This window comes from Paenibacillus sp. P32E, from assembly GCF_001909085.1.
Classification (GTDB): Bacteria; Bacillota; Bacilli; order Paenibacillales; family Paenibacillaceae; genus Paenibacillus_AQ; species Paenibacillus_AQ helianthi.
On record NZ_LVYY01000068.1, the window covers coordinates 1 to 230,686 of the forward strand.

General features: G+C 49.7%; 221 protein-coding genes, 1 rRNA gene, 1 pseudogene and 1 riboswitch. Of the genes and pseudogenes, 141 read left to right on the forward strand and 82 right to left on the reverse strand.

Annotated elements, in window-relative coordinates:
• Together A3848_RS27530 and A3848_RS27535 are read right to left on the reverse strand one after the other, a co-directional pair.
• Nucleotides 1-235 (reverse strand): transposase (locus A3848_RS27530; protein WP_143192419.1); only part of this gene is annotated, 235 nt, incomplete at its 3' end.
• 550 nt (nucleotides 236-785) lie between these two features.
• Complete coding sequence (locus A3848_RS27535) at nucleotides 786-1,199, reverse strand: MerR family transcriptional regulator (protein WP_074088237.1); 414 nt, start codon at nucleotides 1,197-1,199, stop codon at nucleotides 786-788.
• A gap of 171 nt (nucleotides 1,200-1,370) precedes the next feature.
• On the opposite strand from A3848_RS27535, the gene A3848_RS27540 reads away from it, so the two are divergent.
• From A3848_RS27540 to A3848_RS27550, 3 genes are all read left to right on the forward strand, one after another.
• Nucleotides 1,371-2,315: an MBL fold metallo-hydrolase gene (locus A3848_RS27540; protein WP_074088238.1), complete on the forward strand. Its 945-nt coding sequence runs from the start codon at nucleotides 1,371-1,373 to the stop codon at nucleotides 2,313-2,315.
• A 160-nt stretch (nucleotides 2,316-2,475) separates the two neighbouring features.
• Complete coding sequence (locus A3848_RS27545) at nucleotides 2,476-3,057, forward strand: Crp/Fnr family transcriptional regulator (protein ID WP_074088239.1); 582 nt, start codon at nucleotides 2,476-2,478, stop codon at nucleotides 3,055-3,057.
• A gap of 72 nt (nucleotides 3,058-3,129) precedes the next feature.
• Nucleotides 3,130-3,471 (forward strand): darcynin family protein, encoded by a 342-nt coding sequence (locus A3848_RS27550; protein ID WP_074088240.1) that lies wholly within the window; start codon nucleotides 3,130-3,132, stop codon nucleotides 3,469-3,471.
• Between the two features lie 61 nt (nucleotides 3,472-3,532).
• On the opposite strand, the gene A3848_RS27555 is transcribed toward A3848_RS27550, so the two are convergent.
• Complete coding sequence (locus A3848_RS27555; RefSeq protein ID WP_074088241.1) at nucleotides 3,533-3,949, reverse strand: 4-oxalocrotonate tautomerase; 417 nt, start codon at nucleotides 3,947-3,949, stop codon at nucleotides 3,533-3,535.
• Nucleotides 3,950-4,034: 85 nt separating this feature from the next.
• A 5S ribosomal RNA gene (rrf, locus tag A3848_RS27560) occupies nucleotides 4,035-4,151 on the reverse strand.
• A 114-nt stretch (nucleotides 4,152-4,265) separates the two neighbouring features.
• On the opposite strand from rrf, the gene A3848_RS27565 reads away from it, so the two are divergent.
• The 8 genes from A3848_RS27565 (at nucleotide 4,266) to A3848_RS33515 (ending at nucleotide 12,447) form a co-directional block, all read left to right on the forward strand.
• Nucleotides 4,266-4,895 (forward strand): TetR/AcrR family transcriptional regulator, encoded by a 630-nt coding sequence (locus A3848_RS27565; RefSeq protein ID WP_074088242.1) that lies wholly within the window; start codon nucleotides 4,266-4,268, stop codon nucleotides 4,893-4,895.
• Nucleotides 4,896-5,147: 252 nt separating this feature from the next.
• Nucleotides 5,148-5,552 (forward strand): VOC family protein, encoded by a 405-nt coding sequence (locus A3848_RS27570; protein ID WP_074088243.1) that lies wholly within the window; start codon nucleotides 5,148-5,150, stop codon nucleotides 5,550-5,552.
• A gap of 280 nt (nucleotides 5,553-5,832) precedes the next feature.
• Nucleotides 5,833-6,555 (forward strand): response regulator transcription factor, encoded by a 723-nt coding sequence (locus A3848_RS27575; RefSeq protein WP_074088244.1) that lies wholly within the window; start codon nucleotides 5,833-5,835, stop codon nucleotides 6,553-6,555.
• Nucleotides 6,545-7,465 (forward strand): sensor histidine kinase, encoded by a 921-nt coding sequence (locus tag A3848_RS27580; protein WP_074088245.1) that lies wholly within the window; start codon nucleotides 6,545-6,547, stop codon nucleotides 7,463-7,465. The genes A3848_RS27575 and A3848_RS27580 overlap by 11 nt, the downstream gene beginning before the upstream one ends.
• A 132-nt stretch (nucleotides 7,466-7,597) precedes the next feature.
• On the forward strand, nucleotides 7,598-10,075 hold the full coding sequence (locus A3848_RS27585) for an ABC transporter permease (protein ID WP_074088246.1): 2,478 nt from the start codon (nucleotides 7,598-7,600) through the stop codon (nucleotides 10,073-10,075).
• A 17-nt stretch (nucleotides 10,076-10,092) separates the two neighbouring features.
• Nucleotides 10,093-10,812, forward strand: coding sequence for an ABC transporter ATP-binding protein (locus A3848_RS27590; RefSeq protein ID WP_074088247.1), 720 nt, complete (start codon nucleotides 10,093-10,095; stop codon nucleotides 10,810-10,812).
• Nucleotides 10,809-11,714, forward strand: a complete 906-nt coding sequence (locus tag A3848_RS27595) for an ABC transporter ATP-binding protein (RefSeq protein ID WP_074088248.1) — start codon at nucleotides 10,809-10,811, stop codon at nucleotides 11,712-11,714. The genes A3848_RS27590 and A3848_RS27595 overlap by 4 nt, the downstream gene beginning before the upstream one ends.
• A 7-nt stretch (nucleotides 11,715-11,721) precedes the next feature.
• Nucleotides 11,722-12,447 (forward strand): ABC transporter permease, encoded by a 726-nt coding sequence (locus A3848_RS33515; RefSeq protein WP_074088249.1) that lies wholly within the window; start codon nucleotides 11,722-11,724, stop codon nucleotides 12,445-12,447.
• Nucleotides 12,448-12,593: 146 nt separating this feature from the next.
• Here the strand turns inward: A3848_RS33515 and A3848_RS27605 are convergent, their stop codons facing one another.
• Nucleotides 12,594-13,412 (reverse strand): SDR family oxidoreductase, encoded by an 819-nt coding sequence (locus A3848_RS27605; RefSeq protein ID WP_074088250.1) that lies wholly within the window; start codon nucleotides 13,410-13,412, stop codon nucleotides 12,594-12,596.
• Nucleotides 13,413-13,452: 40 nt separating this feature from the next.
• Nucleotides 13,453-13,983, reverse strand: a complete 531-nt coding sequence (locus A3848_RS27610) for a PadR family transcriptional regulator (protein WP_074088251.1) — start codon at nucleotides 13,981-13,983, stop codon at nucleotides 13,453-13,455.
• Between the two features lie 286 nt (nucleotides 13,984-14,269).
• Between A3848_RS27610 and A3848_RS27615 the strand changes: the two genes are divergently transcribed.
• Nucleotides 14,270-15,523, forward strand: a complete 1,254-nt coding sequence (locus tag A3848_RS27615; protein ID WP_074088455.1) for an acyltransferase family protein — start codon at nucleotides 14,270-14,272, stop codon at nucleotides 15,521-15,523.
• On the opposite strand, the gene A3848_RS27620 is transcribed toward A3848_RS27615, so the two are convergent.
• Nucleotides 15,514-16,047: a TetR/AcrR family transcriptional regulator gene (locus A3848_RS27620; RefSeq protein WP_074088252.1), complete on the reverse strand. Its 534-nt coding sequence runs from the start codon at nucleotides 16,045-16,047 to the stop codon at nucleotides 15,514-15,516. The genes A3848_RS27615 and A3848_RS27620 overlap by 10 nt on opposite strands.
• 116 nt (nucleotides 16,048-16,163) lie before the next feature.
• On the opposite strand from A3848_RS27620, the gene A3848_RS27625 reads away from it, so the two are divergent.
• The 3 genes from A3848_RS27625 (at nucleotide 16,164) to A3848_RS27635 (ending at nucleotide 19,141) form a co-directional block, all read left to right on the forward strand.
• A complete protein-coding gene (locus A3848_RS27625; protein ID WP_074088253.1) occupies nucleotides 16,164-17,207 on the forward strand; it encodes an SDR family oxidoreductase in 1,044 nt (347 codons plus the stop codon).
• 68 nt (nucleotides 17,208-17,275) lie between these two features.
• Nucleotides 17,276-18,400: a phosphotransferase enzyme family protein gene (locus A3848_RS27630; RefSeq protein ID WP_178382097.1), complete on the forward strand. Its 1,125-nt coding sequence runs from the start codon at nucleotides 17,276-17,278 to the stop codon at nucleotides 18,398-18,400.
• A gap of 360 nt (nucleotides 18,401-18,760) precedes the next feature.
• Nucleotides 18,761-19,141 (forward strand): hypothetical protein, encoded by a 381-nt coding sequence (locus tag A3848_RS27635; protein ID WP_074088254.1) that lies wholly within the window; start codon nucleotides 18,761-18,763, stop codon nucleotides 19,139-19,141.
• 107 nt (nucleotides 19,142-19,248) lie between these two features.
• Here A3848_RS27635 and A3848_RS27640 read toward each other — a convergent pair whose 3' ends face one another.
• Nucleotides 19,249-20,601, reverse strand: a complete 1,353-nt coding sequence (locus tag A3848_RS27640) for an MATE family efflux transporter (RefSeq protein WP_074088255.1) — start codon at nucleotides 20,599-20,601, stop codon at nucleotides 19,249-19,251.
• A 132-nt stretch (nucleotides 20,602-20,733) separates the two neighbouring features.
• Between A3848_RS27640 and A3848_RS27645 the strand changes: the two genes are divergently transcribed.
• Together A3848_RS27645 and A3848_RS27650 are read left to right on the forward strand one after the other, a co-directional pair.
• Nucleotides 20,734-21,414, forward strand: a complete 681-nt coding sequence (locus A3848_RS27645) for a TetR/AcrR family transcriptional regulator (RefSeq protein WP_074088256.1) — start codon at nucleotides 20,734-20,736, stop codon at nucleotides 21,412-21,414.
• A 158-nt stretch (nucleotides 21,415-21,572) separates the two neighbouring features.
• Complete coding sequence (locus A3848_RS27650) at nucleotides 21,573-22,349, forward strand: hypothetical protein (RefSeq protein ID WP_074088257.1); 777 nt, start codon at nucleotides 21,573-21,575, stop codon at nucleotides 22,347-22,349.
• A 132-nt stretch (nucleotides 22,350-22,481) separates the two neighbouring features.
• Here A3848_RS27650 and A3848_RS27655 read toward each other — a convergent pair whose 3' ends face one another.
• Complete coding sequence (locus A3848_RS27655; protein ID WP_074088258.1) at nucleotides 22,482-23,975, reverse strand: peptide MFS transporter; 1,494 nt, start codon at nucleotides 23,973-23,975, stop codon at nucleotides 22,482-22,484.
• A 245-nt stretch (nucleotides 23,976-24,220) separates the two neighbouring features.
• Here A3848_RS27655 and A3848_RS27660 point away from each other — a divergent pair, with 245 nt between their 5' ends.
• The 5 genes from A3848_RS27660 (at nucleotide 24,221) to A3848_RS27680 (ending at nucleotide 29,672) form a co-directional block, all read left to right on the forward strand.
• The gene (locus A3848_RS27660; protein WP_074088259.1) at nucleotides 24,221-25,192 is read left to right on the forward strand and encodes a helix-turn-helix transcriptional regulator; all 972 of its coding nucleotides are present in this window, start codon (nucleotides 24,221-24,223) and stop codon (nucleotides 25,190-25,192) included.
• A gap of 410 nt (nucleotides 25,193-25,602) precedes the next feature.
• On the forward strand, nucleotides 25,603-26,280 hold the full coding sequence (pnuC, locus tag A3848_RS27665) for a nicotinamide riboside transporter PnuC (RefSeq protein WP_074088260.1): 678 nt from the start codon (nucleotides 25,603-25,605) through the stop codon (nucleotides 26,278-26,280).
• Nucleotides 26,277-27,287 (forward strand): AAA family ATPase, encoded by a 1,011-nt coding sequence (locus A3848_RS27670; RefSeq protein WP_074088261.1) that lies wholly within the window; start codon nucleotides 26,277-26,279, stop codon nucleotides 27,285-27,287. The genes pnuC and A3848_RS27670 overlap by 4 nt, the downstream gene beginning before the upstream one ends.
• Nucleotides 27,288-27,314: 27 nt before the next feature.
• Entirely contained in the window at nucleotides 27,315-28,205 is an 891-nt protein-coding gene (locus A3848_RS27675) for an NUDIX hydrolase (RefSeq protein ID WP_074088262.1), read from the forward strand.
• A gap of 198 nt (nucleotides 28,206-28,403) precedes the next feature.
• Entirely contained in the window at nucleotides 28,404-29,672 is a 1,269-nt protein-coding gene (locus A3848_RS27680; RefSeq protein WP_074088263.1) for an amidohydrolase family protein, read from the forward strand.
• 57 nt (nucleotides 29,673-29,729) lie between these two features.
• Here the strand turns inward: A3848_RS27680 and A3848_RS27685 are convergent, their stop codons facing one another.
• Nucleotides 29,730-30,812: a GntR family transcriptional regulator gene (locus A3848_RS27685; RefSeq protein ID WP_074088264.1), complete on the reverse strand. Its 1,083-nt coding sequence runs from the start codon at nucleotides 30,810-30,812 to the stop codon at nucleotides 29,730-29,732.
• A gap of 291 nt (nucleotides 30,813-31,103) precedes the next feature.
• Between A3848_RS27685 and A3848_RS27690 the strand changes: the two genes are divergently transcribed.
• The 4 genes from A3848_RS27690 (at nucleotide 31,104) to helD (ending at nucleotide 37,617) form a co-directional block, all read left to right on the forward strand.
• A complete protein-coding gene (locus tag A3848_RS27690) occupies nucleotides 31,104-32,717 on the forward strand; it encodes a xylulokinase (protein WP_074088265.1) in 1,614 nt (537 codons plus the stop codon).
• Between the two features lies 1 nt (nucleotide 32,718).
• Complete coding sequence (locus A3848_RS27695) at nucleotides 32,719-33,414, forward strand: L-ribulose-5-phosphate 4-epimerase (protein WP_074088266.1); 696 nt, start codon at nucleotides 32,719-32,721, stop codon at nucleotides 33,412-33,414.
• 34 nt (nucleotides 33,415-33,448) lie between these two features.
• Nucleotides 33,449-34,873: an L-arabinose isomerase gene (araA, locus tag A3848_RS27700; RefSeq protein WP_074088267.1), complete on the forward strand. Its 1,425-nt coding sequence runs from the start codon at nucleotides 33,449-33,451 to the stop codon at nucleotides 34,871-34,873.
• A gap of 332 nt (nucleotides 34,874-35,205) precedes the next feature.
• Nucleotides 35,206-37,617, forward strand: coding sequence for an RNA polymerase recycling motor HelD (helD, locus tag A3848_RS27705; RefSeq protein ID WP_074088457.1), 2,412 nt, complete (start codon nucleotides 35,206-35,208; stop codon nucleotides 37,615-37,617).
• Here the strand turns inward: helD and A3848_RS27710 are convergent.
• The gene (locus A3848_RS27710; protein ID WP_074088268.1) at nucleotides 37,609-38,544 is read right to left on the reverse strand and encodes a helix-turn-helix transcriptional regulator; all 936 of its coding nucleotides are present in this window, start codon (nucleotides 38,542-38,544) and stop codon (nucleotides 37,609-37,611) included. The genes helD and A3848_RS27710 overlap by 9 nt on opposite strands.
• A 78-nt stretch (nucleotides 38,545-38,622) precedes the next feature.
• On the opposite strand from A3848_RS27710, the gene A3848_RS27715 reads away from it, so the two are divergent.
• The 8 genes from A3848_RS27715 (at nucleotide 38,623) to A3848_RS27750 (ending at nucleotide 50,198) form a co-directional block, all read left to right on the forward strand.
• The gene (locus tag A3848_RS27715; RefSeq protein WP_074088269.1) at nucleotides 38,623-39,153 is read left to right on the forward strand and encodes a dihydrofolate reductase family protein; all 531 of its coding nucleotides are present in this window, start codon (nucleotides 38,623-38,625) and stop codon (nucleotides 39,151-39,153) included.
• 141 nt (nucleotides 39,154-39,294) lie between these two features.
• A complete protein-coding gene (locus tag A3848_RS27720; RefSeq protein ID WP_074088270.1) occupies nucleotides 39,295-39,834 on the forward strand; it encodes a DinB family protein in 540 nt (179 codons plus the stop codon).
• Nucleotides 39,822-40,268, forward strand: a complete 447-nt coding sequence (locus A3848_RS27725; protein WP_074088271.1) for an EVE domain-containing protein — start codon at nucleotides 39,822-39,824, stop codon at nucleotides 40,266-40,268. Before A3848_RS27720 ends, A3848_RS27725 begins: the two co-directional genes overlap by 13 nt.
• Nucleotides 40,269-40,565: 297 nt before the next feature.
• Nucleotides 40,566-42,089 carry a malate:quinone oxidoreductase gene (locus tag A3848_RS27730; protein WP_074088272.1) on the forward strand — a complete coding sequence of 508 codons (1,524 nt, stop codon included), beginning with the start codon at nucleotides 40,566-40,568 and terminating at the stop codon, nucleotides 42,087-42,089.
• A gap of 305 nt (nucleotides 42,090-42,394) precedes the next feature.
• Nucleotides 42,395-43,420, forward strand: a complete 1,026-nt coding sequence (locus tag A3848_RS27735; RefSeq protein WP_074088273.1) for a sugar phosphate nucleotidyltransferase — start codon at nucleotides 42,395-42,397, stop codon at nucleotides 43,418-43,420.
• Nucleotides 43,421-43,554: 134 nt separating this feature from the next.
• Entirely contained in the window at nucleotides 43,555-44,766 is a 1,212-nt protein-coding gene (locus A3848_RS27740) for a glycosyltransferase family 8 protein (protein WP_074088274.1), read from the forward strand.
• A 247-nt stretch (nucleotides 44,767-45,013) separates the two neighbouring features.
• The gene (hprK, locus tag A3848_RS27745; protein WP_074088275.1) at nucleotides 45,014-45,931 is read left to right on the forward strand and encodes an HPr(Ser) kinase/phosphatase; all 918 of its coding nucleotides are present in this window, start codon (nucleotides 45,014-45,016) and stop codon (nucleotides 45,929-45,931) included.
• Nucleotides 45,932-46,169: 238 nt separating this feature from the next.
• Nucleotides 46,170-50,198 (forward strand): glycosyl hydrolase 53 family protein, encoded by a 4,029-nt coding sequence (locus A3848_RS27750; protein ID WP_074088276.1) that lies wholly within the window; start codon nucleotides 46,170-46,172, stop codon nucleotides 50,196-50,198.
• 470 nt (nucleotides 50,199-50,668) lie between these two features.
• Here A3848_RS27750 and A3848_RS27755 read toward each other — a convergent pair whose 3' ends face one another.
• The 12 genes from A3848_RS27755 to A3848_RS27810 all read right to left on the reverse strand — a co-directional run bounded on the left by A3848_RS27755 (nucleotide 50,669) and on the right by A3848_RS27810 (nucleotide 66,850).
• Complete coding sequence (locus A3848_RS27755) at nucleotides 50,669-52,036, reverse strand: erythromycin esterase family protein (protein ID WP_074088277.1); 1,368 nt, start codon at nucleotides 52,034-52,036, stop codon at nucleotides 50,669-50,671.
• Nucleotides 52,037-52,172: 136 nt separating this feature from the next.
• On the reverse strand, nucleotides 52,173-53,018 hold the full coding sequence (locus A3848_RS27760; RefSeq protein ID WP_083607032.1) for a carbohydrate ABC transporter permease: 846 nt from the start codon (nucleotides 53,016-53,018) through the stop codon (nucleotides 52,173-52,175).
• A gap of 15 nt (nucleotides 53,019-53,033) precedes the next feature.
• Nucleotides 53,034-53,915 (reverse strand): carbohydrate ABC transporter permease, encoded by an 882-nt coding sequence (locus A3848_RS27765; protein ID WP_074088278.1) that lies wholly within the window; start codon nucleotides 53,913-53,915, stop codon nucleotides 53,034-53,036.
• Between the two features lie 105 nt (nucleotides 53,916-54,020).
• Nucleotides 54,021-55,367 (reverse strand): ABC transporter substrate-binding protein, encoded by a 1,347-nt coding sequence (locus tag A3848_RS27770; protein WP_074088279.1) that lies wholly within the window; start codon nucleotides 55,365-55,367, stop codon nucleotides 54,021-54,023.
• Nucleotides 55,368-55,476: 109 nt separating this feature from the next.
• Nucleotides 55,477-57,066 (reverse strand): response regulator, encoded by a 1,590-nt coding sequence (locus tag A3848_RS27775; RefSeq protein ID WP_074088280.1) that lies wholly within the window; start codon nucleotides 57,064-57,066, stop codon nucleotides 55,477-55,479.
• Between the two features lie 3 nt (nucleotides 57,067-57,069).
• The gene (locus tag A3848_RS27780) at nucleotides 57,070-58,872 is read right to left on the reverse strand and encodes a sensor histidine kinase (protein ID WP_074088281.1); all 1,803 of its coding nucleotides are present in this window, start codon (nucleotides 58,870-58,872) and stop codon (nucleotides 57,070-57,072) included.
• A 175-nt stretch (nucleotides 58,873-59,047) separates the two neighbouring features.
• On the reverse strand, nucleotides 59,048-59,743 hold the full coding sequence (locus A3848_RS27785) for a response regulator transcription factor (RefSeq protein WP_074088282.1): 696 nt from the start codon (nucleotides 59,741-59,743) through the stop codon (nucleotides 59,048-59,050).
• Nucleotides 59,740-61,236 carry a sensor histidine kinase gene (locus tag A3848_RS27790; RefSeq protein WP_256702572.1) on the reverse strand — a complete coding sequence of 499 codons (1,497 nt, stop codon included), beginning with the start codon at nucleotides 61,234-61,236 and terminating at the stop codon, nucleotides 59,740-59,742. The genes A3848_RS27785 and A3848_RS27790 overlap by 4 nt, the downstream gene beginning before the upstream one ends.
• A gap of 19 nt (nucleotides 61,237-61,255) precedes the next feature.
• Entirely contained in the window at nucleotides 61,256-62,428 is a 1,173-nt protein-coding gene (locus tag A3848_RS27795; RefSeq protein ID WP_074088284.1) for an ABC transporter permease, read from the reverse strand.
• Nucleotides 62,425-63,120, reverse strand: coding sequence for an ABC transporter ATP-binding protein (locus A3848_RS27800; RefSeq protein ID WP_074088285.1), 696 nt, complete (start codon nucleotides 63,118-63,120; stop codon nucleotides 62,425-62,427). The genes A3848_RS27795 and A3848_RS27800 overlap by 4 nt, the downstream gene beginning before the upstream one ends.
• Entirely contained in the window at nucleotides 63,117-64,289 is a 1,173-nt protein-coding gene (locus tag A3848_RS27805) for an efflux RND transporter periplasmic adaptor subunit (RefSeq protein WP_074088286.1), read from the reverse strand. Before A3848_RS27805 ends, A3848_RS27800 begins: the two co-directional genes overlap by 4 nt.
• Complete coding sequence (locus tag A3848_RS27810) at nucleotides 64,286-66,850, reverse strand: hypothetical protein (RefSeq protein ID WP_074088287.1); 2,565 nt, start codon at nucleotides 66,848-66,850, stop codon at nucleotides 64,286-64,288. The genes A3848_RS27805 and A3848_RS27810 overlap by 4 nt, the downstream gene beginning before the upstream one ends.
• A 176-nt stretch (nucleotides 66,851-67,026) precedes the next feature.
• On the opposite strand from A3848_RS27810, the gene A3848_RS27815 reads away from it, so the two are divergent.
• Entirely contained in the window at nucleotides 67,027-67,605 is a 579-nt protein-coding gene (locus A3848_RS27815) for a sigma-70 family RNA polymerase sigma factor (protein ID WP_074088288.1), read from the forward strand.
• Nucleotides 67,606-67,720: 115 nt separating this feature from the next.
• Nucleotides 67,721-68,566, forward strand: coding sequence for a hypothetical protein (locus A3848_RS27820; protein ID WP_143192473.1), 846 nt, complete (start codon nucleotides 67,721-67,723; stop codon nucleotides 68,564-68,566).
• Between the two features lie 78 nt (nucleotides 68,567-68,644).
• On the opposite strand, the gene A3848_RS27825 is transcribed toward A3848_RS27820, so the two are convergent.
• The 3 genes from A3848_RS27825 to A3848_RS27835 all read right to left on the reverse strand — a co-directional run bounded on the left by A3848_RS27825 (nucleotide 68,645) and on the right by A3848_RS27835 (nucleotide 71,065).
• Nucleotides 68,645-69,184, reverse strand: a complete 540-nt coding sequence (locus tag A3848_RS27825) for a MerR family transcriptional regulator (protein ID WP_074088290.1) — start codon at nucleotides 69,182-69,184, stop codon at nucleotides 68,645-68,647.
• Nucleotides 69,185-69,304: 120 nt separating this feature from the next.
• The gene (locus A3848_RS27830) at nucleotides 69,305-70,099 is read right to left on the reverse strand and encodes an AIM24 family protein (protein WP_074088291.1); all 795 of its coding nucleotides are present in this window, start codon (nucleotides 70,097-70,099) and stop codon (nucleotides 69,305-69,307) included.
• 96 nt (nucleotides 70,100-70,195) lie between these two features.
• The gene (locus tag A3848_RS27835) at nucleotides 70,196-71,065 is read right to left on the reverse strand and encodes an AraC family transcriptional regulator (RefSeq protein ID WP_074088292.1); all 870 of its coding nucleotides are present in this window, start codon (nucleotides 71,063-71,065) and stop codon (nucleotides 70,196-70,198) included.
• 127 nt (nucleotides 71,066-71,192) lie between these two features.
• On the opposite strand from A3848_RS27835, the gene A3848_RS27840 reads away from it, so the two are divergent.
• From A3848_RS27840 to A3848_RS27855, 4 genes are all read left to right on the forward strand, one after another.
• Complete coding sequence (locus A3848_RS27840; RefSeq protein WP_074088293.1) at nucleotides 71,193-72,245, forward strand: Gfo/Idh/MocA family protein; 1,053 nt, start codon at nucleotides 71,193-71,195, stop codon at nucleotides 72,243-72,245.
• Nucleotides 72,242-73,099 (forward strand): sugar phosphate isomerase/epimerase family protein, encoded by an 858-nt coding sequence (locus A3848_RS27845; RefSeq protein WP_074088294.1) that lies wholly within the window; start codon nucleotides 72,242-72,244, stop codon nucleotides 73,097-73,099. Before A3848_RS27840 ends, A3848_RS27845 begins: the two co-directional genes overlap by 4 nt.
• 33 nt (nucleotides 73,100-73,132) lie before the next feature.
• On the forward strand, nucleotides 73,133-74,026 hold the full coding sequence (locus tag A3848_RS27850) for a sugar phosphate isomerase/epimerase family protein (RefSeq protein WP_074088295.1): 894 nt from the start codon (nucleotides 73,133-73,135) through the stop codon (nucleotides 74,024-74,026).
• A gap of 185 nt (nucleotides 74,027-74,211) precedes the next feature.
• Complete coding sequence (locus A3848_RS27855; RefSeq protein WP_074088296.1) at nucleotides 74,212-75,339, forward strand: SGNH/GDSL hydrolase family protein; 1,128 nt, start codon at nucleotides 74,212-74,214, stop codon at nucleotides 75,337-75,339.
• Between the two features lie 26 nt (nucleotides 75,340-75,365).
• Here the strand turns inward: A3848_RS27855 and A3848_RS27860 are convergent, their stop codons facing one another.
• From A3848_RS27860 to A3848_RS27870, 3 genes are all read right to left on the reverse strand, one after another.
• Nucleotides 75,366-75,686 carry a hypothetical protein gene (locus A3848_RS27860; RefSeq protein WP_074088297.1) on the reverse strand — a complete coding sequence of 107 codons (321 nt, stop codon included), beginning with the start codon at nucleotides 75,684-75,686 and terminating at the stop codon, nucleotides 75,366-75,368.
• A gap of 104 nt (nucleotides 75,687-75,790) precedes the next feature.
• Nucleotides 75,791-78,166 carry a putative bifunctional diguanylate cyclase/phosphodiesterase gene (locus A3848_RS27865; RefSeq protein ID WP_256702573.1) on the reverse strand — a complete coding sequence of 792 codons (2,376 nt, stop codon included), beginning with the start codon at nucleotides 78,164-78,166 and terminating at the stop codon, nucleotides 75,791-75,793.
• Between the two features lie 232 nt (nucleotides 78,167-78,398).
• Entirely contained in the window at nucleotides 78,399-79,166 is a 768-nt protein-coding gene (locus A3848_RS27870) for a DODA-type extradiol aromatic ring-opening family dioxygenase (protein WP_074088299.1), read from the reverse strand.
• 313 nt (nucleotides 79,167-79,479) lie between these two features.
• On the opposite strand from A3848_RS27870, the gene A3848_RS27875 reads away from it, so the two are divergent.
• Entirely contained in the window at nucleotides 79,480-80,691 is a 1,212-nt protein-coding gene (locus A3848_RS27875; protein ID WP_256702574.1) for an ATP-binding protein, read from the forward strand.
• 85 nt (nucleotides 80,692-80,776) lie between these two features.
• Nucleotides 80,777-81,169 carry a tetratricopeptide repeat protein gene (locus A3848_RS27880; protein ID WP_074088301.1) on the forward strand — a complete coding sequence of 131 codons (393 nt, stop codon included), beginning with the start codon at nucleotides 80,777-80,779 and terminating at the stop codon, nucleotides 81,167-81,169.
• A gap of 480 nt (nucleotides 81,170-81,649) precedes the next feature.
• Here the strand turns inward: A3848_RS27880 and A3848_RS27885 are convergent, their stop codons facing one another.
• Nucleotides 81,650-82,855 (reverse strand): MFS transporter, encoded by a 1,206-nt coding sequence (locus tag A3848_RS27885; protein WP_074088302.1) that lies wholly within the window; start codon nucleotides 82,853-82,855, stop codon nucleotides 81,650-81,652.
• A 15-nt stretch (nucleotides 82,856-82,870) separates the two neighbouring features.
• Complete coding sequence (locus A3848_RS27890; RefSeq protein ID WP_074088303.1) at nucleotides 82,871-84,046, reverse strand: serine hydrolase domain-containing protein; 1,176 nt, start codon at nucleotides 84,044-84,046, stop codon at nucleotides 82,871-82,873.
• Between the two features lie 172 nt (nucleotides 84,047-84,218).
• Between A3848_RS27890 and A3848_RS27895 the strand changes: the two genes are divergently transcribed.
• On the forward strand, nucleotides 84,219-84,662 hold the full coding sequence (locus A3848_RS27895) for an Lrp/AsnC family transcriptional regulator (RefSeq protein ID WP_074088304.1): 444 nt from the start codon (nucleotides 84,219-84,221) through the stop codon (nucleotides 84,660-84,662).
• A 53-nt stretch (nucleotides 84,663-84,715) separates the two neighbouring features.
• Nucleotides 84,716-86,431, forward strand: coding sequence for an Imm51 family immunity protein (locus A3848_RS27900; protein WP_074088305.1), 1,716 nt, complete (start codon nucleotides 84,716-84,718; stop codon nucleotides 86,429-86,431).
• On the opposite strand, the gene A3848_RS27905 is transcribed toward A3848_RS27900, so the two are convergent.
• Both A3848_RS27905 and A3848_RS27910 read right to left on the reverse strand, forming a co-directional pair.
• Nucleotides 86,432-87,781, reverse strand: coding sequence for a DUF2252 domain-containing protein (locus A3848_RS27905; RefSeq protein WP_074088306.1), 1,350 nt, complete (start codon nucleotides 87,779-87,781; stop codon nucleotides 86,432-86,434).
• Nucleotides 87,782-87,804: 23 nt separating this feature from the next.
• Nucleotides 87,805-88,383 carry a class I SAM-dependent methyltransferase gene (locus A3848_RS27910; protein ID WP_074088307.1) on the reverse strand — a complete coding sequence of 193 codons (579 nt, stop codon included), beginning with the start codon at nucleotides 88,381-88,383 and terminating at the stop codon, nucleotides 87,805-87,807.
• Nucleotides 88,384-88,557: 174 nt separating this feature from the next.
• Here A3848_RS27910 and A3848_RS27915 point away from each other — a divergent pair, with 174 nt between their 5' ends.
• The 7 genes from A3848_RS27915 (at nucleotide 88,558) to A3848_RS27940 (ending at nucleotide 94,042) form a co-directional block, all read left to right on the forward strand.
• A complete protein-coding gene (locus A3848_RS27915) occupies nucleotides 88,558-89,736 on the forward strand; it encodes a DUF4097 family beta strand repeat-containing protein (RefSeq protein WP_074088308.1) in 1,179 nt (392 codons plus the stop codon).
• 22 nt (nucleotides 89,737-89,758) lie between these two features.
• Nucleotides 89,759-90,073 (forward strand): sensor histidine kinase, encoded by a 315-nt coding sequence (locus tag A3848_RS27920; protein WP_074088309.1) that lies wholly within the window; start codon nucleotides 89,759-89,761, stop codon nucleotides 90,071-90,073.
• Between the two features lie 102 nt (nucleotides 90,074-90,175).
• Nucleotides 90,176-90,652, forward strand: a complete 477-nt coding sequence (locus A3848_RS31980; protein WP_143192475.1) for a hypothetical protein — start codon at nucleotides 90,176-90,178, stop codon at nucleotides 90,650-90,652.
• A 23-nt stretch (nucleotides 90,653-90,675) separates the two neighbouring features.
• A complete protein-coding gene (locus A3848_RS27925) occupies nucleotides 90,676-91,005 on the forward strand; it encodes an ArsR/SmtB family transcription factor (protein ID WP_074088310.1) in 330 nt (109 codons plus the stop codon).
• 25 nt (nucleotides 91,006-91,030) lie between these two features.
• Nucleotides 91,031-91,540 carry an SRPBCC domain-containing protein gene (locus tag A3848_RS27930; protein WP_074088311.1) on the forward strand — a complete coding sequence of 170 codons (510 nt, stop codon included), beginning with the start codon at nucleotides 91,031-91,033 and terminating at the stop codon, nucleotides 91,538-91,540.
• A 213-nt stretch (nucleotides 91,541-91,753) separates the two neighbouring features.
• Entirely contained in the window at nucleotides 91,754-92,464 is a 711-nt protein-coding gene (locus tag A3848_RS27935; protein WP_074088312.1) for a DUF421 domain-containing protein, read from the forward strand.
• A 174-nt stretch (nucleotides 92,465-92,638) separates the two neighbouring features.
• A complete protein-coding gene (locus tag A3848_RS27940) occupies nucleotides 92,639-94,042 on the forward strand; it encodes an alanine/glycine:cation symporter family protein (protein WP_074088313.1) in 1,404 nt (467 codons plus the stop codon).
• Nucleotides 94,043-94,139: 97 nt separating this feature from the next.
• On the opposite strand, the gene A3848_RS27945 is transcribed toward A3848_RS27940, so the two are convergent.
• Nucleotides 94,140-94,856, reverse strand: coding sequence for an SDR family NAD(P)-dependent oxidoreductase (locus A3848_RS27945; protein WP_256702575.1), 717 nt, complete (start codon nucleotides 94,854-94,856; stop codon nucleotides 94,140-94,142).
• A gap of 84 nt (nucleotides 94,857-94,940) precedes the next feature.
• On the opposite strand from A3848_RS27945, the gene A3848_RS27950 reads away from it, so the two are divergent.
• Together A3848_RS27950 and A3848_RS32515 are read left to right on the forward strand one after the other, a co-directional pair.
• Nucleotides 94,941-95,309, forward strand: a complete 369-nt coding sequence (locus A3848_RS27950) for a MerR family transcriptional regulator (protein WP_256702576.1) — start codon at nucleotides 94,941-94,943, stop codon at nucleotides 95,307-95,309.
• A 403-nt stretch (nucleotides 95,310-95,712) separates the two neighbouring features.
• Nucleotides 95,713-95,892, forward strand: a complete 180-nt coding sequence (locus A3848_RS32515) for a hypothetical protein (protein ID WP_178382093.1) — start codon at nucleotides 95,713-95,715, stop codon at nucleotides 95,890-95,892.
• A 296-nt stretch (nucleotides 95,893-96,188) separates the two neighbouring features.
• Here A3848_RS32515 and A3848_RS27960 read toward each other — a convergent pair whose 3' ends face one another.
• Entirely contained in the window at nucleotides 96,189-97,496 is a 1,308-nt protein-coding gene (locus tag A3848_RS27960; RefSeq protein ID WP_074088316.1) for an AAA family ATPase, read from the reverse strand.
• 94 nt (nucleotides 97,497-97,590) lie between these two features.
• Nucleotides 97,591-97,926 carry a helix-turn-helix domain-containing protein gene (locus A3848_RS27965; RefSeq protein ID WP_074088317.1) on the reverse strand — a complete coding sequence of 112 codons (336 nt, stop codon included), beginning with the start codon at nucleotides 97,924-97,926 and terminating at the stop codon, nucleotides 97,591-97,593.
• Between the two features lie 165 nt (nucleotides 97,927-98,091).
• Between A3848_RS27965 and A3848_RS27970 the strand changes: the two genes are divergently transcribed.
• A complete protein-coding gene (locus A3848_RS27970; RefSeq protein ID WP_083612418.1) occupies nucleotides 98,092-98,940 on the forward strand; it encodes a DNA-binding protein in 849 nt (282 codons plus the stop codon).
• 2 nt (nucleotides 98,941-98,942) lie between these two features.
• On the opposite strand, the gene A3848_RS27975 is transcribed toward A3848_RS27970, so the two are convergent.
• Complete coding sequence (locus tag A3848_RS27975) at nucleotides 98,943-99,146, reverse strand: hypothetical protein (RefSeq protein ID WP_074088318.1); 204 nt, start codon at nucleotides 99,144-99,146, stop codon at nucleotides 98,943-98,945.
• A gap of 156 nt (nucleotides 99,147-99,302) precedes the next feature.
• Between A3848_RS27975 and A3848_RS27980 the strand changes: the two genes are divergently transcribed.
• Entirely contained in the window at nucleotides 99,303-99,674 is a 372-nt protein-coding gene (locus A3848_RS27980) for a RidA family protein (protein ID WP_074088319.1), read from the forward strand.
• 122 nt (nucleotides 99,675-99,796) lie between these two features.
• On the opposite strand, the gene A3848_RS27985 is transcribed toward A3848_RS27980, so the two are convergent.
• Entirely contained in the window at nucleotides 99,797-100,930 is a 1,134-nt protein-coding gene (locus A3848_RS27985; RefSeq protein WP_074088320.1) for an SMP-30/gluconolactonase/LRE family protein, read from the reverse strand.
• A 12-nt stretch (nucleotides 100,931-100,942) separates the two neighbouring features.
• On the reverse strand, nucleotides 100,943-101,728 hold the full coding sequence (locus A3848_RS27990; RefSeq protein ID WP_074088321.1) for an SDR family NAD(P)-dependent oxidoreductase: 786 nt from the start codon (nucleotides 101,726-101,728) through the stop codon (nucleotides 100,943-100,945).
• A gap of 198 nt (nucleotides 101,729-101,926) precedes the next feature.
• Here A3848_RS27990 and A3848_RS27995 point away from each other — a divergent pair, with 198 nt between their 5' ends.
• Nucleotides 101,927-102,616, forward strand: a complete 690-nt coding sequence (locus A3848_RS27995; protein ID WP_256702577.1) for a TetR/AcrR family transcriptional regulator — start codon at nucleotides 101,927-101,929, stop codon at nucleotides 102,614-102,616.
• The gene (locus A3848_RS28000) at nucleotides 102,613-103,359 is read left to right on the forward strand and encodes a nucleotidyltransferase family protein (RefSeq protein WP_074088322.1); all 747 of its coding nucleotides are present in this window, start codon (nucleotides 102,613-102,615) and stop codon (nucleotides 103,357-103,359) included. The genes A3848_RS27995 and A3848_RS28000 overlap by 4 nt, the downstream gene beginning before the upstream one ends.
• A gap of 145 nt (nucleotides 103,360-103,504) precedes the next feature.
• On the opposite strand, the gene A3848_RS28005 is transcribed toward A3848_RS28000, so the two are convergent.
• Nucleotides 103,505-104,404, reverse strand: a complete 900-nt coding sequence (locus tag A3848_RS28005; RefSeq protein WP_074088323.1) for an SDR family oxidoreductase — start codon at nucleotides 104,402-104,404, stop codon at nucleotides 103,505-103,507.
• Nucleotides 104,405-104,506: 102 nt separating this feature from the next.
• On the opposite strand from A3848_RS28005, the gene A3848_RS28010 reads away from it, so the two are divergent.
• The 5 genes and pseudogenes from A3848_RS28010 (at nucleotide 104,507) to A3848_RS28030 (ending at nucleotide 108,710) form a co-directional block, all read left to right on the forward strand.
• Nucleotides 104,507-104,893, forward strand: a complete 387-nt coding sequence (locus A3848_RS28010; RefSeq protein WP_074088324.1) for a MerR family transcriptional regulator — start codon at nucleotides 104,507-104,509, stop codon at nucleotides 104,891-104,893.
• A gap of 362 nt (nucleotides 104,894-105,255) precedes the next feature.
• Complete coding sequence (locus A3848_RS28015) at nucleotides 105,256-105,855, forward strand: hypothetical protein (protein WP_074088325.1); 600 nt, start codon at nucleotides 105,256-105,258, stop codon at nucleotides 105,853-105,855.
• Nucleotides 105,856-106,200: 345 nt separating this feature from the next.
• On the forward strand, nucleotides 106,201-106,968 hold the full coding sequence (locus A3848_RS28020; RefSeq protein WP_074088326.1) for a carbohydrate-binding protein: 768 nt from the start codon (nucleotides 106,201-106,203) through the stop codon (nucleotides 106,966-106,968).
• Nucleotides 106,969-107,275: 307 nt separating this feature from the next.
• Nucleotides 107,276-107,497: pseudogene (locus A3848_RS28025) on the forward strand (transposase); the annotation flags it as partial.
• A gap of 181 nt (nucleotides 107,498-107,678) precedes the next feature.
• Nucleotides 107,679-108,710: a zinc-binding alcohol dehydrogenase family protein gene (locus A3848_RS28030; RefSeq protein WP_074088327.1), complete on the forward strand. Its 1,032-nt coding sequence runs from the start codon at nucleotides 107,679-107,681 to the stop codon at nucleotides 108,708-108,710.
• A 125-nt stretch (nucleotides 108,711-108,835) separates the two neighbouring features.
• On the opposite strand, the gene tlp is transcribed toward A3848_RS28030, so the two are convergent.
• The 5 genes from tlp to A3848_RS28055 form a co-directional block, all read right to left on the reverse strand.
• Nucleotides 108,836-109,060 (reverse strand): small acid-soluble spore protein Tlp, encoded by a 225-nt coding sequence (tlp, locus tag A3848_RS28035; protein ID WP_074088328.1) that lies wholly within the window; start codon nucleotides 109,058-109,060, stop codon nucleotides 108,836-108,838.
• Between the two features lie 135 nt (nucleotides 109,061-109,195).
• Complete coding sequence (locus tag A3848_RS28040; protein WP_074088329.1) at nucleotides 109,196-113,431, reverse strand: sulfite reductase subunit alpha; 4,236 nt, start codon at nucleotides 113,429-113,431, stop codon at nucleotides 109,196-109,198.
• Nucleotides 113,432-113,468: 37 nt separating this feature from the next.
• The gene (locus tag A3848_RS28045) at nucleotides 113,469-114,701 is read right to left on the reverse strand and encodes an MFS transporter (RefSeq protein WP_074088330.1); all 1,233 of its coding nucleotides are present in this window, start codon (nucleotides 114,699-114,701) and stop codon (nucleotides 113,469-113,471) included.
• 384 nt (nucleotides 114,702-115,085) lie between these two features.
• Nucleotides 115,086-116,351, reverse strand: a complete 1,266-nt coding sequence (locus tag A3848_RS28050; protein WP_074088331.1) for a sensor histidine kinase — start codon at nucleotides 116,349-116,351, stop codon at nucleotides 115,086-115,088.
• Nucleotides 116,351-117,028, reverse strand: coding sequence for a response regulator transcription factor (locus A3848_RS28055; RefSeq protein ID WP_074088332.1), 678 nt, complete (start codon nucleotides 117,026-117,028; stop codon nucleotides 116,351-116,353). The genes A3848_RS28050 and A3848_RS28055 overlap by 1 nt, the downstream gene beginning before the upstream one ends.
• A 300-nt stretch (nucleotides 117,029-117,328) precedes the next feature.
• On the opposite strand from A3848_RS28055, the gene A3848_RS28060 reads away from it, so the two are divergent.
• The 11 genes from A3848_RS28060 (at nucleotide 117,329) to cdiI (ending at nucleotide 126,695) form a co-directional block, all read left to right on the forward strand.
• Nucleotides 117,329-118,072 carry a polyphosphate polymerase domain-containing protein gene (locus tag A3848_RS28060; protein WP_074088333.1) on the forward strand — a complete coding sequence of 248 codons (744 nt, stop codon included), beginning with the start codon at nucleotides 117,329-117,331 and terminating at the stop codon, nucleotides 118,070-118,072.
• Nucleotides 118,065-118,748 carry a DUF4956 domain-containing protein gene (locus A3848_RS28065; protein WP_074088334.1) on the forward strand — a complete coding sequence of 228 codons (684 nt, stop codon included), beginning with the start codon at nucleotides 118,065-118,067 and terminating at the stop codon, nucleotides 118,746-118,748. Before A3848_RS28060 ends, A3848_RS28065 begins: the two co-directional genes overlap by 8 nt.
• A gap of 21 nt (nucleotides 118,749-118,769) precedes the next feature.
• Nucleotides 118,770-120,947 (forward strand): carbohydrate-binding domain-containing protein, encoded by a 2,178-nt coding sequence (locus tag A3848_RS28070; RefSeq protein ID WP_074088335.1) that lies wholly within the window; start codon nucleotides 118,770-118,772, stop codon nucleotides 120,945-120,947.
• Between the two features lie 305 nt (nucleotides 120,948-121,252).
• Nucleotides 121,253-123,121: a deaminase domain-containing protein gene (locus A3848_RS33220; protein WP_256701389.1), complete on the forward strand. Its 1,869-nt coding sequence runs from the start codon at nucleotides 121,253-121,255 to the stop codon at nucleotides 123,119-123,121.
• Between the two features lie 15 nt (nucleotides 123,122-123,136).
• Nucleotides 123,137-123,472, forward strand: coding sequence for a hypothetical protein (locus tag A3848_RS28085; RefSeq protein WP_074088336.1), 336 nt, complete (start codon nucleotides 123,137-123,139; stop codon nucleotides 123,470-123,472).
• A 440-nt stretch (nucleotides 123,473-123,912) separates the two neighbouring features.
• Entirely contained in the window at nucleotides 123,913-124,176 is a 264-nt protein-coding gene (locus A3848_RS33520) for a deaminase domain-containing protein (RefSeq protein WP_083609419.1), read from the forward strand.
• A 15-nt stretch (nucleotides 124,177-124,191) separates the two neighbouring features.
• A complete protein-coding gene (locus A3848_RS28095) occupies nucleotides 124,192-124,542 on the forward strand; it encodes an Imm3 family immunity protein (RefSeq protein WP_074088337.1) in 351 nt (116 codons plus the stop codon).
• A 288-nt stretch (nucleotides 124,543-124,830) separates the two neighbouring features.
• Nucleotides 124,831-125,022: a hypothetical protein gene (locus tag A3848_RS28100; RefSeq protein ID WP_143186112.1), complete on the forward strand. Its 192-nt coding sequence runs from the start codon at nucleotides 124,831-124,833 to the stop codon at nucleotides 125,020-125,022.
• Nucleotides 125,023-125,157: 135 nt separating this feature from the next.
• Nucleotides 125,158-125,799 (forward strand): hypothetical protein, encoded by a 642-nt coding sequence (locus tag A3848_RS33230; protein ID WP_083609421.1) that lies wholly within the window; start codon nucleotides 125,158-125,160, stop codon nucleotides 125,797-125,799.
• The gene (locus A3848_RS28110) at nucleotides 125,783-126,157 is read left to right on the forward strand and encodes an SMI1/KNR4 family protein (protein WP_256702579.1); all 375 of its coding nucleotides are present in this window, start codon (nucleotides 125,783-125,785) and stop codon (nucleotides 126,155-126,157) included. Before A3848_RS33230 ends, A3848_RS28110 begins: the two co-directional genes overlap by 17 nt.
• 172 nt (nucleotides 126,158-126,329) lie before the next feature.
• Nucleotides 126,330-126,695: a ribonuclease toxin immunity protein CdiI gene (gene cdiI / locus A3848_RS28115; RefSeq protein ID WP_074088340.1), complete on the forward strand. Its 366-nt coding sequence runs from the start codon at nucleotides 126,330-126,332 to the stop codon at nucleotides 126,693-126,695.
• A 141-nt stretch (nucleotides 126,696-126,836) separates the two neighbouring features.
• Here the strand turns inward: cdiI and A3848_RS28120 are convergent, their stop codons facing one another.
• Nucleotides 126,837-127,751, reverse strand: a complete 915-nt coding sequence (locus A3848_RS28120) for a phosphatidate cytidylyltransferase (protein ID WP_074088341.1) — start codon at nucleotides 127,749-127,751, stop codon at nucleotides 126,837-126,839.
• 115 nt (nucleotides 127,752-127,866) lie between these two features.
• Between A3848_RS28120 and A3848_RS28125 the strand changes: the two genes are divergently transcribed.
• Nucleotides 127,867-128,415 carry a hypothetical protein gene (locus A3848_RS28125; protein ID WP_074088342.1) on the forward strand — a complete coding sequence of 183 codons (549 nt, stop codon included), beginning with the start codon at nucleotides 127,867-127,869 and terminating at the stop codon, nucleotides 128,413-128,415.
• A gap of 3 nt (nucleotides 128,416-128,418) precedes the next feature.
• Here the strand turns inward: A3848_RS28125 and A3848_RS28130 are convergent, their stop codons facing one another.
• A complete protein-coding gene (locus tag A3848_RS28130; RefSeq protein ID WP_256702580.1) occupies nucleotides 128,419-129,222 on the reverse strand; it encodes an AAC(3) family N-acetyltransferase in 804 nt (267 codons plus the stop codon).
• Between the two features lie 253 nt (nucleotides 129,223-129,475).
• Between A3848_RS28130 and A3848_RS28135 the strand changes: the two genes are divergently transcribed.
• Nucleotides 129,476-130,450 (forward strand): glycosyl hydrolase, encoded by a 975-nt coding sequence (locus A3848_RS28135; protein WP_256702581.1) that lies wholly within the window; start codon nucleotides 129,476-129,478, stop codon nucleotides 130,448-130,450.
• An 84-nt stretch (nucleotides 130,451-130,534) separates the two neighbouring features.
• Here A3848_RS28135 and A3848_RS28140 read toward each other — a convergent pair whose 3' ends face one another.
• Both A3848_RS28140 and A3848_RS28145 read right to left on the reverse strand, forming a co-directional pair.
• A complete protein-coding gene (locus A3848_RS28140) occupies nucleotides 130,535-131,425 on the reverse strand; it encodes a diacylglycerol/lipid kinase family protein (protein ID WP_074088344.1) in 891 nt (296 codons plus the stop codon).
• 83 nt (nucleotides 131,426-131,508) lie between these two features.
• Nucleotides 131,509-133,131, reverse strand: a complete 1,623-nt coding sequence (locus A3848_RS28145) for a histidine kinase N-terminal 7TM domain-containing diguanylate cyclase (RefSeq protein WP_244169908.1) — start codon at nucleotides 133,129-133,131, stop codon at nucleotides 131,509-131,511.
• Between the two features lie 309 nt (nucleotides 133,132-133,440).
• Here A3848_RS28145 and A3848_RS32520 point away from each other — a divergent pair, with 309 nt between their 5' ends.
• The 4 genes from A3848_RS32520 to A3848_RS28165 all read left to right on the forward strand — a co-directional run bounded on the left by A3848_RS32520 (nucleotide 133,441) and on the right by A3848_RS28165 (nucleotide 139,997).
• Nucleotides 133,441-135,558, forward strand: a complete 2,118-nt coding sequence (locus A3848_RS32520; RefSeq protein ID WP_074088345.1) for an S-layer homology domain-containing protein — start codon at nucleotides 133,441-133,443, stop codon at nucleotides 135,556-135,558.
• A gap of 189 nt (nucleotides 135,559-135,747) precedes the next feature.
• Nucleotides 135,748-137,556: a sensor histidine kinase gene (locus tag A3848_RS28155; protein WP_074088346.1), complete on the forward strand. Its 1,809-nt coding sequence runs from the start codon at nucleotides 135,748-135,750 to the stop codon at nucleotides 137,554-137,556.
• A complete protein-coding gene (locus tag A3848_RS28160; RefSeq protein ID WP_074088347.1) occupies nucleotides 137,553-138,686 on the forward strand; it encodes a response regulator in 1,134 nt (377 codons plus the stop codon). Before A3848_RS28155 ends, A3848_RS28160 begins: the two co-directional genes overlap by 4 nt.
• Before the next feature lie 96 nt (nucleotides 138,687-138,782).
• Complete coding sequence (locus A3848_RS28165; RefSeq protein WP_074088348.1) at nucleotides 138,783-139,997, forward strand: chromate transporter; 1,215 nt, start codon at nucleotides 138,783-138,785, stop codon at nucleotides 139,995-139,997.
• 6 nt (nucleotides 139,998-140,003) lie between these two features.
• Here the strand turns inward: A3848_RS28165 and A3848_RS28170 are convergent, their stop codons facing one another.
• Nucleotides 140,004-140,489: a GNAT family N-acetyltransferase gene (locus A3848_RS28170; RefSeq protein WP_074088349.1), complete on the reverse strand. Its 486-nt coding sequence runs from the start codon at nucleotides 140,487-140,489 to the stop codon at nucleotides 140,004-140,006.
• Nucleotides 140,490-140,621: 132 nt separating this feature from the next.
• Between A3848_RS28170 and A3848_RS28175 the strand changes: the two genes are divergently transcribed.
• From A3848_RS28175 to A3848_RS28195, 5 genes are all read left to right on the forward strand, one after another.
• On the forward strand, nucleotides 140,622-140,963 hold the full coding sequence (locus A3848_RS28175) for a zinc ribbon domain-containing protein YjdM (RefSeq protein WP_074088350.1): 342 nt from the start codon (nucleotides 140,622-140,624) through the stop codon (nucleotides 140,961-140,963).
• Between the two features lie 118 nt (nucleotides 140,964-141,081).
• Nucleotides 141,082-141,768, forward strand: a complete 687-nt coding sequence (locus A3848_RS28180; protein ID WP_074088351.1) for a TetR/AcrR family transcriptional regulator — start codon at nucleotides 141,082-141,084, stop codon at nucleotides 141,766-141,768.
• Between the two features lie 70 nt (nucleotides 141,769-141,838).
• Nucleotides 141,839-142,765 (forward strand): ABC transporter ATP-binding protein, encoded by a 927-nt coding sequence (locus A3848_RS28185; RefSeq protein ID WP_074088352.1) that lies wholly within the window; start codon nucleotides 141,839-141,841, stop codon nucleotides 142,763-142,765.
• Nucleotides 142,762-143,511, forward strand: coding sequence for an ABC transporter permease (locus tag A3848_RS28190; RefSeq protein WP_074088353.1), 750 nt, complete (start codon nucleotides 142,762-142,764; stop codon nucleotides 143,509-143,511). Before A3848_RS28185 ends, A3848_RS28190 begins: the two co-directional genes overlap by 4 nt.
• Nucleotides 143,512-143,553: 42 nt before the next feature.
• A complete protein-coding gene (locus A3848_RS28195; protein ID WP_244169904.1) occupies nucleotides 143,554-144,972 on the forward strand; it encodes a DHA2 family efflux MFS transporter permease subunit in 1,419 nt (472 codons plus the stop codon).
• Nucleotides 144,973-144,996: 24 nt separating this feature from the next.
• Here the strand turns inward: A3848_RS28195 and A3848_RS28200 are convergent, their stop codons facing one another.
• Nucleotides 144,997-145,425 (reverse strand): MarR family winged helix-turn-helix transcriptional regulator, encoded by a 429-nt coding sequence (locus A3848_RS28200; RefSeq protein ID WP_074088355.1) that lies wholly within the window; start codon nucleotides 145,423-145,425, stop codon nucleotides 144,997-144,999.
• A 118-nt stretch (nucleotides 145,426-145,543) separates the two neighbouring features.
• On the opposite strand from A3848_RS28200, the gene A3848_RS28205 reads away from it, so the two are divergent.
• Complete coding sequence (locus tag A3848_RS28205; protein ID WP_074088356.1) at nucleotides 145,544-146,128, forward strand: NAD(P)H-dependent oxidoreductase; 585 nt, start codon at nucleotides 145,544-145,546, stop codon at nucleotides 146,126-146,128.
• 65 nt (nucleotides 146,129-146,193) lie between these two features.
• Here the strand turns inward: A3848_RS28205 and nudC are convergent, their stop codons facing one another.
• Nucleotides 146,194-147,036, reverse strand: coding sequence for an NAD(+) diphosphatase (gene nudC / locus A3848_RS28210; protein WP_074088357.1), 843 nt, complete (start codon nucleotides 147,034-147,036; stop codon nucleotides 146,194-146,196).
• 265 nt (nucleotides 147,037-147,301) lie between these two features.
• On the opposite strand from nudC, the gene A3848_RS28215 reads away from it, so the two are divergent.
• Entirely contained in the window at nucleotides 147,302-148,165 is an 864-nt protein-coding gene (locus A3848_RS28215; RefSeq protein ID WP_074088358.1) for an SDR family oxidoreductase, read from the forward strand.
• Between the two features lie 143 nt (nucleotides 148,166-148,308).
• Here the strand turns inward: A3848_RS28215 and A3848_RS28220 are convergent, their stop codons facing one another.
• Nucleotides 148,309-149,406 carry a UvrB/UvrC motif-containing protein gene (locus tag A3848_RS28220; RefSeq protein WP_074088359.1) on the reverse strand — a complete coding sequence of 366 codons (1,098 nt, stop codon included), beginning with the start codon at nucleotides 149,404-149,406 and terminating at the stop codon, nucleotides 148,309-148,311.
• 138 nt (nucleotides 149,407-149,544) lie between these two features.
• Here A3848_RS28220 and A3848_RS28225 point away from each other — a divergent pair, with 138 nt between their 5' ends.
• From A3848_RS28225 to A3848_RS28245, 5 genes are all read left to right on the forward strand, one after another.
• A complete protein-coding gene (locus A3848_RS28225; RefSeq protein ID WP_074088360.1) occupies nucleotides 149,545-149,994 on the forward strand; it encodes a YdeI/OmpD-associated family protein in 450 nt (149 codons plus the stop codon).
• 124 nt (nucleotides 149,995-150,118) lie between these two features.
• On the forward strand, nucleotides 150,119-150,940 hold the full coding sequence (locus A3848_RS28230; protein WP_074088361.1) for a MerR family transcriptional regulator: 822 nt from the start codon (nucleotides 150,119-150,121) through the stop codon (nucleotides 150,938-150,940).
• Between the two features lie 104 nt (nucleotides 150,941-151,044).
• Nucleotides 151,045-153,036 carry an FAD-dependent oxidoreductase gene (locus tag A3848_RS28235; RefSeq protein WP_074088362.1) on the forward strand — a complete coding sequence of 664 codons (1,992 nt, stop codon included), beginning with the start codon at nucleotides 151,045-151,047 and terminating at the stop codon, nucleotides 153,034-153,036.
• A gap of 130 nt (nucleotides 153,037-153,166) precedes the next feature.
• Nucleotides 153,167-153,871 carry a DUF6033 family protein gene (locus A3848_RS28240; protein ID WP_074088363.1) on the forward strand — a complete coding sequence of 235 codons (705 nt, stop codon included), beginning with the start codon at nucleotides 153,167-153,169 and terminating at the stop codon, nucleotides 153,869-153,871.
• An 81-nt stretch (nucleotides 153,872-153,952) separates the two neighbouring features.
• Nucleotides 153,953-155,374 carry a hypothetical protein gene (locus A3848_RS28245; protein WP_074088364.1) on the forward strand — a complete coding sequence of 474 codons (1,422 nt, stop codon included), beginning with the start codon at nucleotides 153,953-153,955 and terminating at the stop codon, nucleotides 155,372-155,374.
• On the opposite strand, the gene A3848_RS28250 is transcribed toward A3848_RS28245, so the two are convergent.
• The 11 genes from A3848_RS28250 to A3848_RS28300 form a co-directional block, all read right to left on the reverse strand.
• The gene (locus A3848_RS28250; RefSeq protein WP_074088365.1) at nucleotides 155,371-156,162 is read right to left on the reverse strand and encodes a DeoR/GlpR family DNA-binding transcription regulator; all 792 of its coding nucleotides are present in this window, start codon (nucleotides 156,160-156,162) and stop codon (nucleotides 155,371-155,373) included. The genes A3848_RS28245 and A3848_RS28250 overlap by 4 nt on opposite strands.
• Before the next feature lie 343 nt (nucleotides 156,163-156,505).
• On the reverse strand, nucleotides 156,506-157,621 hold the full coding sequence (locus A3848_RS28255) for an ABC transporter ATP-binding protein (RefSeq protein ID WP_074088366.1): 1,116 nt from the start codon (nucleotides 157,619-157,621) through the stop codon (nucleotides 156,506-156,508).
• Nucleotides 157,618-158,448: a carbohydrate ABC transporter permease gene (locus tag A3848_RS28260; protein WP_074088367.1), complete on the reverse strand. Its 831-nt coding sequence runs from the start codon at nucleotides 158,446-158,448 to the stop codon at nucleotides 157,618-157,620. Before A3848_RS28260 ends, A3848_RS28255 begins: the two co-directional genes overlap by 4 nt.
• 20 nt (nucleotides 158,449-158,468) lie before the next feature.
• Nucleotides 158,469-159,401 carry a carbohydrate ABC transporter permease gene (locus A3848_RS28265; RefSeq protein WP_074088368.1) on the reverse strand — a complete coding sequence of 311 codons (933 nt, stop codon included), beginning with the start codon at nucleotides 159,399-159,401 and terminating at the stop codon, nucleotides 158,469-158,471.
• A gap of 100 nt (nucleotides 159,402-159,501) precedes the next feature.
• Nucleotides 159,502-160,866 carry an extracellular solute-binding protein gene (locus A3848_RS28270; protein WP_074088369.1) on the reverse strand — a complete coding sequence of 455 codons (1,365 nt, stop codon included), beginning with the start codon at nucleotides 160,864-160,866 and terminating at the stop codon, nucleotides 159,502-159,504.
• A gap of 159 nt (nucleotides 160,867-161,025) precedes the next feature.
• The gene (locus A3848_RS28275; protein ID WP_256702582.1) at nucleotides 161,026-162,381 is read right to left on the reverse strand and encodes an aspartate aminotransferase family protein; all 1,356 of its coding nucleotides are present in this window, start codon (nucleotides 162,379-162,381) and stop codon (nucleotides 161,026-161,028) included.
• Nucleotides 162,371-163,189 carry a phosphonoacetaldehyde hydrolase gene (phnX, locus tag A3848_RS28280; RefSeq protein WP_074088371.1) on the reverse strand — a complete coding sequence of 273 codons (819 nt, stop codon included), beginning with the start codon at nucleotides 163,187-163,189 and terminating at the stop codon, nucleotides 162,371-162,373. Before phnX ends, A3848_RS28275 begins: the two co-directional genes overlap by 11 nt.
• Nucleotide 163,190: 1 nt before the next feature.
• The gene (gene phnW, locus A3848_RS28285) at nucleotides 163,191-164,300 is read right to left on the reverse strand and encodes a 2-aminoethylphosphonate--pyruvate transaminase (RefSeq protein ID WP_074088372.1); all 1,110 of its coding nucleotides are present in this window, start codon (nucleotides 164,298-164,300) and stop codon (nucleotides 163,191-163,193) included.
• An 8-nt stretch (nucleotides 164,301-164,308) separates the two neighbouring features.
• Nucleotides 164,309-165,661, reverse strand: coding sequence for an MATE family efflux transporter (locus A3848_RS28290; RefSeq protein WP_074088373.1), 1,353 nt, complete (start codon nucleotides 165,659-165,661; stop codon nucleotides 164,309-164,311).
• Between the two features lies 1 nt (nucleotide 165,662).
• Nucleotides 165,663-166,634: a PHP domain-containing protein gene (locus A3848_RS28295; RefSeq protein WP_074088374.1), complete on the reverse strand. Its 972-nt coding sequence runs from the start codon at nucleotides 166,632-166,634 to the stop codon at nucleotides 165,663-165,665.
• 2 nt (nucleotides 166,635-166,636) lie between these two features.
• Nucleotides 166,637-167,614: a CehA/McbA family metallohydrolase domain-containing protein gene (locus A3848_RS28300; RefSeq protein ID WP_074088375.1), complete on the reverse strand. Its 978-nt coding sequence runs from the start codon at nucleotides 167,612-167,614 to the stop codon at nucleotides 166,637-166,639.
• 268 nt (nucleotides 167,615-167,882) lie between these two features.
• Here A3848_RS28300 and A3848_RS28305 point away from each other — a divergent pair, with 268 nt between their 5' ends.
• The 4 genes from A3848_RS28305 to A3848_RS28315 all read left to right on the forward strand — a co-directional run bounded on the left by A3848_RS28305 (nucleotide 167,883) and on the right by A3848_RS28315 (nucleotide 169,565).
• A complete protein-coding gene (locus A3848_RS28305; RefSeq protein WP_074088376.1) occupies nucleotides 167,883-168,164 on the forward strand; it encodes a hypothetical protein in 282 nt (93 codons plus the stop codon).
• 123 nt (nucleotides 168,165-168,287) lie between these two features.
• The gene (locus tag A3848_RS32525; RefSeq protein ID WP_167374794.1) at nucleotides 168,288-168,452 is read left to right on the forward strand and encodes a hypothetical protein; all 165 of its coding nucleotides are present in this window, start codon (nucleotides 168,288-168,290) and stop codon (nucleotides 168,450-168,452) included.
• On the forward strand, nucleotides 168,442-168,660 hold the full coding sequence (locus A3848_RS28310) for a hypothetical protein (RefSeq protein ID WP_074088377.1): 219 nt from the start codon (nucleotides 168,442-168,444) through the stop codon (nucleotides 168,658-168,660). Before A3848_RS32525 ends, A3848_RS28310 begins: the two co-directional genes overlap by 11 nt.
• 68 nt (nucleotides 168,661-168,728) lie before the next feature.
• The gene (locus A3848_RS28315; protein WP_074088378.1) at nucleotides 168,729-169,565 is read left to right on the forward strand and encodes an EcsC family protein; all 837 of its coding nucleotides are present in this window, start codon (nucleotides 168,729-168,731) and stop codon (nucleotides 169,563-169,565) included.
• 106 nt (nucleotides 169,566-169,671) lie between these two features.
• Here A3848_RS28315 and A3848_RS28320 read toward each other — a convergent pair whose 3' ends face one another.
• Nucleotides 169,672-169,995: a putative quinol monooxygenase gene (locus A3848_RS28320; protein WP_074088379.1), complete on the reverse strand. Its 324-nt coding sequence runs from the start codon at nucleotides 169,993-169,995 to the stop codon at nucleotides 169,672-169,674.
• Between the two features lie 222 nt (nucleotides 169,996-170,217).
• Between A3848_RS28320 and A3848_RS28325 the strand changes: the two genes are divergently transcribed.
• The 9 genes from A3848_RS28325 (at nucleotide 170,218) to A3848_RS28365 (ending at nucleotide 179,014) form a co-directional block, all read left to right on the forward strand.
• Nucleotides 170,218-171,444 carry a nitric oxide synthase oxygenase gene (locus A3848_RS28325; RefSeq protein ID WP_074088465.1) on the forward strand — a complete coding sequence of 409 codons (1,227 nt, stop codon included), beginning with the start codon at nucleotides 170,218-170,220 and terminating at the stop codon, nucleotides 171,442-171,444.
• A 78-nt stretch (nucleotides 171,445-171,522) separates the two neighbouring features.
• Nucleotides 171,523-172,263: a Bax inhibitor-1/YccA family protein gene (locus A3848_RS28330; protein ID WP_074088380.1), complete on the forward strand. Its 741-nt coding sequence runs from the start codon at nucleotides 171,523-171,525 to the stop codon at nucleotides 172,261-172,263.
• Between the two features lie 273 nt (nucleotides 172,264-172,536).
• Complete coding sequence (locus A3848_RS28335) at nucleotides 172,537-173,085, forward strand: TetR/AcrR family transcriptional regulator (RefSeq protein WP_074088381.1); 549 nt, start codon at nucleotides 172,537-172,539, stop codon at nucleotides 173,083-173,085.
• Between the two features lie 111 nt (nucleotides 173,086-173,196).
• On the forward strand, nucleotides 173,197-174,180 hold the full coding sequence (locus A3848_RS28340; RefSeq protein WP_074088382.1) for an NAD-dependent epimerase/dehydratase family protein: 984 nt from the start codon (nucleotides 173,197-173,199) through the stop codon (nucleotides 174,178-174,180).
• Nucleotides 174,181-174,316: 136 nt separating this feature from the next.
• Nucleotides 174,317-174,673 (forward strand): nucleotide excision repair endonuclease, encoded by a 357-nt coding sequence (locus tag A3848_RS28345; protein ID WP_074088383.1) that lies wholly within the window; start codon nucleotides 174,317-174,319, stop codon nucleotides 174,671-174,673.
• A 293-nt stretch (nucleotides 174,674-174,966) separates the two neighbouring features.
• Complete coding sequence (locus A3848_RS28350) at nucleotides 174,967-175,686, forward strand: hypothetical protein (RefSeq protein WP_074088384.1); 720 nt, start codon at nucleotides 174,967-174,969, stop codon at nucleotides 175,684-175,686.
• A 5-nt stretch (nucleotides 175,687-175,691) separates the two neighbouring features.
• Nucleotides 175,692-176,975, forward strand: coding sequence for a polysaccharide deacetylase family protein (locus A3848_RS28355; protein WP_083612422.1), 1,284 nt, complete (start codon nucleotides 175,692-175,694; stop codon nucleotides 176,973-176,975).
• A gap of 218 nt (nucleotides 176,976-177,193) precedes the next feature.
• A complete protein-coding gene (gene rlmN / locus A3848_RS28360) occupies nucleotides 177,194-178,288 on the forward strand; it encodes a dual-specificity RNA methyltransferase RlmN (protein ID WP_074088386.1) in 1,095 nt (364 codons plus the stop codon).
• Between the two features lie 438 nt (nucleotides 178,289-178,726).
• The gene (locus tag A3848_RS28365) at nucleotides 178,727-179,014 is read left to right on the forward strand and encodes a DUF6509 family protein (protein WP_074088387.1); all 288 of its coding nucleotides are present in this window, start codon (nucleotides 178,727-178,729) and stop codon (nucleotides 179,012-179,014) included.
• Nucleotides 179,015-179,108: 94 nt separating this feature from the next.
• Here the strand turns inward: A3848_RS28365 and A3848_RS28370 are convergent, their stop codons facing one another.
• From A3848_RS28370 to A3848_RS28380, 3 genes are all read right to left on the reverse strand, one after another.
• A complete protein-coding gene (locus A3848_RS28370) occupies nucleotides 179,109-179,810 on the reverse strand; it encodes an esterase family protein (RefSeq protein WP_256702583.1) in 702 nt (233 codons plus the stop codon).
• Between the two features lie 61 nt (nucleotides 179,811-179,871).
• Nucleotides 179,872-181,044, reverse strand: coding sequence for an ATP-grasp domain-containing protein (locus A3848_RS28375; protein ID WP_074088389.1), 1,173 nt, complete (start codon nucleotides 181,042-181,044; stop codon nucleotides 179,872-179,874).
• Nucleotides 181,045-181,108: 64 nt separating this feature from the next.
• The gene (locus A3848_RS28380) at nucleotides 181,109-181,579 is read right to left on the reverse strand and encodes a MarR family winged helix-turn-helix transcriptional regulator (RefSeq protein WP_074088390.1); all 471 of its coding nucleotides are present in this window, start codon (nucleotides 181,577-181,579) and stop codon (nucleotides 181,109-181,111) included.
• Nucleotides 181,580-181,806: 227 nt separating this feature from the next.
• Here A3848_RS28380 and A3848_RS28385 point away from each other — a divergent pair, with 227 nt between their 5' ends.
• Complete coding sequence (locus tag A3848_RS28385; RefSeq protein WP_074088391.1) at nucleotides 181,807-183,288, forward strand: MDR family MFS transporter; 1,482 nt, start codon at nucleotides 181,807-181,809, stop codon at nucleotides 183,286-183,288.
• Between the two features lie 116 nt (nucleotides 183,289-183,404).
• On the opposite strand, the gene A3848_RS28390 is transcribed toward A3848_RS28385, so the two are convergent.
• Nucleotides 183,405-184,844, reverse strand: coding sequence for an FAD-dependent oxidoreductase (locus tag A3848_RS28390; protein ID WP_074088392.1), 1,440 nt, complete (start codon nucleotides 184,842-184,844; stop codon nucleotides 183,405-183,407).
• Between the two features lie 174 nt (nucleotides 184,845-185,018).
• Here A3848_RS28390 and greA point away from each other — a divergent pair, with 174 nt between their 5' ends.
• The gene (greA, locus tag A3848_RS28395; protein WP_074088393.1) at nucleotides 185,019-185,498 is read left to right on the forward strand and encodes a transcription elongation factor GreA; all 480 of its coding nucleotides are present in this window, start codon (nucleotides 185,019-185,021) and stop codon (nucleotides 185,496-185,498) included.
• 83 nt (nucleotides 185,499-185,581) lie between these two features.
• Here greA and A3848_RS28400 read toward each other — a convergent pair whose 3' ends face one another.
• Nucleotides 185,582-186,301, reverse strand: coding sequence for an SDR family oxidoreductase (locus A3848_RS28400; RefSeq protein WP_074088394.1), 720 nt, complete (start codon nucleotides 186,299-186,301; stop codon nucleotides 185,582-185,584).
• A gap of 160 nt (nucleotides 186,302-186,461) precedes the next feature.
• Nucleotides 186,462-186,800, reverse strand: coding sequence for a winged helix-turn-helix transcriptional regulator (locus A3848_RS28405; RefSeq protein WP_074088395.1), 339 nt, complete (start codon nucleotides 186,798-186,800; stop codon nucleotides 186,462-186,464).
• A gap of 178 nt (nucleotides 186,801-186,978) precedes the next feature.
• On the opposite strand from A3848_RS28405, the gene A3848_RS28410 reads away from it, so the two are divergent.
• Complete coding sequence (locus tag A3848_RS28410; RefSeq protein WP_074088396.1) at nucleotides 186,979-187,908, forward strand: AEC family transporter; 930 nt, start codon at nucleotides 186,979-186,981, stop codon at nucleotides 187,906-187,908.
• Nucleotides 187,909-188,017: 109 nt separating this feature from the next.
• On the opposite strand, the gene A3848_RS28415 is transcribed toward A3848_RS28410, so the two are convergent.
• Nucleotides 188,018-188,860, reverse strand: a complete 843-nt coding sequence (locus A3848_RS28415; protein ID WP_074088397.1) for an aldo/keto reductase — start codon at nucleotides 188,858-188,860, stop codon at nucleotides 188,018-188,020.
• Between the two features lie 127 nt (nucleotides 188,861-188,987).
• Nucleotides 188,988-190,193 (reverse strand): MFS transporter, encoded by a 1,206-nt coding sequence (locus A3848_RS28420; protein ID WP_074088398.1) that lies wholly within the window; start codon nucleotides 190,191-190,193, stop codon nucleotides 188,988-188,990.
• A 198-nt stretch (nucleotides 190,194-190,391) separates the two neighbouring features.
• Between A3848_RS28420 and A3848_RS28425 the strand changes: the two genes are divergently transcribed.
• The 18 genes from A3848_RS28425 (at nucleotide 190,392) to A3848_RS28510 (ending at nucleotide 209,184) form a co-directional block, all read left to right on the forward strand.
• Nucleotides 190,392-190,784, forward strand: coding sequence for a winged helix-turn-helix transcriptional regulator (locus A3848_RS28425; RefSeq protein ID WP_074088399.1), 393 nt, complete (start codon nucleotides 190,392-190,394; stop codon nucleotides 190,782-190,784).
• Between the two features lie 162 nt (nucleotides 190,785-190,946).
• Nucleotides 190,947-191,627 (forward strand): S-layer homology domain-containing protein, encoded by a 681-nt coding sequence (locus tag A3848_RS28430; RefSeq protein ID WP_074088400.1) that lies wholly within the window; start codon nucleotides 190,947-190,949, stop codon nucleotides 191,625-191,627.
• Between the two features lie 237 nt (nucleotides 191,628-191,864).
• Nucleotides 191,865-191,968: riboswitch (purine riboswitch) on the forward strand.
• Nucleotides 191,969-192,136: 168 nt separating this feature from the next.
• Nucleotides 192,137-192,748, forward strand: a complete 612-nt coding sequence (locus A3848_RS28435; protein WP_074088401.1) for a xanthine phosphoribosyltransferase — start codon at nucleotides 192,137-192,139, stop codon at nucleotides 192,746-192,748.
• The gene (locus A3848_RS28440; RefSeq protein WP_074088402.1) at nucleotides 192,742-194,040 is read left to right on the forward strand and encodes a nucleobase:cation symporter-2 family protein; all 1,299 of its coding nucleotides are present in this window, start codon (nucleotides 192,742-192,744) and stop codon (nucleotides 194,038-194,040) included. The genes A3848_RS28435 and A3848_RS28440 overlap by 7 nt, the downstream gene beginning before the upstream one ends.
• A 315-nt stretch (nucleotides 194,041-194,355) precedes the next feature.
• Entirely contained in the window at nucleotides 194,356-195,705 is a 1,350-nt protein-coding gene (locus tag A3848_RS28445; protein WP_083607130.1) for an MFS transporter, read from the forward strand.
• Between the two features lie 26 nt (nucleotides 195,706-195,731).
• On the forward strand, nucleotides 195,732-195,950 hold the full coding sequence (locus A3848_RS28450; RefSeq protein WP_167374795.1) for a hypothetical protein: 219 nt from the start codon (nucleotides 195,732-195,734) through the stop codon (nucleotides 195,948-195,950).
• 23 nt (nucleotides 195,951-195,973) lie between these two features.
• Nucleotides 195,974-196,660, forward strand: coding sequence for a hypothetical protein (locus A3848_RS28455; RefSeq protein WP_074088404.1), 687 nt, complete (start codon nucleotides 195,974-195,976; stop codon nucleotides 196,658-196,660).
• Entirely contained in the window at nucleotides 196,657-197,880 is a 1,224-nt protein-coding gene (locus A3848_RS28460) for a glutathionylspermidine synthase family protein (protein WP_074088405.1), read from the forward strand. The genes A3848_RS28455 and A3848_RS28460 overlap by 4 nt, the downstream gene beginning before the upstream one ends.
• The gene (locus tag A3848_RS28465; RefSeq protein ID WP_074088406.1) at nucleotides 197,867-198,523 is read left to right on the forward strand and encodes a hypothetical protein; all 657 of its coding nucleotides are present in this window, start codon (nucleotides 197,867-197,869) and stop codon (nucleotides 198,521-198,523) included. The genes A3848_RS28460 and A3848_RS28465 overlap by 14 nt, the downstream gene beginning before the upstream one ends.
• Entirely contained in the window at nucleotides 198,520-198,912 is a 393-nt protein-coding gene (locus A3848_RS28470; protein WP_074088407.1) for a DUF350 domain-containing protein, read from the forward strand. The genes A3848_RS28465 and A3848_RS28470 overlap by 4 nt, the downstream gene beginning before the upstream one ends.
• A 4-nt stretch (nucleotides 198,913-198,916) precedes the next feature.
• Nucleotides 198,917-199,930 (forward strand): potassium channel family protein, encoded by a 1,014-nt coding sequence (locus A3848_RS28475; protein ID WP_074088408.1) that lies wholly within the window; start codon nucleotides 198,917-198,919, stop codon nucleotides 199,928-199,930.
• A 202-nt stretch (nucleotides 199,931-200,132) separates the two neighbouring features.
• Nucleotides 200,133-201,284 carry a glycosyl hydrolase family 8 gene (locus A3848_RS28480; RefSeq protein WP_074088409.1) on the forward strand — a complete coding sequence of 384 codons (1,152 nt, stop codon included), beginning with the start codon at nucleotides 200,133-200,135 and terminating at the stop codon, nucleotides 201,282-201,284.
• Nucleotides 201,285-201,308: 24 nt separating this feature from the next.
• Nucleotides 201,309-202,886, forward strand: coding sequence for a glycan biosynthesis hexose transferase WsfD (gene wsfD / locus A3848_RS28485; RefSeq protein WP_074088410.1), 1,578 nt, complete (start codon nucleotides 201,309-201,311; stop codon nucleotides 202,884-202,886).
• Nucleotides 202,883-204,421: a hypothetical protein gene (locus A3848_RS28490; RefSeq protein ID WP_083607132.1), complete on the forward strand. Its 1,539-nt coding sequence runs from the start codon at nucleotides 202,883-202,885 to the stop codon at nucleotides 204,419-204,421. The genes wsfD and A3848_RS28490 overlap by 4 nt, the downstream gene beginning before the upstream one ends.
• Nucleotides 204,422-204,442: 21 nt before the next feature.
• Nucleotides 204,443-205,693, forward strand: a complete 1,251-nt coding sequence (locus tag A3848_RS28495; RefSeq protein WP_074088411.1) for a glycosyltransferase family 2 protein — start codon at nucleotides 204,443-204,445, stop codon at nucleotides 205,691-205,693.
• Nucleotides 205,694-205,737: 44 nt separating this feature from the next.
• On the forward strand, nucleotides 205,738-207,834 hold the full coding sequence (locus A3848_RS28500; protein WP_074088412.1) for a cellulose biosynthesis cyclic di-GMP-binding regulatory protein BcsB: 2,097 nt from the start codon (nucleotides 205,738-205,740) through the stop codon (nucleotides 207,832-207,834).
• Complete coding sequence (locus A3848_RS28505; RefSeq protein ID WP_074088413.1) at nucleotides 207,824-208,678, forward strand: diguanylate cyclase domain-containing protein; 855 nt, start codon at nucleotides 207,824-207,826, stop codon at nucleotides 208,676-208,678. Before A3848_RS28500 ends, A3848_RS28505 begins: the two co-directional genes overlap by 11 nt.
• Before the next feature lie 257 nt (nucleotides 208,679-208,935).
• Nucleotides 208,936-209,184 carry a type B 50S ribosomal protein L31 gene (locus A3848_RS28510; protein ID WP_074088414.1) on the forward strand — a complete coding sequence of 83 codons (249 nt, stop codon included), beginning with the start codon at nucleotides 208,936-208,938 and terminating at the stop codon, nucleotides 209,182-209,184.
• Here the strand turns inward: A3848_RS28510 and A3848_RS32530 are convergent.
• Nucleotides 209,172-209,372, reverse strand: a complete 201-nt coding sequence (locus A3848_RS32530) for a hypothetical protein (RefSeq protein ID WP_178382094.1) — start codon at nucleotides 209,370-209,372, stop codon at nucleotides 209,172-209,174. The genes A3848_RS28510 and A3848_RS32530 overlap by 13 nt on opposite strands.
• Before the next feature lie 305 nt (nucleotides 209,373-209,677).
• Between A3848_RS32530 and A3848_RS28515 the strand changes: the two genes are divergently transcribed.
• Nucleotides 209,678-211,264, forward strand: a complete 1,587-nt coding sequence (locus tag A3848_RS28515) for a histidine kinase N-terminal 7TM domain-containing diguanylate cyclase (protein WP_074088415.1) — start codon at nucleotides 209,678-209,680, stop codon at nucleotides 211,262-211,264.
• 131 nt (nucleotides 211,265-211,395) lie between these two features.
• Here A3848_RS28515 and A3848_RS28520 read toward each other — a convergent pair whose 3' ends face one another.
• Entirely contained in the window at nucleotides 211,396-212,163 is a 768-nt protein-coding gene (locus A3848_RS28520; protein WP_083612423.1) for a stalk domain-containing protein, read from the reverse strand.
• Nucleotides 212,132-212,422: a stalk domain-containing protein gene (locus tag A3848_RS31505; protein ID WP_083612425.1), complete on the reverse strand. Its 291-nt coding sequence runs from the start codon at nucleotides 212,420-212,422 to the stop codon at nucleotides 212,132-212,134. Before A3848_RS31505 ends, A3848_RS28520 begins: the two co-directional genes overlap by 32 nt.
• Before the next feature lie 148 nt (nucleotides 212,423-212,570).
• Between A3848_RS31505 and A3848_RS28525 the strand changes: the two genes are divergently transcribed.
• The 8 genes from A3848_RS28525 (at nucleotide 212,571) to A3848_RS28560 (ending at nucleotide 219,908) form a co-directional block, all read left to right on the forward strand.
• Nucleotides 212,571-213,284, forward strand: coding sequence for an HAD family hydrolase (locus tag A3848_RS28525; protein ID WP_074088416.1), 714 nt, complete (start codon nucleotides 212,571-212,573; stop codon nucleotides 213,282-213,284).
• A 93-nt stretch (nucleotides 213,285-213,377) separates the two neighbouring features.
• Entirely contained in the window at nucleotides 213,378-214,481 is a 1,104-nt protein-coding gene (locus tag A3848_RS28530) for an MBL fold metallo-hydrolase (protein WP_074088417.1), read from the forward strand.
• A gap of 71 nt (nucleotides 214,482-214,552) precedes the next feature.
• On the forward strand, nucleotides 214,553-214,831 hold the full coding sequence (locus A3848_RS28535; protein WP_074088418.1) for a hypothetical protein: 279 nt from the start codon (nucleotides 214,553-214,555) through the stop codon (nucleotides 214,829-214,831).
• 258 nt (nucleotides 214,832-215,089) lie between these two features.
• Nucleotides 215,090-215,290 (forward strand): cold-shock protein, encoded by a 201-nt coding sequence (locus tag A3848_RS28540; protein ID WP_019914790.1) that lies wholly within the window; start codon nucleotides 215,090-215,092, stop codon nucleotides 215,288-215,290.
• Between the two features lie 136 nt (nucleotides 215,291-215,426).
• Entirely contained in the window at nucleotides 215,427-215,657 is a 231-nt protein-coding gene (locus A3848_RS28545; protein ID WP_074088419.1) for a cold-shock protein, read from the forward strand.
• 311 nt (nucleotides 215,658-215,968) lie between these two features.
• A complete protein-coding gene (locus A3848_RS28550; RefSeq protein ID WP_083612437.1) occupies nucleotides 215,969-217,675 on the forward strand; it encodes a cache domain-containing sensor histidine kinase in 1,707 nt (568 codons plus the stop codon).
• Nucleotides 217,659-218,459: a response regulator transcription factor gene (locus A3848_RS28555; RefSeq protein ID WP_074088421.1), complete on the forward strand. Its 801-nt coding sequence runs from the start codon at nucleotides 217,659-217,661 to the stop codon at nucleotides 218,457-218,459. The genes A3848_RS28550 and A3848_RS28555 overlap by 17 nt, the downstream gene beginning before the upstream one ends.
• Nucleotides 218,460-218,570: 111 nt before the next feature.
• Nucleotides 218,571-219,908: an extracellular solute-binding protein gene (locus A3848_RS28560; protein WP_074088422.1), complete on the forward strand. Its 1,338-nt coding sequence runs from the start codon at nucleotides 218,571-218,573 to the stop codon at nucleotides 219,906-219,908.
• Between the two features lie 279 nt (nucleotides 219,909-220,187).
• On the opposite strand, the gene A3848_RS28565 is transcribed toward A3848_RS28560, so the two are convergent.
• Nucleotides 220,188-220,784 (reverse strand): class I SAM-dependent methyltransferase, encoded by a 597-nt coding sequence (locus tag A3848_RS28565; protein ID WP_074088468.1) that lies wholly within the window; start codon nucleotides 220,782-220,784, stop codon nucleotides 220,188-220,190.
• Nucleotides 220,785-220,898: 114 nt separating this feature from the next.
• A complete protein-coding gene (locus A3848_RS28570) occupies nucleotides 220,899-222,347 on the reverse strand; it encodes an MATE family efflux transporter (RefSeq protein WP_371916105.1) in 1,449 nt (482 codons plus the stop codon).
• A gap of 208 nt (nucleotides 222,348-222,555) precedes the next feature.
• Between A3848_RS28570 and hxlA the strand changes: the two genes are divergently transcribed.
• Both hxlA and hxlB read left to right on the forward strand, forming a co-directional pair.
• On the forward strand, nucleotides 222,556-223,188 hold the full coding sequence (gene hxlA / locus A3848_RS28575) for a 3-hexulose-6-phosphate synthase (RefSeq protein ID WP_074088424.1): 633 nt from the start codon (nucleotides 222,556-222,558) through the stop codon (nucleotides 223,186-223,188).
• 7 nt (nucleotides 223,189-223,195) lie between these two features.
• Nucleotides 223,196-223,753, forward strand: a complete 558-nt coding sequence (hxlB, locus tag A3848_RS28580) for a 6-phospho-3-hexuloisomerase (protein WP_074088425.1) — start codon at nucleotides 223,196-223,198, stop codon at nucleotides 223,751-223,753.
• Nucleotides 223,754-223,843: 90 nt separating this feature from the next.
• Here the strand turns inward: hxlB and A3848_RS28585 are convergent, their stop codons facing one another.
• From A3848_RS28585 to A3848_RS33240, 3 genes are read right to left on the reverse strand one after another with little or no spacing between them, the layout of a single operon-like run.
• On the reverse strand, nucleotides 223,844-224,164 hold the full coding sequence (locus A3848_RS28585; RefSeq protein WP_074088426.1) for a cupin domain-containing protein: 321 nt from the start codon (nucleotides 224,162-224,164) through the stop codon (nucleotides 223,844-223,846).
• A 51-nt stretch (nucleotides 224,165-224,215) separates the two neighbouring features.
• Nucleotides 224,216-225,100 carry a heparinase II/III domain-containing protein gene (locus A3848_RS33235; RefSeq protein WP_305953452.1) on the reverse strand — a complete coding sequence of 295 codons (885 nt, stop codon included), beginning with the start codon at nucleotides 225,098-225,100 and terminating at the stop codon, nucleotides 224,216-224,218.
• A 47-nt stretch (nucleotides 225,101-225,147) separates the two neighbouring features.
• On the reverse strand, nucleotides 225,148-226,185 hold the full coding sequence (locus tag A3848_RS33240; RefSeq protein WP_074088428.1) for a hypothetical protein: 1,038 nt from the start codon (nucleotides 226,183-226,185) through the stop codon (nucleotides 225,148-225,150).
• A 236-nt stretch (nucleotides 226,186-226,421) separates the two neighbouring features.
• Between A3848_RS33240 and A3848_RS28600 the strand changes: the two genes are divergently transcribed.
• The 5 genes from A3848_RS28600 (at nucleotide 226,422) to A3848_RS28620 (ending at nucleotide 229,353) form a co-directional block, all read left to right on the forward strand.
• The gene (locus A3848_RS28600; RefSeq protein ID WP_074088429.1) at nucleotides 226,422-226,691 is read left to right on the forward strand and encodes a carbohydrate ABC transporter permease; all 270 of its coding nucleotides are present in this window, start codon (nucleotides 226,422-226,424) and stop codon (nucleotides 226,689-226,691) included.
• Nucleotides 226,692-226,744: 53 nt separating this feature from the next.
• Nucleotides 226,745-226,930 carry a hypothetical protein gene (locus tag A3848_RS28605; protein WP_178382096.1) on the forward strand — a complete coding sequence of 62 codons (186 nt, stop codon included), beginning with the start codon at nucleotides 226,745-226,747 and terminating at the stop codon, nucleotides 226,928-226,930.
• Nucleotides 226,931-227,071: 141 nt separating this feature from the next.
• Nucleotides 227,072-227,446: a winged helix-turn-helix transcriptional regulator gene (locus A3848_RS28610; RefSeq protein ID WP_074088430.1), complete on the forward strand. Its 375-nt coding sequence runs from the start codon at nucleotides 227,072-227,074 to the stop codon at nucleotides 227,444-227,446.
• A gap of 175 nt (nucleotides 227,447-227,621) precedes the next feature.
• Nucleotides 227,622-228,758, forward strand: a complete 1,137-nt coding sequence (locus A3848_RS28615; protein WP_074088431.1) for an NADH-dependent flavin oxidoreductase — start codon at nucleotides 227,622-227,624, stop codon at nucleotides 228,756-228,758.
• Between the two features lie 154 nt (nucleotides 228,759-228,912).
• Nucleotides 228,913-229,353: a winged helix-turn-helix transcriptional regulator gene (locus tag A3848_RS28620; RefSeq protein ID WP_074088432.1), complete on the forward strand. Its 441-nt coding sequence runs from the start codon at nucleotides 228,913-228,915 to the stop codon at nucleotides 229,351-229,353.
• A gap of 59 nt (nucleotides 229,354-229,412) precedes the next feature.
• Here the strand turns inward: A3848_RS28620 and pepT are convergent, their stop codons facing one another.
• On the reverse strand, nucleotides 229,413-230,645 hold the full coding sequence (gene pepT / locus A3848_RS28625; protein WP_074088433.1) for a peptidase T: 1,233 nt from the start codon (nucleotides 230,643-230,645) through the stop codon (nucleotides 229,413-229,415).
• Nucleotides 230,646-230,686 lie beyond the last annotated feature (41 nt).

The following is a 230,686-nucleotide window of genomic DNA, read 5'->3' on the forward strand; positions in this document are numbered from 1 at the left end:
CTTTGGCGATTTGCCGGGAGGAATAGATTCGCTGCGTATAGGCATAGATAATGACTTTGGTCAGCATTTTAGGATGGTAGCTGTCGCGGCCACCGCCAGGGTAGGCCGCGTCAAAGAGGGCGTCGTCGAGTCGATTTACGGCGGCGTTCACGACACGAACGAGGTGATTTGGTGGGATATCTTCTTCTAAATCCATTGGCAAGCAAAGTGGGTCCATGGTATATTGAATGTACAAAAGAAACCCTCCTTTGAAATGGTTGGTCGCACTTCCATTTTACCAAAAGAGTGGTTTCTTTTTTTGCGTTTTTATAAATATTGTAGTATGTTTCCCGCTTAAACAGCGGAGAGGACGGAACGATTGTGGAAAAGCGATAGCGTTCGCCTTTGTGTCCGGATTTTCACCGCTAAGGGGAATAAAAAAAATCTGGACACAAGAGCGATTGGAACAACGGTCCGTTCGCGGAGCGTCCTCACGGAGCACAACGTTTGTCCGACTCCAAAAACAAGGGATGTCCCAAGTAGCCATTTCATGGCTTATGGGACACCCCCTTTGCTAGTGCTAAGACTTCGACTTTTCCAATCAACTATGTTCACGCATAGCTCTCATCTGCCTTGCTGTCTTACATCACGGCGGCGTCCTCTCGAAACCGCATCATAAATAGGGGTAAGTTTTTTGGTTTGAAACGTATATAAGCCTGTTAAGGCATGCGAGAATTAAACTATGATCGCATGCTGACTTATTCGTGCAGGAAATGCACGGCTTACATTTTTTTCTGCGATGGAATTTATCTAGTATTTACTATGTCTTCTTTCGTAAGTTCTTGGTATAGGGTAAGTTTCTCTTCGGCGAGAGAAATCATGTATTCAATTTCTTGGCGCCTGGATTCCAGTTCCATCAGATGCTTCTCAAGGATTTCAATCCGCTTTTTTAAGGTGGGATTATAATTAGAAGGATTTTCCCCTTGTTGAATTTTATCCATTACACAGCCCTCACGAGTAAATTCCGTAATCTCCTCAAGCGATAAACCCAATTTTTTTAGTTTATTTAGACATTGAATGTAGGAAACCTCGCTTTCTTTGTAGACACGTGCCCCTCCATTACTACGCTTGGGTTCATGTAGTACCCCGATTTTTTCATAATAACGTATCGTATAAGGAGTTAATCCCGTTTTTTCTGACACTTGACTGATTGTAAGCATCCGATTTCTGTCCCTCCTTTTTAATGCTGATATTGAAAAATATTATACAGCTTTCAGTCAACTCAAAGCGAATGTTTACAATTCCCCCTAACTTCACCCTGAAAATTCTCTTGACTTCCAGTTGACTCTAACTTGTAAGTTAACTTTACTAATTGTTAAAGGGGTGCAACAATGAACAACGAATATTTCACGATTCAACAAGCATCGGAAGGTATATGGGGTGTTATTTCGGTTCCAGGCAGCGGTTCTCTGGGGAATGCAGCAATTATTGATCTTGGGGATTTAACCGTTGTAGTGGATACAACCAACCTGCCGTATTCTGGTGCTTTGTTACGCCATACTGCTGAACAATTAACAAACAAACCGGTTAAATATGTAGTGAATACACATTTTCATGGAGATCATGTCAACGGCAATCAGGAATTTATGAAAAGCGAATTTATATCTACCGTTTGGACAAGAGATTTGCTTTCTGATATGGGTGAAGTGAATATTGATCTCATGCAGCAAAACATTCAAAAGATAATAACTAGCCTAACTCATGTACGTTCAACGCAAAGAGATCCCCACATGCTAACTGAAATCGATTATGATCTTTCCGTACAGCGCGCCCTTTATGATGCCATCCCTTCCCTTAGGAGGGTGATACCCACGATAACTTTTGACGATAAACTCGTTATTCAAGGAACAAAGCGAACCATCGAAGTTCTATCTTACGGAGGTGGCCATTCTTTAAGTGATGCTGTTGTGTACGTTCCAGAAGAGCAAACTTTGATCGCGGGTGATTTAATATCGACTAAGACCATCCCGGTCATACCATACGGTAATCCATACGCTTGGATACGCATCCTTAAACGCATTCAAAAAGACCTCAAGGTCGATACTGTCATTCCGGGACACGGAGAGGTATCTAATTCAGATCGAATCACGGATGTCATACGCTTTTTGGAGAATACGATCACTTATGTTTCTGGAGCTGTAAAAAGCGGGAAGGCAGAGTCTTACTGGCTGGAACAAGGGGTATTAAAAGGCTATGAGGATTGGCATCTTCCCCAGTATTTCAGATGGAACTTTCGCTGGCTCTTTAACAGTATGCTTGTTCAAAACAACAGATGAGACAACAAGCAGCACTGTTTGCAAAATAAATATAGAAACGAGGATAAGTATGAAGTATACCTTATAATTTACGTGAAGAGGGCACCCATCGTGTGCCTTTCGATTTCGCTCAATAGATGTTGTCACTTGCGACAAGAAAACTAGGGGGGTGTTATTCCTGATGGATATTGACTACAGTGCTATAAGAGATCTTCCTCAAGCAGCGCACCTTTCCGATGAGGACTGGAACCTGTTTGTAGAACGTACACGAACAAAACGAATCCCTAAAGGAGTCACTCTAATTCAGGCGGGACAATTGGTGAAGCATGCTTATTTTTGCACAATGGGCTTATTTCGCCTGTATTATACGCTTCAAGACGGCAGGGAATATAATGTTGCCTTTACGGTGGAAAATGATTTTGCTACTTCTTATGGTGCCATGGTCATGGGGACGCCTTCTTTCTTTACAATCGAGGCTATGGAAGACTCAGCAGTTATCGAAATATCTTTTGATGTTCTGAAGGAGTTAATGGATAAAAGCCGTGCATGGGAACGTTTTGTGTATAAGAGTGTTGAAAGATTATATATACGAAAGGAAGAAAGAGAGCGGGAATTGCTTTACCTAACCGCGAAGGAAAGATATGACGTGTTTTTGGTCAAGTACCCTGGATTGGGCCATCGGATTCCTCAGTATCACATTGCGTCCTATTTGGGAATTACCCCTGTTTCTCTGAGCCGGATCCTTCATTCGGAAAAAGATTAACCTATGTTAATGCGAAGCCAGCGCTTTATCGCTAAAATAAAACAAAAATAAGCAAATAAAGGTGGTAAAGAAATGCGGTACATGATGGCTGTGCTGTTGGAGTTTTATCCTTCCTGGCTTGCATTGCCTCGGGAGGAACGGAGAACATATGCCGATTCATTGCAGGAGATTATACAAAAATACGGTCAGCACGTCAAAGTGCGATTCTTTGACGCAGAAGCGCTGCCTGGAAAAGATTATACGGATTTTGTCCTGTGCGAAACGGTAGACTTAAAGCAGTACCACTATATGTGGGAAGAAATCAGAGACTCGCTCCCGTACACCAAAGGGTATATGAGAATCAAAGATGTTGTGATGGGAATAGAAAACGCGTTTCAATCGTATGAGGAAGAAGTACTGAATATGGGCCCCTAAAAACCGAATGCGAAACGTACCAAAACTACTTCATGGGGAAGGTCCTTAATGAAATGATTCCCTAGCCTTGCGAAAGCGCTCCGCCTAATTGTTCGTTAGTCAATGCTTGACCACCAATGCCCCAGGCTCCATCGACTGCATGAATAACGTTGATCCAGATTTGCTCTTTTGGTAAATTTCCACCTGACATTTCATGAATGATGTCGGTCGCTTCCATGAAATACCCCTGTTGAATTTCTCGGGTATTAAATGCTGTCGCTGGGGTTTTCCATTCAATAAAAGCGACAGGCGCTTCTTTCGAGCCAGAGAATGTGTGCTCTTGCGAAATGATATGAATGGAGCCGACAATGTTTGGTGTCATGATCTTGTTACCGCTAAGCCCGTGCCATTTTAACATCAGGTCACTTAGACGTGAGAACGCTAGTTTCTCGGTTCCTTGGGGTAAAACACCTTCTGTAAGAGTAAGAGTCAGAGGCATGCACATACATCTCCTTTTGGATTATATTATCGGAACTGTTTCGCAATTCGGTTTTCAAGGAACAAAGAGCAGTCCTATAGGACCCGCATGGCAACGTCCTAATCTCCCAGGACCTTGCGGTCCAAGTACCATTGGCGATGGAGGGCTTAACGGTCGTGTTCGGGATGGGTACGCGTGTGACCCCTCCGCTGTTGCCACCAAACGGATCGTTAGAAAATCTCGCTGCTTAATTTTGGAGTGTTCACTCCACTATTTACGAACTCATCATAACGTTGCGATTCTGGATTGTCAACTCCATTTTTGGTATACTACAAGTATGGAAAACTTAACTGAAATCAAAAAGCAAGAGCATCGGCTGACAAAAAAGGGAAAAGAGACCCGCTCACGTATTGTAGCCGCTGCGGCCAAACTGATGTTTGAGCGGGGTGTTGCGGGTACAAGTGTGGAAGACGTTCAACGGGAGGCGAAGGTAAGCGCCTCTCAGCTATATCATTATTTCAAGGAAAAGCGAGAGCTCGTTCTGGCGGTCATTGTGTATCAGACGGAGTGTGTACTGAATGCCCAGGAGCCCTTACTGAGCCATCTGGACAGTATGGAGGCGCTGCAAACTTGGCGGGATGCGATCGTACAAGTTCAGATTGAACGGAAATGTCAGGGGGGGTGTGCCATCGGCTCGCTTGTCAGCGAGCTGGCCGATACGGAACCGGCGGCTCGTACCGAACTCGCGTCCGCATTTGTGCAGTGGGAGCACTCCATTAGACGAGGACTTCGCGCAATGCATGAGCGCGGTGAGATGAGAGCTGACGGTGATCCGGACAGCCTCGCGCTTGCGCTGCTGGCCGCCCTTCAGGGCGGACTTCTTCTTACACAGGTCCGCAGGGAGACGAGCCCGCTCGAAGCGGGATTGGACGCCATGATCGCGCACATCCGCTCGTTCATGGTCTGAAGTGCTGCACTTTAGGGATGTAATCTCATTCCAAGGCAGGACTATTACGGAGGTTAGACAAGCGTTTCAGGATTCAGTTGAAAATCCCGATAAGATCCGCCATAGTGTTGGAACCCGAACCATTCGATTCGTGAGGAAGCCCTGAAAATTCTAAAACGCTACTGACATAACGTTGTCAGTAGCGTTTTTTTATAATTGGACATGTAAATGTAAGAGAGATAGATAATTAATAATTAGGAAGGATGATATCTGGTGAACTTCGCTTCTGTACGCATCATTACGGACGACGTGGATCGTCTCGTCGAGTTCTATGAGCACGTTATGGGGGTCTCGGCGGAGCGACCTGCGCCTGTATTTGCCGAACTCGTTGTACCAACATGCACCCTTGCCATCGGCCACTCCCAAACGGCGCAGTTATTCGGCGCCGGTTCCGTAGTGGGGGCTAATAATCGTACTGTCATTATTGAGTTCCGTGTCGACGATGTCGAGGCCGAATATGTACGCTTGAAGCCATTTGTCGATAATTGGGTCAAGGAACCGACCACGATGCCGTGGGGGAACCGTTCTATGCTGTTCCGCGATCCCGATGGCAACCTTATTAACCTCTTCGAGCCGGTGACCGAGGATGCGATTAAACGGTTTAGAGGTAGAATGTGAGAAGAATGTTTCTTTGTTGAATTTATATAAGATAGCAGAATCGCTTGAAGTTAATTTAGTCCAGTTGTTTAAGAATTATTATGAGGCAAAGCCCTATAGGGCCAATGAAGTCGTAAAAAGCAAAACGCACAAGCCATTGGCTTGTGCGTTTTGCTGTAGCGTATGTGTAGCACTTATTTTATGATTAATGGCAATAATCAGAGGCGGGAAACCTGGATCGGCGAGGCAATTAAATATCTTTGTATTACAGCTAAATGAATTACTAAAATTGAGGTGCACAATGAACATTGTGAAAAGAGTAATCATCGTTGATGATGATATAGAATTATGTACGGTATTGAAAAAATGCCTTGAAAGTGAGGGTTATTCCGTAGACGTGGCTCATTCCGGGCTCGCAGGAATAAACATGGTGAGAAATAATCACTATGAACTGGTTGTGTTAGATGTGATGTTACCGGAAGTAGGCGGCTTAGAGGTTCTAGCTGAACTGCGCAGAACCTGTAATATGCCGGTTCTTATGCTATCAGCGAAAGATCAAGAAATGGACAAGGTATTAGGTCTGAAAGCAGGTGCAGACGATTATCTTACCAAGCCATTCAGTCTTTCTGAATTGAATGCCCGTGTGAACAGTTTAATTCGAAGGTTTACAGTATTCGGGGGTCGAGTAGACGATAAGGAAAGTAACCACGTTCTTACTTTTGGGAAGTTAACAATAGATCGTGAAAGACATCTAGTTTCTAAGAATGAAACGGAAATATTATTAACTGCAAAAGAGTTCGAACTGCTGAACTTTTTGGCCAGCCATCCTGAACAAGTATTTAGTAAAAGACAAATTTATCAGAATGTATGGAATGAGGAATATGTATATGACGATAACAATATCATGGCGCTAATCCGCCGTACACGTAAGAAAGTCGAAGATAATCCGGACAATCCTCAGTATATTCAAACGGTTTGGGGCGTGGGATACCGCTTCCACTACGAGGCAGCTTATGACGAATAATTTATTACTTATCTTTTTCATTGTTGTATTGCTTGTTTCAGTGGGATTAATAGTTCGCCAATGGCAAACTCGTAAACGTATTAAAGAAATGGAATCTATACTGGAAAAAGTATTGGAGGGCAATAATAAATTACATTTATTTACCATGCCCGGAAAAGAAACGGCGAACTTATCCTTGCAAATTAATCAACTCATGGAATCCTATCAAAAGGAACGTATTCTAGTGAACCGGGAACAACAGGCGAGAAAACAATTGCTGGCAAACCTTTCACATGATGTTCGCACTCCTTTGGCTTCTGTTATTGGTTATTTGGAAGCCGTTACTGGGAAACTGGTTCATGGTAATGAGCGGGAGCTCTATCTGCAAACAGCGCTGCAAAAATCATACGACTTAAAACGCCGCGTTGACCAGTTGTTTGAGCTCGTGCGGCTTGATGCCAATGAAATTCAACTGAAAGAGAAAAAACTAGATATTTGTGAACTGGTTCGCGGTGTTGTTATCGATTTCGTCCCCCTGCTTGAAAAAAGCCATTTCGATGTGGAAACGCAAATTCCTCATGAGGAATACCCTGTTAGGGTAGATCCATCCGCTTTTATTCGTGTGATACAAAACTTAATTCGGAATGTACTTATTCATGGGAAATCAGGTTGTTATTTAGGAATCCACGTCTATGTAGAGAATAAGCATGTTTTTGTAGAAGTCATCGATCATGGAAACGGTATAGCTGCACAAGATATGGAGTTCATTTTTGATCGATTGTATCAAGGTGATGCGGCTAGAACAGAACATGGTGGGCTTGGTCTTGCGATTGCTTACGAACTTATGAAGAAGATGGGTGGTAACATTAATGTAAGTAGCCTGCCATCTTCACAAACGGTGTTTAAGCTGCAATTGCCATTAGCAAGATAAGAGGAGGGAATGCCAAGAGCATTTCCTCCTTTTTGTATGACTATCAGAAAAAAATCAGAATTATATCAGTGGCGTATAGAATTTACTCCTTACAATGAAATCATGAAGCACAAATGTTAGGAGTGGAATGCTGTGGGATTATTTCTGAAATTTGTTATGACATCAGCGATGGAGAAGAAGGGGAAGTTTATCATGCTTCTATTTGCTATCCTGATGAGTGCTACTTTGTTCATTGCAAGCTTGGGAGTCACAGACGTTATGATGAATAACTACATCGAGTCCTATACTCAGGTGATGGAGAACAAAGAGATTTCAATTAAAAGCAAAGACCCAACCGTTGGAATTAAATTAGATGAGGTGAATATGAAAGGGGTACAAGATATCGTTCCCCAATTAGAGTTTAAGGGGACTCACCGCCATGATTTGGATAACAGCATTGTGACAGTCCTCGGCAGGAACACACAAGATATCATCACCAAAGACGCTAATGAAAAAAGCGTACTGGACCATTTTCAAGGTGCAACATGCATTATTTCACAGAAAGTGGGCCAAGAGCTTCATTTGAAAGTGAATGATACCTTACAGCTTAATGTGAATCATCAGGACATAACCGTTCAAGTAGCGGGACTGTTCCTGAATGAGGGTATCTTTTTTGGAGATACCAACGAAGCGTTCCAAATGATTGTTCCGTACGATTTTCTGGCTGGGCAATCGAATATGCCGGGAATGTACAACAACATTATCGCTACAGGAACAGGACCATCTACTCAAGCGTCCATTGATGAGTTTAATAGTGCCAATGAAAACTATGTTGCAAGAACAAGTTTTACGGATCAACAAGGAATGCTGAATGCAATTAAAGAAGGAAGAATCATCTGTTTTGCCCTGTTAGCCGTCGTAATGTTGCTCAGTGCGGTGATTATCTCCAGTTCTTTCAGACTCATTATTGCAGAAAGAATGCCTGTGATTGGCACTTTTTTTAGTCAAGGAGCTACGAAACCTAACATTATTAACGTTCTACTATTGGAAAGCATCCTTTTTGGCGCAATTGGCGGTGTTCTATCATTTTTAGCTGGTAGTGGAATCACCTATGGAGCAGCTTACTTTCTGTCCCCGCATAGAGAGTATGGGATATTCAAATGGCCCACAATCCCCATCTATTACTTTGTATTGGCAGTTCTGTTTGGAATCTTGTTGTCTGTGATTTCATCGCTCCTCCCCATTCTGCAAATCAATAAACTATCCATCAAGGATGTCATATTGGGAGCAGCTGTAGAGAACAGAGCAGGCAATAATACAAGAAAGCTATTAGGCAGTGGCTTTCTTGTCATTTCTCTCTTATTGTTTCTTGTGCAAATAGACGGGATCGTAAGCATTCAGTGTATTCTGCTCATTGCGGGGATTTTATTAGTTCTCCCGAATCTGATTCATGTGGTAACAGCTAAGCTATATGGGATACTCAAGGACAAAGTACCTGTATTGGCTCTAGCCCTTAATAATATCCGGACTTCGAAAGAACTGTTAGGCAACATTACCTTAATGCTGATCGCAGCATTATCGGTAATTACGATCACATCCGTTGGTGATAGTATTCGAACAGTTATGACAGATGGTTTTAACAGAAATAACTTTCAGATACAGATTACGGTTCCGTCAGAAGCTGGCAATATTACGGACACTCTAATGAAAAATGAGCTGAACCGCAGTGATATAGAACAAGATACGCTTCAGAAGCTAAAAGTATTTGGAGGCCAGCGTAACGGAACAGCTTTTCAGATTGCGGGAATAGATAAAGATAAGTATTTAAGCTATGACGGGTATATTGACTGGACAAAGCCTAAGAACCTAAACATATATGAGGCATTCAAGAATGCCAAGGTACCTTCGGTCATTGTCTCCAAAAGTATGGCTAAAGCCCTCGGTATACAAGCTGGAGATAAGCTGCCACTAACGGTTAATCAAACTGAAAAGGAATTGTATGTTACAGGACTTGTAGATATGAAGATGCTGTACGGGGGCTATGTTGTATTAGTAGATAATGATGTGTTACAGCAACAATTTAATTATGTTGGTACGAATATGATTAATGCTAAGGCAACGGGAAACGATGTGAAATTAAGAGATAGCCTGCGGAAACAACTGGGAAATTATAACGTAAAGGTAGTGACGTATGAGGAACTAGAAAGAGCCAATATTGCTGAAAACGAAAAGACCATTGCGGCATTTAGCCTGTTCTCATTGATGGCCTTGGTCATTGCGTCGTTCGGTGTATTAAACAACACCAAAATCAGTTATTTAAACTCAAAGAAGAACATCGCTCTGTTGCACGCAATCGGGTTAAGCAGACAACAGAAGAATAGGTTATTGCTGTTCCAGTCTATTTTTGTGGTGCTTTGGGTGATGCTCCTGCTTATCCCTTGTTCCTATGCGATGATATTTCTGACAAAAGACTTACTGAGCCTCATCGGAATGCTATATGATATCAGGCTAAATCTAATATATGTTCCGTTAGTATTAGGATTCTTGCTAGTTTTAATTGTCCTTTCCACACTTCCAGTCCTCTTAAATGGCAAGAGATTTTCAATAATTAATGAAATGAAATACGAATAGAAGGATAGGTGAGTGTGATGAACAACAGCATCGAAATCATAAATTTAAATAAATCATTCTATATGGGCAAGGAAGAGGTACAAGTATTAAATGATCTGAGCTTTTCGGTAGAAAAGGGTAGTTTTCTCTCCATCATGGGACCTTCAGGCTGTGGGAAATCTACATTGCTATATTTGCTTGGCGGCCTGGATGACCCAACTTCTGGACAGATTATAATCAATGGAAAAGACATAGGTACATTAAAGGAAGATGAAAAAGCAAAGATGAAACGCAGGGACGTAGGCTTTGTATTTCAATTTCATAACTTGGTGCCTAATCTGTCGGTTGAGGATAATATCCTCCTGCCCATTATATTAGATGGTAGGAGTGTAAAGGATTATCGTATAGAATTAAAGGGAATTCTTGATTTGATAAAACTGTCTCATAAGAGAACAGCAACGCCCAGAGAATTATCAGGTGGGCAGCAACAAAGAATTGCCGTCGCAAGAGCCTTGCTGTTTCAACCGGAGATTATTCTTGCTGATGAACCTATAGGTAATCTGGATTCCCACAATGGTGCTACTATTATGGAGCTGTTTCAGAGTATTAATAGGGAGTTCGGAAAAACGATTATTCAGGTTACCCATTCAGAAGCATCTACGCTATATGGCGACTCTGTTATTCATTTAAAAGATGGCGTAATTGAGTCGCAGGAAACCCTACGACCCTGCGGGAGAGGAGTGATTACTACTTTATGATGGTGTTAGAAACCAATGGATTGACCAAAAAATATAATGACCAGCTTGTAGTAAATAATCTCAATATGCATGTGCGGCAAGGGGAGATTTATGCTTTACTTGGCCGTAATGGTGCCGGAAAGACGACAACTTTAAAGATGGTGATGGGTTTGGTAAAACAAACCCGTGGGGAGATTACCGTTTTCGGTGAAAAACTGACTACGTCCAATGCAGGAGGATATAGAAGGATCGGGGCACTTATTGAAGCCCCGGCCTTTTATGAAAACTTAACGGCTATAGAAAATTTGAACTTGATTGCTTCTTTGCGGGGTATCCATAACAAAAACGCAGTGAACAACACATTGGAATTAGTAGGATTGGAGAAAGATACAAACAAGAAATCAGGAAAATTCTCTTTGGGCATGAAGCAACGCCTTGGAATTGCATTGGCCTTAATGCATGATCCTGAATTTATTATTTTGGACGAACCAACGAATAGCCTTGACCCAGCAGGTATTCAGCAAATGCGTTCACTCATTCTCAGGCTAAGTAAAGAAGCAGGAACGTCCATACTCATTTCTAGTCATATTCTAAGTGAGGTGGAACAGCTTGCCGATACCATAGGAATTATTCATCAAGGCTGCCTAGTTGAAGAAGTCCCCATGAATGAAATAAGACGGCGTAATCGCCATTTTATAAAAATGGTAGTATCCAACACAGCCTTAGCCGTACCCATTTTAGAGAAGCAGTTAGGGATTACCGATTTCGATGTTGAAAGCGACTATATTCTAAAAATTTATGAAATAGAAAGAAACATGGAGGACGTAAACAGGTATTTTCATGATGCCCATATTGGTGTTAGCGAAATCAGCATGAACAAAGGGAATTTGGAAGAATACTTTATGAAAATAACAGGGGGGTGAACTAATATTGTTTAGATTCATTCGAGCTGAGTTTATGAAACTCAAAGGCTCCAGTATAATCTGGGTTTGCCTTGCTGCTTGTTGTCTTCTTCCGTTAATCGGTTTTGTTGTAAATCTAGAGGCATCTACTCAAACCACATGGGTCTCCTACTCCGCTCAAAATTTATGGTTGGCAATATTACTGTTGTGGCCATGCATATTTGGACTTATTGGCGCTTATATCTTCACAAGGGAATCCATAGAGAATACATACCGGAACCTGTTTATCATCCCTGTTGGTCGTGTACGATTAGCCCTAGCAAAATTAGCTACACTACTTCTAATTATTTTAGCGATGGCCTCTCTATCCTATATGCTTAACTTTCTTGGCTTATTTATTGGAATCCCTTTTGAAACGGCTCCATTCTGGGATGGATTGATAACCTATTTAAAGTCTGGCTTACTTATGTTCTTTAGCCTTTTACCCGTTCTATCGGTCGCGGTAATTTGCCGTAAAGGTTATCTTATCGCTATTTGTGCAACGATGATATACACAGTGTTATCTTTTGTTGGAGTCTGGTCATCTATGCTATCCTCTATCTTACCTATCGTTACAATTCTGAGGGTCGTCCAGGTTACATCCATTAAGATTGAATATGCATTTCCCATGAGTGTTTCATATTCTTGTATGGCGGCTATTAGCGTTGTTTCCGTGGTCAGTATTTTATGGGTACTAAAAAAACAGGATTTATAGGTTGTTATCTTTATCAGGCGAATGCGCAGCAGGCATGTTTTCGACGATGATACAAACAGCGACTTCGGGGTTTTGGGCGATCTGCTGCATCTTGCCTGAGGTCGTGTAATTTATTGCAGAACGATCATTTCAAATTCCCCCCTTTTTCAAGAAAAATGATGAGCGATATTAGTTAAATACTCTGTTTCATCCGTATTTTCTTTCATATGAATGAGCATCTTGGCATCTTCTCCAACTACATATCGGAATTGACTTGTACCGTCTGTGGCCGCTTGGTATATGGTTTCGGCAACAATTTCTGGAGGCGAAGCGTATGCCGGGTGTTTTTCCATCTCAGCCAATTTACCCCGAAACGCAGTAGTAAATGGCATATAGTCTGTTAGAGCATCATCAAAAAAGAATTCCATTGATCTTCCACCAAAGTCCGTATTAATAGCACCTGGTTCAATCAATTTTACTTTGATGTTTTGTGATGCTAATTCATAAGATACGGACTCAGAAAAACCCTCCACTGCAAATTTGGATGAATGATACAGAGACATCGTAGGAAAGGTTACTTTCCCTCCCATAGAAGAGATATTGATCAGCAAACCTTCTTGATTCGATCTAAAATGTGGTAGCATGGCTGTAGTCATACTGATAAGACCAAAAACGTTCACTTCAAACTGTCTTCTAATCTGCTCATCCGTAGCTGCTTCAATAAGACCCATTGTTCCATATCCGGCATTATTGAGAAGAACATCAATTTTACCAAACCGCTGAGTCGCTTCCGCTAACGCAGATTGAATCGTATCTTTTTTCTCGACATCAAGCCTTAGCACTAACACATTATCTAGTGAAATGAACTCAGTTTCTTGTTCAGGTGAGCGCATCGTGGCTACAACGTTCCATCCTCTTTCGGCAAAATGTTTTACTGTAGCTCTCCCAATGCCCGATGAAGCACCCGTGATAAAAATTGTTTTCATAAAAATTCCTCCTAAAGTTTTGGATTCACTACATTCAGTTCTACTCTTGCACTAACTTCTCCAGGCTTACCAATCCCTCGGCAATGGTCGTAAGTTTAGCCTTATATTCTTCTATCCCAATTTGAATGCAGATGATCTGCGCTGGATGCATTTCATCTTTATGAAGCGAATATTGCTCTAATAATTGATCTAATTTTGTGTGTGATTCCTCTTGGACTTGCTTCAACCAAATAATCACCTTGTCATACCCGACGAATTCACCAAAATATAGCCTCATCATAAAGTCAGATTTCCTGATGCTGTCTGCTACTAGCGGAGCCAGTAAATAGGCTTTAAAACGTTCTCTGCCTTTAGGCGTTATATATATAAGATTTTTGTTAGGCTTACCATCCTGGAGCACATTTTCCTTAGTGATCAACCCCTCCTTTTCCATTCGGGCAAGTGTGGGATAGATCGTTCCATAACTAGAACTATAGAAATTAGAGAATACATTTTCTAATAACTGTTTTATTTGGTATCCAGTCAACGCTTCTTTCATAAGCGTCCCTAAAATAACATCCTGACTGTTCAAAATTGGACCTCCTTGTAGTTTGGGGGAATTTGTATACCGCGATCAAAATATATCACAGTGTTATATATCGAGTCAATACATACTGGTTCAATATATAAAACATTCTTTCCCACTGAATAATACAATCATTGAAGGATTTTCCTGTGATTTCTTGAAAGATAGGAGTACCTGAAATCGATGTACGGCGCTATTGGAAATGGAGAAGTGGGCACACGGATGTGGTGTGCTAGGCTTCGCGGGCGATCATCCGTTTGGGAATCATTTGCGAAAAGGGGAAATTGAACTGATGTCAAAGATTCGGTTAGGCAGTACCCGATTAACTGGAGCGGATGGCATTCGTGCGATCGCTTGCCTGTCCGTCATCCTGCATCATTTGTCACAACGGCTGATGATGCCCGCACAAAAGCACTGGTTTCAGGATGTGCAATCGGTTTTCTTGCTAGGGAACAGCGGGGTTAGCTTGTTTTTCTTGTTAAGCGGATTTTTGCTGTCATCCCCCTTTTGGAGCGCTTACTTAGAGAATGAGCCGTATCCGAGTATCCGGACGTATGCATTGCGCCGTGCTGCAAGAATTATGCCCGGCTTCTATGTATCATTCCTGGTTTGTCTGTTGCTTGTATGGAGGCTGGACATTCCTACGGAGTTCATGTGGCGGCGAGTCCTAACGGGGTTCACGTTCACGACGGGTTTCCACTATACAACGTTTTTCCCGTCCGACTTGAATGGGCCACTCTGGTCGATCAGCTTCGAGGTGTTTTGCTACGTGCTTATGCCTTTGTTAATGGCGGTATTGTTTGTGCTCAGCAAGCGGCGTTCGTTTGGAAAAGCGATCTTATTCTGGGTCATCGCGTTTGGATTGGTGCTTGCCGTAAACGCTCTCATCCATCAGTGGTTTACGCCAAGCGAGCAGGACCGGGGCTGGGATTATGGCCTAATTGGCGGTGCGAAATTCTGGATGCCGAATTACAATCCCGTCGGATTCTTCGGCCACTTCTCGATCGGCATCCTGGCCGCAGGCGTAACGACCGCGATCATGCAGCGCGGCACTGCAGTAGAACGGCTCCGCAAGCTCGGGGTGTTCGACGCCGTTGGAGCAGCCGCTGTGGGGCTTGCCGGTTTGCTGATCTGGCGTATGCGCCACCAGGGCGAATTTGACTTCAGCCTCCAGCAGCAGCCATACTACTTCCCGGCTTATGCCATTTTGTTCGGAGTCGTGCTGCTGTCGGCACCGTTCAGCGTGATCGTAGGCCGCTTGCTTGATAACCGCTTTTTCCGGTTTACCGCAAAAATTTCGTTCGGTCTGTATATTTGGCACTATTTGTTCATTACGTTAATCGAAAAGTACGGCATCCAGGATTACCACTATTCCGGGATTAGGGACGTCTGGCGATGGCTCGGCATCAGTATATCCGTCGTCGCAATCTCGTATGCGGCGGCCACGATATCATATTATGTCATAGAGCAGCCGTTCATCAATTGGTCAAAGGGCAAGCCGTTCTTTCGGCACAAGCGGGCGGATACACACTCTTTTTATTTATGAAAAAGCCGAATGAGGGATGAGATTTCTTCTAAGGTTTCCTTTTGACCATTTTTGATCCACATCACCCAAATTTCAAACACACCGGCACTCATGAAGTCAATCCAATAGCTCCGTTTCGCACCTGTCCAGTCCGGGAAGGGAATGATCTCATCATAGAACTGGGCAATATGGTGCTTAAAGATTTGATACAGCAGCTCTTTGTAATCATTATCAATGGCTGTATGAAAATCATTGGATAGGGCATGGAAAAAATTAGTCAAATCTGTTACTTTCTGCTCATGGCTGGTCTGAAAGGCAATTTTATTAAAGATATCTGCATATTTAGGTTCATAGTACTCTTCTAATACTTGTTCAAGACTTTCGTAATTCCTATAAAACGCCATTCGGCTAACGCCGGCTTTCTTGACGACTTCTGAAATGGTTAATTTGGATAATGGCTTTGTCTGTAAAAGCTCCAGCAATGCAATAGTAATCCATTCTTTTGTGTCTCTTTTTATATTTTGGGCGTGCTCCGTTGCTGCCATAACACTTCCTCCATTCTGTCTCAGATGTTTGTTGTCCACTTGTTTTAGATCCTGTTCGGTCCTAAAATAGTGTACATCCGTTACAGTTGTAACGTCAATGGAGAGGAGCGCTCGAGATGCCACAAAATAACAATCCCTTGGTGCTTGTGACCGGAGGTTCGGGATTTATAGCTGTTCATATCATTTTGAAATTACTAATGCAAGAATATCGTGTGCGGACAACACTTCGTACCATGGGCAGAAAAGATGAAGTAAAAGCCATGCTAAGGTCAGGCGGGGTGACTAATTTTGCAGGTTTGTCATTCATTCAAGCGGATTTATCCTCCGATATGAACTGGGCTGAGGCAGTGAAAGGCGCGGAATATGTCATCCACGTGGCTTCTCCGACACCCAATAAAGTTTATAAAAATGAAAATGAAATGATTGGGCCCGCACGTGAAGGTGTTCTGCGAGTGTTGCGGGCGTCACGTGATGCAGGGGTTAAACGTGTAGTGCTAACTTCTGCCTTCGGGGCGATTGGTGTGGGACATAAGCATCATAAAGGGCCTTATACCGAAAAAGATTGGTCCAATACAGACGCAAACATTCATCCCTATCAAAAATCGAAGACACTTGCAGAAAGGGCGGCTTGGGATTTTATCCGTCAAGAAGGAAATGGATTAGAACTGGCAACGGTAAATCCCGTTGGTGTGATGGGGCCCATTCTAGGCAATGATTATTCTCATTCCAATGTGACCATTCGCCAAATGATAGAAGGCAAGCAAAGGTTCGTCCCTAAAATTTATTCGGATTATGTGGATGTCCGGGATGTTGCGGAGTTGCATATATTGGCTATGGTTCGCCCCGAAGCAAGCGGGGAGCGTTTTATAGCTTCCAGTGCGGAGAATCTGTCGATGCTCGATATTGCAAAGATCCTGAAGAAGCATTTAGGGGAAGATGCGAGAAACATACCCAACAGCGAGCTTCCAAATATTGCGGTACGTATTGTGGCGGTGTTTAACCCTAAATTGAGAATGATTGCAAAACTCTTGGGAGAGGATATGTCCACTAGTAATCAAAAAGCCAAACAATTACTTGGCTGGACCCCGCGTCCGGCTGAAGAAGCCATTATAGCAACGGGTAGGAGCATGGTGAAAATCATCAAAGGGCAGATGAAGTAATCGAGAGCACAAAAAGAAGCTTGGCTTTAGGTCAATTTAATTATACTGAAAGTTTACCTAGAATTCTCATGGTGCGGCAGGTAAAATATGTTAAAGAGTTTTTTACTGGAGGAGATATTATAAATTATAACGAGGTTGTTGAAATCAGTGATGCATATTTACTTCCATTTGTATCAGAGTTGTACGGATTGGAAGGCTACGAAATGAAGCCGGTTAAGGAACATAAGAGAGGGCGTAATGTCGTTTATACCTGTGTGAAGGAAGGCACTGATGCAAAAATACTCAGAATCTCCTTCATAAATGACAGAAGCCGGGAAGATTTTCTAGGTGAACTTGAGTATGTCAGGTATTTATTCGAGCATGGCGGCAGTGTCTCGAATGTAGTCAGTTCCCAGAAGGGGAATCTGCTGGAAGAGATAACTCATAATCATCACACCTTTTTTGTCTGCCTGTTTGAAAAGGCTAAAGGAAAAATGCTTGTGGAAAACCATTATCGGTATCGAGAAGGCGTTCCTCTTTCTGAATACTATTATAACTGCGGTAAAGTTCTGGGGAAGCTGCACGAATTGTCAAAAGGGTACGCTCCAGTCCATCCCCGGTACAGTTTTTTTGATAAATATAATACCGAATATATCGATAAACTGATTCCCAACTCGTTATCTTTGCTTAAGGAGAAGTTGTTAGGGCTCCTTAAAACCTTGGAAGGGTTGGACTGGAACCATGAGTCGTTCGGTATGATTCATTTTGATTACAACGATGGGAATTATTTTATAGATTTTGATACCGGGCAAATAACCGTTTATGATTTCGATAATTCTTGTTTCGGTTGGTATATGTTTGACTTGGCCAGTATCTGGGGTAACGGAATGGGCTGGATACAATCTGAACCAGACACCGGTAAACGCAAAAAATTTATGGAGGATTATTTTGAAAGAGTCCTCGCGGGGTACAGATCCGAAACCAGGCTTGATCATTCGACGTTGAATAGTTTGCCCTTGCTTATTCAAGCAAACCTCATGGAGGGTATTATAGATGCATTCGAGGTTATGCGGAACAACGGCGAAGAGCCGGAGTGTGATGAGGAGCTGTCCTATTATATAAAGTGCTTGGAAGACGATATCCTGTATTTCGGTTTTTTCCATGAGGTTTATTCGTGTGAAGAGCCCTTTGAGTACGAGAAACGAAATATGTAGTCTTTTTGTAGCATCCTTCGTATTACAAGTAGAGGCAAGTTTTTTGTAGAAAAGCTCACGGGAGCCTGTATTTACATCATACCGATCATAGGAGCAGGGTACGTTACTCTCCAGTCGGGATGATATGTAGATATTTTTCCTGTGGGCTTGTTTATGTTACAAATGACACTTGAAGGGACTTTACTTCCCCGGTGGGTCTTAGGTATGGTCGAAACAAGCGCCAGACTGGGACTATGCGACGATTATTTATAGATTAGCGGATAAAATGTTGTCATGGCGGGAGCTGCTGGGTAATAGAGATAATTAGAACTTTCGAATTGGCTGAATCTGGATGGGGAGCCACGGAAATGGGGGAAGATCATGGCGGCACAGACAGTGTCAGGCATCAGCCCGGTACAGGCCATTGCAGCTTATGGTGACACACAAAGCGATGTCAGTTCCATGGAGAAACAGCGGAACCGGTTACTGATGGAACTGGACAAGGTGAATGAAGCACAGGGCGGAGAGATGCAGACGCCTTATCGCCGGGAGCAGCTGCAGCGGCAAATTCGACTGCTGGAGGCCCAGCTGGTGCAGAAAAGCGGAAGCAGCACCTCGGTCCATTTTGTACCGGCTCCTCCGCTTCAAGACCATCTCCCGGTCTGGCAAACGGAACGAATGGGAGGACTTAAGGGCATCGTACTAACCGATCCACGGACGGCGACGGTCAACGCAGAGGGCCATTTCAATGCGTTGATTTAGACAAGAAGGCGAAGGTGCGAAAAGTATCCGGTGATGAACCGGCTTTTTGCACCTTCTTTTTTTAAAGAGAGAACTCCGGAATTGGCTGATTTGGGTGAATATAATTTCTACTGTACCAAATAGTCTAATTCCGGCTGTAATTTGTTCCGCAGAACATACAGCATGAAGGCACCGACAAGGAATGCGGCGGCATCCGCAATGACAAGCGACCAGACCACCCCGTGGAAGCCGTTCATTTCATTGGCGATATAAAGCACAGGAATCAGTGTAACGCCTTGAATGATCGACATAATAAATGCGGCCGTTCCTTGCGCTGTTGCCTGGAAGACCCCGGTGAACAGAGTGGTCATTCCTGTAATGAACAAGGATAAGAACGTCACATGCAGAATGTAGCTGCCCATTTCAATTAAATGCGGGTCATTTGTAAATAGCCCAATTAAATGGTCGGCAACGAAGTAGACGATGATACCGAATACGGCTGCTAACCCCACAATCGCTTTGATCGTAAATCCAATGGTATTTTTCATGCGCAATTTATCCGCTGTAAAAGAGAAGGCAATGAGCGGTACGACCCCCTCGCATAAGCCCATCAGAATAAACTCAGGAAATTGCAATAAACGTGATGAAATTCCGTAAGCCGCGATGGCTGCATCCCCGTATTCGACAAGAAAATGGTTGAAGATCAGCGACATTGCCCCCAAAAAGATGCTCATAATAAAGACGGGAACCCCGATTTTGAATACATTGCCCAGAATGTCTTTGGTAGCCTTAAACCATTTTACGGAGATCGTTAAAAATTGGCTTTTATTTCTCATATAGAGGGCAAAGTATACACTCGCAACTATGTTGGAAACGACCGTAGCTGACGCAACGCCGATCACGTCCCAATGGAACACGAAAATGACGAGCGCATCGAGAATGATATTTACAACAACACTTAGAATCATCCCGGTCATCGATGTGATGGCTGCACCCTCCGAACGCACGATATTCTCCAGCGTGAAGAATAATACAACGAATGGTGAACCTATAAGCATAATAGTGACATAGTCTTTCGTAAATCCGAAGGAGTCAGGTGTTGCCCCCAGGCCATGAACGATGAGATTGATGAGCGGGAGGCCCACGGCCATCGCGATAAGACCGAGAACTAAGCTGCTGTAAAAAGCGAATGAAGACACATGCTTTACGTCATCGTACTTTTTCTCACCTAGCATCCGGGAGATGTAGGTACCGCTGCCCATGCCAATCAAGTTGCCTAGCGCCATAATGATTGCGAATAGCGGCAAGGTTAGCGCGAGAGCGGTTAACATAGCAGTATTATGCAGTGTGCCAAGGAAATAGGCATTCAAGAGGGAGTATATAACATTCATTGATGTGCCTAGCATCATCGGTACAGCGAAGTGAGCTACGGCCTTTGCGACCGGTGCTTTCTCAAAGTAATAGAGGTTTTCTGAATCCATGTTGGATCACCACTTTCTTTTATTTTTACAGTCTAACGGTGTTAGATTGAACCTTACAGTGTTAGATGATATCATGAAGCTATAGACCTGTAAAGCATAAACTTACACTGTTAGATAAAAGGGCGGATATTGATGAAAAAGAAGCAGCCTCAAATTTCGGAGGACAGGATTCTGGAAGTCTCGTGGGAGCTTCTTGGGGAGGAGGACATCGAGAAATTCAGCATGAGACGACTGGCCGACAGGCTGGGAATTCAGGCTCCTTCCCTGTACTGGTACTTCAAGAGCAAACAGAATCTTTACCAGCGACTGGCCAATCAGGTATCGAAGGTGATCCTGGAGGAATTCGATTCCGAGGGGGATTGGAAGGAGCAATTGACAGGGCTTGCAGTAACCGTAAGGAACGTGCTTAGCCGATATCCCTGCTCTACGCAGCTCATGATGATGACGCTGCCCCACGAACCGGACATCATCCGGTTCACCAACCGTATGCTGCTCTGCGTGGAATCGACACCGCTTGACCAAGCGCAGAAAATGCAGGTGGTTACTACGCTTGTGAACTATGTCTTCTACTTCGTTCTAGACAATTATCAGCATGAGCGCAATGTCACCGCGATTCTTAAAGACCAGGGGGCGCCTCCGGGTGAGGAGCTGATCCGGCTCATGGATTCCATGGGGGAGGCGGATGCAGGACTGTTCCGGAGGATGTTTACGAACGGGCTGTTCGAGATAATGGGGACCGACGGGGCGTTTGAGTTCGGCCTGAAGCTGATTCTGCTCGGGATTGAGCAGGTGATCAAGGAGCAGGAGAAGTAGAAATGCTCCAGGAGTGAACCTCTGCAAGTTATTACGATTGACAGCAACAATCAATGCGCTATAATTCTAGTATAATAAAGGCAATGAAACCTTCGGGTTCAACCTCGCTGAGAAGTGGGTTGGACCCTTTTTGTATTTAAAACCAGGGGAGGATACGTATGCTGAGAACAGAATTGCTGTTACAGCGGCTTAACGAGATCGGCAGGTCGCTCGAACGTATGGGAGGAGCTCTTTTATTATTAGGTGTTGGTTCTGTTGGGGTCGAGACAGAACGGTTAGATGAATATTCGGATTTGGATTTCTTTGTTATAGTGAGACCGGGGCATAAAAACAGATATATCGACCGACTGGATTGGCTCGAAGAAGTACATCCTCTAGCCTATTCATTTAAGAATTCGGATGTTGGATACAAGGTATTGTTCGAGGACGGAATTTTTGGGGAATACGCTGTATTCGAGGAATGGGAGCTGGCGAACGCCTCCTATACGGAGGGCCGGGTTATATGGAAGGATCAGATGTGCGACAATACGGAATTAGCCAAGCCTTCCAATCCGATCCCAACCCTAAAAAACGATTCTTTGGACTTTCCTTTGAACGAAGCCTTAACTAATCTATACGTAGGGCTCGGTCGCTATGCAAGGGGAGAGCGCCTATCGGCTTCGCGGTTTGTTCAAGGTTACGCTATAGACAGAATTCTATCAGTACTCCATTTATTGGAGAAGGAGGTGGATTACTTTCCTGACCCATTCGGGAATGAGAGGAGGTTAGAGAAGAGATACCCCCGTTTTGCGGAAATCATCGGTGACATGATACAGGGATACAATCATGTTCCGGAATCGGCACTTCGTATTTTAGATTTCATAGAAGGAGTGTATCCAGTCAACCGAAGGTTAAGTGATGAGATACGGCGATTGGCTAATCTAACTTGCCGATAAAAACAGCAGGGTAAACCGTATCATAAGTTGGGCTAAAAGCCAACTATGGCGTACTCATCGTTGAACTAGTTAACCGACAAAAAAGGAGCACCATAATAATCTGGTGCTCCTCAATAATCTGGATAAATTCTTTTATTGTATCCCTTTCATATACCCCTGAATTTTCGAGGAGAATGAGTAGAGCAGAATACTGAGGAGGATTGCCGCTCCTCCAATGACACCAAAGTATACCATCTCAGTCTCAGGCGAATAAAATCTGACAATCTGCGCATTAATCGCTTGGGCAGCCGCATTGGATAAGAACCATAAGCTCATGGTCTGAGCGGAGAAGGCGGAGGGCGCTAGTTTGGTCGTAGCTGATAGGCCGACAGGAGACAAGCATAATTCCCCCACCACAACGATGAAATAGCTAAGCACGAGCCATAAAGGATTCACCAGGGAGTTCTCACCGCCAAAGTAAGCCGGCAAGAGGATCACCAGGAAGGACAATCCGGCAAACAATAGACCCAAGGCGAATTTCTTCGGTATCGTGGGCTGCCGTTTCCCAAGCTTCACCCATAACCAGGCGAACAGAGGGGCTAACGTGATAACAAACAAAGGATTTAAAGACTGAAACCAGGCTGGCGAAATATGCAGTCCGGCAAAATGGAGTTCTGTACGTTTATCTGCATAACTGGCAAGAATAGTTGATCCTTGCTCTTGAATGGCCCAGAACATAATCGCTGCAATAAACAGCGGAATATAAGCAACGAGTCTTGAGCGTTCCACGCTGGTTGTTCTTGAACTACGGAACATGACAATGAAGTATAGGGTTGGAATCAGAATCCCCAGAATCCCTACGATCACGATAAAGGATTTAAACGTTAACAGGCCTAATGGAATCGTAACCGCAACGATAACAGCGAGAAGTACTGCACTGGTACCGAATAAAAGAGACACTTTTTTACGTTCTGCGCTTGATAACGGACTTGCCACTAAAGTGCCTGCAAGACCGAGGTTTTTTTTCTTGGTAGAGGCAAACATGATTAATCCCAGAAACATCCCGACGGCTGCAATACTGAAGCCCAGGTGGAAATTGTAATCCATGCCGATGGTTCCTACTATTAGCGGAGCGATGAATGCCCCCAGATTGATGCCCATGTAGAAAATACTGAAGCCTGCATCGCGGCGCCCATCATCCTCGCTGTACAGTTGACCTACAATACTGGATACGTTAGGCTTCAGTAAGCCTGTACCCAGTACGATTAAAACCATGGAAACAAAAAACAATGAAATACTTCCCGGGATAGCCAAGGTGATATGCCCTAGCATGATTAAGATACCGCCGTAGAATACAGCCTTCGACGCTCCGAATACCCGATCCGCTAACCAGCCGCCAATAATCCCGGACATATAGACAAGTGAACCATAAATAGACATAATGGCGAGAGCGGTGCTCTCCTCCATGCCGAGTCCGCCTTGACTCAGTTCGTAATACATATAATAAACAAGGATAGCTTTCATTCCATAATAGGAAAAGCGCTCCCAAAACTCTGTGAAGAACAGAGTAAACAGCCCTTTGGGATGTCCGAAAAACCCCCGTTGCGGAACACTCTCCACGATTCTTTGTTTGTTAAAATCGGCCATGCTGATACTTCCTCCCTTGGTGGTAACAAAATTGTGTGTTCAAAGTATCATCCCTTAGTAAGAATACCCATTATGAGACATTTTCAACTTTCAGAGGCCCATATTAGATCCCACAGCGGATGCAAAAAAATTAGTATACAACATTGGGTGTAAGGTTGGATGTGACATAACTCCAAGAATGGAATCGTAGTAGAATTACACCATAACAAATCAGTTTCATGTACTCGAGGAAAGGGGGGCTCCCGGTGGCGAAGTGGGATAACATGCTGTCCATGCTGTGGATGCTGCGATCTGGAAGGAAGCTTACCGCTGCGCAGATCGCGGACAATTTGGAGATCAGCGTCCGCACCGTGTACCGGTATATAGACGCATTATGCGCCAGCGGTGTGCCGGTTGTTGCGGAGTCAGGTCATGAAGGCGGTATTCGCATTTTGGGGAATTTCAAGGAGACGCCATTGTTCTTCAACTCTGTAGAGCTGAAGGCACTCATGGATGCATTTAAATTTGCGCAAGGCGCGGGCTATCCCTATACAGAGGAGCTGGAAAGCGCATTGAAGAAGGTGGAGAACGGACTACACGAGGAGCAGCGCCACGATCTGTCCCTTCAGATGAGCGGCTTGGATGTAATCTCTCCGGTGCGTCCGCCTTCCGCTGTTCTGTTGCTCAAGGAACTGGAGCAGGCGGCCAAGGACGGGCGAACGCTCCACATCGCCTATCGTAAAGTGAATGCGGAGCTGGCGAGCGAACGTGACATCGATCCGTACGGGTTGGTGTACGACCGAAACGAATGGTACGCTGTCGCGTTCTGCCGGCGGTCGCAGGCAGTGCGGACATTCCGCGTGGACCGCATTGCACGGCTGGAGCTGACTGAAGCGCGGTTCGAAAAGCCAGAGCGTTTCTCTGCGTCCGTCTATTTCCGTGATCAATCCGAGCGGAGACGGGAGGCGGATGGACCGCTGACCGTTATCCGCATTGAGGGAGAGCCTGGCACGCTGAACGCGGTTTGTGGCCACTGGCATCTGCGTCACTATTTAACGGAACGGACCGATCGGGAGGCACGGTTTCTACTCGACGTCCCGACGATGAACAAGTACCTTCCGATGTACCTGATGACGTTCGGCACAGCCATTCGCATTCGGGAACCGCTGGAGCTGAAGCGCCAGATCCGGGAAATGGCATATGGAGTCGCAAAACATTATGAAGACGGTCCGGATTAAACTTCGCTGACAATGATTGTCAGTGAATCCGGTATACGATAGAGTCAAGGCTGCGGTAGTGGCAGCCAAAACAACGAAAAAAAAGGAAAGGTGGATTCATCCATGGTTCAGCACGCGCATCCATTGTACGAATACTTGCCGTCACAGCCAGTGCAGACCAAGTATAACTAGGGATGAATGTTGTCTGAGGCTCTGAGGCTTAACATGTTCACCCGGCTATTTTAAGCGGCCTTGGTTCTGATTTCATGGGACTGAGGCCGTTTTGTTCTGCGTTAAAGAGGGATTTTACTTGAATATTGCCGGATTCTCTGTTATGTTGATAGTAACAAATAGTAAATATCAATGTATTACTAAGTTATTGGGCTAAGTGACTTTCAGCAAGCATAAACGGGGAAATGGAGGGATAGAACATGAAAAGGGCTGTGGGCGGTTGGAAGTTGTTCGAAGTGGTCTGGCTGGTGTTGTTTACTTTAATTGCTGTCAGTTTTACGTTTCTTTCCAAGGATTCTTTTTTCGGATTCACAGTCTTTATCACCGGAGTGCTATGTGTAGTGCTTTCGGCGAAGGGGAAGCTGATGAGTTATGTTTTTGGCATGTATAATACCTTTGGCTACGCCTATTTGGCTTATGTCAACGGATTATTTGGCGAGGTGACGCTGAATTTGATGTTCTTTGTTCCGATGAATGTCGCCGGCTTCTACATGTGGAAGAAGAATTTTCAGAGTGGTAAGCTGTCTATGCGCCAGATGGAGCTTAAAGGTATGTTCCTCGCTTTGGCGGTCTGTATTGTAGGTTCCCTGCTGCTGGGGTTCAGTCTATCGTTCATTTCGGGGCAGAACTCGCCTTACATCGATGCCATAACGACAGTGTTATCCATAGTGGCCACGATTTTGATGGTGAGAAGATTCAAGGAACAATGGCTGGTCTATATTGTGCTGAATATGTTCACGGTGCTGCTATGGGTGATCCGGACGCTGGAAGGCAGCGGTGAGGGCCTGTTGATGATTGTCATGTGGAGCGCCTACCTGATTAACGCGGCCTACGGCTATTATAACTGGAACAAAGGGGCTAAGGAGGCGCTCGCATGAAGACTCTTGGATTAACGCTCGGGAAGTTCGCTCCGCTGCATAAAGGACACCAGTACATGATCGAGATGGCGCTGCAGGAGGTAGACGAATTGATCGTGGTCATTTATGAGACGAAGGTTACCCCGATTCCGCTGCATATCCGGGCGGGCTGGATCCGTAAGCTCTATCCGCTGGTTCGGGTAATCGAAGCCTGGGATGGCCCGGATGGGTACTCGGACGACAGGGAGCATGAGATCCGGGAAGAACTGTATATTCTGGGGCTGCTTCAGGGCGAGCGAGTGACCCACTTTTATTCGAGCGAGTTCTATGGCGGGCATATGAGCATTGCATTAGGTGCAACAGACCGGCGGGTGGATGAAGCTCGCCAGCATGTACCGGTATCAGCTACAATGATCCGTTCCGATCCTCATAAATACCGGGATTATGTAAGTGATATCGTGTACCGGGATTTAATCACGAAAGTGGTTTTTGTGGGAGCGATGTCAACCGGTAAGTCAACCATCACCGCAGCATTAGCCCGGCGGTACGGGACAACCTTTGCCAGTGAGTACGGGCGGGATTATTGGACTGAGCATCAGGTGGACCGCCGGATCGGCCTCAGTGCCTTTGATGAAATTGCCGTGGGCCATATGAAGCGGGAAGAGCAGGCGCTGCTGGAAGCAGACCGGTATCTCTTTGTCGACACGAATGCAATTACCACGTATATGTATGCCTTGGATTACCACGGACGGGCTCCGGAGCTTCTGACCCGGATCGCTCTGGAGAACGCGCAGCGGTATGACTTATTTTTCCTGTGCGACGACGATATTCCTTACGACGATACGTGGGATCGCAGCGGCGATCAGAAGCGCCATGTTTTTCATAAGCAAATCCTAGCGGATTTGAAGGAGCGGCGGATTCCCTTTATTACGTTAAGAGGAACGCTGGAGGAACGTATGCGTAAGGTAGACGGTGTGTTAGCGAACTTTGAGCCTTATTGCAATTATTTCGGAGAACTGCAAAACTAAAAGAAAAGAATCAGGGAGGCGGAGACATTGGAATTGGTGGATCGTGACGGACTTACAGAGCGTGAATTTTTGGAGCAATATCGGGCAGGGGATTACGAGCGGCCTTCGATGGCGGCGGATATGGTCATTTTTACTGTGACGAATACGGAGGCGGACAACTACCGCAAGCTTCCGGAAAAAGAGCTGCGTATCCTGCTCATTCGCCGGGGAGGGCATCCCTTCTTGGGAAAATGGGCACTGCCCGGCGGATTCATCCGGCCGGACGAGAACGCTGATCAGGCTGCCGCGCGGGAACTGAGCGAGGAAACCGGCGTTGATGACGTATACTTGGAACAACTCCACACCTTTACCGATGTCGGGCGTGATCCCCGCACTTGGGTGATGAGCTGCAGCTATATGGCTTTAATCGACAGCAGCCGGTTTCAGCTAAAGGCGGGTGACGATGCCGAAGATGCTGCCTGGTTCAAGGTAAGCTACCGGCATCTGCGGGAGCAAAAGGAATTGCTGGACGAAGGATACGTCAAAACCTTGACCTACGAGCTTAAGCTTAGTGCCGAAGGAGAAGAATTGACGGCGGTTATCAACCGGACTGTAACGGCAAAGCCGACCTCTAAGTCAGTCGTTTACGCTATCATGTCGAATGACGGATTGGCTTTTGATCATGGAAAAATCATTGCTAGCGCAATCGAACGACTGCGATATCAAACCAATGAAACCGATATTGCCCTGCACCTGATGCCGAAGCTGTTTACCCTGACGGAATTGCAGCAGGTGTATGAGGTGATTCTGGACAAGGAACTGCTAAAGGCTGCCTTCCGGCGTAAGGTGGCTAATCTCGTGTCCGAAACCGATCACTACACAGAAAATGGGGGACACCGTCCTCCCCGCTTGTATCGGAGGAATTGGGAGCAAGCCTGAGGATAATTGTATGGAGACAGACCGCCGTAAGAGATCCCTTTCTTCGAGAGAGAGGGTCTTTTTTTATTTTTACGAATAGGGATTGTCAGATGAACACTTAAACTTAGATATCAATTAATTATAAAATTGACAGTTAGTATTCTAAGTGTTATGTTTCTAACATGAATAAATCACATTTCATAATAGGAGGGTAACACGATGATTACTGCAATCACCAACGCGCGTATATTTGACGGCGAAAAAGTGATCCGAGCCACGACGGTTCTGATCGAAGGCGGACAGATTCTATCGGTTGGCGGGGATATACCGGAGCATGCCGTCATTATTGATGCAGAAGGAGGGACTTTGCTGCCGGGTCTGATTGATGCGCACGTTCACACTTCCGTAGAGGGCTTGCGCGACGCATTGAAATTCGGAGTTACAACTGAATTGGAGATGATGGGCGGGTTCACCAAAAGCGGCCGCGAGACACAATTGAAAGGGCTCGATGACATTGCAGACGTACGATCTGCCGGGATGGCGGTCACACCTCCTGGGGGACATCCCGATGAGCTCATGCCGGGGGATGGAGAAATTCCGGATTTTGTACTGAAGGAATTGGAGAAGATGAGCGAAGAAGACCGTAACGCCATGCTGGCTGCCCACTCGCATGATCATGGGGAGGCGCCTACGGTAACCAGCCGGGACGAAGCGCTGGCCTTCGTGGGCGAACAAGTTAGTGCGGGAGCCGACTATATCAAGATTATGATTGAGGAAGGCACGGTATTGGCTGCGCCCGGACTGCCTGTCTTAAGCCAGGATATTCTAAGAACGGCTGTAGAGGAAGCGCATCGTCATCACAAGATTGCGATTGCCCATGTATTGACTGCTGAATCCGCCCGGCAAGCTATAGAGGTTGGGGTTGAGGGACTGGCTCATTTATTCATTGACCGCCCTGAAACTACTCCAGATCTGGTGAAATGGATTGCTGAGGCTGGTGCGTTCGTTACGCCGTGCCTGGTCTTGAACTCCTCGATTATCGGTCACCCCGCATCGGAATTGGCGAAGGATCCGCGTGTGAGCTCCAAGCTCAGTCCGGAATGGATCGATACTCTGAATGCCAGCTTCAATACGTACCCGCAAGGCAGCATGGATGACAACTACCGGAATGTAATGGATCTTCATCGTGCAGGTGTAGACATCCTGGTGGGTACGGATGTCTCCGTACCGGTTCCATCGCTGGGCGGACTTGCCCATGGTGTCAGCGTACACCACGAGATGCAGTTACTAGTAGAAGCGGGATTCACACCCATAGAGGCCTTACAGTCAGCTACCTCAAAAACAGCCCGCCGTTTCGGCTTGAATGATCGCGGGCATATCGTTGCGGGGGCAAGGGCGGACCTGGTCTTGGTTGACGGAGACCCGACAGTAACGATCTCGGATACATTATCGATTCGCGAAGTATGGCAGCGCGGTATCCGGAAATAGGAACTTAAGAATCTAATTTGCTCCATAGGCGAAATCCTTGATCCACAAGGGTTTCGCCTATCTCTTCCTTACCGTCTCCCCTTCAATTAACACAGGCTGATAATAGGTGCTGTTTCTTAAATCCTTCTTCCCTTGCAGTTTCTTAATCACCCAATCGGCGGCATCACGTCCCATTTGTTCCTGCGGGTGTGTCAATGTCGTCAGTTTGATGTTCGCATTTTTGGCAATATAGGAATTATCCTGACCGATAATAGATAAGTCTTCGGGAACAGATATATCAAGTTGTCTGCACACATGTACGACTTCCAGGCCTACCTCGTCGTTATAGCAGACAATCGCTGTTAATCCGCCTCTATTTTCGGTTAGGAATGTCTTCAAGTTGATGGACAGGTCCTGCTTGGTTTCTGTATAGAATGAAAGTACCTGCTCGGGGTGAAAGCGTAATTTGGCTTCTCCGAGAGCTTTGATATACCCCTTCATCCGATATTTTCCTTGTAAATCATCCATTTTGGCAATGATTCCAATCTGTGTATGTCCGTTAGAGATCAGCTCTTTGGTGGCCAGATAGCTGGACTGTACGTCATCGAGACAAAAGAACGGGACCTCGAGTTCTTCATAATAAGCATTAATCATGATGAATGGAACATCCTGCTCCTTGAACGACAGATAGTAAGCGATATTGGGATTGTATAAATTGCTCTTCGTAGGTTCAATAATAAGACCATCCACACCAAAGGACAGCATCATCTCCAGAGCTTTCTTTTCCTGTTCGACATCATTATTGGTACTGGCTAATAGTAATGAATAATTATCTTCATTCAATCTGGATTCAATCCCGCGAATAATAGAAGGGAAGATGTAATCAGAAATGTAGGTCGTGATGACTCCGATTGTTTTATTATTTGAATTTCCGCCGGTTTTTGACCGGAATTGGTTGCTGACATAAGTCCCCGAGCCTTTTTCACTTCTTAAAAAACCCTCATTGGATAGTTCCAGAATAGCCTTTCGAACGGTCTGCCGACTAACTTTATACATATCCTGCAAGGCAGATTCCGTTGGAATCTGGTTTCCTATGCCGTATGTTCCTGAAAGAATATTGCTTTTGATATCCTCAAGAATGACCTGATACTTTGGTTTCACTGTACTCCTTCTTTCCTGGTTGTTCTAATACCAATTTATCCACCCGTAATATTTGTATGTACATATTTTAGCATAATTATAAGCTGATTAGATACTATCGTCTTACATGTACTAATACTTCAGCTGAAATATGATGAAAAGCCCTTGGTATTCACGATATTTGTAGGTATAACTATGAATGTATGTTGACAAATGTACGAACAAAAAATATACTGAAACTGTAAATAAGGGAAAGCGCCTTCTTTCTAATATGGCGGTTAAAACAGTTGTTCAGAGAGGAGTAACGTGTGCATGGATCAAGACATCAAACAAGCGATACTCAAGGGAGAAACCTCACTTGGGATCGAATTTGGATCCACACGTATCAAGGCAGTGCTGATTGATCATCGTTTTGAAACAATCGCATCTGGAAGTTATGAGTGGGAGAACCTCCTGGTAGACGGGTATTGGACGTACAACTTAGAGAGTATTATCGCGGGTCTGCAAGAGGCTTATAGTGGAATGAAGCAAGAGGTTGAACGGAAATATGGAATCACCATTCGAACAGTGGGTTCTATAGGCTTCTCTGCAATGATGCACGGGTATATGGCTTTTGACAGCGCGGGTAAGCTGCTTGTTCCGTTCCGGACTTGGCGGAATGCGACAACCGGTGCTGCAGCAAAAGAGTTAACTGATAAATTTCAATTCAACATTCCTGAGCGCTGGAGTATTGCTCACCTGTATCAAGCGATATTGAACGAAGAAGAACATGTTCCTCGTATCGATTTTATTACGACGCTCTCTGGATACATTCACTGGCTGCTGACTGGAAATAAGGCTATTGGTGTCGGAGACGCTTCGGGTATGTTCCCGATCGATGAAACTACACATGATTACAACGAATCCATGGTTAAGCAGTTTGATGAGCTCATTGCGGCCAAAGGCTACTCCTGGAAGCTGAAAGATATTCTCCCGGAGGTCCATATTTCAGGTCAGCAGGCAGGTGCATTAACGGCAGCGGGAGCCAGAATTTTAGATAAATCCGAAAATCTGCAGCCACGGATTTCGCTCTGTCCTCCGGAAGGTGATGCGGGAACAGGCATGGTTGCTACGAATAGTGTGAGAAAACGGACGGGCAACGTCTCCGTGGGAACTTCGGTTTTTGCTATGCTTGTATTAGAGAAGGAGCTTACGGCGGTATACCCGGAAATTGATCTGGTGACAACACCGGGCGGCAATCCGGTCGGAATGGTTCATGCCAACAACTGTTCAAGTGATATCAACGCCTGGCTGGGCTTGTTCCGTGAATTCTATGAGGCTATGGGGCAGAAGGCGGACACGAATCATTTATTCGGTGTGATGTTCAATAAGGCGCTGGAAGCAGACCCGGATGGCGGCGGATTGCTTAGCTATGGTTACTTCTCAGGCGAGAATATCACCGGAATGGAAAAAGGCCGGCCATTGTTTGTACGCTCCCCTGAGAGCCGTTTCAATCTGGCCAATTTCATGCGCACTCATCTGTTCACTGCTTTTGGTGCATTGAAAATCGGGATGGATATTCTGACAAAGAAGGAAAATGTCGAAATTGACAGCATTCTGGCACACGGCGGTTTATTTAAAACCCCTATCGTCGGACAAAAAATTGTTGCAGCTGCCTTAAATGTCCCGGTATCCGTGATGGCTACAGCCGGTGAAGGCGGAGCATGGGGGATGGCTATTCTGGCTTCTTACATGAGTAACAAGGATCAGCAAGAAAGCCTGGAAGACTTCCTCGACCAGAAAGTATTTAAGGATACCGAAGGACAGGAGATTTATCCTGACGGCTCCGACGTAAAGGGATTCGAAGCATTTATGGAGCGCTACACTCAAGGTCTGGCGATTGAGCAGGCTGCTGTAGATAATCTAGTGGAAAACTGGAGGGGTTGACGTGTTAGAGCAACTGAAAGAAGAAGTATTTCAAGCGAATCTGGATTTGCCTAAACATGGGCTTGTAAAATACACCTGGGGGAACGTAAGCGCTGTTGACCGCGAGAGCCGCTTATTCGTTATTAAGCCTAGTGGTGTCAGTTATGAAACGATGAAAGCCAGTGATATGGTAGTTGTTGACTTTGACGGCAATGTGGTTGAAGGAGCGATGAGACCCTCTTCAGATACACCAACTCATGCCGTACTGTATAAGCATTACGCAGAGATCGGCGGTATTGTGCATACCCATTCGACTTGGGCGACCATTTGGGCTCAAGCGGGTCTGGATGTACCTGTTATGGGGACTACTCATGCAGACACCTTCTATGGTTCGGTTCCCTGCGCCCGTTTCTTAACCCAAGAGGAGATTGACCGTGGTTATGAAGCGGAAACCGGCCGAGTCATCATCGAGACGTTTGAGCAGCGCGGGCTTGATATTTTAGCAGTGCCCGGTGTCCTGCTTAAGGGTCATGCTCCGTTCACTTGGGGCAAAGATGCCAAATCCGCAGTCATGAACAGTGTCGTGCTTGAAGAGGTTTCGAAAATGAATTTATTCGCACGGCAATTGAATAGTTTTGCTGAAGAATTGCCGCAGCGCATTCTAGATAAGCATTACTTACGCAAACACGGGAAAGATGCCTACTACGGGCAGAAGTAATACCAACTACTAATTTATGAAAAGAGGATGAATGATGTCAACAGTAGGTGCAAAAGAATTCTGGTTTGTCGTAGGTTCACAACATCTGTATGGGGAAGAAGCGTTAGCAGAAGTGAAAGCAAATGCACAAGTAATGACCGATGCCTTGAATAAGAGCGGCGTTCTGCCTTACCCGCTTGTATTGCAGGATCTGGCAGTCACTGCAGACAAAATCACTGCCCTCATGAAAGAAGTCAACTATCGTGACGAAGTTGCCGGTGTCATTACCTGGATGCATACCTTCTCACCTGCAAAAATGTGGATCCGCGGTACTAAAATGCTGCAGAAGCCGCTGCTTCATCTGGCTACACAGTACAATGAAAGTATTCCTTGGGCAACCATTGACATGGACTTCATGAACCTCAACCAGGCAGCACATGGTGACCGTGAATATGGATTTATCAACGCCCGTCTGAAAAAACAGAATAAAGTAGTAGTAGGATATTGGGGACGCGCGGAAGTTCAGAAGCAAATTGCAGAGTGGATGGATGTAGCGGTTGCTTACAATGAAAGCTTCAATATCAAAGTGGCCCGCTTTGGCGACAACATGCGTAACGTTGGCGTTACCGAAGGCGATAAGGTCGAAGCTCAAATTCAATTTGGCTGGACCGTGGACTACTTCGGAATTGGCGACCTTGTTGGGTACGTGAATGCTGTGAAGGAAGAAGAAATCGATGCTTTGTTCGCGGAGTATTCCAAAGCTTATGAATTTGACTATGGTACTTACAGCAAGGAAGCTTGGGAAGCCAGTGTAAAAGTGCAGGCAAGCTATGAAATTGCCCTCAAGCGCTTCCTGGATCATGGCGGCTACACGGCCTTCACTACGAACTTCGAAGACCTCTACGGGATGAAACAGCTTCCGGGTCTGGCCGTTCAGCGTCTGATGGCGCAAGGATACGGATTTGCCGGTGAAGGGGACTGGAAGACCGCTGCCCTTGATCGTCTGCTGAAAGTAATGAGCCACAACCAAAACACCGGTTTCATGGAAGATTACACCTATGAAATGGCAGCAGGTCAGGAATCCATCCTTCAATCCCATATGCTTGAGGTTGACCCGACACTGGCAAGCAATAAGCCCAAAGTCCTCGTGTCTCCGCTCGGTATTGGCGATCGTGAAGATCCGGCCCGATTGGTGTTTGACGGCAAGGCAGGAGACGGCGTGGTTGTGTCCATGGCTGACTTCGGCACTCATTACAAACTGCTGATCAATGAGGTTACTGCATTTGAACCAACAGTTCCTGCTCCCAATCTTCCAGTAGCCCGTGTACTATGGAATGTGAAGCCGAACTTCCAGGACGGGGTTAAGGCATGGATTGAGAACGGCGGCGGCCACCATACCGTGGTTTCCTTGAATCTAACTACAGACCAGATTGTTACTTATGCAAAACTGGTTAACCTGGAATACGTCATTATTAAGTAATCAGAAGATGGTTATCTATAAAAGCATTGGGTCCGTTCATAGGACCCAATGCTTTTTTGATTGATGAATGAGGTTGTCTTGGCAAGCTGACCTAGAGGGAGAAGCGGGGTAATGAAATAGAAAAAGCCTGGCAGACGCGCCAGGCTAAGACCTATATAATCATTGCATACAAAGAAGCAATATGTTAAAGTTGAAGGACTGTCGATATTCATAACATAAAGACAGACTTGTTGATTATCTTTATACTTTGATTATAGCAAAAGAATTTGCGTTTTGTCAACCGTCCTTTTTTCTTTTCTAACTTAGTTTGAGAAGGAGTGTATTCAGGAATGATGGACTCAAATGAATGGCGGCAGGAGCAGCAGCGGCTGGATCTGGTGGTAGGAAAGCTGGAGGCAAGAATTGTTGAACTGGAGCCCAAGATAAGTCAATTAAGGGAGCAGGCGGCGGATATCCGCAAAAGGTTCTGGGATGAGGTTACGGTCAACACGAGCACGGATGAGGATTTTGAAGAGACGTTCTTCACGATCAATCAGCAAACTGCAGTGTTATCCGAACGGGAACGGAGCCACGGACGGTTGTTGCAGCAATGGAAAAATATGAACCGGCTACTGCCATCTCCATATTTTGGACGTGTTGATTTTCAGGAAGAAGGCCAGGGAATCACTGAGCAGGTGTATATCGGGGTGTCTTCCTTCGTCGATGCAGATGGCCTGAGCTTTCTGGTGTACGACTGGCGTACCCCTATGGCGAGTCTATACTATGACTATCCTCCAGGAGAAGCAGCCTTTGAAACGCCGGGAGGGCGCATCACCGGGACAATGAAGCTGAAGCGGCAGTACCAGATTCGTGACGGCCATCTCCATAATGTATTCGATTCGAGTATTACTATCGGTGACCAGTTACTGCAGCAGGTGCTCGGTCAGGGGGCAGATGCACAAATGAAGAGCATCGTGGGGACGATTCAAAAAGAACAGAATGCTATCATCCGCAACGATAACAGCCAAATGCTCATTGTGCAGGGAGCAGCCGGCAGCGGGAAAACTTCTGCGGCGCTGCAGCGTGTGGCTTACCTGCTGTATAAACACCGTGAAAGACTCACCGCTGATCAGATCGTTCTTTTTTCACCTAACCCCATGTTCAACAGTTACGTATCCACTGTTCTTCCTGAACTCGGAGAGGAAAACATGCAGCAGACCACCTTCCAGGAGTATCTGGACAATTGGCTTGCCTCAACGTTTCGTTTGGAAGACCCGTTTGATCAGATCGAATATGTGCTGACCGAGCAGCAGACTCTGGGTTATGAGGCTCGTATGAATGGAATTCAGTATAAGGCATCTGAAGCCTACCTTCAGGCACTCCGCGGCTATTCGTTGTGGCTGGTGAAGGAAGGAATGAGGTTTGACGATATCCGTTTCCGGGATCGCGTGTTAATTCCGGGCGAGCAAATCAAAGAAAAGTTTTACAGCTATGACTCCTCCATTCGCCTCACGAACCGCATCGCACTGGTACAAAAATGGCTGCTGCAGGAGCTGACCCGGCTGGAGAAGAAGGAGCAGGAAGCGCCTTGGGTACAGGAGGAGCTGAACTACCTCGATAGTGAGCAGTACGCTGAGGTGTTCAGTATGTTGCATAAAGAGCAGGGGGTCTTTGACTTTGCCGAAAAGTACGCCCGAATATACGAAATCCTGCACAACCAACGCCGTCCGGATGAGAGTGATTTCGATTTTGCCGAGCGGGAGGAAGAGCTGCTCAGCCGAATGATTGTGAAGGAGGAATTCAAACCACTCAGACGGAGCGTAAAACAGTTCTCGTTCATAGACATGGTTGGACTGTACAGCCAGTTGTTCAGAGACGAGGCGGCATACAGGGAGATGACGAATGAAGCTGAGGTACCGGAGCTTTGGGCGGAAATCTGCAGGCAGACCCAAGAAAAGCTGGGCCGAAAAGAACTCTATTATGAAGATGCTACACCGTATCTATATCTGAAAGAACTTGTGGAAGGTGCCCGGACCAACACGCAGGTGCGGCATATCTTCATCGATGAAGGCCAGGATTATTCGATGTTTCAGTATGAGTTCCTCAAAAGACTCTTTCCCCGTGCCCGTATGACGGTACTCGGTGATTTCGGCCAGGCCATCTTTACGCAGGCAACGAATTTGCAAAGGATGGACTCTCCCTTGATTCAGCTGTATGGCGAAGCGGCAACCAGTCAGTTTCTTCTTATCCGCAGTTATCGCTCCACCCGTCCAATTGTGGAGTTTACGAAGTCGCTTTTGCCGGGCGGAGATGCAATTGTACCGTTTGACAGAAACGGCAGGAAGCCGTCCCTCCTGAAGATGGAGTGCAGCGAGAAACGGGCGGAACGAATAGCGGCAGATCTGGCGGTGCTTCAGGCTGAAGGTTGTACATCCATCGCTGTTATAACGAAGACTGCCGCCGAGAGCAGAGAGGCTTACGAGACTTTGACAGCCGGGGGTTCCAAAGAGCTGCGGCTGATCACAAAGAACACACCCACTTTTGAAAAGGGTACGCTAGTTATTCCTGCCTATCTCGCTAAAGGTGTTGAATTTGATGCAGTGCTGATCTACGATGCTTCCCCGCAGTCCTATGACCGGGAGAGCGAGCGCAAGCTCTTTTATACAGCATGCACACGGGCAATGCACCGGCTTTTACTGTATACGACAGGGGAATGGACGCCTTTTGTTCAGGCGGTAGATCCATCGTTGTATGAGCTAGTGTAAGCACCGGTACGGCTTCAAGCTGAGCTCCAGCAGCTGGATAACGGTCTCCTGCAGCTGGGGCGGCTCTGCGACCTTCACTTCAGGTCCGAACTTCAGCAGCCCCCGCGCCGTATAAGGGAACTCTTCCACGGGGACGCTGCTCTTCCAAAGATAGGCATACTCAGAAGGGAGCTCTGCCTGCTGCAGAGAGTGAAACATTGGATCGGATTCCGCGAGCCGGGCGCCAAAGGCGGTAAACCATAGCGTAACCTCCAATCGGGGCCGCTCATCGGCAGCTACCAGCCACTCCTGCAGATCTGGAGCGGAGAGGTCCTCTTGTTCCAGCACCTCCAACTGCAGAATGCGATCGGCGCGGTACAGAATCACACGGTCGCCTTTCTTGGCGGGCATATACCAGTAGCCGTTCTCCAGGTAGATGCCGACAGGGGTTGCTTGTGCGTCCTTCGTTCCGCTCCGCGAGCGGTAGGTGAACGCGATCTGCCTCTTGGCGATTGCCGCTTGGAGAATAGCTGTTGTAAACGGCGCAGGCTGTGCAGGCTGCTGCTGGAGGACGGCGATGTGGCTGCGCATCCGGTCGATCGAGTCCTTCACGTCAGGTGGCAGACTGGCATAGTACTGCTCGGCCAGGTGCGTCCGGAACGACTCATAGGGGAAGCTCTGGATTTGCTCCATGACCTGAATCATCAGGAAGAGACCCAGAGCTTCGTTAGGTGTAAGCCGCAGCGGTGGCAGAATCCGGTTAGGCAGCGCCCGGTAGCCGCCATGGGCACCTACTTCGGCATATAACGGGAAGCCGATCTGCTGCAGGTAGTCGAGATCGCGCTGAATCGTACGCAAGGACACCCCGAAGCGTTCGGCCAACTCACGGGCAGTGAATTTTCTGCGGGAGTCGATGATTTGCATCATGGCTAGCCGTCGGTCATTCATTTTTTGCACCTCGTTTAATTACGACGTATATTGTCATAGTTCCAGTTTATCATGAAAGCATGAGAGGAGCGATGAACAATGAAGCAGAGTAAAGTTGTGCTGTATGTTGCCATGAGTCTGGACGGGTATATTGCTAGGTTAGACGGTTCAGTGGATTGGCTCTATGATGTTCAAGGGGATGGGGGCGACAACGGCTACGGTGATTTTTACAAGGGCGTTGGCGTGGTGGTTATGGGAAGGCTTACCTATGATGAGGTGCTGAAGATTTCGGATGAATTTCCTTATGCCGGCAAGCCTTGTTACGTTCTGACCAGAAGAGAGCAAGCTCCAGACAAGTATGTTCATTTTACCGACGAGGCACTGGACAGCTTGATCCCGCGGCTGCAGACCATGAGCGATGGGGATGTCTGGCTGGTGGGGGGCGGCCAGCTGGTGCAGGCGTTCCTGGAGCATGAACTGATTGATGAAGTGCAGCTAACCCTGATTCCGAAGCTGCTTGGCGAGGGGATTCCGTTATTTCCTGCAGGAACAGTTCCTGGCAATCTGAAGCTGACAGGGCTGGAGCGTATGGGTCAGATGGCATCCATCCATTATGAGGTTATCAAGTAAGAAGCCTGGCGGCGGGAAGGTCTTTACGGAACCGGGTTCGTGACGAAGCTGAAAAAGAATTAAAATGCTACTGACATAACGTTGTCAGTAGCGTTTTTGTATAATCAGATTAGATCAAGATAAAGGAGCTGTTCGAAAAGTATGAATACCACCGAAGCGTTGCAGCGGTTTGAAGAAACGGCAAATTACTATCTCCATCAACTGGATGAATTCAGTATGGAGCAGTTGAAGCGTCAGCCAAGTGAGGACGAGTGGTCGCTTGGACAAATGTATCTGCATCTGATTCACTCGGCTCTGTATATGCAGCTTCGCAATGTTGAACAATGCCTGGCTCCAGGCGAGGATTCTGTTGCCCCTATCGCGGAAAAGACAAGGGAGGGTACAGAGATTTTTGATCAAGGAAGCTTCCCGCCTATTCGTGTCCATGTCCCGCCTTCACCACAATATACCCCGGTGCAGCCGGAGAGCAAAGAACAGTTAATTCAGGGATTGAATACCGTGATCGGCCGAATGAAAGAAACTTTGCCGAAGCTTGAACAGGCATCTCTGCAGAATACGGTACCCCATCCGCGGTTCGGTCCACTCCACTCCAAAGAATGGTTTTTGCTTATTGAAATGCACTATCGTCATCATCTTCTGCAGATGGACCGGTTGAGGGCATTTCTAGAATGCAACGTATAAGCGAGCAAAGCCGCTGCTGGATTGGGGTTGTCTCCGCTTCTCATGTGAAGTGGGGGGTGCTCGGTGGATTCGCCCAGCTCAACCATGGCAAGTCAGCGCCTTTGCGGCGGATGAGCCGTGGCGATTGGCTAATATACTATTCTCCACGGACGGATTTGGCGAAGGGGGAGGTCCTCCAGGCGTTCACTGCCATTGGTCAGATTGAAGATGACAGCATCTACCCCTATCCGATGTCCGAAACCTTTGTGCCCTACCGCCGCAATATCCGCTATTATCCGTGCCGGGAAGTGAGGATTGCTGATCTATTGAACCAGCTTAGCTTCACACGCGGGAATCGAAACTGGGGGTATAGCTTCCGTTATGGTCATTTTGAGATCAGCCGGGAGGATGGTCAGACGATTGCGGCCGCCATGCTGGACCCCATAAGAGAATAAGCGGATGCGGTTCCGTCTTATGAACATATGGTAATAAATAATAATTCAAGAAACGGCTGGAACAGGGGGACCTGAACCAGGCGTTTTTTATATTTTAGCGGAGTTATGGAGGGATTCACTATGTTATATAAAAAACTAGATAAATATTAAAATTTATATGTAATAGTGATACACTAAGATCAGGTCATCATTGATCAATAAAAGGTGTGTGACGAAGTCGCGCCCTGGCTTGTTATAGCGCCTAAGCAGGAGCGCCTGAATCTTCCTGCAAATCGTAGGGTAGAAGGACGGGTAAACATGAGCAACCAACAAACAAAAACAGACGTTATTTTAATTGGTGCCGGAATCATGAGTGCGACGTTAGGTTCTATGCTGAAAGAATTAGTCCCGGACTGGACCATCACCGTGTTTGAGCGGCGGGCGGGCGCAGGCGAGGAGAGCTCTAACGAATGGAATAATGCGGGAACAGGGCATTCCTCACTGTGCGAGCTGAATTACACCGTAGAGGGGCCGGATGGATCCATCGATATTAGCAAGGCTGTAAAAGTAAATGAGGAATATCAGTTCTCCAAGCAATTCTGGTCTTATCTGGTAAATAGCAAACGGATACAAAACCCGCGGGACTTTATTGTGGCCGTACCCCATATGAGCTTTGTCCAAGGGGAAACAGATGTTGCTTTTCTAAAAAAAAGATATGAAGCGCTTTCGGAAAATCCGTTGTTCCAAGGGATGGAGTTTTCCGATGACCCGGAACAGCTGATGAAATGGATTCCGCTAATGATGAAGGAAAGAAGAATAGAACAGCCTATAGCGGCAACCCGAATTGAATCAGGTACAGATGTGAACTTCGGTGCTTTAACACGCATGTTGTTTGACCACCTAGAGAGTAATCAGACGGATATCCGATTCAAACATCAAGTGGAGGATATTACCCGTGCCCGTGACGGCTCTTGGGACTTGAAGGTGCAGAATCTCGATAAGGGTACCACTTCGCATCATTCTGCAAAATTCGTCTTTATCGGCGGCGGGGGAGGAAGCCTGCATTTGCTGCAGAAATCCGGTATTCCTGAAGGGAAAGGAATTGGGGGGTTTCCGGTAAGCGGACTGTTCATGGTGTGCCAGAAGCCGGATATTGTAGCAAAGCATCATGCCAAAGTATACGGAAAAGCCGCGGTCGGAGCTCCTCCAATGTCTGTTCCGCATCTGGACACGAGAGTGATCGACCAGAAGGAATCGCTGTTCTTTGGACCGTTTGCCGGCTTCTCGCCAAAGTTCCTCAAATTCGGCTCGATGTTTGATTTGATTACTTCTGTAAAGCCGGGTAATCTGACAACGATGCTGGCAGCGGGGGCAAAAAACCTTCAGTTGACCAAATACCTGATTGGACAGGTGATGTTATCCAAAGAACAGCGTATAGAAGCTTTACGGGAGTTTGTCCCGGACGCCAAGAGTGAGGATTGGGATTTGGTGGTGGCAGGCCAGCGTGTGCAGATTATCAAAGATACCGCAGCCGGCAAAGGAACGCTGCAATTTGGCACAGAAGTGATCAGCAGTGCCGACGGGTCGATAGCGGCTCTATTGGGGGCCTCTCCCGGTGCTTCTACTGCTGTTTCTGTCATGCTGGAAGTCATCATCAAATGCTTCCCGCAGCAGATCAAAGCATGGGAATCGAAAATCAAAGAGATGATCCCTTCCTATGGTGCCACCTTATTGGATAACCCCAAACTAATACAGGACATTCACACCTTAACGGATCGCTCCCTTGGTCTAACGAATGAAGCGGGAGAGTATGAGACACAGAAACATGCATTTACTTCATAATTGTTTTTCTGGAAATATTCGAAATTCTTGAATGGGTCAGTAAACACCCGGTTCCCGATTGACGCGGAATCGGGTGTTTGACATGGGGATTTATGGGAATGGCTTGTCCCTTCTTCGACCGGCTGTTCATCCAGTACGTTCTATCATAGTAATCTCCCTCAATACGGGCGTATATCTGCAATCATAGTTTAATAGGTCATTGATGCTTAATATATACCCAAGCTCCTTTATAGCTTGTGCATAAAATATAAAGAGCTCATCTGCACCGAGCCGAAATATTTATTTTATCAGTAGGGGGGATATTTATGAAAGGATTAATCCTGTGTGCCGGCCGAGGGACGAGACTGCAGCCTTCAACATATACCAAACCAAAGTGCATGTTACCTGTTAACGGGGAGTATATTCTTGTCTCAATCATTAATAAACTTGTTGCGGCCGGAATCACCGAGATTGGAATCGTAGTGAACCCTTCGCAAGGAGAGATCCGGCAAACGATTGGAGATGGGGAGCGATGGAACGCCTCGTTAACCTTTCTTCTGCAAAAAGAAGCAAAGGGACTGGCGGATGCGGTCAAAAGCGCGCGGTCCTTTGTGGCGGATTCCCCTTTTTTAGTGATGCTTGGCGATAATTTGTATGAGGGTGATCTGATGCCATTCATCCGATCATTGGAGGCGGGTAAGGCTGCGGCCTCGATCCTGCTTCAACAGGTTAAGGACCCTAGTCAATTTGGCGTTGCCGTCATCCATGATGGACAAATTGTCAGTCTGGAAGAGAAACCCCGCATCCCTAAATCCAATCTGGCGATCGTCGGTGCATATGCTATTACTGCAGCTATCTGGCCGGTATTGGATAGACTGACACCCTCCCCACGTGGAGAATACGAGATGACGGATGCCATCCAAATGTTAATCTCAGAGGGCAAGCATGTTGCGTACAGCATAACGACCGCACCGTTTTTTGATATCGGGACCCATGAACGATGGCTTGAAGCGAACCGATACAAGATGGATCAAGATCCGCAGAACTTCATGAACTCATCTGACATCCACATATCTGCTCAATTCATTCCTCCGGTTAGGATTGATCCGACTGCAAGTGTAACGAACAGTGTTGTTGGACCTTATGTGTATATTGGTCCGAATAGCGTGGTGCAAGATTGCATTCTAACGAATAGTATTTTAACTGATCAGGTGGAATTGTCCCATGTTCATGCGGAAGGAAGTGTTTTTGGATCGTATGTTCATCTGGCTGAACAAGAAATTCAGGAGCGGCCGGCTCGTTATATCCTGGGCGATCGTGCATCAGTCACAAGAGTCCAAGGGGATTCGTAAAATGGATTCAAAATAAATTGCATATGTACTGGGGAATAGTCCAATCCGGTCACTGGGGCAAACATACACTTAAAGTAGTCGAATGCATCAGGCAACTATGCAAAAGATACTTTAAAGGTAGGTGATCGTTGATAATGGTTGATTTAGTTTTAACGATTAACGATAAAGACGGGAGCTATACGGAGCATGCGGGTGTTGTTCTTGCATCAGTTTTTGCTAACACCCAGCAAATGATCAATGTGCACATTGTGCATGATGATTCCCTAAGCGAAGAAAACAAGTTAAAGCTCACTCAATTAGTGGATGTATTTCATCACAACATCTTTTTTTATCATGTTTCAATTCCTTGGGATATGCAAGAGGTTGCAGCCGGCGTGCATAAAATCGACTACTGGACAATGGCCAGTATGTACCGTTTGTTGCTTCCGATCATTATTCAGGCTGACAGGGTTATTTATCTCGACTGCGACATTTTGGTTAATATGGATATCAATGAACTATGGAGCATCGACCTGGGAGAACATTATTTGGGCGCAGTACTGGATCAGGGCGAAAATTTGCTGGAGTACTTCATCTCACTCGGGCTAAGTGCAGAGCTGTATTTTAACTCAGGGGTCATTCTGTTTCAACTGAACAATATCCGTGGTAAAGAGAACTGGTATGGCGAAATGCTTGATTTCTTGCGTAATTACCCCACGATGACCATGCCTGATCAGGATATTCTGAATGCTGTTTATAGCTCTAACTATTTGCAAATGGATCAGCGTTTTAATACGTTTGCTCATAGCGATCTCGATTTAGAGAATAAAATTGTGCATTTCGCCGGAGACAATAAATGGTGGGATGTCAATTCACCCAATGCACCGATATACAATAATTACCTTGCCATGACTCCGTGGGCCAGAGAGCTTACACCAGTGCCGGTTTCTGAGCCGGCGCCGGCTGATATCCCGGCTGAACCGCCAGCTGGTATCCCGGCTGAACCGCCAGCTGGTATCCTGGCTGAACCGCCCGCTCCGGAAATCCAGCTCCCGGAAACTTCAGTTCTGGAAAACCCGGCTCCTGAAGTGCCTGCACCGTCCCCGGAAATTCCTGTGAAGCGGCACAGACGTAAACGCCGCAGAACGTTGCGGCTGATACGCAGACTGAGAAGAAGAAGAATGATCCGCGCCAAATACCGTTCAATCAAGCGGGCAAGGCTGATTAAGTACCGGTATGCAAAGAGAAAGGTGCTGAAACTGAGAAGGAGAAAGCTGCGTTCACTGAGAAGAAAGAGCAGATATGTGATCCATCGGGTCTCGCTGAAAAAAAGCAAATATACCCGGAAGCGTAAGCGTGTCTCATAAAGTAGGTTAATGAATATAATCCCGCAAAAGAAGCAGATGTGTCGGATACCCCGGCAGACCTGCTTCTTTATTTTTTGTATTTCTACTGGCCAATGCAATCAGGCAAATAAAGAGGAAAGAAAGTTCAGGTCTGCTCCTCCCCCATTGGCAGGAATACTCCCTCGGATCGTGGAATATAAACCGGGAGCAAAGGATTCGAAATACAGGCGTATCCTGGATATGTCCTAACCGCAGGAGGAGAACAACAATGAAGTCTATCACTGTTCAAGGTCTTACGGAGAAGTTCCATTTGGAAGTGCTGGCGGGCTCCAGCCGTATGGACCGTGAAATCACCCGTCCACGGACGCATAGACCGGGGCTGGAGTTTGTCGGCTATTTTGATTTTTTTCCCATGGAGCGGGTGCAGGTGCTCGGCCGTAAGGAAATTACCTATTTATTGACGCTAAGCGTAGAAGAGCGCATGCTGCATATTGGAAATATCGTTAAATATCATCCACCGTGTTTTATTGTGACCTCAGGGCAGCAGGAGATCCCCTACCTGACTTTATTCTGTGACCAGGAGGGGATTCCGCTGCTGCGGACAGGTGATACCACAACAGAGTTCATTGCCAAGCTCGACAGCTATCTGGTGAAGACGCTGGCGCCGGAGCTGTCGATCCATGGAGTATGTGTGAATGTGTCAGGCATCGGTGTTCTGCTCAGGGGCAAGTCCGGGATTGGCAAAAGCGAGACCGCACACACGCTAATCGGCAGAGGCCACCGGTTCGTGGCAGACGATATTGTGGTGCTCAAGAAGCTGGGCCCGTCCACACTTCTCGGGACACATAATGAGACCACACGTGAATTTCTCGCACTGCGCAGTATTGGCCTGATCAACGTGGTGCGGCAATACGGACGCAAAGCCTTTCAGGACGAGACGCGCATTGTGCTCGATATTGAGCTGTGTCCATGGCAGGAGAATTCACTGAACAACGACTTGGAGCTGGTGCCCAAGTTCACGGATTATCTCGGTGTCCAGATTCCCCATATCGAGGTCCAGCTTCAGCCGGGGCGCGATGTAGCGGGGTTGATCGAAGCGGCAGCCAACAATTGGTACCTGAAGCAGCTTGGTTACAGCGCTGCTGAAGAGTTCATGCAGCGGATTGAGAATGGAATGGAGTCTTAGAACGATAGAACAGCCGTTTTCCGTCATAACCGGGGAACGGCTTTTTGCTGTGTGCGCCTGGGATGATACCTGGTGCAGAAGTGTGCCAACGTACAAAATGCTTGCTTAAGCATACAAAATGTTTTCTTTTCATACGTTACCTAATATTTTAGCGATTGATATATTTATATGTAAGTGCTTACGTGCAACAGGAGTACTCATTGGCATCGAAAGACGGGCATAGAAAGGTGATCAGAACATGAGAAATAGAGTAAAGGGCATATCCGTGGTATTAGCAGTATTGTTGATGCTCAGTTCATTTTCATTCCAAATGGGGACGGCGAAGGCTACAGCTTCGAATGGTCCGCAGATTGTGAACGGCGGTTTTGAGACGGATTTCTGGGCCGACCATTCATGGAGTGTAGAAACGGCAGACTGGAATCAGGTAGAGATTAGCCGTTTTGCATACGCCACCGATAAATGGCTCACACCGGATCAAGGGACTTATGCATTTAAATATTGGATGAAAGATGCGGCGCCTGGAAATCAGGCCATCACGGTGAAGCGGACCCTGAATTCTCTTCCGGCAGGGAGCTATGAATTGTCGGTCAAGTCGATGGGCGGCGCTGGAACAGCAGCGGGTAAGGTTGAGCTGTTTGCGGGAGACGGCAAATCATCCGTTACTGCCACCACCGGTTACAATGCCTGGGGAACGGTCAGTCTGAAATTTGTATTGGCACAGAATACCTCCAGTCTTGTCATCGGGGCGAATATCAGCGGTGCTCCGGCAGCGTGGGGATATTTGGACAGCTTCGAGCTGAAGCAGACAGGCGTAGAAGCTGCTCCGCCGGTAGCGGCAGATATTTTTGTGAAGAAGGTTGAAGGACTCTCGCCTGACTTTATTAAGGGTGTGGATATTTCCAGCATCATCGCTTTGGAGAATAGCGGAGTCAAGTTTTATAATGAGGCCGGAGCAGTGCAGGATATTTTTACAACGGTACATGAATCCGGAGTGAACTATGTTCGGGTGCGGATCTGGAATGATCCTTTTGATACAGCGGGCAGGGGGTATGGAGGCGGCAATAATGATCTGGCCACCGCCATTGAAATCGGCAAAAGAGCCACCGCCAATGGAATGAAGCTGCTGGTGGACTTCCACTATTCCGACTTTTGGGCCGATCCGGGCAAGCAGCACACGCCCAAGGCATGGGCAAATCTAAGTTTCGAAGACAAGAAGAACGCGCTGTATACGTATACCAAAGAAAGCCTGCAAGCCCTGCTCGATGAGGGTATTAATGTAGGCATGGTACAGGTAGGTAATGAAACCAACGGGCAATTCGTCGGGGAATCCGATTGGACGAAGATGAGCGCATTGTTTAGTGAGGGAAGCAGAGCGATCCGGGAAGTCAACTCTAATATCCTGATCGCACTGCATTTTACGAATCCGGAGTCATCGGGCAGATATGTTTCCTATGCACAGAAGCTGAAGGATAACCAAGTAGACTATGATGTGTTCGCGAGTTCCTATTATCCGTTCTGGCATGGCACATTAAGCAATTTGACATCTGTTTTGAAGCAGGTAGCCGATACTTTTGGCAAAAAGGTAATGGTAGCCGAAACCTCTTACGCGTATACCGCTGAAGATGGGGACGGACACGGAAATACAGCGCCGCAAAGCTCTGGCCAAACCTTGGATTATCCCATCAGCGTTCAAGGCCAGGCCAATTCAGTCAGAAATGTGATTGAGGCGGTTGCCAATGTTGGTGAAGCGGGAATTGGCGTGTTTTATTGGGAGCCGGCATGGCTTCCGGTAGGTCCGAAAGAAAACCTGGAGCAGAATAAACTCCTGTGGGAAAAATACGGTTCAGGTTGGGCCGCGAGCTATGCGAAGGAATATGACCCTAAAGATGCAGGGGTATGGTATGGCGGAAGTGCGGTCGACAACCAGGCATTGTTTGACTTTGGCGGGCATCCGCTTCCTTCACTGAATGTATTCAAATATGTGGATACTGGGGCGGTTGCTCCGCTTGCCATTGATGAAATCGGGGCGGTCTCGGTGACTGCGATGGCCGGGGAGCCGGTTGAATTACCGACGGTCGTAAGTGTTACTTACAATGATGGAAGTACCGGAAAGATACCGGTGGTATGGGATCAAGCCGCACTTGATCAGGCGACCAGCCAAGGGGCGGGCAGCTATGTAATTAGCGGAACCGTAGAAGGCGGTCATGCGGTGAAGGCTTCGCTTGTCATTAAAAAAGAGAACTTCATCGTTAACGCGGGTTTTGAGAATAGCGACAGAAGCATGTGGAAGATCACGTACGGAGAGGGAAGCGCACCTCATACGGATTATCAGAATAAGGTTTCTGATGCCAAGACAGGTAATTATTCGCTTCATTTCTACTCCGCAAACCAAGTCAACTTTAGTGTAGTACAGACTGTTTACGGGCTAAAGCCGGGATACTACAATCTCTCCATGTCCATTCAAGGGGGAGATGCTGTTCATCCCGAGATGAACCTCTTCGCCGTGACGGGCGGACAAGAAGTGAAAGCGGACACCGGGGTTAACGGGTGGGGGCAATGGAATAACCCTGAAATCGGGAATATCCTCGTTACCGATGGGAAGCTAACGATCGGAGCCAATATTAAGGCCGATGGCGGCGCATGGGGAACGATGGATGATTTTTACCTAAGCTTTGCCAAAGATATGGAGCAGGAGCCTGATCCAGGAACGGGGACCCCAGGAAATCCTGGCGGAGAAGTACCTCAGCCGGGGAATCCTGGCGGAGAGGTGCCACAGCCGGGAAATTCTGGTGGAGAGGTGCCTCAGCCGGGGAATCCTGGTGGAGAGCAGCCTCAACCTCAACCGGAGACTCCGGCTACTCCGCAGCCTCAGCCAGAGATGCCAGTTAGCCCGCAGCCATCTGCCGGTGGAACACAACCAGTGACCGAGACGATCACAGTTAACGTGGATGGCGGGAATGCAGGAGGGCAGCCGGTATCCAATGTGGTCATTAACCGGACGACCCAACCGGATGGAACCCAAAAAGACAAGGCTGATTATACAACGGCCAAGGCACTTGAAGCCGTAGGTAAAGTTACTGCAGCGGGTCTTGATACAGTCCGGCTAGTCCTTCCGGATAAGGAAGACAAGGTCTCCGAGCTGGATCTTGGATTGTCCCAGGATACCTTGAAGACACTTGCTTCCGGCAAGGTCAATCTGGAAATGTACACGAATAATGCCAGATTGATCCTGCCACAGCAGACTCTAACTCTGCTAAACGGAGATTATCGGTTCAAGTTCATCCCTGTGAAGAATACGGCTGCGGTCAAGTCTGTAGAGGAACGGGCCAAGAAGGAGGCTGTCGTCCAAACGGCTGCAGGTACCGGAAGTGTAGAAGTTGTAGGACGTCCGGTGACCATTGAGACGAGTCTGAAGGATCAGCCGGTCGACTTGATTCTCCCGATTCCAAGCCACGCTGTTCCCACCGGTGCGGCTGATCGGGCGGCATTCTTAGCGAAGCTGGTGATCTACATTGAGCACAGCGACGGCGAGAAAGTGCTGGTACAGCCAGAAGTGGTGCAGTATTCAACCGAGCAGCTTGGACTGAAGTTCCGCGTGACCAAATTCAGCACATTTACTGTACTGAGTATGGATAACTGGGCAGCATCCCAGCAGAGTCCATCCACGCACCAACCCTATATGAAGGGGTATCCGGATGGCGCCTTCAGACCGGGTCAAGCGATGACCCGAGCTGAAATGGCAGCGGTTCTGTCCCGGATTGGAGCAGGTCAGAATACAAAGGCCCAGACTATAAGCTATAAGGATATTAGTGATTTTGGGTGGGCGGCAAACGATATTGGTACAGTAACATCGACAGGATTAATGACAGGATACAAGGATGGAACCTTCGGAGCGAATGTGTTCATCACCCGGGCTGAAATGGCAGCCATTGTGGTGCGCTGGATGAATCTGAGCGGAGAGCCCACATCCTCATTCACGGATACTCAGGGTCACTGGTCAGAACACAATATTGCCTTGGTTCAGCAGGCAGGGTATATGAAGGGGATGCCGGACGGAAGCTTCGGACCGGATAAGCTGCTCAGCCGGGCAGAAGCGGTGACGTTAATCAATAGAGTACTTAAGAGAGGACCTTTATACGGTTCCCTGACTCCGGCATGGTCGGATGTGCCCCTGGGCTATTGGGCCTTTCATGACATTGAGGAAGCCTCCGTCAGTCATAGCTACACCCTTCGGGAAGCTGGCGGGGAAGAGAACAAGGGAGAGTAAGAGGAGGGACAAGAGGGGGAACAAGGGGGAGAACAGGGTCAAGTAGCAAAATCCTTCCGCATCCTCAAAAATTGCATTACGATGGCCTTCTGTTGTGGATAAGATGTGTATAGTTGCCGAAGTGGAATTAGTCCACTTAAATAGACGAAAAAGCTTTTTTCGGAGGCAATAGTGGGAAAGAGTAGACTTAATTTAAGCAAATTTACCCGAAAGGGTGGAAATCGGCCGGATTAGATTTACTTTTTCCAACATGCGCTTGCGGAGAGGTGGGTGATTAAGATTTAAGTTCACTTTGTCCAACTTGCTTGCTGCCGAGTCTAATGAGGCCATCCAAGCAAGTCTAAATCAGAAATCCACAACGGCTATACTGTCCAGCGAAGGACGGTGTGGCCGTTGTGTCTTGGGAGTAGTCCGGGCATCCTCCCCGTGGGCCAGCCAAACAGCTGATGCAGATTCTGATACTTAGTCTTCTAATACGCAGGAGTCGGAGTGTTGACCTTGTCGACGACCATCAGGCCGTCGAATTGCTCCTTCGGAACAAACTTCATCGACATCGGAGCAATGACCTCGCTTGTCATCCCGTCTTCAGCGGCATAGATTGGCTTAAACATCCAGCTGTTGGCGGCCTTTGCCTTGGTGTGGCCGGACAGGTCGACAAAAGTATTGGCGTAGCCAGACTTCATAATGGTTTGCTCCAGGCTGCCCTTTGGCATAGGGGTGATTGAAAATGGCTTCATAGTTGTAATTGAAACGGTCTTGCCTCTGTTCATAAAGAAACCGACTACGTACATTTTATCCTTGAGCTTTTGGTGCAGGAGTTCTCCCATGCTCTTGAAGCTGCCCACCCATTTGCCGCCCTCCAGTACCCGGATGTCCGAGGTGTTTTTGGCAAGGTGGTCATTATGTGCCCACAAAATGATTTTTTTACCCGGATATCGGACTTTCATCAACCATTCTACATGCTCGGCCATAGCCCGGTCGCGTGCCTCGTAGGATTCCTGCACATTTGTAATCAAGCCACTTTGCAAAAATTGCACACGATCCTCCAGCGATTTCAGGACAACATCGACGATATAAGGATCATTTGGATAGGCCGCCGCAAATTGCTTCCGCCGGTCTTTGATGAACTGGATATACTTTTCATATTCCGGTACATTGCGCTGGTTGACTTGTTCCATCCCTTGCTTATACTCTTTACGCTCAGGATGCAAACCATATTCATTCGCTACATCATAGAATTCGGTGATCGCTTGCAGATCAAAATGTTCAAAGGCCTTCCCGTACTCCTTGTCTTGAGTGGAGATGAAGTCTCTCACGCCGTAGGTCAGCAGAGGGTTAGTGAACTGGTTATCAAAACCGGCCAATTCCAGTGGCTTGTCTGTCTTACGCGACTTCTTAATATAGTTGAACAGCTCAAGCGTCTCTTTGGAATGCCAGACCGGCAGGACGGAATACATCATCATCTGGGTGGCAGTCAACTGATCGGCTTGTTTGTTGATAAATTCGGCATCGCCCAGGCCAGATTCAAAGGCAATGACATCAAAACCAAGCTCTTCGTGCAAATATTTAATCATTTTCGTCTTCATACTTGCGTATTCGGCTACCCGGTGAAAGTTCTCACCCAGACTGACTACCGTTTTACCTGCAAGCAGCGGCTTTAGAAAAGCCAGATCGCTGTAATCCTCTCCGCGGAGTGACTTGATCTCGTGCGCATAGGCCAGCGGCTTCGAAACAGACTGTGGTACAGCCCCCGCTACAACGCTCTGGCCGGGCAACAGCACCAGCAGTGCAGACAATAGAGTGATTACCCTCCGGTTCCATTTTAATTTCACAGACATTGGTGTTCCTCCTCAAATGGGTTATGGTTAACTTTTGCCCTCATTATAGGAGACGTTTATAAAGATTTGATAATGATTCAAAGTGAAAAAAAGAAGGCATCCCGCGAAGGATGCCCTTTGTTTGTCCGCTATGGGTTTAGCCCTTAACCGCTGACCCAACGGTAAGCGCATTTTCGACTTGCTCGCTGAACAGCATGTAGATCAGGACGGTAGGCAAGCTGGCAATGGTCATGGCCGCTCCCATCGCACCCCAGTCGGTTGTGAATTGACCTTGGAAGAATAGCAGACCCAGCGGCAGCGTCTTCAGGCTTTCTTTGGTAATCAGGATGACGGCCATCGTGAATTCGTTCCAGGAGTTCAGGAAGATAAAGATGACCATCGTGGCGAGCGCCGGCTTGATAATCGGCAGCATGATACTGAAGAATGTCCGGTAGATCGAAGCTCCGTCAATACAGGCCGACTCCTCCAGCTCGTTAGGAATACTGCGGAAGAAGCCATAGAATACAATAGAGGTAAAGGACAGGTTAAAGGCGATATACGGCACAATCAGCGCACCATACGTATTGGCAAGATGAAAGTCTCTGACCAGAATAGCCAGCGGAATCATAATGACCTGAATGGGGATGAACATGCCTATCATAATATAGGTGTGGGCGATGCCGCGCAGTCGCCATTGCAATCGGGCCGCAGCATAGGAGAACATGACGGACAGAACGATCGCTCCAATAACGGTTGCCCCCGCAACGATTACACTATTCATGAAGTATACCGGCACATTGTATTTGGACCAGGCATTCGAATAATTTTCAAATCTTAGATGAGTCGGGAACCCAAAGGGATTGGTTACGAAGATCTCGTCATTATTTTTTAGCGAGTAAAAAATCATCCAGATCAACGGATACACCGACAAGATTGCATACAGCCACATAAAGCCTGTGACGGGCAGATTGTTTTGGCGCACCTTCTTAATAAGCCAGGCCATATTTGGACACTTCCTTTAATAAGTGATTCGTTCTCTGGCAACCAGACGGTTGATGATCAGTGTGGCAAGCAGGCATTCAATGACCAGCATAGCCGCCGCCGCACTTCCATAACCGAACTCTCCCACACGGAAAGCGGAACGATACATCAAATAGGTAAGTGTATAGGTTGAAGTTCCTGGTCCACCACCGGTCATAATATACATATTTGCAAAAGCATTCAGTCCTCCCGTAACTGCGAAGACCAGACAGAACTTATACGTTTCAGCCATCATGGGAATCATGATTTTGCGGATCGCCTGCAGTTTGGTTGCACCGTCAATACGGGCCGCTTCCATATATTGCTCGGGTACCGATCTTACTCCCGCAAGGATCAGAGCAAAGTGATAGCCCATATACTGCCAGGCATTGACGAAGGCCACGGCGATGATCGCCGATTTGCTGCTCGACAGCCAGTCTTGCTGATAGTGAATGCCGAGGATCTCGAACAGCTTGTTCATGAGGCCATATTGCCCGTTATAAATGGACAGCCATAATTGGCAGACCACTGTAATCGACAGCACAACGGGGATGAAATAACTGATTCTCAGCAGACGGCGGCCCTTAACGACTCCATCAGCGATGACAAAAGCCAGAATCGAAGCGATACCGATCTGTGTAACGGTAATGATGGCTGCAAAGATCAGCCCATTATAGAGAGAGGTATAGAACACACTGTCGTCAAACAAATTCTTATAGTTGTCAAACCAAATGAAGGTTCCTGCTGTTAGACCGTCCCATTCATATAAACTGCGGAAGAAAGTCTGCATGATCGGGTAGAACACCATAATGGTATACAAAAGGAGTGCAGGCAGCGTAAATATGGCAATCGCTGTCTTGTTCCCTAAAAATTTCTTCATCTCTTCACATCCCTTGCTGGTAGCTGCACAATCCATAGCTTTGAAGAAAAGGATAGGACCCGCCCGTACCCAAGGTCTAGGCGGGTCCTATTCAGGTGGTGCTGTTTATTTACCGTTTGGTATTGCTTTGGTTACATCTTTAATGAATTCATCTACGCTGTAACCGCCGGTCATCAAGACTTGTGTGGCATCTTCAATGGCGGCCTTGAATTTAGCATCAGAGAGACCCCAGTCAAAGGCGGTGGTACTGGTGACCTTGGAAATATCCTCGGACAGCTGCTTCATCATTGGAGGGTATTCTTTTACAATAGGCTTATCCACTTTGGTGGCTACCATCGGATTGCCGCGCTCGGTGTATTTGAATTCGGCATACTTCAAGGAGATGAAGGCCGCTACTTTGGCTGCCAGCTCAGGATCTTTAGTATCCGGATTCACTGCATAGCCGCCTGGATTTCCTCCACCGACAAAAGCATATTTGTTCTTCTCATAGGAGGCTGCGTCTGCGGCCGGGAAGTACATCCAGCCCACTTTGTCGCCGAGCTTCTCCGTGGAAGTTGCAATTTCCCATTGTCCATTCAGGAACATGGCGGCTTTGCCTTCATAGAACAGGGAGGCTGCCTGGTCGAAATTCAGGTTGGTTGCGCCCTTAGGCAGCAGGCCGGCCTGGATCAGTTTATATAATTCCTCTGTGGCTTGCTTGTACGCAGGATCGCTTGGCGATGCCCCGCCACTTTGCAGCTTCAGAATGCCTTGCGGCTCTGTGCGTGTTGCGAACACATCATAGAGTGCAACGGTTGGCCATTTCTCTTTGGCGAACAGGGACAATGGAGTAATTCCCGCTTTGTTAAAGGTTTGAACGGCTGTCATCAGCTCGTCATAGGTGGTAGGAACTTTAACATTATTTTTCTCGAACAGCTCCTTGTTGTAGTAGAGGAGCATGAATTCGTTGCCGGCATAAGGATAGGCATAGATATGACCGTCTTCACTGATTAGCGTATTCATCGTACTTGGGTACATTTTGCTTTTGAAATCATATAGATCGGCGTATTTGTCCAGCTCCAGAATATTGCCCGATTTCTTGAAGGTATTAATAATGTCTGTACCCGCCTGGTAGATGTCCGGCAGGTTCCCGGTTGCCGCGTAGGTTTTGAGCTTCTGCCCGTCATCCTGAGCCTGTACCTCCAGCTCCAGCTCGACATTGGGCATCTCTTTCTTCAATTCCGCGACAGCGTAGTCATAAGGGAGCTTCGTGTCATCATCGGAATATTGGGCATAAATACGCAGCTTGACTGCTTTTTCCGGTGCTGCCGTTGTTGCCGCTGCTGCTTCTGTCGCTGCAGGTGATCCGGCGTTTGCTTCTTTTGCTGCTGTATCTGTGTTGTTGCCTGCTGATCCGCATGCGCTTACAAACACTAGGCTTAAGCCCGCTAGAGCTGTGGCTACTTTCTTCATTCGGGTGACCCCCTTCAATGTTGTTTTCTGACTTAAGTATAGTAAGAGCGGGCCATGGTGATAAGGCAAAAACTGCGTGCTTCTGGTAAAATCCGCGCAGAAAGAATCTTTAACTCCGGTTCTTCTCATACTCGCTGGGGGAGTAGCCGTAGAACTTCTTGAAGCTTTTGCTAAAATATCCTGCGTCGCTGTAACCGACACTCTCGGCGATGTCGGATAAGCGCAGACCGCCTTGCCCCAGCTGTTCTTTCGCTTTTTTCATCCGGTATTGTGTTATGTAATCGCTCAGTGTCATGCCGAACTCCTTCTTGAATACAGCCCGCAGATAGCTGGCATTAATGAATACATGCTGGGCGACCTGCTCCAGTTGAAGCTCAGGATCGGGATAACATTGCTCTATATATGCTTTGGCCGATTGTGCAATTTTCGCGGCCCTTGTATTTTTATACTGGCCCGTGTACCGGATGGCCTTATGAAACAATTCCTTGATCCATTCAAAGGTCATTTCCAGCGACTCAAACTTGCGGATTTCGTTGTAGGGGAAAAAGTTCTCTCCGAAGCACTCTTCAACCGGATGGCCCGATTCTGTGATATAGGCGAGATTCACAGCAATCAGACCAATGCAGATGACATAGACATGTTCAATCGACAGCCGTCTTTCGAGAATGGAGTCAAATACACCATCCAGGATGTGCTGCACCCCTTCCGAATTCCGCATCCGAAGCTGGATCAGCAGCTTCTCGTTGACCTCTACGGGGTAAAAGGCCTGTTTTCCAACCTCAGTGGCAACCGATTCATAAGTGATCACACGGTCATGGCCGAGGACAAACTTGTTCTGCAAGGCGATAAGCGCTTCCTGGTAGGAATCGTGGATATCCTTGAATCCTTGTTTACTGCGGCCAATACCGATCGTAATCGTGAAATTTAGGTATTTCTTGATTAATTCGCCGAGCCTTCTGTATCCGTCCAAAAAAGACGCCATAGGGTTGTGATGGTCCACATGCTCAATCAGTCCGATAATCCGCCCTTCCGGTCCATTGAAGATATGATGTTTCCAGCTGTCATCCAGGGCTTCGTTGAGAATGTTCGTAACGGCGTATTTCATGAGCAGCCGTTCGCTTATTTTCTCCCATTTGCGGTCAATATGGTCAATTTCGATACATGCGACAACAAAAACCGGGCTCTGAATGTGGATGTTGTACTGCCCAAGGCGTGTCATAATTTCCTCATGGGTCAGCATGCAGTCGCCGCTAATGAGCTGATTAAGGAAGCTATCCTTGACGAGCTGCTGGTTCTCTTTATACGTTAAATTCTCTTTTTGAACCTTCTGGTGCTCCTGCTGCAGCTTGAGCAGGGTCAGCATCAGCTCGTCCTTGGAAAAGGGCTTCAGAATATAATCCTCTACCCCCAGCTTGAGTGCTGTCCGCGCATACTCAAATTCATTATGTCCCGTAATCAGCACGATGCTCATTTCAGGGTATTGCTCCTTCAGCTTCCGCGTAAGCTCTAAGCCATCCATGAAAGGCATGGTGATATCAATCAGTGCGATATCTACCGGATGTGCTGTACAAAGCTCCAGCGCCTCCACTCCATTCTTCGCTTCAATCGAAATCTCAAAACCCAGCGTGTCCCAATCCAGCACTCCGCGCAGATATTCACGGAAGATACTCTCGTCGTCTACAATCATTACTGTCTGCATATATTATTCTCCTGACCGACCCGGATAAGGGAGATTCACAGCGATCTCTGTTCCTTGTCCAAGCTTGCTTGTAATCTGCAATCCGTATTCAGAGCCAAAATAAAGTCTGATTCGTTCGTGAACACTGCTTATTCCATAGCCGACGGGCTTTTCCTGACCCCTCATGGCAGTTTCCAGTGCGTGCAGCCGTTCTTCAGACATCCCTACTCCGTCATCTGTGATCTTCAAGATCACCTTGTTTTCTTCTCTGTATCCGCTGATTATAAGTTCACCGAAGGAGCCCTTGGTCTTAAGCCCGTGATAAATTGCATTTTCTACAAGCGGCTGCAGGGTAAGCTTAGGAATAATACAGGGGAGAATATCCGGTTCGATCTCAATCAGGAAATTGAATACATCCGAATACCGGATCTGTTGAATAGACAGGTAATCCCGGACGCTGTTCAGTTCTTCCTGTAACGTGATCTGGTCCCGGCCATTACTTAAGACCACCCTATAGAAGTCGGCAAGCGCCTTCGTGGTCCGCTGTACGTCCCGTGGTCTTCCCATGTCCGACAGCGTATAAATGACATCCAGCGTATTATATAAAAAATGAGGTTTGATCTGCGCCTGAATTAGAGCAAGCTCATATTCCCTCTTTTCCCGCTGCTCCTTGCCGATGTTGCTCAGCAGCTCTTCAACCCGGTTCATCATCATATTGAACCCGGAGGCGAGGATTCCGATTTCATCCCTGGATTTGACCTCCAGGTAGGGGTCCAGATGGCCTTCATTCACATGCTTCATATGACGGGAGAGGTTGATAATAGGCTTGGCAATAAGATTGGACAACATGCCCGCGCCAAGAATCGCAAAGAACAGGCAGATGAAACCTATGAGGATGATCAACTGTGTAATGGTTTTGGTATCTTCGTTCAGACGATTATAGGGGACCATGGAGATTAGCTGCCAGCCCAGCTTAGTAATATCTGCACGGATCAGAAGCATCCTTCCTGAGGGAGAAGGCTGCAGCAGATTTTGTTCAGCAGATCCTATCACCCAGTCTCTTAGAGCACCTCCGGGCAGCGGGTGTAATACTTGACTTGGCTCCAGTGCAGAGACCACCAGGCCGCTGGGGTCAACAATTATGAAGGATTCATCCTGGATGGAGCCGATATTGCGGTAGATGGCTGATAAGGCATTCTCCCGCACATTCAGAATGACGTAGCCCAGCGTCTCTCCGGTATTGATGTTGACAATTCGTTTGCCAAGGGAGAGCACCGGCTGTTCCGGGCTGGAGACCAGATAGCTGCGGCGCTCCATAGGAAACCAAATATTAGAGCCGCGGGAATGCTCCAGTGTGCTCAGCATACGGCTTCCCTGGAGCTGCCCGACATTCCTCTCCATCTCCAGATTTGAGCCATAGACCACACCGCTCCGGCTGATATAAGCTGCTGAATCCACATCCGGGAAGATCAGCAGCGCGTAGCTTAACTGATTGGTGATTTGGGTGTAGAGCTGCAGATCTGATACCTGCCCGCCGTCTTCCGAATATTTCTCGACGATCACTTTGTTCAGATTTAAGGTTAATATATTGGCAGCGCTTTCCGTATTGGTCAGCATGCTGTTCATGAGTGTAGTAATCAAGGTTGAATTGTCGGAGACACTGTTCACTGTTTTCTTGACAATAGCATCGGTATAGACCCGGTACGAGACAAAGCCTAGAATAAACAAGGGTAAGATAATCAGCGGAATGTAGACATACATAATCTTTTTGCGTATCAATAGCCTGTCGAACCATTTACCCGGATATAAGCGTCCCCTGAATTGCATATTGCTCCTCCATTTCAGCCTGTTGACCTTGTGTTCTCGTACAACTGACAACGCGAATGTTAACACGTTTCATGGATATTTTGCAAAAGCAAAAATTGTAACCGTAGGGCTGGGAAATGAAAAAAAAAGAAAGCTCCTATGATGAAGGAGGCTTCCTTATTGCTTCAAGATTGCTTCAGGGTTTGAACCGGTACCCCGCTCCCCAGACCGTCTGAATATACTTCGGATTGCCCGGGTCCTCCTCGATCTTGTCACGGAGCCTGTTGATATGCACCGCCACCGTAGCATTGTCACCTACAGCGTCATAACCCCAAATTCGCTCGTACAAAGAATCTTTGCTGAACACGATGTCCGCATTGACTACAAGAAAATATAAAAGGTCAAATTCTTTTTTCTTCAAATCCAGCTCCCGGCCTTTAAGATAAGCTCTATGCGACTGGGTATTGATTACGAATGGACCCATTTCGATACTGCTGTTCTGAGCCATTGTTACATTTCCGCCTTTGAGGCGTTCATATTGCGCTAGGTTGGATTTGACCCGGGCCACCAGCTCACTTGGGGAAAAGGGCTTGATGATATAATCATCGGCCCCGAGTCCCAGACCGCGGATTTTATCAATGTCCTCCTGCTTGGCTGTAACCATCAGGATCGGGATGTCGAGCTTGCCTCTAAGCTTGCGGCACACGGAAAAACCATCCTCGCCAGGCAGCATCAAATCGAGCAGAACGAGTTGGAATTGTCCCGAAAGGGCCTTTTCTACCCCGGTTATCCCGTCTTCCGCGATCTCAACCGCAAACTGGTTAATCTCCAAATAATCACGCTCTATCGAAGCGATGGCGCTGTCGTCTTCAATAATTAATATTTTCTTCATGCTATTGCCCCTTTGCTTAGAACTGGCAGCTTGATAACCATACATAAACCGTCTGCCGAAGAGAGTTCAGCGTGAATACTTCCACCCATCCGGTCCACTGCCTTTGCCGTTATCGCAAGTCCTAATCCGCTGCCCTTGTTGGGATTATTGCGGGAAGGATCGCTGCGGTAGAACACGTCAAACAATTTCTCCAGGGCTTCCACCGGCACACCGGGCCCATCATCGGATAAATAGATAAAGACTTCGTTACCCTTAACTTCAGTACGTATATTTACATGGCCATGTTCTTTATTTTTGTACTTCAAGCTATTCTCCAGAATATTAGAAAAGACGCTGTTAAGTTGAACCGGATCAGCAAAGATGAGCACATTTTCGGCTAAAGCCGTAATATTCACTTCCAGCCCATTTTCTCTATATTCCTCTGCTGTGGCTTTTACCAAGGATAATATCTCCTGATTGACTTCTAGCGGTTCAGGATCGTAGGGATAATCGCCCAAGTCCATTTTCGAAAATAGGGAGATTTTGGCCACCATCCGGTCAATGTCCTCGGCTTTGGTCTTTATCATGCGGATATAGTTTTGTTGGGATTCCGGTGTCTGGGCCACACCATCCAATAAGCCTTCTGAATAGGCCCGGACAGAGGTTAATGGAGAGCGGAGATCATGCGATATTCCGGCAAGGAGCTCTTTTCGGTTCTCATCCTGTTTCTGTATAAGCTGAAGAGATTCTTTCAGGCGTACGGCCATATCATTAAAATCCTCGCAGATGGAGGCGAATTCATCCTTGTTCTCGTAGTGAATTCTAACATCCAAATTGCCGTCCCTGAGCTGATGAACGCCATCAACCAAAGTATCCAAGGGCAGCTTAATTCGTTTGAACACAAACCGGGTAAGAAAACGGTTGGTTAAGATAATCGCGACGATGATGCCGAGGAAAAATAAAATAACGAACATAATGATCTCAGGCGGGAAATCCTCATAATTGAAATCAGATATGATGTTGAAAATGATCACTGTATACGTTTTGCCGTTAACGTTCATCTTCTCTGCGTATACTTCTTCGTTTTTGAGGGAGGCAGAGCCCTCTCCCTTCAATGCCCAAATCGCCCCTGTAAGCTCTTCGGTATACCGAATGTTAAGAGTTCCGAAGCTAAATATATTCTTTTCGGAAGAGTAAATATTCAGACTCAGCTCATTTTGTTGCAATACCTGTTCCAGCGCAGTCTTGGTTTTTGCCTGCTCCTGCTGGGTTCCGTTCTCAAGAAATTGCTTAGCTTTCTGAATCAGATCATCGCGCGAATCATAGAACTGATCATCTTTTTGAACCCCGTCTTGCGAGGCTCGGAAAATAATCTCTCCGCCGACAAAGATAATAAGCAGGGAAATGAGCACAGGGATTACAATCATCAGGATATTCGAAATGAACAAGCGCCGCTTAATGGTCATACTGCGTTCCCAGCTCCTTCTTGTAGCCGTTTCTACTTGTTCAATCATATCATAGTACCCCGGTTCGTTAATCCGTGCGTAGGGCATAAATCGGCCGGAGTCTTGCTGCTTTGTTGGCCGGCAACAGTCCGAAGAACACACCGATAAAGAGAGAGAACAGGAACGAAATCACAACCATGTTCCAGGCGTAGCCTACCTGTAAAGAAGTGAACTTGCCGACTAACCAAGTGAGCCCTAGTCCAACGCCAATTCCCACCACTCCGCCAAGGGTGCTTAAGAAGATGGACTCTATCATAAACTGCAGCAATACATCCCGCTTTTTAGCACCAATAGCCTTGCGAATTCCGATTTCCCGTGTTCGTTCGTTGACCGAGACAATCATGATATTCATGATCCCGATTCCACCCACAATCAAGGAAATTCCGGCAATTCCTGCGAGTCCAATTGAAAGGGTGTTGGTGGTTTTTTTTACAGTATCCATGATCTCCTTGGAGTCGTAAACAAAGTAAGAATCTTTGGCTTTTAGGAACTTCTTGTCCAGGATACTTCCGATCCTGCTCTTGACAGGTTTAACGTCTTTATCAGCCAGTACCTTGACGGTGAAATTTTGAATGCCTTTACTCTGAAGCAGCCGTTCAGCTGAAGATACGGGGATGAGGATTTTGTCATCATTTGATCCAGCCATTGACGTCCCTTTCGCTTGCAACAAACCAACGATTGTAAAGGTATTTCCATTAAGCTGTATATTTTTCCCAACCGGATTCTCAGTGCCGTACAGCTTTTTTGCAGTGCCCGCACCAATCAGAGCTACCTTTTGGCGGTACTGGATATCTATATCGAGCAGGAATCGGCCGGACTGGACATGGAAATCCTTCACCTTCTCGTAGCTCGGCGTTACCCCTTCAAGCGGGACGCTTTTATTCTTGGTACGGTATTTGGCGGTAATGTTGCTGCTGATGCTGGGGGACACGAGATCTACACCCGGGAGCTTGGCATAGGCCATCACCTCGTCATACTCCAATGAATTGACAGCTCCCCGTCCTGTGATCATTACCGCCATCTGGTTCGTGCCCAGATCACTGAGCTGACCAGAAATCTGGCCGGTGACGCCCTGTCCGACGGATACAAGCAGAATAACGGAGGATACTCCGATGATGATTCCCAGCATGGTAAGGAACGAACGAACCTTGTTGCCGATGATGCTCATGAGCGCCATGCGTATGCTTTGAAAAAAGATCATTCGTCATTTCTCCGATCTTCTACCAGATTTCCATCCTGAATCCGAATGACCCGTTTTGCCTGCTTGGCAATCTCCAGATCATGGGTAATCAGAATAATCGTATGCCCCTGTGCATTCAGCATCTTGATCATCTGCATCACCTCTTGCCCTGTCTTGGTATCCAGCGCTCCGGTTGGTTCGTCCGCAAGAAGCATGGGAGGATTGCCCGCGAGTGCTCTTGCGATGGCTACCCGCTGCTGCTGCCCCCCGGACAGCTCGCTGGGACGGTGATGCATCCGCTCGTGAAGCCCTACCTTTTCCAGCGCCACTTCTGCCAGCTTTCTTCTTTCCCGGTGAGCCATACCCCGATAAATCAGGGGCAGCTCTACATTTTCTACAGCGGAGAGCTTCGGCAATAAGTTAAAGCTCTGGAAGATAAATCCGATTTTCTCGTTGCGGATCTGCGCCATGCGGTTGTCTGACAGCTTTCTGACATCCTGTCCGTCAAGAGAATAGCTTCCTTCATTAGAGAGGTCCAGGCAGCCGATCATGTTCATGAGCGTTGATTTGCCTGAACCCGAAGGGCCGATAATTGCCACGAACTCCCCGTGGCTGATCGTAAACGAGAGTCCTTTTAGCACCGTCATCCGTTCCCCTGCCATCGTATAGCCGTGGACCATATTTTCAATCCGAATCAAGGGTTCGCCGCTCATAGTCCACTCCCTGCGGGAGACATTTCTCCACCTCCGCTGTTTCCACCGTCTCCGCCATCTCCACCGAAGAAGCCCTGATCCTGGGAACTCGAGCTTGCACTGCTTGGCGCGATAACGGTTGGAATAACCACCTGTTCCCCGAGCTTCAGCCCGCCGGTGATCTCAATCTGACTCTCATCGTGAACGCCGACGGTAACGGCCTTTTCTTCAGGTACAGGGGCTATGTCCGTTTTCGCCGTATTGTTCAACACCTGAACGAAATATGTATCACCCTTCTGAGTCACGGATTCAATAGGAAGCACCAGAATCCCCTTCTTTTCTTCAATTTGAATTCTCCCCTGCGCTGACATTCCGGCCTTTACATCACCGGGATCGGATAGACGGATCGTGACATCAAATAAGGATACACCGTTTGTAATCTTGCCTTCATTTGCAATTGCGACCACTGTGCCGGAGTAGTTCTTATTTGCCAAAGCATCCAGTTTAACGGTGGCAGTCATTCCCAGCTTGATCTTGGGGATATCCAGCTCATCCACCCGGATGGTTGCGCTCAGATTCTGGTAATCGGTAATCTTGAAGGCTTCCGCGCCGTTAACGACTGCTCCGCCTGAAGATACGCTAATCTTGGTAATCGTTCCCTCCATCGGCGAGGTCAATGGGGCACGAGGGGTCTGGTCCTTGTGCAGTGCAGCAATTTCAGCCTCAGTGGCGGCGATATCTTCCTTGGACCTTTCAATAGCCAGCTTTGCCGTGTCCACTTCGCCCTGCACCGCACCGTCCATTACAAGCTTCTTATACTGATCCTGTTTGTCCTGCAGCGCGTTTTGGTTCTGCCTTAGGATGTTAAGCTGCTGCCTGAGGCTGCTATCCACATTTGTTGCTTTATAGGTCATCAAGAGCTGGCCTTTCTTAACCCGAGCGTTTGCGCTGACAAATACCCGGGCCACGTTTCCTTGATCCTTGGCGAAGACCGTTTCTGAGTGTGTAGCTTTGACAGAGCCGGAGCCTTTGACAATGACAGAGATATCTCCCTTTTGCACTGCGGTTCTTTTGACGGTTACTTCGGCTCCTTGCTTGTTTTTGTCTGGCGACAAGGTAACTACCGCAGTGCCTGTTGCCACAAGCGCAAGGATCACAGCCGATATCCAGACCCCTTTTTTTATCTTCATAATGATCCTCCACCGTTCGTGTTAGTGCTGTCCTTAGGGGCAGGGGTACTTGTGGGCTCGGGAGCCTTTGGTGTCGGGACGTAGGTCAAATTATAGGTTTGGCTTCCCAGCTTGATTCGCTCGCCCTGGAACTCGTCATACAGATTAAGAATGAAATTCCCGCCTTTCAGCGTTTTATATAAGCTGCTTATGAAGGTTGTGGAATAGGTCATGAATTGTCCCGGGGTAAGATCTGTACCGGGTGTCAGTGTTCTTTCCTGGCTTTGGCCGTAGGGGTCCATTAGCTGCACAACCAGCTTATGTCCATAGGTTCCCATATCATAGATGCTGCTCTTGCCCAGGCTGTAGGTCAGGTTGGTTGAGAGTGTTTCCTGGCCCTCCGTCAATGTCCCTGTAGCTCCGGTTATTGTGAGACTATAAGGGAATAATTCCACACCGCCGCTAAGTGCGGTTAGAGGAGCCGACGTTTGCTTGTTCAGTGCGAGCGCTACAGTGTTGATGTAAGCCGTCGGCGTTCCGCCCGGCAGCGTAAGCTTGCCTTCACTCACGCCTTCCCCGACATAGAGAGTCAGCTTGGAGGTGTCTACCGACACAGGCAGCTTGCTCCACACGGTTACCAGATTTTTGCCCTTAGGTCCGGTCGCCAGCTCCGATTGGCTGATTTCCGCTTCGTAATAATCATCGCCTGACGTCTTATAGTAAGCTACGAGCTTGGCCTGATCCGATTTACGGGTTTCTTCGCTGTTCATTTCCAGCTCTGTGTACACGATGTTCTTGCTTGTTCCGGGATATACAGTGGTCCGGCGTTCCTTGATCTCCGCCCGTTTACCCGGCGTTTCAATGTGGAACGATTTGCCTTGGTCTACCGTAAGGGCCGTAGCAGCCACCTGTCTTGTGTTCAAGGAGAGGAAGGACTCCGCAGTATCGCCAGAACCGCTGGTGAGCTCGATTTTGATGTGCTCGAAGCCCAGCTCATAAGGGATTTTGCCGATCACATAATAACTAGCGCTTTCCCCTGAAGCTAGCGTAGGGTCTGAATCGGCTGCAACCACCTGAATCGAACTGCCCAGATCGTGGGTTCCGGCTTTCATCGCGCCGGTGAGCGAAGGCATTGTAACCGTGGAAGTTTTGGTGTTGCGGATGCGAACTTTGGCTACAACCACATCTTCAGCGGACCAGGGCATACGCTCTACGGACTCGAGATTGATGCCGAAGGTTCCGTAGCTGTTATCCAGTACATATTCAGAGTTCACGTAACGGTCCTGCTCCAGCGCATAAGGAATCTGGTAGAAGGCCGTAGGGAAGATGATTTTGCCTTCAGCTGCGGGCTCTACTAACAGGAGCTGAAGCGTACCCTGACTCAGTTCAATCGGCACTTCTGCGGAGAACTGGAGAATTCGCTCCTCAAGCGGCTTCAGTGTAAGACTGCTGAAAGCTTTGGTATTTACCGGTAAGGTATAACCCTCTACGGCTTTGACAGATACATCATAGCTCGGCAGAGTTACTGCTTTGTTGCCGACATTTTTCACCCGAAACTGCAGATTCCATAGTGCTTTGTCACCCTTAGCCGTAACGGAGGCTTTTGTCAGCTGTGTCTCTACGGTATTACTACTGATGCTGAGCTTCTTCGTCGCATACGCAGCTACACTGAGGCTCGGGGAGGTAGAAGCAGGCAGCAGGAAGGAGGCCACGGGCAGGTCGGCCTTAAGCTCGGTACTTTCCCGGGTGATGGACAGTGACATATTGCTTGTATTGGTGTAGGAAGGGATTTCAGTCAGATAGTAGACTGTCCTCTTCTCCCCGGATTGCACTTTATAGTCGCGGCTGGTATCGCTTAACGTAAGCTCGAACATGGAGCCGCCGGAGGACTCCAGATATACCCGGTAGCTTGGAGCGCTCAACACCTTGGAGCCCAGATTCGTTAGGCTTAAGGCGATTTTGGCGTAGACTTTGCTGTTGAAATGGTAGATTTGCAGATTCTCTGGCTTCAAGGATACCGGAAGGCTGTTCATGGTGATCTTTTTACTCTGGCCCTGCTGGACGGATGAGGAATATGGTGTCGGGATGGCAAAGGTGCCCAGCTTCTTCTGGTAATCGGAACCGCTGAAGTCCCAACCGAACATGGATACTTTGATCCCGCTGAGTTTGGTGGTCTTACGGACATTCACGTAATATGTAACAGATAATTGGTCCTTGGGGGGGACTTCCACTTTGTTTTTATCTTCTGGTACAGGGTTGCTTTTGATCTCTATGCCTTCAGGAGTTGTTACTTTTGAGAATCCATTAAAAAGCTTATAGGGACTGCCGCTCGTATTGGTATAAGTAAGTGTATAAATGAGGCTGTTTCCGGTTTCCTCCTTAGCCAGCTGCAAATCGGTCAATCTGACGCTAACGCCAGCCTGAACGGAGATAGAGGCCAGCTTAGTCAGCGCATCGACACTCTGCGGAATGGCTTGGTTTATAGGAATGCTGCCGGGTGCCGCAAACACCGGCAAGCTGAGCTGCTGACTAGCCACAATCGCTCCTGCCAGCAGAACGGCATAGGCACGGTAATTCTTCATATACTTCCCTCCTAATATTCATAGCCCTATCATAAAAGGCAGTTTTAAAATAGGGATAAATAAAGAGGCGAAGAGTTCGCCGCAAACTTAAATAGATGTTAAACTTTTTATAAATTGAACCATTTAGGCAAAAGGAGCCAATATCTGTTGTAAGACCCGAATGGAGGCCGGCCCTTATGAAGGACTTAGACTTGAACCCGTGGCTTATCCGGATGAGCCAGGGGGATGAAGAAGCATTCCAAGTCGTTTACGAAGCAACACGCGAGCATGCTTACCGGTTAATCGGTTACCTCGCTCCAAGCAGGAAAGATATTGCAGATATTATGAGTGAAGTCTATTTCGAGCTATACAAAAGTGTAGGCAGGTATGATCCGGAACTACAATTCAATTCATGGTTCAACGGATTGATTGTCAGGCAAGTGCGCAACTGGAAGCGGAAGGAGTGGCGGCTGTTTCGGATCACGGAAAAACTGAAGCTGAGCACCGCCAAATCATCCGATGCTGCTGCAGAGCTGCGGCTAACGGAGCTGGATGATCAGCTTGAGCTGCTTCCGGTTCTCCAGACACTATCGCTCAAATTCAAAGAGGTTATTGTCCTCCGCTATTATCAGGACTGCTCGCTGGAAGAAATCGCCGTATTGCTGAAGATTCCAATAGGTACCGTAAAATCCAGGCATCATCATGCGCTCAAGCAGCTGCGCCAGCGGTTCGACGAACTGGGATTGCGAAAGGAGGGGGATGGCTTTGTCTATTGAGCGGCAGCTGGTAGAGGAGTTCAAACGAGATTCCCGGAGGTGTCCTTCTGATCTGGATACCCGAATAGCGGCAGAATACAGGCAGCAGGTGATGCAACAAAGGGGAAAACCATCCATGTTAAAAACTAAAAAAACGCCGAAATTTGTCCTGATCGCCGCTATTTTCATTGTACTATGCGGGTTCGGCTATGCAGGCAGCAAGCTTCTGTTTGATGACCATACCGATAAGCTCTCCTCTAATTACAAAATAGAGCAGAAGCTGCAGCTCATTCCAGAGGATGTAGCGAAGATACGCGGTTCGCTTGCGGAAGTGAGAGCACAGCTAAACCCTGGAGAAACGGCGGTTGTATATTTTAAAGACCATGACCTTGAGGCTCAGGGAACCCCGGTTGTCTACGGCATCAATAAACCAGTTGTGCTTCCTGTAGAGGAGTGGAGAGCGGCCTTACAGAAGCATCATGTCGGGGAGAAGTTTCCTGAATCGATCCTTGGAGCCTACCATTTCGTAGAAGGAATGGAGACTTCACCCTTCCAATTCACGTTCGGGGCGGATGCCTACACACTTCTGGATGAAATGAAGGCTGAGAGCAAGAAGACGGGAAGTGAGATGCTGTGGCGTAAGACGGATGTGTCTGAAGATATTACTGAAACCTACACTTCTGTATACCGCAATGCGGCGGGCGACTCGATCTATCTGACCTGGCAAATTGCAGACGGCGCTCCCGGCGCCAAGGTATTCCAACTCGTTCCGCCCGGTACGGTGTATGAGGAACTTCAAATCGGCGGCCTAACGGCACATTATCTGAAGGACAGTCAGTCGCTGTTCGGGGAGAGCAGTGTTCATCAGGATGTAACATGGCTGAGTGCAGGTGAAGGCAAGAGTACTGCCTATCATGTGCAGACCGATTCCCGGACGGTGACCAAAGAGCAATTGATTGAAGCGGCTAAAAGCCTGTTCTAGACAGCTACAACAAAGAACGGTTGATCCATGATCCATGGAATCAACCGTTCTTTGTTTGGCCTGCATGCGAACTTGGGGTTACAGGAATGAGAAAAAAGTGCGCAGCAGCCCGCGCTTCCGCGGCGGACTCTGGATCCTCCCGGCTGCAGCGTTAGGCTCGTACGGGGAGAGGGAGGGGTCGGTCCGCTCCTGAATCGTTTCCAGAGATACTGCCAATTGCTTGATCATTTGACGCAGGTCCTCAAGCTCTCCGCGCTGCTGGAGCAGCTGTACCGAGACTACCTCGTCAGCTTTATGTTCTAGTGAGCGTTCAATGTAATCGATTCGCGACAGCATGTCTTCCATAGGCCCATCAGGTGTGCGGAGGAGCGGGTTCTCCTGCTGTGACACGGGCTGCCCGGTGCCAGTAGCAAGATCCAGGTTGATGCACTCCAGTGCTTCCCCGTGATTGATGCGGTCTTTAATCGATTGTAGCAGGCTGATTGCCTGCTCTGAGAATATATAATGTCCAAACCGGTCCTTTGGAAAGAAATCAGGGAACATGGCAGCCCAGCGTTTGATAGTGGTCTGGCTAACGGACAACAGCTCTGCGGCATCCTTTGTTTTCAGCATTTCCATTTCGGTTCCTCCAGTTCAGGTAGTCTTGCTATGAACAATTCGCCCTTCATAAGCGGCTCCCTGCACGGGTGACAAAGGAAGTGCTGATTCGATAAACAAAGTGCTATTCTGAGAAATTATTTAAGGGGTATTCGGCTGAAACAGGCTGTTTCTGTATTGGGTAAGCGGAGCCAGCCACACGGTGCCTGTCCCCCGGTACACATTGACGAGCCCCTCGCCGGAGGCAGCGGAGCCGAGACGGGTTTTGCCTGATTTTTCTACGGTGAAATCCAGGGTGTTGGACCACATTAATGCAAAGTTGCCATCGACCTTCAGCACATCATTCTGCAGCTCAACGACAACGGCCTCCTCGGAGGGAATCGGTGCTTCCAGGGCCAGGATGCCTTTGCCTTTGGCGCTCAGATTGAACAGCCCTTCTCCGCCCAGTGCGGCAGAGGACAGATTCTTACGCGCGGTGACGGCTAGCTGCAGGGAAGACTCACAGGCCAGGAACAGGCCGTCATCAATAACGATATGATCGTTGTCGACATCAATCAGCCACAGATATTTATAAGTGGTTTCCAGCAGAATCGTACCCGTGCCTTTGTAGAGAGGTTTGATGGCACTGGTTCCGGTTGCGGCGCTGGACACGATATTTCGCATCAGTCCACCGACCCCTTTTACCCCTGAGGTCATTTCAATATTCCCGACCATATACTGCATGGCCCCGGCACTCAGCGTAACCTCGCTGTTGTTCAGCTCAATCATGAGCTGCTTGTTGCGCATGTTGCTTTTGCTCATGAAGAAGTTGGATTGTGCTTCCGCCAAGGTGGTGCTGCTCAAATCTTCTTTGTACTCGATAACCGAAAATCCGCCAAGCTGTTCCTTGATCACAACATTGCTGTTATCTTTCAGATTATTGATGGTATAGGCCAAATGAATCCTCTCCTCTGCTGGGCAGTGATGTTGTAAGCGGAAGCGGATCTGCTTCGAAGGTAGGTATTCGACACAAAGGGGGCATCTCCTTGTCCCCTAGAAGCCTCTCACACTGGAGGGGGTTCTTTGCTTGTGTTTTTTGAAGGTGCGGCTGAAGTAGTAAATATCATTGAATCCGGTGGCTGCGGCGATTTCAGAAACGGTCAGCTGCGTATGGCGCAGCATGGAGTCGGCCCGGTCCAGCCGGACGGCGTTAACATATTCGGATATCGTGTGTCCGGTCAGCTCCTTGAAGAGGCGGCTGAAATGGAAGCGGCTGAGCCCGGCGAGCGCCGCAAGATGGTCCACAAAGATAGGCTCACTATATCGGGTGTCAATATAACGAAGCACCGGAGCGAACCGCTCAATGGTCTGAATGCGCCGGGTCTGTTCGGCCTGCGACAGTACGGTTACCACATGTCCGCGCAGCAGCAGGGTAAGCAGGCGGTACAGCTCGGACTTGACTGCCAGCTCATAGCCGAATTCGCGGCGTTCGAGTTCGCGGATAATGGTCAGGGCACAGTCAGTAATATGCTGATCCCCGGAGATATGGTTGCGGAGCAGCAGACGGTTCTGCTGGATCGGTGCGATGAATTTGGTCTCTGCAGCGTCACTTACGGCGCTATGCAGTAGCGAGGTGTCCGCAATAATCGCGTAATAGAGCAGATCGGCAGAGGCGCTTACGCCATAATGCAGCTCATTGCTGTTCACGGCGATCAGATCGCCGGCACGGACATGGATGGGTGTCCGTCCGCATTCGAACACCGCCTCCCCGCGCTCAATGAACAGAAATTCCAGATGCTCATGCCAGTGATGGGGGAACAGCACGACGCCCGCCCTGTCAAAGCGCTGGGTATGTACTTTGATGGGAAACTCGGGGTCCGGCATATCCATGGGCTCCCGCAGTTCCAGGTCATAGTTCAACATTGTTGGATCACACCTCCACCGCACAATTGTACAAATAAGACCGCAAGGCGCTGCATGGTCTTCATGATTGAAATCATTATAATACGAATCAGAACGTATGCAAATAATGGAGAGAAGGTTCGTAGATATGATCAGGGTTGGCGTAATTGGAACAGGCTCCATCTCAGGTATGCATCTGAATGCCTACCGGAAGAATCCTCAGACCGCTGTGTATGCGGTATGCGACTTGAATGAAGAACGTGCAAGGGCAGCTGCTGCTGAGTATGGTGCGGAGAGGGTGTATACGGATTACCGCGCGCTGCTGGCTGATCCCGCCGTCGATGCGGTCAGTATCTGTACCTGGAACAACTCCCATGCCGAGATCAGCATTGCGGCGCTGCAAGCCGGTAAGCATGTGCTGGTGGAGAAGCCCCTCTGCCGTACGCTGGAAGAAGCGGTACAGGTTCAGCAGGCAGTGGAAGAGAGCGGCAAGATTTTGCAAGTGGGCTTCGTACGGCGCTACGATGCCAACGTCCAGCTGCTTCAGAAGCTGGTGGAAGCAGGGGAGTTTGGTGAGATCTACTATGCGAAGGCGACGACGTTACGGCGTCTTGGCAATCCCGGCGGCTGGTTCTCTGACATCGAACGCTCCGGCGGTGGACCGCTGATCGATATCGGGGTCCATGTCATCGATCTGTGCTGGTACTTGATGGGCCGTCCGAAACCGGTATCAGTCAGTGCCAATACCTACCGGAAGCTGGGCAACCGCGCCCACGTGGAACATCTCTCTTTCTATAAAGCTGCTGACTACGATGCGGCGAATAATACGGTGGAGGATCTGGCGAATGCGCTGATCCGGTTCGAGAACGGAGCTTCGCTGTTAGTAGATGTCAGCTTTACACTGCATGCGAAGGAAGATGAAAGGTCTGTACGCCTGTATGGGGAGAAAGGCGGCTTTGAAATCGATCCCGAAACGGTGATTGTGCGTGAAGAGGCCAATACCATCGTCAATATCTATCCGCAGACGGATCATGCAGGATTCGATTTTAACAGTGCGTTCCAGTATGAAATTGATCATTTCACCAACTGTGTAGGGAGTGGCTCGCAGCCGCTGAGCCCTGTGCAGGACGGGGTGGAAATCATGAAGATACTTGGCGGGATCTACGCATCCGCAGCCAAAGGCGAAGAGGTGAAATTATGAAGCTCGGAATCAGCACCTACAGTCTGCACGCGGCGTTTGCCGCCGGAGAGCTGACACTGAAGGGCGTCCTGGAGACGATCGCCGACCTGGGGGCGGAACATGCAGAGATTGTACCCTTAGGCTTCAATCTGATCGACAATCCGGAGCTTATGGATGTCATTCTGCAGACTGCAGCGGACCGTGGCCTTGAGTTGTCCAATTATGCGATCGGTGCGAATTTTGCCGGACTGGAGACAGAGATGCGGCGGAAGGAAATGGAGCGGGTGAAGCGGGAAGTGGAGGTGTGTGCGGCACTTGGCATTCAGCGGATGCGGCACGATGTGGCCTCGTCACCTGATCTGTCCATCGTCCATTTTCTGGAGGAGCTTCCCCAGCTGGCTGACGCATGCCGTGAAATTGCCGATTATGCATCCGGCTTCGGCATTACAACGAGTGTAGAGAATCACGGGTACTTCATTCAGCACAGTGACCGGGTACAGGCATTGGTAAGCGCTGTGGACCGGGAGAACTTCCGTACGACACTAGACGTTGGCAACTTCTTGTGCGCCGATGAGAACCCGCTTACCGCTGTGGCCGGCAACCTCAAGATTGCCTCCATGGTTCACCTCAAGGATTTCTATGTCCGTCCGCAGGACCGGCATCCCGGAGAAGGGTGGTTCCAGTCTTCCGGCGGGAATTGGCTCAGGGGCGCGATCGTGGGCCAGGGCGACATCGATATGCCGCGTGTGCTCAGGCTGGTGAAGGAGAGCGGTTATGACGGCTATATATCCATTGAATTCGAGGGTTTGGAAGAATGCCGCAAGGGAACAAGGCTGGGCCTGGAATACGTCAAGCGGACATGGAATGCGATCTAATCAAATCACTTGAATATGAGGAGGATTACCGCCATGGCGACACCTGTTATCAGCAATAAAATCGGCGTGATCGTAGACAGCTTTCAGGTTGGGGTGAAGGAGGGCTTGCGCAAGGCAAAAGAAGCAGGCGCGGACGGGGTGCAGATCTATGCGGTACAGGGTGAATTCGATCCTGCTAATCTGTCTCCGGCTGCCCGCCGCGAATGGAAGGAATATATCGCTTCGCTCGGGCTCGAAATCTCGGCTCTTGTCGGCGATCTGGGAGGGCACGGCTTCCAGGACCCTGCGCAGAACCGCGCCAAAATCGACAAGTCGAAGCGTATCATGGAGCTGGCCAAGGAATTGGGCACAGACATCGTGACCACGCATATCGGGATCGTTCCTCCGAACAAGGACAGTCAAATCTATGAGACGATGCACACAGCCTGTGAGGAGCTAAGCCGGTATGCGCATGAGATGAATGCTTACTTCGCGATCGAAACCGGGCCTGAGACTGCCGCGCATCTGAAAATGTTCCTGGACGGGCTGGGTTCCAAAGGGGTGTCGGTTAACTTCGATCCGGCCAATATGGTGATGGTGACCGGAGATGATCCGGTGCAGGGTGTTCATACCCTGAAAGACTACATCGTGCACACCCATGCGAAGGATGGCGTCAAGCTGGCTAATATCGATCCGCGCGATGTATACGGAGAGTACGGTTATGAAGCACCGGAGCTGGACCATGAGAAAATCGCGGAGATGGCAGAGTCCGGTTCGGCGTTCCGCGAAGTGCCGCTGGGAGCGGGAGGTGTCGACTGGAACGGTTATCTTCAGGCATTGAACGATATCGGCTACCAAGGGTATCTGACGATTGAGCGCGAAGTCGGCAGCAATCCGGAGGCGGATATCCGCCTGGCTGTTGAGTTCTTGAAGAGGTTCCGGGCATAGGCGAGGGCTAAGCGGCGGACTAGGCTGATTTACTGTATTGGAGATCCTGAAGTCCAGGTGAACATGGAAACGGCTGCCCTTTCTAGTGAAGGAGGCGCAGCCGTTTTTTGCTTGGAAATAATCTTCGTGGTATCCAAATGAAATTGCTATAATCCAAGAGAGAAAGAAATTTGGGAGGGCAACCAATGACCATACAAGAACGTTTAAAGACACAGCCGCTGTCTGCTGTAGCGCATGTAAAAGTCCATGGAAGAACCACAGGAGCACTTGCTCCGTTAACCCTGTTTTGGACGGGGAGTGCTGTTGAATTCAATGTACAGGGCTCAGAGCTGTGGATTGAGGTTGAGGCGGACTATGAGGTGTATGAGCCGTGGATTAGCATTCTGATTAATTCGGTCCCTGTAAGCAGACAAATGCTGACCGCAGGCCGGTACTGGATTTGTGTATTTAGAGGTATGAATGAGAACGCTATCAAAAATGTGCGGGTGGTCAAAGAGGTCCAGGCGATGAGCGAAGATCCCGCGTGCCTGCTGCAGATCCATGCGGTGAAGGGGGATGGGGAAATTCTTCCGGTTGCGGACAAGCCCTATAAAATGGAGTTTATCGGTGACAGTATTACTTCAGGAGAGGGTACGGTAGGCGCCAAGGCGGAGGAAGACTGGATTCCTGCCTGGTTCAGCGCCACCTACAACTACACGGCAATGACAGCAGAGGCGCTGAATGCCGATTACCGGGTGATTTCCCAGAGTGGTTGGGGTGTGTTCACAAGCTGGGATAACAATCCGCATTGCAATATTCCAAGGTATTATGAGCAGGTATGCGGGATGCTGACGGGTGAGAGGAATGAAGCGTTAGGGGTACATACAGCGAACGCTTTTGAGGACTGGCAGCCGGACGTGGTGGTGGTGAATCTGGGCACCAATGATGGCGGCGCATTCCAATCTCCGGCATGGAGGGATGAAGCGACCGGGGAAACGCATAAGCAACGGCTCCATGAAGACGGAACGTATAACGAAGAGGATTTGGCGGCCTTTGAGGAAGCAGTTGAACGTTTTCTGGGTACACTTCGGAAAAATAATAAAAAGGCCCACATCGTATGGGCCTACGGCATGCTGGGCATACCGATGATGCCGTCGATCCACCGTGCGGTCAGCAGCTATATGAGGAAGACAGGTGATAGACGGGTGTCGGTATTCCAGCTTCCCAATACAACAGCTGAAACTGTAGGGTCCAGAACCCATCCCGGTGTATTGGCCCATGAACGGGCAGCCCAAGCGTTGACCGGATATCTGCATGAGATTTTGCCGAGATAGTCCCCGCTAAATGGAGCCTCTAAGGCTTAGACGATGTTGAACACCAGACCATACTGCTGCCGCGCCGCTTCTTCAAACAGATCGAACAAAGACTGCAAATGCGGCAGCAGATACCCGTCGACGAGCTCTTCATAGGTCTCATCGTCTCTCATTGGAAAGGCCAGCAGGATCAGCTCCTGTTCATCGAGGGAATCCAGATCCATGTTGTGGATACGGGTCCACTTCTCGAAATCAATCCGTTCGTCCACGCGTTCAGGCTGCCTAAGCCCGGGTATCTGTAATGCGATTTGGGCAACCTTCCCCGCAGGCAAATAGAAAGAGCCATACTCCACACCGGTAATGCCCATCTGCATCTCTCCTTAATAACGAGTGCAGCCATTATTCAGCGCAGCCCGGGAGCAGGCTGCGCTGACAGGCTCTCTTGGAAGTGATTACCCGTAATCAGGGGGAGTTACTCCAGGTATTGGCCCTCAATCTGATCTGCGCTTACCGGCTTGCTGTAGTAGAAGCCTTGTGCGTTGTAACACTGGATCTCCTTGAGCAGTGCGACTTGCTCTATCGTCTCTACGCCTTCGGCGACGATGGTCAGCCCGAGCTGCTTGGCCATGGAGATAATCATCTCGGCGATGGCCCGGCTGTCGGTGTCAGTTGTGATTTTGCGGACAAAGGAACGGTCAATCTTCAGGCAGCCAATAGGAAGGCTCTGCAAATAGCTGAGCGAGCTGTAGCCTGTCCCAAAGTCATCCATAGACACGGAAATCCCGGCTCCCTGCAGATCATTCAGGATACTGATTACATGTTCTTCGTTGTGCATCATCGCACTTTCTGTAATCTCAAGCTCCAGCAGCTGGGTGTCGAAGTCAAGCTCACGGATGGTACTCATAATTGTCTGGAAAATATCCGGCTTCATCAAATGGATCTGCGAGACATTGACGGCAACGGGAACGACCTGGCGGCCCTCACGCTCCCACTTTTTCACCTGGGTACAGGCCGTTCTTAGCACCCATTGCTCCAGCGGAATAATGAAGCCGGATTTCTCTGCCAGCGGAATGAACTCCAGGGGAGGAATCATGCCCAGAATGGGGTGCTCCCAGCGAACTAATGCTTCAAGGCCGACGATTTCGCCGCTGCGGATATCAATTTTGGGCTGATAGAACAGCCGGATCTGATCATTGTCCAGCGACTGCTCCAGATCATTCTCCAGAATAATCCGTTCCAGACTGGTCTGGTCGCGTTCCGCATCGTAGAACTGATACTGGGAGCTGCCATTCTCTTTGGCATTATACATCGCAGTATCGGCGTGCTTCACCAGGGAGTCAGCATCAAGGCCATCCTCCGGAAAGCAGGCAATCCCTACAGAAGCAGACAATTTCACAGTATGGTTACCCACTTCAAACGGATGTGTAAATTCACCCACGATGGTGGCTGCCAGGGCTTCCGTCTCCGCACGCGTACGCAGATGGGGGACCAGCACTGTGAATTCGTCCCCGCCCATCCGTGCAATGCTGCAGGAGGAGGGCACACAGTTCTTCAGCTTGCCTGCCGCCTGCTGGATGACCTTGTCGCCGAAGGAATGACCGAATAAATCGTTGATCCGTTTGAAGCGGTCCAGATCAATGAAGAACAGTGTGAACGGGTAAGCAGGGAGGCCGGTCTGCGCTGTATGCTCAAGCAGCAGATTGTGAAAAGAACGGCGGTTGGCAAGCCCGGTTAGCTCATCTTGATAGGCCAGATGACGGATGGTTTCCTGGTCTTTCTTATTCTTGGTGATGTCCTTAATAATGCTGTAGATGCCCACTGGGACGTCTTCGACCACGATCGGAAGCGAAGTGAGCCAGAAGGTCAGCATAGTACCACCAGGGTTCCGCAGCTGGAGCTCGATGGTACTGGATTTGCCGCGGAGAACATGCCGGTAATGGTGCTGAGCCAGTGAATGGTACGCTCCCTCAAAAAGATCCGAGAAGTGCCGTCCGACCAGCTCCTGGTCTAGCTGCTGGGCGAGCAGCTCCGCCTGACGGTTCAGACCGGTGACAATACCCTGGGCATCGAACGCCAGCACACTGTCCGGATTGTATTCAAAGAGTGACATATAATGTTGTTCTGTCTCCATAATTCTGCGGTTCTGATATTCCTGGCGGGTGTCCCTGTAGGCGTCCGGGATGATATACAGGCTTGTACAGATAAACAGCGTCAAGATATAGGGAATCAGATGCAAATAGCTTCCCGGATCGGCATCCTCGACCGGAATCACCGAGAAGGCGCAGAGGAGCGGAATCATCAGCATCCCTATTGCACAGAGGAAGATGCCTGGAACCGTGGCCTTGGAATATAGTTGATGCTCTCGGTTGCGGTTCGAGATCACCAGGACACGCAGAATGGCGAGACACAGACTGAGGGCGGAAGCTGCAGTCATAAAGACGAGTACGGGCTTCCAGACCAGAAATTCACGGAACAAAAAGATGATATTCAGGTAATCGAACACCAGAATGGTCCCGGCGATCAACAGACTGATTCTGAAGTGACGTCCTGTATGGCTGCGGGGCATGCTGGAATACCGGATGCCAAAATAAGTAGCAGCCCAGCAGCCGCCGAGAGTGAACAAGAGATGCAGTATGTAATATTTCGGAGCCAGAGGGAGGTTAAGCGACAAAGGCACCAGGATGTGGGAAGCACTAAAAGCAGTGGTGCCCAGGATCATCACCTTCATTCGTGTGAACCGCCTCCCCCGGCCTTGGCCGTCATTATGGAAGGGAGCTGCTCCGAAGACAATGAGAGTGCAGGACGCAAGGCTTGCCAGCAGGGCCAGAGCCAATTGCAGCCAGTTCATATTCAAGGGTTGCAAGTATAACATGGAGTACCTCTTTCGTTATGTAGATAATATATAAAAGGTAAATTATGTAGGCCTTTTTTCATAGGACATTTATCGTATATAAACAATAAATTAGACGATTAAACTCCTTTTATGATAAAAATACGAAAAAATCATGACAAAAAACCTCCAATCTACAGTATATGTAGGATCGGAGGTCTTTTTATATGCGTGTTCATCGTATTCAAGGTTAAAAAGTAACCGAGAGGTAGCTGAGCGACCCCATTTCGTAGCTCCGGTGGACTTCTTGAGGCGTCCGGGCGGGATTGCCGCTCCCCATAGTGATGTACAGCGGAACGAAGTGCTCGGGTCGGGGTACAGCCAGCTTGGCATACGGTGCCTGCACTTCGTAGCTGAATAGAGCATTCAAGTCATGCTTATGCATATGTTCAATCAGCCAATCGTCGAAGGCAACAGCCTTAGGGTCAGGAGCCGTGGCATCCGGGTTCATGGTACGGAAATTATGAACCGTAGCCCCGCTGCCCATAATCAGGATGTCTTCTTCATCCAGACCCCGCAGCGCTTCACCAATCCGGTACTGCTCCGCCGGTGGCAAATACGGATTAACGGAGATTTGAATGACCGGACAGACAGGAACCGGGAACATTCGCAGGAGAGGGACCCAGGACCCGTGATCAAGACCGCGCTTCGTATCGAACTGAACAGGAATATCTTGGGCCGTAAAGCGGTCCCCCAGGGACGCTGCCAGCGCAGATGAGCCTTTGGCCGGGTATTTGATCTGGTACATCTGGTCGGGAAAGCCGCCAAAATCATAAACCATGTCATACACATCATCTGTGGAGGAGACGGTCAGCACCTCGGTTTCCCAGTGGGCTGTAAAGATGACAATAGCCTTAGGCTTGAGCTGCTGTCCGTAGGAGAGCAGGAAATCTGTACAAGGGGTATTCTGTATCGCCATCAAGGGAGATCCGTGACCAACAAAGAGGGGGGCAATCATCGTAAACGCTCCTTTTCGTATCAAATAGGTTCACATTATTACTTACATTATGTTATTAAGTATACATTATATATTATATTTCGTAAAGTTATTTATTGGGATGGATGCTGAAACGTCAAAAAGTGGCAACTTATTAAGGAACTGTCCATCTTTTGTTTTTTTTTCTGTATATAATCATATTACATAGGGATAGCTGGATTGCGGGAGAATTGTATAGGGAATTTCCTGGAGTTTCCTTATAATAGAAATAAGTACACTAGAACCACTAGCTGAGAGGAAGTTAGCCTTGTTCGAAACCTTACTTTTGAATTTCTTGTTTTTATTGTTTCCAGTCTTGATCGTAGTGATTTTCTTTGAAAATAGAGTGTACCCCTACAATAACAAGCTGCTTGTGCTGATGTCCGCCGTGACGATGGTTCTGTGTATTGCCAAGCCTATTCGCCTGGAAATGGGATATATATATGATCTCAGATATATCCCGTTTATACTTGTGGCGCTTTTTGGCGGATACCGGAACGTCATTCCGTTATATGTAATCATGAATATTTACCGTTTCTATGTAGGAGGTGCGGGCACGCTCCCCTCCTTCCTGTTCTCAACGGCGGTGCTGTTGCTGGTGCCTTATTTTAGCAAACGCTTCATCAAGCGCTCTTCCAACCGCCGCATCTTCTGGGCAGCAGCTATTGCCACGTTAACCATGGGAATCTACCTGATGATTCTGGGGACGATGACGGGGAAGTTGGACAAGCAATTTTGGACGCTCACGGTCTATGCCTTGATGACACATGCCGTAGTGATGAGCATCATCATGATTTTGATCGAGCAGATTATCACCAATATCAAGAACCGTGACCGGATTCTCCAGTCGGAGCGCCTGAATGTAGTCAGTGAGCTGGCGGCCAGTGTATCCCATGAAATCCGAAATCCGCTCACGGTGACCAGCGGTTTTTTGCAGCTGCTCAATAAATCAACTTCCATTACGCCCGAGGAAAAAGAATATGTACAATTGTCGTTGCTGGAGCTGAACCGTGCAGAGAAGATCGTTAGCGATTATCTCTCTTTTGCCAAGCCGCAATCCGATAATATGGTGTTCTCCAATATGCAGGCGGAAGCAGAGTACACCAAGAACATCATTATGCCCTATGCGTCCATCCACAAGGTGGAGGTCAAGTTCAGCTTCGACAACACGCTCAATAAAAGCTATGACAAGAACCAAATCCAGCAATGCCTGATCAACCTCTACAAAAACGGGATTGAAGCAATGAGAGATAAGGACGGGGGCATCCTCACCATCGATATCTCGGAGAAAAAGCAAAACATTCTGATCACGATCCGGGACACCGGCATCGGCATGACGAAGGAAGAAATCTCACGCCTGGGCAAGCCGTATTACTCCACCAAAGAAGAAGGAACCGGACTCGGGATGCTGATGGCCTACAGCACGATCAATAAGGTTAAGGGGAACATTGAGGTGGAAAGTGAAAAGGGCAGGGGTACAACCTTCCTCATCACCATCCCTACCTAGCTCTGTGGCAGACCCCTGTTCAAAAATGATAAAGTATTTATTGAAGATAGAATTCTCAGGAAATCGTAACCAGGAGGCAGAAGGAATGAGACAAGAATTGATCGCACAATTAAATAAGTGGCATGAGGAGGACAAATACCAGGAAATCGTAGACCGGATCAAAGAAACGCCGACGATACTTATTGATGATGAGCTGGCCACCCATTTGGGGAGAGCGCTGAACAATCTGGGGCGGTATAAAGAAGCGCTGAAATGGTTCATGAAGACGGCTGACCAGGGCAAGAAGGACCCGTTATGGCATTTCCGTGTGGGGTACGCCCACTATTATCTGGACCAGCTGAAGGATGCGATCCGGGAATTCGAAATTGCGCACAAGCTGGACCCTGAAGATGAAGATACGGTACAGTTCCTGGAATGGAGCCGCAAGGAAGCTACTGAAGCCCCGGCGGATAAGGATTCTGACGAAGAAGATGAATGAAGAATTGAGGGGAAGTCATTAGGCGTGAGAGGGATGCCAGTGGTTGCCGACTAGGCGCTTCGAGAGGTATAAGTACCTCTGAGTTTGCCAGACTTGAACTACTTGGTGGAATGAGAGGTATAAGTACCTCTGAATTGCCGGATTTGAGCTATTTGGTGGAATGAGAGGTATAAGTACCTCTGAATTCGCCAGAATTGAGCTACTTGGTGGAATGAGAGGTATAAGTACCTCTGAATTTGCCGGATTTAAGCTATTTGGGGGAATGAGAGGTATAAGTACCTCTGAATTCGCCGGATTTGAGCTATTTGGTGGAATGAGAGGTATAAGTGCCTCTGAATTTGCCAGAATTGAGCTACTTGGTGGAATGAGAGGTATAAGTACCTCTCATTCTGCACCTGTGCGCCCCGGCGGGCTTAAGAGCGGCCATGCTAGGAAACCAACAAGGGCTGTCCTCAATGGGACGCCCCTTTGCTGTTTCTTTCACCTTCCAGCAGGAAATCCGCGTGCTTTGTTGCGCCAGACTGTCACAAATGCAAAGGCCAGCAGGACGCACAAAGCCCACGGGAAAGAAACGACACCCGTTGTTTCGAGAAGAATCCCACCGGCCACACCCCCGCCGCCGATGGCGAGATTCCATGCGGTCACCAGCATCGATTGAGCTACATCTGCGCTCTCTCCGCCTGCTACGGCAATTGCTGTCTGCAGCAGCGTCGCCGCTCCCCCGAACGTTAAGCCCCACATGGCAGCTGCCGGATAGATCACAAAAGGCTGGCTGCTGCCTATGCCCAGCAGGATAGCTGCCAAGGCGAATGCAGCGAGGCTGATCAGAACAAGCAGTCTCAGGTGCCGGTCAATCCAGACCCCGGTTAGCCAGATGCCAAGCAGTGCTGTAACACCGAAGATGAGAAGTACTACGTCCACCCGCCCGGTAAGCCCGGTCTGAGTAAGGTACGGTGCAATGTAGGTATACAGGATGTTGTGGGCCAGTACCCAGGCTAGTACGACAAACAATATCGGGCGCACTCCGGGAGTAGTGAAGACCTTGTGGAGAGGGAGCCGCTGGTCTGCGGACTCTCCCGGAGAGTCCGGCAGCTTCCAGAGCACCCATATGGTCAGCAGCAGCGCGAGCAGCGACAGGATACCGAAGACATTGCGCCAGCCCGCAAGGTCCCCGAGCAAGGTTCCGGCAGGGACACCGAGCGCAAGAGCAAGTGGTGTTCCTGCCATGGCAACGGCCATAGCCCTTCCCTTAAGCGGCTCCGGCACCATGCGCCGGGCATAGCCGGCGATCATGCCCCATAGGACACCGGCTGATACACCCGCGAGGAACCGGGCCGCAAGCGTTAGGGGATAGCTTGAAGAGAGAGCAGTGACGGTGTTAAATACGAGAAAACCAAGAATGCATGTCAGCAGCAAGGGACGCCGTCTCCACCCGCGTGTTGCGGTGGTCAAAGGAATTGCGGTAAGTAGCGAGCCCAGGGCATACAGGGTAACGAGCTGACCCGCCATGGCCTCTGTCACTCCAAGTCCCTTACTGATCTGGAGCAGTAATCCGGCGGGAATTGTCTCGGTAAGGATACAGATAAACCCGGTCATAGCCAGGGCAAGCAATCCGGCCCAGGGAAGGCGTCCGGAAGCAGAAGCGCTGGAGATTTGCTGTGAAGAAGAAGCTGTGCTGCTGCTCATATCGAACCTCCTTCCTTATGATTCATGTTTCAATCTGCCGTAGACGGCATTGCACAGGTCAACCGTAAACGGACCCGACATGCCCTCCAGTGCGGTATTGGTGAAAGCCGCCACGCTTAGCCGCTGCTTGGGATCAACGAACCACGAATGACCATAGGTACCGCCCATGCGCCATGTGCCAGGGGATTCCGCAGTGTCTGCGGCAAGAGGATCTTTAAGCACCGTGATGCCCAGGCCAAAGCCCCGCCCTGGCCAGAAGGGCATGTGCAGATGACCAATCTGATTGGTGGTCATTTCCCGAACCAGGGATTCCGGCAGCAGAGGTGCTCCCCCTTTGCGCAGGGTTTCCAGCAGCTGCAGAAAGTCTCCGGTGCTGCCGACCATGCCAGCTCCTCCGGAAGGATAAGCGGCAGGGTCGAGCGCCCGTTCAGGGGCGAGGCGGAAGCCTGCCGTACCTTCCACAAAAGCAAGGCTGTCGGGATTGTGCAAAGGACGCAGCCCGGGAACATCATCGGCGTAAGCAGAGGCCAGCCGCTGCGGGTCGGCTGCACCGAAGCCTGTGTCCTTCATACCTAGCGGATGGGTCACGAGTGAATCTATGGCTTCGCTGAGTGTGGTATCTGTGACTTTTTCAATCACGGCCCCTAGCACATCTGTTGCGATAGAATATCTCCACATGGTGCCTGGGGTATAGAGGAGCGGGACTGAGGCAATACGCCGTAGGTTCTCTTCGAGCGTAATGTTAGTCTGATCCATGCCATCAGATACACCAGCCTGCTCATAAGAGCCGCCCTCTTCCTGAAAGAAGCGGTAGGTCAAACCAGCGGTGTGCGTCATTAAATGCCTTACTGTTATTGCTGCGGGCTTACCGTTCTCCAGTCGTGGCTGAAAATACGGAAGCCAGCGGTCCACGCGGTCATCCAGCTTCAGGCGGCCTTGCGCCACCAGAACCAGAGCAGCCGCAGAAGTGATAGGCTTGGAAACCGATGCGAGCCGGAACAAGGCGTCCTCCCGCATAGGCTGGTTCAGCTCGCGGTTCGCAAAACCGGCAGCACGGCTATAGATGAGCCTCCCATCTAACGCTACCTTGATGACCGCCCCCGCCAGACGCTTGTCGGCTAATGTCTGGTCTAGTACGTTATCGATGCGCTCCGGTAGATGCTCCGGGTTCATGAGATTTGAATCCTGCATTCGTAGTCATCCTTTCGCTATAGTTAAAGCTAAAATCGCTTTACTATTGTAAGTATATTATATAAAATTAGTTGACCTGCTAACATAAGGCAACTAAGCTATAACAGCCGTTCAGCAGTTAAAAACAAGGCAGTTTGCACATGAATCCTTAAAATTAAAGGAGCTGAATGAGATGGACCATACAGACAAGCAGATTCTGTTTCATCTTCAAAACCAGGCGAGAATGTCCATGACAGAACTCGGGAAATGTGTGGGTCTATCACAACCGGCAGTGACGGAAAGAGTTAAACGTATGGAGGAAAACGGGGTGATCCAGGAGTACCGGACTATTATTTCACCTGAAAAAATTGGGAAACTGGCTACTGCTTACATTCTGTTCCACTCCAGGGATTGCCATGCCTTCGTTGATTTCTGCCGCTCCTCCCCTGAGGTCCTTGAGTGTTACAGGATCAGTGGCGAGCACAACTATCTGCTAAAAGTAATGACCGACTCCACGCAAGCCTTGGAGCAGTTCGGCAATGAATGCGATAGATACGGGACTTATACAATCCTAATCGTAATGTCATCGCCCGTTGATCATAAGTACCTTATTCCTTTGCTGGAAGGAACTGTTTAGGACCTGCCCTTACTGGGGAATGAAGAGTAGATTCGAGAGGAGGCATATACATAGTGGAAGAGACATTGCTGGCGCAACTGGTACAGTGGCATGAAGATGATGAATTTGCCAAAATTGTGGACCGCATCATGGAAATTCCCGAACCGGACAGAGACTATACACTTATTGGTCAACTGGGCAGGGCGCTGAACAATCTGGACCGTTACCATGAAGCGCTGGAACAGCTGCTGAGTGTTGCCGGGCAAGGAGAGAAGGACCCGATCTGGCACTACCGGGCGGGATATGCCTACTACTATCTGAAGCAGTACGATCAAGCGGTTCGTGAATTCGAGCTGGCAGATCAGCTGGAGCCTGGAGATGAGGCGGTTCAGCAGCTGCTTGGCTGGAGCCGCCGTGCGGCGGAGCGGGAGGTACGGGAGCAGCAGCGTTTTGCAGCTGCACAGGCCGGCGAGAGTACTGCGGGGGGAAGCACAGTTCAACCTTTTGACTTCGACGGCTTCTGGGAGGACAGCGATTATGCCCGCAAATCGTATGTATCCGATCCGCCTACAGACGAGCTGATTGCCTCGGTGGAGCAGGAACTGGGGTATAAGCTACCGGCCTTTTATATCGAGATGATGAAGCGGCAGAATGGGGGGATTCCCCGGGATACTTGCTTCCCTACAGAGGAAGCGACCTCTTGGGCGGAAGATCATGTGGCGGTTACAGGCATTATGGGCATTGGGCGGGAGAAGACCTATTCCTTGTGCGGGGAACTCGGCAGCCGCTTCATGATTGAAGAGTGGGGTTACCCCGATATTGGTGTGGTATTCGGCGATTGCCCGTCCGCAGGGCATGATGTGATCATGCTGGATTACCGGGCCTCTGGTCCGGAAGGCGAGCCGGCTGTGATCCACGTGGATCAGGAAGCGGATTATGAAATTACTTTTCTGGCCAAAGACTTCGAGAGTTTTGTACGCGGGCTGGTGAATGAGGAGGTCTTCGATACGTCTGAGGAGGATAAGGCAGAGGATCTGCGGAAGGTGGCTCATGGAGCCTTTTCACCCCTGCTTGCGGAGCTGTGCGGCAATGTCACGGAGATCGATAATGTAGAGGGTATAATCCGTACAATCTGTACGGAGATTGTAGAAGACAAAGGGCATTTCTCTCTCCATGCCGATGAGCGTTCTATTTTGATGTATGATGTGCAGTTCTGGCTGTATACCAAGTCGTATCCGCAAACCAACCGGGCTGAATACCTGGAGGTCTATTCCCAAATGATCGCCTTTGGCGGCGAATTTGGAACCGGCGGCTACGCGCCGTCCTTCATTACGGATTGGCTGGACGATCGGGTCCGGCAGGGGAGCATTATTGAGCGTGGTGGTGTGCTCAGCTTCACGGAAGAAGCCTGGGAGGCCCTGCTGCACAGGATGAACGGTGTCACCGTCCCTGCAACCGGCAATGTAGCTCCGTTCATCCTGGTAGAGCAGGGAAATGGCGGCATGTCTGTTATTCTGAGCGTAGGTACCTATTTGGCCGATCTGTTTGATACACGGGCAGACGAAGGCTTCGAAGGCAACGGCTACGATTGGGCATCCCTTGCGGCGGTTTTCCTGGAGGAACAAATGTCGGAGCTGGCAGGCATTGTGCATTTTGACCCGGAGGCCGACATGTTCTGCGCCTACTCCGGCAACAGGGAAGCTATTCTTGGTTTTGCTGCCGGATTCAAGCAGGCCTGCGAGGATGAGGCACTGATCCGGGACCTGTTCTCCCGCGCCGAGCTGGACTGATTACTCCGCTGCGGCCGCCCGGGATCGTTCTTTTATCCACTCTGTGAACATTCCATAATCCTTCTCCACCTGATCGGCATATCCGTAAGCCCACCGGGAGAGATAGCTCGCAAAAGCATCCGGGTCCTGCCCCATGGCCTTGGTAATTTCCTCCTCGCTATGATAAGGAAGAATGCCCTGGTCCACATCGGCATCGGCCCGGGCATGCATTTTGGCGGTCAGGCAACCCATTATCTCAAGTACCCGGGTCATATCCTCCATAGTTGCGATATCGGTCAGCTTCAGTCTTTTCTTATACGGCGACCGTTCTCTTACATAGAAGTGCCTTCCCTCAAGCGTCAGAAAGCCCAGATACGGGTCGGCCTTATGGTGCATCGCCTGCTGTGTCGCCGTTACCCGTTTTCCCTGATGCCCGAAATGCTGCCAAAAGGACTCGGAATACGGCATGAAATAAGCCGGAACCGGCACGCGCACTTCTTTTACCTCAAGTACGGTATCGTCCGTATCCTCCCGCTCATGTCCACCCTCGATTAATACATAATAGCGGTCCAGCCCGATGGAGGCGGTGCCTGAACCATGCTTGACTGCAATGTCTTTTATCCGGAAGTGATCCTCATTCAGGTTTCGGGTAACCACGGTCTGTGTATAGAACGCCCAGGCGCTCCCCAGGAGGGTCTGTTCGGCTTGTCCGGGTACAGCCAGCTCGGAATTCTCCAGAAACACTCTGCCCGTCTGCATCTGAGCTGTAACCTTTTCCAGAAAATGTGCCTGTCTGCGTTTCTCCAGCTTGCGGAGGAGCTTTTTCACCGGACCTTTGGCGGTATCCTCATCCATACTATAAGTGGCAGGGATATCCTTGCCCTGTGCGAACCGCCGGATCTGTCTGGCATACGCTTTAACAAAGCTCTCAATATAGCTTAGCTGTTCAGCTTCACCCTGTCCCAGCTGTCTGCCCACCAAAGCGATGCTGCCGGCCATACGCAGGAGATCGTAAAGATACGAGCCCACATACCCCTCATCGAAATCATTGACGTCATAGACCATATCTCCGTCTTCGCTGCGGATGGCGCCAAAGTTCTCGAAGTGCAGGTCTCCCTGAATCCAGGTTGGCCGGTCCTCAGGGGTGTGGTAGGGGAAGTACTGGCGGGTTGTATCGAAATAGAATAAGTACGCGCTGCCCCGGTAAAAGGAGAAGGCGTTCTGCGACATTTTCAGATATTTCTCAGACCGTTTCTCGGGACTCAGGCCCATTATACCGCTATCGAACTCTTCAAAGATGGAGATCAGCAGATCCTTGCGGAGCTTGGTTCGTGTGCGGATGACGCCTTCGGTAATAGATTTGTCGATCACGGGAACCCTCCTTGGCTATATTGCTAAAAAGTATACACATACACCTTGGTCCGCAGCGGATCTCTGCAGGTCACTGTGCGGGCTGGCTGCCTGTCCGGCAGGGCGAAGAAAATACTGATCACCACTGCGCCGGGCGGCAGCTCCTGACTGAACTTGTCCGCCAGCCGCTCCATGGCACCGGGGAATAAATAGCAGAGAACCATATCGGCATCGGTGTAGGAGCTGCGGTAGATATCGCCCCGGATGAAGCGGAGTCTGCCAGGGAGCGGCTCCGGGCCGTTCCCTGAGTGAGGGAGCCGCGCGAATATCAGCGCCAGCAGTTGCGAGCACCATAACGGGAAGCTTGAATTCTCAATCCCGATGAGTCTTTTGCCTGGACAATGACGGACGATATCGAGTCCTAATGTGCCCCAGCCGGACCCCGCCTCTACAACCGTGCTATAGCCGGGAATCCGGTTTACCTCTCCGGCAACCGCCAGCCGTACAGCCTTCGAAGTGGGCATCGGTGAGATCCCGTTCCTCCAAGTGTCCACAACGATCCACACCACAGACAGGAGAACGGCGAGCGCGAGAACCCACGTGATAGTCTGGAGGATGAGCATGCAATCCCCTCCCCTCTCCATGAACAGGTTTCTAATGTTTCTGTTATTATAAATCCCATTTGGCGTCATAACCAGCTAAAGTGCTCTCATCAAACTCTAATCTTCCTGCAAAGTCTTTCTCATTCAGTCTGCTGTAACCTAAGGGTAATCACAAGGACTAGGGAGGAAATGAGTATGAAGTTAAATTGGAAGTGGCTGCTGTTGGGTGCCGCTCTGGCGCTAGTATTCTTCTACATTGGAAAAGGATATGGCGGCCCAGTCCAAGCCCGCCAACTGTCTGGGGCAAATTCTGTATCGGAGCCTACGGGGGTCTCTGCCTCTGCTGCGGATGTTGTATCCGAAGCCACCTCTGCAGCCGCTGAGTCTGCTCCGGATGCTGTGTCCGAAGCTACCACAGACTCTGTGTCCGTTCCGGGGGTTATTTCCGACGTCATCTCTGCCGCCTCCACGGTTATCGGGTCGTGGCAGACAGGTGCGGAGGGTGTGTCTGCAGGGAATGCACGGTACTCTTTTGACAAAGGCATCACCCGGGTCGATGTACCAGAAGGTACGGAAAGCATCTCTATTGCAAATACCAACGGAAAGATTGAGATGAAGCAGGGCAATGGGAAGGATATTGAAATCCATACGACAGTGGTCGTGAATCAAGCCACAGCCGAAGAGGCCCGGACCATAGCGGACAAGGCGGGGGTGAAGGTAAGCGGGGGAGCTCAACTGGAGATTAAGACCTACAGCGAGCCTTACGGCAATATTCATTATCCGGGTCTTGAGCTGACGGTTACACTGCCGAAGGGAATGAAGGCCGATCTGCAGGCGAAGACCAAGAACGGAAATCTCTCTTTGTCAGATGTTTCTAGTACAGGTAAAATTAAATTATCGTCTGTGAACGGCAATGTTACGGCATCCGGCCCCCCGAAAGACATCTCTCTGCACACGGTGAATGGGAATGTTGAAGTATCCGAAGCGAAGGCAAATGTGGATATTTCGCTTACCAATGGCAATGTGAAGGCAGAGCAAATTGCGGGAACTCTGGTGGCTGAAACGACAAACGGCAATCTGACGGTGAAGGATGCGCTCGCTGCTATAGAAGCAGTCACGGTAGCTGGTAATATCCATGTGGAGAGCAGGAGGGTCGGCGGAGACTGGAGGGTGACCTCGACGGTAGGGGATGTTGAACTGGCCTGGCCGGAAAATGCCGGAGTGGTGGTGGACGCAAAGTCAGCTCTTGGGGAGATGGATACCGACTTCCCGCTGACGGTGAAGAATCACAAGATTAGCGGGAAGATTGGCGAAGGGACGTATCAGATTCATGCGCAATCCATGGCCGGTTTATCGCTAATGAGGAAGAAATGATCTGTGAAGCGCCAGCTACCAGGTGCTGCGCAATATCGTGGAGAATGCACTGAAGTATACGCCTGAAGGCGGATCGGTAACGATCAGGCATTCCTTTGCGGATGGGCAGGTGATCTTGACGGTAGCCGACACGGGGATCGGGATATCCTCTGAACAGCTGCCGCATATCTTCGACCGCTTCTACCGCACGGAGGGCTCGCGGAGCCGCACCCGGGGCGGTTCGGGCCTTGGCCTTGCCATTGCCAAAGCCATTATGGAGCGGTACGGCGGTTCTATTGCCATCGCTAGCACACCGGGGCAAGGAACGACTGTGACGCTGCGGTTTATGGGCGGATAGGTGTGAGAGTCCCAATAGTCACTGGCAGATCTAATCTTCTTCCAGGGGCTTTTTTCTGTGTTCAGATCATGAAACTGGTTGGCAGGTAAGCACGGACTACCTGTGACTGGTGAAATCAGAGGTAAAAGTGCCTTTGAATTCGGCGTAGGCAGGCCAATTGCTGGAATCAGAGGTAGAAGTACCTTTGAAATCAGCATAGGTGGGCTAATTTGTGGAACCAGAGGTAGAAGTACCTTTGAATTCAGCATAGGTGGGCTAATTGCTGGAACCAGAGGTAGAAGTACCTTTGAATTCAGCATAGGTGGGCTAATTGCTGGAATCAAAGGTAGAAGTACCTTTGAATTCAGCATAGGTGGGCTAATGAGTAGAATCAGAGGTAAAAGTACCTTTGAATTCAGCATAGGTGGCCTAACTGCTGGAGTCAGAGGTAATAGTACCTTTGAATCCCCTCGTGTGTCTGGGGGCAACCCATGCCCGCCCTTTGGAGCGAATGTGGTAATAAGAACAAAATTATTAATATTCCTTGACGGGAATATTCCTTGTGGGGTATATTATGTATGCAAGGTGATAAAAAACTGATTCACTGAAGGAACATCGGTATTATGGAAACGAAGATATTTAGCGCACTAGCCGAACCCACCCGCTTGCGGATGGTAGAGATGCTGAAGGACGGGCCTCTGAGTGTAGGTGATATTGCCGAACGTCTCTCGCTCCGCCAGCCCCAGGCCTCGAAGCATCTGCGGGTGCTGCTGGAGGCCGGGCTAGTCGAGGTAGAGGCGCAAGCCAATCGCCGCAACTATAAGCTGCGGACGGAGCCGCTGGAGGTACTGGATACTTGGCTTGAAGCCTACCGGAAGATTTGGAGTGAACGCTTCGACAACCTGGATGACTACCTGCGGCAACTGCAATCCAAAGACAACGAACGACCATGAACTTTACTTTCAGGAGGGATTTGGAATGACCAACAAAATGATTTCCCGAGTAGAAGGCCTTGAGCTTGTTCTTGAACGTGTGTTCGATGCACCGCGTGAGCTTGTTTTCAAAGTATTCTCCGAGGCAGAGCATCTGAAGCAGTGGTGGGGCCCGCGCGGCTGGATCGTCCCCTTCTGCAGTGTTGATTTTCGTCCGGGCGGGGTTTGGCATTACTGTATGAAGTGTGTCGATGAGCAGCAGGGTGATTTCTTCGGAATGGAATCCTGGGGCAAAGGCGTCTACCATGAAATCATGGATGGAGAGAAAATCGTCTACACCGATTACTTCTCGGATGCCGAAGGCAACGAAACCGAAGGCATGCCGTCCACGCTGGTTACGATGCTTTTTGAAGAATATGACGGGAAAACGAAGCTGGTAAGCCGATCAAAATATGACTCCGCGGAAGCGCTCAAAACCGTTCTGGATATGGGGATGGAACAAGGCATTACCGAAACCTGGGACCGCCTCGAAGAGCATTTGCAGTCGGTTCAATGATCTCTATGAACCCTCTGGATGTTGTTACCAGAATTGAACAGATGGAGTTGAAGCTTACCGAGTGGAATGCGATACCTTTTGGATTAAAAAGTGAAGACAGAGAACAATAGCCTCCTTCTCGACCTCCTTCTCGGCCTGCCTCCGGCAGGCTCTATTTGCGTTCCCGTTTCTTTTGTGTCCGTTTGGAAATAATGGAGGGGAGGAGGCTTGAAAATGAACTATATAGAGATTCTGATGCGGACGGTTCTATCGGTGGGTCTGCTGCTGCTCATTCCCAGAATCCTGGGCAAGCAGACCCTTTCCAATATGACGTCCAACGATTTCGTGATCAGCATTACCCTCGGCTCCCTGGCGGCGAATCTGGCGTTCAATGTCAGTCTGAAGTCAACGTATCTTGTCCTGTCCATTATTGTGATTACGGCTATGTCATTCCTGCTCTCCTTCATTGCCCTCAAAAGCCGCCGCCTGCGCAGCTGGATCTCTGGTTCCCCCACGGTCCTGATCGAGGGTGGAAAGATCATGGAAGCCAACATGAGGAAGATCCATTATACGCTGGATTCGCTGGTCCAGGCGCTGAGGGAGAAGGAGATTTTTAATCTCGAAGAGGTCGAATATGCGGTGCTTGAAGATAATGGACAGGTCTCTGTTCTGAAAAAGGAAGCGTATCAGTTCGTTACGAAGCAGGATTTGGGGCTGGCACTGCATGCGCAGGCCTTCCCCGTAGAGCTGATTATGGATGGTGTGCTGGTGGAGGCTAACCTGAAACGGAATGGTCTGACCCGTGAGTGGCTGGAGACGGAACTTGGGAAGAAGCAACAGGGCAAGACGCTGGCAGATGTGTTCTATGCGGTAAAAGGCACGCAGCAACAGCTCGTGTTCGATTTCTATGAGGATGGAGTGGGGCAGCCGCTGGATCAGGAGTAATCTCCTTCAGGGAAGCCCTTCGCTTGTTCCATTTATCAGAGCGTGCTCATATGGAAGTATTTTGCATAACTTTTTTATTGGCTTTTGAAATTAGGACTGCTATATTTGAAAATACTATGTTAGAGAGGGTAAGCAGCAGAGGTGTCGGCATAAAAGGATGAGAGGCGGATTTACATGCAACAAGTATTAGAGGGTATCGGTCTAACAAACGATTTTCTTTGGTCTAAGCTTCTGATTGTTCTTCTGATCGGTTGTGGTTTGTATTTCACCATTCGATCGAGATTTGTACAATTTGGCATGTTCAAAGAAATGTTCGTTGTGCTAAAAGAGTCCAATGCGAAGTCTACCAACAGCATCTCATCATTCCAGGCATTCTGTATCAGCATGGCAGCCAGGGTGGGGACAGGCAATATCACAGGAATTGCGATTGCCATTGCCTTAGGCGGGCCGGGCGCGGTCTTCTGGATGTGGGTGATTGCGATTATTGGTTCTGCATCCAGCTTTATTGAGAGTACTTTAGCACAGGTGTATAAAGTAAGAGACCAAACGGGATTTCGTGGGGGTCCTGCTTATTATATGGAACAAGGCTTGAAGAAACGTTGGATGGGATCTTTATTTGCCGTGCTGATCACGTTGTCTTTCGGCCTCGTCTTTAACGCGGTCCAGTCCAACACGATTACCGTTGCTTTTGAAAATTCATTCGGCACCAATCGTTTGATGGTTGGCCTTCTAATGGCTGTTGCGTTTGCAAGCATTATCTTTGGCGGCATCAAACGTATTGCCAAATTGTCTGAATATATTGTAGTCTTCATGGCCGTGATTTATATCGCCGTTGCCTTATGCATTGTGCTGATTAACATTACCAAAATGCCTGAAGTTCTGGCGCTTATTGTGAAGGGTGCATTCGGATTTGAGCAAGTTATAGGAGGGTCTCTGGGGGCGGTGATTCTGCAAGGTGTGAAGCGCGGTTTGTTCTCGAACGAAGCGGGAATGGGAAGTGCGCCGAATGCTGCAGCAACGGCAACGACAAGTCATCCTGTAAAACAAGGGCTTATGCAAGCATTCGGTGTGCTTACAGATACGTTGTTGATTTGTTCGAGTACCGCCTTCATTATTCTGCTATCTGATGCGTATAAGCAGCCTGGGCTGGATGGTATCAAGCTTACACAAGCTGCACTGAGCGAGCACATCGGTTCTTGGGCCTCTGGTTCTCTGGCTATCATGGTGTTCCTGTTTGCGTTCAGTACATTAATTGGAAACTATTATTACGGAGAAACGAATATAGAGTTCTTAAACTCAAAGAAGTCAGTAGTCATATTCTACAGATATAGTGTGTTGGCCATGATTCTATTCGGGTCGGTTGCCAAGGTTCAACTGGTGTGGGATTTGGCTGACTTATTTATGGGGCTCATGGTGGTAGTTAACTTGATTGCCATCCTTCTCTTATCCAAAGTAGCCTTTGCAGCCCTTCAGGATTACAAGCGGCAGAAACAGGCTGGGAAAGACCCGGTCTTTGTTAAAGACAGTATTAAAGGCCTGGATCACATTGAATGTTGGGAGAACACTTCAGGTATGTAAGGGTAATAGATGGTTAAAGCCCAGGGCTCCGGTAACGGAGCCTTTGTGTTGTTGGGCATTAATAGCCGAGCAGGTTACAGCACGTTCATTACCAGCATTACCACGCGTAAACCCCATTCACATCCAAAAACTCTCCGTTATGGCGTTTGCCATCCGTGGCATAGCCTACAATAATGGCCGCCCCGGCTTCTTTGGATTTCCCGCCTTCCGCATTACCATTCAGATCCGTCTTCGTGAAGCCGGGGGTTACTGCAAATACCTGGGCTTTGCTGTTTTTGAGCTCTATGGCCATGGCTACAGTCATCGCATTGTTTGCGGTTTTGGAGGAATTGTAGTCGAACGCATTCAGCGCAACCTCCGAACTCTGCATGAAGTGAAGGGACGCCATATCGGTGGAGACATTCACAATCGTTCCTTCATTCTCTTTTATTAAGGGAAAAAGACGTTGATTCAAGCGGAAGGTTCCGAAGAAATTCACCTCAAAAGCGTTCCGCAAATGCTCCTCCCGGGTATCGCTGAATGAACTGGAGAAGGCTCCCGGCATGCCGGCATTGTTAATGATAAGCGTCACATCAGAATAGTTGTTGCGAAGGGTAACGGCTGCCTGCTCAATGCTGTCCAGATTCGTCATATCGATTTGCAGAAACTCCACGTCCAGCCCTTGGCGGGTTAATTCAGAAGCTGCGTCCTTCCCCCGTTCGAGGCTGCGTGCGCCAAGCAATACCTTCCATCCGGCTTCACCAAGCTGTCTTGCAATTTCAAAGCCGATCCCTTTATTAGCACCTGTTACAAAAGCGGTTCTTGTCATCTTCATCCTTCTTTCTGCAAGTTATGATCTATCCACAATTCGCAGCTTACTATGCTACACTAAGTGTAGGTCAACACTAAAAGTCAGGCGGTGAGCAAAATTTTTACCATTGGACAGGTTGCCAAAAAAGTAGGGATAAATATTGGCGCGATTCGCTTTTATGAACGAAAGGGTCTTCTGGAGCCAGTAGTCCGCAACGAGCAAAACAATCGCCTGTATACCGACGACGAGATTGGCTGGCTGATCTTTCTGAAATGTCTGCGGGAAACGGGAATGAGTATAGAGGAGATCAAGAAGTACCACGACATGGTCCAAGCCGGAACCTCTACCCTGCCGGAGAGAACCAGGCTCATTGAGGAGCAGAAGCAAGCCCTTTTGGACGAAATTGAACAGAAAAAAGCTCAGCTCGTTCACCTGGAGCATAAGCTGGAGCGCTATTATCGCGGGGAGAATTATTAGGAAGAGGTCAGGACTAGGGGATCAAGTACGGTCTGCGTGGTCAAGAACTCAGGTGGCCCTTTAAAGGCGCGTGGATTCTATTAGGAAACTTCATCCTGAACACAGGAATCCGGGGCGTGGGGGATGACAACACGGGAACAAGCCGCTACTTGGATGGCGGTTCACTATCTGGAACTCCAGAGTCGGAAATATCTGGGCAGACGGCCTGGTTACCAACAATACATTCAGCTACAATATCGTTCAGATTTCAACCCTGGCGAACAACATCGCCTTTAATGGCGGCAAAGACAACAAAATCATCGGCAACCTGCTTACAGATACCGAGCGGACAGGCGCAGGAATCGCCCTCGGCACGAACTTCAACCCGCCGTCCATGACCGGAACCCTAACCTTTCAAAACAACATGCTGCTACGTACCGGCTCCGCCCACCGCGACTTCGGCTACCAAATCGGTGCCTTCTGGACCTACTGGCTGAACAACAACGGCAAAGCCCAAAGCCTGGCCGTGTATCCGGCAACACCATCAAAGACAGCACCTACTCGGGCATCTTCATCGAAGAACCGGGACCGAATATCTAGGTGACTTTCGACGTACGCATCCAAGGCTCTGCCATCGGAACCTCGGTGTTCAATAAATAACATGGGGACGAACATACCTACCGAGAAGTTCCTGAATACTTCGGCTAGCTTTACCGTGTCAAGTTTAGAAATAATTAGAAGGGGAGAAATCGATGAAAAAGCCCTCCAATTTTGTTTATCAAACATTTGGAGGGCTTTTTATTGAATTTTTGTGTTTATATACACGGTATGTAAAATATAGAATGAATTTAATTGATTTCCTTATAAAAATATAAGAAGTAAATTCTTGTCATTTTACTACTAAAATAATTTTAATTGTATTTCTTCTTCTTGTTCTTCCAAGTTAATAACATATTCATGAGGGGGTAATATTTCGTCTATACTTCTTTTAGGAAGGTGCATAGTAATAAAATAGAAATCAGAGTCAACAATTGAGAGACGTTTATCAAAATAAGTATAGACTTTTGGAAAGATTTCTTTTTCTATCTGTAATTCATCTAAATGACTGAGAACGGTAGTCAGCGCACCATGATTTATACTTGAACCTAAAGGGTGAATATCTTTTAGCTTATCAAATATATATTGAAAGGGAAGACCTCTACGGATTACATCTTGTTCGGAGTTAAGTACTATTTTTGTAATGTAATAATAAAGTTGTAATTTCCTTCTACGACCTCCACCGGCAATATCTTTGATTTTTGTAAAATAAGTTCTACTCATTTCTTCCCAGTACGTATTAACAATTCCCTGTGCTTGTTCGAGGTTTTTTAACTCGGTTACTTCATTTTGAGTTTCTTTAATACCATTAAAAATACATAATTCAAATAATAAACCTTGAAAAACGGCAACTATACCATTGGATGCTTCAACGAAGTAATTAACTAATGGATTAGAGATTTTTATATTTAGACAATTGCTTCCTTTATCTACAATTTCTCTTAATTCCTCATTGCTCCATTTAGTTGCATCAATGTAATCTATTCTATGGGACAACTCACCATTGAACTTTTCAAAGTAACCAGAAGTAATTTTAGTACCTAGGATTATAAATCGTATACCATTTTGATAGAACATTTTTAAATCAAAGGCCAATTGATACTGTTCAATTAGCGGTAGATAATGAAAATCATCAAGAACTATAGTGAGTTTCCCTGATTTTTCAAGTTCGTTGGATACTAAAACACTAACAGTATTCGGAAGATAAGGCTTCTTCACTTCTGAAACATTTTCCTTTTCTGACTTTTCTCCGGTTATTTTTGACTTAAGAAATTCAAGAAAACTCGTACTAATCTCACCTTTAAGCTTATTAGACTCTTCCATTGTTTTGGTGATTCTTTCAGTCACTTCAATTTCAGCTTTGTATAATATTTGAACGTAAATATCATTTAGGTTTATGCCTTTGGTGCAATCAACAATTACAACATCTGAAGTAGTCGGTATATATTTCTTTCTTAAAAAGGTTTTACCAACTTTGGTCTCCCCGAAAATAACGATATGGTGATCTGTTAATTCTAACTTATCTTTAAAATCGTAATCAATTTGACGCGTAACGTAACTTTTTAAAATATCTTTTGAAACACCAAAAACATTTTTAAGGGTTGTTTTCATCTAATCTTTCCTTTCAATGGTATTTTGAAATTTTTTCAAATCATAACATATTAACGACTTTTTTGCTGTTAGTTATGAATGTAGTGTGATAACTTTAGTCTTCATATCTAAATGCAGCAATCACTTCCCGATTAATCTTAGTGAGTGCTGCTATTTCCTCTGTACTTCTATCACTGATCAAAGTCATATGCTCATCTAATGCCTTACGGCGGTCAGTTTCATCCTCAAAACGGAAAATTTCTATAGCGGGTACTTTGAAGGCAGCTATTATTTTCTCCAGAGTCTCCAAAGAAATGTTGCGGTCTCCCCGTTCTACTCCACCTATGTAACTGTAATGAAGCGATGCTGCTTCTGCCAGTTGTTCTTGAGTCCATCCTTTTGCTTTTCTGAGCTCTCGTATCCGATTTCCTACACTTTCTGGTAAATTCATGTTATCACCTCCACTTAAGGTTAGAAGAGGTATGCTGACCATTACAGATCATCAAGTGCAAACTAATAATTTGATTAACTGTACTTAAAAGTACTATTTATATTGACCTAATATATAATTAGCTATACAATTAACTGAAAATGGATAAAAAAGGAGGCTCCACCCGTGCGCCCTTCCATTCTGAAATCACTCAAGCCGGATATTATGGTTGAAATGCTGGAAATGGCTTATCGCTTCGAGGATTGGGACAAGATGCTGAATACGGCGGGTATTCTGTACAGCTATGCGCAGTGCATCTATGAGGAGCGGCAGTATCACAAGGCTAAGAATCTTCCGGTACCGACTCTGGATACGGAGCGTCCACTGGTCTATTATTTTGGGTTCAGTCATCTGATGCGGGGCATCGTGTGCCAGAAGCAGGGGAAGTATGATGAGGCAAAAGAATCCATATACCGTTATGCCGAGCTGGGCTGGATGGAGGATTTGGGGGAGGAAGGGCAGGAGATTGCCGAGGAGTTCCGGGTTCTGGCTCGTGCCAACTTATACATCGTGGAGATTCTGTCCGGTAAGACGGAACTACTGGAGGGGTACGCACGATTCTTACAGGATAATCCCGAGGAGTTGCTGCCGGGGCTTGGGACTATTTTACAGGCTGCGGTCCAGTACGGGCTTGATGTGGATGATCTGCTGCATATGTTCACGGAACAGAGTGCCGGATTTGGGGAGTATGAGGATGCAGGCAATATTTCGCATTATTACAGCTATTGTTATCACTTGGCGTTATATCATGAGCGGGCGGGCAGAGTGCCGGAGGCGCTGGACTGGACGATACAATCTCTAATGCTGGCTCACCAGTCCAGTCATGACGGGAATTTCAAGCGTTGTCTGGCTCTGTTTGAAACATTGCGTGAAGAGATCACGGAAGAACAGGATCGGCGATATCATGAGGTGCTGGCGGAGTGTCTGGGGCAGGTTGTATTGAAGCTTCCTGAACTGCGCCATGCTGGTGTCTAAGGTTAAGTTGTTTTCTTATTCAGCAAAAGAAAGATTATTCCGCCAAAAATAAAGCCGCTAAGCACACCCGCCAATATACATTTGGTCATACTGAGTACAATGTCCGATGACGTGCTGTCGGGGGTGGATACTATATTCACAATGAACAACAGGCTAAACAGGATGGATGTAATCAGAAAAGACTTAGATTTCAGGAATCGCTTCATGGTTCTCCTCTTTCCACAATAATCCTCTGTTATATAGAATAAAGTAAACCTTCGTACAATATTACCATAAATACCCTCCCAAACCACGACATACAGCTGTCCGGTTTCCCCTCTATAATGAAAGTAACTTGAAATGATAAGGAGACGAGCAGAGGCATGGGCGAGATTGTTAGGCATGATGTGAATGAGGAGTATGCGTATTCCGGATTTGTGGAGGCGGGGGATTTTATTTTCCTCAGCTTCTGTGTGGGCAATGTGGGGGGAACGGTGGAGGAGCAGGTGGAAGGTGCGCTGGATCATATGAGTGACCGGTTGCAGCAAGTGGGGCTGACGCTTACGGACGTGGTAAAGCTGGATATTTTGCTGCGGGATGTGTGGGATATTCCGGTGATGGAGGCGGTGTTCAAGCGTAGATTCCAAGGAAAATACCCTGCCCGGAAAACGATCTCCACGGAGTTCGCGCATGTAGGCGGGCCGGATGGACTTAAGGTTCAGATCGATGGTGTGGCGTTTCGTCCACGCGCGTAGCGTTTGGAGGGTAGGAAGAAAATGCCCCAATATGAACAGCAGCTCACCCTGTATGGAGTGAGCTGCTGTTTGGCATGCCTTAAAGTGGTAGTGGGGTGGATGAATATAGCATGAACACTACCTTAAGGATTCATAAGCACCCGATGAACGCCCTGGCTTCCTCCCGGTGCGGTTCCGAGATATAAATATCCGCCCTGGCTTACGGCAGTGGTGATGCCATACAATGTACCTTCAGGATCATGCCAGCTATTCACAAGTTCCCCTTCGGGTCCATATTCCGCAACCAGTCCATGCTTCACCGGCGCACTGGCTCCATTTAACATAGATTGTGGAACTTTGGACATTGTAGCTGCTAACCAGGGATGACTGTGCATGTAGTCGGCAAAAGGCAAACGGGTTGTGAATACCCCTACCCAGAAATGTCCCTGCGCATCACGTGTGATGTTGTCCGGGAATCCAGCAATATTATCGGCAAAAATATCCGAGGTACCCTGCTTGGCCCCCTTCAGCCAGTATCGGGTTAGCTGATAATGATACGATTCGGCCACGAGCACAAAATCTTCATCGGCAGACAAGGCTACCCCATTGGCAAAATATAAGTCCTCAAGTAAAACACTCGTCTGCTTGGTCTGCGGATCATATTTCAGCAAGCGTCCATGCGGTTTGTTCTCGGCAATTTCTTTGAACATGACCTTGCCATAGTTAGAGGTATCCGAGAAATAGATCGATCCGTCCTGCGCAATGTCCAGCTCGTTCGCCAGGTAGATTGGTCCACCCTCCACTTGATTGGTCAGCACTTCAACTTTTCCCTCCGGGTCAATCGACAGCAGCCCTTTCTGAATATCTGCTACAATCAGATTCCCCGCTGCGTCGAATTTCAGTCCGTTAGGGGTTCCATGGGTATCGGCGAACACTTCAGCCGGCTGCGCTTTACCTGCCGTGTCAAAGGCTACTCTGTAAATTTTGCCGTCGGAGTCCCCCGTATATAGCCTTCCTTGTGCATCAAAAGTAATGAATTCCGGGAACTTGGCGCGGTCTGTAACCAGCTCTGCCGAGCTGAGCTTGCTGTTTTCTTTCCAGGGACCGTCTTTCTCAAAAGAAGGGGCGGCGGGCGCAGACCATACAGCGGGATCTACCGGAGCAGGTATCAGCAGAAAAACAGCGATTCCCAGTACAATTACCCCGAGCAGGGCCAAGCTCCATCTGCCGACTTGTTGACGTGTTGAACGTTTGCGTTGCTTTGGTTCTGTGGACATTATGAATCCTCCTTATTGTTTCTTGGGGCGAAGCATGCCCCCAACTAGTCGCAGACTCTGTCTGCGGGTCATGAAGCGGGAAATCTGGGCGCCCAGATAATTCTGGAATCCCGGAACAACGTACTGTTTTCCTTTGTTCATAGCGCGGAGGGTGACTGCTACTACACGCTCCGGCGTGTCCTTCGCACCGACAGAAGCATCCTCCGAGCCAACGACATTGAAGAAATTCGTATCCGTCGAGCCGGGGCACAGAGCAAAGAATTGAACGCCACGGTCACGATTCTCCCACCACAGGGCATCGGTAAAGGACAAGACAAAAGCTTTGGTCGCGCCGTAGACGGCCATATAAGGCAGCGGCTGAAAGCCTGCGGTAGACGATACATTGATAACAGCGCCAACACCCCTGTGCAGCATCCCCGGAAGGAAGAAATGAGTCATATCCACTACAGCGGCGACATTAAGTATCACTTCTTCATGCTGGCGCTTGCCGGAGACTTGCTCGAACAGACCGTGGGTGGCAAACCCCGCATTGTTGACCAACAGATCAATTACCAGATTGAGCTGCTGGCACTTCTGATACAATTCTCCGGCAGCACCTTCGATGGATAGATCCAGGGGAATAACTTGCGTCTGAACCCCATAGCTTCGGGTCAATTCGGCGGCAAGCGTATCAAGTTTGCCTTTGGATCTGGCTACAAGCACCAGATGACTTCCTTCCTTAGCCAGTTGTCTGGCGAACTGTTCTCCGATGCCCGAAGAGGCCCCGGTGATCAGTGACCACTTTCCTTTAATATTCATAAGTTTCGCTCCTCTGATTACTATGTTTTGTTGTGGTAACACTGTTTCCTATGCGAATCATCGTAACCCGAAGGATCACTTGTGTCAAATCTTTTTTTTAAACTTATGGATCAATTGACAACCCTCCTGCAAATGGTTAGAATGCCTGGTAGAACGCAGTAACTATGTTTCCGGTCAACAACATGACATCCGAATGAGGTGATATTTATCCATAACGAAGACAAGCCCTCATCATCCACAGGGCGGGTACAGAAAACATATCAGGAGGCTCGTCTGCAAAATACAGAGAATCTCCGTAAGCTTGTGGTGGATGCGGCTGCGGACATTTTGCAGGAAGAAGGGCCAGAAGCTGTCACTGTGCGTAAAGTGTCGGAAAGAATGGGCTGCTCCACCAAGATCATTTACAGTTTGTTCGTCAATAAAGAGGGGCTGGCCCAGCAACTGTATCTGGAGGGCTGTAAATTGCTGGCCCAGGGTTTTGAAGAAGTGCCGCTGTCCTCTGACCTTTTGCAGCATTTGCTGGATTTGGGCGAAGCCTTCTGGCAGTTCGGGCAGGATCATACCAGCTACTACAAGCTGATGTTTGGAGGGGCTTTTGCCGAATTCAAGCCGGATGCAGAGAGTATGCAAGGGACGATGACAGCCATGAGCCGCTTGTTGAACCTAATCAGCACCGCCCAGCAGCAAGGACAGATATCGGACCAGGAAGAGACAGGGACCCTTGTCAGCATCATATGGGCTTCGCTGCACGGCGTAATCCACCTGTATATTGGCGGGTTCCTTGGCAATGCCGAAGCGGCCCATGCCGTATACAAGCAAACCATGGTGTTGCTGTCCCAATCGCTGTTTGCAGCACAATTGGTCCAGCAGAGGAGCGAACAGGAATGATCGCATTGATCTTGGCTGCGGGGTATGCAACCCGGCTCTACCCGTTAACGAAAGATACGCCGAAGCCGCTGCTGCCGGTTCAAGGAAGCCGGACGATTCTGGATTTGCTGATGGACCGTCTGGAGGTTCTGGAGGAAATTACGGAGATTCTGATTGTGACGAATGAGCGCTTCTTCCGTGCTTTTGAACAGTGGCATCTGCAGTATAGGGGAACGAAGCCGATTCGTGTTCTGAATGACGGCACTTCTTCACCAGAAGGACGGTTAGGAGCGATTGGCGATATCCAGTTTGTGATCGACCGGGAACAATTGTCGGAGGATCTGCTAGTTCTGGCCGGTGATAATGTGCTCGGATTTGGCCTTGAGGGGTATCTGAATTACTTTCATCAGGTGGACAAAGACTGTATTCTGGTCCGGACGGTGGACGATATTCGGGAGCTTCGCAGTGTTGGCGTGGCTGAGCTGGATGCAGAGATGCGGGTCCTTTCTTTGGAAGAAAAGCCGCAATCGCCCCGGACGAACATTGGCGTATTTGCACTCTATATCTATAAGCGGTCTACGCTGCCGCTATTCTCCCGTTATCTCGCCGAAGGCGGCAACCCGGATGCGCCGAGTTATTTTCCTGCATGGCTGCACTCCCGTCAGGAGATACGGGCTTACTATACGGACGGTACGATTGACGATGTCGGCACCCCGGAAGCATATGCGGAGATGCGGGATAGGCTGGGTAACGGTGAAGCCTAGACGGCAGGTGCGCGGAGAGTAAAGGGTTGAAAATAAAGGGTCTGATGAGTCTTAATAGCAGGAACAGCGGCAGTCCAGGAGGCGAAAGATAGCTCCCAGACTGCCGCTGTTTTATTTAAATAATCTATCCGTTTAAGTAAACTGTTCAGTTGTTGAAATAGTGGCCTTCTTCAAGATCTGCGATCAGTCCGTGATGTTCTGGCCGCCAGTTCAGGTGTTCTTGGGTCAGTAGGCTCGATGTCGGGTTATCACGCCCGGCAAAAGCGCCGAGAAATCCGAAGTGTGCGTTTGCCTCCTCCGGCGGGATACTGACCACAGGCAGGTTCAGGTGGCGGCCGATGACACCGGCGATATCACGGAATGGGACCCCTTCCTCTCCGGCCCCGTGCAGGCGAGATCCTGCCGGGGCGTGTTCCAGCGCCAGCCGGAAGAGCCGCGCCGCATCCAGCCGGTGTACCGCTGGCCAGCGGTTTGTGCCGTCTCCGATGTAAGCGGACACCCCCTTGTCACGGGCAATGGCAATCAGTGCAGGGACGAAGCCCTTGTCTCCCTCTCCATGCACGGATGGTGAGAGACGGACGACTGAAGTCCGCACACCGCGCTCAGCCAGTGCCATGGCCAAGCATTCTGATCCGCCCCGGGGCAATTCGGCGCGGGCCACAGTTTCTTCTGTTCCGGTTTGTCCCGGCGGGAGCAGCATGGAGAGGATCATTGTTCCTGAGGTGATGACAAACGGCTTGCCGGAGCCCTCAAGAGCTGCTCCGATCGTCTCGACGGCACGAAGATCGGTAGCGACGGCACCGGCATAGTCCGAGAAGTCGTGCTTGTAAGCAAGATGAATAACGCCGTCTGCTGTGGCGGCGCCGCTGCGCAGACTCTCGAGGTCGTCGAGTCCGCCGTGATGCACTTCCGCGCCAGCCGCCGACAATGCAGCGGCAGCCTTGTCCGTCCGGGCAAGTCCGACGACCTGATGCCCGGCGCCGATGAGTTCAGGGATGACTGCAGAACCGATGAAACCTGTTGCTCCGGTCACAAAAACACGCATGGGGAATTCCTCCTAAATGAAAATGAATACTTGCAATTGAAATGATAAAGTATAGAGTGCACTCGATAGCAATAGGGCTAAAACCCATGCTACAATAGAAGTATGGAGAACAAATTTTCGAGCAAACAAGTTGCTGAAGAGACGGGACTAAGCATCCACACCCTGCGATATTATGAACAAATCGGATTAATTGACGGGATAGAAAGGGATGACAATGGATATCGCCTGTATTCCCAAGCCGATATGGTATGGTTCAAGGCTTTACATTACTTTCGGTCCATGGGAATGCCTGTACGGGAGATTCAGAAGTTAATGGCTGTAAAAAAGAGCGGGGTCTCAACCATAACGGCAAGACGTGAATTTATAGAAAATTATCGCGGGACAGTTATCGAGCAAAGGAAGGAACTGGATCTGAGGTTAGAAAAAGTCGATCAAAAAATCGATTTTTTCAAAAGACTAGAGTCCGCACAGCTGGAACTGGAGAGATGATGGGGACAAAGGTTACAGGTCCCTACATATGAAGTTTCAAGAAAAGCCCACCTTTGGGTTTTTCTTTTTTTGTATTTAGAAGGGGTAATACCAGCAAAAAACGACTTGGGTAAGTTCAATTTGGGTATATTGTTGTTTGTGATTTAGATAACATAAAGTTAACCTTATACATAAATAATGTTAATTTTATGTCATTCATCGCTTCAATGGCTCTGATATAATTTCTGCTAGGTAGATGAAAGTAACGACTCAACTGGAACAAAATACTGAGGCAAAACTGATTTTTAATCCATACGGGGATTAATTCAGTTAGCAAGCGAGTAAACATGCGATAACATAACTTTATAGTAGGAGTTTGAGATGTGAAAAAAACATTATTGGCTTGTATTCTGATCATGTTGATGCTAGCATCGGCTTGTGGAAATGTTGAAACGACATCAAATCCGAATACTTCTAGTGAGCCTACACCTGCATCGGATGAGTCTATTATTCCAAAAAACAAATCTGAATATTGTACTGTAGACCGTATAAGCTTGGACAGTGAAACTGGAAAATATTTCTATGGAACTTGGAAAGTTGAGAAGCTTTTAGGATTTGCAAATTCATATAATGATGCGTCTGAATATCCCACAGGGCAAAAATTTATTGGAGATGAAATTATAATCGAAAAAGACTTTTTTTCATCAAAAGGTCTTAAAAAATATAGTAAATATCAATATGAACTAAAAAATCCATTATATCAGAATATAGCGACATGCTATAACTCTACCTCTTTTTATAGACTGTATAAAATAGATATCCCAGACTTAAATATAAATGATGAGGTAAAGGCAATAGATATAAGTGACCCTTCTACAAAAATGAGCATACCTGTAGGTGTAAGCTTTTTAGCTGTTAATAACGATAGGCTTATCTTGTTATCAGAGGCAACTATTTTTGAGCTTAAAAAAATTTCTGATTAAATGAATGTGATTCTGAAAATGCCTGTGAATATATTTTTTTAAACAAGGGGCTGTCCCAAAGCCAGGTAATGGCTGCTTGGGATGGCCCCTTGTTTTTAAGTAGGATCAATGTGGGCACTTGGGTGGTCGCTCCGCGAACGGACCGTTGTTCCAATCGCTGTGTTCCAGAGATATTCTTATGTTCAAAAGATTACGCAAATGTGCAAACGATTGCCGTTACGTTCTTATCCATGAAAACTAATCATATCCATTTCATCGAAAATCACATAAAATATGTTTATTATTGGTATATTATATGGTATATTTATCCTGAACTTCATACCAAAAAATAGGAGTTGACGTAAAATGTTCAAGAAGATGAAGAAGAGTGTATCGATTTTGGTTTTGGCAGCTGTTTTTGTGCTAACGTTTGCACAATCGGTCTTTGCCAGTGACCAGCCTGTTCAACTGACTTCAGCCAATCTATATCTTTACAAGTATGGATACGTTGGATTCAGCGGCAATATCGAAGTAAGCAACCTGGGCAACCAAAAAACTGTAACTATTCACTATACTCCTGGAGACGGTCAGTGGTATGATACGAACGCCTCCTATCAAGGCCCAACGGACTCCACGCATGAAAAATGGAGTTTTATGGTTTCCACCGATAACATGAGCAATAATAATCCGCAGCTCACAAATGCCCAAACGATTCAATTTGCAATTAAGTATGAAGTCAATGGACAAACGTATTGGGACAGTAACAACGGACAAAACTATTCCGTCAGCCGTTTTAATGAAAGTTCAACCATTCTTGGTAAACCGAACGTTTTTCGCGCTTACTATGATTTATATGAGAACACCTTCTCGGGAAGTGTATATGTCAAAAATTTAGCCTACAGCAAAGAGGTTAAAATCAAATATACAACCGATAACTGGAATACAACCAGGGAAGGATACGCCAGCTACTCCATACCGGCGAACTCCGATGGCAGCGTAGAAATCTGGGACTTCAGCTTTAACAATATTGACCCAAGTGTTACGCAAATTCAGTACGCTATCTCCTACACCGCAAATGGACAAACGTATTGGGATAATAATTACGGGAACAACTATACAGTAAACCGCTATTAATACAGAAATATATCCGTGAACTTAATGCTCTTCCCCTTATTTTGGAGTAGGATCAACGTGAGCCCTTGGGTGGACGCTCCGCGAACGGACCGTTGTTCCAATCGCTGTTGTCCCCAGATTTTATTTATTCTCCTTCGCGGTGAAAATCCGGGGACAAGGGCGATCGCTACCACTTTTCCACAATCGTTCCGTCCTCTCCGCTGTTTAAGCGGAAAAAGTTTCTTCAAATCTTTCTAAAATCACGAAAAGAAACCATCCTTTGGTAAAATGGAGTTACCACACAACCACTTCAAAGGAGAGGTTTCTTTTGTACATTCAATATACCATGGACCAACTTTGCTTGCCGATCGATCTGGAAGAAGATATTCCAGAAAGTCACCTTGTTCGTGTCGTGAATGCCACCGTCAATCGACTGGACGACGCCATTTTTGACGCTGCCTATCCCGGCCGCGGCCGCGACAGCTATCACCCTAAGATGCTTACTAAAGTCATTATTTACGCCTATACTCAGCGAATCACACCAAAAAGGTAACCCTCCTAATCTTGGGGCGGTTACCCTTTTTGCTACAATTTAGAAGTTGGGGGAACATACAGTATACGTTTTGATACTAGATCACAATAATGTGCGTACTTCCGGAAATGTGGTGTATACATTAAACTGCCAGTATAAGCAAGTTAGCACGTAACCCCATTCAAAGGAGAGAATGACAATGACGAAGGAAACCATGAAAGCCGTTGGCCTGTATAAATATTTGCCCATTGAAAATCCGGAGAGTCTGATCGACGTGGAAGTGGACAAGCCGAACCCGACGGGCCGGGATCTGCTGGTGAGGGTACAAGCGGTCTCCGTGAATCCTGTGGACTATAAAGTCCGTTCACCCAAAAACCGTGAGGAGAGCGTACTGAAAGTGCTGGGCTGGGATGTTGCGGGCGTGGTTGAACAGGTTGGCCCGGAATCCACCTTGTTCCGTCCTGGCGACGAAGTGTACTATGCCGGAAGCATTATACGTCCCGGTGGGAACAGCGAGTTTCATCTGGTGGATGAACGGATTGTTGGAGCGAAGCCGTCCACACTGGACTTTGCACAGGCCGCGGCTTTGCCGTTAACCTCGATTACCGCCTGGGAAAGCTTGTACGACCGGCTGGGCGTTTCCCTGAATAAGGCTGACAATGCAGGCAAGACGCTTTTGATTATCGGAGCAGCGGGTGGCGTTGGATCGATTGCCATACAATTGGCGAAGAACTCTGGCCTGACGGTTATTGGCACCGCATCCCGGCCGGAATCCGTGAGCTGGGCGAAGGCGCTTGGAGCGGATCATATCATCAATCATTTCGAGGCGTTCGTTCCGCAATTAAAGGCTGCCGGATTTGACCAAGTGGACTATGTGCTCTGCTTGAACAGTACCGGGAAGCACTGGGCGAATATGGCAGAGGCGATCGCACCACAAGGCAAAATATGCTCGATTGTGGAGACGGAGGAATTACTGAACCTGACCTTGCTGAAGAACAAAAGCGTCACGTTCGCCTGGGAATTGATGTTCACCCGCTCCACCTACCAAACGCCGGACATGATAGAGCAGCACAAGCTGCTGAATGAAGTGGCACGCCTCGTAGACGCTGGTGTGATCCGGACGACGACGAATGAAACGCTGAGGCCCATCAATGCAGAGAATCTGCGTAAAGCGCATGCCATGCTGGAAACGGAAAGAACGGTCGGTAAAGTGGTTTTGGAAGGATTCTGATGAATTGCGATTCCTGGAGTATTGGATACAATGGTCTGTAGACTTCATTACCTAAGCGAAACGGCGGTTCGGCCCGGAATGATCCGGGAGAACCGCCGTTTTCGCTTGAACTGGCATTTACTATACTACTCTTCGGAATGCGCGGCTTCGTCCTTAACTTCCTCGCGGAAGCCCTTAATGCTTTCTTTACGGCGTTCGTTCTTGGCTTCGATCTGTTCACGTTCTTTGCTGCTGATTTCAGAAGAGAATTCGTTCAAATAGTCTTCAGCTTCATGCAGGTTCTGCATGGTGTGCTGAATGCTTTGCTGTAAATGCTCAACATTGTCTGCCCGGTTATCCGGCTTTGCCATTGGTGGATCGCCTCCTGTGATTAGCGCGCCGCAAGGACGCTAACCTGTAGGTTGAGCGTTGCCGGACGATTTTATGCATTATTTTTCCTTGTAATCCAACATTCTTATGTGTGTACCCGCTGATCCATAGTCTGCTTAATAGACATCCCGCGCATACCGCTTGGTTAACGACATTTCTTGTACATAATGATTCGCTTCATCCGCTGTCATGCCGCCGTGCTGCCGGATTACCGTCTTCAGTGCGGCATCTACTTCTTTGGCCATTTGCTGGGCATCTCCGCATACGTAGAAATGCGCGCCTTTCTGAAGCCAGGCCCAGAGTTCGGCTCCATGCTCAAGGATGCGGTGTTGTACATAGATTTTGTCCGCCTGATCACGCGAAAAGGCAGTATCCAGCCGATGTAGAAAGCCTTCCTTCCGGAGAGCTTCAAGCTCATCGCGGAAATAAAAATCACGGTCTTCCCGCTGTTCCCCGAAGATCAGCCAATTCTTGCCCTTCGCCCCGGATGCCTTCCGATCCTGAAGGAAGCCGCGGAATGGAGCGATGCCTGTACCCGGTCCGATCATAATCATCGGGGCATTGGGATTAGCCGGCGGGCGGAAATGGGCATTCTTTTGGATAAAAATGGGAATATCCGTATCCTCTGTAGCGAGGTCCGCGAGAAATGTGGAGCATACTCCCTTGCGGGCGCTGCCGTTGTTCTCGTAGCGAACGGTGGACACTGTAATATGGACCTCGTTCGGATTGGCTTTCGGGCTGGAAGAAATCGAATAGAGGCGGGGCTGTAAAGGCTTGAGCTGTTCCAAAAGCTCCTGTGCGCTGAGGGAAACCGGGAATTCCTGCAGCACATCGATCAGCTGACGGCCCCACAGCCATTGCTTGAGGTCCGCCAGGTTCTCACTGTCGAGGAGTTTACTTAACCGGGCATCCTGAGTACGGTCCCGGATGAACCGGAGCATATCCGGTGTCACCCGGGCAATCTCGAAATGACGCAGTAGTGCTTCGGTTACCGGCATTTCTTCCTGGCCTTTGACCCTTACCGGGGTAGAGGGCTCAATGCCCAGCGTATCCAGCAGATTACGGGCCAGATCCGGACAATTGGCAGGCCACACGCCCAGCGCATCGCCTGCTTCGAACTGCACTCCGGTAGGCGTGAGGTCGAAGGCGTAGTGACGGGTTTCTTTTTCAGATCCGGCTTGGTTCAGGTTCTGCTTGAATAGCAGGCGTGAAGGTACCGGGTGGTTCCGGTGATATCCGCGTGGTTCCGAACTTGGGGCAACCTGAGCGGATACGGCAAGCTGAGGGGACGAGTTATCGCTTGCTGCGGCAGGTACACCGGGCTTTGGGCTGCTTGTAAATCCGCTCAACAGTGCAGAGATATCATTCGTCCATGCATCCACCTGCTCCTGAAAGTCTGTATCGCAATGGGCACAATCAAGCAGCCGCTGTGCGCCAAGCTCCGCGAGACGGGTGTCCAGATTCCGCCCGAAGCCGCAAAAGAGATCGTAATTGGAATCCCCGAAAGCAAGCACGGCATAATGCAGATCCAGAAGCTGTGGGGCATTCTCTGCCTTGAGCGATTGGAAGAAGCTTTCTCCATTGTCCGGAGGATCGCCGGCTCCGAAGGTGCTGGCAATGAACAGGACAAACCGGTTCCCTGCCAGATCACTCACGGCATAATGATTCATATTTACGAGCCGCACATCATAACCGGCTTGCTGTAGCTTTTTGGCACAGTCAATGGCTGCACCCTCCGCATTTCCGGTCTGTGACGCCCAAAGGATGGTTACCGGAAGCTTGGTTGTTGTGGCACTGTCCGGGAATGGAGCGGTCTCTGATGGAGCTGAACCCGTGAACGGTTCAGTTCTGGAGTAAGCTTCTACTCCGGGTACCGAAGTCCGGGAGAACATACCCGCGAGCAGGCCATCCACAAAGAAGCGGGTGGGTGCTTCAAAAGGCGCGGTGGGCGGCAGAACCGGAATGCCGGATACGGACCGGCCAGCCTCGGTGCGCAGGCTAGTGATGAAGCCGGACAGATAAGCCTGTTCATGGCGATCCAGAGTCAGGGCGGCAGGGGCTTCAATCCCAAGCACGCCAGCGAGCGTGTCGAGCTGCTTCATCGTTATGGCCTCCTTCGGGCGGGCGGTCTCAGCGCCGGCTGGGGTTGAAGCCGGATTGCTGTCCATATCCGGCGTATGCAATTCCCCGGCGGGCTGGCCAGCCGCCTTGACGAGTGACACAGCGCAGAATTTCAACTCGGGCTGTAAGGACATAGGGTCAACGGCATCATTGGTAACGTCATTGACCGCCAGCTGTGATCCAAAGACATCATTCCAGTGGAAAGGGGCAAAGCAGTTCCCGGGGCGAACACGGTCTGAAAGGACCGCCGGGAGAATGGCCAGCCCCCGCCGCGAACGCAGCTCCACCGGCTCCCGGTCTTTAATTCCCAGCACCCCTGCGTCTTCCGGGTGAATTTCCACAAAGGGCCCCGGGTTCAATTTATTGAGCTTTGGAACCTTGCCTGTTTTGGTCAGCGTATGCCACTGGTGCTGCAAGCGGCCGGAATTCAGTACAAAGGAGTACTCGCTGTCCGGCATCTCTGCAGGCGGCATATACGGACGTGCCCAGAATACGGCTTTCCCGTTTTCTGTCGGGAACACGATATCCGGAGAACTGTCACTTGGACGCTCACTTCCGTCAATACCGCCCTGACGGTTCAAATACCGGATGGGATTCCGGTCGTTCGGCTGATCTGGCGCACTTGGCCACTGTACTGGTGTCTCCCGAAGCCGTGCGTAGGTCGCCCCGCGCAGGTCGTATCCTGTTTTCGGATTCCAGGCTTGCTGGATTTCTGCATAGACCTCTTCCGATGAAGAGTAGGAGAAAGCCTCCGCATAGCCCATTTCAGCGGCGACCCGGGCGATAAGGTGCCAGTCCGGCATGGCCTCTCCGGGCGGCTCGACGGCTTGCTGCATCAGGGTCAGGTTGCGCTCCGAATTAATCATCACCCCTTCACCTTCAGCCCATAAGGCTCCGGGCAGCAGGATATCCGCATACCGGTTGGTCTCGGTATCCAGGAAGCTGTCCTGGGTAATGACCAGCTCAACCGCTTCCAGGGCAGCGATGACCTTCTTGCGGTTGGGAACGGTAGCCACCGGATTGGTACAGATGATCCAGCAGGCTTTGATCTTGCCTGTGATCATGCTTTCGAACATGGAAATGGTGCCGCCGCTAACATCCGTTCGAAGAGTGGCTTGGGGGATTTCCCACAGCTTCTCTATGAAGCTGCGGTCAGCCTCAGATACCAGAGAACGCTGCCCGGGCAAACCCGGCCCCATGTAGCCCATCTCCCGACCGCCCATGGCATTGGGCTGGCCGGTGAGGGAGAAGGGGCCGCTCCCCGGACGGCAGATGGCTCCTGTAGCCAGATGCAGGTTGCAGATGGCATTCGTGTGCCAGGTGCCGTGAATGCTCTGGTTGAGACCCATAGTCCAGCAGGACATCCACTCCGGGGCCTCACCGATCCAATCAGCCGTCTGCCGGATATCCGCTTCCGGGATACCGGTAATTTCGGAGACTTTATCCGGCGGATAGTCCTCCAGGAATGCCTCCATGCTCTCAATACCCGAGGTGAACCGGGTGATAAAGGCCGGATCTGTATGTCCGTTCTTGACCAGCAGATGCAGCAGCCCGTTCAGCAGGGCGAGATCCGTTCCGGGTTTGATCTGCATGAACAGGTCTGCTTTCTCCGCAGTAGCCGTCCGCCGGGGGTCCACGACAATCAGCTTGGCTCCGCTCTTCACCCGGTCCATCATCCGCAGGAACAGAATCGGATGACAATCGGCCATATTGGCGCCTATAACGAAGAACACATCTGTTTGATCTATATCCTGATAAGAACCCGGAGGCCCATCCGCTCCCAGGGAGAGCTTGTAGCCGTTGCCGGCACCTGCCATACACAGACGTGAATTGGACTCAATATTTGGTGTGCGGATGAAGCCCTTGGCCAGCTTGTTAATCAGGTACTGGGCCTCCAGCGACATTTGGCCTGATACATAGACGGAGAGGGCGTCCGGACCATGTTCCTCCAGAATGCTGCGCAGTCGCTGCGCGGTATCGGTGATGGCTGCATTGATTTCCATTTTTACAGGTTCAGTTCCCCGGGAAGGGCGGCTGTAGGCATACTCCATCCGGCCGGATTCGGTGATCGCGGCGGCTGCCGTACTGCCTTTGGTGCACAGCCGGCCGAAGTTGGCCGGATGCTCCTTGTCCCCGGTGATTTTGACCACCCGGTTATCCGATACTTCGAGTACGATCCCGCAGCCAACCCCGCAGTATGGACAGACGCTTTTGATTAAGCCAGTTGTCATGTGAGTTCACCGCCCCGAAGTTTTCTGTACAAGCTGATTAGAAATTAACCCCTGATTCCGCCTTCGCCCAGGATTTTCTCCAGGATCTGGTGACCGCGAAAAAGATAAGGGTGGTAAGGAGGACAATGGAGCCGACCACCAGGAATCCGGTGACCTGTGATCCTGTGGACTGCTTCAGCGGGCCCAGGACATACGTCGGCAGCAAATATCCGCCAAGACCTCCGGCAGCACCGACAATTCCGGTAATGACTCCGATCTCGCTGGAGAAGCGCTGAGGGATAATCTGAAAGACTGAGCCGTTCCCCATCCCGAGGCAGGCCATCATTACGCTGGTATAGAGCAGCATCACCAGGAATGAACCGGGCATGGATGCAATAGCAAACGCACATACCGAAATGACACTGTACAAAACAAGAAGCAGGCGCATGCCGCCAATCCGGTCCGCGATCCAGCCGCCTAAAGGCCGGAAGAAGCTGCCCGCAATAACGGTAATGGTGACCAGGTATCCCACCTGAATTTTGGTCAGGCCCCCGGAGTGTACACCGTCGCCGTACACATCATAGAAGAAAATGCTCGCATAGTTGGCGAATCCGACAAACCCGCCGAAGGTAATGGCATAGAACATCGAGAACCACCAGGTATCCGCATGTCTGAAGACGCTGAGGTAGTCTTTGAGCGGTTTGGGCGCAGGGGCATTCGGGGCATCTTTAGCCAATATGGCAAAAACAATCATCACGATCGCCAGAGGAATCAGCGCAATCCCAAATACACTGTGCCAGCCGTAGGCCTGGGCGATCTGCGGCCCGAAAAAGGTAGCCAGCGCGGTTCCGCTGTTCCCTGCGCCGGCAATGCCCATCGCCAGCCCCTGATATTGCGGAGGGTACCAGCGGCTTGCAAGAGACAGCGATACGGCAAAGCTTGCACCTGCAAAACCGAGCAGGAATCCGATCATATGAATCTGCAGCAGGCTGGTTCCGCCCAGCCATCCCCACAGAAGAGGGATAACGGTGAGGAACATCCCGAGCAGACCTGCCTTTTTACTGCCGATGCGGTCAGCCAGAATGCCCATTGGAATCCGGAATATCGAGCCGCCGAGGATAGGAATGGCGACCATGGCTGCTTTTTGAGTATCCGATAATCCGAAGTCCTTGGTAATGTAGAGCGATAGAGCTCCGCACAGCACCCAGATCATAAAGCTTACGTCAAAGTACAAAAAAGCTGAGAACAAACTCGGGGCATGACCCGCCTTGCGAAAATTCTTTGCTTCCATTGCTGACATCCTCCTTTAAATGAACCCCAAGTAAGTGAATCGACAAAAAAGGGCCGACTGACAGAACCCGCAGACTCGCGGATCTTGTTAATCGGCCCCGTTGCCAATTGCAGCCACGTCATCGTGACTGACTGTATAAGTGATGTAAGAATACCGGTGCAAGCTATCCGGCCACAGCATTGTGGGCAGAAACGGCCTGCGTCCTTCGTTGACACAATGTTGTGTCGTTGAAATCTTATATTGTCAATATAATTAGCTCGATAAGAAATGTCAACAACTATAACATAAAAATTTAAAAATATTAATTTTTATGCTTATAATAGCCTAATTAATGGATTTTGTGTTATATAATCTAACATAAACTATGCAGGTCTTTGCTGCCTCTCAAGAGAGCTGCACATAAAATGAAGTAGACTCCCCGGCCACACTTTTGGCATAGATTTTCCCCTTGTGCTGATCCACAATCGACTTGGCAATGGCGAGGCCCAGGCCGTAACCGCCTTGCTTGCGCGCTCGGGAAGTATCCGTACGGTAGAAGCGGTCGAAGATGCGGGTCAGATGCTCCGCGGCAATGCCATCCCCGGTGTTCGAGACGCACAGCAGCACATCGGTATTCTGTTTTTTTAACGTGACCGCTACCGAGCCCTTGGGGTTGGTGTATTTCACGGCGTTATCGAGAAGAATCATGACCACCTGCATGAGCTGCTCGCTGTTGCCCTGTACGGTCAGGTCCGGTTCGATATCATATTCGAAAGAAATGTGCTTCTCAAAAATGACGGCCTCCATGGTCAAAATGATATTCTCTACGGCATCGCTCATATTGAACCTGCTGTGGATCATGCTTGTCCGGGTATCGTCCATTTCCGTCAGGTACAGCAAATCATTGGTCAGCCGGGTCATCCGCTCCGTCTCCGATTTGATATACTGCAGCCACTTCGCCTGATTGCCGATCGTATCGTCACTGTTCGACAGCAGCACGTCGGCATTGGTATTGATGATCGTCAGTGGTGTCTTCAGCTCATGGGAGGCATCGGCGATGAACTGCTTCTGCTTGTCAAAGGCTTCCCGGACCGGCGCAATCGAGCGGTTGGCGAAGAAGCGGCTGGTGAAGTAGAGAATGATCAGCATCAGAAGGCCGACAGCAGTGAAGGTATAGATCAGGTTGGTAAGGATTTTCTGCTGGGCAGTGATATCCAGGAAGACAATGACTTCCCCGCTGCCAACATGCTTGACCGTGAAGATCCACCGGCTGTCATCCAGGGTGAAGCGTCCAATATCCTTGCCTACGCTAAGGGCCTCCTTCAGCGCAGCCGTATAGAATTCCTCGTCCATTGTAAATTTGGATTCCTTATCGATCAGCTTCCCGGTTGAGTCGGTAGTCACCGTGAAGGAAATGGAGCGCTCTGGCGGCTGATCCCCGCCCTGCATCGGCCCGTTGTCTTTGGGCGGAATTCCGTCAGCGGAGCCTGGATGACCTGCATCGCCCGGGCCCTTCTGCTGGTAGTCAGCAATCCGGTGCAGATCCATATTAATGTCGTTTTTCACATTCAGGTACATGATCACATAGATCGTGGCGAAGGCAATCAGCATCATTACAGAGATGGTGGTCAGATTAAGAATTAAGAACCGGTTTCTGAGCTTTGTGAACATCAGCAGGTCACCTCTAATACATAGCCGACGTTTCGGATCGTGTTAATGCGTACCTCTGAGTTCAGGAAGGTCAGTTTTTTTCGCAAAAAAGAGATGTATACCTCCACATTATTATGCTCTGCCTCGGAGTCGAAGCCCCACAGCTTCTCAATGATCTGCTCCTTCGAGGTTACTGCCTGCTTCCTCAGGATCAGCAGCTCCAGCAGCTCGTTCTCCTTCAGATTCAGCTTGATCTCCTTGCCTTTTACAGAGAGCCGCAGGTTCGCCGTATTCAGCTCCATATCCCCCAGCTTCAGGGCATCATCCGGGATGACCTCGCCTTTGCGCCGCAGCGCCGCACGTATTCTGGCCATCAGCTCCTCCGACGAGAAGGGCTTGGCGATATAATCATCGGCTCCATAATCAAGCCCCGTCACCATATCGGTAATCTCACCTTTGGCGGTCAGCATGATAACAGGCGTGGATACGCCTTCGCCGCGGAGCTTCTTCAGCACAGTGATTCCATCCATTTCCGGCAACATAATATCCAGCAGCAGCAGGTCATAGATCCCGCTCTGTGCATAGTCCAGCCCCGTTCTTCCGTCATGGACCGCGTCCACGGAATAGTTCTGTTTCTTCAATATTTGAGTCAAGGCTTCCGCCAGATGCACTTCGTCTTCCACTATTAATATCCTCATGGGTATGCCCATCCTCTGCCTAGAAAGTTTGCTGATTACTTAAGCCATTATAGCAAGCTTACCTTTAACCAACCTTAACCGGATTTTCTGTGCAGGTGCGCTATAGATGAAGAATCCTGGGAGCACAGCCCATTTGTTAAGCCAATGTAAAAAGATCAAGGGGGTGTAAACTCATTTAAGATTCATTAAAGGTTCCGGGACTAAGATACATTCATAAGCAAGCGGGACACACATGGAACACACACATACAGCACATAAAAGCACTTATGAGACACTCCACTACGAAAGGATCTGAACCCTATGGCGATTGAGGTATTCAACCGATACGAGAACAAATATCTGCTCGATCATGCTGCTTATCTGAAACTCTACTATGATCTGCTGGAATATATGGAGCCGGATGCTTACAACAAGCAGCATGAATTCTACCCGATTACGAATCTTTATTATGACACCGCTCATGATTCCCTGATCCGCAGCAGCCTGGCGAAGCCGAAATACAAGGAAAAGCTCCGCATAAGAGCTTACGGCACTCCGAACCAGGACACCAAGGTGTATCTGGAAATTAAGAAAAAGGTGTTCGGCCTGGTCAATAAAAGAAGAACCTCGCTTAAGCTGCAGGAGGCTTACGATTTCGTCTCCACAGGCGTGGAGCCGGAATTCAAGGATTACATGAACAAGCAGGTGATCGGGGAGATCAAGTACATGCTAACCCGGTACGATCTGCAGCCCAAGTTGTATCTGTCCTATGACCGCAAAGCGCTTTTCTGCAAAAATAACCGTGATTTGCGGATCACCTTCGACACGAATATCAGAAGCCGGCGGTACGATGTGAAGCTGGAGCGCGGTGCCTATGGCGAACCTCTGCTGGAACCGGGGCAATGGCTGATGGAAGTGAAGGCCGAGAAGACGATTCCGGTCTGGCTGGCCAAGATGCTCTCGGAGCACCAAATGTACCGCACCAGCTTCTCCAAATACGGCAATGAATATAAAAAAATGCTCAAGAACAGCAGAATAGAAACGGAGAGTGCCCTTTATGCTTGACTCTATGTTCTCAGCCGCTACAGCGACAACAGAATTAACCTTTATCAACGCGATTCTAACCATACTTATAGCGATTGCACTCGGAGGAATAATCAGCTTCACCTATATGAAGACCAATCCGGGGGGATATTCGCAAAGCTTCACGCTCACGATGGTCCTGCTGCCGGTGATTGTGGCGATCATTATTCTGCTGATTGGCAGCAACGTAGCCCGCGCCTTCAGCCTTGCCGGTGCCTTCTCGATTATCCGCTTCCGCAGCGCGCCTGGCGATCCGAAGGACATCACATTTGTTCTGTTCACCATGGCTTCGGGCCTGGCTTGCGGGGTGGGTTCCTTCGGCTACGCGATACTGTTCACCCTCATTCTCTGCGTGCTGATGTTCATCCTGAACCGCACCGGCTTCGGTGTAAGAAAGTCGCAGCAGAAAACGCTGAAGGTAACCATTCCCGAGGATTTGGGGTATGAAGAGGCATTTGCTGAAGTGTTCGAGAAATTCAATGTCCGCTTTGAGCTGAAAAAGATTAGAACCACCGAGCTAGGCAGCTTATACGAGCTGGTCTACGACGTTACGATTGATGAGTACACGAGCCAGAAGGAACTCCTGGATGCGGTCCGCACCCGGAACGGCAATCTTGATCTGTCGCTGACCATGAGTCCAACCCCCGCGGAGTACTAAAATCGAAGGGAACGATGATATATGAAGAATTTCATTACAGGAAGCAAGATAGGGATGGTGCTGCTGAGCGCGGCACTCATGACGGCGTGCAGCACAACTTCCGGAGCGAATACCAATACCACGAACCGTGCGGCAACAGGTACAGCCGTTACAACCCGTGCACAGAGCGGAACCACTGCTGCTGTAGCTCTGGCAAACGTCAAGACGACTGACCTGGTAGCGTATGACGAAGACGATACCACTACAGACTGGACGGCAGATGCTTCAACCGATATTACCCTCGCAGGGACGACAGCGAAGATCGAAGGTGCTGGTGCTACAGCCAAGGATGGATCGGTAACGATCACCGAAGCGGGAACCTATATCCTCACCGGGTCACTAAGTGACGGGCAGATTATTGTGGATGAGCAGGCCAAAGGAACCGTTCGGCTGGTGCTGAACGGTGTGAACCTGAAGGATAGCGACAGTGCTCCTGTCTACATTAAGGAAGCGGGCAAGGTTGTGATTACTCTGCAGGAAGGTACGGAGAACAACGTCTCAGACGGGACAACCTATGTGTTCGCCGATAGTACCACGGATGAACCCGGTGCAGCTATCTTCAGCAAAGCTGATCTGACGATTAACGGAACCGGCAAGCTGACGGTTACCGGAAGTTACAAGGACGGTATTTCCAGCAAGGACGACCTGAAAATTGTGGGCGGCACCCTGAATATTACGGCAGCAGATGACGGAATCGTGGGCAAGGATCTGGTAGCGGTGATGGATGGAAATATTACTATCAAGGCAGAAGGCGACGGTATCAAGTCCACCAATGACGAGGATACAGCCAAAGGCTTCGTGGCGATTGCAGCCGGGACATTCGATATTACGGCTGGTAACGACGGCATTCAGTCGGAGACGGCAGAAGTGATTGACGGCGGAACATTTAACATCGTGACGAATGGCGGCTATGAGAACGCAGAGGCGAAGACGGGTGAACAAGGTCCTGGCGGTATGGGCATGGGCGGCGGTAAGGGCGGCTTCGGCGATCAGGGTGCAGTAGACGGAACCTCAGCAGCTACATCCGATGATACTCCGGCGAAAACTACGGCTGCAGCTGCGACGGATACAGCAACGGTGACTACAGCATCAGTGACTACAGCAGTGGCAACCACCACAACGGCTGAAACGGAATCTACGAGCGCCAAAGGATTGAAATCCGGCGGAGACCTTACTGTGAATGGCGGCAGCTTCACACTGAACTCTGCAGATGATGCTCTGCACAGCAACGGCAATGTCTCCGTTACGGACGGCGAATTCAAGATAACTGCGGGAGATGACGGCATCCATGCAGACAGCCTGACCTCCTTGTCCGGCGGCACCATCGATATTACCAAGAGTTATGAAGGTATTGAAGGCAGCAATATCACGATTGCCGGCGGACAAATCCACGTAGTCGCTTCCGATGACGGTGTGAACGTTTCTGGCGGGAATGACGCGAATACTGCACAGGGAACAGCGCAGCAGGATCAGTTCACCAGCTCCGGCAGCAACATGCTTACGATCAGCGGGGGAACGATAACCGTTGATTCCACCGGTGACGGCCTGGATTCCAACGGGTCATTCACTATGACAGGCGGCACCGCCATTGTTAATGGTCCTACCAATGACGGCAACGGTCCGCTGGATTATGACGGCACCTTCGATATGACCGGCGGCTTCCTGGTCGCTGCAGGCAGCGCCGGCATGGCCCAGGCACCAAGCGAGGATTCCAGCCAGTACTCGGTCAGCATGAGCTTCACGGCAGATCAGCAGGCGGGCACTTTGGTTCATCTGGATGACAGCGACGGCAACACCATCCTGACCTTCGCGCCCTCCAAGAATTTCCGTTCAGTCGTTGTTAGCTCCCCTGATCTGAAGAAGGGCGGATCCTATACCCTCTCAACAGGCGGCACCTCGACAGGCACCGCAGTGGACGGATTGTACACAGACGGCGAGTACAGCGGAGGCACTCAGGTCGTGGCGTTCGAAATCTCCAGCAGCGTAACCTGGCTTAACGAATCAGGTGTCACAACGGCTAACACCGGCCGTGGCCCTGGTGGTGGTGGCTTTGGTGGCGGCGGAGGCACCAGACCGGATCGCGGCGGCGCTGGCGGTACACCACCTCAAGGCGGAACAGGCGGCACCCCGCCTGACGCTGCAAGTGAAACTACAAATTAAAAAGCAGCTAACACCAATAAGCGGCCCATCTCCAGGTTAAAGGAGGTGAGCCGCTTTCTTTGCTGCTCAACTGAGCAATGTACAGCTACTTGAAAGCGCGGGGGCTGAGGATATTCCCTTACGTAGTCTGACTAACCATAGTTAGGGCATTGAATAAATGGAAAATAAATCCGATATATATGATGTATTTATTCATTATCACTTTAGTGGTTTCATTAACGCAGTAGAAAAGTACATAAAGATTTATCGTTTGACTGCAGGATATCGTATCGTGAGCTTATCGGAGCTGAAGTCGGAGGGAATAGATGTCATCAAATAAACTGGTATTTAAAGAGGATGAAGTCGAGCGCCTGCGAACAAAAATAGGACAGGTGAGCCAGGACACCAATCAACTGTACTTGCAGTTGAAAGGCCAGGCAAACAGTTGGGGGGGTATCCCGCTCGGCCAAAACTTGCTGCAGGCGCAAGTACTAATCAATGAATTGACGGTGGATGCGGAGAAGCTGGAAGACATCCTTAGGGCTGCTATCAAGGGAGTTCAGGACGTTCAAAACGAGAATAAACGGCAGATGAGCCAGCTTGAACAGCAGTTCAGTCTGTTAGGAGGAATGTTCGGCAGATTTGGGGGAGGGAGCGAGACAGGAAGAATCCAGATTCCCTCTTTTGCCCGGCAGGCCGTTACGAAGCTGATCTCTACAGTTTCCACTTTAATGGGACGGGATGGACTGCACAGCGATCCTACGGTGCAGAAGCTGCAAAATATCATCCAAAAGTTTAGCTTCGGGACCACAGAGAGCATTGCGGCGCAAAGCAAGCTGAAAGATATCTACGAAGCGCGTGATGTAATTGCCAAGGCGCAGACGGCCTATGAGGTATACCAGGCATTTGGAAATAATGCTCAAATGAACGCGGTGCACAAGCTGGCAGAAGACGCACGCAAGAGGCTGGAATCCCTGGGTGTAGACGAAGTCCAGTACCGTGCGGAGAAGGATCTAAGCGCGGATTTCAAGCAGCCCGCGGTTAAAGCGTGTGACTATGATCCGTCGATTACGACTAGCAGCGTACCGTTAGATCAGGATGAAGCGTATCTTTTGCTGCTGCGAATGGCGATGGAACCCGGGGACAAAGGGGAGTGGGCCAAGAACCAGTTGGAAATCATTCATCGCGGAGGGCAGGGAATACTCTTAGCGAATCCAAACTCGGAAGCTTGGCGGGGAATCGTGAATCAGGCGATGGTACAGAATATCAAAGACGGCCCCCCAGTGGAGGAGGTCAGAGGAGACCAGGCGGATTGGCGAAGCCGGCCGGCCAAGAAGGACTTTATTGACAAATATTTGGTAGACCCTCTTGATGAACTGATTACAGGTGAGAAGCCAGGAATCAAGACACAGGGACAGCAGGCGATGGAAGCCCAGTTTTTTGCAATGCAAATGGAGCAGCAGTCGGTACTAAGTGAGTTCACAAGCGATTTCCAGGCCACATTGCGTGGCGCGGCGAGTGCAGACCGGATCACTGAAGTCTTGGGAATAGGTACCGTCAATCTGAAGAGTGGATCCAATAAGAATGGACAAATTCAGTCTCCTAGTGGAATGGGAGGAAGCGGATTTGGTAAAATAAAAGAGTTGGACGGAGTAGAGGTAGGTGAAATGAAGCCTTTACCTAATCACAGTGAGCTGGAGAGCGTGGATGATTTTAATCCTACGTTTAAAGGGATTGAGGGGATGGGTAATAAGGTTTCTAAAGTTGGAAATTTCCAAAATAGAATAAATGATATCAGAAATAAGATGCCGAATGCCAGTTTACAGAAACAAGGTAATATGGCCACTGCTGACGTGAAAATACCTGGAATAAAGACGGAGTTTAGTGCACATAGCAGAGTTAACAAGTCTGGTGACAAAGGCTCAGATGTAGCTGATTTTTCTTACCAGAAGTCAGCAGAAGTAAGAATGTTTGGGACTTACGTAAAAGATGGAAAGCCCGGAGCAGAGTTCGATAGGTTTCATGATACGGAGGCTAAAATTTTAGAGGATATTGCTTCTCAAATAAAAAATCCAAGTATTAGAGGGAAAATAGACCTATATACCGAACTCCCGGCTTGTCAAAGTTGTTCGAATGTTATCCTTGAGTTTAGAAGAATGTTTCCGAATATCGAACTAAATATCTTTACAAAATAATCAGGGGGGAAAAGTATGATACTTACATATCCAGAGCTTAAAGACGACGTTATGGACTGTTTTATGATGTTTCATGAAGATATGAATTACCCAGTCAAAGATAGTTTATATGCGATATTGGGTGAAAGTGAACATCGTCCAGAATTTACACAAGCAAACGAGTGTTGTATTTATGTTAATTATGCCCTTATTATGATTGACAAGAATGAGAATATTGATTTTATGCAACAACGTCTAAATGAATTGCTTGAAGAAGAACATATGCAAATCTATAAAGAGGAATTACAAGATGATTTCGATGAATTCAATGCTGATGTACTTAATTTAAAAGTGAGGCTGTCCCAGAAGTAATATTGGAATACCCTCATGTCTATTCACGCTCCATCTTGGTGGCTTATGAATAGCCCCACTCAGTGCCGAATGAATCGGGCGGTACAACTCAATTAGACTTAACCCTCATCAGCCCCGTATTAAGATTTCGTCACTTCATGGCCGGAGTAGAGATAGGTGAAATGAAGCCTTTACCTAATCACAGTGAGCTGGTGAGCGTGGATGATTTTAAACCTACTGAGGGGACGGGTAAACTTAGAGACTTATCCGGTATCCTAGACCGTGTTAATGAGCTACGGTCACAGTTGCCAAGTAAATCGGAAAATAAGGGAATTTTGGTTAAGCTGAAGTAGATGTTCAAGGTGATAATAAAAAGGAGTTTTTCGCTCATAGTTCTGCAAATGAAGCATCAGATAAGGGGGCGATACCGGAGAATATCCTTGTAACCTCAAGGTGAGCCAATATTTAACGCTAAAAAGGTTGACCTCAATAATGCAAGAATTGACACACCTGAAGCATACTTAAGAGACTACGACACAGAGTATGAAATTTTGAATGATATTGCATTTCAACTTGGAGATAACAAAAATGCTAAAGGGACAATAAACTTGTTTACAGAGCGTCTTACTTGCCAAAGTTGTTCTGATGTAATCATGAGTTTTAGAAGGGAGTACCCAAACATCACAGTAAACATACTTGCAAATAATGATAAAAATGCAAAGTGAAATGGTGGTGTGGGCGTGAAGGAATGGGAATATAACGAATTAACTGAATATATTGCCGAGGTCTTTAATAATTCAATTAGCGATGGTCTAAATGCTTTACACGCAGGAGGACGATGTTTGTATGAGTTTACTAACGTGATTGAGGAGGGTGACACCGAGAAGATGATATTTTATATTAGTGTAGCTAATCTACAAATTAATAGTGGGATTCTTTCTTCTCGAATCTATGAAGTAGTTGATAATATCATTAAGTCTTTTGATTTCGATACCATTGTTGATGAGCTAGGAATTACCGATGCTAAGGATTTAATTCTTCGTATCGAATCACTTAAAACAAAGATGCAAAGTGTTGAGGTTATTGGTTGAAAAATATCTGTCCAAGGTCGTGGGGGCTACCCAGTCCCAAATGAACCCATCATTCAACCAATAACACGTATAACCCATGTAATACCCGTATAAAGTTTTCTTCAATACGATGTACGCACTTCAAAGCTTGAATTTTATACCCTAATTAACGCTACTGCTTTACATAGAACAGGTCGATTATGGTCAGATACCACCATGATTGACCTGTTTTTTGTTATCGTTGTTTTCTTGCGGGTTTTTCAAATTTACTCGTAACTGTGTTAACGATGGTATCTTTTGCTGCTGCGAATGGCAATGGAACCAAGGGACAAAGGGGAGTGGGCCAAGAATCAGTTGGAAATCATTCATCGCGGAGGGCAGGGAATACTCTTAGCGAATCCGAACTCGGAAGCATGGCGGGAAATCGTGAATCAGGCGATGGTACAGGATATCAAAAACGGTCCCCCGGTGGAGGAGGTCAGAGGAGATCAGGGGGATTAGCGAAGCCGGCCGGCCAAGAAAGATTTTATCGATAAGTATTTGGTGGACCCTCTTGATGAACTACTTACAGGTGAGAAGCCAGGAATCAAGACACAGGGACAGCAAGTGATGGAAGCCCAGTTTCTTGCAATGTAAATGGAGCAGCAGTCGGTACTAAGTGAGTTCACAAGCGATTTCCAAGCTACATTGCGTGGCGCGGCGAGTGCAAACCGGATCACAGAAGTCTTGGGAATAGGTACCGTCAATCTGAAGAGTGGAACCAATAAGAATGGACAAATTGAATCCTCTAGTGGAATGGGGGGAAGCGGATTTGGTAAAATAATAGAGTTGGACGGAGTAGAGGTAGGTGAAATGAAGCCTTTACTAAATCACAGCGAGCTGGAGAGCGTGGATGATTTTAATCCTACGTTTAAAGGGATTGAGGGGATAGGAGAAGGTAGATTACCTGATCACATGTTAGGAAAGAATGATGCTGATCCGTTTAGGGATATTTATGGACCAGGGCGTCTCTGTCACCCCGAAGAATGGAATAATATTATTAAGCAAGCACAGGAAGCAGGAGTTGAAGTAAGAATCCTAGATCGTGATATTATGGCATATGCGCCAAGAGGAAATGTACCAGGGCAATTAAATATATTTGAAGATGCTTCAATAAGTGCTCTAAGACATGAATATCAACATTTCCTAGACGATATGGCAAAAGGCTACCCCAAATTGGATGTGACTTATGAGTTCAAAAATAGAATTATAATGGAACATAGTGAGTGTATTGTGTGAATATAAAATAGCAAATGACAACGAGATTCATGGCTTTACCGAATTGGAAGTGGGGAGGTGCGAACAGTCGATAGGTTTTGTTTTACCGTTCCAGTATCGAGAATTTCTTTTAACGATTGGTCACGATGCAGGTTTGCTCTTCCAAGGAACGGATATATTATTTCGAAATGTAGAAAATCTCTTGGAACTTAGAAAAGAAGCTGAAGATCTATTGAAAGAAAATGAAGAAACTTTTAGCTTACCATCTGATGCTTTTGTCTTCTCAATGCATCAAGGGTATGAATTTAACTACTTTGTTATATCGGAAGGTAATGATCCTCCAGTTTATCAATATGTTGAGGGAAATGGTAATTCTTAATTATTTTGGGGTAGTTTCAGTCTATTTCTTAGAAAATCAATAAATTCATGTGCTCAAGCTATTAAGGATGGGGTTATTCCCTTGCAATGGTGGGGTGGGTACCTTGATGAAAATGGAAAAGTGATGAATTTCTTTCCGACCATATCAGAATAATTTTTAGGAGGATAATTTGATGAGTGTCAAACTAACAGAGAAAGAATTATTGGATATGTATTATCGACACCTTGAAGGGAAATATTTCTTAGATGCACTTAAAAACTATTGCAATGGAAATGGGTTTGGTGGTAGTGAGAGTGTTTGGTGTGTTTTTGCTGGTGAGTTAGATGAGTGGGAAGAAGGTTATTTCGGAGATGCGGGAGTTTGTTATTTTTTTGACTACCCTGCGGTAGAGGAAGATCAGACACTTGTATTGGACTACCTAACTTTCTATCAGTATCTAAATGAAGCAAGTAAAGACTATTTAATACGGAATCCAATAGTTACCGATGAGGTTGAAGCACGATTAATGGAAATCAAACAAAAGTTCAATATTGCATAAGTTGGCGAGAACATTTCTAACCCATATCAACCCATTAATGTACCCATGCAAAGATTATGTAATTTTCAATTTTCTTGAAACTACAGGTTGTGTAAAGCAAAAAGCGGCACTTCTCCAAGTTAAGAGAGATGCCGCTTTTGCTTACATAAAATCAAAAAAGTACCGGATCACATGGAAGAACACCGGTGAGGTGTAGGCCAGGCTGTCGACGCGGCTCAGGTAGCTTGTCTGCAGGGCAGCGAATTTGTCATCATCGCCGATGAGCAAATCGCGCTTCAGCACAGACACCGTTAAGCTGCCGAAGAATCCGGCCAGACTGATCAGCACGCCGGAGAACAGACCGAAGATCGGGGTCAGCGGCGTGAAGTAAGGGTAGATCAGGTACGATACCCCAGTAGTTGCCACAAATGCACAGGCGAAGCCCTCCCAGGTCAGATTCGGGTTGGCGGTCGGAACGACCTTGCGTTTGCCGAAATAGATTGAAGCCAGATAATGTACGGCATCATTCAGCTGCGTGAGCACTACCAGGAACAGCACCAGCCCCGCGCCATACTCCGGTGTGGCAAATTGGAAGTAGGCCAGGTGGCTGAGGCCGAACACCATGAGCATCAGCCCCCACTGGGTGGCGCTTACGCTGCGCAGGAATCCGAGCGTGCCTTTGTTGATGAGCCGGGGCAGTGGCAGGAGCAGGAAGACATATACCGGGATGAAGACGATGAACATGCCATACCACTCTATGTAGATCCAGTAGAACTGCAGCGGAATGGACAGGTAGGCCCACAGGAACAGCCGTCGGTCCGCTTTTCGGGTACGGATCATGGAAAAATATTCTTTCAGTGCGAAGAAGGATAGTGCCATCAGGGATAGCAGGGACACGACCGGATTAATCAATGTGGCCAGACAGAAGATAAAGAGCATGCCCCACCAGGTCTTGATCCGGAAGCCAATTCCCGTGTAATCTTTATCCTTCTGGAGTCTGCTTACCAGGATGTAGAGCAAATGAATGGCGGATAAAGCGGTGAAGATAAGCACGAATGTAACGAGTGAACTGTTCAAGCCATCACCAACTTGTCGCAGGATAGGATTCCAACAAAGGAATCATATGTTAATATATTAAAAAGTACAAGTTGCATGTGAGATTTTGACACTTCGATAAGGGGACTTTCTGTATATGGAAGCTGATCATTCGGTCTATATCCTGCTCACGAATACGGGAACACTATTCACAAAGCTAATTCAAGGCTATACCAAAGCGCCTTACAACCACGCCTCCATCTCGTTTGACCGTGAGCTTACAGAGCTCTACAGCTTCGGCCGGAAGAATCCGAGTAATCCCCTGAATGGCGGCTTTGTACATGAAGATCTGCGGACAGGCACCTTCAGCAAATATCCGAATACCACCTGTGTGATCTACGAGCTGCATGTTTCAGAACGTGAGGTCGAGAAAATGCGCCGGGTCCTGCACATCTTCATCCGCAGCCGCCAAAAGTACCTCTACAACATGCTGGGCGTCATTGGCATTGCCCTCAAGGAACCCGTTGAGTTCAGCAACTCCTACTTCTGCTCGCAGTTTGTTGCGGAAATTCTGGACCGGTCCGGCATCAAGCTGTGGAACAAGCTGCCTGCGCTCGTTACGCCGGATGATTTCCGGCAGAGTGACCGGCTGGAGCTGATCTATCAAGGGAAGCTGAGGGAGTACGTGCCGGAGAAGGGCAAGTGAGGTCTACAGCCTGTTTTTCTCCATCCATGAAGTAGCCCAATCGACCAGAGGACGTTGTTCCAGAAACCGGATATCGGCCTGCCCGACTTTATATACCGGAACATTCATTTCTTGGTCATACGCTTCTCCTAGTCGGATAAAATCCTCATCTTCAACAGCCTGGGTTTCGTAAGTCACCCACTTGCGCTTGCCTTCCACCAGGATGGCACTGCTTTCAAGAACCCTTTTCTTAGCGGGGAAGTCTGCTCGGGTTTCTGCCAGATGCAAAGATGTGCTTTTATCATAGCCGACGCCTGCCAAGAGTACATAACCATGTAACTGATACAGCTTATCCAGCGGTGAGCCTGAGCCGAAAATATTGCTTATGTCATGGCCTTGCGTAAGATATTCAGCATGCTTGCCAACTGCAGCGACGGATCGGGCCGGATGATCGGACCGCGCAGCCCCTGGCCATTTACGGAACATTTCGGCTACAGCACCCATCCCTATGGCCGGCGTGATTTCTTTATTATAGGCTGGCCAGTGTTCCCGGATTAGGGGCCATCCTTCGGTGGGCGCGTCCCAGTGGACGCCTGTGGATGGATCGAGATTCTTCCAGGTCTGGGAAGGCATCATCAGAGTGCCTTCTTCACCCACAATTTCAAGGAGTGAACGGATGAAGGTTTCGGGTCCTCCTACAACATAGCCCAGTTGGCTTAAGGAAGCGTGTACGAGGATATGTTGTCCTTTGGTGAGTCCACAGTTTGTGAATTGGGAGACTAAGTCCTCTTTCGTTAAAATCATGCGGTTCTCCTTGCCAGTTGTCACGTGAATCTCCGCCTTTCATTAAGGTCAGACAACCCCGCTGCAAAAGCAGCGGGGTTGTCTCTGGTGTAGCCAGGGAAGCAGTGCCCTTTGGATATATATTCCATACTATACCAGCGAGTGTCATTTGCAGCAATAGCGGATCAGCCCATTTTATGCATTGACCTGTAAACGGATACAGATTAAAATTATGGTGAATTTATAACAATGTAATAACAAAAAAATAACAAATAAATAAAAGGAGAGATACACTACAATGGCAATGTTAAAGCATTATACCCCCTGCAATCCAAACGCCTCGGAAGAGGTCCGGACCGTCTTGAAGTATCTCAGCGATATTTCCGGTAAGGGAATTCTTACAGGCCAGCATACCCAGACCACTGTGCAAAAGGAGCTGCGTTATATCGAAGAGGTGACCGGCAAGCTGCCTGCTCTTTGCGGATTTGAGCTGCTGGCGTATTCGCCTAATATAAATGTCGAGAAGACCACCCCGGAATGCATGCTGGAAGTGGAAGAGAACAAGAATACACTGGATAATGCATGGGATTGGGCACTGGGCCGCAGAGGATTAGTTACATTTACGTGGCACTGGTTTTCACCTTTTGGCAGCTGGGCTAAGGGTTTTTATGCGGAGAATACCACCTTTGACGCCTCCAAGGCTGTCATAGAAGGAACGGAAGAATACGAAGCGCTGCTGTCGGACATGGATGTGATGGCGGGGATTTTGAAAGAATTTTGTGACAAGCAGATCCCTATCCTGTGGCGTCCATTCCATGAATCCGAGGGTACGTGGTTCTGGTGGGGAGCCAAGGGACCTGAGGTTGCAGCGAAGCTGTACCGGATTATGTACGACAGATACACCCATCATCACCAACTGAATAATCTGATCTGGGTGTGGAACTCGCCGCTCGTGGAGGGCTATCCGGGTGATGATGTAGCCGACGTGATCTCCAGAGACCTGTACCCGCCGAAGCATGCCCACACGGATCTGCGTCCGGAATATGAGGAACTAATCCAGATCACACCGTCCCCCAAAATCACGGCACTTGGAGAAATAGGCGTGATTCCGAGTATGTCCCAGTTGTCCGAAACAAGAATTCCGTGGACATGGTATATGACCTGGTCTAATGAATACGGTGCATCTGAGGAATGGAATACACAAGAGGAGCTGCGCCGGGCGTATCACCATGAATACGCGATCACCCTGGACAAGTTGCCTAAGCTGTATTAAGGGAACGGTAATGGAGAAGGGCTGGCCGTGAGGCCGGCTGAGCCCAAATCATGCGGCATGGTCAGAGCCCGGTGGTGGCCGTGTTTACCCCTCCTCCGGCACCACTACCTGAATATGGCGGGGGAGTACGCTCAGCCGGATCGGCAGAGCCGGGCCTTCTTCGCCGTCCACGTTGGTCCTCATGACATTTGCCGAGCTTACGGTTACTTCTCTTGCAGTGAAATAATCCACGTCCTTGTGGTTCTTGAGCGTGCCGAGCAATAAAGAGATACTGACCGTAAGCGTGTTGAGGAAATTCAGATCCTTAATGATGTAGCAGTGGAGCAGTCCGTCATCAACAGCGGCATCCGGGGCCAGTTTTTCGAAACCTCCTACGGAATTGGTCAGTGCAGCAAGGAACAGCGGAGTCTCACCTACCCAGGTCTTGCCATCATGCTGTATGGTGAGCGGATGGGCGGCGTTGCCTGCCAGCTCTTTGATGCCCTCTTTGAAATAGGCCAGAGCGCCGAATCTGGATTTGTCATGCGAAGATACGGAGGACAGGGATTCGGCCAGCGGTCCGGCAGCGACCACGTTGACGAACAACTGGCCGTTTAGCCTGCCTGCGTCTACCCGTTGCACCCGGGAGGAGGCCAGTGTATGAATGGCTTCTTCCGGAGTCAGCGGAATCTGCAGCGCGCGGGCAAAGTCATTCACCGTCCCAAGGGGGATAACCCCCAGCTTCGGCTGGTGTGACTGGCCAAACAGGCCGTTGATCGTTTCATGAAGCGTTCCATCCCCTCCGATAGACACCACCAGATCGGCTTTAGCTTCACAAGCAGCAATGCAATATTCGGTGGCATCCCCTTCTTTTTGCGTCTCCTTGACCGTAACCTCATAACCCCGGCTCACCAGCAGTTCCTCGGTACTACTGACATAATCCGGTGCTTCCTCCTTGCCGGATGAGGGGTTCACAATAATCATAGCCTGCGTCATACACGACTTCCTCTCTGTTTGCAGTTATGTGTTGTACTTACATTACCCCCAAAAGAAGCCATTGAATGATAGCTAGAGTAGTATCAGTGTGCGATATGGACAATCCGGTTGCGTCCTTTATTTTTGGCCTGGTACAGCGCTTGGTCTACTTCTTCGAACAGGTTGTTGCCCAGAGAGAAGCTGCTGATGCTCAGAAGTCCCATGCTAACAGTAACTGACACGGGCTCGGCAACGTTTTCGATTCTAATCTGATTCAATTCAACCCGTGCTTTGACACGCTCGGCGATACGCTGGGCTTCAGAATGAGCGATATCCGGCAAATACACCATAAATTCTTCCCCGCCATAACGAGCTAAAACGTCGGATGGGCGAATTTCCTCTTTCAGCGCCTCCACCGTATGGCAGAGGACTTCGTCGCCGGCTAGATGTCCGTAAGTGTCATTCACTGACTTGAAGAAATCGATATCCAGCAAAATAAGTGCGAAGGGAATATGCTCTTTCCTGTTTCGGCCCATTTCATCCTCCAGATGCTGCGTCAGATAATGGCGGTTATAACAGCCGGTGAGGCTGTCTGTAAGGGCCATTTGCTGCAGCTGCCGGTTCTTCTCGAACAGCTCCTGTTGGACCTCAATCAATGAATGGTTGCGTTCCTGCAGGGCCATGTTCTGGTGATTGGTCTCATGAATCAGCTGCTGCAGCTCGGTCATGTCCTGAAACGTGACGATCCGGCCCACCCGTGACTCGCTGATCATAATGGGTGCAGCCTGAACATTCAGATGACGCTGGATACCCGAATGGAAAATCTCAATTTCGATACGCTCCAGCGGATGTTCGCAATAGGTCTGAATGAACGTTTCGATGGCTGGCGACAGATCGGAAAAAATAATATGGATGCTGAACCGTTCGCCCCGCTGCAGATGCATATAAGGATGCAGGGAACGGTTAATCTCAACCACGTTGTCATATTCATCAAGCACCAGAATCCCATGTCCAATCGTGTCCATTACATCCTGATGGGCTATGGTTACGATATCAAATACTTTGTCCCGGTTGATGGAAATGACAAAAAAAGTAGCGGACAATAATATTCCCAGTGAGGTCATTCCCGGGATGACCGGCAGGTACGGGTCCAGAACTACATTAAGCAGGATATCCAGCAGAATAAATAAGGTTATAGATAGAAGGCCTTTGAGTACCAGCATCACTTGTTTTCGTACGCGTGGGGCCATGTCTTGGACAAGCGCGGCAGAGATCACATACAGTGAAGCAGTCACCTGGATGAAGACCACAGCGATGAAGAGCCAAAAAAGGGGTCCATAGGTTCTCTGAATATAGCCGCCATTTACCGGCTGCACAAACCAGCTGTGGGGATTAAAGATGATGCCGGCTGTGGTCAATATCACCGGAATCGACAGCAGCAGTATGATTTTGCGGTGCAGAAGCCGGGCTTGTCCGGTCAGCAGAATAGTGAAAAAGATCCAGCCTGTGCTCAGCAGCGCCGAATCCACAAATGCAGCCTTGACATAAAATAATTGATAGGTAGACTGATCCGTTGTTTTAATGGCAAACTGGCAAAAGGGCCATATCATCATCGTGAAGTGGAAGGCTAAATAAACTTTATGCAGCTTCGTGATGTTAACAGTAACGAAAATATAGACGAATAGTGCAAACAGTATGAAGAATAAAATGAGATCAATCCATATCACGAAACCCAATAAATTACACCTTCCTGCTATTATTAGTCATTATGAATGTTTTTTGGGTCTAAAGTCTTGCATCTTGCCTCTAATATATAATCAGCATGCTAAGAATACAACCACCTTGGAAGTGTCATAGGCTGAAAATGAAGGAGATTGGGGAAGTCAGAAGTGCAGCCAGGAAAAAAATAGCCAATATAAGACTCTCGAAAACAAGGGGGGTTTTTGTGCTGAAGTTTGTCATTGGTTTGTCATTGAGATGCGTTATTATTCTATTAAATTTAATTATTGCAAACTTGAAAGGGTGAGGCCGACAATATGAAAAGAACTACAGTATTGAGACTATTTCTGGTTTCAGCCTTGACACTCGCTGTATTGAGCGGCTGTGTATTAAAAACAAGCTCGGTATATGTGAACTTCCCGGTTGATAAGCCGGATAGCTCAGAGCATTTGTTCTTCAGGTATGCAGATGGAAGCGTAGTCCAAGTTCCGGATGCCGGTGCGGCTTCTTCGGTAACGGCTCCTACGGATCCCGCAAAGACCATTGTGGGCGGGTATGTGAATGACAATACTATCAGCTGGGTTCCCAGTTATTCGTACAATGGCGGCTCTTATGTAACTGTGAGCAACATTAAGGCACATAAGCCTGATTATGCTGCAGATCATGTGGTGCTTGCTAAGCAGCCGGAGGCGAGTTTAGCTTATCCCGGATATATTAGTGTAACTTTTGCCGTGTACGGAGCAGATAACCAGCTGGTGAGCGGCCAGGCTGAAGTCTTTGCACATGCTGCTGATCCCAATACCGTGTTCTATAACACGGACCCTATTGATAATAATTTCAGGACCATTGAGGCTCTTGAAGGATTCTCTTCGTATACAGACCAAGGTTTAGTCACCTTTCTGATTAAGTCTCCCACTGTGCAGTTTTCATCGCCCATTTCGTTATATTCGGGTCCCAAATTAATTGCGGATAATATCTTTCACCTCACCACCGGAATCACAGTAAACGGAGCCGGAGGCGTAAGCTCTCTGAATACTGGTGATACCCTGGTGATGAATGCCGGGATAACACCGGTAGACGCAGCCAATCAAAGTGTAGTCTGGTCCGTAGTTTACGGAACCGGTTCAGCAACGATTGATGCGGTAAGCGGAGTGCTCACGGCAGGTGATCCGGGTACTGTAACCGTAAAAGCGGAAGCCACTGACGGAAGCTTAGTAACCGGCAGTACAGAATTAACTATAACGGCTGCTCCGACACCAACTGAAGCGCCGGTACCGACACCGACACCGACGCCGACTGAAGCACCAACACCGGCACCCATTGAGACACCTGCCAAGATCCCGGTTGCTTCCATTTCGATCGGTGGAGATTCTTTGGTGAAGTCGGGTGATTCTATTCAACTGGATATGGTTGTTGCTCCTGTAGAAGCAACTGATCGGACTGCTGTCTGGTCTGTTGTGTATGGAACGGGAACAGGTACGATTAGTGAAAACGGACTGTTAACGGGGACTTCCCCAGGTACCCTTATTGTAAAAGCTACCGCTAATGACGGTTCCGGGGTATACGGGGAAAAAGAGGTTACGGTCATAGCATCCAGTGAGAGCAGCCTGCCAACAGCAACTGCTGGACCGACTATAGTACCAACCACAGCGCCGGCGCCAACGGAGCCAACACAAGCAGCAGTTCCAGCTTCAACACTGGCACCAACGTCTACACCAGCACCAACGTCTACACCAGCACCAGCACCAACACCGACACCAACGCCAACACCGGAAGTGCAGGCGGCAGCCCGCTTCGCTGACAATGTGGTAAATATTAAAGATATAGTATTGAGCTTGAGCAAGAAGATCGAAAAGGCGAATGTTAATCCGTCTGCGGTGGAATTCACCGACATTTCCTCCCACTTTGCGGACCGGACGGTAGAAACCTTCGTTAAGCTAGGTATGGTTCAGGGCTATCCGGATGGAAGCTTCCACCCGAATGCAAGCATTACCCGTGCGGAGTTTGCAACCCTTATTTCCAAAGTGTTTGATCTCACCGGTACCCGCAGCGCAAGCAAATTCAGTGATATCTCCGGTCACTGGGCAGAGGCTTCGATTCGTACCCTGCAGGAAAAAGGCTTGGTCTCGGGCTATCCGAACGGCACATTTAAGCCAAACGGTGAAATCACCCGTTCCGAGATGATCTCAATCATCTCTAAGCTCATTGACTTTAACAACGCAGCCCCAGTGGCAACGGCAGACTTCTCGGATATTGATACAACATGGAATAAGGATCAGATTCAAAAAACTGCGGCAGCCGGGATTATCAGCGGTACCGGAAATGGAGAATTCCTGCCGGAGAAGCAGGCATCCCGTGCCGAAGCCATCACCATTGTGCTGCGCGTTTTGCAGATCAGCCCGGAGATTAAGGCTCTACTGGACACCTTAAAGTAAGTCTGGCACCAACATGCTGCAGCCACCGGACCGGTGATGCTAACCCCAAAAAGCCCTTTTCGCCTGAATTGGTGAAAAGGGGCTTTTTTTGTCGAAAAATTTAAATATTAAGTTCTTTATAAGAAGTCGATCTGTTAACATAAGAGGCATAGAATGTAGGGGTTCTTCCAGAATAGAGGTCATTTATCGATGGGCTACAATCTGTATTTATCTGCGCTGCTGATGGCAGCAACCTGCTGTTCACTGATATTGACATATCTTTGCTGGAAGAGAAGGAGTCTTCCGATTGCTATAAGCTATGGCCTTGGCATGCTGACCGGCTCATTGTACAGTTTTGGCTATGCGTTTGAAATTGCCAGCACTTCTTTGGAGCATATCCGTTTTTGGCTACGGATTGAGTATATCGGCATCCCCTTTGGCACAGTCCTCTGGTTTATTATGGTCCTGCAATATACTGGGCGGCAATCCTGGGTGAGCCGAAGGAATGTAACGCTGCTAATGATTGTACCGGTAATAACCTTTATCGCCCATTATACCAATGAATGGCATCATTTGTTCTATAAGAGCATGACACTCAATGCTGCAGAAGGATTTATGCTGGCTACTCTGGTAAAAGGCCCCTTATATAAGCTTCATGTCGTGTATTCGTACAGCTTCTTCGCTATCGGAATGATATTTCTGGTGCAAATGTACCTTAAGGCCATTCCCCGGATGAAGACGCCGGTGGCATTGATGATTATAGGGTCCTGGGGACCTTACGGATTTACACTGGTGTATCTTACCGGCGTGTTTCATTTGCCTATTGATATTTCGCCTTTCGGTTTTTTGTTCTCGGGGATTTTTTTCTTATGGGGGATTTATCAGTTTAATATGCTTCGGCTCGCTCCTTTGGCTCTCCAACAGGTACTCCGATCGATGCAGGAGGCCGTTATCGTTTTTGATCTCGATCATGTGCTGATCAGCTACAACCGTTCGGCCAGAGAGAGGGTTCAGGGATTAAACAACAAGAGTATAGGAAGAACGGCCGCAGAGGTATTCGCCAACTCTTCCGTATTGCTTGGGCAGATTCTGCAAGAGCCGTCCTTGTTAACCAAGCTTCAGCTTCCAAGCCCGACCGGTGACAAATTCTACAATGTACAGCTGTCCTATGTCTGGAACAACAGCAGTAAGCCTATAGGCAAAATGCTCCTCTTAAGTGATATAACTGAAAATGTACGCACGCAGGAGAGGCTTATGGATAATGCCAGACAGCTCGGTGAGCTGAATACGTTCAAAGACAGAATGTTCAGCGTGATTGCCCATGATATCCGCGATCCCATAGCGGTGCTCGTTAACTTGATGGAAATACTGGAGGAGGAAATGCAAGGCAGCAGAGAGAACCGGGAGGAAATCGTTCATGAAATGGGCCGGCAGATCCACAATACTTTTGCTTTGGTAGATAGTTTGCTGGACTTTTTTCGTACGCAAGCCGGGGGCCTTGTATTCCATCCGCTGGAGAGGGATGTATCCTATGCCGTTGAGCAGAATTTACGCCTGATGTCGGTGCGAAGCGGACGTAAGCATATTGAAATCATTTCCGAAATTCCGGAGGGAACCTATGTGTATGCCGACAAAGAAATGCTGGAGCTGATTATCCGCAATCTTTTGACCAATGCGATTAAATTCACGGCTGATGGGGGATTTATCTTTTTAAAGGCAGAGCGGAAAGATCAGCATCTGGTCATTTCTGTAAGGGATACTGGTCAAGGCATCGCGCCTGAACAAGCCGATACGTTGCTGCAGGATCAATATCCGGTTTCTTTGCTGGGTACAGACGGAGAGCGGGGAATGGGTCTTGGTTTATCGTTATGCAGGGAATTTGTCCGTCTGAACGGAGGAGAGATTTGGTTTGACAGCACACCGCTTCAAGGGAGCACCTTCTTTTTCTCGCTCCCGCTCCCGCCAGCGGGCTCAGTGGTTGCGGCAGGCAGCTGGGTGGAAGGTGGTATGAAGCAATGAAAGCGATCCTTATTGATGATGAGAAGGCCATGCACTTAATTATGAAGCGGATGCTGGCCAAAATTAAAGATATTGAAATTGTGGGTACATTTGCGGAGACGGCAGCAGCTTATACCTATTGGTCCAGCCACGAGGTGGACCTGATCTTCGTTGATATCAGCATGCCGCGGGAAAATGGTCTGGAGTTTGCCCGGCGGCTGCTGGACAGCGGCAGAGGTACAAAGATCGTCTTCATTACCTCCCATAAGGAATTTGCACTGCCAGCCTTTGAAGTGTACGCCTTCGATTACATTGTCAAACCCGTGGTGCAAGAAAGACTTCTCCACACGGTGCAAAGGGCGATTGCGCAGATTCGTCTGGAGCGTGCCACAGGAAGGGACCCGGAGCCCATTCCCCATGAGGTGCAGATCAGCTGCTTAGGCGGGATTGAAATTCATGGTGCCCAAGGAATGAAGACGAAATGGAAATCGAAGAAGAGTGCCGAGGTGTTCGGATATCTGCTGGTACATAAAGGGAGACTTGTCTCCAGAGCACGGTTAATCGAGGATATCTATGGCGGGATGCCGGATAAAAATGCGGAAATCTATTTGAACACAACGGTATATCAATTGAGGAAGCTGCTGGACACCTATGGACTGAAAAAGAGTCTGCATTCGGACAGCATGCATTATGGGCTGAGTCTTAACGGAGTGCAGGTTGATGTGCTGAACTTCGAAGAGGGCTGCCGGAGGATGTCTGTGATAGATCAGACGAACATTGAGGAGGCGCTCGAGCTTGAACGGCTGTACAGAGGTGATCTATTTGGCGATCAGGTCTATGCCTGGGCCTGGAATGAGATTGAACGGCTGTCGTTCATGTATACCTCGTTTACCCGGAGACTGTGCGTTGCCTTGCTGGACCGGGAAGAGACCAATACGGCCATGCGGCTGCTGCTGAAGCTGCTGAAACGCAATGAACTCGACGAAGAATCCCATATGCTGCTTATGAAAACATTGGCCATGCAGAAAAATAAAGAAGCGCTCAACCGGCAATACCTGCATTTTGCCGACATTTTGCAAAGTGAGATCGGAATTACCCCCTCCATAGAGTTCAAGTCTTTTTATGCGCAGCTGCTTGCGGATATGGACTGAATTGACCTCCAGCCAATAGTACGTTAACAATTCAGTGCTATGATGAAATGACATGCCTTAAATGAGGCCAAGAGTATGGGAAGAGGGGGCTTGAATATGGAAGTAAAAAGGCAGAAGTCAGCGGAAGCTGGCAGGACCCGGGGAAAAGGGGCTGACCTGCTGGAGGTTCTGGGCGTTTCCCTGAAACTCGGACTAACCTCCTTTGGAGGGCCGATTGCCCATCTGGGCTATTTCCATAATGAATATATTCGCCGCCGGAAATGGATGGACGAGCGAAGCTACGCCGATCTGGTCGCACTGTGCCAGTTCCTTCCCGGTCCAGCGAGCAGCCAAGTTGGGATTGGCATCGGTGTGGTCAGGGCTGGCTTGCTTGGAGGAATCATAGCCTGGCTGGGATTCACTTTGCCTTCGGTGATCGCGCTGGCTGCCTTTGCCTTTCTGCTGCAGGGCTTCGACATCTCGGGTGCGGGCTGGATTCATGGACTGAAGATTGTGGCTGTGGCGATTGTGGCACAAGCGGTGCTGGGGATGGGGCAAAAGCTCACGCCAGACAGGGGAAGAGTCACCATTGCAGTGATGGCGGCAGCAATTGCACTGTCTTGGCATGCCGCATATGGTCAGATCCTGATCCTCGCCGCTGCTGGAGTGATCGGCCTTGCAATATACCGGACAAAACCGGCTAAAGGGCCGGATCTGCCGATTGCCATCGGCCGCCCTGTGGCTGTCTTTTGTCTGGCGTTATTCTTTCTTCTGCTTATCCTGCTGCCGCTGCTTAGAACGTCCGTGGAGGCTAGGGGTTTTGCGATATTCGATAGCTTTTACCGTTCCGGTTCCTTGGTATTCGGTGGCGGGCATGTCGTGCTTCCGCTTCTGGAACGCGAGGTTGTACCTACCGGATGGGTCAGCCGGGAAGACTTTCTGGCCGGCTATGGAGCGACGCAAGCCGTTCCGGGACCGCTGTTTACTTTTGCCGGCTACCTTGGGGCCATGACCTCGGGAATCTGGGGAGCTGTGATTGCGACAGCGGGGATCTTCCTGCCTGCCTTTCTGCTGGTCATCGGCGCACTGCCCTTCTGGAACGGCTGGAGGAATAATCCGAAGGTTCAGGGAGCGCTGACAGGAATTAATGCGGCTGTGGTGGGGATTCTGCTGGCTGCCCTGTATGATCCGCTCTGGACCACGGCCATCCTGAAGCCGCTGGATTTTGCGCTGGCCGCTATTTTGTTTGTGATGCTCTTCTTCTGGAAGCTTCCGCCCTGGGTGATTGTTCTGGCCGGTGCTGCGGGAGGGATGCTTATGGAGTTCATGTAGTTACATTTAAACGAGCAGCTTCTCGTATACATCGACGTGGTTTCCGTGCTGATCCTTGGCAGTTTTGATGAAGGCATAACCATTCTTATTCCAAAAAGATGCTCCAATCCGGTTCTCCAGTTGAACAGCCAGTCTGACTTGCGTTACATCCTCCTGTAATAATCTCCGCTCCAGAGCATTCAAAGCAATTGAACCTATCCCTTGCCCGGCATAGCCGTGATGAACGATAAAAAGACCGATCCAGGAATGTTTGTCACTAGGATTGCTGGGCAGATAGGTAATAATGCCAATGGACTGCCCATTCTCCTTAATGAGCAGCATCTTTTCGCCCATTTCGAGATTCTGCCTGTTCTCTTCACGGATGTCCTCCGGGGTGAGAAGCTCCTGGTGCAGCACCATAAGGTTGAACGCTGGCTGCGAGTTGAGAATGGCTGCTTGAAGCTCCACACTATCTGCGGATATAGGGTCCGGTACGGCTTCTAGAATGATCAATGGATACATCTCCTTTAAGATATTTATCTAATTAGATATTAATGTAATTTGTGCATGAGTTCAAGGGGTATGCTACAATAAGAAGAATTTATTTAAGACCAAGCTGTCGATAAGAAATGGAGAAATGAGATTATGAATGAATTGCCAAACTGCCCGCAGTGCAGCTCGGAGTATACATACGAGGACGGGTCACTGCTGGTTTGTCCGGAATGCGCACATGAGTGGGCACCTGGAGCAGAGAACACAAGCAACGGGGAAGACAAAGTAGTTAGGGATGCTAACGGGAATATTTTGAACGACGGGGACTCGGTTACAGTCATCAAGGACCTGAAGGTCAAGGGCAGCTCCTCGGTGCTGAAGATCGGTACTAAAGTGAAGAACATCCGGCTGGTCGAGGGCGATCATGATATTGATTGCAAAATTGACGGCTTTGGAGCAATGAAGCTTAAATCCGAATTTGTCAGAAAAGCATAATCAATCTGACCCATTCACTGAAGGATCACAAGGGGACCACGCAGTCCCCTAAAGGGATTTGTTATTTGCACTTGACTTCTATCCAGTCCCGATATAAAATCTAACTAGTTAGTTATAAATGGAGGTGGCAATCATATCACCAACAGAAGGCAAACGAAGTTCGAAAATTTACGATGCCGCCCGGACCAGGGGAATCATCCTTGATGCTGCCGAGAAGATATTTGCCGAGCTAGGCTACTCGGCGGCACGGATAGATGTGATTGCGAAGGAGTCAAGATATAATAAGAGCCTGATCTATCAGTACTTTGGTGACAAATTGGGCCTTTATACAGAAGTGGTCAAGCGCGCGGACCAGATTGGCGAACAGATTACAGGCTCGTTCATCGCCGGATTATTGAAGAACGAACAGCTTGTAACGGATCCCGCGGCCTTTCGGGAGTTCCTGGAAGTCATGACCCGGGAAACGGTATCCTTCCTCCTGGAGCATCGGAGCTACCTGAGAATTCTATTCTGGGAAGCGGCTGAAGATTGGAAGACCTGGAATCAAATTACCTATCGCCCGGATGATGCGACTCAAATGCATGATTTGGCCTTAGCTGCCCAGAAGAACGGAATCCTCCGTCAGGATTTGGATCCGGCGCTTTTTCCCATTCTGATTATGAATGTGACTACAGCTACTCTCCAGTCGTCTTCACGGTTTGAACAGCTGCTCGGTAAGCTCGATTCCCCGCAGATGAGAGAGCAGACCACCCAGCAGATTGCGAAGTTTATCATCCATGGCGTGATGGAGCCGTCTTTGCTGTAAGAGGCGGCTGTTTTTTTGGACAAAATATAAACAACTAGTTAGTTTTAAATTGAAGGCAGGAGTGAGGATAATGGCCGCAATGATTCAGACAAAAGAGTTAACCAAGCATTTCGGGAGCAACCATGCTGTGAATGGGCTATCGCTGGAGGTAGACCAAGGCGAAATTTACGGATTTCTCGGACTCAATGGAGCGGGCAAAACGACAACCATCCGTATGCTGCTGGGCATGATCCGGCCCGATTCCGGTTCCGCCTATGTGTTCGGACAGCGGGTGGATGCGGGCAGCCACAAATTATGGGCCAGTGTGGGCTACATGGTGGAAACACCGTACTCCTATCCTGAACTTACCGTACGCGAGAATCTGGAGATTATCCGCAGGCTGCGGGGCATCTCTGACCGCAAGGCGATTGACAGCATTATCGACAAGCTTCAGCTTACCGCTTACCGGGACCGCAAAGCCGGAACGCTCTCTCTCGGCAACGGGCAGCGGCTCGGTCTGGCCAAGGCCATGCTGCATGATCCGCAGGTGCTGATTCTGGATGAGCCGACAAACGGGCTGGATCCGGCCGGGATTGTTGAGGTGCGTGAACTGCTCCGCGACCTGGCACTCAACCATGGTGTAACGATTTTTATCTCCAGCCATATACTCGGCGAGGTCTCCAGGCTGACAACGAGGATTGGAATCGTTCATCAGGGCCGGCTGCTGCAGGAGACGGATGTTAAGGAGCTGCAGCATGTACTCCGCAAACGTCTGCTTGTACAGACCCGCGACTCCGAAGCGGGCCGGAAGAGGCTGCTCCAGGCCGGCTATGATGTCAAGCTGACCGAAGCTGGCACGCTAATGATTATCGACAAGCGCGCCATAGCACACCCGGACCAGATCTCCAAGCTGCTTGCGTACGCGGATATGCCGCCCACGCTGATTCAGGTGGAGGAAGAGGATTTAGAGGCTTATTTTCTTAGAATGATCGAGGCTGAGGGAGGAATGAAAGGATGAATCAATGGCTATCGGCCTTGTGGGTGGAAATTTTGAAGCTTCGCCGCTCCAGGCTGTTTTGGATTTCACTCACCGCCAGCATACTGCTGCCAGTGATGATTGGGCTGGTTTTCTCCGGGTGGCTTGGCTCCCAGGACGCCTTTGAGGGAGAAATCAATATGCAGGGATTCATGAAGGAGCTTGGCATTGTGATATCCATGGGGGGCCTCATCGGATTCGGATTTGTATTCAGCTGGATGTTCGGACGGGAGTATACCGACCGTACGGTCAAGGATTTGCTGGCATTGCCGTTGTCCCGGTACGGAGTAGCCGCAGCCAAATTGATCGTTGCTGCTGCACTGTGTGCAGTCCTGGCAGTGCTTATGTTCATTGCCGGCAGCATAACCGCATGGTTGGTCCAGTTAGACGGCTGGAGCCTTGGAGCCATCGCTCATGGCTTCAGAGCATACGCACTGCTCAGTCTTATGATTATCTGCCTGAGCATTCCGGTAGCCTGGATGGCCAGTGCAGGGCGCGGATATCTGTCTCCCTTAGGTTTTGTTCTGCTTACGATTGTGATTGCCCAGTTTGGCGGTGGCTTGGGGATTGCGGAATATATTCCGTGGGCAATTCCCGGCTTACTCAGCGGTGCTTCGGGAGATGAGAGTTCACATTTAGGGCCTCTAAGCTGCCTGCTTCCTTATCTCACCGGCGGCATTGGCATAGCGGGTACGCTCGCCTGGTGGCGGTATGCCGATCAAACGTAAGGCAGGCGGATTTTAATAATTTTAATAATGGAGGGGAAGAGCATGGAGAAGATACCAAAGGGAACTATTCTAATCATGGCTATTCTAATCATCGGGGCAATGGTGGGGCTGCTGAATCAATCCGCGCTTAACACAGCACTTCCGAATATTATGGGGGATTTCCAGCTATCCACAAGCACAGCGCAATGGCTTACGACAGCTTTCGCACTGGTTACAGGCATTGTGGTTCCGATTACCGCGTTTCTTATTCAGAGATTTACAACCAAACAGGTTTTTGTCTTCGCCATGGGCCTGCTTACTGCGGGAACGCTCCTGTGCGCGGTCTCACCGAACTTCGGTCTGCTGCTTACCGGAAGAATAGTGCAGGCGGTCGGGGTGGGGATCATGCTCCCTTTGGTGCAGACGTTGGCCTTCATCCTGATCCCGGTCGGTAAAAGGGGGTTCACAATGGGAATGATCGGGCTTGCGATTAATTTCGCTCCGGCCATCGGACCTGTGTTGAACGGCTGGCTTGTACAGGACCATTCCTGGCGCTTGTTGTTCTATATTCTGTTTCCTTTCGCTTTGTTGATTACCATCGCCGGCTTATGGTTGATTAAGAACGTTACCCGGCAGGTGAAGAGCAAAATCGATGCATTATCCATGGCGCTGTCATCTCTTGGGTTCGGGGGCGTATTATATGGATTCAGCGTCTCCGGCAGTAAGGGGTGGGGGAGCACAGAAGTGCTGATTTCCCTGGGAATCGGATGCATCGCGCTTGGCCTGTTCGTATGGCGGCAGTTGACCATGGATAATCCTTTGCTGGAATTAAGAGTATTCACAAGCCCCTCGTTCACCTTGGCTACAGCAATCAGTATGATCCTTATGATTATCATGCTGAGTGCCCAGCTTCTGCTGCCGATCTATATGCAGACCATGCTTGGGTATTCCGCGCTTAAATCTGGTCTGATGCTGCTCCCCGGTGCAATTCTTATGGGAGTGATGTCACCTGTAGCGGGGAAGCTGTTTGATAAAATGGGCGCCCGGATGCTGGTCATCATAGGGCTTAGCTTAACGGTAGTCTCCGCCCTGCTGTTCTCTAATTTAACGGAGCACACCTCGTATGCCTTTTTGATGATCGGCTATTCCTTGCGTATGATCGGAGTCAGCCTGACCCTGCTTCCTGTTGTAACCAGCGGTATGAATTCACTGGCGCCTGATCTGATCCGGCATGGGATTCCTGTTAACACCACTCTGCGGACAGTAGCCGGTTCTATCGGAACAGCGCTGCTTGTGACTATAATGACCTATAGCGGTGGCGGACTGGGCCAGACGAGTGATGTACACAGCTTAATACACGGGATGAATGTGGCTTCAATGGTAACCGCCGGTAGTGCCGTGCTTGCGCTGATCCTGGCCTTCTTTATCAAACGCAAGGAAGCTCCGGTTGAGCGTCCGGCGAAGGGTGTTCCCGTAAAATAATTGTTGGTTCTATGCAGAACCGCCTCAATAAAATACCTTCTGCTGCAAGAGATCGAGCGCCCGCTCGATCTCTTTGCGTTCCTCGTCCGTAACGCTTCCCATCCGTTCTGCGAACTGGATAGCGATATGCTGAAAGGCTTCATTCATCATCGCTTCTCCGGCAGCGGAGAGGGTAATGCCTTGCTTGCGGCGGTCGGCCGGGTCGGTGATTTTGTCGCACAGCTGCTTCTCGCCAAGCTTCTTCAGCTCACGGCTCGTGTTTGGCATCGACATATGCATGCAGTCGCTAATTTCGCTAAGGGTTACCGGCTGGCTGACAGCAATATATTCAAGGATTTTATATTGTAAGGGAGTCAGAGATTCCGATTTCACATCTTTGCTTATTTCACTGGTTATTTGGTGGACGGAAGTTGTAAATGCTACGAATTTCTGAAATAGACTGTTGTTGTCCATGGAGATCACCTCTACATGAACCTTAGCAAAAACATTATCAAAAAACAATTATCATTTGACAACCATGCATACAGATGCTACGATTTACTTATCAAATGATAATTAAAGAGGTGGCAGAATGAACACATTGGTAATCTATACACATCCGAATCATCAGAGTCTAAACTATGCGTTTCTACAGGAGGTACTCCGGGGAAGCCGGGAGAATGCGCGGGCGGCAGAGATTCAGGTGCTAGATTTGTATGAGGAGGGGTTTGATCCTGTACTGGTCTTTGGTGAACATAAGCGCAGGAGGGATATGCACACGGACCCCACTCTGGCTAAATACAGGGAGCAGCTGCTGTGGGCGGATCAAATCGTGTTTGTCTATCCGATCTGGTGGGGCCGGCCTCCAGCCATGCTGCTGGGCTATATTGATAAGATGTTCGCTTCAGGGTTCGCCTATCAGGATAAGGGAGGACTGGTACCGGAGGGCCTGCTGAAGGGGAAGTCGGCAGTGTGCATCTCCACGATGCAGGGGCCGACCCATTACCCGCTGTTGTGGCTACATAACGCGCACAAGGTGTTAATGCGCAAGGCATTGTTAAATTACGTAGGCATCCGCAGGGTGAAGTTCTTTGAGTTCGGAAACATGGAGAGTAAGCGGGGCAAGCATGCCCGCAAGCTGGAACGGATCTACCAGTTTTTCAAGACAGCCCGTTAGAAAAAATTGAAGCAGAAACGGATACCTTCCTGTATGAGGGTATCCGTTTCTGCTTCTGCATAGTCTCAGGAATGGTTCTCGACCACCCAGTCAATCAGTTTGCGGGCAATGCTGATAGGGGGCGGAATGACGGGCAGCTGATCAAGTGAGAACCAGTCGGCGTGATCCAGCTCTTCGCCGTCCACCGATATGTCTCCACTCTCATAATCGGCCAGAAAGCCAACCATCAGAGAATGGGGAAAAGGCCACTGCTGGCTGGCGAAGTAGCGGATGTTCTTGACCTTGATGCCGACCTCCTCCATGGTCTCGCGCTGTACACAATCCTCCAGCGTCTCGCCGGGCTCGACGAATCCGGCAATCAGCCCGTACATATTGTTCACAAAATGAGGTGAGTGTGCGAGCAGAATCCGGTTGTCCTTAAGAATCGCGGTAATGACCGCTGGGGCAATCCGGGGATAGCTGACTAGTCCGCAGGCCGGACAGCTGCGGGAATGCTCGGCCTGCGACAGCTCGGTAGCAGTGCCGCATTTGCCGCAGAACTGGTGGGTTTCATCCCAGGCCAGCATTTGAATGCCCTTGCCTGCGAGATGGAACAGATCCTCATCCAGCGGCTCATACAGGGAACGCAGCGGACGGAAGGCCATGCCTTCGGGTTCAAGTGACTCTGCCGGGACCTCTGCGGTAAAGCAGGGGAGATCTTCCCAGGTTCCGAGATACAGGGTCCTTACAGGAGCCATGGACAGCTGTTCAAGGGATGGAACAAGCGGAATGCCAGTGCCCTCTTCCGTTTCGGTAACCAGCAGCTTGCCGGAATGGAAGATCAGCCAGTAGGCAGAACCGCTGAACTCAGGCGGGGGAGTCACGGCAGGAATATAGCGCTGATAAATGCTTGCTCTTGGTTTTGACATGGCGCAGAACCTTTCTGATAACAGATCATTTCTATTTCCATTAAGAATAGCAAAAACCGGCAATGCTAACAAATATCCGGGCGTGCTCCGCTCCGCAGGACATCAAGTTGAAGCAGAACAGGGAAGCGGCACTGAGCGGGCCGTTTTTTTGTTTGACATTTTCTCAACATGTAACTATATTAGTTACAGGAAGATAAATCTGCTGCACTGCATCGGCATGCAGCAGGCTCTACGATACAACTCAATTACTTAGGAGGAATAGACAATGAAGATTGCATTAACAGGAGCAACAGGACATTTCGGTTCCATCGTGGCAGAAACTTTACTGAAGTCGGTAGCAGCAGGAAACCTGGTGGTCAGCGTCAGAAACCCGGAGAAAGCAGAACATCTCCGCGCGCTTGGAGTAGATGTGCGGCATGGTGATTTTGACCAGCCTGAGACTCTGGATAAGGCCTTTGCCGGTGTGGACCGGCTGCTCATCGTATCCGCGGATGGCGACAACGACACACGGATTCGCCAGCACAAGGCTGCCGTTGATGCCGCTGTACGTGCGGGTGTCGGCTTCATCGTCTACACCAGTGTCGGTCATGCAGACAGCAGCACGCTGTTCCTGGCACCTGTACACAAAGCTACGGAACAATTCATCCGTGAGTCCGGAATTGCATACTCCTTCCTGCGGAATAACTGGTATCTGGAGAATGAGATTGGCACGATCCAGGCGGTTCAAGCCGGAGCACCATGGCTGACCTCTGCTGGTGAAGGCAAGGTGGGCTGGGCTACGCGCCGCGACTATGCAGAAGCAGCAGCTGCTGTACTGGCAGGCGAAGGCCATGCGAATACTGTATACGAATTGTCAGGCCAGCCTGCAACCCAGGCCGAACTGGCAGCCGTTGTGGGCGGGGTACTGGGCAAGGAAGTTCAAGTACAGCAGGTGGATGATGCCACTTATGCCGACATTATGGCAAAAGCCGGAGTGCCGGAGGGTGCACTTCCGATAGTAGTCGGCATTCAACGTGCGATCCGCGAAGGCGCACTCGATATTGCCAGCAGCGATTTCGTGAAGCTGCTGGAGCGCCCGCTTACACCCCTAAATGTTGGTGTAAGTGATTTGCTCGGCGTTAAGGCTTAAGACAGAGTCCGGCGGCCTTACTCCGCCGGAAGCCGAGCCGGGTAAGTATACAAGGCTCGTCCTGTCATGAGAAAGAGGCTTCCGCTTACGGTCGATGGACCGTAAGCAGAAGCCTCTTTTGGTGCGAAATTCCTGACAGCGGTCTAGCCCGGTGAATCATTGAAATGCCCCTCGACCAACTCCCGGACCGCTTCAGCCAGAGCTGCACGATCCGGGGTTTCCAGCCATTCCTGAGGAATAATAGAATAGTTTCCGGAGCTGCCCGCCAGATAGCTGTAGATAATCTGGGCTTCGTCCAGCTTATGCCGGCTGATTGCATCCGGCTTCCCGCCCGCCGGCTTACTGAAGCTGCTGCTGATGGCGGACTGGATGAACTTTTGTAGTGATTCTATACTCATCTGTCCTGTATTCAGCCTGGCCCGGTCAAGAATCTCGCTACCCCGGATCAGGATCAGCTTGAGCTCCTGTTCATGCATGGGTTCAAGCACTACAATATTCTTGTTCTGTCCGGTAAATCCGATAACCTTCTCTTTCTGGAGCAGCGAGCTGACCGCTGTACAATAATCGCGGTATTTGGCGGCGGTCTCGAACTCGAAATTCCCGGCTGCCTGATTCATCCGCCGCTGCATGTCCTCCAGAATTCGCTGGTCGTTCCCGTTCAGCAGTCCGACCACACTGTGCATGATTTCCTCGTACCGCGCCAGTGCCTCCCCGCCCCCGCACATGCCGATGCATAACCCAAGCGAGTGATTAAGGCAGAGTGTGTTTTTGGCGTGGGGTGCGCTGCAGAGGATCTTCTGACTTTCCTTGATCCCCTGTATTGCCCGTTCGACGGTGCTTCTGCTGGTATAAGGGCCGAAATACAGGCTGTCCCCGTATTCTGCAGGATCATAGGTCACCGCCAGCTGCCGGTAGGCTGTATCCGTGCGAATGGCAATATAGCTGTAGGCGAGCGGGTTTTTCATCTTTTTATTGTACATGGGCTTGATTTCCTTAATCAGCTGGCACTCCAGCATGAAGGCTTCAAATTCCGTATCGGTCAGCTTGTAATCGAGATCCCGGATGTTCCGGACCAGTTGTTTCACTTTCGGAGAATGGCCCTTGGCATTGTAAAAGTAGGATTGGACCCGTTTCTTCAGCTGCTTGGCTTTGCCGACATAGATGATATGGCCCAGACTGTCCTTCATCAGGTAGACCCCTGGAGATAAAGGGAGGCTTGCTACTTTCTCCGCCAGATTCATGAGGTTCCCTCCCCGATCATATGTACTAGTATCCTTTAGTATAAACGATCCTTGTGTACGGAGCGACTGGAAAAGCGCCGGATCTCCCACTACAATGATGATATACAGAGCTTGGCTCTCTGACAGGAGGTAATCATGATGAAATTTCAGGCTATTGTTCAACTGAGCGGGAAAACAGCGACAGGCATTCCGGTTCCCGAAGAGGTGGTGGCGGGACTCGGGACCAGTAAGAAGCCTGCCGTTAAGGTGAAGATTGGAGAATACACATACGCCAGCACGATTGCCGTGATGGGCGGCCAGTTTTTAATTCCGCTGAGTGCAGAACACCGTCAAGGCGCGGGAGTTAGCAGCGGAGATGAAATTGAAGTGGAGCTGGTGCTGGATACAGAGCCGCGTGAGCTTACGGTGCCGGCCGATTTCCGTGATGCGATAGACTGTGAGCCGGCGGCAAAACTCTTTTTTGACGGATTATCCTACAGCAACAGGCGGAGACTGGTCCTCTCCGTTGAGAGTGCCAAAACCGCAGAGACCCGCCAGCGGCGTATAGAGAAAGCCGTTGGTCTGCTGAATGAGGGACGGGTACAGTAGCGGACACGCTGACTGCATGAATGCGGGCTGAACCATTGATGTGACAAAAACCACAAAGCCCCCCATCAAAACCCTCTATCATAAATGACAGGGAAAGATAGATATTGAAGCTGGGGGGCTTTTTATGAAATATTCTATCGGAGAATTCGCCTCGATTCTGGGTGTAACGGCGGATACCTTGCGGCTCTATGAGAAGCATGATATCGTGCACCCGATGAAAGATCAGCACAACAACTACCGTTATTTCAGTGATTTGGATGCCAGAAACTTACTGTCGAGCCGGTGGTACCGGAGTATGCAGATTCCGCTGCAGGATGTAGCCGGGCTGATCAATGACGCGCCTGCGGAGCAGGTCATTCAGTCTATTGCCGCCGCGCAGCAGCAGCTGGAAGAGGAAATCAGGCGCAGTGTTATGCTGCTGGAGAAGATCAGCGAGATTCATGCAGACCTGAGCCGGATCGGCGACTCCTTTTATACCTGCCGGATCAAAGAGGTGCCGGGCATGTACCGCATCCAGCAGACGGACAAGAATCAGCTGCTGCAGAAGGAGTGCCTGAAACAGACGGTGCAGGCTTGGATGGAGCTGCTTCCCTTTACATTCTATACCTTCAGAATTGAAAATTCGGAGAATATTATGGGGACAGCAGAGCTGGAATATAGCTGGGGGCTTGCCTTGCTGGAGGAGGATCAGCGGAAGCTGGAGCTGTGCATGAATGAGACCGTGGAGTATATCGAGCCGTCCACCTGTATCTCCGCAGTCATTGCCAGCTCTTATGAGGAGGATCTGGGACGGGAGACCTTTCAGTTCATGCTGGATTATATCAGGGCAGAGGGCTACCATATCACCGGTGATATCCACGGCAAAATCCTGTTCACGGAACGAATGGGCAGAGGAACTAAAACCTATCTGGAGATCAATATTCCATTTGAGAAAAATTTCACATAACATTCATTGACCTTGGTGCCGCACCAAGGTTTACACTCTGTGTGTATTCGGTGGCCCTTCCAGAGAGAAAGGGGCCTCCAACCAACCACACAGGGGGAAAACCAATGCGCAAGCAAGCACAGAGCAAAATGTTCATGTTATCCGTGTGTCTCGTCCTCATTCTGTCGCTGATCAGCGGCTGCAGCGGCAATAATGCTGCCGAGCCGGCCGCTTCCGTGAAGCCGTCTGCATCGCCCGAGGCGACTCAGCAGGCAGCGAATGATAACGAGGTGCCGGCTTCTTTTAAAGCAGGAACCTATAAGGCGGAGGCTGATGGCAAGGACGGAAAAATCCAGGTAGAGGTTACCCTGGATGCACAGTCCAAGATCACCGATATTCAGGTGCTCAGCCAGAAGGAAACCGCAGGAATTGGCGTTGAAGCCATCAACAAGATCAAGGATGAGATCATCTCAGGCCAGACACTTGCGATTGATGCTGTCAGCGGGGCTTCTGAATCCAGCACAGCCATTCTGACCGCTGTAGAAGATGCAGTGAAGCAGGCAGGCGGCAACGTAGAGGCGTTCAAGTCCAGAACCGTAGCCAAAGCCGGTGAAGGCAAAACCGAGCAGCTATCGGCCGATGTTGTCGTTGTAGGCGCCGGTGCATCCGGTGTCTCGGCAGCGGTATCCGCAGCAGATAAAGGTGCCAAGGTCATAATTATTGAGAAAACAGCTACCATTGGCGGAGCAAGCAACCTATCCTGGGCGGGCAAATTCTATAACTCTTCGGCGGCTGTAAGCAGCGGATTAAAGGTCAATGTGGAGAAGGAAATCGCCGACTGGATCGTTAATAACCACTGGAGAGTCGATGCGGCGGCGATCCGCCAGTATGTGACCAAGTCTGGTGAAACCTATGATTGGCTGAACAAGAAGGGCTACAAAACAACCTTCATCAACTTCGCGGGAGAACAGCTGCATATGCTTCCGGCCTACGAAACACGCCAGCCCACACTGCGGGCGATGCTGGCTGCTTCAGTTGAGAAGGGCGGAGGACAGGTGATTACCGAAACGACCGCCAAGAAGCTGATTACAGGCGCTAACGGTGAAGTGACCGGTGTAGTCGCTGAGAAAGCCGACGGCACAACGCTTGAGATTACCGGAAAAAGCATCATCATGGCAACCGGAGGCTATGCCGGCAACAAGAAAATGGTTAAGGAAGCGTTCGGCTTCGAAGGCGTCAACGGGGGGCTGGGCCAGAATATCGGCGAAGGGCTGCAGATGTCCTGGGATGCCGGAGCCAAGGTTCCCGATAATTTTGGCGGCCAAATGCTGCATCAGACCCTGGCTAGAGCTACCGAGAAGCTGAAGACGGAGTATAAGCCGTTTGAAGCCAGCTACCCGTTGATGCTCTCTTACCTGCCTACATTGATGAATGTCGGTCCTTCCGGAGCAAGATTCAGAGACGAGGCAGCTACGCTCACCTCTGTAGCCGCTGCTAACACAAGTGCTTTTAACGGAGCGTATCATTTGGTTATTGTCTCGCAAGCGCAGATCGATGCCTTGAAGGCTAAAGGGATGAACGGTGTAAAAGCGCCTGCTCTGCCGGGAATGCCGCCGGAATTCTATGCTTCTTTTGCAGATCAGTTCAAGCTGGACACGCCATGGAAGGATGCGGATAAAGTATTCGAATCCATGGTTGCAAACGGCGACGGCTATAAAGGCAGCACCATTGAAGAACTGGCTCAAAAAGCCGGGCTGGATGCAGAGGTCTTTGCCAATGACTTCAAACAGTATCAGGAAGCAACGAAAACCGGTGTGGATACGGAGTTCGGTAAAGCGAAGGAATACCTGGTGCCTATGGGAGACAGCGGTCCCTACTATGCAATCATCGCCGAAGTCAACAATCTGGGTTCGGTTGGCGGACTGCTGGTCAATACCAAGTTCCAGGTACTGAATGACAAACGTGTGCCGATCAAGGGGCTATATGCGGTTGGACTCGAATCCGAAGGTGTATTGTTCAATGACACTTATGTCGGCAACGGCGTGGGTCTGGGCTACTCCTTCACCTCCGGCCGTTTGGGCGGAGAGGATGCCGCAGCAGGTGCGGTGGCTAAATAAGAAATAACGTTCAAGGGAAGGGGGAGCCGGCGGCTCCCTCTTTTGCGTCTGCAGTCCTTTATAAGAAATCGTTCCGTTTCAGCCGATAAATAGAATAACTTGAACTTTATGAACCAAGGAGGAAGGCAGTATGTATATTCCTATTACGGGAATCCAGGGCGTTTCTTTGACCCGGCCTCCACAGCAGCAGGAGTTCCACCCGTCTACCCCGGTTTCTGCGCTCAGTTTTAATGAAACCCTGGCAGCGGTTAATGCGGCAACGCAGGATCAGGCGGAGCGGATCAAGCGGAAATATGGGATTAAAGTGCGTATTCAGACCGTTTCCCCTGACGATAAAGAGCCGGAGCATTCCGGTATAAGTAGCGGCCAGGAAATGATCATTGCGCCAAACATCCTTCAGCAGATGGCCAAAGACTCTGCCCTGCGGAGTAAAGTGTATGGAACCATTGATCAGCACATTCATACGGATAAGAGGAGCCCGAACCCGCTGCAGCAGCTAAGTGGAGGGAAAACCTTGAGCCATAGTCTGATTATTCATAAGGACGGTACGGTTACCGTAGGGTCCCTATGGGCCAACCCGAAGGAAGCGGGGATCAGCAAACTTAAGGATGCGGAAAACCTGAAAGAACAGACAGAGGAGACAAGCGCGGCGGCGGAGAGGCGGCATGCCTGGGAGTCGGCGCTCCCTATTTTATCGAGAAAGCTGCTGTCTGCTTCGGAAGCCTCGCTTCAGGGGGCAGAATCCGCACCGAACCCGGTAGACGGGGTAGCCGCACATGACTTCTTGCACCAGATTCAGCTGATGAGGGCCAGAAGATCCAACAAATTGCTGTAAAAGGCTCAAACGAACAACCGCCTATTCTCCTGCATAGCATATAGCACCAACCTGCAGGGTGAAGAGAGGGCGTATGCAATAATGGGCATTCAGCTTATGGCGATACACTGGGTTTACCTGGTTTTTATTGTGTTCATTATTGCGCTGCTGATCCGGCGGCGTGATACGACGATGATCTGTGTGGCCGGGATTTTTGCTTTGGGTGTATTGGCCACAGAGACGCTCAGCGGCTCGGTATCAGGGATTTTCAACTCTTTTGTCTATGCGACCAAAGAGCTGTTAGGGACCATAATGATTATATCTATTATTGTAGCGATGAGCCGGATTCTAATGATTACAGGCATTAACGAAACCATGGTTGCCCCGCTTACCCGGTTTATGCGCACACCGGCGATGGCTTATTGGGGCATTGGACTCATTATGATGGTAACCTCTTTCTTCTTCTGGCCTTCGCCTGCCGTTGCGCTGGTGGGGGCAGTGCTGCTGCCGGTGGCTCTACGGGTGGGGTTACCTGCACTAGGGGCCGCTGTGGCCATGAACCTGTTCGGTCACGGTATTGCATTGTCCGGAGATTATATTATTCAAGGCGCTCCAAAACTCACCGCGGATGCTGCCGGTCTTCCGGTATCCAGCGTGATGGAAGCGAGCATCCCGCTGGTTCTTGTGATGGGGCTGGTAACCACCGTTGCGGCGTTCTGGATGATGCGCCGCGACCAGAAGAACGGCACCTGGAGAGATGGCCTGGTTACCCTTAAGGGCAGCACGGGCAAGCTGAGGGGGCCGGAGAGTGAAGGCGGGGAGGAACGGCCGGTTCTGCTGGACGCCCGGCTCCGGCAAGCGCTGGCTATCGCCATCCCGCTACTCTTCCTGCTCGACGTGGCGGCGATGTTCGCGCTGGGCCTGCAAGGCGGGGATGCCACAGCACTGGTGGGCGGCACTGCTGTACTGATTCTAATCTCGGTTACACTGATGGCCCACCGTAATCAGGGGCTGGAGAAAATCACTGCTTACCTGATTGAAGGCTTCACCTTTGGTTTCAGGGTGTTTGGACCAGTGATTCCCATCGCTGCTTTCTTCTATCTAGGCGATTCGGCGTTCACTGAGCTGTTCGGCAAGGTGCTGCCGAATGGCTCACACGGCATCGTGAACGATCTGGGCGTAGCCCTCGCGGATCACGTGCCGCTGAACGGCGCAGTGGGAGCCGTGACGATGACGGCGATCGGTGCGATCACCGGCCTCGACGGCTCCGGCTTCTCCGGCATCTCGCTGGCCGGCTCGATTGCCCAGCTGTTCGCCGCCGCCATCCATTCCGGCGCGGCGACGCTGACCGCCCTGGGACAGGTGGCCGCTATCTGGGTCGGCGGCGGCACCCTGATTCCGTGGGCGCTTATTCCTGCGGCTGCTATCTGCGGCGTCAGCCCCTTTGAACTGGCCCGGCGCAACCTGAAGCCGGTCCTGCTTGGCCTTATGGCGACTACGATCGTCGCCATGTTCCTGGTCTAGATTTCACCTTGGGGATAGATCCACTGTACAGCGATTTTCTGTAATGGCGCCTTCCACTTGGGTGAAGGCGCCTGATCCGTTACGATCATGTGGATTTCATCCAGATCGGCTATTTTGGCTACGGTACGCTTATCAATCTTAGAGGAATCGGCGACTACGATCGCCATCTCTGAGTTGCGGATCATTTGTCTTGTGAATACAGCCTTCTCGTAATCATAGCTTGTGATACCGTTCTCCAAGGAGACACCATCAACAGAGACAAAGGATTTATTCACATAGAAACCTTCCAGAACCTTCTCGGCGATCGGGCCGGATACCCGGAGATGCTTGGCGCTTACTTCACCGCCAATGAAGATAAGCTTCCCGTTGAACGTCCCGCGTTTTTGAAATTCAATGAGCAGCATAAGGGCAGGCACGGAATTCGTTAAGATGGTCAAATGCTGCTTGCCTTCCAGGCAATGAATGATTTGCAGCGCTGTGCTTCCTTCATCCACCACAATTACATCATTGTCCTCAATGAGTCCTGCGGCCAGGATGCCAATTTTGCGTTTAGCTTCAACATGAATGGCCTCTCTTTCCAGGAGAGGCGGCTCCACTTCAACCTTGAATTTAACCGCACCGCCATATACCTTTTTCAATTTATTCTCTTTCTCTAGCTCGTCGAGGTCTCTGCGGATCGTTTCAGTGGACACTTCGAACAGCAAAGAGAGCTCGTTTGCGATCACTTTACCTCTCTCATTCAGGAGAGTCATGATCGTCTCTTTTCTTTCTTCGCTGGCAAGAGACACCCTACCCTACCCCCTTCACGTTATGAACTATTATTATATCGGCTCTTCATTTAATAATAAAGGGCATTCATAACATCCTCAAGCACTCGTCTTTATCTATATAAGTTGAACTTTAGATTTTCATATTAGGATCTGGTCGTAACTGCGGGGAATGTTTGGACTTCCGGCCGCTGTTGTCTGCAGATTTCTTGATTTATACCGCTGTTCGCGGTGGAAATCCGCAGACTGTTTATGCTTCCGATGCGAGCTTTCCTACGGAAAGCTTTCAGGCGGTCGCTATCGCTCCTACAGTTCCAAACTTCCCCTCCGCACTCCTACCTTTTTTATGTTTTTTAAGTTCAACTTATTTATATTGCAATAAATTGCGGCCGTTATCGTTCATATCGAACAGATGGAATTTGTTCTCTTTGAATTTGATGTACACTTCATCACCAGACTCGATCTCCGCCTCATTGCCGGTCAACAGCCGGATCATCGTATCCAGCTTCCCTAACGGATCAATCACTTTGACCAGCTTGCCGCTGCCCAGGTGCTCAACCAGATCAACCTTCATTTTAATCTTCTGATGATCCGTCGGAGAGCAAATCGCGATATCATGCGGCCTGATCCCGAACTTAACGGATTTCCCCATATGCGCTTTATCCAGTCTCCGGTCAGCCGGCAACAGATATTCGAAGCCTTCCGTAACGACTACCTGGTTGCCGTTCATCTCTCTGAGCTCTCCTTGAACAAGGTTCATCGGCGGGTTGCCCAGAAAGCTGGCTACGAAAAGATTGACCGGATGGTTGAACAATTCATGTGGAGGCGCGTATTGCTGAATCTGGCCGCCGTTCAGGATGGCGACCCGGTCGGATATGGCCAGCGCCTCTTCCTGGTCATGAGTCACAATAATGGTGGTCACTCCCAAATTCCGCTGAATTTTGCGGATCTCGTCCCGGACATCCAGCTTCAGGCGTGCGTCCAAATTGGACATGGGTTCATCCAGCAATAAGATTTCAGGATTTTTGGAGAGTGCCCGGGCCATAGCCACCCGTTGCTGTTGTCCACCGGACAGTTGTGAGGGCTTGCGATCAAGCAAGTGATCAATTTGCAGGATTTTACTCGTTTCTTTAGCCCGTTCATACGCTTCCTGCTTGGGAATCTTCCGTTCTCTTAGCGGAAAAGCGATATTGTCTCTGACAGAGAGATGGGGATATAACGCATAGGACTGAAACACCATGCCTATATTGCGGTCCTTCGGCTCCACATGATTGACCAGTTTCCCATTGAAGTGAATCTCTCCCGAAGTCGGCTTCAGCAGCCCCGCGAGCATCATAAGTGTCGTTGTCTTCCCGCATCCCGAGGGACCGAGCAGCGCTACGAATTCGCCTTTGTTAATCTCGAGATTCAGGCCGTCTACCGCTCTGCCGCTGTCTTGCTTGCCATCGTATTCTTTTACAATATTTCTTAAGGTAATCATACTTGCTTAGCCCCTCCCAAGTTGACCTTCATGAATATCTTCTGGGTGAAAATGTAGAACAGAATGATGGGGAGTGTGTAGAATAATCCAATCGCTGTAATGAGGCCATAGTTCATAATCTGGTCCTCTTTGGTCACTAACTTGGACAAGTAGCCGGCGAGTGTAAGCATATCGTCATTGAAAATAAGCAGCTTAAACAGGAACCATTCACCGTAAGCTCCGAGAAAGGAAAATACAGAGATAGCGCCAATCCCGGGCAGCACGAAGGGAACAAGTACTTTCTTGAACGCCCGATAGCGGGTGCATCCATCGACCATGGCCGCCCACTCAATATCCCAGGGCACCTCGTCAAAGAACCCCTTCATAATATAGACCCGCCCAGGAAGTGAACCGGTAACCGCGACCAATAATACACCCGTATACGTATTGACCAGATTCATTTGAACGAGGATGAAAAAGGTTGCGATAATGAGTGTGATCCCCGGGAAAGATCTCATCAGAAACAGAAATTTCATCGCAGACACTCTTCCTTTGAAGTCCAGTCTGGAGAAGGCGTATGCCGTCGGTACAGAGATGCAGACTTCGATCAGGACAATCAAAAAGGAATACACAAGGGTATTAAGTACAATAGGCCATATTAAGGGGAGCTTCACCCCGGCATATTCAACAGGCTCTGTGAAGAAAGAAAAGTTGTCCATTGAAAACTGCCCTGTCGTAAAATTCATCGTCGCTGCCAGGAAATACCAGATAATCATCGCGATAATCGGCAACGTAAATAATGTCATATAGGTGTGCACTAGCAACTTCTTAAGCGTACTGGTCGACATCAGACTGCCGCCTTCCCGGATTAGTCTTCAATTCTTGAAGGTTTGATCATTTGGTCAAAATCAAATAACCGCAAAAAGAATAGCGTTAGGATAAAAGAGATAATTACAACAATCAGCGACACCGCTGCTCCATAGCCATAATATTTCAGATTGAAGGCCTGCTGATAAGCGTACAGGGACAAGGTTGTCGTATCTCTCATCGGACCGCCGTTTGTAAGTAGCATGATAAAGAAATAGGAGGATACAAAGCCGATCAGCTCCGAGATGGTAATATACATTAACGGCCACTTTAAGGTGGGCAAAATGATTTTCATAATGACGGATTTCTCGCTTGCGCCGTCTACTCTTGCCGCTTTGTACAAGTCCTCGGGTATCGAGTTGATCGCTGCGGACAAGAGAATCATACCGCCGGATATCGTGGACACGACAGTTGCTAGGATGACAATTCCCATTGCGGCCTTGGAGAACCAGGATACGGGATCGGACTCTACCCCCAGTTGAAGCAGGATGCGGTTGATTAGGCCACCCTCCGTAGGATCAAAGATATACTTCCAGAAGGTAACATAAACGACAGCGGGGATAATACTGGGAATGAGCCACAGCACCCTGTAGATGACAGCCGTGATTTTCCCCTTAAGGAAGTACTGGGTGGCAATGGATATAATCAGAGCAAAGAGCAGGGAGACCGATAAGGACAGGATGGAGAAAATAGCCGTATTCCATAAAATAGCCGGAAGATTATAGTCTGAGAATACTCTTGTGAAATTTTGGAGTCCTACGAATTTCGGCTTCATCGACGCATTCAAATCCGTGAAGGACATGGCGATCGTTGCGATGGCCGGCAAGACAAAGAAAACAAGAACCAATGCCGCGAACGGCATGATGAAGAAATAAGGGTACATCTTCTTTTTAAACGGTTTTTTATAGATAGGTTGAACTGTAGTGTGATCCATGCCGATCCTTCACCCGCCTTCATAATATGGAACAAGAGGAAACGGCTACGCAGTCCTACAAAGGACGGTATCCGTTTCCCGTAGAGTGAATCCCAGGCTGTTATTGTTCAATGATGAGATGATCGGAAGGTACGTTCTGCTTCGCATCCTTCTGGAACAACTCGTATGCCTGTTCTGCGGATTGGCCTTTGGTCAGGATGGCATCTACACCCAAAATGTAGGATTTGGTATAGGTTGCGTAATCCGGTTGAGCCGGACGGGTCTTCGTGAATTCGAGCAGGTACGCATGATCCTTATAGAAGTCCATTTCCTTAAAGCGTTTGTCTTCTTGCGCTTCCGGTGTTACCGGAAGTTTACCGCTGACCAGCGTGTGATTGATTTGCAGGTCCGGATCAAGTACGTGCTCGATCAATCTTTGGACATACGGCATCTTCTCGTCATCAACCGTTGGCCCCACGTAGATCATAGCGGGGTTACTGTAGGATACAGGTTTGCCGCCCTTTTCAGCAGAGGGAATAGGAATCCAGACGATATTCTTATTGAACCAGGTGTTGAAGCCTTCTAGGTCGTTCTGCATGCCATTCGCTTCACGCATCATCTGATAGAACTCGGTGCGGGCGAATTCCGCGAAAATCTCACCTTTAACAAACATAGGCGCTGCCTTATCCGTGTCTACATCGCCGATGGATTCGTTGATAATGCCGCGTTTCACTGCATCCGCCCAGAATTCATAGACGTCTTTGGTTTTTTTTGTCAGAACCATTTTATTCTCATCGACATTATAGTTGTAGTTGCCAAATGCGTAATTCCAGCCTTCAAAACGTGTATCTTCTACTGCGAATCCCATCTTGACCAGGTTCTTCTGCTTCGCTTCCTCAGCCAGCTTTTCGAGATCCCCGAATGTGAAGTCGCCGGAGTCCACACGCTGTCTTAAGCCATCGATTTGCTCCTTCGTCCAGCTGAGGCCTTCGAGTGCTTTGCGGCTGATGAATACCGGGGAAGCATCCATATCCTGAATAGCCCCATAGTAGTGACCGTCGTACTTCATGATATTGGTATAGGAATCCGGCACATTCTTGAATACTTTAGAATCCTTCACCCAATCCACATCACGGATGATACCGGCATTGAGCTCCCAGCCAATATCCACGCTGGAATTCATAAAGATATCGGCTACTTTTCCAGCCTGGGCCTGAAGAATGAGCTCGTCATCGCCGATTCCCGGCCACCAGTCGATCTTTACATGAACATTGTCAGCCTTCAGTTCTTCGTTCAGGCGCTTCTCCGCCTCGATGAAGTTGTCCTTGCGCGCTCCCCAAGTACTCTCACGGACAGAAATCTGAATCTCCTTCATCTTCGCCTCACCTGCCGATGTTGCCTCTGCCGGTTCGTTACCCGATCCGCATCCCGCCAACAGTCCTGTACTCAAGACTACACTCAAAGCAGTAACAACAAGCTTCTTCATTCCTCGAAGTCCTCCTTATGGCCTTTTCACATTTCTTGTTTTCCTGTACAAGCTTAGTATAAAGGGGACATGTAAACCTGGGATTAAAACCACGTATTATTTTTGTTTTGTTGTTGTTTAATATTGTTTTCGTTGTTTTTTGATCATTGAAAGTTGTTTTCATGTGGTGAAAGTTATGCCGATAGCTTCCTCAATAATCGTCAATGCCTGGTCCAATTGTTGCTGAGTCGTAATTAAGGGCGGGACAAGCGTGATGACATTTCCATTGGATACCTTGAAGCTCAGGCCTCTCTCCATACAGAGATACATCACTTTTTCGGTATGTCCGACCGCCTTTTCCTTCGTGTGCCTATTCGTTACCAGTTCAATTCCTGCCAGCATTCCTATGACACGCACATCGCCTATCGCTTCGTGCCTTTGCATCATCTCCGTAAGCCGCTGTTGAAGGTAAGCTCCCATTTGTACGGCATGCTCCAGCAAGCCGTTGTTTTCGATGAATTCAATGGTGGCGAGTGCTGCTGCACAGCCCACAGAGCTCTTTTCATGCGTATAATGTCCAAGTGAAATGTCCTGTGCCACATCCAGGCCTTCCCGGACAATAATTCCGGCCATGGGGAACACTCCGCCACCGAAGCCCTTGCCAATCACTACAATATCAGGCACGATTCCGAAGTGCTCATGAACGAACATCGTTCCTGTTCTTCCGAATGCCGTAGGAATCTCGTCCAAGATGAGCAGGACACCGTATTGATCGCAGAGCTGGCGCAGCCTCTGGAAGTAAGCTTGAGGAGGAATCTGCACGTCCGTACTCCGAACCGGCTCCAGGAGGATAGCTCCTACATCCTCTTCCCTCTCCAGCATGTACTCCAGATAATTAAGGGAATAGGTGCCATCATCGTGATCTCCGAAAATACTGCGGTAGGAATTATAGGGCATCATATGCTCCGACCCCGGCAAGAGCGGCCCTATTCCATTGCGGAATACGCCTTCTCCTCCCACAGAGATTGCATCCAGGCTTGCGCCGTGGAACGAATCCCAAGTGGATAGGGTCTTGAATTTGCCCGTTGCCTTACGGGCGAGCTTCAGCGCAAGTCCGATTGCGCTTGTTCCGCCGGGTGTGAATAATACTTTGTTCAAATCGCCTGGAGCCAGCTGGACCAGCTTTTGCGCTAACCGGATGGCTACCGGATTGGTAAAGCGGCGGGGCAGAAAAGGGAGATTTTCCATTTGGGCCATCACCGCATCCAGAACATACCGGTTCTTATACCCGACCTGATGTACGCTGTTCCCGTGGAAGTCCATAATCTTACGGCCATCCATATCTTCCAGATAGATGCCTTCCGCATTCGTGATGACGTTGAGGCATGGTGTCGACATGGACTGGTGCAGGAAATAACGGCTATCTTCTGCTAATACTTCCTTCGTTTCGGGACTGAGCCAGGCTTCTTGAAAGCTTCGCCGCTCTGAGGATAAGTTAATATCCCCCTCCGTTCTCGTATTGGCTCTAAAGTCCACAAGGCATATCCCCTTCCCCTAGCCGGCGGTTCACCCGTTCGATAATGTCTGGCAGATCAGATATCCGGTCAATCACATAGTGGGCTCCGTTATTCATGAATTGCTGTTTGGCAGCCTCGGCAAATTCCCTTAGGGCAGCAGGTTCCATTGCGGCGGTCTCTTCTTGCGTTAAGCCCAGCATCGAGCTGCCGTTAACGACACCCACCGCCCAGACACCGGCATTTCTAGCTTCCTGCATGTCGGAGGCCGTGTCTCCAACCTTTATGACCTGTGACGGCATTCCCATATTCAGTTCAATCATATTGGAGTAAATCATATAGGGATAGGGACGGCCCTTGCCGTTCACCGAGTCCGGCGTTACCCAATAGTCCGGTGCATAGCCTTTCTCCCGCGCATGCTTTGCTACAATCTTCATCATCGTATCGTTATATCCGGTGGTAGCGCCGATCTTCAAGCCCTCCTGCCGCAGCTGATCGACAACATCCACCACATTCCCGATGGGCTCCGAGAACCGGTGCAGAATTCCCAGCAGCTTCGGTTCGAACGCTTCGTGCATCTCGTCTACATCACTGTCTGTATAAGGACGGCCCAAGCGCTCTTCGAACAGCCTGCCGATCCTTGACATTTCGAGCATGGCCTTCAGGTGATCCCATTTCAACAGACCCATGGGGGCCCGTACCTCTGTCATAGTCGGTTCAATTCCTTTGGAATGGAAGATCTCGAGGAACACTTGAACAGGAGCCATGCAGCCATAGTCCACCGTGGTTCCCGCCCAGTCCATAATGATTCCTTGCACTCTTTTCGTCATATCAGCTCTCCAGTCGCAGGGTAGTTAGATAAGAAGCTGCCGCCTCGCATAACCTTTCAATATCCTTTATGTGCACATCGCCGATGGTTCCGATCCGGAACACAAGCGCTTTGCTTAATTTGCCGGGGTAGATGACGAAGCCCTTTTCTTTTAGAAATCGATAGAATGCTTCGAATGTAAATGATGCAAGATCCGGATATTCAAAAGTAGTGATAAAAGGGGAGTGGACAGCCGCGGGCAAATGGGCCTTAAAGCCTGCCTGCTCCATGAATCGCACCAGTGTCTGTTGATTCCTGGTGTATCTTGCACATCGCTGTTCGACTCCGCCTTCTTCTTCCAATTCAAGCAACGCCTGATAAAATGCCCGGACAACATGCGTAGGAGAAGTAAAGCGCCACTTGCCTGCATCGTTGTCCATTACCTGCCATTGATCGAACAAATCCAGGGATAACGATCTTGCTCGTCCCTTGCATTCGATAAGCTCACTCTTCTTGCTGATCACAAAGCTGAAGCCCGGGACGCCCTGGATACACTTATTCGCGCTGCTGACCAGATAATCGATGCCGAGCTCCCCGACCGCTATAGGCGTACCGCCGAAGCTGCTCATGGCGTCGACGATGGCTACTTTCCCATGATTCTTGATTACCTGAACGAGTGCTTCCAGCGGATTCAGAATCCCTGTCGTTGTCTCGCAATGGACGAAGGCTACATGAGTAATTAGGTTGTCCTGCTTGAGCACGGCGTCCAATTGGTCTGCACCGGGAAGCTCATCAGGTGCATATTCAAGCGTCCGATGCCGGATTCCAAGGACACGGGCGATCTCCTGGATGCGCTCGCCGTAGGCACCATTCGCGAGGATCAGAAGCTTGCCGTCACCCGGTACTGCGGTGCCTATCACCGCCTCTACCCCGAACGTCCCGCTGCCTTGTATCAGCACTGCGGTATACTCTTCTTCGGGTGCTTGTCCCAGCTGAAGCAGCCTGCTTCTGATCGATTGAACGATGTCCTTGTAGTCGCTATCCCAGGTGCACCAGTCTTTTAGCATGACTTCTTTAACGGATGAGGTTGTCGTCAGGGGACCGGGTGTCAGTAATAAATAGGGTTGTTCCATGGTTCCTCCTACAGGTTATGGACAAGGTTGCGTGCCCATTTATTTGAGCGGTATCTGAAGAATCCGATACATGCCTTCGATACTTCCTCAAGTGAAAACATCAGGTATACCCACTCCACCGGCCAGTGAAATAGATAAGCTCCAGCAAACACTAGAGGCAAGGCTATCAGCCATGTGGTGACCAGGACCAGATTCATCGTGTACAGGTTGTCGCCGCCCGCTCTGAACAGTCCGACAATCCATAGATTGTTCAAGAAGAACATGACCATAACGATTGCCTGAATGATCATAATATGACGGAATGACGACTGCACTTCACGGCTGAGATTAGGAAATAAGTGAACAATATATGGGCTCAGAATCAGAATTCCAGCACTCATGGCCAATGCGGAATACAAGGCGATCCGAGTGAATTTCCGGGCATAGAGTACCGCCTCGTTCCGGTCGTCCTGGCTGAGCTTCTGGCCGACCATTACTTTTGCGGCATAAGCAAAGCCATAGATCCCCATCATGAAGTAGCCGTTGAACGTGTTCGCCAATTGATAGGTCGCCAGCGCCGCCACGCCAATATGACCGAAGGCCAGCGCATACAGCATATTCCCGACCGACCACATGCCTTCATGGAACATGAGCGGCAGTGTGGTGGCATACACTCTTTTTACAAACGGCCAATGGAAGGAGAAGATCTCCCGCAGCGTAACGTTGACGTAGTACTTCCTTCCATAAACATAGCCTATTAAAATACCTGCGCTGAGAATGGATGAAGCAAGTGTCGCCCATCCCGCTCCAACAATGCCTAACTTGGGAAATCCAAGCTTTCCATAGATAAGCGTGTAGTCCAGCAGGACATTGACCAGCATTCCGATCATGCCAACCACCAGCATCAGCTTCATTTTTCCGATCGAGCCGAGTGCATTTCCGTATACATCCTTAACCGAATTGATCAGATAGACGAATACGATGACGGATACATATTGAACGCCGTAAGCAGCAACGTCCTTATCCTTGATAAATAGCGACAGGATGGGAGCTTTGAAGCAGGAGACTAATATGAATGCAGTTAAGCTGATAGCGACACTGGAGATAAGCATGAGTCCAAAGGCCTTTTTCACATTGGCGGAATCGTTTTTCCCATGAAATTGGGTGATGTAGGCAGAAATGCCGAAGATGGCGGACAGAATCATCCCGAGAATAAAGTTGATCTGACCTGCGGCGGCCATAACCGCTATGGCGGAATCGCCCATGCTGCCCACCATCAGCGTATTGATCAGCGAGAATGAATTCCCTATTAGCATCTGTAGAATCGAAGGCAGGACAAGCCTTTTCATGTCCCTGCGGAACTGCCATTCTAAGCTGTCCACCCTATTCAAGGGCTCCGTGCGGAAGGTCGGCCGGGAAAATAGGATTAGACCAGGCCACCTTCCCGTCAAAGTCCACGCATTCCACACGGATATATTGCTCGTTGCCCTCTATCCGGTAGGAGCCCTGGCTGACGGGAAGTGCCTCCTTGCTGTATATGTTGCGGCCATTGCCGGGATGTGTAAGGAATCTGATGAACTTGACCGGAGAGCATTCAATCTGCAGGAAGCCATCCTGCACCCGCAGGTCATAGATTTCAGGGCCGTTCGACGAATAATATTGACCGGCTTTTAAGGCATCAATGACAGATTGCTGCTCCAGCTTCTCCGCTTCAGCACACACCCATCCGCCGAAAAATTCAGAGATCGCAATGTCGATGTCACCGCCGTGTGCGTCATCCGAGGCGATCCCGTACACCTTGCGGCCGTGCTTCAGCAAATAGTCCCAATGATGAACCCCATATCCAACCGCCTCATCAAGCTCCGACTGATGGTTGTATATCTCGATGGCGAAATAGCCCTCCAGCCGCAGCAGATCCTCCGGCGTATTTCTGGACCATTCCGGATGATTCATAATGATCAGATTTCCCTTGTCCCGCATTTCACCGATCAAGCTTTGAATGGTGTCCAGGTCCTCGTAATCCGGCTTTGCATGCTCTTCGTCATGCCCGAACTCCTGGGCCGAATGCAGCGTCCGGTCGAGCAGTCCATGGATATGGTATTGCTGGCCTGTCTCCTGTCTGCTCATCTCACAAGCCATCTCGTAGCCGTCTATCATGATGAAGCGTTCATCATCATAGTCATCTGACTTGAAATAGATTTCATGATCGCTCAGGCACATAAAGTCATAGCCATTATTCTTATAGGCGTTCATTACCATTTCGGGAGAGTACTGCCCGTCGCTGCGCGTAGAATGTGTATGAAGATTGCCTTTATACTTGCGTTTCTGGTTGTCCAGAACAATCACCGGCGTCATCCTTATTCGTCCCCCTCCAGCAAATCTGCTACAAACACCGGATTGGACCACGCTACATTTCCGTCAAAATCAATGCACTCCACCCGGATATACTGCATCTCCGGTTCAACCGGCATCGAGGCGACAGTCAGGGGTTCACCGTTCTGATAATTGCCGACAAACGGCCCCCGGAGCGGGAATGCTTTGAACATAATGAATTTGCAGGGGGAGCATTCAATGATGAGTTGTCCGTCTTCCACCCGAAGATCGTAGATCTCCGGTCCGGTGCTGGAATAGAAGCTGCCTGCCTTAAGACTGGTCACAATATCATGAGGCGTCAGCGCTTCCGATTGAACCTGAACCCAGCCGCCGCCGTATTCAGGGAACGCCCAATTCCGGTCGTGTCCGTGGGAGTCGTCCGCAGCGATGCCATACACCCGTTTGCCGTTCTGCAGCGCGTGATCCCAATAAGCAGCTCCATAGGAGCTGACCGTAGACCATTCCGTTGCATGGTTATAGATTTCAACGGCAAAAAATCCGTCGTAGTTGACCATGTCCTCAAAGCGCGTCAGATGCCACTCCGGATGGTTGAAAATCACCAGATTACCGTGGGCAATCATCTCATCAATCAGCACCTGCGGGGACTGATCCCCCTCCCAGGGAATGGGAACCGGGAACCTCTCGAGATGCTGGAATCTTGGCTGCACAGGCTGTGCGGTGGGATCATCCAGAACTCCGAAGTGGTAGCCCGGGTCCTTATCAGGTACAGGGTTGAGCCCGCCCCGCTCCATTCCGGGAATCGTGATGAAATGGTCTGTATTGAACTCATCCGTTCTGGAATAGACATCATGATCGCTTATGCAAATAAAATGATAGCCCTTCTCCTTGAACACCTGGACAGTCTCCGCTGCCGGGAGTGAGCCGTCAGAACATGTGGTGTGGAGATGCAGATTGCCTTTATACACCGTTTTATTTCTTGCCAGGTAAATTTGATTCTTCATCTGCCATTCTCCTTACATTAGGAATTTGTTTTCTTGTGTTTTCATATTGATTCTTGTTGTTTGTGATCATCATACAGCCAGGCGAAATGGGTTTCAATCGAATTTAAATTATTTAACAGAGCGATTACAAACTTTACCGAAATCGAAAATAACTCCATCCAATAAGCCGTGATTTGACGCGGGAGTTACAAATGGAATGTATAAAAACCGTTGTTCTATCCATCCTAAAAAAGATTGAACAGTGAGACAGAAGGGAGCGGTTGACAAGATGAAGCATTACGAATCCAGCCTCCGGACCAATAGTACGGTAGATCAGGCGCAGGATGCGGTGACCACGCTGCATAACTCTGTATCCCAGGCGCTCAGCCATCCGAATGATCAGATGCTTATGCAGGCTGAGAACAGCCTAACGCACGCGGAGGAGGCAGTGAGCCATGCTCCGGAGGGCTCGATTGGGGGCCATGGGGTGGATCTGACCGAGGAAAGACTGGCTGATGAGAAAAAGAGGCTCGCTCTCGCAGAAGCAGCAAATAGAGGCACCAAACAGTAGATATTTGAAGCTCAGGCATTTCCGGTATTATCCGGGAATGCTTTTTTGTTATGCAAAAGTTGTTCTTGTAGAACCCCGAAGTAGCTAGATGAACTACGGAACCAAGTCGAGCAAATTGGTGGAATGAGAGGTAGAAATGCCTTTGAATTCGGCGCAGGTGAGCAAATTGGTGGCATGGGAGGTAGAAATACCTTTGAATTCAGCTCAGGTGAGCAAAATGGTGGAATGAAAGGTATAAATGCCTTTGAATTCGGCTCAGGAGAGCAAAGTTGGTGGAATGAAAGGTAGAAATACCTTTGAATTTGGCTCAGGAGAGCAAAACGGTGGAATGAGAGGTAGAAATACCTTTGAATTCGGCTCAGGAGAGCAAAATGGTGGAATGAAAGGTATAAATACCCTTGAATTCGGCGCAGGTGAGCAAATTGGTGGCATGAGGTTCTTGACAGCCTATAATCCCTTAATCTTTCAAGTGTCTACAAACGGGTTAATAAAGTGAACAGAACCAATTGCCTGCATCGAACGTACTATCTGAAAACCAACTAGTATCATTAAGGGGGCTTAGAGATGCCGGAAACCGCCGGGCACACGCCGAATCTGGAGACTGCAGAGGAGCTGAATGCCGCGCTTGCCGAAATTATGAAGTGGGAAAAGGAACAGAACCAGTTGATGATCTGGGACCGCATCACCAGGCTGCCGTTCAAGCTGTTCGATAAGCTTACACCGAAGTTTATTCACGAGAAGCTGGGCAAGCTGCTCGACGAGCTGGGAGGCTATATCCAGAATGGGGGCAACTATCTCGTAGCCGGTCGCAAGGTTGGGGTGTTAATGGAGACAGGGAGCCGCGCGGCCGGAGGAACCGGGAAGGGGCCATATCCGCTGGCGGTGATGGATAATGCTGCCCGGCAGCTTACAATGAGCAGCAGGAACGTCGCCACCGCGCAAGGAGCGACGACGGGATTCGGCGGATTGTTCACGCTGGCGGCGGACATCCCCGCGATTCTGGGCCTGTCCCTTAAAGTCATTCAGGAGATTGGCCTCTGCTACGGGTACAATCCTACAGATAAAGCAGAACGGATATTTGCCGTCAAGGTGATGCAGTTTGCCTCTTCGGATATTGTGGGCAAGCGAACCATCCTGAAGGAGCTTAATCTGCAGGCAGGTGGCGACGGCGATATTACTGCCGGAACCCAAGCTGCCGTGTCCAGGATTCAGGGCTGGCGGGAGGTCATCACGGTGTACCGGGACAATTGGGGCTGGAAAAAGATGCTGCAGGCTGTCCCTGTGGCGGGGATGTTCTTCGGGGCCTATATCAACCGTAAGGCGCTGGAGGATGTGGCCGAGGCCGCCCGGATGCTCTACCGCAAAAGAAGAATCATCGCCAGACTGGCAGAGATGGGTTAATTCCCATGCGAAGGAAGAAGTCAGAGTATATCTGCAAAAGCAAAAAAAGCAATAGTGCAGTGCTTCACGCGGCTGCCATTATTGCTTTTTTTGTTCAAAACATCTCTTAGGCGTCCGGATTAAGGGACTCAAGTCCCTTGCCCCCAAGGGGAATCAGCCGGGTAGGCTCAACACCTGCAATCAGCGGCTTAGCCCGCTGGATGGCCTCCCGGGTGGCCTCCTCCTGCAATGAAGCCGCATGGGCTTCCGCATGGCTCCATACCTCAGTAACCCAGAGGGTGTCAGGCTCACTCTCCGAGAGGTTAACGATGTACAGCTCACATTCATGAACTTGCTCCATTGCAGCTGCAGCTTCCAGAAGAATCGCAGCAAGGGCATCACGTTCACCTGGTTTGGCGGTGAATTTGGCAATCATTCCGAATTTGCTCACGTCCCGTCACCCCTTCAGGTTTAGCTTTACAATTCAAGGAACAGCATTTGGAGATCAGCTATATCTTATCAGAGATCGGGTGAACAGGAAGGCTATAATCGATTTTCGTCTACAATCAGCCTCTTGCAGCCATTCTTGCATATTCCTCCAGGAGTTACTATGATGAAATCATTCAATTTTCCGAAGGCGAAATCCTCCGGGAGAGGAGTGGGAGTAGGCAGGATGGATAATAGGGAACAAGAGAGGTCGTACGGGAAGCTGACCGGGCAGGCAGAATCTTTCATCCGGCTATGTTATACAGAGCTGGAGAAACCGGAGCAGCACATCGCGGAACGCATTCAGGCCATACATAAGGAAATCGAGCAATCCGGTACCTACAACCATACAGAGGAAGAGCTTGCCCATGGTGCAAAAATGGCCTGGCGCCAGAACAGCCGCTGCATCGGACGCCTGTTCTGGCACACGCTTGAGGTGAACGATGCCCGGCAGGCGGAGACTGCCGAGGAGGTGGCGGCGGCACTGCTGCAGCATGTGCAGCAGGCGAACAATGGCGGCCGCATCCGGCCTATGATTACGGTATTCCGCAGCGGCGGGAATCCGGAGAAGGCGGTCCGGATCTGGAATCACCAGCTGATCCGTTATGCCGGATACCCTGGACAAGGGGACCTTGCCCGTGCCGGCGATCCGGCATCGGATGTGTTCACTGCCGTCTGCCGGAGGCTGGGCTGGCAGGGCAATGGCGGAGACTTCGATGTGCTTCCGCTGGTCGTCAGCATTGGTGAAGAAGAACCGCGCTGGTTCGCCATTCCGCCAGAGCTGGTGCAGGAGGTCCCGCTGACCCATCCCGAGATCGAACGGTTCCCGGAGCTTGGCTTGCGCTGGTATTCTGTACCGGTCGTGTCGGATATGCTGCTCGAAATCGGTGGAATTTCCTATACCGCTGCGCCTTTTAACGGCTGGTATATGGAGACAGAGATTGGTTCACGTAATCTTGGGGATACAAGCCGCTATAACCGGCTACCGGCTGTAGCGGATCTGCTCGGTCTGGACCGCTCGACCAACACCTCCCTCTGGAAAGACCGGGCACTGCTGGAATTGAACCGCGCGGTGCTGCATTCCTTCAAGCAGGCGGGGGTCAGCATTGTGGATCATCATACTGCCGCCGATCAGTTCGCCCGCTTCCAGGAGCAGGAGAAGCAGCAGGGACGCCAGGTCTCAGGCAAGTGGGGCTGGCTGATCCCTCCAATGTCACCATCCTCTACACCGGTTTGGAACGATAACACCCTGAAGGAGCTGAACCTTAGCCCGAGGCTGATCTATCAGCAAGCGGCATACGCCCATTGGCTGGAAGAAGGCTCCCAGAGGAGTCCAGACTCTAAGATCAGTTCAAACGCTGAGGCTGCTCTTGAACCTAAGCCGGCTTGCCCCTTTCACCCTCCTCAGAATTAAGGGGAAGGTGAGACGAATGTTTTCATGCGGTGAATATGCTATTATGGACACAAATAAGTGATGAAATGAGATGATCTCTTGATCGGACGCAGCGGAAATCCCACACTAAATGAAAAAACGTTTGAGCGTGCAGAGCGGTACTCCGGGCAGGAACGCATGAGCATTAACGGAACGGTCAACAAAACCTTTATCACACTGACCATTCTGCTGGCAGGGGCGTTCAGTGCCTGGTCGATGTATTTCAATGGACAAAATGTAGGCCCTTATGCCGTCGGCGGTGCACTAATCGGGTTCGTGCTTGCCTTGATTATCAGCTTCAAGCCGACTGCTGCACCGTATCTGGTGCCTGTCTATGCGCTGGCTGAAGGCTTGTTTCTGGGTGCTATTTCAGCAACATACGAAGGCCTGTACTATGGAATTACTCTGCAGGCAGCCTTATTGACGCTGAGTATATTTGTCGCTTTGCTGCTTGCCTACAAGACAAGAATCATTAGAGCGACGGAAAAATTCAAGCTCGGCATATTTGCTGCCACAGCCGGAATTGCCATCGTCTATCTGCTGAGCTTTGTGCTGGGAATGTTCGGTGTAACGGTTCCATATTTGCACAGCAACAGCCTGATCGGAATCGGCATTTCGGTCATTATCGTTATTGTGGCTGCGCTCAATCTGGTGCTGGACTTTGACTTTATTGAGAACGGCGCACAGCAGGGCGCTCCCAAATACATGGAATGGTACGGAGCATTCGGCCTTATGGTCACACTGGTATGGCTCTATGTAGAGATTCTCAGACTGCTGTCTAAGCTGCGGAGCCGGAATTAAGGACAGCAGTGCTGTAAGCAGCGGCGTAACCAAGGGTTCCACAAAAACAGCTGATCCCGTCTAATAAAGGCGGGGCAGCTGTTTTTTTATAATACAAAGGCTTCTAGGCTCTGCATGGAAAATGGATTCGAAAAATTTTAAATATAGGCTTGATTTGTGGGGAAAGTCCTTGTATACTTCAAATCAAGATAGTGATTGACCAATAACCTAGATTAATCATCAAAAACCAACATCGCATCAGAACACATATCCGCAGAACAACAGGAGGCCAGCATGACAAAGCTATCGGGAGGCGCACGGACGAAGGATGAAGCGACTTCAGTCAACCGGAGGGAGCAAATTCTGGAGGCGGCTGTGGTTGTATTCGCAGAGCATGGCTATTTCAAGGCTACTACTGCACAGGTGGCAGAGAAAGTGGGGATCTCCCAGCCGTACATTTTCAAGCTGTTCAAGAACAAGGAGGAGCTGTTTGTAGCGGCGCTGGACCGGGCATTTGATCGGACGATCCGCACGTTTACAGAGGTGAAGGCTTCGGGGGAAGAATTGCTTCGGGAATCGATCCGGGTATATGAGCAGATGATGGAGACCCATCCAAGTGAAATCATTCTGCAGGTGCAGGCGCTCGGAATTCGTGATGAAGCCATCCGCCGGTCTATGCAGACAGGAATGCACAGGGTGACAAGCCTGATGGAAAGCAAGTTTACTGCAGCGGGGATCGCTCATCCCGAGGTAGAAGTCAGTACATTTATGGCGAATGGTATGCTGTGTCATATTGCAATGGCGCTGGAGATGCCTGATCTGAAACCTAAGCATCTGGAATAGACGGGGGAATCAACCAGCCCCGGGACTAAGGGCTCTGCCCTTAGTTGTCCATGCTCATTAGGTAGTGATTAATCAATAACAAATAACAAAAACAAATTGGAGGAATAACTAATGATGAACAAAACAACGAAGGCTATCGTATTGGGTGCAACGGGAGGAACAGGAACGGTAATCATCGCCGAACTGTTGAGGAGAGGGATCGAAACGGTTGCTTTTGGACGGTCATTGCCGAAGCTGGAGCAGTTCGCGGCAAAACTGGGCCACCCGACTGGGCTTAGTCTGAGAACAGGAGATGTGTTCAAACCGGAGGATGTATTCAAGGCTGCGCAGGGAGCGGATATTATTTTTCACAGCGCGTCGGTGCCTTATAACGAAATGAGCACCAGACTGCTTCCAATGGGTGAGGCCGTGATGGAGGCGGCGGACAGACTCGGTGCCCGGGTCGTTGCAGTAGACGGAATTTATCCTTATGGACGAAGAAAGGATGAGCAGCCGATCACGGAGGAATTCCCCAAGAACCCGCATACCCAAAAAGGCAAAACAAAGCTGGAGTTCGAGCGGATGTTCTTCAGCGCGCGCTGGAGCCATACCCAAGGCATGATTGTACGGCTGCCTGATTATTATGGCCCTACTGCCAATGAGGCTTCGTATCTGGGTTCAACGCTTGATGCGATTGCTGCCGGCAAACCGGGAATGTTCGTCGGGAATATGACGGTTCCTCGTGAATATGTATATCTGCCCGATGCAGCGGTGATGATCGTGGAGTTGGCCCTCCGGGAAGAGGCCTATGGGCAGAACTGGAACATTCCCGGTGCAGGTACCATCTCCGGCCGGGAAATTGTCCGCATCGCCCGGATGGCAAGCGGCAAGTCCAAACCGGTCATCCCGGTGGGGGCCTTTGGTTTATCGCTGCTTGGCCTGTTTGTACCGGTCATGAAAGAGATTGTAGAGATGCTCTATCTGACGAAGGAACCGCTCCGCTTAAGCGGACGGAAGTATGAGCGTCTGGTCGGCCCGATTCCGACGACTTCATTCGATGAAGGAATCCGGGAGACGATCCAAGCCATTCAGAGCCGTCAGGCCAAATCTTTATGAGCAGCAGGCTCATACATCCCGGTCCCGATCTGCATGCAGGGCTCCCCTTTGTATAATCCGGCGCTGCTTCTGTATAGTCAGGGTTCTGGAACTATGTTACTATTTATGTCTATATCCAAGAGGGAAGTGAGCTACAATGATCAGCATTACGATTCCAACGCCGGATGTCACCATTACGAAGCAGGCGAATCCCGTACTGAGCCATATTTATGGATTTACAGATTTCCACCTGATTACCCGGGAACAAGGCGGCATCTTCATGTTCTACAATGACAAGGATGAGCTGCTGTTCGTGGGTAAGGCCAGAAAGCTGAGACCGCGGATCAAAAAGCATTTCGAAGATAATGTTTCCGTGATGAAGCCGCACCGTGATGAAGTGACCAAGATTGAAGTTTGCATCGTCGATGAAGCCGTCGACAGAGAGATTTACGAAACGTACATTGTGAATAAGCTTAGAGCTAAATACAATGTGGAGAAAGTGCTGTACAAATAAATCAAGTATAGCTGAAGCGCGGTCCCCGGGATTGCGCTTTTTTGTTGCCCATTTATCTATCCTCGGCATTTACCTGAAGTTTAAAGTATCCAGATTCTGTACAAAAAAGTGCCTATAGCATGGGCAATTATTCCTAAGTTGTTGGTTAATACTTCCGCCCAAGGGAAATTAGGCCTTTGGATACATTTGCGAAACTTAGATACTAAGGCTCACTTACATACAGGTAAAATCAACTATAATAAATGCGTATAGGCTCGACATATTTTGACATATATAATGAGGTGATAGCATAGATGGCGACTCCTTTTTTCAAGAAAAAAGACATGGCGGACAAGCAGCCCAGGCCCGGCGTGGTTCAAAAGGTTCAATTGGCGGAAGACCCGCCTGAGGAAAAGGAAACTTACGAAACGAACGAGAGCCTGTCCAGCCTCATTTCCATAGGCAAAGCGCAGCTGGACAAGAAGTCACTTGATTTGATTTTTGCAGTAGAGCAAATGATCCAGGCCAGAACGCATGCGGATACAACCAATCATGAGCTCCAGGACCGGTTGACGCATACCAGCGGACATGTGGAGCGTTTGAACAAGGACCTGAAGAATCTGAACAAGGTGATTGAGGAACGGGAAAGAAGCATCCTGGAGCTGGAGCATAAGCTGGTAGAGCGCAACCTGAAGGTGGATCAGGTCATGGAGGACCACCGTGAATTGCACACCACCCTGTCTTCAGAAATGGACGAGCTCAAGAGCACCATCGAGCTGGAGCGGCAAAAGTATACGAATCTCGTTCAGAAGCATAATGATGCCATTTCGGAGAAGCTGAAGAAGATGAACGAGCTTGAGGAAAAAATCGGACGCCTTGAAACAGAGAACGCCCATATGAAACAGAAATACGAAACGGTCCGGCAGGAGAAAGCCTACCTCTCCAGCATGATTAACGATTTCACCACGCGTATGACGGCTCCTTTTGGAGGAAGTACTCCCCCGGCAGACCGCACAGATAACGGGACTACATAATTACTATGCCTCTTTTAGAACAAGATTCCGCACTGATGATAGAGCTGCTGGCGCTTGAGCCTATGCAGGATAGCTATCAGATGGAGGTAGGTCTAACCCATAGCGGCGGATTCACCCGAAAAGTTCTCCTCATCGATGAATATACATATCTGCAAGTGAATAGCATACTGGGCTCTTATCAGGAACACAGAGTACGGCTGTCGATTTACCCCAAGTGGGACCCCTTTCGCCGCAAATATTTCAGCTCTCTCACCAAGATGAACAGAACCTGCTCCGAGACTCTGTATTTTGCCTGCTCAGAAGATTTCGTCTCACAGCTCCTTGAGTTGAAACAGCAAACCATGCCGTCCGATGAAGCGAATACGGTTCAAGCAGTGGTTCCTGTGCCCGAGCCTGAACAACCACAGCCGCCCAAGCGACGTGCAAGCGCCTTCCGGGTTACCCGGCCTATTGTAACGCGTTGCATGTTGTTCAGCCTGTTATTCGTATTATTTTTTCTGCGGATGGATGACACTCTGCTCAATAGTGCTGAAGCGCATGAAGACTTCACGTCGCCGGTGGACAGCAGTGTCCCTGTGCCCTATGTCCCTGTAGTTCATACGGCATCCTTTCAGAGCGCTCAAGCTGAAGCTGTGCCGGAAACAGAACAAGAACCGGCGCCGGTACAGAGTGCGGAGCCAGAGGTGCAGAACCCGACAGTTGAAGAGATGGAGCTGGACGGAAGCCGTTATGAGTATAGTCTGCCGAAGGGTTATGTAGCTTTATCCTTTGATGATGGCCCATCCAAGTACACTAAGGAAATCGTCGATATTCTTATGGCGTACGGAATAGCGGCGAATTTTCTGTTCATTGGCCAGAATGCCCAGCAGCACCCGGAAGCGGTCCAATATGCCAATGCACACGGAATGCCGGTGGGCAGTCATTCCTGGGATCACAGCGACATGACGAAGAACAGCAGCGGGGAGAACCATAACAACCTGTTGCGTTCCGTTCAGGTACTGGAGCAGAATATAGGGAGGCCGGTGACCGTATTTCGTCCGCCTTATGGGGCTATCAACGGTTCTCTGGCTGCAGAAGCCGTCAAACAGAACTTGAAAGTACTGCTCTGGAACCGTGATCCTGAAGACTGGAAAGCACAGACCTCGGAGCAAATCATCCAATATTTTTATCATACAGACCCCTCCGGGGGCATCTATCTGCTGCATGAAAAAGCAATAACAGTCAAAGCGCTGCCTGCCATTATAGAATATCTTAAGAAAAAACAGCTGAAGTTCGCCATTTTCAAATAATGGGCGGATGCTTATGCCAATCCAATACAAGCGTATCCGATCCTTTCGGGTACGCTTGTATGTCTTTCACAGGGCTGTCCGGCTCCGCTGAAGCCGGAGAAGCACTGGAATCTTCTTGTTTTAATAAAAAAAATTTGAGACAATAAGTGCATGTTGTTAGACGGAGCCCTGCAAGGTAGAATGAATTGAACTTTAATGTTTTGAAAAGAGGATAAATAATGAATAAACAATCCATTTATGGATTAACTTTGGAACAAATGTCGTCATGGCTCGTGGAGCATGGTCATAAGAAATCCCGCGCGTCCCGGATATGGGACTCTCTGTACCGCCAGCGGGTTACGGATTTCGCGGAAATGACCGAGGTGAACGGCGAGACAGTGCAGCTCCTGTCAGAGCATTTTGTCTTTCAAACGATGGACGAGCATGTGAAGCAGGAGTCGGCGGATGGCACCATCAAGTTTCTGTTCCGCCTCAAGGACGGCAACCTGATCGAGACTGTACTGATGCGGCAGAAGTACGGTTTGTCCGTCTGCGTCACAACACAGGTGGGCTGCAACATCGGCTGCAGTTTTTGCGCAAGCGGATTGCTGGCGAAGAGCCGCGATCTGTCCAGCGGAGAGATTGTGGAGCAGATTATGAAGGTGCAGCATCATCTGGACCGCGCAGGTCTGGATCAAAGGGTCAGCCATGTGGTAGTGATGGGGATCGGCGAGCCGTTTGATAATTTTACGAACCTGCTCAATTTCCTGACTATTATCAAGAGTCATAAGGGACTGGCGATTGCCGGCAAGGGCATCACGGTGTCTACAAGCGGTCTGGCTGACAAAATCAGAGAATTTGCTGATGCCAATATGCAGGTCAACCTGGCTATTTCTTTACATGCTCCGAATAATGAGCTGCGGACACGGATTATGAAGATCAACCGGGCCATTCCTATAGAGAAGTTAATGCCCGCTATTGATTACTATCTGGAGAAGACGAACCGGAGAATTACACTGGAGTATATTCTGCTTAAGGATATCAATGACCAGCAGGAGCATGCCCTGGAGCTGGCCGAGCTGATCGGAGACCGTCGCCAGATGGCTAACGTGAACCTGATTCCGTACAATCCTGTAGATGAGCATAGCCAATACCAGCGGAGCGAGCGTGAATCCGTGCGGGCTTTCTTTGATACGCTCAAAAAGCAGGGCGTCAGCGTAAGCACCCGGCTGGAGCACGGCGTAGATATCGACGCCGCCTGCGGTCAGCTGCGCAGTAAGCAGATCAAGAAAGCCAAGGGCGCCGCTGCTGAGAGCGGCGTGGCCGCCGGGTAACCCAGGCAGCTGACGGGACGGAACAACGGCAGAGATGCCGTTAATGCAGCGCCCGTAGTATAGCGTTACAAAAGGGCGGTGCCCCGTGTTCACATACGGGGCACCGCCTTTTTTGGGATTAACCCGCTGACATTTATGTTTTGGGGGCCCGCACATTCAAACGTCAGGTATAAAAGACGCGGCAATGCCCGAAGCTTATGAGGACACCGGTAAGCCGATGTGGCTGTCTAGCATTAACCCCTGATTCTTACAGACTTTTACAAAAATCAATAGATGGATTTGATCTGTACTTGTTATAATACTAGCGTACAATCCGGAAGATCCCGCGATAATCCGGCATTTTCCTGGTAATTTGGTCTGCAGCGGGCAACTGAGGGAGCCTCTGCCATGGATTGTATGATACAATAGCCAGATGAATGATGAAAAGAGGAATGTGAAATGTTGACATTTACAAGCTACACCGTGGAGAACGTAAGAGATCCATTTAATATTTTAAGCGGCAAGCGGTACGAGTTTGTTATTAATCTGGAAGTGCCTGAGGATGATGAGCTGTACGAAGAGAATGGCTTATCTGCACGGGCCATCGTGAAGGTGGAGGAAGAACAGCTCAGCATCGTCAGCTACGATCTGCTGGAGACCACAACCGGCCGGATTCTTGATTTTGATATGGAAGAGGACGAGGAAGCAGCCTTAGTCTTGTTCTGCAAAGAGCACCTGCCAGCTTAAGCCGGAGTGGACAATAAGCTCCGCCGGGTAGATCACGAACCAACAGACCGCACCCCTTTCGGAGGGGACGGTCTATTTGTCATACACGTTTGCCTTACAGACACCCGCCTACATAATAGTGAATCTGTTTGTTCCACCAAGGCCAGTCATGGTCAGCATCATGCCCCCAATAATCAATCTGTGCCGCAATACCTTTGTGCTGGAGCAGATCCTGGAGCAGGCGCGTCTCATGAAGCATCTCGTCTTCATAGGCGCCTTGTCCGACACAGAGGATGATCCGGCTGGCCCGGTAAGCGCTCAGGTAATGTTCATCGGTCAGGCCTGGCAGGTAATGCAGCGGCGAGTTCAGGTAGACGGTCCCGCTCATATATTCACCAAAGAAGTAATGGGTGGAGTATACGCCGCTGAGGGCGATTAGTGTATCGAAAACGTGAGGATGGCGGAAAAAGAAGCTGGCACTGTAGTACGCGCCCATGGAGCAGCCGGAGACGAGGATCTTTTGGTCGCTACCGCCGTTGCTTGCCTTGCTGGACTCGAGGATTCGGGGGATCAGCTCCTGCATGATGTATTTGTCGTACTGCTCATGGCGCTGCACCTTGTCCTCATGATTCCAGCCGCCCGAGAAGAAGGTTTCCTCATCCAGGGTGTCGCAGGCCCAGATCTGCAGCTTACCCGCATCAATGAACTGCGAAAGGGTCTGAATCATGCCGGAATCCTCATATTGATAGAACCGACCCAGTGAAGTCGGGAAGACCAGCATCGGTTTCCCCGCATGGCCGTACACTTTGTATTCCATATCTCTGTGAAGGTGCCTGCTGTATTCTTTATGGTAGCTTATCCTCATGCATCAACACATCCTATCCCTCTTCAACTTGTTGAATATAGCCCACGATGTCTCTGACTTCCCCCAGATCCGCAGAACGGAATTGATAGGCGCTGTTCCCCATGGCACGGCTGAACACTTCTTCAATCTCCGCATAATGGACAATCTTGTCCCCAAAGGCACGGTAAATGTCCTCATGGCTGTGAACGTAAGGCTTATGCCGCTTACGGCTGGCATAGCCGGTATAATACTTGCCTTCAAACGGTCCGCCTACCTCATTGTGAACAATCATGCGCGCCCATTCTTCATACACATCCACATCGTATGAATAGTTAATCGCATCAGTCATCCATGCCCCTGGAGGCCGCATATTCACTTCAAGGGCAATGATCCGGCCATCCTTGTTCGACTTGAACAATTCGATATGGAAGAAGCGCTCTCTGATATCAAAGGCCTGGAGGATGTTTTTTCCCGCAAGCTCAACCTCGGGACTAATCTCCTTCAGACAGAAATAGTAGAGGTGATTGTCCGTATTGACGACATCCATCACGCTGTTCTCGAACAGGTGGCTGACTGCGAACCGCACGTTGCCGTCGATATCCACCAGCCCGTCATAGGTCAGAATCACGCCGTCAATGAACTCTTCAATAATAAAAGCGACATCTTCCGGCTTCGTGTCAAAAAACTGCTGCAGCTCGGCCTCGTTATTGATCTTATAGGTCATGCTGGCCCCGGAGCCCAGGTCCGGCTTCACCACAAGCGGAAAGCCGGTGCCGCGGATGAAGTCATCCACACTGTCGCGGGTGGTTCCGGTGGAGAACTGCACGGTGCTTACCCCGCTTTTGCGGAAAAACTCTTTCATTTTGGATTTCTGCTTCAGGTTGTAGACAAAATCAGTCTTAGTGCCGTAAATGTTAAAATCCGTGCGGATCGCGGCATCCTGCTCCAGCCAATATTCGTTCAGGGATTCGAAGCGGTCGATTTTGCCGTACCGGTGAGTGAAATAACCCACAGCCCGTAGAATCTCGTCATAATTTTCCAGACTGCTTACCTTGTAATACTCGGTCATTGCCGACTTCAGCTTGTCCTCCAGCTGATCATACTCGGCATCACCGATCCCAAGCACCGTGGCTCCCTGCTGCTGAAGGTGGCTGCAGAAATCGGCGCTGTTCCTCGGGAAATGAGGCGAAAAGAAAATAAAGTTCAAGCGGACCAGCCCCTTCGGCAATATGGTATATTTCTGCGTTTTAATTCCGACTTATATTGTATGATTAATTCAATCTACCAGCTTCGGCCTCTTCCGTCAATCCTTTAGCCCCGGAACTGCGCTGCGCCAATTTTTGATTCAGTCTGGCCAGCAGTCCGCTGAAGGTATGGCAGTCCTCCGAAGACCAGTCTTCAAAGATCTCCCCATACCGCTCCAGACGGATGTTCCGCGCTTCCTCCAGCTTGCGTGTGCCAAGTGGGGTGATCTCAAAATAGCTCGATCTTCCGTCCATCGGGTCGGGTACCCGCACGGCATACCCTTTGCTTTCGAGTACACTGGTCTGCCTGCTGATCGTGGAGGTGTCGAGTCCGAACTCTTCGGCGAGTGCCTTTACCCCTATCTTCTTGTGGTGGGCCAAATGGTAGAGCAGCGTATATGTCGAGCGGTCCAGCCCCCCATGCTTCTTGTCTAGAGAGGAACGGCGGATGAGTGTCATCAGCTCATTGTTAAGGGACTCCAGGTTTTTTTCATCCATACGATAGCTTCCTTCCTTTACGGATTACTTTTCTCCATTATTATAGTGAACATACCGGACTACAAGCAAAATCCGCGTCTATTTATGAAAAGGAATGAAATAAGTCATATTGACTTTCATTAATGTAGTTGTATAATACACATATATAACTATTTAATTGTATCATACACCCATATGGCGGAGAAGCCAGACTTTAGTGTATTGTGCTTCACGGAGGAGAGAACCTATTGAAGACTCAAACTGTTCGTAATTCATCCTTTTGGTTGATTATTTTAGCTATTTTTTTCGGGAATTTCATGGCCATCCTGAGTACCACCACCATTAACGTAGCATTTCCGGTATTTATGAAGGACTTTCATGCGGAGATTGGGACCGTGCAGTGGATGATTACAGGTTATCTGCTCGCTACGGGTGTGATCGCGCCGGTGGTGGGCTATTTCGGTGATAAATGGAGTTACAAATATCTGTATGTGTTCGCCTTATCGGGATTCACCCTATTCTCCGGACTGTGCATGATGGCCTGGAACATTCACTCGCTCGTGACCTTCCGTATTCTGCAGGGGGTGTTCGGCGGGCTGATTATTCCTACTACAATGACCATGATCTATCAATTTATTGAAAAGGAAAAGCAGGCGTTCGCAATGAGCCTGTGGAGCTTGTCCTCTATGCTGGCACCTGCCTTTGGCCCGACACTAGGGGGATGGCTGACCGGATATTTTGGCTGGGAATCGCTATTTATGATCAATGTGCCGATAGGGATTATTGCGATTGTGGTTGCACTCAAGTGCTTGCCGTTTCAGCGAACCGCTGGTGAAAGGAAGACCTTTGATCTGCCGGGTTTTGTAACGGTTATTCTTAGCAGTGCGTTCATTATTCTGGCTTTTAATAAAGGAAATACCTGGGGCTGGACCTCCTGGAAGACTCTGACCCTGCTGATTATCGGAGCTATAGCGCTAACTTATTTCATCCGCAGAGAGCTCGCTTTGACAGAACCGCTGCTGAATCTTAAGGTATTCCGGCAAAACCGGTTCACTTACAGCCTGATGATCAACTGTATCATTACCGTTGCCCTGTATTCCGGGACGTTCTTGATTCCCGTCTTTCTGCAGGACATTCAGCAGTCTACTCCGCTCGCAACAGCACTGGTCCTGCTGCCGGGTTCCATTGCCATGGCTGTCATGTCACCGGTTGTCGGCAAGCTCTACAGCAAGACCGGGCCGTTCTGGCTGATTCTTGGCGGCATCCTGCTGCTGGTCGCCTCAACCTGGGAGCTCAGCCATATCACACTCGCCACTACCCATGTTCAGCTGGCTTGGCTGATGGCGGTGCGCAATGTCGGGATTGCTCTGGCCTTCATGCCGGTTACGAACGCCGGAATGTCTTCCGTGCCGAAACAGATCACCGGTCATGCTTCTTCTGTTACCAACTGGGTACGGCAAGCCACCGGGGCGCTGTCCATCGCGATCTTCAGCTCGCTGCTGGCTTCGCGGGCCTTGACGCACCAGAAGGAGCTTAGCGGCGGAACCTCAACTGCTGCCGGCTTCATCAAGGCCCAGGGTATGACGCTGGGTGTACGGGATGTATTCCTCATCGCAACCGTGATCGGGATTCTGGCAATTCCCTTGACCTTTCTGCTCCGAACCGGAACAGCCAAACCGAAGGCTGCTGTACTGAAGGTAGCTTCCGTCAAGCAGGAGGCGAATAGCTAAGTGCTGTGTGCCGGCAGGAGACCAAAGGCTGACTTATCCAACAGCAAACCGCCCCAGCAGGTTCTTGACAGACCTGCTGGGGCGGTTTAGTTATACCTGAATAGATGGAGAGCAGTCTACTGCAAGCTGATCTGATAATCCTTTTTCAGATAAGAACGGATTCTCTGGAAATCTGCTGTGTTCAGGTCAGTCAGCCGTTTGCTGCGCTCCCGTCCCAGAATGATGCCGATGGTCTGGGCTGCCAGTGCAGTGGTGGGCATGATCCTTGCGCTGCCGTAGGCTTTGATGCTCGCACCGACATTTTTCCCGGCTACAAGCACATTGTCATAGGATTTCAGTTCAAAGGATCGCAGCGGCAACCCGTAACGGTCCGGCTTGCCAAAGCCGATTCCAGTGGGAATCTTCCGGGTCCCCTGCAAATCGACGGGGTACCCGCCAATGCTCACATCATCCCAGAACATCCGGCTGGACATTAAGTCCGTGTAACCCAGCACGTATTTGGTCTCATAGCGGTTATAGTCACGGATGTAGAGGTACTCCGGGAACCCGTTCAGTTCAGCGTTAGCGAACCCGGGGATATTTAAGCGCAGGAAGTTTAGAATAGAAGGGGCTTCGGCTTTGCCCTTCTGTACCGCTGCTGCCACAGACTTAGGGTCGGAAGGATTTACATCGTAAATCAGCAGGGCATTGATGATCACCTGGCCATTTTTTTGATAGGCGGCATTTAGCCCGCGTAACCTAAGCTGCTTGTCCTTGGTGGAGTATCTTTTGGTGATCTTGCTGAATCCGGTGGCGAAGTGCAAATCCACGTAGGTATTGGGTCCATATTTGTTGCGCACATTCGTCAGCGGATAGTTCTCGAGAATGGACTCATGCAGCTGGTTCCAATTCACATTTTTGAAATTGAGCATATATGTAGCGGCCATGTAATCAGGCTTCTTACCGTGGTCAATGGACTCCATTCCCGGAATCCGGGCTTCCTTCAGACGTCCGCTCAAGGCATTGAAGTCGGTATTTTCTACCCAGTATCGGGACCTGATCGTAATCGGAGCTTCGTTCTTAACGTGATAGGTTAGGGAACTCAGCGTCTTTTCGCTGCCCGCCGCCTTCGTGTCAATATGGTCCAGAACAACCCCGCTCTTCAGCGGAATGCCTTGCATAATCTTGTTATAGTACTTTTGGAAATCGGCTGCCTTCAGAATGGTTCCTGCCTTGTAGCCATTGAAGAGACTTTTGATCTCACCTTGCACGAGACTTCTGTGCTTGTTGTCGTTCACATCATCGAGAAAAAACATTTGCCCTTGAATTAGTTCACCGCCTGGTTTGCTGCGGGGATCAAGCATCAGCACTTTCAGGCCGGCCTTGACGGCTTCCCTGGCGAGCAGTGCGCCTTGAATTTCGCTTCCAATGACAACGACATCATAGCTTGGAGAGGTCATGGAAGGGACAATTGACTTCGCTGCCGCCGTTGTAGTCGGGTTTGATGCCGACAGCAGAATCAGTGCAGCGGCCAGACAGCTTGTAAAGCGATGGAATTTGGGGGAATGCATAAACATGGACTTCTTGTGCTCCTGACTGTGTATGAGATTTAATATCATTATTGTAAATCAATTTTGGTTATTTATACTAGGATGGATATTGGCAATTTTCTGCGGAAGTGCTTTCTTTTCGCATGTTGGCCGATTATGGGGTAGAATACAGTAAAGCGAGTAAAAATAGGAGTTGTGTACATGTCGAATGAAGAAGTGTTTTTGACGAAAGAAGGTCTGGCCAAGCTGGAGGAAGAGCTCAAGGAGCTCAAGGGAGCAGGGCGCAAGGAGCTCGCGGCCCGGCTTAAGCTGGCCATAAGCTACGGGGATCTCAAGGAGAACAGTGAGTACCACTCTGCCAAAGAAGATCAATCCTTCATGGAGACCCGCATCATGATTCTGGAGAAAATGCTGATTAAAGCGCAGATTGTAGACTCCAGCAATATGGATCTGAGCACAGTCAGCGTAGGCTGCATCGTCATTCTGAATGATGTGGAATACTCCGAAAAGATCGAATATAGAGTGGTCGGTCCGGCTGAAGCCGATGTGCTGGACAACAAGATTTCGTACGAAAGCCCTCTGGGCAAAGAACTGCTCGGCAAAAAAGTAGGCGACATCATCAGCGTGAACGCACCAATGGGCATCATCAAATATGAACTGCTGGAGATCAAAATGCTGTAAGCTGAAGCTCCTGAAAGTTAAATCCCTGCCTCCCGTATGATTAGGGGGCAGGGATTTTTTGGGTTTGGCCAGGGGAGCCCGGCTTAGATTAGGGTGTGGCCGCCTTCCACATGAAGCACTGTGCCTGTAACGAAGCCGTTACGTATCAGATAGAGCACGCCTTCGGCAACATCTGAGGCTGTGCCTACGCGCTGCACAGGCAGCTTGGCTGCGATGCTGCTGTAAAAAGCACTGCGGGCCTCTTCCGCCATGCCTGCGCGGGAAGGGGTATCGATGATGCCCGGCGAGACGGTGTTCACCCGCAGCGGGGCCAGCTCCAGCGCAAGGGTCTGCCCCAGATTGGCTACGGCTGCATTCACTGCGCCGAGCACGGAGGACCCGGCCATGGCTTTGAAGGCAACGACGCCGGAGAACAGAGTAATGGAGCCATGGGGGTTCAGGTTCGGCGCACCGTATTTGGCGGCATAGTATTGGCCCCAGAACTTATTGTCCATCAGCTGGCGTGAAGCACTGGTGGCTGTAGTGAGGAACGGGCCCCCTTTGGTTTCGGCTGCGGTGACCACCAGATGGTCAAAGGCCCCCAGCTCTGCGAATAAGGACCGTACCTGTTCCTCGTCCGTAACATCCAGCGTATACGTAATTGCTTTTGCGTCAGGTCCAAGTGCTGCTTTGGCCTGCTCCAGCTTCTCTGCGGAGCGGCTGGCCAGAACCACCTCCGCACCTTCTGCAGCAGCAAGCTTTGCGGTTGCCAGACCGATTCCTGAGCTGCCTCCGATAATAACTATTTTCTGTCCTCTTAACATAATAATTCCTCCTCTAAATTGAAACTGCCTTGTGAGGAGAGTATATTCCTTATACTTCCTTTAGGGAAGTAGTTACATTCTGTACATACAGTTACCGTAAAGATAGTATTGTGCTGATGCTGAGCTGCCGGGGGTAAACTTTTTTTGGGAAAACGTCTGCTTAGAGGGCAAGACCGTATCTTTTCAGCTCAATAAAAATGCCTTCCAGCTGTTCGCCCTTCTTCGTCAGGGTATATTCTACGCGAGGGGGCACCTCGGGATATACGGTGCGCATAAGAATGCCGTGGTTCTCCAGCTCACGCAGCCGCAGCGCTAATGTCTTCGGGCTGATTCCTTCCAGAGAACGCAGCAGATCACTGAAGCGCATGGTGCCGCCAATCAGCAGATCACGAATAATCAGGAATGTCCATTTGGTTCCGATGACATCCAGCGTTTTGGCGATGGGACAAGGCTCGCCGGGGGTTCCTTTGGTCAGAATGACCGGCTCGGTGAAGTCCATTTCAGTCAACCTCCTGTGGTGATCACGATTTATGTTAATCATACCACAATAGTATCCTTTGGGAAGTTAAGACGTTCATAGGCTTTTACTATTAAGCATATTGCTTCCATGTCTTAGACGGCATCCGCCGGGGAGGGGTATAGTAAGAGTAACTTTTTTAGCAGAGGAGTCCTCGCAATTGATTCAACAGGTGTTGTCCACTCTGGTCGAGGTGATTGTCCCGTTATCCATCCCGGTCGTATCGGGTGCGCTGCTTGGACGGTTCAAGAACCTGGATACCAAGCCGCTGTTAATGCTGTATCTGTATTTCCTGAGTCCCGCAATTATTCTGGATACGCTCGCTACAGCCAAGATTTCTTTCGATGATGTATACAAAACGCTTGCCTTCTCGCTGCTAAATCTGCTGGTGCTGTGGGCGCTGGCCCGTCTGATTGGCAGAGTCCTGAAGCTGGCTGCGCCGGAGGCAGCCGGCCTGACCCTGATCTCCACCTTCACGAACAGTGTCAATTATGGCCTGCCGCTGGTGCTGCTGGCCTTCGGTCAGCTGGGGCTCGACAAGGCTTCGGTCTATGTCATTGCCCAGATGGTGATTGTGAACACGATCGGGGTGTATTTTGCGGCAAGATCACAGTTTTCTATCCGTAATGCCGTCCGCTCGGTATTCTCCCTGCCGGCGATCTACGCGGCGATTCTGGCTCTGCTGCTGCGGGCACTTGGCCTGCATATGCCGCATGAGATTGCTTCGGGGGTGTCGATGGTAGCCGGAGCTTATTCCCCGGTGGTGCTGGCCATACTGGGGGCCCAGATGGTCCGGGTACAGACTGCGGATGTTGTACGCAATGTACGGCTGGCGTTCTGGACAGGGTTGTCGGTCCGTCTGCTGCTGGCCCCGCTGACCGCCGCGCTGCTGCTGTACCTGTTGAACATTTCGGGAACGCTGTTCGCTGTGCTGCTCATTCTCGCCTCCATGCCGGTTGCGGTCAACTCCGTGGTGCTGGCCGAACGCTTCGGCAGCTCGCCTACGCTGGTATCGCGCTGCATTCTCTGGACCACACTGGCGTCCTTTCTCGTGCTCCCGATCTTAATCTCTATCGTTGGCAATGCGTAATTCCCTTCTTGAGGTTCTGGGGATGCCGCCAAGCACCATGGCCGGAAACCGCACCAAGCCCTCCTTTCAGGTGAGAAAGGAGGGCTTGGTGAATCGGACGGGTCCCGAATTAAAAGTCGAAATGGTCTGGATCGGGACCCACCCGTTGATCCTGGTTAAGCTGGTCGATCCGGTCCATGTCTCCAGTGCTCAATTCGAAATCGAACACGGAAGCATTCTCGGTTATCCGGTGCGCCTTGGTAGATTTCGGAATGGTAACAATGCCGTGCTGCAGATCCCAGCGCAGAATCACCTGGGCTACAGACTTGCCGTGAGCCGCGGCGATCTCCGCGAGTACAGGCTGATCCAGCAATTGCCCCTGCATCAGGGGTGACCAGGCTTCAATCTGGATGCCCTGCTCCTTGCAGAAGCGGCGCAGCGCCTGCTGGGACAAGTAGGGATGCAGTTCCACCTGGTTGACCATCGGCTTAATCTCCGCATCCTTGAGAATATCCTCCAGATGATGAATCTGGAAGTTGCTGACCCCTATAGCTTTGACCCGTCCTGTCTTGTATAAGGTTTCGAGCGCTCTCCAGGCCTCCTTGTATTTGTCCTTCACCGGCCAATGAATCAAATACAGATCGAGGTAATCCAGCCCCAGCTTCTCCAGACTGGCCTCATAGGCGGCAAGCGTGGCCTCATACCCGAGATCGGCGTTCCACACCTTGGAAGTGATGAACAGGTCTTCGCGGACCAGCTTATTCTCAGCCAGAGCCTCCGCGATAGCCTGACCCACGCCCCGCTCATTCTGATAGACGGCAGCGGTATCCACGCTCCGATAGCCGTGGGCAATGGCTGATTTCACTGCCTGAACCAGTTCTGCCCCTTCCTCCACTTGAAAAACTCCCAGCCCGAGCCAGGGCATATTCACTCCGCTGTGCAAGCGGATCGTATCCTGTAAATGCTGTGCCATAATGAAAAAACCTCCTGAATGGATATAGTATGAGTACGGATGATCTTTCTACTCTACGGTGAGCTGATTGGCTGTAAGCCGAATTAAGGTGAGTGGCAGTGGCAGTGGCAGTCAGGTACTTAGGCAATCATGCTGCCTTGTTCAGAAGCTTATGCTCATCCCTGCTCTCCAGAGCACGGCTCCAAGCGGTAAGAATGACTGCGCCGAATACCATGAGGGACCCGACCCATGCGGTATGAATCAGTCCGATATGATCTGCGACGAGGCCTCCAAGATAGGCCCCAATGGCGATGCCAGCATTGAAGGCGGCAATATTAACGGCAGAAGCAACATCCCGGGCGCTTGGTGCATACCGGTCGGCCAGCATCACCACAAAGACCTGCAGCCCCGGCACATTCATGAAGGCGAGCAGTCCCATGAAGAAAATAGTGATGAGGGCAGCAGCCTTAAAAGGAGCAGTAAAGGTAAGCACCAGCAGAACCACTGCCTGAAAGGCAAACATATAGAACAAAGCGTTCATCGGCTTGCGGTTGGCCGCTTTCCCTCCTATGATATTGCCGATGGCAATGGCTATACCGTAGACAAGGAGAATGACGGCAACCGTCTGTTCCTGAAAGCCGCTGATCTCATGCAGCAGAGGGGATAGATAGGTGAAGACGACGAAGGTGCCGCCGTAACCAAGAGCTGTGATGGCAAAAGCCAGCAGCAGCCGTCCGTTCGTCACCAGCTTCACCTGGTCCCGCAGCGGGGTTCGCGTGCCCCTGCGCAGTCCGGAAGGAATAAGAATCAGGTTGGCGATCAGCGCGACAATGCCAACTGCGGCAATGGCGATAAAGGCGGCCCGCCAGCCGAGCTGCTGCCCGAGGAATGTGCCCAGCGGCACTCCGGTTACGGTCGCTACCGTAAGCCCGGTGAACATGATAGAGATGGCGCTTGCCCTGCGGTCCTCGGTCACCAGATCGGCAGCGATCGTAGAGGCGATGGACATGAACAGGCCGTGCGACAGCGCGGATATGACCCGGGCTACCAGCAGGACGGTAATACCGCCTGCAGTGGCCGCCAGGCTGTTACCGGCAATGAAGAGCAGCATCAGCGCCAGCAGCAGGGTTTTGCGGGAGACGGCTGTGGTCAGTGAGGTCAGCACCGGCGCACCGAAGGTAACGCCCAGCGCGTACAGTGTTACGGTTAATCCGGCTGTCGTCACGGATATATGCAGGTCATCAGCGATGAGGGGCAGCAGCCCGACACTGATAAACTCGGTTGTTCCAATTGCGAATGCACTAATGGCTAGAGCCAGCAGTGCGAGCGTACTTCTTTTTCGATCCAGGGACATGATATTCACTCCTACTATGGTAATCACCGGCCGGTAAGTGCTATTATGAATTATTATAGCGATTAAGGGTAGTACGTACTTTTAAGTAATATAGGTACCAAAAAGTAACTATAGACCAAGCTTAGGGAATGCTTCCGAAGCCAGTTTGTACGAAGCAGTTCAGTGAAGAATGATAACAAACTTTCAGGAGGGCTGATCATGGCCAAAAAATATAATATATCGGTTGAAGCTACACTCGAGGTGATCGGAGGGAAGTGGAAGTGTGTTATCCTCTGCCATCTGACGCATGGTACAATGCGGACCAGCGATTTGAAGCGTCATATGCCGAACATTACACAGAAGATGCTGACCCAGCAGCTTAGAGAACTGGAGCAGGACGGCATAGTGAACCGCATCAGCTACAATCAGGTGCCGCCGAAGGTGGAGTATGAGCTGAGCGATTACGGGCGCACGCTTAGCTCCATTCTTGATTCCTTATGCGCCTGGGGAGAGCAGCACATCGTCAAGGAGTATGGGGATAAATTCACTGTGCTGGAGGACAATGTACTGAACCATAAGAAGACAGAAGCTCACACAGCTGTTATGGAGTAAAAGAAAACCCTACACGCGGGCCGCCTGCAGATTCAGCAGGCGGCCCGCGTGTGCTGTTTGCAGCAAAGTAAAGGGACCGGCTGCAACCTTTTAGCAGATGATCCGTCTGGAAGGAAGAAGAGGGCAAGTAAGGCTTGTAAATCCAACTAAGAGGTGACCCGAATGAAGAAAAATACATTGAAACAAATCACATTATCGGCAGCAGCCGTACTCACTTTGACTTTTGCCGGACAGAGCTTCGCCGCAGCCGCGACGTTCCAGGATCTCTCCAGCACACCGGTCAAGGATAAGATCGCCGAATTGCAGCAGCGAGGCGTGATCCACGGCGTAAGCGATACGCAATTCATGCCGAATGCGACAATTACAGCCGCCCAGGGAATTCAAATGTTCGTTAACGCTTTTGGTTTGAATATAGACCTGCTCAATTTCGTGAAGGCGCCCCAGGCTACCGACTATTTCGCTAATGCCCACAACGATGCCTGGTATGCAAATGCACTTATTATTGCAGCTAACAACGATATTGGTTTATCTCCTGATCTTAACCCTGCGAAGAACTGGACCCGTGAGGAGTTCACCCATCAGCTGATTCTGACGATCGAGAAGCACAGTAATCTGCCGATGATCAAAATCATGCCGGTAGACATTGCAGACCAGGCAGAATTCACCAACGGTTTTGACGGCTCCATTCAACGCGCGCTGGCGCTGAAGATTGCCAGTCTGGACGGTACCGGCAAATTCCATCCTTCTGCCGGCATTACCCGCGCCGAAGCTGCGGAGATGATCTATAACGCTTTGAAATATATTGATGCTCATCCGGCCCCGGCCGGTGGCCTCCCGGAGTAAGGCGGTTCCCGCCTGTCAGTACGGCAGCAGCAAAAACCGCAAGCCCCATGATAGGGAGCTTGCGGTTTTTGCTGCTGAGTACAGGTAGCTGCCGCAGAATATACAGCGATGATAGGGCAGGGCATCCCCGATATTTGAACAAAAATGAAACTCCTATGAAAGACCGGGAATATTCATGAAAATACTTGAAATTCCACTTGTCCGGAACGTAGTAGAGCGTGTAAGATATACAAAGGTTTTAAAAAAATATGAACAACTCATATAATCTTGGGAATAGGGCCCATAAGTTTCTACCGGATAACCACTGCAATTATCCGACTATGAGTGATATAGCGCATCTAGGGTTCCGTTTTTTTGTGCCATGGCATAAAAGAAGCTGGTCCAAGCGATGCGGACACATGTATGTGTTACACCACCAAGGGACAAAAACCCAGAAGGACAGATTCACTTGAGAGAAGCGCTCAAGGGGATCTGTCTTTTTTTATAGACAAGGAGAGGTTGGCTGCAATATGAAAATACTAGAGGAACGCATTAGACAGGAAGGTCTCATTTTGTCGGATACGGTGCTTAAGGTAGACTCGTTTCTGAATCATCAGGTGGATACGCAGCTGGTGCTGCAGATTGGCGAGGAGTTCGGGCGGATTTTTGGACACCAGCCGGTTACCAAGGTGCTGACCGTTGAAGCCAGCGGCATCCAGTTCGCCATGGCAACAGGAATTGCACTGGGGGTTCCGTTCGTGTATGCCAAGAAAAAGAAAGCCGTTACCCAGTCTGAGGAGGTCTATTCGGCCCCGGTCCATTCCTTCACAAGGCATGAGGATTACCAGATCAGCATTTCGCAGAAATACCTGGGTCCGGATGATAAGGTGCTGATTGTTGATGATTTTCTGGCTACAGGTGCGGCGCTTGTGGGGCTGGCGGATATTGTGAACGCATCGGGAGCAGAGCTGCTGGGTGTGGGCTGTGTGATCGAGAAAAGCTTCCAGGAAGGGCGCAGCCTGCTTGAAGAACGGGGTATTGCTGTTCATTCTTTGGCAAGAATCTCGTCGATGTCTCCAGGGGAAATCCATTTCATAAATCACCATACAGAAGAAACCATGAAGGAGAGTGCGGGATGTTAAGCAAACAGAAAATATTTGCCTTGGGACTACAGCATGTGCTGGCGATGTATGCCGGAGCTGTCATTGTGCCGCTTGTTGTCGGAGGGGCGCTGAATTTAAGCGGAGCACAGATGGCTTACCTGATCGCCGCGGATCTTTTCACCTGCGGGCTGGCTACACTGCTCCAGATTATCAGCAGCAAGCATTTCGGCAGCGGGCTTCCGGTGGTGCTGGGCTGTACCTTTACGGCGGTAAGCCCGATCATTGCGATTGCTTCCGGTTCTAACCTGGCAACAGCCTACGGAGCGATCATCATCTCTGGGCTGTTCGTCGTTCTGGCAGCCCCGATATACGGCAAGCTGTTGAAGTTCTTCCCGACAGTCGTTACCGGTTCCGTGGTAACAATCATTGGCTTATCGCTGATTCCCGTCGCTATGAACAATGTGGCGGGTGGTCAGGGCAGCGCTGATTTTGGAGCGCCCCGTAATCTGCTGCTTGGTCTAATTACACTGCTGGTAATTCTGGCAGTGAACCGGTTCACGACAGGCTTCCTTCGATCGGTATCTGTCCTGGCCGGACTCGTGGCCGGAACTGTGATCGGCTATGCCATGGGTCTCGTTCACTTCTCTACCGTGGGCAGCGCATCATGGGTCAGCATTGCCCGCCCGTTCTATTTCGGATGGCCTGAATTCAGCATTACCGCAATCTTTACGATGATTATTGTCAACATCGTCTCCATGGTTGAATCGACTGGCGTGTATTTCGCCGTAGGCAAAGCCATAGACCAGCAAGTCGAGCAAAAGCAAGTCGTAAACGGCCTGCGCTCCGAAGGCCTGGCCATCATGCTGGGCGGCTTGTTCAATGCCTTCCCGTATACGGCGTTTTCCCAGAACGTGGGCTTGCTGTCACTGACCCGCGTCAAGACACGAAATGTTATTTTTGCAGCCGGCGGAATTATGGTCGTCCTTGGCCTGCTTCCGAAGCTGGCGGCGTTGACCACCGTCGTGCCAAATGCGGTGCTCGGCGGGGCTATGATTGTTATGTTTGGCTCGGTGGCCGCGTCCGGGATGTCCATTCTCTCCGAGGTCGACTTGCGTAAGGACGGGAATCTCTTGATTGCTGCGTGCAGTATTGCTGTGGGCCTGGGGTCCGCAGTTCTGCCCTCCATGTTCGATCAGCTTCCTGAGTTCGCCAGAATGCTGCTCCAGAATGGGATTGTCTCCGGCTCGCTGACAGCTATTATTCTGAATATCTTCCTATCCAGAACGCAAGAGAGTACAGCACAGGCTGCCGCAACACCTGAGGTAAAGTGAAATATTCCAGGTTCTCAATTCTAAAAAGATTATCCGCCGATTCCGAAATAGAATGGAATCGGTTTTTTTTGCTTTTAACACTAAAGCGTTTCAAGGTATAATTTGCTAATCCCGGTGGGTGATTATTTCGGATTCAGGAGACACTATGAGAACTATAAGGCGCTATTGCATAGCGGGCTTGGTATCCATCCGGATAGTGTCATGGACAGCTGGGTTCAGAGAGTCCTATGAATATATTGCCAATTATAGGTCCAGGGCATAGAATTTAATGGGGTTGTAACAGATATATATATATTGATAGGGATGGAGTCAAGCATGAATGACAAAGTCGTAATGCCGCTGTGGACCTTTTGCCTGTTCATTGTGGTTATGAACACTACTATGTTCAATGTGTCACTGCCCACCATTATTCAAGATCTGCATATTTCAGCTGATCTCGGTTCGTGGGTAATCTCGGGCTACTCCATTGGTTATGCCTTGTCGACGGTGATCTACAGCAGATTGTCTGATCTGGTGCCCATCCGCAAGTTGCTGACCATTGGCCTGACAACGCTGGGCCTGGCTTCGGTCACCGGATTGTTTGCGCACAGCTTCAATGTTCTGCTGATTACCCGGATTATGCAATCCGCCGGTGCCGGCGTCATGGCGGGTCTGGGGCTGGTCCTCGCCAGCCGGTATGTGCCGCTTGCCAGGAGAGGTGCCTCCATCGCCATGATCTCTGCAGGAAGTGCCATGGCTTTCGGGCTGGGTCCGATTGCTGGCGGTCTGATCAGCCAATATCTCGGCTGGAACGGATTGTTTGGCATTACTTGTCTAGTACTGCTTGTTTTGCCGGTGCTGCTCTATTTGCTGCCCAAGGAACAGCCCAAGGCGGCGGCGTTTGACCTGTACGGAGCTTTACTTACGGTTATCAATGCAGGAAGCCTGCTCGTAGCCGTAACCAGTAAGTCCTACATATGGCTTGCCGGAAGTGTAGTCTCATTCGGGATTCACGCTGTCCATCTCCGCCAAGCCCGGAACTCCTTTATTAATCCCGAACTGCTCCGGATGTCCGGTTATTTAAAGCTCACAGCCATTGGCTTCAGCATTTTAGTGCTGAATCTGGGTAATTTATTCCTGATGCCGCTTGCCCTGGCCAGCGTGTACCATCAATCGGCGCTGATGATTGGCCTTTTTATTGCACCAGGCGCGATTTTGTCGGCATTTTTGACCCGTTTTGTCGGCCGCTGGATCGACCGGTATGGAAATCTGCGTTTTCTGCTCATCGGCCATGGTGTGCTTGCCGCTGTTATGGCGACTTTTGCCCTGAGCCTGTCCGCGTCGCCGTTCGTGCTTTTGTTCGGGTACCTGTGCTTCTCGCCGGCTTTTTCGGCAACCATGGCATCCTTGAACAATGAAGCCTCCGGGATCCTGCCGCGCACCTGGATCGGATCGGGGATGGGGCTTCTGCAGCTGATCCAATTCTTCGGAGGATCAGTCTCTGTTGCCGTCTGCGGATTACTGCTTCATGCCCAGCGGGAAGGGGTACCATCGAGCGCTTACAAGCATGTCTATGGACTTCTGCTTGCGGTGAGTCTGTGCTCTCTGGGCCTGGTTCTCTTCTATAGACGATCCCGCGGGCCCGGGTTGAAACGAAATGGTGCTAACGACGTATCAGAAACATAATAGTGTTCAGGAAGGATGAGGAAAAAGTGGATCAGGGAATGAATGTCATTCTGTTTGAAAAGATGCCGGATGGCGAACTGCGAATCATTGAGGAGCGGACCTGGAGCATGAATATGATTACGGCTCTGGAGCATGTCAATTATATTGTAGTCGGCAGCCGGGAGTACGAAGCCGTGGAAGGACGGCTGAATGTGGATCAGGGCAAGCTCGAACTACTGCTTGTCCCCATGCGTACGGAAGAATAATGTCAGGAGAGGAGGGTCTCAAATTGGCAAAGGATGAACAACAAAAAGAACCGGCGGCTTCCAGATTATTCACCCCGGACGGCAAACCGATCCGGGTATTGTCCACGTCCCTGGGTATTGCGCTGCTGGCTAATGCTCTATTTATTCCAGGGGGCGTAGGTGCAGCCGGGAGCAGCTCTGCAGATGAGCCCACGCTGGTTTCGTGGTCTACCGAGGAGGTCAAAGCTTATTTTGACAAGAATGTAGACTGGAATATCCCTTACCCGGATGAGAATGCTGGAGAAGTGCTGCAGGAGGGCCAGGGGGTAGTCACCTCGGGGGGCACAACGGTCATCAACAATTACGGCGGCTATAACTCTGGCTTCGGCTGGGATGATCTGCTGCTGTACCACATGCTGTTCAACAGCGGCTCTTTCTATTCTTCAAGAGGCTGGTACAACAACCGCCCTACCTATTATGGAGGCACGCGGAAGGTCTACAAGGCACCCAGCTATAACAGCGGCAGCTTTCAGAACAAGCCGGTGCCCGGCTCCGTGGTTAAACCGCGGACCTCTACCTCGTCCACCGGTTCGATCACCAGAAGAAACACTTCGAGCAAGGCCGGAGGAGTCGGAGGCAAATCCAGCGGTCTGAGCTCAGGCAGCAAGTCCAGCTCCTCGTCAAAGTCCAGCTCCGGCAAGAGTTCAGGCAGGAGCGGTTTCGGCGGATGAGCCCGGCAGACAGCGTCTTTGAGTATATCGATCAGTCGGGGCTGGAACGGGCTCCACGTGTAGAAGAGCTGCACGGGCTCGGATTCACCTGGGCTGACCTGGAGGATGAAGAATACTGGCTGGATGCAGTTGCCGTGATGCGGGGCGAGACCTACAAGGAGCTGGAGGAAGCCTCGGTTAAGCTCTGGAGTATCCTCGACAAGGCTGTCCGTTATGTCCACCAGCGGCATGATTTGTATGAATTGCTGGGTATTCCGCATGTCCTGTGGCAGATGCTGGACGACACTCCGCTGCCGGAGCCGGGGCTGATCAGCCGCTATGCCAGATTTGATTTTGCCATAGCCGGCGACGGTACGATCAAGCTGCTGGAACTGAACGCCGATACGCCAACCGGGTATGTGGAAGCTTCCATCGCTACACCCTGGATTTGCGGGAAGGCCGGAGTGTCGAGCCCGAATACGGGCATGAAGGATCGCCTGGCTGCTGCCTGGGGCATCGAGCAGCCGGATACGGCGGCCTGTGTTGCTTATGGAACACATCAGGAGGATTCCGGCACCATTAAGGCGCTTGTTGCGCACAGCGGTCTGGATATCCGCTGTGTCGACTGCCTGGATTTGTGGATTGATGAAGGGACAGTCAGAGATGCGGAGGACCGGGTCATCAAGCGGATGTTCGCTCTTTATCCCAAGGAGTGGATGGCGGTGGACGATGGCGGCGAGGCGCTGGCCTACGCCATCGAGAGCGGGCAGCTTCAGCTGTTCAACGGTCCGCACAGCATCCTGCTGCAGTCCAAAGGACTGATTGCCGCCGTGTGGGGGATGTATGAGCTGGGCCTGCTCTTCGGCGAGGAGGAGCGTCAGGCGATAGCCAGTTATATCCTGCCAACCTACAATAAGCCTGTATTCTCCGGCAACTTTGTATCCAAGTCCGTCTTCGGCCGCGAAGGCGGCTCGGTACGGATTTTCGATGACAGCGGATCGCTAGAGCTTGCCGACGAGGACGGCTTCGACAGCAGCGTGCTGTTTCCGACGGTGTACCAGAAGCGGGCGGAGCTGGCCCGGATTCAGACCCCTGAAGGGGAGCTTCACCTGCTGACCGGCATGTTCGTGATCAACGGCGTGCCATGCGGGCTATTGGGCCGCGCGGGTGGACCGATTACAGGCAATGCCAGTCATTTTATCGCGCTAGGAGTGAGGGGGCTTGAAGATGAACAAGGATAGAAGTCGCCGGAATAGAGGGGGCCGCAGGCTCCATTCAGGAACAATGCTTGGCATGCTGCTGATGGCAGTACTGCTGCTGAGCGCATGCTCGGGCAATGCGAACAGTGTGTTTCATACCGATAAGGAGACAACGGACAGTGTAACACGGGTCCCCTGGGATTACCGGGTGGTTGAAGGCACAGTTGGAGATCTGATCGGCAGCGACATGACCGTATTGCCGGACAATGAGCTGCTTCCGAACGACGGTAATTATGCCACCGGCGACAAGATATGGACCTTACAGTTCATGGATGCCGAACTGGTGACGGATGCCGATCAGAAGAACGATATCCGCCTGTCTTCCTGGGATACAATTAAATCGTATGCCGACCAGAAGACGGCCGCAGAAGATTTGGCCCGTCTGAAGGTATCCATTACTACGGATGTGGATCTTGTAGGTGTATACAAAACCAAGTACAAGGATAAAACCAGAAATTTTGCTGTGGTTGAGCTGCCTTCGGGCAACCGGATCAAGCAGCCGATTGATGATAAGCGCTATACGGCGCTGGAGAAACAAAAGAAAGCCTCTGTTGTGCTGGAGGAAGTGCATGATTTCGCCGATTATGATTCGGCCTACGCAAAATTTCGGGGGTGGGCAAATTGACGATTGTGATTAACCTGATTGTCAGCGTGTTGACAATCATTCTGCTGCAGGTACTCGGGATGGTAGTGTTCAGCCTGATGACTCCATTCAAGGACATGGAAGAATTGAAAAAAGGCAACGTAGCCGTAGCTTTGGCGCTCGGTGGCAAGTTTCTGGCCACGGCGATTATTCTGGGCGTGGCCGCGTATACGAATACCTCAATCTGGTTCATGATACTCTGGTTCGCGGTTGGATACGTCTGCCTGATCGCTGCATACTGGATCTTCGAGCTGTTCACACCGGGCTTCAAAATATCCGATCATCTGCAGAAGGGGAATGTCGCTGTAGGCTTGATGCTGTGCCTGGTTTTCATCGGGACAGCGTTCGCCGTCAGCAGTCTGATCATTTAAGCCGATGCATTTTCTACTGCGTCTCTCTGGAAAGCTGATGCGTCTAAGGAAAAAGTCCATTGGGCTGGTCATCCTGGCCTTTATTGTGATGAGTGCAACGATTGCCTTTTTACTGGAGCCAGGAACTTTCCATAACTGGTTTAATGCCTTTTATTGGGTCATGACGACGATGTCCACCGTAGGTTATGGCGACTTTTTTGCCAAATCGGTGACGGGAAAGCTATTTACCATGTTTCTGTATATTTTCGGCATTGGGCTGCTCAGTTTGGTGATCGGGAAGATTATTGATTCCATGGGGGAGTTGCAAAGAAGGAGGGGAGCCGGAACCTTGAGCTTTCATGGGAAAGACCATGTGGTACTGATCAATTGGAACCGCAAAACGCAGGCTGCCGCCGATGAGATTCTCTGCTATTCGCCGGACTGCCGGATCGTCATCATCGACGAGAGCGGCCAGCATCCGCTGCAGCATTTGGAGCATGTCCATTTCATCAGCGGTGATCCTTCAAGCGACGATATCCTGCAGAAGGCGAATATTTATGGAGCCAGGGCTGCGATCATTTTCGGGGATACGCGGATCGATGAGGCCTCTCTGACGGATGGCAAAACCCTGCTGATCGCCTCCAGTATTGAGCGGATTGCTCCGCAGGTACATACCACTGTTGAGATCATGCAGGAAAAGAACATCCAAAACTTCCGCCATGTCCATGTCAATGAATTCGTACTTTCGCATGATGCCATTTCAAGACTCGCTGTCCGCTCAGCGCTGCAGGAAGGGAATCCCGAGGTGATTACCCAACTGCTTAGCCGGGAGCATGGGGATGATATCTATGAAGTTCCCCGGGATGCCGCTTGGCGTACCTACGGCGATGCGTTTCAGGCGCTGCTGCTTCAGGGAGCGACACTATTGTCCGACCGGGGTGACCTTGGCATCAACCGCAAGCTGGATCAGCCGATCCCGCAGGAAGCCAGACTCTATATCGTGTCGGATGAGGAAACTTACCGTCAGATCAAAGGCTAGCCGAACGATATCTATCTATATTTCATCCGAAAAAAGAGCTGTACAGGTCCCTCAGGAACCTTCGTACAGCTCTTTCTTATTGAAATTGAATCTTTTATTCGATTAGACACATAATGATCAATTACATAGTTAAAGTTTGTGACTTATATTACCGTTATATTATATAGATAACAGATGCCTTCTTCCTCGAGGATGTGATGGAATGACCGGAAAACTCAGCGAAGCCACCGCGCTTCTACTCACACTGCTGCTGCTGACTTCCTGCAGCGGCGGCCAACCAGCCACCGAACCTACCGCCACAGCCAATGAGACGATGACCACAGCTCCTTCCTCGTCACCCATAGGCCAAAGTATCAATATCCGTGAAGAAAGGCAGGAGTTGAGCGCATTTATTACGAAGCAGCTTACCGGTCCTTACGGTGTATATACCAATTTGCTGGAGACCGATGAATCCGGTGAAGCGGCCACCGGTCATGAGGTGCTGAGCGAATCGGCTTCCCTTTTGATGAGAGCAGCCGTGCTTGCCGGCGACAAGGAGCAATTTGCCAGCCAGTGGGCATTGGCCGAGCAAACCTTTGATATGGAGGGCGGATTTAGCTATCGCTACAGCCCCAAACAGCAGAAGCAGTATCCTGTGAATGCAGCTGTCGATGACCTCCGTTTAATTGGAGCTTTATATGAGGCGGGTAAGATTTTTGACGAGCCGGCTTATACAGAGCAAGCGGATAAATACAGCCAGCGCTTCTATGAGAATAATGTAAAAGAAGGATATATGTACGATTTTTATGACAAAATTTACAAAACTACGAATAGCTTCATTACATTATGTTATATTGATTTAGGCACATTGCGAAAAGTGTCGATTTCTAACGAATTAAGAGGTATATTATTGCATAACATGGATGGGATTCTGGAGGAGGGCTACCTCTCAGATTCGTTCCCATTCTACGAGACGAGATTCGATTATGGTACAGGAGTTTACAGCTCGGAGAATATCAATACGGTGGAATCCCTCCTGAGTATTCTGCATTTGGCAGAGACAGGCCGGCAGAAGCCTGCAAGTATCCGCTATATCAAGGAACAAGTCGAGGCAGGGACGCTTTACGGGCAATATTCCCGTGACGGGAAGCCGCTGAATGAGATAAGGTCCACCGCGATTTATGCTCTGGCGGCTATGATTGGCGCAGAAGCAGGAGACGATGCACTCTACCGTTCGGGAATTTCGCGAATGAACGAATTTCAGGTCCGGGAGACGAACAGTCCGCTGTTCGGCGGATTCGGCAATACGGATACGAGACAGGCGTATTCTTTTGATAATCTTATGGCCTTACTTGCTTATTCTTATTCACTCTAAACCACAGTAACGAAGGTGACCCGTATGATCGATAACAACATAGTAAAAACAACGCTGCGGCAGCATATGGTGCTTACCGGACTACGGGTTTCCCCAGCTCTTGTAGCAGCCTTCGGAGTATTGCTGGTTACAGTTATAGCTCTGTTTACAGCTCCCTATGTAGGAATGGCAGACAACGGTGACTTTTTCCGGATCATCTACAGTAATGGGCTGTACTTCAACCTGCCTGATTATGACAGCAGATATTTTGGTTATTTTGTGAAGCAGTTTGGAATCTATCAATACTATAACGAGAATAGTTCCATGCTGGTATCCTCCCAATCCCTATTTATTAAGCTGTCCCTTGTGATCAATAAGCTGGTATTCAGCAAAGAGGTCTTCGATATCCGATTTCAAGCAGGTATTTATACGATTCTGTATGTGACCGGCGTCTATTTATTAATCGAAGCCGTGACCTGCAAAATGTCTCGCACACGGGGGATGATTGTCGCTGCCTTGGCTGTTTTTATATTTGGCGATACAGGCTATACGGCTTATTTCAACTCTTTTTTCAGCGAGAGCGTGGTGATGATCATGATGCTCTTCGTTTTCGCTTCTTGGTTGCTGCTGTACCGCAAAAAATACAATGACTATGCCATGCTGGCACTTTTTGTGGTCAGTACCCTCATCCTGACTACCTCCAAGCAGCAGAACGCTCCTGTAGGCATGGTCATTTCCGTGCTCGCAATACCGCTCATTGGGATTCGTAAAGATCGTATTTTCCGCTACCTTACTGCCGCCTCTATTGGGCTGATGATGATATCCGGAATAGCGACCTATCTGAACATTTCTAAGGAATTTGTGAACATCAACCAATACCATGCGATGACCCGCGGCGTGTTGTTGGAATCGGAGAACCCGGAAACGGAACTCCAATCCTTTGGCATCAATGAGCAATACGCCATTCTGAAAGGGAATACGTATTATGACCAGTACGGTACGGTCGATGTGAAAGCGGGAATTCTGGAGAAGAATTTCTACAGCCACTATGGATTTATTTCGATTTTGAAATACTATATGACTCATCCCGACCAAATGGGCTCTATTCTGAATACCGCTGCCAAGAGCGCTTATACCATCAAACCTGCGGCTATGGGAAACTACGAGAAATCAGCAGGGAAGGAATTCCGGGCACAGAGCAGGTTTTTCACCGGATACAGTCTGCTTAAGGAAAAGCTTGCTCCCCGGACGTTTGGTTTCATTCTCCTGTGGATGGCAGTGGTTACGGGAATCTATATGCCATCCTTCGCAGCGGCGGTCAAACAGCGGGATTTCCGGTCAATGCAGAGATCAATGCTGGTTCTGGCGACCATGCTGGTGGGTCTCTCCGGCATATTTGTATCCATTATTGGAGCGGGCGATGCCGACATCGCCAAACATGAATTTTTGTTCACACAGTCGTTTGATTTGGTGACATTTCTGACCCTGTCGAGCGTCATTAGCCGGGGATTGTTTACTCGCAGAAAACTGCCAACAGCTGCACAGGCGACCCCTGCTGACACCGCTCTTCCTACAATTCCTACAACCGATTATGCGGGACCTGAAAAGGGTGTGAGTGTTTGAAACTTAAAGGGATGGTCAGCCTGCTGCTGCTTATGACTCTATTGTTGCTGCCCGCACCCGCACATTCCGCGGCCGCTCCGCAGCGAGTCTTGCTGCTGTACGACAGCCTGGCGAAGGGGACGGCCCTCGCGGGAAATGTGGCGGAGCTTCAAAGGCTGCTGGCAGCTTACAGCACAAAAGTTACGCTGTCGAGTCTGGATAAGTACGAGAAAGGTGTTCTGAACTCCTACTCCAAAGTAATTACTGTCATTAACCGTTCCGATCTGTCCATTACAAATGAGGCTTATCTGAAGGATATCGCGGACTATCCGGGTCAGTTGATGTATGTAGGATACAATACTCCCGGTCCAATGAAGCAGGCGCTGAGGCTTACTGCTGCTGTATGGCCCGGAGGGAGTGCCAAGCTCTCTATAGGGGGCTTTTCAGGGATTGATCTTAAGGTGGAGGAGATGCCCTATATTGCTGCAAGCCAGGCAGTCAGGACTTATGGCCGCCTGTCTTTTCAGGAGAGCAGCCTGGAGGCTCCTTATGCTGTAAGCAGCGGACAATATACCTACGCTCCTTACCTGAGGCAAGGAGACTCCAGTGTAATGGCGATGGCCTATGTGCTAAAGGACTGGCTTCCTTCTTCCGCAGTTCCCCACACTTATCTGGTGCTTAGAGAGATTTATCCATTCTCTGATCTGGATCTCTTGGAGAAAGTGGCGGACCGGCTATATCAGGAAGGCATTCCGTTCATCGCAAGTGTCCAACCGGTGTTCGGCAATACTGATTTTCCGGCGATGGAACGTTATCTGGAGGCACTGAAAATTGTACAGTCCCGCAATGGCACTATCCTGGTTAATGCCCCTGCCGTGAGACCTCCCATCAACAGCAATGATTATACGCTGCATGATAAAATGAACGCTTTTCTCAATGTGTTGATCAAGAACGGGCTGGCACCGCTTGGTGCGGGTGCGGAAAGCTACTGGAGCTATGACAAAGAATATGCAGAGCGGGGACTGGGCTTTTTTGACTCTGCGGTGCTGTACCCGGATGAGGAAGTCAGGTACATGGACCAGACGAATGTCTCCAAGACGTTCGCCTCCTCTCTCTACAGCCTGACGACGGAGTCCCTGCAGGGGCTGAGTCACACTTCCCACGCGATGCCGCAGCTGCCGGTCAATACGGCAATTACCGCAGAGCTGCCGGAGGATGAAGCCGGGATTAACAAGCTGCTGCAGACGCTGGAACAGCAGTGGATCACTTTTGCCGATTACAAGCAGGGGGCGCACAAGACTGTTACAGAGGAGAATACCGTGGTCTCCGCAGATGGAGTGGTGTCGGTGAACGGCGTTCCCCTGAATGTCGACTATGTCCCGGAGGCCGTAAGCAGTGATTACCAATACAAAGAAGAGCAGATCCGAAGCTTCACCAAGCTGTTCAGTGTGCAGAATAAATTTTTTATCGTTGTTATTATTGCTGCCCTGCTGCTGTTCGGCGGCCTGATGACCATCGGTTACAGGCTGTACCGGAAGAAGTATTTGAAATCATGATAATAGGAGCTAGGAGAAAACATGACGATCTCAGATGTGCTGATGGTAATTGCGGTGATCTGCATCTGGTCCCTGCTGCTGGTCAACGTAGCTCTGATTATAGCGGGCTATCTGTATTACATTACAACCGAAAATGAAGATGTTCCGGAGATTAAGGGCGAGTATCCTTTCGTTACGATTATGGTGCCGGCCCACAACGAGGGTGTTGTCATCAGCAAAACCGTCGAATCCCTGCTGGCGCTGGATTACCCGCAGGACCGGTACGAGATTATTGTGATTAACGACAATTCGTCCGACAACAGTGCCGAGCTGCTGGGCCATATTCAGAGCCGCGTCCCGGGACGCAATCTGATCATTATCAACACGGATGCGGTCACGGGCGGCAAAGGGAAGTCCAATGCGCTGAACATCGGCTTCACCCGCAGCAGAGGTGAATTGATCGCTATCTATGATGCAGATAATACGCCGGAGCGGACCGCACTGAGGTATCTCGTCGCCGAAATCATGAATGATGCCACGCTGGGCGCGGTGATCGGCAAATTCCGGACCCGCAACCGCAATGCAAGTCTGCTCACCCGGTTTATTAATATTGAGACACTGTCCTTTCAATGGATGGCCCAGGCCGGGCGCTGGAAGCTGTTCAAGCTGTGCACGATCCCCGGCACCAACTTCATTATGCGCAGGTCGATTGTGGAGAGCATTGGCGGCTGGGACGTCAAAGCAATCGCTGAGGATACGGAGATCAGCTTCCGCATTTATATGATGGGCTACCGGATCAAATTCCAGCCCAAATCGGTCACCTGGGAGCAGGAACCGCAGACGGTGAAGGTCTGGTTCAAGCAGCGCACGCGCTGGGCCAAGGGCAATATCTATGTCATTGTCAAAAATATCCCTCTGCTCTTTGACCGTTCGGCAGCCAAAATCCGCTTCGATATCCTGTATTACCTGTCCATCTACTTCCTGCTGCTGATCTCGCTGGTCACCTCCGATCTGCTACTCGTGCTGCATGCGATGGGCTACGTGCATACCACCATAGCCGGACTCAGCAGCTTCCTGTGGCTGCTCGCAGTCATTCTGTTCGTAGTGGGCATCTTCGTCACACTCACGACAGAAAAAGGCGAGATGAGCCTGTCCAACCTGTGGATCATTATGCTGATGTATGTATCCTACTGCCAGCTGTGGATGGTCGTTGCCGCTTACGGACTATACAACTATCTGAAAGACGTCATCTTCAAAAGGGAAGCCAAGTGGTACAAAACGGAACGATACTAAGACACCAGCAGGACAAGAAATCAGTGATACAGGAGACCAAGACGATGAACAAAAAACAGATGATGATATGGGTGCTCTGCCTCTCCCTTTTCCTGATCCCGATCCGGGCGGCTTCTGCAGCTGCAGCGGTCCCGGTTGGCGAAAAGCTGATCTATGAGACCGCATTTACCGGAACTGACAGTTCACTTACGGGAACAAGCTCGCAACAGCAGTATTTTACAGTAATGGACTACTGGAATATCGAGGGCCTGAAGGTCAATCTGCATTTTCAGATTTCGCAAATAACAGTGGATCAGATCTCCAGTGTTACGCTGTCGCTGAACGGCAGCCCTTTCTACTCCTTCAGACCCACTCTGCAAAACAACGGGGAACAAAGTATATCCGTTAACGCACCTAAGAGCTTCCTGAAGAATGGGGTAAACACGCTAAGCATTCAGGGGTATCTGCGGACAGCGAAGGAGAATAATCAGGTCTGCTACGTGGACAATACACCGGATAACTGGCTGCATCTGTTCAATACCTCTGATGTTGCGGTATCTTATACCACCAAGGCTCTGAGCGGCGGCATCGGCGATTTCAGCGAGCGTTTCTCCGGCATGGATTATGTGAAAAAAGGCCAAAGCCTCCTGAGCGTACCGGACAATGCCAGCGGCTCCGAGCTGGAAGCAGCCACCTACGCCTTATCCGGTTTCGCCAAGGCCAATACCCTGCCGGGCACAACCCTGCCGCTGCTGCCTTACAGGGAAGAATCGGTTAAGGACAGGGGACTCGTGATTCTGGTTGCCCTGGCGGACCGTGTACCGGGTGAATTGAAGCAGCAGCTGGATTCATCCGTGGACTTGGGGGGACATGCCCTGATCCAACTGGTGAACAAGGATACGCGGCCTACCCTGGTGGTCACTTCCAAGGATGAGAGCCTGCTGATCAAGGCCGGCCGGCTTCTCGCCAGCCGGCAGCTCGTCAGCCAGATCAGCAGCAACACGAAGGTCGTGGATGAGGCCACCGATGTGACGTCTCCGGCTTATGCCATCAGCTCGAACGTGACCTTTACTGAAACCGGCGACAAGCTGACCGGTCCGAACCATCAGGAGCAGACCTATTTCGTGTCTCTGCCGTCGAACCGCTCGATTGCCGATTCCGGCAAGATCAGCCTGGATTTCCGCTATGCGGAGAATCTGGATTTCGACCGCTCGCTGGTAACCGTGAGCATTAATAATACTCCGGTCGGCAGCAAGAAGCTGACCAAGGAGCTGGCGAACGGCGATACACTGAATCTGGCCATTCCGCAGAGTCTGAATATCACCGGCAACTTCTCAGTGACGGTGGCCTTCGACCTGGAGATGCAGAATGCCATCTGTACCCCGAATACGGGACAAATGCCTTGGGCCTATATCAGCAAGGATACGGCTATGCATCTGAATACCAAAGACCGGACGGATCTGCTGTTCAATAATTATCCTTATCCGTTCCTGCGTGATGAAATCTTCAACCATGTGGCGGTTGTGCTGCCTCAGAAGATGGATAACTACTCCTACCTGAGCCTGGCGAATGTCTTCAATCTGCTGGGTCAATATGCGGGTGGGAATACAGGAGATATCCACTATTACACCGATACTGTCGGTGCGGATAACCTGAAGGACAATAATATTATCGCTATCGGCTCCTATAGGGACAATAAGGTCATTCGTGACAACAATGACAAGCTGTACTTCCGGTACAGCAAGGACGGGTCCTCGTTCACCTCTAATGAGAAGATGAGCATTGATGAGCAGTATGGGGCAGAGATCGGCACATTGCAGCTGCTGGAGTCCCCTTATCAGAGCGGACGGGGTTTTATGGCGGTGACTGGAGCCAGTACGGAGGATATCTATCTGGTCTCCAAGCTGATCGCCAGCGAAAAAGACAAGTGGAAGGTATACGGCGACAGCGTCACCGCCGACAAAGACGGCAATGTCAGCGCGTACCGCTTCAAAACGATTACCGGAGCAGCCAAGGACTCCGTGATTACACAGATTACAGACCGCAGCGATGTGCTGGGATTCGTAGTGGCTGTCGTGCTTGCGGTCATGCTTATGATCGTGTCGCTGCTTCTGCTCCTCCGTAAACATATGAAGAAACGTGGTGATAAGCATGAGACGTAACCGCAGCAGCCTGTTTTCCGATATAGCCTTTTTGGTATTCCTGGTGCTGATCTTCATATGTATCGTGTTTATCGCAGGCTCTCCCGATCATTACATCCAGAATATTATTATTTTAAATATCGCTTTTCTGCTGGCACTGGTCACCTATTTCACCAACGTAACCGCCGGGCTGGTGCTTAATCTTGCATTTATCTTCGGATACGGCTTTTTTGTTCTCTACCAGACGGTGTCGGAGGGGGAGACCATTGGTGTCAATACGTATTTTTGGCTGGTGATGACTCCGCTGCTTACGGTGGTGCTGTGGGTATTCACCTCCACTACCCGGGAGCTGCAGGCCGAGAACGAGCGGCTGGAGAAACGAACGGCTAATCTCGCCACTGTAGACGAGAACACCGATTTGCGCAACACGATATCTTTTCAGAAGGACGCCAGTCTGTTCACAGGGATTTCTACCCGCTACAGCATTCCGCTGACCCTGCTGGTGGTCAAGGTGAAGTACTGGAGCGAAATCCGCCGTCTGATTCCTGAAGATCAGTTATCCGACGCGATCTATGATGTCTCCCAGCTTAGTCAATCCAGTATCCGCACCAATGATGCGTTGTATTTGCTGGACAAGGAGGATGCCACCTGGGGGCTTCTGCTATTCACGGACCGCGAAGGGGCTAAGATTGTAATCGAACGGATTAAATTCAAGCTGCAGGAATTGAATGACACGGAGTTCTCTAAGAAATATAAGGTCAATCTGGGGCTGAAAATCGGAGCCGTGCAATATGAGGAAGCAACGATAGAGAATCCGTTAGACTTTATTGTTCAGGCCAAGAAGCAGCTGGAGTATGATGTGTAGCCGATAAGTAGTCCGTATCAGTATAGCTGGCGATAAGCATGCTGGTGGCTCTCGCGAGCCTGGCCCTAGTGCCTGCTGATTGATGGCGGAATGGTGAAGCCGCTCTAGCTGGGCTGTGTATTGATTTTGATGGTTGACTCCACGCTCCAGATCACGTATGATAGTATGGCGTGTAAATCTGTGGATTTAGTTATCTCCCTAGAGATCGCTTCATTTTGCCATAGAGATTGTATATGTACGGGAAGGAGGTTACTACAATGAAAGAAGGCATACACCCTAAATTCAACCAGGTGATTTTCCTGGATGCCAGCGTAGGTTTCAAATTCCTGAGCTCGTCCACTAAATCGTCCGGTGAAACTATGGAATGGGAAGACGGCAACACTTATCCAGTGATCCGTGTGGACTCCAGCTCCGCATCCCACCCGTTCTACACTGGTAAACAAAGAGATACCGAAACTGGCGGCCGTGTTGACAAGTTCAAACAACGGTTGGCTCAGAAGAAATAATAGTTTGACCACAGAGGGTATTCCGCAGCCATGCAGATGGCGGATGGGAGATCCTCTTTTTTTTGTACAAGCTGCTTATCAACCGCAGATTTCGGGTAATAATAAGCAGGTGGGAAGTGGAAGGTGTCAATTATAGCGTTTGGAACGGCATGTAATGTGTTTTCCGAAAGGTAGTTGATTTCACCCATGTACTATCTGAAAGGCAAAAACAAATCGAGATGGCGTCGATTGTTTACCGGAAAAGTACCCTAGCCTCTGGAACCTGGCATAACTAAACATTCACTTCTCACCTTTTGAAGACTCTGCGGGCTGCCCGCAGGGTCTTCGTTGTGTTCCGAAGGCACAGAGGTGGCCGAAGAACCAGTGGTTCCCTTTGACCTGTACGCGAAGCAAATGTCCCGTGACATCCGGAGTTTTTGTAAGTATCATTCATTTGTGTGAAAGAGTAGGATATAATAAGGCAAAGTGATCTCAAAAATAGGAGAAATATGACATGCCGTGGATGCAGGGTTATCCGTTTTATCTATTGATGGGCTGTGTTCTAAGTCTCTATATGGGTGTCAGTTCATACAAGTACCGCTCCACGCCGGGAAGACGTTATTTATGGATCTTAATGTTGCTGGTCAGCTTGATCTTTGCGGCTACAGCCGGAGAGATCATATCGGTTTCTTTTCAGGCCAAGCTTTGGTGGAAGAATCTGCAGCAGCCCCCGCTATTTCTAAGCACGATCTTTACTTACGCGGTAATCAAAGAGTATGTGTCCCGTTCTGTGGAGGGGCTGGCCAGGAGGCTTGCCCTCTTCTGCATTCCGGTTGCCCTTGATGTGGCGCTGATCTTTACCGATTCGTATCATCACCTGATGCGCAGCGGGATAGGACTTGCCACCGTGGCGGGCGTCACCGGAATAGTGGTTCATCCCACGGTGCTGAGTATGATACTGATTGCCTATGACCAGATGTTCGGGTTATATGCTGTTTATTTACTGGCTTTATCCTTACTGAACTCCCCCAAATATTATTTTCGCCGGAATCTAATGTTGCTGGGAGGGCTGCTGATTCCGGTTCTATCAGTGTTTTTGCTGCCGCTTCTCAGAATTACCATTACAGGCTTCACGGCATTTACTTATCTGCCGCCGATTCTTGCCGGATACCTCAGCATTTTCCGCGATCCGCGGCTGTCGCTGTATCCTCTGGCCAAGAGTAAAATCTTTGAGAATATGAAAGACGGCATTGTGCTGACGGACCGCTATGACAACATTATTGATATAAATGAGGCAGCTGACGCTATGCTGCGCAGCTTGCTGAAAGAGCAGCAGGAGCCTAGGAACAACACCTGGATGGGCAGGAGTATCCATCTGCTGCTGAACCGCTATGAAGATATCGCATCACAATATTCCAAACGTATCGAGGGGCAATTCGAAATTAAAGCGCCTGGCGAGGAGGGTGCCTGGTTTGGCGTCTCTCTCATTGCCACTGAACGGGGCAAGGCCGAAACTACAGGGATGCTCATGGTATTCAGTGACCTCAGCGAGAAGAAACGTTATGAACGTGAACTGCTCCATCAGGCGACAGTGGATGATCTGACCGGCCTCTATAACCGGAGGCATTTCATGCGTCTGTTACAGCAGTATCCTGTACGGGACGGAGCGGGACTAGCGCTGCTTCTGTTCGACATAGACGATTTCAAATTGATTAACGATACATACGGGCATATGGCTGGCGATCTGGCACTGGTGAACTTCTCCCGCAAGATCCTTGCGGAATATGAGGATAAGGGGATTGCTGGCAGGGTGGGCGGCGAAGAGTTCGCCGTGTGCTTCTTCACAGGCAGCGAGAACGAGGCGCTGAAGGAGGCAGAGTGTTTCCGGGAAACGATGGGCGGGCATGTGGTCCATCTGGGCGAGGGACACAGTATCAGGCTTACGGTCAGCATCGGAATTGCCTTCACGGAGCGCAGCGATGTAACCTTTGAGGATCTGTACCGCCAGGCCGATGAAGCGCTGTATCTATCCAAGGCCACCGGCAAGAACAGAGTTACGCTGGGCCGCGAGCCGGCCATTCGGGAAGCACTTAAAGGATGAGTACATAGAATAAATGATTTGAGGCACCTATCAAATAGCCGCGACTCTGCAATTTTGCAGAGCACCGCGGCTTTTTTTTGAAATACAAGGATTTATAGGGTTCACGCTATTGCGAGCGCACAAGCCTAATGTTACTCCGTCTCCAAGACCACCTTCAGGGCCGTTCCCGTTGGAGGCAGGCTTCGGGTCAGGAAGGGACTATAGAACCCGATAACCTTGGCGCCCTCGGTGAGATCGGCGGAAGATACAGCCTCTCCGCTTGAATTGATGATAACAGTAGCCTCCGTCAGGCGAAGCACAACTTCATTTTGTGATTTCCCGCTCAGTGCACTGCCGCGGATACGGATGCTGGCTGTACCATCCCCGGCGGTAATGACTTGCTGGATGGTGCCTGCCGTGCCCAGAAATTCGTCTGGTGATTCCGCGTCCAGTACAGTAATCTGGTAGGCCGGAGTTTGCGGAGGCAAGCTGCGGGTAGAGATCAGGGAGTGCTGAGCCTCAATAGTCATGCCGATGTGAAGCTCGCTGAAGGCCAGCGCCGAGCCGTCTTTGCGGACAAGCCGGGTATCCTTCCCAACGTTCAGAACGATTCCCTCTGTACCGATCCCCCGGATATGCACGGCCTGGTAGTTGTCCGCATCGGTAATAGAAGTGATCACGCCGGTCTCACTGAGACCATCTGCTGCCGGACGAATCAGAATCTGTTGTCCCTCCACGGTTACCGCTTGCCGCAGCACTTTACTTATAAAAGAGGCGGGGACATACAGCTTGCCCTGCTTTGTTTGCGGAGCTGTACCGAGTGTGAAGTATCTTTTATTGATTGTATAACGGTCTTGGCCACTTTTTACTGTAGTGAAAATGCTCCCCTTATTCAGGTCTACGGCCTTCGTCAAGCGCATTCCAGGCGACCGTGAAGCCAAGCGCACCGGCAACAGCGCGAAGAGGAACCAGCGGCTCTTTGCTGCCGGAAGGCTGGTAGCCGGACTCCGAAAGAGCAGTCCCGCTCAGGGATATCGAGAATATAGCAGCCACAGATGAGGATGCCTTTACGGCGCTGAAGTGTGTGGATGAAGCACTAGGGGCAGCAGAGACCCCTCCGGTGGTAAGGGCGAGCGACAGGGTTAGCAGGATAGCACTTGTTTTTAGGATGACGTTCATGACGGATGCTCCTTTGGTTCAGATTCTCTGGTGCCGGGTCTGTTAACCTCTAAACGTCAGGATATGGGATTTTGTTGCATAAGTCCCATATCCGTTTAGAATGAAAATATTAACAATAGCTTCAATACAGACGCTTAGGAGGGGAACTATGTATCAGACATATATTTTTGATCTGTATGGCACGCTGATTGACATTAAGACGGACGAGGAGCAACCCGGAGTCTGGGAGCGGCTCGCGCTCCACTTCGGTTATCATGGCCTGACTATTACCGGAGAGGAGCTGCAGCAGCGGTTTCTGCTGGAACGGGACCGTCAGCTTGCCGCTGCTGCACAGCACTGTGAGTTCCCGGATTTTGTGATGGAGGAGGTCTTCCGGGAGGTAGCCCGGTATTTGGGCGGGAACCCTGGACAAGCCTGGCTGCACGAAACCGTAAGATGGCTGCGCACCTTATCCATGATTAAGATCTCCCTGTATGACGGGGTTGAGGAAATACTGCGGCACCTGAGATCGCGGGGCAAGAAGGTGTTCTTGCTCTCCAACGGCCAGAAAACCTTCATCGAAGCAGAACTGACCATGCTGGGGATTCTGCATTTATTCGACGGGGTTGCGATATCCTCGGAGGCAGGCATCAGCAAACCTGATCCGCTGTTTTACCGCTATTTGACAGAGAAGTACGGGGCTGATCTAAGCTCGGCTGTTATGATCGGCAATGATCCGCGTACAGACATGACAGGTGCGGCGGCAGTGGGAATTGATTCCTGCTTCATTCGTACGGCTTCCTCTCCGGCTGACGTTCCGGTGCAGAGCACCGTCCAAATCTGGGATGGCGATTTGCGCAAAATCCCTGGCTGGAACCTGTAGCTTTCTGGATTACTGGCGGTACATTTGCTCCCGGTTCCGGCCAGATTTATAATATGCCTAAGATCTTAATATGTGGGAGAGAAGGGCTGGACCATGACCTTAATTATTATCGCTGTTTTCCTTGTGGCGCTGGCCGTGTTGGCTTACGTTGTAATGACCTTTTATCCTTCCTTTGGCCGCAGAGCCTCCAAGGAGGAAAAGCGGATGATCAGCCGCTCGCTGAATTACAAGGATGGCAAATTTGTGTATCCTGCAGCAACTGTGATGATGGAAAACAGCGCTGGAGGCGGCTTATCCATTCTCAAGGATTTCATCAAAGGCAATCCCCGCTCGCGGCCGCAGCAGCCCCTGATTCCGGAGAAGCTCCTGCCCGGTTCGATTCAGGCGACCGGGGACACCCGGGTGACCTGGTTTGGACATTCCGCTGTCCTGCTGGAGATAGATGGAGTGACGCTATTCCTTGATCCGATGCTGGGCCGCTCGCCATCCCCTTTTCCATTTGTCGGGGGACGTCGATACAGCAAGCAGCTGCCGGCCCAGATTTCGGAGCTGCCTCACATCGATGCCGTATTGCTCTCCCATGACCATTATGACCACCTCGACTACGGCACGATCAAGCAGTTGAAGGACAAGGTGGGCATGTTCATTGTTCCGCTTGGCGTCGGCGCACACCTGCAGCGCTGGGGGGTGAGCCGGGAGAACATTCGTGAGCAGGACTGGTGGGATGAAATCCGGTATGCGGGGCTTACGCTGACCAGCGCTCCGGCGCGGCATTTCTCCGGGCGCAGCCTGCTGGACCGCAACTCCACCCTCTGGTGCTCATGGATTATCCGGGGGGCGGAGACGAAGATCTTCTTCAGCGGGGACAGCGGCTATGGCCCTCACTTTGCCGAGATTGGCGAGAAGTATGGACCCTTTGATCTGACGCTGATGGAATGCGGTCAATACGATCCGCGCTGGGCGGATATTCATATGTTTCCGGAACAGACAGTTCAGGCGCATTTGGATGTGCGCGGCGCCCTCATGATTCCGATCCATTGGGCGGCATTTACCCTGTCGATGCATGACTGGACTGATCCGGTGGAGCGTGTCTTTGCAGCAGCGAAGGCGCAGAATGTGCGTCTGGCTACACCGCGCATCGGCGAGCCGGTCTATGCGGGTTCTGCCGAAGTCCCTTCACTGGCATGGTGGAAGTAAGAGGCGAGACGGAGTAAGGACTTGTGGTACAATAGCTGTGCATAAATGCCAGAGGAGCTGACTATACGAATATGAGTGATCAAGTGAATGAACAGGAGTTGCTGGAGGTGCTGGCTGCGGAGACGAAAGTCGATCCGAAGCTGATTGAGCTGGTGCTGAAGCATGAGCAGACCTTTATCAACAAAGCCAAAGCAAATGCCAAAGGTGAGGTAGACATCGATAACGATGATCTGGTGGATTATATCGTCGCCCAGCGCGATGTGAAGCTGGATGAACTGACTGTAGAGAGCATCCTCGATGCTGAAATGGATTATTTAATGGATAAAGGGCTAGCCGGATATATCGACTAACCCTTGCGGCTGCCCGGTTTTCGGCCTTTGCGGAAGACTCAGACCGGGCAGAATATTTTTATTTTTAGCAATTCCTTTGCTTTCGGAGAATTAATGTGATACAATAAATTCAAACATAAAGTTAAACCTTAATTCACATATTGTAAAGGGTTATCATTTGTGCGTATGAAGCCTTTTCCAATGTGTGAATTTTTATTTGTTCGTACAATACGTAGGAATAAAAGGACATGTGTTAAATAAAATTTTGGAGGTAATATCATGCAAACAGGTACAGTTAAATGGTTCAATGCAGACAAAGGTTTCGGTTTTATCGAGGTTGAAGGCGGAAGCGACGTATTCGTACACTTCTCCGCAATCACTGGCGACGGCTTCAAATCTTTGGACGAAGGCCAACGCGTTGAGTTCAACGTAACTCAAGGCGCTCGTGGACCACAAGCCGAAAACGTTGTAAAACTGTAATTTTGAAATCAGGCTGTCCTTAACACATGTTGAGGGCAGCTTTTTTTTTTGACACCGAACAAGCCGCTGCAGCCCTGCCATAACGCCCGTTAAGGGGTGTGGACATCTTCTCAATTCGAACCAAGGAGGGGTACTTATGTATTTTCGTAAAAAAGCACTGGAGGATCTTCCACAGGAAGACACAGCCATCTGGTCCTGCACCAAAGAGGATTGCTCAGGATGGATGCGCGATAACTTTGCCTTTCAATATGTACCTACCTGCTGGCAATGTAACTCTCCAATGACTAGAAGCATGAAGATACTGCCTATGCTTGTGAACACGAATTTTGACATGAAGGCGATCAAGAAGGGCATTACGATTACGTAATCTGCCGCTTCAGAAGCCGATCTATACATTTAGACAGCACTAAGAATATCATTTAGCAGTCGGTTCCTTTAGAGGAGCGGGCTATTTTTTTTGTGAATAAGGCCCTTAACAGAACCCTTGCCAAGGGAAACTGCTTAAGGGTTTTTTTGGTGCGTCTGGCGGAGGGCGGCATTTGTTCTTGACAATTGGTGAAACTTTTGGAGAATAAGGTTGGAAACGCTGCCACGTGAAAGAGGGAATCCTGTGTGTATGGGAAAATAAAGGAACTAAATACGCTGCGCAATCAAATATTCATTGGGTTTCTGCTGGTTATGCTGGTGATTATTGCTGTGTCCGGGGCATTTGTGTATAACAGGGTCTCGTTTTTGCTGAAAAATAATGCAGAGCGGCACATCCAGCAGACTGCGGTGCAAGCTAACGGGAGGCTGGATGCGCTGATCGACCAGATCGACAGCCTGACGGAGCAGGTAGCGAATCACCCGACCGTTCAGCAGCTGCTGACGGAAGAGCTGAACGGCAAATCCGTGTCTTTTAACCAGCGGCAGTCTCTGCTGCAGATTGTCTCCAGCTACCAGGCCTATATGCCGAGTGTGGGTTCTCTGGAACTGTATACGGCGGATTACCGGCTGCTGTTCCCGATCAAGGAAGGCAGCCTGGGCACAAGAATCAGCAATCCTTACATCACTGAAGCCAATACTCAAAAGGGCAGGCTGGTCTGGATCGGCGTTGATCCCAATGACGACGGGAGTCTTCTGGCCATCCGCCAGGTGAGCCTGATGGACCGCTGGTTCTCACGGGGCGGCTATTTAATCGCGCGTATCCAGCGCAGCTACTTCCAGCTCGATGACCCGCTGTCCGGCAGCGACGGGGGCGAATCTGTGCTGCTGGTGAATGATGAAGGCCAACTGCTCGGGGGCAGTGAGGATCCTAAGCCCGAGCTGCTGCCGCTGCTTGCCAGCGAGGACCAGACGGTCAGCTTTCAGGATAAGGAATATGTGCAGGTGAAGCTGCGCTCGGACAAGACCAACTGGACACTGCTGGTGCTCACTCCAGTAAGCTATGTTACCAAAGGTATCTCTATTCTTAGAACGGTATTACTGGTTTCGGGAGGAATCGGCACGTTGCTGTTTTTATTGTTGTCTTTTGTGCTATCTACGATGATTACCAGGCCGATTATCCATCTGATTCGGGCAATGCGTAAATCCAGACTCGGGGTTCTGACCCCTAATTCAGAGACGGTATCCACAATGGAATTAAGGGAATTGAATTATACGTACAATGGCATGATTGCCAATATGAATGATCTGATCCGTGTGGTATATGAAAAAGAAGTACTACAGAGCCGTACGGAGCTAAAGGCGCTGCAGGCGCAGATTAACCCGCATTTCCTGTTTAATACGCTGGAGGCATTCAACTGGTCGCTTGAGGAGAAGGGTGAAGAAGAGCTGGCCGGGCTTGTGGTTATCATGTCCAGGCTGTTCCGGTACATTATCGGAAATTCGAGCTCCGATGAATGGGTTACACTTGGGGAAGAGATGGAGCAGGTGAAGCGTTATCTGAAAATTATGGAGATGCGGATGGGGGACCGCCTGTCCTGGAATATTCAGCTTGAGCTTCCTGAGGCGGCCGTACCTGTGCCAAAGCTGCTTATTCAGCCGATCGTCGAGAATGCGATTCTCCACGGAGTGGAGGGCCGGGTAGGGAACGGAGCAGTCAGTGTTATTGTCACCCCCTCCACGCGTGAAGGCTGGACCCGGATATCGATACAGGACGACGGCCCGGGAATGGATTCCGACACCTTAAAGTCATTATACGTTGCACTGGAGGGCGGTCCATCTATCTCTTCTAAGGGTACGGGAATAGGGCTTGTAAATGTCCAGCGGCGTCTGAAGCTGTACTATAGAGCGGAAGGCACGGAGATGGAGGGAATGCGCATTGAGAGCAACCGTTCCGAGGGAACGGTGATCACTTTTGAAATTCCGAATGATGGAGGACATACTTATGAATCTGGGCAATAGGACAATACTGATCGTAGATGATGAACCGAGAACACGGCAGGGCATCCGGCAGACGCTGGAGGTGTGGGCGGCTGGCCGCTACATCATAGAAACGGCTGATAACGGAATTGACGCGCGTGAACGGCTGCAGCATGGACGTGTGCATTTGCTGATTACCGATGTCCGCATGCCTGAGGTCAGTGGACTGGACCTGATCCGCTCCCTGAAGGGAGAAGCCCGGAAGCCGGTCATTATTGTCATCTCCGGCTACGCTGAGTTTGAATATGTGCAGCAGGCACTGAGGCTTGGAGCATTCAATTATCTGCTTAAACCGCTGGACAAGGGAGAACTGCTAGAAGTTGTGGAGACGGCTTTGAAGCAGGAAGAAGAGCAGCAGCGCCACGAGAAGCTGGAGAAGCTGGTGGATCACAAGCTGATGGAGATCGATCCGGATACGGCGGGAATGGGGGAACCGGTGAAGGAAGCCTTGGCCTATGTAGAGCAGCATCTGCACGAGCAGCTGACCCTGTCTGAAGTAGCCGGCTTGATTCACTTGAATGCCAGCTACTTCAGCGTGCTGTTCAAAGAGCAGGTTGGCGTATCGTTCAGCGAATATTTGTCGCGTATCCGAATTCAGCGTGCCAAGGAGCTGCTGTTGCAGACGCGCCTGCCGATTGGTGAGATCGGAGAGCGCGTAGGCTACCGCACGGATAAATATTTTATCAAAGTGTTCAAGTCCCTGGAAGACATCAGTCCAAGCCGCTACCGCCAACAAATGAAGGATGAGCACAGCGAAATCCAATAAAAGTGGAATTATACCCAATGAGCGTGATCTTATAGTCCTCCGGCCGCGATGCTAGAGTGTGTATGAGAACGATTACATTCGCCCGCACAACAAATCATGGAGGTTATAGGAATGCGGAGGAACACAATAACCCCAAGCCTGATATTGACGTTTATGCTGGCACTCGTTCTGCCGGGCTGCGGTTGGGGGGGCAATTCAGCCGGGACCAGCCCTGCGTCCCAGACACCAGGTGATGCACCGGCGCAAAAGGTTACCCTCAAGATGATGCATTTATGGCCGGCGGACAGCTCGGCCCAGCAGAATAAACTGGTTGGGCAGATCATTGACGATTACCAGAAGGAGCATCCGAACGTCACGATCAAGCAGGAAGTGCTGGAAAATGAGCAGTATAAGAACAAGCTGAAGGTGCTGTCTGCCGCAAACGAGCTGCCGGATGTCGGCATTACTTGGGCCGCAGGCTTCATGGAGCCTTACGTGAAGGGCGGATTGTTCGCTCCGCTGGATGATATCCTGTACGGGGAGCAGCTGAAGGACAAATTTGTAGCCGGTACTACGGAAGCTTATGCAGTGGACGGCAAGACTTATGCCCTGCCCATCGAGCTGAATATCTCGCCTATTTACTATAACAAGGATATCTTTACCAAATACAGTCTGCGGGTTCCAACCACGTATAAGGAATTCAAGCAAATTGTGAGAATACTCTCGTATAACGGAGTAGCTTCTATCGCCTTGGGCAACAAAGACCGCTGGACCGGCTCATTGTGGTATATGTATCTGGCTGACCGGATCGCGGGAAGCGACACCCTGAAAAAAGCGACCGATGGTTCAGGTTCGTTTGATGACCCGGGATTAATCAAGGCTGCGGCTGAAGTGCAGACTCTGGTGGATATGAACGCCTTCAATAGGGGCTTCAACGGATTGTCGAACGAGGAGGGCAAGTCGGAGTTCGTGAATGAAAAAGCGGCTATGTATCTGACAGGAACATGGGAGCTGCCTAACTTTACTACTAACCCGGATATCCCTCAGGTATTTAAGGACAAGGTTGGGTTCTTCAAGTTCCCTACCGTCGATGGGGGGAAAGGGAATATCAACAGCTGGGTGGGCGGTCCCGGTGTCGGCCTATTCATAGCCGAATCCTCCAAGGTGAAGGAAGAAGCCAAAGCCTTCGTCGAGTACTTCGTATCCAAATGGGGCCAGGATTCTGTAACGACGGCGGGTGTTATTCCGGCGACCAAAGTAGATACCTCGAATTCCGAGCTGCCTCAGTTGTATGTGGATTTGCTGAACGAGCTCAATCATGCGAGCAGCATTACTTTGTTTGCGGATGTGCAGATGAAGCCGAATGCCGCTCAGGTCCACCTGGATATGATTCAGGCACTGTTCGGCAAGGCGGTAACGCCGGAGCAGTTCGCAGCCAAGCATAAAGAAGCGGTGGAGAAAGGAAACTGAAGATTCGGGTGATTAGCGGAAACGGAAGTCTCCTGTGGTGCTAGGGCTCCCTTTCGATTCCGGCCCATCCCCACTGGAGCAACTACGCCAATGTGTGTATAAATGGAAATACAAGGCATTATTTTATAAACAGTGTGTGGATTACAGCGGCTTCACTGGCGCTCTGGAGGCTGTAGAAGCCTTAGCCCATTTTAGAGAAATGGGATGTCCCACAGCCGGATTGACGGCTTGCCGGGGATCCCATTTCTGCGTATCAAGGGCTGTCGCGGAGAAAGAGACCTACCTCCTGCTGCGGCAAGAGAAATAGAAAAATTCATCATCCGAGGTAACAACTTGGTCAAAAGCATATTGTGCCGCCAGACGGGACAGCTCTTCGTTTGCGGGAATAGGTTCACGCTCGCTAATGTAACCGATGCGCTGATGATGCTCCTTCAGACCCTGCCGTGTTCTGGAGTGGGCGATCACAAAGGTGCCTCCAGGAAGCAGGCTCCGCTGGGCGTTGGCGAAGAGCATATCCAGATTGGAGAAATGGGGGATGCTGTTATAGATCAGCACATGGTCAAAGCCCGGATGGTAAGCGAGCGGGCTCTCGAAATCGGCGCAGTCCGTCTCCGCCTCGGGGAAGCTTCTGCGCAGCTCCTCCAGCATTCCCGGGGAAATGTCCATAGCCAAGTAGCGCCGGGGAGCAATCTGCCGCTTCTTCAGCGCATGGAGAATGACGCCGCTGCCGGAAGCCACGTCCATGAGACTCTGGCCGCTTTGTATACCGAGGGCGGCGACTACTTTTTCGGCCTGTCCAATTGCTTCCTCACTATTGCTCCAGACAGCGGCGAGGGTATTGAATTGCTCTTTCTCTGCTTCTTTCCGCTCATTCATTGTCATTGCAATCATTCTCTCCCTTTGTTATAGATTGGAAAATTATATGTATAAAAAGCGGTTCTCTGGATCTGGACAGATCGGGATGAACCGCTTGTTTTATTCCATTATACATCAGTGTGCCGGTGCGGCCGAAGGGACAGCAGCCTCCGAAGACTCGTGCCCAATCAGTCCATGCTTTTCCCAAGCCCGGCTCTTCCAGCGGAAATACATGATGATCGCCCGGAGCCATTCATCAAAGGCAGTAGCCAGCCAGACTCCGGCCAGGCCCAAATGCATCTGGAATACCAGCACATAGCCGAGCGGCAGACTGATGCAGATCATCGATATAAGACCCATATAGACAGGGAATTTGGCATCGCCCGAGGCGCGCAAGGAGTTGATAATGACCAGGTTGCAGGTTCGTCCGGTCTCCAGGAAGATACTGAGCAGAATAACCTGGGCACCCATGGTGACGATACTCATATTATCTGTAAATAGACCCATCAGCGGAATACGGAAGAAAATGACGGCAGCATCAATAATCACCGTGACGAGCAGCGCCCATTTTGCACTGTTGAACACCCGCTTGTAGGCTTCCTCCGGCCGCCCTGCTCCGACGAGATGTCCTACAATAATGGAGGTTCCCATAGATACAGCAACGCTGAATAAGAAGATGTAGCTGGAGATATTCAGCGCATATTGGCGGGTAGCCATAGCTTCGGCGCCCAGATACGTAATATATAGGGTGAAAATCAGCTGGCAGGATTGATAGATCACCGATTCAAACGCGGACGGGATACCGATTTTGAGAATTTGCATGACATATTTTTTGGAAAGATGAATGTAATACGTCCATTTTACCCGCACCTCCATAATTCTGTAGAGCAGCAGGAAGAAGAGAATCAGGCAAATGAGACGGCTGGCTACCGTGGAAATTGCTGCTCCTTGCACACCCAGCGCAGGCAGGCCGAAATGTCCAAAGATCAGCAGATAATTACCGGCTACGTGAATGAGATTCATCAGCAGGGAGACCATCATGGTCTGCTTGGTAAAACCGTGTGTGCGGATGGTCGTTGCCAGGGCATTCAGCAGCGCCTGCAGGAAAATCCCGCCTCCGACAATATGGATATAGACCTTGGCATGTACGAGAATGTCCCCTGTGACATTCAGCGCGCCCAGCAGCGAGCCTCCGAAGAACAACAGAGCTGTGCTGAGAATAATGCCTACTGCCAGATTTAATGTAATGGCATTGCCGGTGACCTCTGCGGCCTCTTTGGGCTTCCTCGACCCGAGATACTGGGACACGACAATGGCTGCACCGTTGCCGATTACGCTCAGCACGAGGATAGCCATAGTAATAATCTGATTGGCTGCGCCTACACCGGACACCGCATCATCCGATACCGAGCTGATCATGAACGTATCCACACTTCCCATAAGCATAAACAGGAACAGTTCCAAAAATATAGGCCAGGTCAGCTTAATCAAATTAAACTCCTGGTGTTTCGTTTGGTTCATTACACACCTTCTTTTAGTTATTTCTTGCTGCCTGTCAGCTGTAAACAAGGTGTATGTTAGCACAGCTTTTATGAAAATGCAGTACATTTACGAAAATTCTGAAAAAACCAACATGAGTTTCCTGGACCACTCCCGTTAAGCAGACCTTTACCAGGCGCAATAGTATCCTTGGAGTAACTACAACACGGCAAAGTGCCTACTTCCCTTAATGAATCTATGCACCTACAATAGGTGAAGCACTTACTAAAATATATTAAAAGGAGTCGAATAGATGAAGCTGCAATTGGCGCTGGACCTTGTAAATATTGAAGGGGCGAAGGATATTGTCTCGGAGGTAGCCGAATTCATAGATATTGTGGAGATTGGAACACCGATTGTTATTAATGAGGGCCTGCATGCGGTGAAGGCGATGAAGGAAGCTTTTCCAGCATTGACCGTATTGGCAGATCTGAAAATTATGGATGCCGGCGGGTACGAGGTGATGAAGGCGGCTGAAGCAGGCGCGGATATCGTGACCGTACTTGGTGTGTCCGATGACTCAACGATTAAAGGGGCTGTAGAGGAAGCCAAGAAAAGCGGCCGTGAGATTCTTGTGGACCTGATCAACGTCAAGGATATCAAGGGAAGAGCGGCCGAAGTGGACGCGCTTGGTGTGGATTATGTCTGTGTGCATTCCGGGTATGACCATCAGGCTGAAGGCAAAAACTCCTTCGCTGATCTGCAGGCCATCAAGAGTGTAGTGAAGCAGGCCAAAACGGCAATTGCCGGGGGCATCAAGCTGGGCACGCTGCCTGAAGTGATTGCAGCCGGCCCCGATCTGGTGATCGTTGGCGGCGGCATTACCGGTGAAAGCGATCAGAAGGCTGCGGCGGCGGAAATGAAGCGCCTGGTCAGCCAGGCCTAATCCCTTTATGGATACTGTTAGCTATGCACAGGAGATAGTGAATGAGCTGCAGCGTTCGGTCGGACAGCTTGAGACAGCGGAGGCCGAGCAGCTGGCAGCGCTGCTGCTGCGCTCCGGCAAGGTCTTCGTCGCCGGTGCCGGCCGCTCTGGTCTTATGGGCCGGGCCTTCGCGATGCGGCTGATGCACACCGGTAAGGAAGCCTACGTGGTCGGTGAAACGGTAACACCGGGGATCGGGCCGGGAGATGTGCTGGTGCTGGGCTCCGGTTCCGGCGAGACGGCCAGCCTCTTGACCATGGCCGGCAAAGCTAAGGCAGCGGGAGCCGCCGTTGTGGCTGTAACGATTTCCCCGGAGTCATCCATTGGCCGGCTGGCTGATCAAACCGTCAAGCTGCCGGGTGCACCCAAGGAACAGACGGACGGAGGTCATATCACCATCCAGCCGATGGCTTCACTGTTTGAACAGACCCTGCTGCTCTTTTACGATGCCGTGATTCTGCGGATGATGGAAGAGACCGGCCAGACCTCCACCCGGATGTTCGGCAACCACGCCAATCTGGAATGAAAATAACACCGCCTGTCCAAAGAATCCGGATAGGCGGTGTTTGATTGTGTACAGCTGGCAGATTCTTGATCTATCTTACGGCCTGCCCCTCTAGCGCTTAAGCAAATCCTCGCGGATAGGTGTGAAGGCATCGAGCAGCGCTGATTCTGCCTCCAAGGCTGTTACGCCATGTTTGGCATTTGCCGGTATGGCAATACTTTGGCCTGCGCTAACAATGTGCTCCATGCCGTCAATACGGAACACAAAGCTTCCACGCAGACAGTAGCTCATCTGCTCGTGGAGATGGCTGTGCTCATAGCCCTCGGCCCCTTTTTCGAAATGAACCTCCATCATCATCAGACTTGCTGCCGCATTCAAAATACAGCGTTTGACTCCAGGCTCTGCCGGTTCCCATACTCCAAGATTGCTCATGTTCTAATCTTCCTCCATCTATTTAATGTGTGTATTACCCGGATTTGCCGCTTATCGAGGCATGGCGATGTGAATCCTGCCTGCCTCAAGTCTCAGTCCCATTGGCTCAGGCTGTCCTGGCTCTGCTGTCTCAGGCTCTCCAAGCAGTCTGAGTGGTCCAAGGTCCGGGACCGTAATATGACGGCTCTGCCCGGTACCGTTGATGGCGGCGATAAACCACGCGCCGTCCGACCGGGTGATCTTGTACAAGCAGCCTGCCTTAATGAATACAAAATTACGCTCATACTCCCTGGCATTAGCATCTGGAATGCGGCTTCTTACATAATCCAGTTCCTCCGAAAACCGGACCTCCTTGCAGTTGCTTCGCAGCGGGCCGTTGGCGAATCTTCCGGATTTATCATCAAATTGGACAACATTATGGGCTGCGCCGGATACATACCAGTGCCGGTCTCCGTTATAATAGCCCCCTGTTCCGGAATCGAGTGTTACCGAAACCCCGTTCGCCCAGATGGAGAAATGCCCCTCATCGTGATGAGCATGGTAAGTCAGCGGCGAAGCCTCGTAGATCGCATAATGCTGCAGATTCTGCTCCCCGCTGCGGAAGATGACATAGCCGATATCGGGATAATGTACGGAGCCGAGAGCGGGCTGCTGCTCCGGGAGGTTCGGCTGTGGATACAGTAGAGCGACCAGAGGCAGGGGATATGCTCCGTTATCCTCCACGGGTGCACCGCCGCGCTTCCAGGTCCAGATCATTTCCCCGGCAAGCTGCGGGTCTTCCTCCGTATAGAATGGAGCCGCATAGCCGAGTAGGCGAAACCACTTCTCCTGTACATTGGCATCACCAACAGCCGGTGTAAGCAGAACCGGGGAGCCGGAAACGCCGCCCTGAAGGGTATCTGCCGCAGTCACCGTGCCCATAAGGAAGCGGTACATGCCCTTTACCTTGTCATGCTTGAAATAATCAACGCCCTTCAAGCACTTCAGCAGGAAGAAAAAGAGAAAATAGCGGTGCAGCACGGCCCCGTGGTAGCGGATGTTCTCCGGCCAAGCGCCGTCTGGGTCCACCACTTCCGCGAGCTGCCAGTCGATGACAGAGAGGGCATGATCAAGATAGGCTCCGCTCTGTTCCTCCTGCGGGAAGAGGAGGGCATACACGCCCAGCCCGGTCGCCCGGTCCGCATTCCAGTTGCTGCGTTTGCGCCCTTCTCGTCCGGGAAGGTCTCCAGATCGAACCGGTAGTAGCCGGTATCCATCATCATTGCGGCAATGTAGCGGAAGTGGGCGAGAAGCTGAGACTCCTCCTCGGGAAGGAGAACACTGCTGCCAGCTATCTGATCATAGATGACCGAGGCAGCAGCAAGCCCTCTCCCGATATGCACCGCACCGTAGGTATCATCGTCATGCCAGCCGTCTCTGCGGAAAATATCCATGCCTACCTGCATGTCTGCCAGCATGTACAGCAGCTTTTGCTTGGCTTGTTCCGCAAATCTGCTTTCGCCTGAGATCATATACATATTGGCGTCTGCACCCGTTGACTCAAGCTGGTACACCCAATTGGTCAGCGTGGGCCGGTTAAAAGTGGGGGAGAGCAGTTCCGGTCCCAGCGGCTGCTTCGCAGCATTCAGGAAACGGACCTCGGCGCGGATTCCTCCGCTCAGAGGCGCCTCCAGGCTGAGTGCTGTTTGCATGCTGTAATGATCCCCTTCGCGTACAGGGATGAGCTCCTCATAACGCAGGACTGTCATTTCAGATTCCGCCGTATTGCTTATCCGGATACACTGCACATCCTCATCCGGAACACTTCCCGCCGGAGTCACGCCCGAAGGCTGAAGACCACTCCGGCCCCCTGGCATTTGCTCCAGATAAACATTACTGCCGCTACCCGGCTCCTGGCACCATCCCGACAGAGCATGCTGCAAGCCGCCATTCGCCAGTGCAATGGGCAAACCAAGCTGGGAATGAGTCAGTCGCAGGCCGCCGATGCGGGCCCCGGCACCGCCGCCGTGTGCTGAATTCATCGGTAGTTCAGACCTCCTTGTAAAGTTGTCATGATTCGCTGGCGTCCCTTTCTTTTATTAGTATAGCCGTGCTTTCACTAAGGGCGGGATGGATAAACAAAGGGAAGAAAGGGGGACAAAGCAACTGAAAAAGTGAAATTCTCCCCCAAGGGCAGTCGCTTTCTCCCTAACCGTTATGAACGGAGTGAATTATCATTAAGGACAGATGCATAGACCAATGACAGGAGGAACAATAAATGAATGAATCGAAACGTCAAATTAACGCCTGGACCTCCGTTGCTCCCAGCTTGATTCTGACGCTGATTTTTGGAGTGTATCCTATCTTTTGGGCTCTAAAGTACATGTTCTATGATTACCAGGGCTTTGGCGAACCGCTGTTCATCGGACTGGATAATTTCGAGCGCCTGTTCCGGGACAAGGAATTCTGGAAGTCGGTGGTCAACACCTTCATCTATGCTGGCGGCAAGCTGCTGATTACTTTGCCGTTGTCCTCAACCGTGCACTGAAGGGGCGGCAGCTGCTCCGGGATTATTTCTTCTCCCAAGGACGTCTCGAAGGAATGAAAAAAGTCGATGTCTTCAACAAATTTATTTTTGCCGGCGGTGATCTGGACAAGGAGCTCCAGGATTTGAATACCCGCTACAATGCAGCACTGGAAAAAGCCAAAGCTGCGGGCGACACCGATATTGCAGCACAGCCGGATTTCAGCGCGGTCAGTCTGCAGGGATCATTAGCTGACAAGTAAAATAGAAGGAACGCACACAGACCGCCTGCTTACAAGCCGGCGGTCTGTGTGCGTATATGGAGCGGGATTTGACTTCCCCGCGGTCATGTGCGTCTCCCGGGTGTTCTGTAGTATGATTAAGAAGGAAGGGAGCTGCTTCAATTGGCAACGGAGATTAAGGACCGCATTAACCTGAAGGAAATCAACTGCGAGAAGGAGCTTACGCTTGCTGTCATTGGCGGGAAGTGGAAGCTGATTATTCTGTGGCATCTGGGCCTGGAAGGGACCAAACGCTTCAGCGAGCTGAAGAAGCTGATTCCCCATATTACACAGAAAATGCTGACCAACCAGCTCCGTGAGCTGGAAGAGGATCAGCTTGTATTCAGACAAGTGTATGCCGAGGTTCCGCCGAGAGTGGAATATTCATTGACGGAGTACGGGCAAAGCCTGCTTCCTGTGTTGCATATGATGTATGACTGGGGCAAAAACTACGGAGAGAATGTAATCTGGAAGGACATCCCTCCAGGCGAGAGATAGCAATGGAATAGAAATTTCTATGCTCATATCGATAGTATCTGCAAGGAAAGTACGTTACATAAATGTGCGTGCTTTCTTTTTGTGCCCAACTAGATTACACTAAGTATGAAGCTTACTAAAAGATATTAGATATTCGGTATTCGGTATATAAACTATATTGGAGGGATTACAGAAGATGTTAAAAACAGATTACAGTCCGTTGCTTGAATCATTCCAGTTCGCAATCGGGATTTCGTTGAAAAACCGCGTAGTAATGGCACCTATGACCAACTTCTCCTCGAATGAGGATGGGACGGTATCCGGACCGGAGCTTGATTATTACATCCGCCGCTCCAAAGGAGCAGGAATGGTGATTACCGCCTGTGTATACGTATCGCGTGGAGGCAAGGGATTCGCAGGTGAGTTCGGTGCTGACCGTGATGAGCTGATTCCCAGCCTGCGTCAGCTGGCTGAAGCCATAAAGGGTGAGGGCGCAAAGGCGGTTCTGCAGATTTTCCACGGCGGACGCCAATGCCCGCCGGCGCAGCTGCCTGACGGACAGCCCGTCAGCGCAAGCAATGTGCCGTCAGAGCTTCCCGGCGGCGGACATGGACCTGTTCCCCGTGCGCTGACCGATGAAGAAATCGAAGGGATCATCGCCGACTTTGGTGCGGCTACCCGCCGTGCGATTGAAGCCGGATTTGACGGTGTGGAGATTCATGGAGCAAATGGTTATCTGCTGCAGCAGTTCTTCTCTCCGCATTCCAACACGCGTGAAGACCGTTGGGGTGGAGATGTGCAGAAACGCCTGGCCTTCCCGCTGGCCGTTCTGCGCGCAGTAAAAAGTGCAGTGAAAGAACATGCATCATCGCCGTTTCTTGTCGGCTACCGTTTTTCTCCTGAGGAACCGGAGACGCCTGGAATTACAATGGCCGAATCCTTCGTACTGATCGATGCGCTGAAGGAAGAAGGGCTGGATTATCTCCATGCCTCGCTGCAGGAACTCTGGTCGCTGCCGCGGCGCGGAACCGAAGATAGCCGCCCGCGGATTGAACAGATCGTTGACCGCGCGGGCAGCGGACTGCCGGTGATTGGCGTCGGTTCGCTCTACAGCGCAGATGATGCGCTGAAGGGCCTGACCAGCGGAATCCGTCTGGTGGCGCTGGGCCGTCCGCTGCTGATTGAACCGGACTGGGTGCAGAAGGTTGCTGAAGGCCGTGCCGATGAGATCCGTACGGAGCTGGACACTGCTGCACAGAGCACACTTGTCATCCCCGATCCGCTGTGGGGTGCTCTGACCCATACTCCTGGCTGGATTCCAGTGAAGTCTTAAGAAGACCGCCAGCTTAATGAAATATGCTGTTCATAACCTCTCGCTGCTGCTTCATCAGGGCAGTGAGAGGTTATTTGCGTAGATTCCAAGGGATGTGTGATACAATCATATTTATTGGCGATATACATAATTTGGGCAAAGGGGATCACACCTAATGAATGTACAGCGGAGCAGCGGAGCATCTACTTCAAATGAATACCCGGAATCCCTTCAGAGTACGCTTGAACTGATCAGCGGGAAGTGGAAGGGGATTCTTCTCTATCATCTAATCAGCGGAACTAAGCGATTCAACGAAATCCGCAGGCTCTGCCCGGACATCACCCAGCGGATGCTGACTCTTCAGCTCAGAGACATGGAGCGTGCAGGACTTGTTCATCGAAAGGTGTATCCGCAGGCCCCGCGGAAGGTGGAATACTCCTTGACGGACTGTGGCCGAGGCCTGGAGACAGCCCTTCTGAATATCAAAAGCTGGGGTGAAACTTACCGCCAGGAACTCTTCAGGGAGCATCCCGGGCTGCCTGAATTGCCAGCCTCTGCTTCTCCGGCTGCAGAACCGCAGGCAGAGCCTAAACAAATATCCCCGGCTAGGAGCTAATGCTCCTGCCGGGGATATTGTTACATATAAGGGGGTGTGTACCCACTGCACCTAAGCCGTTAGGCTTTCTGCTCAGTCAGCTTGGCGATCTCGACAATGACCTGCACGGCCTTTAGCATTACATCCACGGAGGCATACTCGAATTTTCCATGGAAATTCTCACCACCAGTGAAAATATTCGGTGTCGGCAGCCCCATATATGACAGCTGCGAACCGTCGGTGCCACCGCGGATCGGGCGGATCACTGGAGTAATACCAAGGTTCTCCATGGCTTCCTGGGCGATATCGACAATATGCCGCACTGGCTCGATTTTTTCACGCATATTATAATATTGATCCTTCATTTCCAGAACTACATTCTCTGCTCCGTAGGTAGACTGGAATTCCTCAACAATCGCTGCGATATACGCCTTGCGGTTCTCGAAGGCCTCTCGGTCAAAGTCACGGATGATATACTGCAGCTTGCTGTGCTCCGCTGTACCCGACATGGAGATCAAATGGTAAAAGCCCTCATAGCCCTCAGTGAATTCCGGCGCTTCGCCGGATGGCAGTCGGAGGTGGAACGCCATGGCGATTTTGGACGAATGAATCATCTTGCCTTTGGCAGTTCCGGGATGCACGTTTACACCGTGGAAGCTGATTTTGACACCGGCAGCGTTGAAGCTTTCGTATTCCAATTCCCCGAGCGGTCCACCGTCCACCGTATAGGCATGGGAAGCCCCGAAGCGCGCAACATCGAATTTATGCGGCCCGCGTCCAATTTCCTCATCAGGGGTAAAAGCGACTCTGATCTTGCCATGCTTGATTTCCGGATGCTCCAGCAGGTAGGCCATGGCGGTCATAATCTCAGCGATTCCCGCTTTATTGTCTGCCCCCAGCAGGGTGGTGCCATCCGTTGTGATCAGCGTGTGGCCTTTGTATTCAGGCAGCTCCGGGAAGCTCTGCGTGGAGAGCACAACGCCCAATGCTTCATTCAGGACAATATCCTTGCCATCGTAGTTCTCGATAATCTGCGGCTTCACATCCGCTCCGGTGAAATCAGTCGCAGTATCCAGATGTGCCAGGAAACCGATCGTGGGAACTTGCTTTTGGGTGTTGGCAGGCAGGGTAGCCATGACATAGGCATGCTCGTCCACTGTAACCTCCACAAGACCCAGCTCCTGAAGCTCTGCTACCAGCTTGTGGGCCAGGTCCATCTGCCCCGGTGTGGAAGGACAGGCTTCATTGTCATCATTCGATTGGGTATCCATTTGGGCATACGAAACAAACCGTTCGATCAGCTTTTCTTTCATTAACAGGTCATCTCCTCTATCTCATCGTATATCTATAGTAT

Bases quoted from the DNA above. Each gene is read 5' to 3' on its own strand.
- A3848_RS27535 (WP_074088237.1), bottom strand. From the start codon at position 1,199: ATGCTTACAATCAGTCAAGTGTCAGAAAAAACGGGATTAACTCCTTAT.
- A3848_RS27540 (WP_074088238.1), top strand. From the start codon at position 1,371: ATGAACAACGAATATTTCACGATTCAACAAGCATCGGAAGGTATATGG.
- A3848_RS27545 (WP_074088239.1), top strand. From the start codon at position 2,476: ATGGATATTGACTACAGTGCTATAAGAGATCTTCCTCAAGCAGCGCAC.
- A3848_RS27550 (WP_074088240.1), top strand. From the start codon at position 3,130: ATGCGGTACATGATGGCTGTGCTGTTGGAGTTTTATCCTTCCTGGCTT.
- A3848_RS27555 (WP_074088241.1), bottom strand. From the start codon at position 3,949: ATGCCTCTGACTCTTACTCTTACAGAAGGTGTTTTACCCCAAGGAACC.
- A3848_RS27565 (WP_074088242.1), top strand. From the start codon at position 4,266: ATGGAAAACTTAACTGAAATCAAAAAGCAAGAGCATCGGCTGACAAAA.
- A3848_RS27575 (WP_074088244.1), top strand. From the start codon at position 5,833: ATGAACATTGTGAAAAGAGTAATCATCGTTGATGATGATATAGAATTA.
- A3848_RS27580 (WP_074088245.1), top strand. From the start codon at position 6,545: ATGACGAATAATTTATTACTTATCTTTTTCATTGTTGTATTGCTTGTT.
- A3848_RS27590 (WP_074088247.1), top strand. From the start codon at position 10,093: ATGAACAACAGCATCGAAATCATAAATTTAAATAAATCATTCTATATG.
- A3848_RS27595 (WP_074088248.1), top strand. From the start codon at position 10,809: ATGATGGTGTTAGAAACCAATGGATTGACCAAAAAATATAATGACCAG.
- A3848_RS27605 (WP_074088250.1), bottom strand. From the start codon at position 13,412: ATGAAAACAATTTTTATCACGGGTGCTTCATCGGGCATTGGGAGAGCT.
- A3848_RS27615 (WP_074088455.1), top strand. From the start codon at position 14,270: ATGTCAAAGATTCGGTTAGGCAGTACCCGATTAACTGGAGCGGATGGC.
- A3848_RS27620 (WP_074088252.1), bottom strand. From the start codon at position 16,047: ATGGCAGCAACGGAGCACGCCCAAAATATAAAAAGAGACACAAAAGAA.
- A3848_RS27625 (WP_074088253.1), top strand. From the start codon at position 16,164: ATGCCACAAAATAACAATCCCTTGGTGCTTGTGACCGGAGGTTCGGGA.
- A3848_RS27630 (WP_178382097.1), top strand. From the start codon at position 17,276: ATGGTGCGGCAGGTAAAATATGTTAAAGAGTTTTTTACTGGAGGAGAT.
- A3848_RS27635 (WP_074088254.1), top strand. From the start codon at position 18,761: ATGGCGGCACAGACAGTGTCAGGCATCAGCCCGGTACAGGCCATTGCA.
- A3848_RS27640 (WP_074088255.1), bottom strand. From the start codon at position 20,601: ATGGATTCAGAAAACCTCTATTACTTTGAGAAAGCACCGGTCGCAAAG.
- A3848_RS27645 (WP_074088256.1), top strand. From the start codon at position 20,734: ATGAAAAAGAAGCAGCCTCAAATTTCGGAGGACAGGATTCTGGAAGTC.
- A3848_RS27650 (WP_074088257.1), top strand. From the start codon at position 21,573: ATGCTGAGAACAGAATTGCTGTTACAGCGGCTTAACGAGATCGGCAGG.
- A3848_RS27655 (WP_074088258.1), bottom strand. From the start codon at position 23,975: ATGGCCGATTTTAACAAACAAAGAATCGTGGAGAGTGTTCCGCAACGG.
- pnuC (WP_074088260.1), top strand. From the start codon at position 25,603: ATGAAAAGGGCTGTGGGCGGTTGGAAGTTGTTCGAAGTGGTCTGGCTG.
- A3848_RS27670 (WP_074088261.1), top strand. From the start codon at position 26,277: ATGAAGACTCTTGGATTAACGCTCGGGAAGTTCGCTCCGCTGCATAAA.
- A3848_RS27680 (WP_074088263.1), top strand. From the start codon at position 28,404: ATGATTACTGCAATCACCAACGCGCGTATATTTGACGGCGAAAAAGTG.
- A3848_RS27690 (WP_074088265.1), top strand. From the start codon at position 31,104: ATGGATCAAGACATCAAACAAGCGATACTCAAGGGAGAAACCTCACTT.
- araA (WP_074088267.1), top strand. From the start codon at position 33,449: ATGTCAACAGTAGGTGCAAAAGAATTCTGGTTTGTCGTAGGTTCACAA.
- helD (WP_074088457.1), top strand. From the start codon at position 35,206: ATGGACTCAAATGAATGGCGGCAGGAGCAGCAGCGGCTGGATCTGGTG.
- A3848_RS27710 (WP_074088268.1), bottom strand. From the start codon at position 38,544: ATGAATGACCGACGGCTAGCCATGATGCAAATCATCGACTCCCGCAGA.
- A3848_RS27715 (WP_074088269.1), top strand. From the start codon at position 38,623: ATGAAGCAGAGTAAAGTTGTGCTGTATGTTGCCATGAGTCTGGACGGG.
- A3848_RS27720 (WP_074088270.1), top strand. From the start codon at position 39,295: ATGAATACCACCGAAGCGTTGCAGCGGTTTGAAGAAACGGCAAATTAC.
- A3848_RS27725 (WP_074088271.1), top strand. From the start codon at position 39,822: ATGCAACGTATAAGCGAGCAAAGCCGCTGCTGGATTGGGGTTGTCTCC.
- A3848_RS27730 (WP_074088272.1), top strand. From the start codon at position 40,566: ATGAGCAACCAACAAACAAAAACAGACGTTATTTTAATTGGTGCCGGA.
- A3848_RS27735 (WP_074088273.1), top strand. From the start codon at position 42,395: ATGAAAGGATTAATCCTGTGTGCCGGCCGAGGGACGAGACTGCAGCCT.
- A3848_RS27740 (WP_074088274.1), top strand. From the start codon at position 43,555: ATGGTTGATTTAGTTTTAACGATTAACGATAAAGACGGGAGCTATACG.
- hprK (WP_074088275.1), top strand. From the start codon at position 45,014: ATGAAGTCTATCACTGTTCAAGGTCTTACGGAGAAGTTCCATTTGGAA.
- A3848_RS27750 (WP_074088276.1), top strand. From the start codon at position 46,170: ATGAGAAATAGAGTAAAGGGCATATCCGTGGTATTAGCAGTATTGTTG.
- A3848_RS27755 (WP_074088277.1), bottom strand. From the start codon at position 52,036: ATGTCTGTGAAATTAAAATGGAACCGGAGGGTAATCACTCTATTGTCT.
- A3848_RS27760 (WP_083607032.1), bottom strand. From the start codon at position 53,018: ATGGCCTGGCTTATTAAGAAGGTGCGCCAAAACAATCTGCCCGTCACA.
- A3848_RS27765 (WP_074088278.1), bottom strand. From the start codon at position 53,915: ATGAAGAAATTTTTAGGGAACAAGACAGCGATTGCCATATTTACGCTG.
- A3848_RS27770 (WP_074088279.1), bottom strand. From the start codon at position 55,367: ATGAAGAAAGTAGCCACAGCTCTAGCGGGCTTAAGCCTAGTGTTTGTA.
- A3848_RS27775 (WP_074088280.1), bottom strand. From the start codon at position 57,066: ATGCAGACAGTAATGATTGTAGACGACGAGAGTATCTTCCGTGAATAT.
- A3848_RS27780 (WP_074088281.1), bottom strand. From the start codon at position 58,872: ATGCAATTCAGGGGACGCTTATATCCGGGTAAATGGTTCGACAGGCTA.
- A3848_RS27785 (WP_074088282.1), bottom strand. From the start codon at position 59,743: ATGAAGAAAATATTAATTATTGAAGACGACAGCGCCATCGCTTCGATA.
- A3848_RS27790 (WP_256702572.1), bottom strand. From the start codon at position 61,236: ATGATTGAACAAGTAGAAACGGCTACAAGAAGGAGCTGGGAACGCAGT.
- A3848_RS27795 (WP_074088284.1), bottom strand. From the start codon at position 62,428: ATGATCTTTTTTCAAAGCATACGCATGGCGCTCATGAGCATCATCGGC.
- A3848_RS27800 (WP_074088285.1), bottom strand. From the start codon at position 63,120: ATGAGCGGCGAACCCTTGATTCGGATTGAAAATATGGTCCACGGCTAT.
- A3848_RS27805 (WP_074088286.1), bottom strand. From the start codon at position 64,289: ATGAAGATAAAAAAAGGGGTCTGGATATCGGCTGTGATCCTTGCGCTT.
- A3848_RS27810 (WP_074088287.1), bottom strand. From the start codon at position 66,850: ATGAAGAATTACCGTGCCTATGCCGTTCTGCTGGCAGGAGCGATTGTG.
- A3848_RS27815 (WP_074088288.1), top strand. From the start codon at position 67,027: ATGAAGGACTTAGACTTGAACCCGTGGCTTATCCGGATGAGCCAGGGG.
- A3848_RS27820 (WP_143192473.1), top strand. From the start codon at position 67,721: ATGTTAAAAACTAAAAAAACGCCGAAATTTGTCCTGATCGCCGCTATT.
- A3848_RS27825 (WP_074088290.1), bottom strand. From the start codon at position 69,184: ATGGAAATGCTGAAAACAAAGGATGCCGCAGAGCTGTTGTCCGTTAGC.
- A3848_RS27835 (WP_074088292.1), bottom strand. From the start codon at position 71,065: ATGTTGAACTATGACCTGGAACTGCGGGAGCCCATGGATATGCCGGAC.
- A3848_RS27840 (WP_074088293.1), top strand. From the start codon at position 71,193: ATGATCAGGGTTGGCGTAATTGGAACAGGCTCCATCTCAGGTATGCAT.
- A3848_RS27845 (WP_074088294.1), top strand. From the start codon at position 72,242: ATGAAGCTCGGAATCAGCACCTACAGTCTGCACGCGGCGTTTGCCGCC.
- A3848_RS27850 (WP_074088295.1), top strand. From the start codon at position 73,133: ATGGCGACACCTGTTATCAGCAATAAAATCGGCGTGATCGTAGACAGC.
- A3848_RS27855 (WP_074088296.1), top strand. From the start codon at position 74,212: ATGACCATACAAGAACGTTTAAAGACACAGCCGCTGTCTGCTGTAGCG.
- A3848_RS27860 (WP_074088297.1), bottom strand. From the start codon at position 75,686: ATGGGCATTACCGGTGTGGAGTATGGCTCTTTCTATTTGCCTGCGGGG.
- A3848_RS27865 (WP_256702573.1), bottom strand. From the start codon at position 78,166: ATGAACTGGCTGCAATTGGCTCTGGCCCTGCTGGCAAGCCTTGCGTCC.
- A3848_RS27870 (WP_074088299.1), bottom strand. From the start codon at position 79,166: ATGATTGCCCCCCTCTTTGTTGGTCACGGATCTCCCTTGATGGCGATA.
- A3848_RS27880 (WP_074088301.1), top strand. From the start codon at position 80,777: ATGAGACAAGAATTGATCGCACAATTAAATAAGTGGCATGAGGAGGAC.
- A3848_RS27885 (WP_074088302.1), bottom strand. From the start codon at position 82,855: ATGAGCAGCAGCACAGCTTCTTCTTCACAGCAAATCTCCAGCGCTTCT.
- A3848_RS27890 (WP_074088303.1), bottom strand. From the start codon at position 84,046: ATGCAGGATTCAAATCTCATGAACCCGGAGCATCTACCGGAGCGCATC.
- A3848_RS27895 (WP_074088304.1), top strand. From the start codon at position 84,219: ATGGACCATACAGACAAGCAGATTCTGTTTCATCTTCAAAACCAGGCG.
- A3848_RS27910 (WP_074088307.1), bottom strand. From the start codon at position 88,383: ATGCTCATCCTCCAGACTATCACGTGGGTTCTCGCGCTCGCCGTTCTC.
- A3848_RS27915 (WP_074088308.1), top strand. From the start codon at position 88,558: ATGAAGTTAAATTGGAAGTGGCTGCTGTTGGGTGCCGCTCTGGCGCTA.
- A3848_RS27925 (WP_074088310.1), top strand. From the start codon at position 90,676: ATGGAAACGAAGATATTTAGCGCACTAGCCGAACCCACCCGCTTGCGG.
- A3848_RS27930 (WP_074088311.1), top strand. From the start codon at position 91,031: ATGACCAACAAAATGATTTCCCGAGTAGAAGGCCTTGAGCTTGTTCTT.
- A3848_RS27935 (WP_074088312.1), top strand. From the start codon at position 91,754: ATGAACTATATAGAGATTCTGATGCGGACGGTTCTATCGGTGGGTCTG.
- A3848_RS27940 (WP_074088313.1), top strand. From the start codon at position 92,639: ATGCAACAAGTATTAGAGGGTATCGGTCTAACAAACGATTTTCTTTGG.
- A3848_RS27945 (WP_256702575.1), bottom strand. From the start codon at position 94,856: ATGAAGATGACAAGAACCGCTTTTGTAACAGGTGCTAATAAAGGGATC.
- A3848_RS32515 (WP_178382093.1), top strand. From the start codon at position 95,713: ATGCTGCTACGTACCGGCTCCGCCCACCGCGACTTCGGCTACCAAATC.
- A3848_RS27960 (WP_074088316.1), bottom strand. From the start codon at position 97,496: ATGAAAACAACCCTTAAAAATGTTTTTGGTGTTTCAAAAGATATTTTA.
- A3848_RS27965 (WP_074088317.1), bottom strand. From the start codon at position 97,926: ATGAATTTACCAGAAAGTGTAGGAAATCGGATACGAGAGCTCAGAAAA.
- A3848_RS27975 (WP_074088318.1), bottom strand. From the start codon at position 99,146: ATGAAGCGATTCCTGAAATCTAAGTCTTTTCTGATTACATCCATCCTG.
- A3848_RS27980 (WP_074088319.1), top strand. From the start codon at position 99,303: ATGGGCGAGATTGTTAGGCATGATGTGAATGAGGAGTATGCGTATTCC.
- A3848_RS27985 (WP_074088320.1), bottom strand. From the start codon at position 100,930: ATGTCCACAGAACCAAAGCAACGCAAACGTTCAACACGTCAACAAGTC.
- A3848_RS27990 (WP_074088321.1), bottom strand. From the start codon at position 101,728: ATGAATATTAAAGGAAAGTGGTCACTGATCACCGGGGCCTCTTCGGGC.
- A3848_RS28000 (WP_074088322.1), top strand. From the start codon at position 102,613: ATGATCGCATTGATCTTGGCTGCGGGGTATGCAACCCGGCTCTACCCG.
- A3848_RS28005 (WP_074088323.1), bottom strand. From the start codon at position 104,404: ATGCGTGTTTTTGTGACCGGAGCAACAGGTTTCATCGGTTCTGCAGTC.
- A3848_RS28010 (WP_074088324.1), top strand. From the start codon at position 104,507: ATGGAGAACAAATTTTCGAGCAAACAAGTTGCTGAAGAGACGGGACTA.
- A3848_RS28020 (WP_074088326.1), top strand. From the start codon at position 106,201: ATGTTCAAGAAGATGAAGAAGAGTGTATCGATTTTGGTTTTGGCAGCT.
- A3848_RS28030 (WP_074088327.1), top strand. From the start codon at position 107,679: ATGACGAAGGAAACCATGAAAGCCGTTGGCCTGTATAAATATTTGCCC.
- tlp (WP_074088328.1), bottom strand. From the start codon at position 109,060: ATGGCAAAGCCGGATAACCGGGCAGACAATGTTGAGCATTTACAGCAA.
- A3848_RS28040 (WP_074088329.1), bottom strand. From the start codon at position 113,431: ATGACAACTGGCTTAATCAAAAGCGTCTGTCCATACTGCGGGGTTGGC.
- A3848_RS28045 (WP_074088330.1), bottom strand. From the start codon at position 114,701: ATGGAAGCAAAGAATTTTCGCAAGGCGGGTCATGCCCCGAGTTTGTTC.
- A3848_RS28050 (WP_074088331.1), bottom strand. From the start codon at position 116,351: ATGTTCACAAAGCTCAGAAACCGGTTCTTAATTCTTAATCTGACCACC.
- A3848_RS28055 (WP_074088332.1), bottom strand. From the start codon at position 117,028: ATGAGGATATTAATAGTGGAAGACGAAGTGCATCTGGCGGAAGCCTTG.
- A3848_RS28060 (WP_074088333.1), top strand. From the start codon at position 117,329: ATGGCGATTGAGGTATTCAACCGATACGAGAACAAATATCTGCTCGAT.
- A3848_RS28065 (WP_074088334.1), top strand. From the start codon at position 118,065: ATGCTTGACTCTATGTTCTCAGCCGCTACAGCGACAACAGAATTAACC.
- A3848_RS28070 (WP_074088335.1), top strand. From the start codon at position 118,770: ATGAAGAATTTCATTACAGGAAGCAAGATAGGGATGGTGCTGCTGAGC.
- A3848_RS33220 (WP_256701389.1), top strand. From the start codon at position 121,253: ATGTCATCAAATAAACTGGTATTTAAAGAGGATGAAGTCGAGCGCCTG.
- A3848_RS28085 (WP_074088336.1), top strand. From the start codon at position 123,137: ATGATACTTACATATCCAGAGCTTAAAGACGACGTTATGGACTGTTTT.
- A3848_RS28100 (WP_143186112.1), top strand. From the start codon at position 124,831: ATGGCAATGGAACCAAGGGACAAAGGGGAGTGGGCCAAGAATCAGTTG.
- A3848_RS33230 (WP_083609421.1), top strand. From the start codon at position 125,158: ATGGAGCAGCAGTCGGTACTAAGTGAGTTCACAAGCGATTTCCAAGCT.
- cdiI (WP_074088340.1), top strand. From the start codon at position 126,330: ATGAGTGTCAAACTAACAGAGAAAGAATTATTGGATATGTATTATCGA.
- A3848_RS28125 (WP_074088342.1), top strand. From the start codon at position 127,867: ATGGAAGCTGATCATTCGGTCTATATCCTGCTCACGAATACGGGAACA.
- A3848_RS28135 (WP_256702581.1), top strand. From the start codon at position 129,476: ATGGCAATGTTAAAGCATTATACCCCCTGCAATCCAAACGCCTCGGAA.
- A3848_RS28140 (WP_074088344.1), bottom strand. From the start codon at position 131,425: ATGACGCAGGCTATGATTATTGTGAACCCCTCATCCGGCAAGGAGGAA.
- A3848_RS32520 (WP_074088345.1), top strand. From the start codon at position 133,441: ATGAAAAGAACTACAGTATTGAGACTATTTCTGGTTTCAGCCTTGACA.
- A3848_RS28155 (WP_074088346.1), top strand. From the start codon at position 135,748: ATGGGCTACAATCTGTATTTATCTGCGCTGCTGATGGCAGCAACCTGC.
- A3848_RS28160 (WP_074088347.1), top strand. From the start codon at position 137,553: ATGAAAGCGATCCTTATTGATGATGAGAAGGCCATGCACTTAATTATG.
- A3848_RS28165 (WP_074088348.1), top strand. From the start codon at position 138,783: ATGGAAGTAAAAAGGCAGAAGTCAGCGGAAGCTGGCAGGACCCGGGGA.
- A3848_RS28175 (WP_074088350.1), top strand. From the start codon at position 140,622: ATGAATGAATTGCCAAACTGCCCGCAGTGCAGCTCGGAGTATACATAC.
- A3848_RS28180 (WP_074088351.1), top strand. From the start codon at position 141,082: ATGGAGGTGGCAATCATATCACCAACAGAAGGCAAACGAAGTTCGAAA.
- A3848_RS28185 (WP_074088352.1), top strand. From the start codon at position 141,839: ATGGCCGCAATGATTCAGACAAAAGAGTTAACCAAGCATTTCGGGAGC.
- A3848_RS28190 (WP_074088353.1), top strand. From the start codon at position 142,762: ATGAATCAATGGCTATCGGCCTTGTGGGTGGAAATTTTGAAGCTTCGC.
- A3848_RS28195 (WP_244169904.1), top strand. From the start codon at position 143,554: ATGGAGAAGATACCAAAGGGAACTATTCTAATCATGGCTATTCTAATC.
- A3848_RS28200 (WP_074088355.1), bottom strand. From the start codon at position 145,425: ATGGACAACAACAGTCTATTTCAGAAATTCGTAGCATTTACAACTTCC.
- A3848_RS28205 (WP_074088356.1), top strand. From the start codon at position 145,544: ATGAACACATTGGTAATCTATACACATCCGAATCATCAGAGTCTAAAC.
- nudC (WP_074088357.1), bottom strand. From the start codon at position 147,036: ATGTCAAAACCAAGAGCAAGCATTTATCAGCGCTATATTCCTGCCGTG.
- A3848_RS28215 (WP_074088358.1), top strand. From the start codon at position 147,302: ATGAAGATTGCATTAACAGGAGCAACAGGACATTTCGGTTCCATCGTG.
- A3848_RS28220 (WP_074088359.1), bottom strand. From the start codon at position 149,406: ATGAATCTGGCGGAGAAAGTAGCAAGCCTCCCTTTATCTCCAGGGGTC.
- A3848_RS28225 (WP_074088360.1), top strand. From the start codon at position 149,545: ATGAAATTTCAGGCTATTGTTCAACTGAGCGGGAAAACAGCGACAGGC.
- A3848_RS28230 (WP_074088361.1), top strand. From the start codon at position 150,119: ATGAAATATTCTATCGGAGAATTCGCCTCGATTCTGGGTGTAACGGCG.
- A3848_RS28235 (WP_074088362.1), top strand. From the start codon at position 151,045: ATGCGCAAGCAAGCACAGAGCAAAATGTTCATGTTATCCGTGTGTCTC.
- A3848_RS28240 (WP_074088363.1), top strand. From the start codon at position 153,167: ATGTATATTCCTATTACGGGAATCCAGGGCGTTTCTTTGACCCGGCCT.
- A3848_RS28245 (WP_074088364.1), top strand. From the start codon at position 153,953: ATGGGCATTCAGCTTATGGCGATACACTGGGTTTACCTGGTTTTTATT.
- A3848_RS28255 (WP_074088366.1), bottom strand. From the start codon at position 157,621: ATGATTACCTTAAGAAATATTGTAAAAGAATACGATGGCAAGCAAGAC.
- A3848_RS28260 (WP_074088367.1), bottom strand. From the start codon at position 158,448: ATGTCGACCAGTACGCTTAAGAAGTTGCTAGTGCACACCTATATGACA.
- A3848_RS28265 (WP_074088368.1), bottom strand. From the start codon at position 159,401: ATGGATCACACTACAGTTCAACCTATCTATAAAAAACCGTTTAAAAAG.
- A3848_RS28270 (WP_074088369.1), bottom strand. From the start codon at position 160,866: ATGAAGAAGCTTGTTGTTACTGCTTTGAGTGTAGTCTTGAGTACAGGA.
- phnX (WP_074088371.1), bottom strand. From the start codon at position 163,189: ATGACGAAAAGAGTGCAAGGAATCATTATGGACTGGGCGGGAACCACG.
- phnW (WP_074088372.1), bottom strand. From the start codon at position 164,300: ATGGAACAACCCTATTTATTACTGACACCCGGTCCCCTGACGACAACC.
- A3848_RS28295 (WP_074088374.1), bottom strand. From the start codon at position 166,634: ATGACGCCGGTGATTGTTCTGGACAACCAGAAACGCAAGTATAAAGGC.
- A3848_RS28300 (WP_074088375.1), bottom strand. From the start codon at position 167,614: ATGAAGAATCAAATTTACCTGGCAAGAAATAAAACGGTGTATAAAGGC.
- A3848_RS28305 (WP_074088376.1), top strand. From the start codon at position 167,883: ATGAAGCATTACGAATCCAGCCTCCGGACCAATAGTACGGTAGATCAG.
- A3848_RS32525 (WP_167374794.1), top strand. From the start codon at position 168,288: ATGAGAGGTAGAAATGCCTTTGAATTCGGCGCAGGTGAGCAAATTGGT.
- A3848_RS28310 (WP_074088377.1), top strand. From the start codon at position 168,442: ATGAAAGGTAGAAATACCTTTGAATTTGGCTCAGGAGAGCAAAACGGT.
- A3848_RS28315 (WP_074088378.1), top strand. From the start codon at position 168,729: ATGCCGGAAACCGCCGGGCACACGCCGAATCTGGAGACTGCAGAGGAG.
- A3848_RS28325 (WP_074088465.1), top strand. From the start codon at position 170,218: ATGGATAATAGGGAACAAGAGAGGTCGTACGGGAAGCTGACCGGGCAG.
- A3848_RS28335 (WP_074088381.1), top strand. From the start codon at position 172,537: ATGACAAAGCTATCGGGAGGCGCACGGACGAAGGATGAAGCGACTTCA.
- A3848_RS28340 (WP_074088382.1), top strand. From the start codon at position 173,197: ATGATGAACAAAACAACGAAGGCTATCGTATTGGGTGCAACGGGAGGA.
- A3848_RS28345 (WP_074088383.1), top strand. From the start codon at position 174,317: ATGATCAGCATTACGATTCCAACGCCGGATGTCACCATTACGAAGCAG.
- A3848_RS28350 (WP_074088384.1), top strand. From the start codon at position 174,967: ATGGCGACTCCTTTTTTCAAGAAAAAAGACATGGCGGACAAGCAGCCC.
- A3848_RS28355 (WP_083612422.1), top strand. From the start codon at position 175,692: ATGCCTCTTTTAGAACAAGATTCCGCACTGATGATAGAGCTGCTGGCG.
- rlmN (WP_074088386.1), top strand. From the start codon at position 177,194: ATGAATAAACAATCCATTTATGGATTAACTTTGGAACAAATGTCGTCA.
- A3848_RS28365 (WP_074088387.1), top strand. From the start codon at position 178,727: ATGTTGACATTTACAAGCTACACCGTGGAGAACGTAAGAGATCCATTT.
- A3848_RS28370 (WP_256702583.1), bottom strand. From the start codon at position 179,810: ATGGAATACAAAGTGTACGGCCATGCGGGGAAACCGATGCTGGTCTTC.
- A3848_RS28380 (WP_074088390.1), bottom strand. From the start codon at position 181,579: ATGGATGAAAAAAACCTGGAGTCCCTTAACAATGAGCTGATGACACTC.
- A3848_RS28390 (WP_074088392.1), bottom strand. From the start codon at position 184,844: ATGTTTATGCATTCCCCCAAATTCCATCGCTTTACAAGCTGTCTGGCC.
- greA (WP_074088393.1), top strand. From the start codon at position 185,019: ATGTCGAATGAAGAAGTGTTTTTGACGAAAGAAGGTCTGGCCAAGCTG.
- A3848_RS28400 (WP_074088394.1), bottom strand. From the start codon at position 186,301: ATGTTAAGAGGACAGAAAATAGTTATTATCGGAGGCAGCTCAGGAATC.
- A3848_RS28405 (WP_074088395.1), bottom strand. From the start codon at position 186,800: ATGGACTTCACCGAGCCGGTCATTCTGACCAAAGGAACCCCCGGCGAG.
- A3848_RS28415 (WP_074088397.1), bottom strand. From the start codon at position 188,860: ATGGCACAGCATTTACAGGATACGATCCGCTTGCACAGCGGAGTGAAT.
- A3848_RS28420 (WP_074088398.1), bottom strand. From the start codon at position 190,193: ATGTCCCTGGATCGAAAAAGAAGTACGCTCGCACTGCTGGCTCTAGCC.
- A3848_RS28425 (WP_074088399.1), top strand. From the start codon at position 190,392: ATGGCCAAAAAATATAATATATCGGTTGAAGCTACACTCGAGGTGATC.
- A3848_RS28430 (WP_074088400.1), top strand. From the start codon at position 190,947: ATGAAGAAAAATACATTGAAACAAATCACATTATCGGCAGCAGCCGTA.
- A3848_RS28435 (WP_074088401.1), top strand. From the start codon at position 192,137: ATGAAAATACTAGAGGAACGCATTAGACAGGAAGGTCTCATTTTGTCG.
- A3848_RS28440 (WP_074088402.1), top strand. From the start codon at position 192,742: ATGTTAAGCAAACAGAAAATATTTGCCTTGGGACTACAGCATGTGCTG.
- A3848_RS28445 (WP_083607130.1), top strand. From the start codon at position 194,356: ATGAATGACAAAGTCGTAATGCCGCTGTGGACCTTTTGCCTGTTCATT.
- A3848_RS28460 (WP_074088405.1), top strand. From the start codon at position 196,657: ATGAGCCCGGCAGACAGCGTCTTTGAGTATATCGATCAGTCGGGGCTG.
- A3848_RS28465 (WP_074088406.1), top strand. From the start codon at position 197,867: ATGAACAAGGATAGAAGTCGCCGGAATAGAGGGGGCCGCAGGCTCCAT.
- A3848_RS28475 (WP_074088408.1), top strand. From the start codon at position 198,917: ATGCATTTTCTACTGCGTCTCTCTGGAAAGCTGATGCGTCTAAGGAAA.
- A3848_RS28480 (WP_074088409.1), top strand. From the start codon at position 200,133: ATGACCGGAAAACTCAGCGAAGCCACCGCGCTTCTACTCACACTGCTG.
- wsfD (WP_074088410.1), top strand. From the start codon at position 201,309: ATGATCGATAACAACATAGTAAAAACAACGCTGCGGCAGCATATGGTG.
- A3848_RS28495 (WP_074088411.1), top strand. From the start codon at position 204,443: ATGACGATCTCAGATGTGCTGATGGTAATTGCGGTGATCTGCATCTGG.
- A3848_RS28500 (WP_074088412.1), top strand. From the start codon at position 205,738: ATGAACAAAAAACAGATGATGATATGGGTGCTCTGCCTCTCCCTTTTC.
- A3848_RS28505 (WP_074088413.1), top strand. From the start codon at position 207,824: ATGAGACGTAACCGCAGCAGCCTGTTTTCCGATATAGCCTTTTTGGTA.
- A3848_RS28510 (WP_074088414.1), top strand. From the start codon at position 208,936: ATGAAAGAAGGCATACACCCTAAATTCAACCAGGTGATTTTCCTGGAT.
- A3848_RS32530 (WP_178382094.1), bottom strand. From the start codon at position 209,372: ATGGGTGAAATCAACTACCTTTCGGAAAACACATTACATGCCGTTCCA.
- A3848_RS28515 (WP_074088415.1), top strand. From the start codon at position 209,678: ATGCCGTGGATGCAGGGTTATCCGTTTTATCTATTGATGGGCTGTGTT.
- A3848_RS28520 (WP_083612423.1), bottom strand. From the start codon at position 212,163: ATGCGCTTGACGAAGGCCGTAGACCTGAATAAGGGGAGCATTTTCACT.
- A3848_RS31505 (WP_083612425.1), bottom strand. From the start codon at position 212,422: ATGAACGTCATCCTAAAAACAAGTGCTATCCTGCTAACCCTGTCGCTC.
- A3848_RS28525 (WP_074088416.1), top strand. From the start codon at position 212,571: ATGTATCAGACATATATTTTTGATCTGTATGGCACGCTGATTGACATT.
- A3848_RS28530 (WP_074088417.1), top strand. From the start codon at position 213,378: ATGACCTTAATTATTATCGCTGTTTTCCTTGTGGCGCTGGCCGTGTTG.
- A3848_RS28535 (WP_074088418.1), top strand. From the start codon at position 214,553: ATGAGTGATCAAGTGAATGAACAGGAGTTGCTGGAGGTGCTGGCTGCG.
- A3848_RS28540 (WP_019914790.1), top strand. From the start codon at position 215,090: ATGCAAACAGGTACAGTTAAATGGTTCAATGCAGACAAAGGTTTCGGT.
- A3848_RS28545 (WP_074088419.1), top strand. From the start codon at position 215,427: ATGTATTTTCGTAAAAAAGCACTGGAGGATCTTCCACAGGAAGACACA.
- A3848_RS28550 (WP_083612437.1), top strand. From the start codon at position 215,969: ATGCTGGTGATTATTGCTGTGTCCGGGGCATTTGTGTATAACAGGGTC.
- A3848_RS28555 (WP_074088421.1), top strand. From the start codon at position 217,659: ATGAATCTGGGCAATAGGACAATACTGATCGTAGATGATGAACCGAGA.
- A3848_RS28560 (WP_074088422.1), top strand. From the start codon at position 218,571: ATGCGGAGGAACACAATAACCCCAAGCCTGATATTGACGTTTATGCTG.
- A3848_RS28565 (WP_074088468.1), bottom strand. From the start codon at position 220,784: ATGAATGAGCGGAAAGAAGCAGAGAAAGAGCAATTCAATACCCTCGCC.
- hxlA (WP_074088424.1), top strand. From the start codon at position 222,556: ATGAAGCTGCAATTGGCGCTGGACCTTGTAAATATTGAAGGGGCGAAG.
- hxlB (WP_074088425.1), top strand. From the start codon at position 223,196: ATGGATACTGTTAGCTATGCACAGGAGATAGTGAATGAGCTGCAGCGT.
- A3848_RS28585 (WP_074088426.1), bottom strand. From the start codon at position 224,164: ATGAGCAATCTTGGAGTATGGGAACCGGCAGAGCCTGGAGTCAAACGC.
- A3848_RS33235 (WP_305953452.1), bottom strand. From the start codon at position 225,100: ATGTACCGCTTCCTTATGGGCACGGTGACTGCGGCAGATACCCTTCAG.
- A3848_RS33240 (WP_074088428.1), bottom strand. From the start codon at position 226,185: ATGAATTCAGCACACGGCGGCGGTGCCGGGGCCCGCATCGGCGGCCTG.
- A3848_RS28600 (WP_074088429.1), top strand. From the start codon at position 226,422: ATGAATGAATCGAAACGTCAAATTAACGCCTGGACCTCCGTTGCTCCC.
- A3848_RS28605 (WP_178382096.1), top strand. From the start codon at position 226,745: ATGAAAAAAGTCGATGTCTTCAACAAATTTATTTTTGCCGGCGGTGAT.
- A3848_RS28615 (WP_074088431.1), top strand. From the start codon at position 227,622: ATGTTAAAAACAGATTACAGTCCGTTGCTTGAATCATTCCAGTTCGCA.
- A3848_RS28620 (WP_074088432.1), top strand. From the start codon at position 228,913: ATGAATGTACAGCGGAGCAGCGGAGCATCTACTTCAAATGAATACCCG.
- pepT (WP_074088433.1), bottom strand. From the start codon at position 230,645: ATGAAAGAAAAGCTGATCGAACGGTTTGTTTCGTATGCCCAAATGGAT.